This window comes from Riemerella anatipestifer ATCC 11845 = DSM 15868 (assembly GCF_000252855.1).
Classification (GTDB): domain Bacteria; phylum Bacteroidota; class Bacteroidia; order Flavobacteriales; family Weeksellaceae; genus Riemerella; species Riemerella anatipestifera.
Map to the genome: position 1 here is coordinate 1,786,727 of NC_017045.1, position 230,686 is coordinate 2,017,412.

At 36.7% G+C, this 230,686-nt stretch carries 196 protein-coding genes, 8 tRNA genes, 3 rRNA genes, 1 CRISPR repeat array and 1 riboswitch (2 of these 209 cut by a window edge); of the genes, 129 read left to right on the forward strand and 78 right to left on the reverse strand.

Annotated features, from left to right (window positions below; all coding sequences use genetic code 11):
• From ccoG to RA0C_RS08525, 6 genes are all read right to left on the reverse strand, one after another.
• Positions 1 to 169, reverse strand: the start of a protein-coding gene (gene ccoG, locus RA0C_RS08500; RefSeq protein ID WP_004916714.1) for a cytochrome c oxidase accessory protein CcoG. Its footprint begins 1,274 nt before the window's first position; 169 of the gene's 1,443 nt are visible here — the first part of the coding sequence; its start codon is at positions 167 to 169; the stop codon falls past the left edge of the window.
• A 27-nt stretch (positions 170 to 196) separates the two neighbouring features.
• On the reverse strand, positions 197 to 1,075 hold the full coding sequence (locus RA0C_RS08505; protein ID WP_004916717.1) for a c-type cytochrome: 879 nt from the start codon (positions 1,073 to 1,075) through the stop codon (positions 197 to 199).
• A 6-nt stretch (positions 1,076 to 1,081) separates the two neighbouring features.
• Positions 1,082 to 1,276, reverse strand: a complete 195-nt coding sequence (locus RA0C_RS08510) for a CcoQ/FixQ family Cbb3-type cytochrome c oxidase assembly chaperone (RefSeq protein ID WP_004916719.1) — start codon at positions 1,274 to 1,276, stop codon at positions 1,082 to 1,084.
• A 29-nt stretch (positions 1,277 to 1,305) separates the two neighbouring features.
• Positions 1,306 to 3,585, reverse strand: coding sequence for a cytochrome-c oxidase, cbb3-type subunit I (ccoN, locus tag RA0C_RS08515; RefSeq protein ID WP_004916723.1), 2,280 nt, complete (start codon positions 3,583 to 3,585; stop codon positions 1,306 to 1,308).
• A gap of 5 nt (positions 3,586 to 3,590) precedes the next feature.
• On the reverse strand, positions 3,591 to 3,773 hold the full coding sequence (ccoS, locus tag RA0C_RS08520; RefSeq protein WP_004916726.1) for a cbb3-type cytochrome oxidase assembly protein CcoS: 183 nt from the start codon (positions 3,771 to 3,773) through the stop codon (positions 3,591 to 3,593).
• 115 nt (positions 3,774 to 3,888) lie between these two features.
• Positions 3,889 to 6,282, reverse strand: coding sequence for a heavy metal translocating P-type ATPase (locus tag RA0C_RS08525; RefSeq protein ID WP_004916730.1), 2,394 nt, complete (start codon positions 6,280 to 6,282; stop codon positions 3,889 to 3,891).
• Positions 6,283 to 6,371: 89 nt separating this feature from the next.
• Between RA0C_RS08525 and RA0C_RS08530 the strand changes: the two genes are divergently transcribed.
• The 4 genes from RA0C_RS08530 to RA0C_RS08545 are packed head-to-tail and all read left to right on the forward strand — an operon-like array spanning position 6,372 to position 8,941.
• Entirely contained in the window at positions 6,372 to 7,085 is a 714-nt protein-coding gene (locus tag RA0C_RS08530) for a Crp/Fnr family transcriptional regulator (protein WP_004916734.1), read from the forward strand.
• A 20-nt stretch (positions 7,086 to 7,105) separates the two neighbouring features.
• Positions 7,106 to 7,921: a 3-methyl-2-oxobutanoate hydroxymethyltransferase gene (gene panB / locus RA0C_RS08535; RefSeq protein ID WP_004916737.1), complete on the forward strand. Its 816-nt coding sequence runs from the start codon at positions 7,106 to 7,108 to the stop codon at positions 7,919 to 7,921.
• A 9-nt stretch (positions 7,922 to 7,930) separates the two neighbouring features.
• Positions 7,931 to 8,242 carry a hypothetical protein gene (locus tag RA0C_RS08540; protein ID WP_004916740.1) on the forward strand — a complete coding sequence of 104 codons (312 nt, stop codon included), beginning with the start codon at positions 7,931 to 7,933 and terminating at the stop codon, positions 8,240 to 8,242.
• A 9-nt stretch (positions 8,243 to 8,251) separates the two neighbouring features.
• Positions 8,252 to 8,941, forward strand: coding sequence for an RluA family pseudouridine synthase (locus RA0C_RS08545; RefSeq protein WP_004916743.1), 690 nt, complete (start codon positions 8,252 to 8,254; stop codon positions 8,939 to 8,941).
• 4 nt (positions 8,942 to 8,945) lie between these two features.
• Here RA0C_RS08545 and RA0C_RS08550 read toward each other — a convergent pair whose 3' ends face one another.
• Together RA0C_RS08550 and RA0C_RS08555 are read right to left on the reverse strand one after the other, a co-directional pair.
• Positions 8,946 to 10,031, reverse strand: a complete 1,086-nt coding sequence (locus RA0C_RS08550) for a putative type IX sorting system protein PorV2 (protein ID WP_004916746.1) — start codon at positions 10,029 to 10,031, stop codon at positions 8,946 to 8,948.
• 7 nt (positions 10,032 to 10,038) lie between these two features.
• Positions 10,039 to 10,884 (reverse strand): DMT family transporter, encoded by an 846-nt coding sequence (locus RA0C_RS08555; RefSeq protein ID WP_004916748.1) that lies wholly within the window; start codon positions 10,882 to 10,884, stop codon positions 10,039 to 10,041.
• A 175-nt stretch (positions 10,885 to 11,059) separates the two neighbouring features.
• Here RA0C_RS08555 and rpsU point away from each other — a divergent pair, with 175 nt between their 5' ends.
• The 40 genes from rpsU to RA0C_RS08755 all read left to right on the forward strand — a co-directional run bounded on the left by rpsU (position 11,060) and on the right by RA0C_RS08755 (position 47,663).
• Positions 11,060 to 11,257, forward strand: a complete 198-nt coding sequence (gene rpsU / locus RA0C_RS08560; RefSeq protein WP_004916751.1) for a 30S ribosomal protein S21 — start codon at positions 11,060 to 11,062, stop codon at positions 11,255 to 11,257.
• A gap of 92 nt (positions 11,258 to 11,349) precedes the next feature.
• Positions 11,350 to 12,225 carry a tyrosine-type recombinase/integrase gene (locus RA0C_RS08565; protein ID WP_013447121.1) on the forward strand — a complete coding sequence of 292 codons (876 nt, stop codon included), beginning with the start codon at positions 11,350 to 11,352 and terminating at the stop codon, positions 12,223 to 12,225.
• A 27-nt stretch (positions 12,226 to 12,252) separates the two neighbouring features.
• Positions 12,253 to 12,543, forward strand: a complete 291-nt coding sequence (hpf, locus tag RA0C_RS08570) for a ribosome hibernation-promoting factor, HPF/YfiA family (RefSeq protein ID WP_004916755.1) — start codon at positions 12,253 to 12,255, stop codon at positions 12,541 to 12,543.
• Positions 12,544 to 12,651: 108 nt separating this feature from the next.
• Positions 12,652 to 12,725, forward strand: a tRNA-Thr gene (locus tag RA0C_RS08575).
• A 16-nt stretch (positions 12,726 to 12,741) separates the two neighbouring features.
• A tRNA-Tyr gene (locus tag RA0C_RS08580) sits at positions 12,742 to 12,824 on the forward strand.
• Positions 12,825 to 12,918: 94 nt separating this feature from the next.
• A tRNA-Gly gene (locus RA0C_RS08585) sits at positions 12,919 to 12,991 on the forward strand.
• A 41-nt stretch (positions 12,992 to 13,032) separates the two neighbouring features.
• Positions 13,033 to 13,104, forward strand: a tRNA-Thr gene (locus tag RA0C_RS08590).
• 93 nt (positions 13,105 to 13,197) lie between these two features.
• A complete protein-coding gene (locus tag RA0C_RS08595; RefSeq protein WP_013447122.1) occupies positions 13,198 to 14,220 on the forward strand; it encodes a quinone-dependent dihydroorotate dehydrogenase in 1,023 nt (340 codons plus the stop codon).
• 173 nt (positions 14,221 to 14,393) lie between these two features.
• On the forward strand, positions 14,394 to 15,581 hold the full coding sequence (gene tuf / locus RA0C_RS08600; protein ID WP_004916760.1) for an elongation factor Tu: 1,188 nt from the start codon (positions 14,394 to 14,396) through the stop codon (positions 15,579 to 15,581).
• A gap of 85 nt (positions 15,582 to 15,666) precedes the next feature.
• Positions 15,667 to 15,737, forward strand: a tRNA-Trp gene (locus RA0C_RS08605).
• 13 nt (positions 15,738 to 15,750) lie between these two features.
• Complete coding sequence (gene secE, locus RA0C_RS08610; RefSeq protein ID WP_004916763.1) at positions 15,751 to 15,957, forward strand: preprotein translocase subunit SecE; 207 nt, start codon at positions 15,751 to 15,753, stop codon at positions 15,955 to 15,957.
• Between the two features lie 19 nt (positions 15,958 to 15,976).
• Positions 15,977 to 16,519: a transcription termination/antitermination protein NusG gene (gene nusG / locus RA0C_RS08615; protein ID WP_004916766.1), complete on the forward strand. Its 543-nt coding sequence runs from the start codon at positions 15,977 to 15,979 to the stop codon at positions 16,517 to 16,519.
• Between the two features lie 227 nt (positions 16,520 to 16,746).
• Positions 16,747 to 17,190: a 50S ribosomal protein L11 gene (rplK, locus tag RA0C_RS08620; RefSeq protein ID WP_004916770.1), complete on the forward strand. Its 444-nt coding sequence runs from the start codon at positions 16,747 to 16,749 to the stop codon at positions 17,188 to 17,190.
• 11 nt (positions 17,191 to 17,201) lie between these two features.
• Positions 17,202 to 17,894 carry a 50S ribosomal protein L1 gene (gene rplA / locus RA0C_RS08625; RefSeq protein WP_004916771.1) on the forward strand — a complete coding sequence of 231 codons (693 nt, stop codon included), beginning with the start codon at positions 17,202 to 17,204 and terminating at the stop codon, positions 17,892 to 17,894.
• Positions 17,895 to 17,907: 13 nt separating this feature from the next.
• Positions 17,908 to 18,411, forward strand: coding sequence for a 50S ribosomal protein L10 (gene rplJ / locus RA0C_RS08630; protein ID WP_004916775.1), 504 nt, complete (start codon positions 17,908 to 17,910; stop codon positions 18,409 to 18,411).
• 73 nt (positions 18,412 to 18,484) lie between these two features.
• The gene (gene rplL, locus RA0C_RS08635) at positions 18,485 to 18,853 is read left to right on the forward strand and encodes a 50S ribosomal protein L7/L12 (protein ID WP_013447123.1); all 369 of its coding nucleotides are present in this window, start codon (positions 18,485 to 18,487) and stop codon (positions 18,851 to 18,853) included.
• Positions 18,854 to 18,993: 140 nt separating this feature from the next.
• On the forward strand, positions 18,994 to 20,502 hold the full coding sequence (locus RA0C_RS08640; RefSeq protein ID WP_004916779.1) for a thrombospondin type 3 repeat-containing protein: 1,509 nt from the start codon (positions 18,994 to 18,996) through the stop codon (positions 20,500 to 20,502).
• A 15-nt stretch (positions 20,503 to 20,517) separates the two neighbouring features.
• The gene (locus RA0C_RS08645; protein WP_004916782.1) at positions 20,518 to 21,081 is read left to right on the forward strand and encodes a hypothetical protein; all 564 of its coding nucleotides are present in this window, start codon (positions 20,518 to 20,520) and stop codon (positions 21,079 to 21,081) included.
• Between the two features lie 67 nt (positions 21,082 to 21,148).
• Entirely contained in the window at positions 21,149 to 21,673 is a 525-nt protein-coding gene (locus RA0C_RS08650) for a hypothetical protein (protein ID WP_004916785.1), read from the forward strand.
• Between the two features lie 35 nt (positions 21,674 to 21,708).
• Positions 21,709 to 23,925 carry an Ig-like domain-containing protein gene (locus RA0C_RS08655; RefSeq protein WP_041404284.1) on the forward strand — a complete coding sequence of 739 codons (2,217 nt, stop codon included), beginning with the start codon at positions 21,709 to 21,711 and terminating at the stop codon, positions 23,923 to 23,925.
• A 58-nt stretch (positions 23,926 to 23,983) separates the two neighbouring features.
• The gene (locus RA0C_RS08660) at positions 23,984 to 24,550 is read left to right on the forward strand and encodes a hypothetical protein (protein WP_013447125.1); all 567 of its coding nucleotides are present in this window, start codon (positions 23,984 to 23,986) and stop codon (positions 24,548 to 24,550) included.
• A gap of 369 nt (positions 24,551 to 24,919) precedes the next feature.
• On the forward strand, positions 24,920 to 28,747 hold the full coding sequence (rpoB, locus tag RA0C_RS08665) for a DNA-directed RNA polymerase subunit beta (RefSeq protein WP_004916794.1): 3,828 nt from the start codon (positions 24,920 to 24,922) through the stop codon (positions 28,745 to 28,747).
• An 82-nt stretch (positions 28,748 to 28,829) separates the two neighbouring features.
• A complete protein-coding gene (gene rpoC / locus RA0C_RS08670) occupies positions 28,830 to 33,098 on the forward strand; it encodes a DNA-directed RNA polymerase subunit beta' (protein ID WP_013447126.1) in 4,269 nt (1,422 codons plus the stop codon).
• 82 nt (positions 33,099 to 33,180) lie between these two features.
• Positions 33,181 to 33,489 (forward strand): DUF3467 domain-containing protein, encoded by a 309-nt coding sequence (locus RA0C_RS08675; RefSeq protein ID WP_004916801.1) that lies wholly within the window; start codon positions 33,181 to 33,183, stop codon positions 33,487 to 33,489.
• 77 nt (positions 33,490 to 33,566) lie between these two features.
• The gene (locus RA0C_RS08680; RefSeq protein WP_004916804.1) at positions 33,567 to 35,723 is read left to right on the forward strand and encodes a TonB-dependent receptor; all 2,157 of its coding nucleotides are present in this window, start codon (positions 33,567 to 33,569) and stop codon (positions 35,721 to 35,723) included.
• A 102-nt stretch (positions 35,724 to 35,825) separates the two neighbouring features.
• A complete protein-coding gene (locus RA0C_RS08685) occupies positions 35,826 to 37,703 on the forward strand; it encodes an ABC-F family ATP-binding cassette domain-containing protein (RefSeq protein ID WP_004916807.1) in 1,878 nt (625 codons plus the stop codon).
• Positions 37,704 to 37,760: 57 nt separating this feature from the next.
• Complete coding sequence (locus RA0C_RS08690; RefSeq protein WP_004916810.1) at positions 37,761 to 38,330, forward strand: porin family protein; 570 nt, start codon at positions 37,761 to 37,763, stop codon at positions 38,328 to 38,330.
• Between the two features lie 145 nt (positions 38,331 to 38,475).
• The gene (gene upp / locus RA0C_RS08695) at positions 38,476 to 39,126 is read left to right on the forward strand and encodes a uracil phosphoribosyltransferase (protein WP_013447127.1); all 651 of its coding nucleotides are present in this window, start codon (positions 38,476 to 38,478) and stop codon (positions 39,124 to 39,126) included.
• 104 nt (positions 39,127 to 39,230) lie between these two features.
• Positions 39,231 to 40,031, forward strand: a complete 801-nt coding sequence (locus RA0C_RS08700; protein WP_004916814.1) for an enoyl-CoA hydratase/isomerase family protein — start codon at positions 39,231 to 39,233, stop codon at positions 40,029 to 40,031.
• Positions 40,032 to 40,078: 47 nt separating this feature from the next.
• Complete coding sequence (locus tag RA0C_RS08705; RefSeq protein WP_004916819.1) at positions 40,079 to 40,927, forward strand: YicC/YloC family endoribonuclease; 849 nt, start codon at positions 40,079 to 40,081, stop codon at positions 40,925 to 40,927.
• Between the two features lie 22 nt (positions 40,928 to 40,949).
• A complete protein-coding gene (gmk, locus tag RA0C_RS08710; RefSeq protein ID WP_004916821.1) occupies positions 40,950 to 41,510 on the forward strand; it encodes a guanylate kinase in 561 nt (186 codons plus the stop codon).
• Positions 41,510 to 41,959 (forward strand): quinolinate synthase NadA, encoded by a 450-nt coding sequence (locus RA0C_RS08715; RefSeq protein ID WP_004916827.1) that lies wholly within the window; start codon positions 41,510 to 41,512, stop codon positions 41,957 to 41,959. Before gmk ends, RA0C_RS08715 begins: the two co-directional genes overlap by 1 nt.
• Positions 41,960 to 41,965: 6 nt before the next feature.
• Complete coding sequence (folB, locus tag RA0C_RS08720) at positions 41,966 to 42,328, forward strand: dihydroneopterin aldolase (protein ID WP_004916829.1); 363 nt, start codon at positions 41,966 to 41,968, stop codon at positions 42,326 to 42,328.
• A gap of 108 nt (positions 42,329 to 42,436) precedes the next feature.
• A complete protein-coding gene (gene gcvH / locus RA0C_RS08725) occupies positions 42,437 to 42,814 on the forward strand; it encodes a glycine cleavage system protein GcvH (protein WP_004916832.1) in 378 nt (125 codons plus the stop codon).
• Between the two features lie 28 nt (positions 42,815 to 42,842).
• On the forward strand, positions 42,843 to 43,163 hold the full coding sequence (locus RA0C_RS08730; protein ID WP_013447129.1) for a VanZ family protein: 321 nt from the start codon (positions 42,843 to 42,845) through the stop codon (positions 43,161 to 43,163).
• A gap of 470 nt (positions 43,164 to 43,633) precedes the next feature.
• Positions 43,634 to 43,831, forward strand: coding sequence for a hypothetical protein (locus RA0C_RS08735; RefSeq protein ID WP_004916839.1), 198 nt, complete (start codon positions 43,634 to 43,636; stop codon positions 43,829 to 43,831).
• 36 nt (positions 43,832 to 43,867) lie between these two features.
• Positions 43,868 to 44,074 carry a hypothetical protein gene (locus tag RA0C_RS08740; RefSeq protein WP_004916841.1) on the forward strand — a complete coding sequence of 69 codons (207 nt, stop codon included), beginning with the start codon at positions 43,868 to 43,870 and terminating at the stop codon, positions 44,072 to 44,074.
• Positions 44,075 to 44,099: 25 nt separating this feature from the next.
• Positions 44,100 to 44,348: a hypothetical protein gene (locus RA0C_RS08745; protein WP_013447130.1), complete on the forward strand. Its 249-nt coding sequence runs from the start codon at positions 44,100 to 44,102 to the stop codon at positions 44,346 to 44,348.
• Between the two features lie 3 nt (positions 44,349 to 44,351).
• Complete coding sequence (locus RA0C_RS08750; RefSeq protein WP_004916846.1) at positions 44,352 to 46,532, forward strand: hypothetical protein; 2,181 nt, start codon at positions 44,352 to 44,354, stop codon at positions 46,530 to 46,532.
• An 84-nt stretch (positions 46,533 to 46,616) separates the two neighbouring features.
• Positions 46,617 to 47,663: a hypothetical protein gene (locus RA0C_RS08755; RefSeq protein WP_004916848.1), complete on the forward strand. Its 1,047-nt coding sequence runs from the start codon at positions 46,617 to 46,619 to the stop codon at positions 47,661 to 47,663.
• Here RA0C_RS08755 and RA0C_RS08760 read toward each other — a convergent pair.
• Complete coding sequence (locus RA0C_RS08760) at positions 47,658 to 48,260, reverse strand: uracil-DNA glycosylase family protein (protein ID WP_004916850.1); 603 nt, start codon at positions 48,258 to 48,260, stop codon at positions 47,658 to 47,660. The two genes, RA0C_RS08755 and RA0C_RS08760, sit on opposite strands and share 6 nt — an antisense overlap.
• Positions 48,261 to 48,379: 119 nt before the next feature.
• Between RA0C_RS08760 and RA0C_RS08765 the strand changes: the two genes are divergently transcribed.
• The 9 genes from RA0C_RS08765 to RA0C_RS08805 all read left to right on the forward strand — a co-directional run bounded on the left by RA0C_RS08765 (position 48,380) and on the right by RA0C_RS08805 (position 56,546).
• Positions 48,380 to 49,093 (forward strand): RNA ligase family protein, encoded by a 714-nt coding sequence (locus tag RA0C_RS08765; RefSeq protein WP_004916852.1) that lies wholly within the window; start codon positions 48,380 to 48,382, stop codon positions 49,091 to 49,093.
• 18 nt (positions 49,094 to 49,111) lie between these two features.
• Positions 49,112 to 49,636 (forward strand): phospholipase D-like domain-containing protein, encoded by a 525-nt coding sequence (locus RA0C_RS08770; protein WP_004916854.1) that lies wholly within the window; start codon positions 49,112 to 49,114, stop codon positions 49,634 to 49,636.
• 52 nt (positions 49,637 to 49,688) lie between these two features.
• Positions 49,689 to 50,600, forward strand: coding sequence for a WYL domain-containing protein (locus tag RA0C_RS08775; RefSeq protein ID WP_004916855.1), 912 nt, complete (start codon positions 49,689 to 49,691; stop codon positions 50,598 to 50,600).
• A gap of 460 nt (positions 50,601 to 51,060) precedes the next feature.
• Positions 51,061 to 52,577: ribosomal RNA gene (locus RA0C_RS08780) — 16S ribosomal RNA — on the forward strand.
• Positions 52,578 to 52,775: 198 nt separating this feature from the next.
• Positions 52,776 to 52,849, forward strand: a tRNA-Ile gene (locus tag RA0C_RS08785).
• A 16-nt stretch (positions 52,850 to 52,865) separates the two neighbouring features.
• Positions 52,866 to 52,939: transfer RNA gene (locus tag RA0C_RS08790), tRNA-Ala, on the forward strand.
• A gap of 161 nt (positions 52,940 to 53,100) precedes the next feature.
• Positions 53,101 to 55,850: ribosomal RNA gene (locus tag RA0C_RS08795) — 23S ribosomal RNA — on the forward strand.
• Positions 55,851 to 55,959: 109 nt separating this feature from the next.
• Positions 55,960 to 56,067, forward strand: a 5S ribosomal RNA gene (gene rrf, locus RA0C_RS08800).
• The 16S, 23S and 5S rRNA genes sit together here with 2 tRNA genes alongside, the layout of an rRNA operon.
• 266 nt (positions 56,068 to 56,333) lie before the next feature.
• Positions 56,334 to 56,546 carry a hypothetical protein gene (locus RA0C_RS08805; RefSeq protein WP_014615042.1) on the forward strand — a complete coding sequence of 71 codons (213 nt, stop codon included), beginning with the start codon at positions 56,334 to 56,336 and terminating at the stop codon, positions 56,544 to 56,546.
• On the opposite strand, the gene RA0C_RS08810 is transcribed toward RA0C_RS08805, so the two are convergent.
• From RA0C_RS08810 to RA0C_RS08830, 5 genes are all read right to left on the reverse strand, one after another.
• On the reverse strand, positions 56,533 to 58,650 hold the full coding sequence (locus tag RA0C_RS08810; RefSeq protein WP_004919782.1) for a TonB-dependent receptor: 2,118 nt from the start codon (positions 58,648 to 58,650) through the stop codon (positions 56,533 to 56,535). The genes RA0C_RS08805 and RA0C_RS08810 overlap by 14 nt on opposite strands.
• A 247-nt stretch (positions 58,651 to 58,897) precedes the next feature.
• A complete protein-coding gene (rpoN, locus tag RA0C_RS08815) occupies positions 58,898 to 60,367 on the reverse strand; it encodes an RNA polymerase factor sigma-54 (RefSeq protein ID WP_004919780.1) in 1,470 nt (489 codons plus the stop codon).
• 2 nt (positions 60,368 to 60,369) lie between these two features.
• Positions 60,370 to 61,818, reverse strand: coding sequence for an asparagine--tRNA ligase (asnS, locus tag RA0C_RS08820; protein WP_004919778.1), 1,449 nt, complete (start codon positions 61,816 to 61,818; stop codon positions 60,370 to 60,372).
• Between the two features lie 164 nt (positions 61,819 to 61,982).
• Positions 61,983 to 63,263 carry an acetyl-CoA hydrolase/transferase family protein gene (locus RA0C_RS08825; protein ID WP_004919774.1) on the reverse strand — a complete coding sequence of 427 codons (1,281 nt, stop codon included), beginning with the start codon at positions 63,261 to 63,263 and terminating at the stop codon, positions 61,983 to 61,985.
• Between the two features lie 26 nt (positions 63,264 to 63,289).
• Entirely contained in the window at positions 63,290 to 64,453 is a 1,164-nt protein-coding gene (locus RA0C_RS08830; protein ID WP_004919772.1) for a homogentisate 1,2-dioxygenase, read from the reverse strand.
• A 676-nt stretch (positions 64,454 to 65,129) separates the two neighbouring features.
• Here RA0C_RS08830 and RA0C_RS08835 point away from each other — a divergent pair.
• The 3 genes from RA0C_RS08835 to RA0C_RS08845 are packed head-to-tail and all read left to right on the forward strand — an operon-like array spanning position 65,130 to position 67,913.
• Complete coding sequence (locus RA0C_RS08835; RefSeq protein ID WP_004919767.1) at positions 65,130 to 65,816, forward strand: hypothetical protein; 687 nt, start codon at positions 65,130 to 65,132, stop codon at positions 65,814 to 65,816.
• 27 nt (positions 65,817 to 65,843) lie between these two features.
• Positions 65,844 to 67,172, forward strand: a complete 1,329-nt coding sequence (locus tag RA0C_RS08840) for a C-type lectin-like domain-containing protein (RefSeq protein WP_004919765.1) — start codon at positions 65,844 to 65,846, stop codon at positions 67,170 to 67,172.
• 21 nt (positions 67,173 to 67,193) lie between these two features.
• Positions 67,194 to 67,913: a DNA-binding domain-containing protein gene (locus RA0C_RS08845; protein ID WP_004919760.1), complete on the forward strand. Its 720-nt coding sequence runs from the start codon at positions 67,194 to 67,196 to the stop codon at positions 67,911 to 67,913.
• Positions 67,914 to 68,848: 935 nt separating this feature from the next.
• Here RA0C_RS08845 and RA0C_RS10390 read toward each other — a convergent pair.
• The 4 genes from RA0C_RS10390 to RA0C_RS08860 form a co-directional block, all read right to left on the reverse strand.
• Positions 68,849 to 69,166 carry a hypothetical protein gene (locus tag RA0C_RS10390; RefSeq protein WP_081107616.1) on the reverse strand — a complete coding sequence of 106 codons (318 nt, stop codon included), beginning with the start codon at positions 69,164 to 69,166 and terminating at the stop codon, positions 68,849 to 68,851.
• A gap of 5 nt (positions 69,167 to 69,171) precedes the next feature.
• Positions 69,172 to 70,066: a CRISPR direct-repeat array (repeat unit 36 nt; unit sequence GTTGTGAATACCCTTCAAAATGAGAGCAGTCCCAAC).
• A 128-nt stretch (positions 70,067 to 70,194) separates the two neighbouring features.
• A complete protein-coding gene (gene csx28 / locus RA0C_RS08850) occupies positions 70,195 to 70,731 on the reverse strand; it encodes a type VI-B CRISPR accessory protein Csx28 (protein ID WP_004919758.1) in 537 nt (178 codons plus the stop codon).
• A 6-nt stretch (positions 70,732 to 70,737) separates the two neighbouring features.
• On the reverse strand, positions 70,738 to 74,025 hold the full coding sequence (gene cas13b / locus RA0C_RS08855) for a type VI-B CRISPR-associated RNA-guided ribonuclease Cas13b (RefSeq protein ID WP_004919755.1): 3,288 nt from the start codon (positions 74,023 to 74,025) through the stop codon (positions 70,738 to 70,740).
• A 131-nt stretch (positions 74,026 to 74,156) separates the two neighbouring features.
• Positions 74,157 to 75,206, reverse strand: coding sequence for a glucokinase (locus tag RA0C_RS08860; RefSeq protein WP_004919753.1), 1,050 nt, complete (start codon positions 75,204 to 75,206; stop codon positions 74,157 to 74,159).
• Positions 75,207 to 75,371: 165 nt separating this feature from the next.
• Between RA0C_RS08860 and alaS the strand changes: the two genes are divergently transcribed.
• Positions 75,372 to 77,975, forward strand: coding sequence for an alanine--tRNA ligase (gene alaS, locus RA0C_RS08865; protein WP_013447131.1), 2,604 nt, complete (start codon positions 75,372 to 75,374; stop codon positions 77,973 to 77,975).
• Between the two features lie 95 nt (positions 77,976 to 78,070).
• Here the strand turns inward: alaS and RA0C_RS08870 are convergent, their stop codons facing one another.
• The 4 genes from RA0C_RS08870 to mutY all read right to left on the reverse strand — a co-directional run bounded on the left by RA0C_RS08870 (position 78,071) and on the right by mutY (position 82,129).
• Entirely contained in the window at positions 78,071 to 79,438 is a 1,368-nt protein-coding gene (locus RA0C_RS08870) for a peptidylprolyl isomerase (RefSeq protein ID WP_004919750.1), read from the reverse strand.
• Between the two features lie 96 nt (positions 79,439 to 79,534).
• On the reverse strand, positions 79,535 to 80,455 hold the full coding sequence (locus RA0C_RS08875) for a PfkB family carbohydrate kinase (protein ID WP_004919749.1): 921 nt from the start codon (positions 80,453 to 80,455) through the stop codon (positions 79,535 to 79,537).
• Positions 80,456 to 80,480: 25 nt separating this feature from the next.
• A complete protein-coding gene (gene gldD / locus RA0C_RS08880) occupies positions 80,481 to 81,044 on the reverse strand; it encodes a gliding motility lipoprotein GldD (RefSeq protein ID WP_004919747.1) in 564 nt (187 codons plus the stop codon).
• 44 nt (positions 81,045 to 81,088) lie between these two features.
• Positions 81,089 to 82,129 carry an A/G-specific adenine glycosylase gene (gene mutY / locus RA0C_RS08885; protein ID WP_004919744.1) on the reverse strand — a complete coding sequence of 347 codons (1,041 nt, stop codon included), beginning with the start codon at positions 82,127 to 82,129 and terminating at the stop codon, positions 81,089 to 81,091.
• 46 nt (positions 82,130 to 82,175) lie between these two features.
• Between mutY and RA0C_RS08890 the strand changes: the two genes are divergently transcribed.
• From RA0C_RS08890 to RA0C_RS08910, 5 genes are all read left to right on the forward strand, one after another.
• The gene (locus tag RA0C_RS08890) at positions 82,176 to 82,469 is read left to right on the forward strand and encodes an HU family DNA-binding protein (protein ID WP_004919742.1); all 294 of its coding nucleotides are present in this window, start codon (positions 82,176 to 82,178) and stop codon (positions 82,467 to 82,469) included.
• A gap of 223 nt (positions 82,470 to 82,692) precedes the next feature.
• Positions 82,693 to 84,252 (forward strand): Rne/Rng family ribonuclease, encoded by a 1,560-nt coding sequence (locus tag RA0C_RS08895; protein WP_013447132.1) that lies wholly within the window; start codon positions 82,693 to 82,695, stop codon positions 84,250 to 84,252.
• A 126-nt stretch (positions 84,253 to 84,378) separates the two neighbouring features.
• Positions 84,379 to 86,970 (forward strand): zinc-dependent metalloprotease, encoded by a 2,592-nt coding sequence (locus RA0C_RS08900; RefSeq protein ID WP_014411350.1) that lies wholly within the window; start codon positions 84,379 to 84,381, stop codon positions 86,968 to 86,970.
• A 20-nt stretch (positions 86,971 to 86,990) separates the two neighbouring features.
• Positions 86,991 to 90,062 carry a SusC/RagA family TonB-linked outer membrane protein gene (locus RA0C_RS08905; protein ID WP_004919736.1) on the forward strand — a complete coding sequence of 1,024 codons (3,072 nt, stop codon included), beginning with the start codon at positions 86,991 to 86,993 and terminating at the stop codon, positions 90,060 to 90,062.
• 24 nt (positions 90,063 to 90,086) lie between these two features.
• Entirely contained in the window at positions 90,087 to 91,403 is a 1,317-nt protein-coding gene (locus RA0C_RS08910; RefSeq protein ID WP_004919734.1) for a RagB/SusD family nutrient uptake outer membrane protein, read from the forward strand.
• A 76-nt stretch (positions 91,404 to 91,479) separates the two neighbouring features.
• Here the strand turns inward: RA0C_RS08910 and RA0C_RS08915 are convergent, their stop codons facing one another.
• The 4 genes from RA0C_RS08915 to RA0C_RS08930 all read right to left on the reverse strand — a co-directional run bounded on the left by RA0C_RS08915 (position 91,480) and on the right by RA0C_RS08930 (position 97,170).
• Entirely contained in the window at positions 91,480 to 91,782 is a 303-nt protein-coding gene (locus RA0C_RS08915; RefSeq protein WP_004919732.1) for a hypothetical protein, read from the reverse strand.
• Positions 91,772 to 92,830: an RluA family pseudouridine synthase gene (locus RA0C_RS08920; RefSeq protein WP_004919730.1), complete on the reverse strand. Its 1,059-nt coding sequence runs from the start codon at positions 92,828 to 92,830 to the stop codon at positions 91,772 to 91,774. The genes RA0C_RS08915 and RA0C_RS08920 overlap by 11 nt, the downstream gene beginning before the upstream one ends.
• A gap of 62 nt (positions 92,831 to 92,892) precedes the next feature.
• On the reverse strand, positions 92,893 to 93,927 hold the full coding sequence (locus tag RA0C_RS08925; RefSeq protein WP_004919728.1) for a PASTA domain-containing protein: 1,035 nt from the start codon (positions 93,925 to 93,927) through the stop codon (positions 92,893 to 92,895).
• Positions 93,928 to 94,035: 108 nt separating this feature from the next.
• Positions 94,036 to 97,170 carry a UvrD-helicase domain-containing protein gene (locus tag RA0C_RS08930; RefSeq protein WP_004919727.1) on the reverse strand — a complete coding sequence of 1,045 codons (3,135 nt, stop codon included), beginning with the start codon at positions 97,168 to 97,170 and terminating at the stop codon, positions 94,036 to 94,038.
• Positions 97,171 to 97,295: 125 nt separating this feature from the next.
• Between RA0C_RS08930 and RA0C_RS08935 the strand changes: the two genes are divergently transcribed.
• Together RA0C_RS08935 and ribB are read left to right on the forward strand one after the other, a co-directional pair.
• Positions 97,296 to 98,120, forward strand: coding sequence for a TerC family protein (locus RA0C_RS08935; protein WP_004919725.1), 825 nt, complete (start codon positions 97,296 to 97,298; stop codon positions 98,118 to 98,120).
• Between the two features lie 246 nt (positions 98,121 to 98,366).
• Positions 98,367 to 99,488, forward strand: coding sequence for a 3,4-dihydroxy-2-butanone-4-phosphate synthase (gene ribB, locus RA0C_RS08940; RefSeq protein WP_004919723.1), 1,122 nt, complete (start codon positions 98,367 to 98,369; stop codon positions 99,486 to 99,488).
• A gap of 171 nt (positions 99,489 to 99,659) precedes the next feature.
• On the opposite strand, the gene RA0C_RS08945 is transcribed toward ribB, so the two are convergent.
• Positions 99,660 to 99,731 (reverse strand) — tRNA-Gln (locus RA0C_RS08945).
• Between the two features lie 182 nt (positions 99,732 to 99,913).
• On the opposite strand from RA0C_RS08945, the gene RA0C_RS08950 reads away from it, so the two are divergent.
• From RA0C_RS08950 to sucC, 3 genes are all read left to right on the forward strand, one after another.
• Complete coding sequence (locus RA0C_RS08950) at positions 99,914 to 101,242, forward strand: hydroxymethylglutaryl-CoA reductase, degradative (RefSeq protein WP_004919722.1); 1,329 nt, start codon at positions 99,914 to 99,916, stop codon at positions 101,240 to 101,242.
• A gap of 7 nt (positions 101,243 to 101,249) precedes the next feature.
• Positions 101,250 to 101,639: a DUF423 domain-containing protein gene (locus RA0C_RS08955; protein WP_004919720.1), complete on the forward strand. Its 390-nt coding sequence runs from the start codon at positions 101,250 to 101,252 to the stop codon at positions 101,637 to 101,639.
• Between the two features lie 85 nt (positions 101,640 to 101,724).
• Positions 101,725 to 102,915, forward strand: coding sequence for an ADP-forming succinate--CoA ligase subunit beta (gene sucC, locus RA0C_RS08960; protein ID WP_004919719.1), 1,191 nt, complete (start codon positions 101,725 to 101,727; stop codon positions 102,913 to 102,915).
• A gap of 95 nt (positions 102,916 to 103,010) precedes the next feature.
• On the opposite strand, the gene RA0C_RS08965 is transcribed toward sucC, so the two are convergent.
• The 7 genes from RA0C_RS08965 to RA0C_RS10585 all read right to left on the reverse strand — a co-directional run bounded on the left by RA0C_RS08965 (position 103,011) and on the right by RA0C_RS10585 (position 110,162).
• The gene (locus tag RA0C_RS08965) at positions 103,011 to 104,258 is read right to left on the reverse strand and encodes a serine hydrolase domain-containing protein (RefSeq protein WP_004919717.1); all 1,248 of its coding nucleotides are present in this window, start codon (positions 104,256 to 104,258) and stop codon (positions 103,011 to 103,013) included.
• Positions 104,259 to 104,269: 11 nt separating this feature from the next.
• Positions 104,270 to 105,202 carry a 2-hydroxyacid dehydrogenase gene (locus tag RA0C_RS08970; protein WP_004919714.1) on the reverse strand — a complete coding sequence of 311 codons (933 nt, stop codon included), beginning with the start codon at positions 105,200 to 105,202 and terminating at the stop codon, positions 104,270 to 104,272.
• A 6-nt stretch (positions 105,203 to 105,208) separates the two neighbouring features.
• On the reverse strand, positions 105,209 to 105,718 hold the full coding sequence (locus RA0C_RS08975; protein ID WP_004919712.1) for an acyl-CoA thioesterase: 510 nt from the start codon (positions 105,716 to 105,718) through the stop codon (positions 105,209 to 105,211).
• Position 105,719: 1 nt separating this feature from the next.
• Positions 105,720 to 106,400: a hypothetical protein gene (locus RA0C_RS08980; RefSeq protein ID WP_004919709.1), complete on the reverse strand. Its 681-nt coding sequence runs from the start codon at positions 106,398 to 106,400 to the stop codon at positions 105,720 to 105,722.
• Positions 106,401 to 106,493: 93 nt separating this feature from the next.
• Positions 106,494 to 107,651 carry a trans-sulfuration enzyme family protein gene (locus tag RA0C_RS08985; RefSeq protein ID WP_004919707.1) on the reverse strand — a complete coding sequence of 386 codons (1,158 nt, stop codon included), beginning with the start codon at positions 107,649 to 107,651 and terminating at the stop codon, positions 106,494 to 106,496.
• A gap of 12 nt (positions 107,652 to 107,663) precedes the next feature.
• Positions 107,664 to 109,202 (reverse strand): ACT domain-containing protein, encoded by a 1,539-nt coding sequence (locus RA0C_RS10580; protein ID WP_004919705.1) that lies wholly within the window; start codon positions 109,200 to 109,202, stop codon positions 107,664 to 107,666.
• A gap of 21 nt (positions 109,203 to 109,223) precedes the next feature.
• Complete coding sequence (locus tag RA0C_RS10585; RefSeq protein ID WP_013447133.1) at positions 109,224 to 110,162, reverse strand: alpha/beta fold hydrolase; 939 nt, start codon at positions 110,160 to 110,162, stop codon at positions 109,224 to 109,226.
• A gap of 60 nt (positions 110,163 to 110,222) precedes the next feature.
• A riboswitch (SAM riboswitch) is annotated at positions 110,223 to 110,328 on the reverse strand.
• Between the two features lie 135 nt (positions 110,329 to 110,463).
• Between RA0C_RS10585 and RA0C_RS09000 the strand changes: the two genes are divergently transcribed.
• From RA0C_RS09000 to RA0C_RS09015, 4 genes are all read left to right on the forward strand, one after another.
• Positions 110,464 to 111,447, forward strand: coding sequence for a D-alanine--D-alanine ligase (locus RA0C_RS09000; protein ID WP_013447134.1), 984 nt, complete (start codon positions 110,464 to 110,466; stop codon positions 111,445 to 111,447).
• 6 nt (positions 111,448 to 111,453) lie between these two features.
• Positions 111,454 to 111,912: a pantetheine-phosphate adenylyltransferase gene (gene coaD / locus RA0C_RS09005; protein ID WP_013447135.1), complete on the forward strand. Its 459-nt coding sequence runs from the start codon at positions 111,454 to 111,456 to the stop codon at positions 111,910 to 111,912.
• 28 nt (positions 111,913 to 111,940) lie between these two features.
• On the forward strand, positions 111,941 to 112,558 hold the full coding sequence (locus tag RA0C_RS09010) for a trimeric intracellular cation channel family protein (protein ID WP_013447136.1): 618 nt from the start codon (positions 111,941 to 111,943) through the stop codon (positions 112,556 to 112,558).
• Positions 112,559 to 112,697: 139 nt separating this feature from the next.
• On the forward strand, positions 112,698 to 113,237 hold the full coding sequence (locus RA0C_RS09015) for an IS1096 element passenger TnpR family protein (RefSeq protein ID WP_004919693.1): 540 nt from the start codon (positions 112,698 to 112,700) through the stop codon (positions 113,235 to 113,237).
• Positions 113,238 to 113,343: 106 nt separating this feature from the next.
• Here RA0C_RS09015 and RA0C_RS09020 read toward each other — a convergent pair whose 3' ends face one another.
• Positions 113,344 to 114,591 carry an exo-beta-N-acetylmuramidase NamZ family protein gene (locus tag RA0C_RS09020; protein WP_014411354.1) on the reverse strand — a complete coding sequence of 416 codons (1,248 nt, stop codon included), beginning with the start codon at positions 114,589 to 114,591 and terminating at the stop codon, positions 113,344 to 113,346.
• Here RA0C_RS09020 and RA0C_RS09025 point away from each other — a divergent pair.
• The 4 genes from RA0C_RS09025 (at position 114,579) to RA0C_RS09040 (ending at position 118,419) form a co-directional block, all read left to right on the forward strand.
• Positions 114,579 to 115,808, forward strand: coding sequence for an ABC transporter permease (locus RA0C_RS09025; protein WP_013447139.1), 1,230 nt, complete (start codon positions 114,579 to 114,581; stop codon positions 115,806 to 115,808). The two genes, RA0C_RS09020 and RA0C_RS09025, sit on opposite strands and share 13 nt — an antisense overlap.
• 47 nt (positions 115,809 to 115,855) lie before the next feature.
• Positions 115,856 to 116,686 carry a 50S ribosomal protein L11 methyltransferase gene (prmA, locus tag RA0C_RS09030; RefSeq protein WP_004919686.1) on the forward strand — a complete coding sequence of 277 codons (831 nt, stop codon included), beginning with the start codon at positions 115,856 to 115,858 and terminating at the stop codon, positions 116,684 to 116,686.
• A 33-nt stretch (positions 116,687 to 116,719) separates the two neighbouring features.
• On the forward strand, positions 116,720 to 117,730 hold the full coding sequence (locus RA0C_RS09035; protein ID WP_004919683.1) for an NAD(P)H-dependent glycerol-3-phosphate dehydrogenase: 1,011 nt from the start codon (positions 116,720 to 116,722) through the stop codon (positions 117,728 to 117,730).
• Positions 117,731 to 117,921: 191 nt separating this feature from the next.
• Entirely contained in the window at positions 117,922 to 118,419 is a 498-nt protein-coding gene (locus RA0C_RS09040; protein WP_004919681.1) for a GNAT family N-acetyltransferase, read from the forward strand.
• 44 nt (positions 118,420 to 118,463) lie between these two features.
• On the opposite strand, the gene RA0C_RS09045 is transcribed toward RA0C_RS09040, so the two are convergent.
• Positions 118,464 to 118,748 carry a rhodanese-like domain-containing protein gene (locus RA0C_RS09045; RefSeq protein WP_004919680.1) on the reverse strand — a complete coding sequence of 95 codons (285 nt, stop codon included), beginning with the start codon at positions 118,746 to 118,748 and terminating at the stop codon, positions 118,464 to 118,466.
• A 93-nt stretch (positions 118,749 to 118,841) separates the two neighbouring features.
• On the opposite strand from RA0C_RS09045, the gene queG reads away from it, so the two are divergent.
• Positions 118,842 to 119,780: a tRNA epoxyqueuosine(34) reductase QueG gene (gene queG, locus RA0C_RS09050; RefSeq protein WP_004919678.1), complete on the forward strand. Its 939-nt coding sequence runs from the start codon at positions 118,842 to 118,844 to the stop codon at positions 119,778 to 119,780.
• A 232-nt stretch (positions 119,781 to 120,012) separates the two neighbouring features.
• Positions 120,013 to 120,690, forward strand: coding sequence for a TIGR02117 family protein (locus RA0C_RS09055; RefSeq protein ID WP_004919676.1), 678 nt, complete (start codon positions 120,013 to 120,015; stop codon positions 120,688 to 120,690).
• Between the two features lie 3 nt (positions 120,691 to 120,693).
• Here RA0C_RS09055 and RA0C_RS09060 read toward each other — a convergent pair whose 3' ends face one another.
• On the reverse strand, positions 120,694 to 121,524 hold the full coding sequence (locus tag RA0C_RS09060) for a M23 family metallopeptidase (RefSeq protein ID WP_004919674.1): 831 nt from the start codon (positions 121,522 to 121,524) through the stop codon (positions 120,694 to 120,696).
• A gap of 205 nt (positions 121,525 to 121,729) precedes the next feature.
• Here RA0C_RS09060 and RA0C_RS09065 point away from each other — a divergent pair, with 205 nt between their 5' ends.
• The 6 genes from RA0C_RS09065 to RA0C_RS09090 all read left to right on the forward strand — a co-directional run bounded on the left by RA0C_RS09065 (position 121,730) and on the right by RA0C_RS09090 (position 135,390).
• Positions 121,730 to 122,425 (forward strand): outer membrane beta-barrel protein, encoded by a 696-nt coding sequence (locus tag RA0C_RS09065; protein ID WP_013447140.1) that lies wholly within the window; start codon positions 121,730 to 121,732, stop codon positions 122,423 to 122,425.
• Positions 122,426 to 122,449: 24 nt separating this feature from the next.
• A complete protein-coding gene (locus tag RA0C_RS09070) occupies positions 122,450 to 123,184 on the forward strand; it encodes an outer membrane beta-barrel protein (protein WP_004919669.1) in 735 nt (244 codons plus the stop codon).
• A gap of 12 nt (positions 123,185 to 123,196) precedes the next feature.
• Positions 123,197 to 125,149 (forward strand): T9SS type A sorting domain-containing protein, encoded by a 1,953-nt coding sequence (locus RA0C_RS09075; RefSeq protein ID WP_004919667.1) that lies wholly within the window; start codon positions 123,197 to 123,199, stop codon positions 125,147 to 125,149.
• A complete protein-coding gene (locus tag RA0C_RS10590) occupies positions 125,149 to 129,672 on the forward strand; it encodes a SpvB/TcaC N-terminal domain-containing protein (protein ID WP_014411356.1) in 4,524 nt (1,507 codons plus the stop codon). Before RA0C_RS09075 ends, RA0C_RS10590 begins: the two co-directional genes overlap by 1 nt.
• A 59-nt stretch (positions 129,673 to 129,731) precedes the next feature.
• Positions 129,732 to 134,285 (forward strand): RHS repeat-associated core domain-containing protein, encoded by a 4,554-nt coding sequence (locus RA0C_RS10595; protein WP_014411357.1) that lies wholly within the window; start codon positions 129,732 to 129,734, stop codon positions 134,283 to 134,285.
• A gap of 406 nt (positions 134,286 to 134,691) precedes the next feature.
• On the forward strand, positions 134,692 to 135,390 hold the full coding sequence (locus RA0C_RS09090) for an IS1 family transposase (RefSeq protein WP_004919663.1): 699 nt from the start codon (positions 134,692 to 134,694) through the stop codon (positions 135,388 to 135,390).
• Positions 135,391 to 135,998: 608 nt separating this feature from the next.
• Here RA0C_RS09090 and RA0C_RS09100 read toward each other — a convergent pair.
• From RA0C_RS09100 to RA0C_RS09120, 5 genes are all read right to left on the reverse strand, one after another.
• Complete coding sequence (locus tag RA0C_RS09100; RefSeq protein WP_014411359.1) at positions 135,999 to 140,810, reverse strand: DNA repair ATPase; 4,812 nt, start codon at positions 140,808 to 140,810, stop codon at positions 135,999 to 136,001.
• 95 nt (positions 140,811 to 140,905) lie between these two features.
• Complete coding sequence (locus tag RA0C_RS09105) at positions 140,906 to 142,918, reverse strand: flotillin family protein (RefSeq protein WP_004919653.1); 2,013 nt, start codon at positions 142,916 to 142,918, stop codon at positions 140,906 to 140,908.
• A gap of 51 nt (positions 142,919 to 142,969) precedes the next feature.
• Positions 142,970 to 143,623 (reverse strand): hypothetical protein, encoded by a 654-nt coding sequence (locus tag RA0C_RS09110; RefSeq protein WP_013447142.1) that lies wholly within the window; start codon positions 143,621 to 143,623, stop codon positions 142,970 to 142,972.
• A gap of 6 nt (positions 143,624 to 143,629) precedes the next feature.
• Complete coding sequence (locus RA0C_RS09115) at positions 143,630 to 144,331, reverse strand: PspA/IM30 family protein (protein WP_004919649.1); 702 nt, start codon at positions 144,329 to 144,331, stop codon at positions 143,630 to 143,632.
• Positions 144,332 to 144,407: 76 nt separating this feature from the next.
• Positions 144,408 to 144,809: a hypothetical protein gene (locus RA0C_RS09120; protein ID WP_004919647.1), complete on the reverse strand. Its 402-nt coding sequence runs from the start codon at positions 144,807 to 144,809 to the stop codon at positions 144,408 to 144,410.
• A gap of 115 nt (positions 144,810 to 144,924) precedes the next feature.
• Here RA0C_RS09120 and RA0C_RS09125 point away from each other — a divergent pair, with 115 nt between their 5' ends.
• Positions 144,925 to 145,521 (forward strand): helix-turn-helix domain-containing protein, encoded by a 597-nt coding sequence (locus RA0C_RS09125; RefSeq protein WP_004919646.1) that lies wholly within the window; start codon positions 144,925 to 144,927, stop codon positions 145,519 to 145,521.
• On the opposite strand, the gene ligA is transcribed toward RA0C_RS09125, so the two are convergent.
• Complete coding sequence (gene ligA, locus RA0C_RS09130; protein WP_004919644.1) at positions 145,518 to 147,527, reverse strand: NAD-dependent DNA ligase LigA; 2,010 nt, start codon at positions 147,525 to 147,527, stop codon at positions 145,518 to 145,520. The genes RA0C_RS09125 and ligA overlap by 4 nt on opposite strands.
• Positions 147,528 to 147,695: 168 nt before the next feature.
• Here ligA and RA0C_RS10340 point away from each other — a divergent pair, with 168 nt between their 5' ends.
• The 6 genes from RA0C_RS10340 (at position 147,696) to RA0C_RS09155 (ending at position 155,791) form a co-directional block, all read left to right on the forward strand.
• On the forward strand, positions 147,696 to 147,863 hold the full coding sequence (locus RA0C_RS10340; RefSeq protein ID WP_013447143.1) for a PLDc N-terminal domain-containing protein: 168 nt from the start codon (positions 147,696 to 147,698) through the stop codon (positions 147,861 to 147,863).
• A gap of 700 nt (positions 147,864 to 148,563) precedes the next feature.
• Positions 148,564 to 151,305, forward strand: coding sequence for a TonB-dependent receptor plug domain-containing protein (locus tag RA0C_RS09135; RefSeq protein WP_013447144.1), 2,742 nt, complete (start codon positions 148,564 to 148,566; stop codon positions 151,303 to 151,305).
• Between the two features lie 182 nt (positions 151,306 to 151,487).
• Entirely contained in the window at positions 151,488 to 152,888 is a 1,401-nt protein-coding gene (locus RA0C_RS09140; protein ID WP_013447145.1) for a peptide MFS transporter, read from the forward strand.
• A 109-nt stretch (positions 152,889 to 152,997) separates the two neighbouring features.
• Entirely contained in the window at positions 152,998 to 153,534 is a 537-nt protein-coding gene (locus tag RA0C_RS09145) for a thioredoxin family protein (protein ID WP_004919638.1), read from the forward strand.
• A gap of 498 nt (positions 153,535 to 154,032) precedes the next feature.
• Positions 154,033 to 155,286, forward strand: coding sequence for a porin (locus tag RA0C_RS09150; RefSeq protein ID WP_004919636.1), 1,254 nt, complete (start codon positions 154,033 to 154,035; stop codon positions 155,284 to 155,286).
• Between the two features lie 19 nt (positions 155,287 to 155,305).
• Positions 155,306 to 155,791, forward strand: coding sequence for a ribonuclease domain-containing protein (locus tag RA0C_RS09155; RefSeq protein ID WP_004919634.1), 486 nt, complete (start codon positions 155,306 to 155,308; stop codon positions 155,789 to 155,791).
• 65 nt (positions 155,792 to 155,856) lie between these two features.
• Here the strand turns inward: RA0C_RS09155 and RA0C_RS09160 are convergent, their stop codons facing one another.
• The 3 genes from RA0C_RS09160 to RA0C_RS09170 form a co-directional block, all read right to left on the reverse strand.
• On the reverse strand, positions 155,857 to 156,426 hold the full coding sequence (locus tag RA0C_RS09160) for a membrane protein (protein ID WP_004919632.1): 570 nt from the start codon (positions 156,424 to 156,426) through the stop codon (positions 155,857 to 155,859).
• Positions 156,427 to 156,497: 71 nt separating this feature from the next.
• Positions 156,498 to 157,085, reverse strand: coding sequence for a DUF3109 family protein (locus RA0C_RS09165; RefSeq protein ID WP_004919630.1), 588 nt, complete (start codon positions 157,083 to 157,085; stop codon positions 156,498 to 156,500).
• Positions 157,082 to 158,002 (reverse strand): DUF6427 family protein, encoded by a 921-nt coding sequence (locus RA0C_RS09170; RefSeq protein ID WP_004919628.1) that lies wholly within the window; start codon positions 158,000 to 158,002, stop codon positions 157,082 to 157,084. Before RA0C_RS09170 ends, RA0C_RS09165 begins: the two co-directional genes overlap by 4 nt.
• Positions 158,003 to 158,045: 43 nt before the next feature.
• On the opposite strand from RA0C_RS09170, the gene RA0C_RS09175 reads away from it, so the two are divergent.
• The 5 genes from RA0C_RS09175 (at position 158,046) to RA0C_RS09195 (ending at position 163,891) form a co-directional block, all read left to right on the forward strand.
• Positions 158,046 to 158,279 carry a hypothetical protein gene (locus RA0C_RS09175; protein ID WP_004919626.1) on the forward strand — a complete coding sequence of 78 codons (234 nt, stop codon included), beginning with the start codon at positions 158,046 to 158,048 and terminating at the stop codon, positions 158,277 to 158,279.
• 171 nt (positions 158,280 to 158,450) lie between these two features.
• Positions 158,451 to 160,436: a KUP/HAK/KT family potassium transporter gene (locus RA0C_RS09180; protein ID WP_004919624.1), complete on the forward strand. Its 1,986-nt coding sequence runs from the start codon at positions 158,451 to 158,453 to the stop codon at positions 160,434 to 160,436.
• A 26-nt stretch (positions 160,437 to 160,462) separates the two neighbouring features.
• On the forward strand, positions 160,463 to 160,930 hold the full coding sequence (locus tag RA0C_RS09185; RefSeq protein ID WP_004919622.1) for a Fur family transcriptional regulator: 468 nt from the start codon (positions 160,463 to 160,465) through the stop codon (positions 160,928 to 160,930).
• On the forward strand, positions 160,930 to 162,681 hold the full coding sequence (locus tag RA0C_RS09190; RefSeq protein ID WP_004919620.1) for an OstA-like protein: 1,752 nt from the start codon (positions 160,930 to 160,932) through the stop codon (positions 162,679 to 162,681). Before RA0C_RS09185 ends, RA0C_RS09190 begins: the two co-directional genes overlap by 1 nt.
• A 28-nt stretch (positions 162,682 to 162,709) precedes the next feature.
• Positions 162,710 to 163,891 (forward strand): aspartate aminotransferase family protein, encoded by a 1,182-nt coding sequence (locus tag RA0C_RS09195; RefSeq protein WP_004919618.1) that lies wholly within the window; start codon positions 162,710 to 162,712, stop codon positions 163,889 to 163,891.
• Between the two features lie 51 nt (positions 163,892 to 163,942).
• On the opposite strand, the gene RA0C_RS10475 is transcribed toward RA0C_RS09195, so the two are convergent.
• Complete coding sequence (locus tag RA0C_RS10475) at positions 163,943 to 164,086, reverse strand: hypothetical protein (RefSeq protein ID WP_004919616.1); 144 nt, start codon at positions 164,084 to 164,086, stop codon at positions 163,943 to 163,945.
• Positions 164,087 to 164,201: 115 nt separating this feature from the next.
• Here RA0C_RS10475 and RA0C_RS09200 point away from each other — a divergent pair, with 115 nt between their 5' ends.
• A complete protein-coding gene (locus tag RA0C_RS09200; protein WP_004919614.1) occupies positions 164,202 to 164,765 on the forward strand; it encodes a hypothetical protein in 564 nt (187 codons plus the stop codon).
• Between the two features lie 105 nt (positions 164,766 to 164,870).
• Positions 164,871 to 165,605, forward strand: coding sequence for a hypothetical protein (locus tag RA0C_RS09205; protein ID WP_004919612.1), 735 nt, complete (start codon positions 164,871 to 164,873; stop codon positions 165,603 to 165,605).
• Between the two features lie 169 nt (positions 165,606 to 165,774).
• Here RA0C_RS09205 and RA0C_RS09210 read toward each other — a convergent pair whose 3' ends face one another.
• Positions 165,775 to 167,025: an alkaline phosphatase family protein gene (locus RA0C_RS09210; RefSeq protein ID WP_014411362.1), complete on the reverse strand. Its 1,251-nt coding sequence runs from the start codon at positions 167,023 to 167,025 to the stop codon at positions 165,775 to 165,777.
• A 116-nt stretch (positions 167,026 to 167,141) separates the two neighbouring features.
• A complete protein-coding gene (gene nadE / locus RA0C_RS09215) occupies positions 167,142 to 167,933 on the reverse strand; it encodes an NAD(+) synthase (RefSeq protein WP_004919608.1) in 792 nt (263 codons plus the stop codon).
• A gap of 118 nt (positions 167,934 to 168,051) precedes the next feature.
• On the opposite strand from nadE, the gene gldB reads away from it, so the two are divergent.
• From gldB to cysK, 5 genes are all read left to right on the forward strand, one after another.
• The gene (gene gldB, locus RA0C_RS09220; protein ID WP_014411363.1) at positions 168,052 to 169,017 is read left to right on the forward strand and encodes a gliding motility lipoprotein GldB; all 966 of its coding nucleotides are present in this window, start codon (positions 168,052 to 168,054) and stop codon (positions 169,015 to 169,017) included.
• Positions 169,018 to 169,047: 30 nt separating this feature from the next.
• Positions 169,048 to 169,374, forward strand: a complete 327-nt coding sequence (gene gldC / locus RA0C_RS09225; protein WP_004919606.1) for a gliding motility protein GldC — start codon at positions 169,048 to 169,050, stop codon at positions 169,372 to 169,374.
• A 20-nt stretch (positions 169,375 to 169,394) separates the two neighbouring features.
• A complete protein-coding gene (locus RA0C_RS09230; protein WP_004919604.1) occupies positions 169,395 to 169,943 on the forward strand; it encodes an L-threonylcarbamoyladenylate synthase in 549 nt (182 codons plus the stop codon).
• A gap of 784 nt (positions 169,944 to 170,727) precedes the next feature.
• Positions 170,728 to 171,567, forward strand: a complete 840-nt coding sequence (locus RA0C_RS09235) for a serine O-acetyltransferase (protein ID WP_004919602.1) — start codon at positions 170,728 to 170,730, stop codon at positions 171,565 to 171,567.
• Positions 171,568 to 171,600: 33 nt separating this feature from the next.
• Positions 171,601 to 172,512 (forward strand): cysteine synthase A, encoded by a 912-nt coding sequence (gene cysK / locus RA0C_RS09240; protein ID WP_004919600.1) that lies wholly within the window; start codon positions 171,601 to 171,603, stop codon positions 172,510 to 172,512.
• A 150-nt stretch (positions 172,513 to 172,662) separates the two neighbouring features.
• Here the strand turns inward: cysK and RA0C_RS09245 are convergent, their stop codons facing one another.
• From RA0C_RS09245 to RA0C_RS09255, 3 genes are read right to left on the reverse strand one after another with little or no spacing between them, the layout of a single operon-like run.
• A complete protein-coding gene (locus tag RA0C_RS09245) occupies positions 172,663 to 173,484 on the reverse strand; it encodes a flavin reductase family protein (protein WP_004919598.1) in 822 nt (273 codons plus the stop codon).
• 32 nt (positions 173,485 to 173,516) lie between these two features.
• The gene (locus tag RA0C_RS09250) at positions 173,517 to 174,014 is read right to left on the reverse strand and encodes a Smr/MutS family protein (protein ID WP_004919596.1); all 498 of its coding nucleotides are present in this window, start codon (positions 174,012 to 174,014) and stop codon (positions 173,517 to 173,519) included.
• Positions 174,011 to 174,505 carry a metallophosphoesterase family protein gene (locus tag RA0C_RS09255; protein WP_013447147.1) on the reverse strand — a complete coding sequence of 165 codons (495 nt, stop codon included), beginning with the start codon at positions 174,503 to 174,505 and terminating at the stop codon, positions 174,011 to 174,013. Before RA0C_RS09255 ends, RA0C_RS09250 begins: the two co-directional genes overlap by 4 nt.
• Positions 174,506 to 174,591: 86 nt before the next feature.
• On the opposite strand from RA0C_RS09255, the gene truA reads away from it, so the two are divergent.
• Genes truA through RA0C_RS09270 form a run of 3 tightly spaced genes read left to right on the forward strand, consistent with a single transcriptional unit; the run spans position 174,592 to position 177,834 of the window.
• Complete coding sequence (truA, locus tag RA0C_RS09260) at positions 174,592 to 175,332, forward strand: tRNA pseudouridine(38-40) synthase TruA (RefSeq protein ID WP_013447148.1); 741 nt, start codon at positions 174,592 to 174,594, stop codon at positions 175,330 to 175,332.
• A 21-nt stretch (positions 175,333 to 175,353) separates the two neighbouring features.
• A complete protein-coding gene (locus tag RA0C_RS09265; protein WP_004919590.1) occupies positions 175,354 to 177,105 on the forward strand; it encodes an ABC transporter ATP-binding protein in 1,752 nt (583 codons plus the stop codon).
• Positions 177,106 to 177,141: 36 nt separating this feature from the next.
• Positions 177,142 to 177,834, forward strand: a complete 693-nt coding sequence (locus RA0C_RS09270; RefSeq protein WP_013447149.1) for an ABC transporter ATP-binding protein — start codon at positions 177,142 to 177,144, stop codon at positions 177,832 to 177,834.
• Positions 177,835 to 177,880: 46 nt separating this feature from the next.
• On the opposite strand, the gene pheS is transcribed toward RA0C_RS09270, so the two are convergent.
• The 5 genes from pheS to panC form a co-directional block, all read right to left on the reverse strand.
• Complete coding sequence (pheS, locus tag RA0C_RS09275) at positions 177,881 to 178,891, reverse strand: phenylalanine--tRNA ligase subunit alpha (protein ID WP_013447150.1); 1,011 nt, start codon at positions 178,889 to 178,891, stop codon at positions 177,881 to 177,883.
• Positions 178,892 to 178,977: 86 nt separating this feature from the next.
• Positions 178,978 to 179,484 carry a DUF4251 domain-containing protein gene (locus RA0C_RS09280; RefSeq protein ID WP_004919585.1) on the reverse strand — a complete coding sequence of 169 codons (507 nt, stop codon included), beginning with the start codon at positions 179,482 to 179,484 and terminating at the stop codon, positions 178,978 to 178,980.
• A gap of 38 nt (positions 179,485 to 179,522) precedes the next feature.
• Positions 179,523 to 180,629: a radical SAM family heme chaperone HemW gene (gene hemW / locus RA0C_RS09285; protein WP_100228501.1), complete on the reverse strand. Its 1,107-nt coding sequence runs from the start codon at positions 180,627 to 180,629 to the stop codon at positions 179,523 to 179,525.
• A gap of 35 nt (positions 180,630 to 180,664) precedes the next feature.
• A complete protein-coding gene (locus tag RA0C_RS09290) occupies positions 180,665 to 181,612 on the reverse strand; it encodes a PorP/SprF family type IX secretion system membrane protein (protein WP_004919581.1) in 948 nt (315 codons plus the stop codon).
• Between the two features lie 18 nt (positions 181,613 to 181,630).
• Entirely contained in the window at positions 181,631 to 182,479 is an 849-nt protein-coding gene (gene panC / locus RA0C_RS09295) for a pantoate--beta-alanine ligase (RefSeq protein ID WP_004919580.1), read from the reverse strand.
• 113 nt (positions 182,480 to 182,592) lie between these two features.
• On the opposite strand from panC, the gene RA0C_RS09300 reads away from it, so the two are divergent.
• The 8 genes from RA0C_RS09300 (at position 182,593) to RA0C_RS09335 (ending at position 192,772) form a co-directional block, all read left to right on the forward strand.
• The gene (locus tag RA0C_RS09300) at positions 182,593 to 183,366 is read left to right on the forward strand and encodes a glycogen/starch synthase (RefSeq protein WP_004919578.1); all 774 of its coding nucleotides are present in this window, start codon (positions 182,593 to 182,595) and stop codon (positions 183,364 to 183,366) included.
• Positions 183,367 to 183,392: 26 nt separating this feature from the next.
• Positions 183,393 to 184,898 (forward strand): DUF4270 domain-containing protein, encoded by a 1,506-nt coding sequence (locus RA0C_RS09305; protein WP_004919576.1) that lies wholly within the window; start codon positions 183,393 to 183,395, stop codon positions 184,896 to 184,898.
• A 5-nt stretch (positions 184,899 to 184,903) separates the two neighbouring features.
• Complete coding sequence (gene glmS / locus RA0C_RS09310; protein WP_013447152.1) at positions 184,904 to 186,757, forward strand: glutamine--fructose-6-phosphate transaminase (isomerizing); 1,854 nt, start codon at positions 184,904 to 184,906, stop codon at positions 186,755 to 186,757.
• 170 nt (positions 186,758 to 186,927) lie between these two features.
• The gene (gene porK, locus RA0C_RS09315; protein ID WP_013447153.1) at positions 186,928 to 188,340 is read left to right on the forward strand and encodes a T9SS ring complex lipoprotein PorK/GldK; all 1,413 of its coding nucleotides are present in this window, start codon (positions 186,928 to 186,930) and stop codon (positions 188,338 to 188,340) included.
• A gap of 32 nt (positions 188,341 to 188,372) precedes the next feature.
• Positions 188,373 to 189,059, forward strand: coding sequence for a type IX secretion system motor protein PorL/GldL (gene porL / locus RA0C_RS09320; RefSeq protein WP_004919571.1), 687 nt, complete (start codon positions 188,373 to 188,375; stop codon positions 189,057 to 189,059).
• 50 nt (positions 189,060 to 189,109) lie between these two features.
• On the forward strand, positions 189,110 to 190,669 hold the full coding sequence (porM, locus tag RA0C_RS09325; RefSeq protein WP_013447154.1) for a type IX secretion system motor protein PorM/GldM: 1,560 nt from the start codon (positions 189,110 to 189,112) through the stop codon (positions 190,667 to 190,669).
• 55 nt (positions 190,670 to 190,724) lie between these two features.
• Positions 190,725 to 191,639: a type IX secretion system ring subunit PorN/GldN gene (gene porN / locus RA0C_RS09330; RefSeq protein WP_004919565.1), complete on the forward strand. Its 915-nt coding sequence runs from the start codon at positions 190,725 to 190,727 to the stop codon at positions 191,637 to 191,639.
• Positions 191,640 to 191,725: 86 nt separating this feature from the next.
• Positions 191,726 to 192,772, forward strand: coding sequence for an NAD(P)/FAD-dependent oxidoreductase (locus RA0C_RS09335; protein ID WP_013447155.1), 1,047 nt, complete (start codon positions 191,726 to 191,728; stop codon positions 192,770 to 192,772).
• Positions 192,773 to 192,845: 73 nt separating this feature from the next.
• On the opposite strand, the gene RA0C_RS09340 is transcribed toward RA0C_RS09335, so the two are convergent.
• Positions 192,846 to 194,063 carry a hypothetical protein gene (locus RA0C_RS09340; RefSeq protein ID WP_013447156.1) on the reverse strand — a complete coding sequence of 406 codons (1,218 nt, stop codon included), beginning with the start codon at positions 194,061 to 194,063 and terminating at the stop codon, positions 192,846 to 192,848.
• Positions 194,064 to 194,100: 37 nt separating this feature from the next.
• A complete protein-coding gene (locus tag RA0C_RS09345) occupies positions 194,101 to 196,713 on the reverse strand; it encodes a TonB-dependent receptor plug domain-containing protein (RefSeq protein ID WP_013447157.1) in 2,613 nt (870 codons plus the stop codon).
• Between the two features lie 203 nt (positions 196,714 to 196,916).
• Between RA0C_RS09345 and RA0C_RS09350 the strand changes: the two genes are divergently transcribed.
• From RA0C_RS09350 to RA0C_RS09360, 3 genes are all read left to right on the forward strand, one after another.
• Complete coding sequence (locus tag RA0C_RS09350) at positions 196,917 to 197,594, forward strand: response regulator transcription factor (RefSeq protein WP_013447158.1); 678 nt, start codon at positions 196,917 to 196,919, stop codon at positions 197,592 to 197,594.
• Positions 197,595 to 197,601: 7 nt separating this feature from the next.
• Positions 197,602 to 198,624, forward strand: coding sequence for a sensor histidine kinase (locus tag RA0C_RS09355; RefSeq protein ID WP_013447159.1), 1,023 nt, complete (start codon positions 197,602 to 197,604; stop codon positions 198,622 to 198,624).
• An 82-nt stretch (positions 198,625 to 198,706) separates the two neighbouring features.
• Entirely contained in the window at positions 198,707 to 199,366 is a 660-nt protein-coding gene (locus RA0C_RS09360; protein WP_013447160.1) for a YceI family protein, read from the forward strand.
• A gap of 53 nt (positions 199,367 to 199,419) precedes the next feature.
• Here RA0C_RS09360 and mfd read toward each other — a convergent pair whose 3' ends face one another.
• Positions 199,420 to 202,779 (reverse strand): transcription-repair coupling factor, encoded by a 3,360-nt coding sequence (gene mfd / locus RA0C_RS09365; protein ID WP_013447161.1) that lies wholly within the window; start codon positions 202,777 to 202,779, stop codon positions 199,420 to 199,422.
• A 198-nt stretch (positions 202,780 to 202,977) separates the two neighbouring features.
• On the opposite strand from mfd, the gene ruvX reads away from it, so the two are divergent.
• The 8 genes from ruvX (at position 202,978) to RA0C_RS09405 (ending at position 211,151) form a co-directional block, all read left to right on the forward strand.
• Positions 202,978 to 203,391, forward strand: coding sequence for a Holliday junction resolvase RuvX (ruvX, locus tag RA0C_RS09370; protein ID WP_004919550.1), 414 nt, complete (start codon positions 202,978 to 202,980; stop codon positions 203,389 to 203,391).
• Entirely contained in the window at positions 203,388 to 203,960 is a 573-nt protein-coding gene (def, locus tag RA0C_RS09375) for a peptide deformylase (RefSeq protein ID WP_004919548.1), read from the forward strand. Before ruvX ends, def begins: the two co-directional genes overlap by 4 nt.
• A gap of 27 nt (positions 203,961 to 203,987) precedes the next feature.
• On the forward strand, positions 203,988 to 204,410 hold the full coding sequence (locus RA0C_RS09380; protein WP_004919546.1) for a DUF5606 family protein: 423 nt from the start codon (positions 203,988 to 203,990) through the stop codon (positions 204,408 to 204,410).
• A gap of 539 nt (positions 204,411 to 204,949) precedes the next feature.
• Positions 204,950 to 205,723, forward strand: coding sequence for a nucleoside triphosphate pyrophosphohydrolase (gene mazG, locus RA0C_RS09385; RefSeq protein WP_004919543.1), 774 nt, complete (start codon positions 204,950 to 204,952; stop codon positions 205,721 to 205,723).
• Between the two features lie 30 nt (positions 205,724 to 205,753).
• On the forward strand, positions 205,754 to 206,500 hold the full coding sequence (locus RA0C_RS09390) for a shikimate dehydrogenase family protein (RefSeq protein WP_004919542.1): 747 nt from the start codon (positions 205,754 to 205,756) through the stop codon (positions 206,498 to 206,500).
• A 79-nt stretch (positions 206,501 to 206,579) separates the two neighbouring features.
• Positions 206,580 to 208,394 (forward strand): DUF349 domain-containing protein, encoded by a 1,815-nt coding sequence (locus RA0C_RS09395; protein ID WP_004919540.1) that lies wholly within the window; start codon positions 206,580 to 206,582, stop codon positions 208,392 to 208,394.
• Positions 208,395 to 208,488: 94 nt separating this feature from the next.
• Complete coding sequence (gene ribD / locus RA0C_RS09400) at positions 208,489 to 209,508, forward strand: bifunctional diaminohydroxyphosphoribosylaminopyrimidine deaminase/5-amino-6-(5-phosphoribosylamino)uracil reductase RibD (RefSeq protein ID WP_004919537.1); 1,020 nt, start codon at positions 208,489 to 208,491, stop codon at positions 209,506 to 209,508.
• Positions 209,509 to 209,513: 5 nt separating this feature from the next.
• Complete coding sequence (locus RA0C_RS09405; protein WP_013447162.1) at positions 209,514 to 211,151, forward strand: LIC_10190 family membrane protein; 1,638 nt, start codon at positions 209,514 to 209,516, stop codon at positions 211,149 to 211,151.
• Positions 211,152 to 211,176: 25 nt separating this feature from the next.
• On the opposite strand, the gene porX is transcribed toward RA0C_RS09405, so the two are convergent.
• Both porX and RA0C_RS09415 read right to left on the reverse strand, forming a co-directional pair.
• The gene (gene porX, locus RA0C_RS09410; RefSeq protein WP_013447163.1) at positions 211,177 to 212,721 is read right to left on the reverse strand and encodes a T9SS response regulator signal transducer PorX; all 1,545 of its coding nucleotides are present in this window, start codon (positions 212,719 to 212,721) and stop codon (positions 211,177 to 211,179) included.
• A 149-nt stretch (positions 212,722 to 212,870) separates the two neighbouring features.
• Positions 212,871 to 213,746 (reverse strand): pirin family protein, encoded by an 876-nt coding sequence (locus tag RA0C_RS09415; RefSeq protein ID WP_004919532.1) that lies wholly within the window; start codon positions 213,744 to 213,746, stop codon positions 212,871 to 212,873.
• Between the two features lie 148 nt (positions 213,747 to 213,894).
• Between RA0C_RS09415 and RA0C_RS09420 the strand changes: the two genes are divergently transcribed.
• On the forward strand, positions 213,895 to 214,395 hold the full coding sequence (locus tag RA0C_RS09420) for an RNA polymerase sigma factor (protein WP_004919530.1): 501 nt from the start codon (positions 213,895 to 213,897) through the stop codon (positions 214,393 to 214,395).
• A gap of 14 nt (positions 214,396 to 214,409) precedes the next feature.
• Positions 214,410 to 215,195, forward strand: coding sequence for a hypothetical protein (locus tag RA0C_RS09425; protein WP_004919528.1), 786 nt, complete (start codon positions 214,410 to 214,412; stop codon positions 215,193 to 215,195).
• Here RA0C_RS09425 and RA0C_RS09430 read toward each other — a convergent pair.
• The 9 genes from RA0C_RS09430 to RA0C_RS09470 form a co-directional block, all read right to left on the reverse strand.
• A complete protein-coding gene (locus tag RA0C_RS09430; RefSeq protein ID WP_013447164.1) occupies positions 215,190 to 215,876 on the reverse strand; it encodes a 5'-methylthioadenosine/adenosylhomocysteine nucleosidase in 687 nt (228 codons plus the stop codon). The two genes, RA0C_RS09425 and RA0C_RS09430, sit on opposite strands and share 6 nt — an antisense overlap.
• Before the next feature lie 62 nt (positions 215,877 to 215,938).
• Positions 215,939 to 216,427, reverse strand: coding sequence for an ecotin family protein (locus RA0C_RS09435; protein ID WP_004919524.1), 489 nt, complete (start codon positions 216,425 to 216,427; stop codon positions 215,939 to 215,941).
• A gap of 115 nt (positions 216,428 to 216,542) precedes the next feature.
• Positions 216,543 to 217,310 carry an ABC-2 transporter permease gene (locus RA0C_RS09440; RefSeq protein WP_004919521.1) on the reverse strand — a complete coding sequence of 256 codons (768 nt, stop codon included), beginning with the start codon at positions 217,308 to 217,310 and terminating at the stop codon, positions 216,543 to 216,545.
• Positions 217,303 to 218,016: an ABC transporter ATP-binding protein gene (locus RA0C_RS09445; RefSeq protein WP_004919518.1), complete on the reverse strand. Its 714-nt coding sequence runs from the start codon at positions 218,014 to 218,016 to the stop codon at positions 217,303 to 217,305. The genes RA0C_RS09440 and RA0C_RS09445 overlap by 8 nt, the downstream gene beginning before the upstream one ends.
• 15 nt (positions 218,017 to 218,031) lie before the next feature.
• Positions 218,032 to 219,276 carry a nitrous oxide reductase family maturation protein NosD gene (gene nosD, locus RA0C_RS09450; RefSeq protein ID WP_013447165.1) on the reverse strand — a complete coding sequence of 415 codons (1,245 nt, stop codon included), beginning with the start codon at positions 219,274 to 219,276 and terminating at the stop codon, positions 218,032 to 218,034.
• 38 nt (positions 219,277 to 219,314) lie between these two features.
• The gene (locus RA0C_RS09455; protein ID WP_004919514.1) at positions 219,315 to 219,728 is read right to left on the reverse strand and encodes a nitrous oxide reductase accessory protein NosL; all 414 of its coding nucleotides are present in this window, start codon (positions 219,726 to 219,728) and stop codon (positions 219,315 to 219,317) included.
• Between the two features lie 5 nt (positions 219,729 to 219,733).
• A complete protein-coding gene (locus RA0C_RS09460) occupies positions 219,734 to 220,315 on the reverse strand; it encodes a hypothetical protein (protein ID WP_004919512.1) in 582 nt (193 codons plus the stop codon).
• A gap of 67 nt (positions 220,316 to 220,382) precedes the next feature.
• Entirely contained in the window at positions 220,383 to 222,389 is a 2,007-nt protein-coding gene (gene nosZ, locus RA0C_RS09465) for a Sec-dependent nitrous-oxide reductase (protein WP_004919511.1), read from the reverse strand.
• A 12-nt stretch (positions 222,390 to 222,401) separates the two neighbouring features.
• A complete protein-coding gene (locus RA0C_RS09470) occupies positions 222,402 to 222,896 on the reverse strand; it encodes a c-type cytochrome (RefSeq protein WP_004919509.1) in 495 nt (164 codons plus the stop codon).
• 133 nt (positions 222,897 to 223,029) lie between these two features.
• Between RA0C_RS09470 and RA0C_RS09475 the strand changes: the two genes are divergently transcribed.
• Both RA0C_RS09475 and RA0C_RS09480 read left to right on the forward strand, forming a co-directional pair.
• The gene (locus RA0C_RS09475; RefSeq protein WP_004919507.1) at positions 223,030 to 223,428 is read left to right on the forward strand and encodes a c-type cytochrome; all 399 of its coding nucleotides are present in this window, start codon (positions 223,030 to 223,032) and stop codon (positions 223,426 to 223,428) included.
• A 4-nt stretch (positions 223,429 to 223,432) separates the two neighbouring features.
• Positions 223,433 to 223,798, forward strand: coding sequence for a hypothetical protein (locus RA0C_RS09480; protein ID WP_004919505.1), 366 nt, complete (start codon positions 223,433 to 223,435; stop codon positions 223,796 to 223,798).
• 704 nt (positions 223,799 to 224,502) lie between these two features.
• Here the strand turns inward: RA0C_RS09480 and RA0C_RS09490 are convergent.
• The 5 genes from RA0C_RS09490 to RA0C_RS09505 all read right to left on the reverse strand — a co-directional run bounded on the left by RA0C_RS09490 (position 224,503) and on the right by RA0C_RS09505 (position 227,015).
• Entirely contained in the window at positions 224,503 to 225,018 is a 516-nt protein-coding gene (locus RA0C_RS09490; protein WP_004919501.1) for a hypothetical protein, read from the reverse strand.
• Positions 225,019 to 225,029: 11 nt separating this feature from the next.
• Positions 225,030 to 225,134: a helix-turn-helix domain-containing protein gene (locus RA0C_RS10665; RefSeq protein WP_225908251.1), complete on the reverse strand. Its 105-nt coding sequence runs from the start codon at positions 225,132 to 225,134 to the stop codon at positions 225,030 to 225,032.
• Positions 225,085 to 225,624, reverse strand: coding sequence for a Crp/Fnr family transcriptional regulator (locus RA0C_RS10490; protein WP_004919497.1), 540 nt, complete (start codon positions 225,622 to 225,624; stop codon positions 225,085 to 225,087). Before RA0C_RS10490 ends, RA0C_RS10665 begins: the two co-directional genes overlap by 50 nt.
• A gap of 139 nt (positions 225,625 to 225,763) precedes the next feature.
• Positions 225,764 to 226,483: an iron-sulfur cluster repair di-iron protein gene (ric, locus tag RA0C_RS09500; protein WP_004919495.1), complete on the reverse strand. Its 720-nt coding sequence runs from the start codon at positions 226,481 to 226,483 to the stop codon at positions 225,764 to 225,766.
• A 94-nt stretch (positions 226,484 to 226,577) separates the two neighbouring features.
• Positions 226,578 to 227,015, reverse strand: coding sequence for an RrF2 family transcriptional regulator (locus tag RA0C_RS09505; RefSeq protein WP_004919493.1), 438 nt, complete (start codon positions 227,013 to 227,015; stop codon positions 226,578 to 226,580).
• Between the two features lie 218 nt (positions 227,016 to 227,233).
• Between RA0C_RS09505 and RA0C_RS09510 the strand changes: the two genes are divergently transcribed.
• The gene (locus tag RA0C_RS09510) at positions 227,234 to 227,848 is read left to right on the forward strand and encodes an IMPACT family protein (RefSeq protein ID WP_013447166.1); all 615 of its coding nucleotides are present in this window, start codon (positions 227,234 to 227,236) and stop codon (positions 227,846 to 227,848) included.
• A gap of 1 nt (position 227,849) precedes the next feature.
• Here the strand turns inward: RA0C_RS09510 and RA0C_RS09515 are convergent, their stop codons facing one another.
• Positions 227,850 to 228,827, reverse strand: a complete 978-nt coding sequence (locus tag RA0C_RS09515; RefSeq protein WP_013447167.1) for an FAD:protein FMN transferase — start codon at positions 228,825 to 228,827, stop codon at positions 227,850 to 227,852.
• Positions 228,817 to 230,686: the 3' portion of a PepSY domain-containing protein gene (locus tag RA0C_RS09520; RefSeq protein WP_004919487.1), read on the reverse strand. The gene runs 314 nt beyond the window's last position; the window shows 1,870 of its 2,184 coding nt (coding positions 315-2,184); the start codon falls outside the window, past its right edge — the gene reads right to left on this strand; it ends in the stop codon at positions 228,817 to 228,819. The genes RA0C_RS09515 and RA0C_RS09520 overlap by 11 nt, the downstream gene beginning before the upstream one ends.

Sequence of the window (230,686 nt, forward strand, 5' to 3'; positions counted from 1 at the left end):
TGGCTAATAAAAAAATACTAACATAGTTCCTATAATCAGTAAACTTACCTTTGGGTTTCTTGGGATATACCCATTTTCTTTTCCCTGTGTTATCCATGGTTCCTACAGAATCACGGAAGGTGGAAGCTTCTATTACAGCTCCTGTGCCTTGTACTTCTTTATCAGCCATATTGATGTGAAATTATTTTATGGTACACTAGTTCTCCCACTCCACTTCATCACCTTGAGGTATTGCACCTCCTTCGGACTGAGTGATAGGAGCTTTTTCTTGATTGATATGGTAAACATAAGCTGCTACTTTTTCTATATCAAATCCTGTTAAGATACCATTTTTTCCGAAAGCTTGCATTGCAGGATTATTAGGTGATCCATTTTCTACCATATAGAATATTTGCCTAAATACAGAGTTTTCTGTATGGTTTATCCAATGATTATCTGTAAGATTAGGACCTATACCACCTCTTCCTCCATCTCCATGGCAAGATACACAGTTAGTTTTGAAAATCTCCTCCCCTTCAGCAATGTTATCTGCAGAATATACAGCGTTATCAATTGTAGGAGGAGGGGTATCTTTCATCCATTGTTCTATACTTGCAAGTTGTTCTTTATGCTCCACTTCATACTCTTTGTCTGGGTGTGCAAAGTCTGTGAAAGAGAATGCTACAATATAGATAACTAGATATGCAAATCCCAACCAAAATAATCCTAACCACCATTTAGGTAACTGGTTGTCTAGCTCCATAATACCATCAAAACCGTGATCTATAATAATATCTTTCTCCTCGGATACAGACTGCTTTTTGAAAGCACTATCCCAAAGTCTTTTCCAGTAAGGTATTTTCTTCTCTTCTAAGTAAGCCTTTTTAGCCTCATCAGAAAGTTTAGCGAAGTTTTGATTTTCAATTAAATCTCCAATAGCACCATGTATCATTGCTAAAATGACACTAATAACTACCGTTCCCCAAAAGTAAGGTGAAGTAATAAAAGAGGCATTCTGAACGAACATATAATACACAATAAATAATATTGTAAGTATTACTAAAATGTTCACATAAACGGGCGTTCTTTGTTTCATAATTTCTTAATTTTTAGAACTGTTTTGTATTTCATCATCTAAAGGAGCATTAGCTTCGTCTTGATAAAACTTTTTAGGTTTACTCATTACATAATATACCACTCCTATAAAAAATATTATGAATATGATAAGTGCTAGGCTTTGGTAAAAGCCAGTACCTTCTGTATTAGACAATATATCTTTAAAGTTTTGTGGTATCATTGTTTGTATGCTCCTTTAGTGATAACAATTTATTTTACACTTGCTGTTTTAACTTCAGTAGTCTTAATGTCTGTACCTAGTCTTTGTAGGTAAGCAATAAGTGCCACAATTTCTCTCTTTTCAAGAGGAACAAAATCTGCTCTTTCTTCTTGTTGCTTTTTAGCAAACGCTCTCTTAACATCATCAGCTTCAGAATAAATTCTTGTTGCAATTTCTTTTGCTTGATTTTCCATCCAAATATCCACAGTATCTATCTGGCTTTTGGTATAAGGGACATTAAACATATTTTTCATGAGTTCTAGCTTATTTTTACTCTGAGAACAATCTAATGTATTAGCAATTAACCAAGGGTAACGAGGCATTATAGAACCTGGAGAAGTACTTCTAGGATTAAGCATATGTTTAAAATGCCAAGAATCTGGGTTTTTACCACCTTGTCTGTGTAAGTCTGGACCAGTTCTCTTAGAACCCCAAAGGAAAGGTCTGTCATAAACGAATTCCCCAGCTTTAGAGTATTGACCATTTTTACCGTTAAATCTAACTACCTCGTCACGGAAAGGTCTAATCATTTGTGAGTGACAAGCGTTACAACCTTCACGGATGTATAAGTCTCTACCTTCTAACTCTAGAGGAGTATAAGGCTTAACGGAAGATATTGTAGGTACATTATCTTTAACTGTAAGCGTAGGTATAATCTCAACCATACCACCAACGGCTAGTGCAAAGAACGCTAATACTGTTAAATAAAGTGGCATTCTTTCAATCCAAAGGTGTACAGTTTCTCCTTCTTTTCTTGCATCACCAATTCTCGCAAGTGCAGGTGCTTCCGCAGGAACTTCTTTCTGGAATGAACCTTTTCTTACAGTAGCTACAACATTCACTGCCATAAGAATAGCTCCTAATAGGTAAAGGATACCTCCAAAGAATCTCATCCAATAGTAAGGGATAATTGCAGTTACAGTATCTAACCAGTTTTTGTAAAGTAGAGTTCCGTCTGGGTTAAATTGTTTCCACATTAAACCTTGAGTAAATCCAGAGATGTACATAGGTACAGCATATAGAATGATACCTAAAGTACCTAACCAGAAATGCCAGTTAGCTAATTTTACAGACCATAGTTTAGTTCTCCACATAATAGGAACTAGGTAGTAAATCATACCAAACGCCATGAATCCGTTCCAGCCTAAAGCACCGATGTGAACGTGACCAATTACCCAGTCAGTAAAGTGTCCAATTTTATTTAATGTTTTAGTTGCCAATAGTGGTCCTTCAAATGTAGCCATACCGTAGCAAGTAACTGCTACCACGAAGAATTTAAGTATAGGATTTTCTCTTACTTTATCCCAAGCGCCTCTTAATGTTAATAAACCATTAAGCATACCTCCCCAAGATGGTGCGATAAGGGCAACAGAGAACCCTGTTCCTAACGCTTGAGCCCAAGCTGGTAGAGAAGTGTATTGTAAGTGGTGAGGTCCAGCCCAAATATAAACGAAAATTAAAGACCAGAAGTGGATAATAGAAAGTTTATAAGAGAATACTGGTCTTTCTGCCGCTTTTGGTAAGAAGTAATACATTAGACCAAGTACAGGTGTTGTAAGGAAGAATGCTACGGCGTTGTGTCCGTACCACCATTGTACTAGAGCGTCTTTTACTCCTGAATATGCAGAATAAGACTTCCAACCAGTGAAAGAAAGAGGTACCTCCAAGTTATTAAATACATGTAGCATTGTAATACCTACCCAAGTACCAATGTAGAACCAAATAGCTACATAAAGGTGTCTTACTCTTCTTTTAGCTATTGTACCAAACATGTTAATACCAAAAATAATCCATACCACTGCGATAAGGATATCAATTGGCCATTCGTGTTCAGCGTACTCTTTAGATGTGTTGATACCCATGAAGAAAGTAATCACCACCGCTACGATAGTAATTTGCCATCCCCAAAAGTTAATCCAAGAAAGTGTATCACTGTACATTCTTGCTTTCAACAACCTCTGTAATGAGTAATAAACCCCCGCGAAAATAGCGTTTCCAACAAAGGCAAAAATTACTGCACTAGTGTGCAACATTCTGATTCTCCCAAAACCAAAAGCTCCTTGGGTGTTGATGAGACCTTGTAAATCACCGCTTCTTAAGCTGGCAATTGTAGTGTCATCAGTACCAAATAAAAACTCTGGTAGTTCTGGATAGAAAAGCATCGCAGCCGCCGTAAGTCCAAGAATGAAACCAGCTATCCCGAAGACGATGGTTGCATAAAGGAACGCACGCACAATGCTGTTGTCATAACTAAACTTTTGTGTTTCCATATTAACTAATCACTTTTATTGTTTTTCTCTTTATTTTCTTTGTTTTTAGTTTCGTCATCAAGGAGAATCCTTACCGCAGGAGATTCATCGTCTTCAAACTGTCCTTTTTTTGCTCCGATAATGAATACTATCAAAAAAACGACAGCTAAAGATACACTGCATATGACCATTAAATATAATATCTCCATACAGTTCGCAAATATAAAATTAAATTGCCCCCAAAATTAAGAAAATATAATGACTTAAATCAGTAACTGTTAAAAAAAAGTTAATTTATAACACTTCTAAATAAGATAAAAATGTCTAATTTGATTTTTTCTTAAAATATCTAGTCGCTGTTAACCAAGTGGTTGCGGAGGTAAATGATACCACGCTTATAGAACTCAAAGGCATTAGTATAGCGGCTACTAGAGGAGATAAGTGTCCTGTAACGGCAAAGCCTAGACCTACCACATTATATAATATACTTATAACAAAAGTAGCTGATACTATTTTAATAGCGTCTTTACTTAGGGCTAAATAGTCTGGCAAAAAGTTAATGAATTTGCCGTCCATAATAACATCAGAAGATGGAGTGAAGGAGTTGGTGTCATCGGATACAGCTATGCCTATGTTACTTTGTTTTAATGCACCAGCATCGTTAAGACCATCACCTAACATAGCTACTTTTTGTCCTGAATTTTGTAGGTTTTGTATGTAGTCCAACTTACCTTCTGGAGTTTGGTTGAAACTCATATTGGTTACATTTGGAATTATTTTTTTGAGCTGATTGGTTTCGGATGCATTATCTCCACTAAGGATATGGATAGGGTAGGAACTGAGCTTTTGATACATTTCAGAAAGTCCTTCTCTATACTCATTTCTAAATATGAACTTTCCTATAAATTCGTTATTTTTACTGATGAAAACAGCGGTCTCTAGATTTTTACTTTCTTGTTCAGTAAACGAAGCTGAACCAATTTTATAAATTTGACTTCTAACCTGAGCGGAGTATCCTTTACCTGCTATTTCTTGGAAATTTTCTATTGGGAAATATTCATCAGTTATTTCTATATGTTCGTATAAATTTTTGGATAGAGGGTGATTAGAGTTTTTAAGTAAAGTTTTGATATTCTTTAAATCAAATTCGCTAATAGTATTGCCTTTATATTTAATATTAGATTTAGTGTTATAGGTAATAGTGCCTGTTTTGTCAAAGACGAGTGTGTTGATTTTAGCAAGTTTTTCTATGGTAAGAGTATCCTTAACATAGAATTTTTTTCTGCCTAGTATTCTCATAATGTGTCCAAATGTAAACGGAGCGGATAGAGCTAACGCACAAGGACAAGCCACTATAAGTATTGCAGAAACTACTTGGAACATTTTTTCTAAATCAATTCTGTACCAATAGATTCCTGCGATTAGCGTGATGCCTAATATAATGAATGTAAAATATTTACTTATCTTATTAGTAAGGTTATCTAGACCTGTTTCTTTTTGTTTAAAAGCCTCTTTGTTCCATAGTTGGGTAAGGTAGCTTTGGTCTACGGTTTTAATGACTTCTAGTTCCAAAATAGCACCTTGTTGCTTAGCTCCTGCGAAAATTTTATCACCAGGTTGTTTAGGTATTGTGGCTGATTCTCCAGTAATAAAACTGTTGTCAATATTGCCTTCACCACTAATAAGAATAGCGTCTACGGGAATAATTTCTTGATTTCGCACTAAAATTCTATCGCCTACTTTAATTTCAGATAAAAGAATATTTTTTTGTTTACCCTCAAAATCCACTTTAGTTACGGCGATAGGATAGAAAGATTTATAATCCCTATCGTAGGATAGTGCGGTGTAGGTTCGCTTTTGGAAAAATTTTCCCATCAACATAAAAAATAGCAATCCACACAAGGTGTCAAAATAACCAGGTCCATAATCTGTGGCTATCTCGTAGATACTTCTTCCAAATAGAACGAGTATTCCTAAAACGATAGGTATATCTATATTTACAATGTTATTCTTAAGTCCATACCAAGCAGATTTGTAGTAGTCTGAAGCAGAATAAGAAACAACAGGAATGGAAAGTAATAGGGTTAGAAACCTAAAGAAAGGAGCAAATTGGTTAATCCAATAATCGTTTTCTTTTGTAATCCAAGAAAGATATTCAGGGAGGGCAAACATCATTGCATTTCCGAATGCAAATCCTGCTATGGCAAGTTTGATGATTAAATCTCGGTCTGTTTTCTCTACCTTTTTCTCACTAGTTTCTAGATTGATAACAGGTTTGTAGCCAAGATTGGTTAAAAACTTAGCAAGTTCACTTAGTTTTAGCTCATTATGATTAAACGAAATTTGTAATGTTTTCTTTGTGAAATTAGCTTGAGAATAGCGTATTTGTGGATTGATATCTTTGAGGCTTTCAAGTAACCATATACAAGAGGAGCAGTGTATTACAGGTATTTTAAAAGTTACTAAGGTAGAATTGCCTTCCGAAAAGTCCACAATTTTGTTAAATACCTCAGGGGTGTCTAAGTAGTCAAACTGTGAAGAGCCGTCTGTATTTGGTCGGATTCCAGCGTTTTTATTTAGTTCGTAAAAGTCACTTAATTGATTGAGATTTAGTATTTCGTAAACTGATTTGCAACCGTTGCAGCAGAACGTTTTTTCGTCAAAAGAAATTCTTTCTTTATCTATCTCTAGTCCACAGTGAAAACATTTTTCTGACATTACCTCAAAAGTTTAACACGCAAAAATATAATAAAAAACTTGGTTACACATATTAAAAAATAGTATTTTTGCTGATAAATATCAGTTAAATGTCGTTTGAAAAACAGTTAGAAATTGAAAAGAAGTTTCAAGAAGTCTTTAGTGAAGCATTCTTTCGGAAAAACCTTAAACCTGAAGATTTTGAGAAATATACATCAAGTAAGGAGGTTTTAAAGTATGATAAGGGAGATGTACTTTTTGATGATGGAGAGCTACCCAAAGGAGTTTATTTTGTAGAGAAAGGTACGGCTAAGCTTTCGAAATCTGGGGTTTATGGTAAAGATTATATTCTAAGAATAGTAAAGGAGGGAGATATATTAGGTTATCGTTCATTACTCTGCGATGAAAACTTTCAAGCTAGGGCCGAAGCGATGACGGAGCTAGAAACTACTTTTGTGCCGTCTGATATTTTTATGCAACTATTAGAGGCAGATTCTAGATTGTCTTTTGCGATGATGCAAAAAATTGCCTTTGAATTAGGAGAATCATCTAATACCATTACTTTTTTAGCACAAAAAACAGTTAGAGAAAGATTAGCTGAAATTTTACTTTTACTAGAACTTAAGTTAGGAACAGACCCTGAAGGTTTCATTAAAATATGCCTTACTAGGGAAGAGGTGGCTAATCTTATAGGTACAGCAACAGAGAGTGCCATTAGACTTATTTCTGAGTTTAAAAATGATGGTCTTATCGAAGTCGAAGGTAGGAGTATCAAGATAAAAGATCATGATAAGTTGAAGAAAGTAGGACATGTGGTTCTCTAAATTTTTAATGAAGTAAAAATATGTCTGTACATTCAGAAATAAAAAAGGTAACTACTGAGGTCTTGCGAAAAATGAAATTTAGCAAGGAGAAAATTACAATGCTTACGGCATATGATTTCACTACTGCAAAAATGGTAGATGCTGGAGGGGTAGATGCTATTCTAGTCGGGGACTCAGCAGCCAATGTAATGGCAGGTTATGAAACTACATTGCCAATTACTCTAGACCATATGATATACCATGCACAATCTGTGGTTCGTGGGGTAGAGAGAGCTTTGGTGGTAGTGGATTTGCCATTTGGAACTTATCAAAGTCACTCTCAAAAAGCTTTAGAGTCAGCAGTGAGAATCATGAAAGAGTCAGAGGCTCATGCTGTAAAATTAGAAGGAGGAGCAGAAGTTTCAGAAGCGATAAAAAATATCATCAATGCAGGTATTCCTGTAATGGGACATTTGGGGCTTACGCCACAATCAATCAATCAATTTGGAACTTATAAGGTAAGAGCAAAAGAAGAAGCTGAAGCTGAAAAACTAATTAAAGACGCTCAGTTGTTAGAAGAATTGGGGTGTTTTGCTGTTGTTTTAGAAAAAATACCGTCCGAGTTAGCTAAAAAAGTAACCGAAAGCATTTCTATTCCTACCATTGGGATTGGTGCAGGTGTTAATTGCGATGGACAAGTTTTAGTTTATCAAGATATGGTGGGTATGAATCAAGGTTTTTCTCCTAAGTTTCTAAGACGCTATTTGGACCTTTATTCAGAAATTACAGGAGCGGTGTCTCAATACGTTAAAGATGTAAAAACATTAGACTTTCCTAATGAGTCGGAGAGTTATTAAAATTTAATTATGGATAAAAGAACTTTACAGAGCATTGTTTCTGTTGCAGCGATATTGTGTATTGTAGTGGGTTGGGTTAATCCATTTTCTCCAGAGATTAACTATATTATTTCTAGACAAGTATTTTATATCCTTGTCGGAGGAAGTTTTATTCTTATGGGAGGAATGTTACCTAATAAAAAATACTCCTATTTAATGTATCTAGCAGCAGGGCTTTGTATTGTGGGGGCTTTTTTACCTATGGGCTCTTCTTTTGAGGTCATTAAAACTGTGGGTTTACTTCTTGGGGTGGTTATTTCTTTTGTTGGTCGTAGAGGTTAATGATTATTTATGATTCAAGAACAGATTCTTTATGAGGATAATCATCTGCTAGTTATCAATAAGAAGGCGGGACAATTAGTTCAAGGGGACAAAACAGGTGATGTCTCACTACTGGAACTGATAAAGGATTTTATAAAATCACGAGATAATAAGCCGGGTAATGTTTTTTTAGGGTTGGTGCATAGGATAGACCGCCCAACATCTGGGTTGGTAATTTATGCTAAAACATCTAAGGCTCTTACGAGGTTAACCCAAATGATTAAAAATAGAGAAATTAAAAAAACTTATTGGGCGATAGTTCCTAAAGAAATGATTTCTCCTTCTCAAAAGCTGGTTCATTATCTCAAAAAGAATGAAAAAAATAATAAAGCGATAATCTTTACTAAACCTACGGAAGGTGCTAAGCAAGCTATTTTATCCTATAATTTAATATTGAGTTTAGATAATTATTTGCTTTTAGAGGTAGATTTAGAAACAGGTCGTCATCACCAAATTAGGGCTCAGTTGTCTAAGATTGGGATTCCTATAAAAGGGGATTTAAAATATGGAGCCTCTCGTTCTAATTCAGATGGAGGAATTTCTCTTCACGCAAGAAGGTTAGATTTTATTCACCCTGTATCCAAAGAAAAAATAACCATTGTGGCTCCTGTACCATCTCACGATTCTGTTTGGCGAGCGTGTGAGGACGGAGTTATATAATAATTTATCTTCTAAAATTTGCCATATCTAGCTTCAGTGAGAAAAAGTTAGAGTAGAAATTACTTCCTCCAATGCCAGAATTGGTGATGGCATAATCTAACGTTAAACCTTTATAGCGAATACCTAGACCTGCACTTGGTTGAAATGATAATTGTCTTTTTTGACTTTCAAGGTCTGTAATATTTTGAAATCGGTTAACACCTAATCTTACAAAAATCATTTTTTGAAAAGAAAGTTCGCTTCCTAGATAAGGTGTGATACTTGCGAAATCTGTGGAAATAAGTGCTGCAGTTTTTGTAAAATCAACATTAAGACCTGCCTCTGGGAGAAAGTCAAAATCACGATTGAGTTCAAAGTTTTTGCTAACTCCTAAGTTTAATTTCGGCATAGATAGTTCCATTTTGTTCTTAGGAGCAGGGTTGAATTCTTCTCCGTTAACTACGGTAGAAAGTTCTTTTTCGTTTATAGACCAAAAATTAACGGTAGTAGTAGCATCTCTAAGCATCGCACCGTAATTCCACCCTTTATCCGAATGATAGATGGCTCCTATGTCAAACCCAAATCCAAATCCGTTAGCAAATTTTCCCACATTTCTATAAACTAGTTTGGCATTAACACCGACATCTAATTTATGGGTTGGGCGAAAAGCATAGGAGAGTAAGGCTGCATAATCGGCTTGAGAGAATTTTGTAATTCTATCATAATCTATATTGCCTTCGCCGTCTATCATTTGAGTCGTGTTGAGGATATTGTCTACACCCAACCTTACTAAAGAGAATGCAAAAACGCCTTTGTTGTAATCCAAAGGCTTTGCGAATGCCATATAATCATATTTAGCAATGCTTTCAAAATATTCTGCGTGCATAGCAGAGGCTTGCCAATCGTTTTCAATTTTTGCTAGCCCAGCGGGATTCCACATTGGAGAATAAACATCATCTTGGTTCGAAATAACAGCACCTCCCATGGCAGGACCTCTAGCACCAGCACCAATGTTCAGAAACTCATTAGAATACTTTCTAACGATTTGGGCGATATTTAGATTGAAAATCAATAGCAGTACAATACTGATGATTTTAAATAAAGTCTTCATATATAGTTTAATGACTTGTTTTTAGAGCTTTTTTTCGTTTTGCTTTTATCATGCCGTTGGCAACTATAGAGAAAATCATAATCCCTGCTCCCAGATAGAACATAGGGCTCATGTGTTCTGACTCACCGAATATAAGGTAAGCTAGTATAATCCCATAAATAGGTTCTAGATTCACGGTTAGTATAAGTGTAAATGGAGAAATTACTTTCATTAAGCTGGTGGATTCTATCATAGGGTATGCAGTAAAGCCAATGGCAAGAATTAGAACTAGTAGGGCGTCTTTAATTCCTATTTCGTGTATATTGTCAAGAGTGCCATTAATACCAAGTATAGTGCTCACGAGGAGCCATCCACCTATCATTTCATAAAAAATAATATGGCTAGCTGGTGTGGTTTGTGATAATTTCCCATTAAGAATAGAAAAAATAGTTCCTAGTAAGGCACAGGTAGCTCCGTAGATAATACCCTCTACATATCTGAATTCTGTTTTAAATATAAGTCCCATTCCTCCTAGTATTACAATGCCTATAGCAACTTCTGTCCAGTCTAGTCTTCTCTTATAGATGATGGGTTCTATTATAGAAGCAAAAATAGTAGATAGAGCTACACAACTAAGAGCGATAGATACATTGGAAACTTTGATGGATTGAAAGAAGAATAACCAATGAAGCCCCATGATAACTCCAATGCCAAGTAGTTGTAATAGCCGTTTAGATGAAAGTTTGATGCTTTTTCGTTTTATAAATCGTAGAAAAATAAAAAGAACCAAAGCAGTGAGCCCCATTCTGTAAAAAACCAAAGTGTAGGTGTCTAAGCTAATCATTTTGCCAAGAATAGCTGTAAATCCCCACATGAATACAATGAGGTGTAATCTAAATGTTGTGTTATTCCACATTTTTAATCTTAAATTAAACTGCAAAGAACGAAAATAAATGCTAAAACATCAATTTTTTAGGTAAAAAAATAGGTTAAATTTGGAATATAAAAATTAAAGCCTTATTTTTGCATCCGAAAATGAGATGTAAACTATGCTAATAGTTCCAGTAAAAGATGGAGAGTCCATCGACAGAGCGCTGAAAAAATACAAAAGGAAATTTGACAAAACTGGTGTTGTACGTGCTTTAAGAGCAAGACAGCAGTATGTTAAGCCTTCTGTACTTAGAAGACAGCAGATTTTAAGAGCGGCTCACAAGCAAAGAGCTTTAAGTAAAGAAGAACAAGCATAAAAATTTCTTCTTAGGTTTAAGTCTAAAAATCACTTCTTAATTTAGAATTAGGAAGTGATTTTTTATTTATCTTTGATGGATATTTTTCCAATATGGTTGAGAAATTTTTAGATTATATTACAATTGAGAAAAGATATTCTTTAAATACACTGGCTAGTTATAGTAGAGATTTACAAGATTTCTCTGATTTTGTTAAAGAAACTGAAGGGGTGGACACCTTAATAAGTGTAGATAAAAAAGTAATAAGAAATTTTGTAGTTTATCTTAGTGAAAATAATCTGAGCAAGAGAACCATTAACAGAAAATTATCTGCATTAAGGAGTTTTTATATCTATCTTGTTAAATTGGGGATTATTTCTGCATCTCCTATGGAAACGGTGTCTTCTTTGAAATTTTATGGAGAAAAGCAAATTCCTTTTTCTCAAAAGGAAATGGAAAATTTGCAAAATCTCTTAAACGAAGAAAAGTTATTACTAAATAAACTTATTATAGAGCTACTTTACCAAACAGGAATGCGTAAGTCGGAGTTGTGTAGGCTTGCATTAAAAGATGTGGATTTTATTCAGAATAGGATACGGGTTGTAGGTAAGGGTAATAAGATGAGAGAGATACCTATTTCAGAAAATATAAAAAGAGAATTAAAACTGTATCTTGAAAAAGAAAGAAAGCCTACTAAAGAGAATTTGGATTATTTTTTTGTTCGAGAAAGTGGTCAAAAACTAACGGGGAAATTTGTATATTCTGTGGTAAATGACTATCTTAGTGCTGTAACTTCCAAAAAAAAGAAAAGTCCTCATGTGTTAAGGCATAGTTTTGCGACGCATGTTTTGGAAAATGGTGCGGAAATTGCTCAGGTAAAAGAGATTTTAGGACACGCGAGTTTAGCATCTACTCAGGTGTATACATCAACAGATGTTAATAAGTTGAAAAAGGTGCTTAACTCGTTTCATCCTAGAGGAAAGAAATAAGATAATAACTTTATAAAAAATAACTTTATGAAAATTACTGTTCAAGCAATGGGGCTTACGCCTCATCAACCATTAGAGGAGTATTTAGATAAAAAACTAAATAAATTAGATACTTTTTATGATAAAATTTTAGAGTGTCAGGTTTTTTTGAAAGTAGAAAATACATCAGAAAAAGAAAATAAAACAGCGGAGGTTATTTTGGCTGTACCGGGAGATGATATTGTGGTGAAGAAGACTTGTGCTACATTTGAAGAAGCAATAGATAAATGTCATGATATTGCTAAAAAATTGTTAATCAAGAAGAAAGAGAAAAATTAAAATATTTTTTCATTTTTTTTGATAAAATATTTGTTTATTTCAAAAAAAGTGTTGTATATTTGCAACCGCAAAAGAGAACAGTTGTTTACTTGAAATATACAAATATTTGCCTCCATAGCTCAGTTGGCCAGAGCACGTGATTTGTAATCTCGGGGTCGTGGGTTCGAATCCCTCTGGAGGCTCATAAAAAAAATTGCTGGGGAGATACCAGAGTGGCCAAATGGGACGGACTGTAACTCCGTTGTCGTGAGACTTCGCAGGTTCGAATCCTGCTCTCCCCACATTTTTTTAAAAAAATATTTGAAATATTTGCGGGTTTAAATAAAAGTTTTTAAATTTGCACACCGTTACCAACAAAGTAATTAAAATATAAATGCGGAAGTAGCTCAGTTGGTAGAGCGTCAGCCTTCCAAGCTGAATGTCGCGGGTTCGACCCCCGTCTTCCGCTCTAAGAAATCACAACCATTGCGGCTTGTGATTTTTTTATAAGCCGATATAGCTCAGCGGTAGAGCGCTTCCTTGGTAAGGAAGAGGTCTCGGGTTCAAGTCCCGATATTGGCTCTGAATCTCTCAGTAATGAGAGATTTTTTTGTTTTTATTAGTTTCTCATTGTAGGGTTTATTATTTTTGTAAATCTAATAAAATCTAATAAAAATGTATAAAGCAGTCATTCGTCCGTTATTATTTCGTTTTGACCCAGAAGAGGTTCATCATTTCACCTTTAAGTTTATAAAAACTCTTTTTAAGATTCCGTTCATTTCTTCTTTAGTGAACTCTCGCTATGTGATAGAGAATCCCAAATTAGAAAGGGAGGTTTTTGGATTAAAGTTTAAAAATCCTGTAGGTTTAGCGGCGGGGTTTGATAAGGATGCTAAACTTTATAAAGAACTTTCAGCGTTTGGTTTTGGTTTTGTAGAGATAGGTACAGTTACGCCCAAGTCTCAGGTTGGAAATGAAAAAAAGAGATTGTTTAGATTGAAGGAAGATGAAGCGATTATCAATAGGATGGGTTTTAATAATGGAGGTGTAGAAGATGTTGTGGAAAGACTTAAAGCGAATGATAAGGATGTGATTATAGGGGGCAATATAGGGAAAAATAAAATTACTGATAACGCTCATGCGGAGGAGGATTATATTGTATGTTTTAATGCACTCTATGATTATGTAGACTATTTTGTGGTTAATGTAAGCTCGCCTAATACCCCTAATCTAAGAGATTTGCAAGAGAAAGAGCCACTTACTAAGCTACTAAATTTGCTTCAAATAGAAAATCAAAATAAGGTAAAACGGAAACCTATCTTACTGAAAATAGCGCCGGATCTTACAGATTCGCAACTTTTGGATGTGATAGATATAGTTAAAGAGACCAATACAGCAGGGGTCATAGCAACCAATACTACTATAAGTAGAGAAGGGGTGAAATCAATTACTAAAAATGAAGTAGGCGGATTGTCTGGAAAACCTCTTAGAGAAAGAGCGACGGAGGTAATTAGATTTCTGTCAGAAAAAAGTGGAGGTGCTTTTCCTATTATTGGGGTTGGAGGAATTCATTCTGAAGAGGATGCTTTAGAAAAATTAAAGGCAGGAGCTAGTTTAGTACAGCTTTATACTGGTTTTGTATATGAGGGACCAGCTTTAGTAAAAAAGATAAATAAGAAGATTTTATCAGAACTATAGGAGTTATATACTTTATATGTTTTTTGAAATTTAATTATGTAGTGGAAAAGTATAGATTAAAATTAGGATGATAAAATTTTAATGAAAATGTTTTTGTTTTCAAAAAAAATACTATATTTGCAGACCGAAAAGGTATTTAAAATAAAAAAATAGTAAAATTAAATATTAAAATCATGGCAAAGGAAACGTTTAATCGTAACAAACCGCACTTAAACATTGGTACTATTGGTCACGTAGACCACGGTAAAACTACCTTGACTGCGGCTATTTCTAAAGTATTAGCAGATAAAGGTCTTGCTGAAGTGAAAGATTTCTCTTCTATTGACTCTGCTCCAGAGGAAAAAGAAAGAGGTATTACAATTAATACTGCTCACATCGAGTATGAAACTGAAAACAGACACTACGCTCACGTAGACTGTCCTGGTCACGCCGACTATGTTAAGAACATGGTAACTGGTGCTGCACAGATGGATGGTGCTATCCTAGTGGTAGCTGCTACTGATGGTCCTATGCCACAGACAAGAGAGCATATCTTATTATGTCGTCAGGTAAATGTACCTAGAATTGTAGTGTTCATGAACAAAGTAGATATGGTAGATGATCCGGAGCTTCTTGAGCTTGTTGAGCTTGAAGTAAGAGATTTGCTTTCTACTTATGAATATGATGGAGATAACTCTCCTGTAATCCAAGGTTCTGCTTTAGGTGCTCTTAACGGAGAGGCTAAGTGGGTAGCTACTGTAGATGCTTTAATGGAAGCAGTGGATACTTGGATTGAGCAGCCAGTAAGAGATCAAGATAAACCATTCTTGATGCCAATAGAAGATGTATTCTCTATTACAGGTAGAGGTACTGTAGCAACTGGTAGAATTGAGTCTGGTGTTATCAATACTGGTGACCCTGTAGATATCGTAGGTATGGGAGATGAGAAATTAACATCTACTGTAACTGGGGTTGAGATGTTTAGAAAAATCTTAGACAGAGGTGAGGCTGGTGATAACGTAGGATTACTTTTAAGAGGTATCGAAAAAACAGATATCAAGAGAGGTATGGTTATCGCAAAACAAGGTTCTGTAACTCCACACAAAAAATTCAAAGCAGAGGTTTATATCCTTTCTAAAGAAGAAGGTGGTCGTCACACTCCTTTCCATAATAAATATCGTCCTCAGTTCTATGTAAGAACTACAGACGTTACAGGTGAGATTTTCTTACCAGAAGGAGTAGAGATGGTAATGCCAGGTGATAACTTAACTATTACTGTAGAATTATTACAACCAATCGCTCTTAACGTAGGTCTTAGATTTGCAATTAGAGAAGGTGGTAGAACTGTAGGTGCTGGTCAGGTAACTGAAATCCTAGACTAATCTAGTTCTAAAACAACAATAAATAAAAGAGCTTTCAGATAAATGAAAGTTTTCTGAGAGCTCTTTATTTTTATTAAATTAACTTACGGGCATCGTCCAATGGTAGGATACCGGTCTCCAAAACCGTTGATCTGGGTTCGAATCCTAGTGCCCGTGCAAATTGTTTAAAATGAGTTCGTTAGTAAGCTTTTTAAAAGATTCGTATATAGAGTTTAAAGATAAGGTGGAATGGCCTAAGTGGGTAGATTTACAATCTTCTACTACAGTTGTTGCTGTATCTACTTTGATATTAGCTTTGTTTACTTTTGGTGTTGATACTCTTTTTAGTAGATCAATCAATAATCTTTTTAGTTTACTTATTAACTTGTTTAATTAATTTAAATTGTTTTTATCCGATGAGTGAGCTTAAATGGTATGTGCTGAAAGCAGTAAGCGGACAGGAAAATAAAGTGAAGAGCTATATAGAAAATGAAATCCAAAGATTTAAGTTAGAGGATTTTGTTTCTCAGATAGTTATTCCTATGGAGAAAACAATTCAAATGAGAAATGGAAAGAAGGTGCAAAAAGAAAAACCTTACTATCCTGGTTATTTAATGGTGGAAGCTAATCTTAAGGGAGAAGTGCCTCATATTATAAAGAATATACCAGGTGTTATTTCTTTTCTGAGCCTTACTAAAGGAGGAGATCCTGTTCCTATGAGAAAGTCTGAGGTAAATAGAATGTTAGGTAGGATGGATGAGTTGTCACAGTTTGCTACAGATGTTGATATTCCTTATGTAGTAGGAGAGAGTGTTAAGGTGATTGATGGACCTTTTAATGGGTTTAATGGAACAATAGAGAAGATTCATGAGGATAAAAAGAAATTAGAAGTTATGGTTCTTATCTTCGGTAGAAAAACCCCTCTTGAACTTAATTATATGCAAGTAGAAAAAATATAAACTTGTGTTTTTATAGTAAAATAAACCACTTCGTTATTTCGAGGTGGTTTTTAATTTTAAAAAATATAAATTTATTTGTGTGCTAAAAAAAAAATATATAATTTTGCACCTCGTAATCTGAGAAGAAGTGTATTCAGGTGAGAGAGTTACATTTTCTACTTAAACTCAGGTTATTAAAAAGAATGCTTCCACATTTTTTATATTTTTAATTTTTTTAAAAAACAAACATGGCAAAGAAAGTCTTTAAAATGGTTAAGCTCCAGGTGAAAGGTGGTGCTGCTAATCCTTCACCTCCAGTAGGACCTGCTTTAGGTTCTGCAGGGGTAAATATCATGGAGTTTTGTAAGCAATTCAACGGAAGAACTCAGGATAAACCAGGACAGGTATTACCTGTAGTAATTACAGTGTATGAAGATAAATCATTTGATTTCGTAATTAAAACTCCTCCTGCAGCTGTGCAGCTTTTGGAAGCTTCTAAAGTGAAAAAAGGTTCAGGACAGCCTAACAGAGAGAAAGTAGGTAGCGTATCTTGGGAGCAAGTACAGAAAATAGCAGAAGATAAGATGTCAGATTTAAACTGCTTCACTCTTGATTCTGCAATGAGTATGGTTGCTGGTACAGCTAGATCTATGGGATTAAAGGTAACAGGAACTAAACCTACTAACGCTTAAAATTAAATCAAATGGCAAGATTAACTAAAAAGCAAAAAGAAGTTTCTACTAAGATAGAAAAAAATAAGTTTTACACCCTTGAAGAAGCTTCGGCTTTAGTAAAGGAGGTAAGTACTGCAAAGTTTGATGCTTCTGTAGATATCGCTGTGAGATTGGGTGTTGACCCGAGAAAAGCGAATCAAATGGTAAGAGGGGTTGTTTCTCTTCCTCATGGAACAGGTAAAGATGTTAAAGTTCTAGCTTTAGTAACTCCAGATAAGGAAGCTGAAGCAAAAGAAGCAGGTGCAGATTTTGTAGGTCTTGATGAGTATCTAGAGAAAATCAAAGGTGGTTGGACAGATGTGGATGTTATTGTTACTATGCCTGCTGTAATGGGGAAATTAGGTCCTCTAGGTAGAGTGTTAGGTCCAAGAGGTCTTATGCCAAACCCTAAATCAGGAACTGTAACTATGGAAGTAGGAAAGGCGGTTTCTGAGGTTAAGGCTGGTAAAATAGACTTTAAAGTGGATAAGTATGGTATCGTACATGCTGCTATAGGTAAGGTGTCTTTTGATGCTGAAAAAATTAAAGAAAATGCCCAAGAATTGGTGCAGACTTTAATAAAACTTAAGCCTACAGCTGCTAAAGGAACTTATATGAAGAGTATTTACATCTCTCCTACAATGGGACCTGGTATAGCAATCGATACTAAATCTGTAAACTAAAATCTGTAAGACAATGACTAAAGAAGAAAAAGTATTAGTAATACAAGAGATAAAAGAATTGCTACAAGATGCTAAGAATGTATATGTAGCAAGCCTTGAAGGAATGAATGCTTCTGCGACTTCAGATTTTAGAAGAAGAGCCTTCAAGAATAATATTAAGTTAAAAGTAGTAAAAAATACTTTACTTAGAAAAGCAATGGAGCAAATGGAAGGAGTAGATTACTCTGAGATGTTTGCAACATTTAAAGGTAATTCTGCTTTAATGATTTCAGAGACGGCTAATGCTCCTGCTAAGCTGATTAAAGACTTTAGAAAAAATGCAGAATTTCCTGCACTAAAAGCAGCTTACTTAGATGAAACATTCTATATTGGAGATGACAAACTAGGTGCTCTTGCAAGTCTTAAGTCTAAGGAAGAGATGCTTGGAGAAATCATTGGATTACTTCAGTCTCCAATCAGAAATATTCTTTCTGCTCTTCAAAATCAAGACAAAATGAAGGAAGAAGGTGCTGAGTAAGCCTTTTTCACTGATTAACAAAGAAACACTCAAAAAATAATATAAATCGTTTAACAACAAAAACATTAAGAAAATGTCAGATTTAAAAAATTTAGCGGAAACGCTTGTAAACCTTACAGTAAAAGATGTAAATGAATTAGCTCAAATTCTTAAAGATGAGTACGGTATCGAACCTGCTGCTGCTACAGTAGTTGCTGCTGCTGGTGGTGCTGGAGAAGCTGCTGAAGAAAAAACTGAGTTTGATGTAATATTAAAATCAGCTGGAGCTTCTAAATTAGCTATCGTTAAGTTAGTAAAAGATTTAACAGGTGCTGGTCTTAAAGAAGCTAAAGATATCGTAGATGGTGCTCCTGCTCCAATTAAAGAAGGAGTTTCTAAAGACGAAGCTGAGGCTCTTAAAAAGCAACTAGAAGAAGCTGGTGCAGAAGTAGAGTTGAAGTAATAATATTTTAAATAAAACCAAAAGAAGGCTACAACAAACTGTTGTAGCCTTCTTTTGGCATAATGTTTGTGATCTAACAAGAATGTTTAAAATAATTCAAATTTTTAAATGGAATCAAGTTACAAAAATTCACGAATAGTATGAAAAAAATAAAAATATATTCTTTAGGGCTTTTCCTTTGTTTTATTGGACAGCCATTTTTTTCCCAGAGTATAGATTCTGATGGAGATGGTGTTGCAGATATTATAGATTTAGATTCTGATAATGATGGGATTCCAGACTCTATTGAGAAAAAATTTTGCAATCTACCAAACAATCCTACTAGTAGTGCTACAGGAACTGGAGCTTATAAAGGGCAATTGGTTTTCTTTGATTGGTCTGGTGCTACACTGAATAGTACTACGGGAACAATAAGTCGTTCTACAACTTTAAATGGAGTTACTTATACTGCTACTATTTCAGGGTTTACAGGAAATACATCTTTTGTTGGTAATGATATAGATGCTTGGGCTGGTAATTCAGGTATAGCAGGATTGTATAATTTTGGTGGAGCAGCTTTTAGGGAAGGTTTTTATTCTAAACCTGAGCCTTTGAATCCCAATAGGAAAGCTTCATTTAATGTGACTTTTACTAGTTCAGATCCTAGAATACGATTTCAAATCATACCGATGGATACGGAAACTACTTTTTTGGATATAGAAAGGATTATATTTAGAACTAACGGAACACCATTTTCTTTTTTGGAGGATAATGGGGCGGCTTATACTATAACAGGCGTAGGGACACAAACTTTAGTATATACAAATACCGAGCAGCAGAGAACCGCTAGTGGAAGATATGGTAACGCTCTATTTGCATCGGATGCTACGGTGTTGAATGTTACGATGGAATGGATTAATGGAGGTAAAGGAGGGCAAGGAGTTGCTTTTGCAATTAGACCTTATTGTGATATAGATGGAGATGGTTTGCCAAATTATTTGGATTTAGATTCAGATTCGGATGGGTGTCCAGATGCTGTAGAGGGGGCAGACGATGTAAATATGCCCCATTTAGCAACTGCCGATATGACGGTGCCTTTTGTTGCTAGAAAATGGTCTATCATAGCTAATGCAAAAGGGAAGGTATCTACTACAGGTACGGATATAGTGTCTAGTCAGAGTTCCGCTTTGGGAGTTCCAGAGATAGTGAATACAGCTGTGAACAATTCTTCTTCAATTCAAGGGGTAGCACATGTGGATACGATGCCTGTAGGGCAAGGCTTAAATAATAATGCACCGTATGATGCTTCAATTAATGATAGATGTTTTTGTACATTGAAAAATGTTAATCCATCATCAACTCCATTAGAAACCAAAGTTGGTATTACGGCGTTGGGTAGGGCTGGAAATACAGATGTAGATAATTGGCCTATGTCTAGAGCTGGTGGGCATATTGCTCTAGAATCAGATACTAAGGGCTTTACTATTACAAGAATGAGTACAACTCAAATACAAGCAATAGCAAATCCTGTTATAGGAATGATGGTTTATGATACTACTGAAAATTGTTTAAAAGCTTATGTGGAAATACAGGCTTCTCCAAGTGTTGTAAGGGGGTGGAAGTGTATGAATAAGGCAGGGTGTCCACAAGGAGAGATGTTTAATAGATAAGTGAGGAAAGAGAATATGAAAAAAATAATATACATAGCCACAGTTATTGTCTCAAGCTTAAGTTTAAAAGCACAAGTTAATATAGGCGCAGGTAACTTAAATGGAGGTTCTACAGAATCATCAGTATTATTAGAGTTTAATAATTTAGAAAAAAAGGGGGTTATATTGCCTTGGGTAAAATCTGTATCAGAAGCTAATTTGCTGGATAATACAGCATCTCCAAATGGAACTTTTGTGCTGGATAGAAGTGATAAATATGTAAAAGCGAAGATTAATAATACTTGGCAGAATCTAAACTATTTAGCAAATAATACCAATATTATACCTGTAAATACAATTGACGCCAATAAAACAGAAAGAGTAGAAGCTCAAGTAATTATAGGTTCTCCTAATAGTAGTGCTAAGGGAATACTAGTGTTAGAAAGTATTGCTAAGGCAATGGTGTTACCTAAATTCAGAAATGTACATAAAAGTATAGTGAATCCAGCTCCAGGGATGGTGGTTTTTGATGATACCCCAGGTAAAGAGCAAATATGTGTTTACAATGGTACAGAATGGAGTTTTTGGACTTGGAAATAAAATATTAGTTTTAAAATTAAAAGATTATATCTACAGGGGTTTATAGAATACATTCTAATAGAAAATATTGAATAAGAATAGAATCATAGAAGTAAAATATTTTAGACCACCATTTTTAATATGGTGGTTGTTTTTATCTGTACAGATGTTTTCTCAAATACATGTACAAGGAGGAGCTACAGTAATAGACTATACAAATAAGAAAAATAATGATACAGAAGTAAAGATTATTGAGAATACATCTCAGAAAAGTATAAAACAAAAGTTCTCAAAAAAAACACTAAACAATAGGGAGGATAAGACGGTTTCAAAGAGAAACGCAAAGGGAAACAACATAAGAAGTAATATTGTAAAGAATTATTTTGAATCTAAGGAAACTACCAATAATTACTATTTTAGTACGAATAGTGTGAATAGTAAAAAGGGGATTTTTTCTGGAAGTTCTAGTTTTTTCGCAGATTTACAGAGTATCATTACCTTTAATAGAGTTGATATCTATGCAATTATATTTTTTGTTTTACTTTTTGTTTTTATTAAAAATAAATTCAATTTTTATATATGGAGTCGTCCTCCTCCAATAGTTTTTTGTTAGTATGAATAGTTAACTATTAATTTAAATGATAAAAAATGATAAAAAAAATACAATTAAAATTATATATATTCCTTACTATGTTAGGGATTTTTACATCTTATAATGCTCAAAGTTGGGTTATATGGGATAATTTAGGAGATGGCACAACTGCTGGGGCTTCTACTATTGGAGTAGGGAGTGCTACCAGTAACCCTATAACAGGTAAGGTTACAGTGGTGCCATCTTTTGGTGCAGCCGCGGGTAAACTTAATATCTTTTCTGCAGGTTCTGGGTTAATTCAGCCCCCATCAGGACTGTACAACAATTTTGCAGGAGCTTCTATTTCAAACAATGTTTTAAAATTAGAGAGTTCACAATATGCTAATGAACTTGTTTCAATTACATTTAATTTTGAAAAAGAGGTTATTATAGAGGATTTAGTTGTAACAGATTTAGATAAAAATATTAAAACATCTATTTTTGATAATTCTCAGGAGTGGGATGATTCTTTTGATATAACATTAGATAATGGTGCTACTTTCACTTCTGTGTCTTATGGAGTTTCTAATGGAGGGAATATTGCACAGGGATATGCAGGTGCTACTATCACAACTTCTAGTTTTGATGCAGGAACCTATAGAAGTAGTGATTCTAGAGGTTCAGAATGGATAAGATGGGTAAAATCTAGCGCTCCTACAAAAACAATAAAAATAACTTTTAAGTTACCAAATGATTTACCTAGAACAAGAGCTGCAATGTCTTATTATGCTATAAAGGTATCCTCGGCAAATCTTATTGATGCAGTAGATGATAATTTTGGAGTAGTCAGTTCAGGAGGTAAGACAGGAAGCGTTTTCGCTAATGACAAATCATCAGATGGTAGTGTTCCGACTTCGTTGAATACGGATGTTAGTTTAGTTAATTTAGGAGGTTTGACGGGCGCCACGATAAACCCAGATGGAACGATAAACATACCAGCAAATGCAGCAGCAGGGAATTATGTATTAACTTATAGGATTTGTTCTCCGAAGGGTCAGACTACAAATTGTGATACAGCAACGGTTACATTAGTAGTTCCTAATCAGACGGATGCAGTAGATGATAATTTTGGAGTAGTCAGTTCAGGAGGTAAGACAGGAAGTGTTTTCGCTAATGACAAATCATCAGATGGTAGTGTTCCGACTTCGTTGAATACGGATGTTAGTTTAGTTAATTTAGGAGGTTTAACGGGCGCGACGATAAACCCAGATGGAACGATAAACATACCAGCAAACGCAGCAGCAGGGAATTATGTATTAACTTATAGGATTTGTTCTCCGAAGGGTCAGACTACCAATTGTGATACAGCCACGGTTACATTAGTAGTTCCTAATCAGACGGATGCAGTAGATGATAATTTTGGAGTAGTCAGTTCAGGAGGTAAGACAGGAAGCGTTTTCGCTAATGACAAATCATCAGATGGTAGTGTTCCGACTTCGTTGAATACGGATGTTAGTTTAGTTAATTTGGGCGGCTTAACAGGCGCAACGATAAACCCAGACGGAACGATAAACATACCAGCAAACGCAGCAGCGGGGAATTATGTATTAACTTATAGGATTTGCTCTCCGAAGGGTCAGACTACAAATTGTGATACAGCAACGGTTACATTAGTAGTTCCTAATCAGACGGATGCAGTAGATGATAATTTTGGAGTAGTCAGTTCAGGAGGTAAGACAGGAAGTGTTTTCGCTAATGACAAATCATCAGATGGTAGTGTTCCGACTTCGTTGAATACGGATGTTAGTTTAGTTAATTTAGGAGGTTTAACGGGCGCGACGATAAACCCAGATGGAACGATAAACATACCAGCAAATGCAGCAGCAGGGAATTATGTATTAACTTATAGGATTTGTTCTCCGAAGGGTCAGACTACCAATTGTGATACAGCCACGGTTACATTGTCTATTGCAGCTAGCAAATGTTACAATTCACCAACAGATAATAGTAGTTCTGTGCCAGTAAATCACGGGGTTACTGTTTTAGGAAGAGCAGGTGTTGATAATGGTAACTGGCCGATGATTAGAAATTCTGCATATACTGTATTGGAAGGTAAAACAAAAGGTTTTGTACTTACAAGAAACTCTAATCCAGAGGGAACTATTGTAAACCCTGTAGTGGGGATGATGGTTTTTGATACAGATGAAAATTCTGGGAAGGGCTGTTTAAAAATTTATACAGGCTCAGGAGTAGGAGAGGGTTGGAAATGTTTTAATACTCAAACTTGTCCATAGTATAAATCGTAAATTTGATTTAGGACAATTTTTGTCCGAATGATAAAAAAAGGAAATAATGAAAAAAATATTATCAATATCAGCAATGTGTTTATCCACTTTTGTTTTTTCACAAGTTAGGATAGGTTCGGCATCTTCAAATGTTTTAAGTAGTTCTTCGGTATTGCTTGAATTTGGAGATACTAAAGATAAAGGTTTGGTGCTACCTTATGTAGAGGTTTTGCCAACAGAGGGGAGTCAACAAGCAAAAGGAGGAACATTAGTTTTTGATATAACTTCTACGGGAGAATATAGAGTTAAAGTTAAGAATGAAAACAGTGGGTGGAGTGATTTGAGCGGTCAGTCAGGGTATAGTTCTTTAGTGGAATCTAGAGTTAAAACTCCTCAGAGAGGTTTCTCTGATATAACGGGAGCAAAGACTATAATAGGAACTTCGGAAACGACAACAGATGGAGTTTTAGTTTTAGAATCTGCTGATAAGGCTATGGTTTTACCAATCGTAGATGATTACAAAAATATAAAAAATCCATCAGCGGGAATGATAGCTTTTTTAAAGGGAGCTACTGCGTCGGGACATCGTTTGCTAGTTTTCAATGGTCAAACTTGGAGTTTTTGGAAACCTTAAGATTTAACATATAAATCTTTGTTATAAGAGCGATTTCATGAAAATGAAGTCGCTTTTTTGTAAGATGGAGTTTTGGTTGTTTCTTTTAAATTATATATCTTTGCAGTTCATTTTGAGTGATATACACTTCTGAAATATAAAATAAAAATACAAAACTCTTAATCCTTAGGGATTTAGGGTTTTGTTCTGTTGTGTTTCAAGGTGTTATCCTCCTAATGAGAAAATTGAAAATATTTTGCACTACGCCGTGAAAAGATATACCGGAGTTGCAGTTAGAAAGTTTTTTAGGAAATGATGTCTAAATAGCTTTCTGATATTTTTAAAAAGAGTAACAAAATATTTTTAAACCAACAATCTTCTAAAAGTTTTATGAGTAAATCAAAGACGACACAAAAAGCTCAGGGAAATCAAAGAATTAATTTCTCGTCTGCTAAAGGAAGAGTGGAGACGCCAGACTTTTTGGATATCCAAATTCAATCCTTTAAGGAGTTCTTTCAGCTAGACACACTTCCGGAGCAGAGAGTGAACGAAGGACTTTACAAAACCTTCCAAGAAAATTTCCCAATTACAGATTCTAGAAACCAGTTTGTACTAGAATTTTTAGATTACTTAGTAGATTCTCCTCGCTACTCTATAGATGAGTGTGTAGAGAGAGGGCTTACTTATTCTGTGCCATTAAAGGCAAGATTAAAACTATATTGTACAGACCCAGAGTACGATGATTTCCAAACGGTAATCCAAGATGTATATCTAGGTACGGTACCTTATATGACGCCTAGTGGTTCATTTATCATCAATGGTGCAGAGCGTGTGGTAGTAACACAGTTGCATAGATCTCCAGGGGTGTTCTTCGGGCAGACTTACCACGCTAATGGTACTAAATTATACTATTCTAGAATTATCCCATTTAAAGGGTCTTGGATGGAATTTACTACGGATATTAACAGCGTAATGTACGCTTATATAGACCGTAAGAAAAAATTACCATTAACCACTTTACTTAGAGCTATCGGTTACGAATCTGATAAAGAAATTCTTCAGATATTTGACTTGGCAGAAGAGGTTAAAGTGTCTAAAGCGGCTCTTAAAAAAGTAGAAGGTAGAACTTTAGCAGCTAGAGTTCTTAATACTTGGTTTGAAGATTTCGTAGATGAAGATACAGGTGAGGTAGTTTCTGTAGAAAGAAACGAAATTATCTTAGATAGAGAAACCGTTCTTGAAAAAGAACATTTAGATTTGATTTTGGAGGCTGGTGTTAAAACCATTTTAATCCATAATGAAAACACTAAGGAGTTCTCTATCATTCAAAATACATTACAAAAAGACCCTACCAACTCAGAGAAAGAAGCGGTAGAGTATATCTATCGTCAGTTGAGAAATGCAGATCCACCTGATGAAGAAACTGCAAGAGGAATTATAGAAAAGCTATTCTTCTCAGAGCAGAGATATTCTTTAGGAGAGGTAGGTCGTTACAGATTGAACAAAAAGCTAGGTCTTAGCGTAGACGAAAGTGTAGAGGTGCTTACTAAAGAGGACATCATTAGTATTGTAAAACACTTAATAGAGTTAGCTAACTCTAAAGCAGAGGTAGATGATATAGACCACCTTTCTAATAGAAGAATTAGAACGGTAGGAGAGCAGTTGGCAGGTCAGTTTGGAGTAGGTCTTTCTAGAATTGCAAGAACAATCCGTGAGAGAATGAATGTTCGTGATAACGAATTGTTTAGCCCAACAGATTTAGTTAACGCTAAAACATTAACATCGGTAATTAACTCGTTCTTTGGAACTAACCAGCTTTCTCAGTTCATGGATCAAACCAATCCACTTTCTGAGATTACACATAAGAGAAGATTATCAGCTTTAGGACCTGGTGGTCTTTCTAGAGAAAGAGCAGGTTTTGAGGTTCGAGATGTTCACCATACACACTACGGAAGAATTTGTCCAATTGAGACGCCGGAAGGACCGAACATTGGTTTGATTTCTTCTTTAGGTATTTATGCTAAAATCAATAATCTAGGTTTCATAGAAACGCCTTATCGTAAGGTAGAAAATGGTAAAGTAGATTTAGATGCGGCACCTATATACCTTAACGCAGAAGATGAGGAAGCTAAAATTATTGCTCAAGCGAACGTGGAGCTTGCTGATGATGGTAAGTTTGAAACAGAGAGAATTATTGCTCGTTTAGATGGAGATTACCCAGTGGTAGAACCAGAGCAAGTAGATTTAATAGATGTAGCTCCTAACCAGATTTCTGGTATTTCGGCATCACTTATTCCTTTCCTAGAGCACGATGATGCTAACCGTGCCTTGATGGGATCTAACATGATGCGTCAGGCAGTACCATTATTAAAACCTCAAGCACCTATCGTAGGTACAGGTCTAGAGAAGCAAGTGGCTAGAGACTCTAGAATTTTAATCAATGCTGAAGGAACTGGTGTTGTAGAGTATGTAGATGCGGAGAGAATCGTTATAAAATACGATAGAACTGAAGATGAAGATATTGTAAGCTTCGAATCAGCTACTAAAACTTATCATTTAACTAAGTTCAGAAAAACCAACCAATCTACTACCATTACTCTTAAACCTATTGTAAGGGTAGGAGATACAGTAGAAAAAGGACAAGTGCTTTGTGATGGTTACGCTACAGAAAACGGAGAGTTAGCATTAGGTAGAAACTTAGTGGTAGCGTTTATGCCTTGGAAAGGGTATAACTTCGAGGATGCAATTGTAATCAACGAAAAAGTAGTTCGTGAGGACTGGTTTACCTCTATCCACGTAGATGAATATTCATTAGAGGTAAGAGATACCAAACTAGGTATGGAGGAGCTTACAGCAGATATTCCTAATATATCTGAAGATGCTACAAAAGACCTAGATGAAAACGGTATGATAAGAATCGGAGCAGAGGTAAAACCTGGTGATATTCTTATTGGTAAAATCACGCCTAAAGGAGAGTCTGATCCTACTCCAGAAGAGAAGTTATTAAGAGCTATCTTCGGAGATAAAGCAGGAGATGTAAAAGACGCTTCTTTAAAGGCAGATTCTTCATTAAGAGGGGTAGTGATAGACAAAAAGCTATTCTCTAGAAACATTAAGGATAAGAAGAAGAGAACAGAAGAGAAAATCAAACTAGAAGAAATAGAAAACCAATATAAAGCCAAGTTCAACGAGCTTAGAACGGTTCTTTTAGATAAATTAAACACTATTGTTAATGGTAAAACATCTCAAGGAGTTAAAAACGACTTAGGAGAAGAAATCATTGGTAAAGGTGCTAAGTTCTCTATGAAATTACTTCAGTCAGTAGAAGATTATGTAAATGTAAGCGGTTCTGACTGGACAGTAGATGCGGATAAAAACGAGTTAATTAAGCAATTAATTCACAACTATAAGATTAAGTACAACGATTTACAAGGAGTTAAAAACCGTGAGAAGTACGCTATTTCAATCGGAGACGAGCTTCCTTCAGGAATCATTAAGTTGGCCAAAGTTTACATCGCTAAGAAGAGAAAGTTAAATGTAGGAGATAAGATGGCAGGGCGTCACGGTAACAAAGGTATCGTATCTAGAATCGTTCGTGAGGAAGATATGCCTTTCTTAGAAGACGGTACGCCAGTTGACATCGTACTTAACCCGCTAGGGGTACCTTCTCGTATGAACATCGGTCAGATTTACGAAACGGTACTTGGTTGGGCAGGTAAGCAATTAGGCTTGAAGTTCGCAACGCCTATCTTTGATGGTGCTAAACTAGACCAAATTACAGAGTACACCGAAAAAGCAGGGCTACCTATCTACGGAAACACTTATCTGTATGACGGCGGTACAGGGGAGAGATTTACTCAACCAGCTACTGTAGGTGTGATTTATATGTTGAAACTTGGTCACATGGTAGATGATAAGATGCATGCTCGTTCTATTGGTCCTTACTCTCTCATCACGCAGCAGCCATTAGGAGGTAAAGCCCAATTTGGTGGTCAGCGTTTCGGAGAGATGGAGGTTTGGGCACTAGAAGCATTCGGTGCGTCTAACATCTTGAGAGAAATCCTAACAGTGAAGTCAGATGATGTGATTGGTAGAGCTAAAACTTACGAAGCTATTGCGAAAGGAGAGGCAATGCCAGAACCTGGTATTCCAGAATCTTTCAATGTATTGCTTCACGAGTTACAAGGTTTAGGATTAGATGTAAGGTTAGAGGAATAATAGACACGAGATATGAGATACAAGATAAAAGAATACCATCTTCTCTTGGTTCTCGGTTCTCTTAATCTTTAAAAGAAACAAAATGTCAAATAAAAATAAAACAAGTAGATTTAATAAAATCTCGATAGGTTTAGCTTCACCAGAGTCTATTTTACAAGATTCAAGAGGGGAAGTATTAAAACCAGAAACCATTAACTATAGAACGCACAAACCTGAAAGAGACGGGCTTTTCTGTGAGAAAATATTCGGTCCTGTAAAGGATTACGAGTGTGCTTGTGGAAAATATAAGCGTATCCGTTATAAAGGCATTGTCTGCGACCGATGCGGTGTAGAAGTAACGGAGAAAAAAGTGCGTAGAGAGCGTATAGGACACATCAATTTGGTAGTTCCTGTAGCTCATATTTGGTACTTCCGTTCGTTACCAAACAAGATAGGTTATCTTTTAGGATTACCATCTAAGAAGTTAGATATGATTATCTACTACGAAAGATATGTGGTAATTCAGCAAGGTATCGCTAAAAAATTAGATGGTTCTGATTTCGAGGAAATGGAATTCTTAACCGAGGAAGAATATCTAGATATTTTAGATACACTTCCTGCGGAAAATCAATACTTAGATGACTCTGACCCTAATAAGTTTATCGCTAAAATGGGAGCAGAGGCTGTGGAAGAATTATTAAAGAGAATAGATTTAGATGCTCTTTCTTATGATTTAAGACACAAAGCTCACAACGAAACATCTAAGCAAAGAAGAACAGAAGCACTTAAAAGGTTATCAGTAGTAGAAGCACTTAGAGATGCTAACACGAGAATGATTAATCGTCCAGAGTGGATGGTGATGCGTGTGCTTCCTGTAATACCACCAGAGTTAAGACCATTAGTGCCACTAGATGGTGGACGTTTTGCGACATCAGACCTTAACGACCTTTACAGAAGAGTAATTATCAGAAACAACCGTCTTAAGAGACTTCTAGAAATTAAAGCTCCTGAGGTTATCTTAAGAAACGAGAAGCGTATGCTTCAAGAAGCGGTAGATTCTTTATTTGATAATACAAGAAAATCTTCTGCGGTTAAATCTGAGTCTAACAGACCATTAAAATCTCTTTCTGATTCATTAAAAGGTAAGCAAGGGCGTTTCCGTCAAAACTTACTTGGTAAAAGGGTTGACTACTCTGCTCGTTCGGTAATTGTGGTAGGTCCTACCTTACAACTACACGAGTGTGGTATCCCTAAAGATATGGCGGCAGAGCTTTATAAGCCGTTCATCATCAGAAAACTAATCGAGAGAGGTATCGTAAAAACGGTAAAATCTGCGAAGAGAATTATAGATAGAAAAGAACCTGTGGTGTATGACATTCTAGAAAATGTAATGAAAGGTCACCCAGTACTTCTTAACCGTGCACCTACGCTTCACCGTTTAGGTATTCAGGCATTCCAACCTAAAATGATTGAAGGTAAAGCGATACAACTACATCCATTGGTAACTACGGCATTCAACGCCGACTTTGATGGTGACCAGATGGCGGTGCACTTACCTTTAGGTCCAGAAGCTATTTTAGAGGCTCAACTTTTAATGTTAGGTTCTCAGAATATCTTGAACCCTGCTAACGGTTCTCCAATTACGGTACCATCACAGGACATGGTACTTGGGCTTTACTTTATGACTAAAGAAGCTCACTCTACGGAGGATTATAAAGTGAAGGGAGAAGGTTTAACTTTCTATTCTCCAGAGGAAGCAGAAATTGCCTATAATGAAGGACAAGTAACGCTTAATGCTAAAGTTAAGTGTAAACTTCCTGTAAAAAATGAAAACGGAGAATTAGTAACTAAACTGATTGAAACTACTGTTGGTAGAATTTTATTCAATCAGATAGTACCTGAACAAATAGGATTCATCAATGAACTTTTAACGAAGAAATCATTAAGAAATGTAATTGGTAGAATCTTAGCAGAAACTGATTTCCCAACTACAGTTCAGTTCTTGGATAGAATGAAAGATTTAGGATACTCTAACGCATTCAAAGGAGGTCTATCGTTCAGCTTAGCTGATATTGTGGTGCCAGAAGAGAAGAAACAAATGATAGCTTCGGCGGTAGAAAGTGTAGATGATATTAAGGCTAACTATAACATGGGTCTTATCACTGATACTGAGCGTTATAACCAAGTGATTGATGTTTGGACAAATACTAACGCTAACCTTACCGAAATGATTATGCAGAGAATGAAGACCGACCAAGGTGGTTTTAACTCTGTATATATGATGCTAGATTCTGGTGCGAGGGGTTCTAAAGAGCAGATTCGTCAGTTATCAGGTATGCGTGGTCTAATGGCAAAACCTCAAAAAGCAGGTTCGGTAGGTGCAGAGATTATCGAAAACCCTATTGTGGCTAACTTTAAAGAGGGTCTTTCTATCCTTGAATACTTTATCTCTACTCACGGTGCTCGTAAAGGTCTTGCGGATACGGCTCTTAAAACGGCGGATGCTGGTTACTTAACGAGAAGATTGGTAGATGTAGCTCAAGACGTTATCATTACTGAAGACGATTGTGGTACACTAAGAGGTGTGGAAGTAACACCACTTAAAAAGAATGACGAAATAGTAGAGAAATTATCTGAAAGAATTTTAGGTAGAATTTCTTTACATGATATATATGACCCAGAAACAGACGAGTTAATCGTAGAAGCTGATGTTCTTATAGATGAAGAATTAGCTAAGAAGATAGAAGAGGCTGGTATAGAGTCTGTGGAGGTTCGTTCACCTTTAACTTGTGAATCTAAGAGAGGTATCTGTGCTAAATGTTACGGTAGAAACTTAGCAACAGGTAAGATGATTCATATGGGAGAAGCTGTGGGTGTTATTGCAGCACAGTCTATCGGGGAGCCAGGTACACAGCTTACCTTGAGAACCTTCCACCAAGGGGGAACAGCGGGTAACGTTTCCGAAAATCCGTCTATCGTAGCTAAGAGAGATGGTATTGTAGAAATGGACGAAATTAGAACGGTAACTTCTGAAGATGAAGAAGGTAACCAAGCTGAAATCGTGGTGTCTCGTTCTACCGAATTCCGTTTGGTAGCAGATAATGCTAATAGAACGCCTATTATGGTGGCGAACTTACCTTACGGTTCAATACTTTCTGTAAAGCCAGGGGATAAAGTGAAGAAAGGAGACCTTATCGCAAGATGGGATCCGTATAACGCGGTAATCATTGCCGAAACTTCTGGTAAGGTAGAGTATGAAGATATTATCAAAGGAGTGTCTTTCCAATTAGAAATTGACGAACAGACAGGCTTTGAAGAAAAGGTAATCTCTGAATCTAGAAATAAAAAAGCGGTACCTACTCTTAGAGTGGTAGATTCTAAAGGAGTAGAGCAAAAATCTTACAACTTACCTGTGGGAGCACACTTAATGGTAAACGATGGAGAGAAGATTAAAGCTGGTAAGATTTTAATTAAAATCCCAAGAAAATCTGCAAAAGCAGGGGATATCACGGGAGGTCTTCCTAGAGTAACGGAACTTTTCGAAGCTAGAAATCCTTCTAATCCTGCGGTAGTAACCGAAATTGACGGGGTAGTATCTTACGGAAAAATCAAGAGAGGTAACCGTGAGCTTATCGTAGAGTCTAAATCTGGAGAAATTAAGAAATACTTGGTGAAGTTATCTAACCAAATCTTAGTTCAAGAAAATGACTTCGTAAGAGCAGGGTCTCCATTGTCAGATGGTTCTGTAACGCCTAATGATATTTTAGCAATTAAAGGTCCTACAGCGGTACAAGAATATCTGGTAAACGAAATCCAAGAGGTATACCGTTTACAAGGGGTGAAGATTGATGACAAGCACTTTGAAATCATCGTTCGCCAAATGATGACGAAAGTAGAAATTGTAGATGGTGGAGATACTCAGTTCTTAGAAGGTAGTCTAGAACATAAGCAAGACTTTATCGAAGAGAACGAAAGGGTGTTTGGCATGAAGGTGGTTACCGACCCAGGAGACTCTCAAGTGCTTAAAGCAGGTCAGATGATAACAGCGAGAGAGCTAAGAGATGAAAACTCTAAGCTTAAGAGAGAAGACTTAAAGCTGGTAGAAGTTCGTGAAGCACTTACAGCTACAGCGCACCCAGTTTTACAAGGTATCACAAGAGCGGCTCTACAAACTAAGTCATTTATGTCTGCGGCATCTTTCCAAGAAACTACTAAGGTACTTAACGAAGCAGCGGTATCAGGTAAAGTAGATGAGCTGAATGGTCTTAAAGAAAATGTAATTGTAGGGCACAGAATTCCTGCAGGAACAGGTCTTAAAGATTATCAGAACTTTATCGTAGGTTCTAACAAAGAATTTGAAGACTTAAACTAATTTAAAAAAAATAGTTTGAAAGGTAGAAGATATTTATTATCTTTGTACCTTTCAAACTAAATAATAACTAAATAATAATTTTATGGACAACAATCAAAACCAAGATCCAAACAACATCAACATTGAACTTAACGAAATGGTAGCAGCTGGTGTATATGCTAACTTAGCTTTGGTAAACCACTCTCCATCTGAGTTTGTTTTAGATTTCATTCAGTTAATGCCAGGTGTTCAACAAGCTAAAGTAAGATCTAGGGTAATTTTAGCACCATTACATGCTAAAAGAGTTCTAAATGCTTTACAGCAAAATATTGCTAACTATGAGCAACAGTTTGGAGAAATTAAAGAGGTTGAACCTTTTGTATTAGGTGGGAATAATACGCCTCAAGCGTAATAAGTATTTACCTTTAAAATAATTAGAGTCTTATCTCAAATAAAAAGGTAAGACTTTTTTGATTGAAAAATAGAGATATGAATAAATTAACCGTTTTTATCACTTTTTTATTAGTAACAAAAGCTATTGCACAGAATGTAGAAAAAGAAAAGGTTGTAGACAGTGTTGTCATAAGTGCAAGGCAAAAAGTAAAACAAGAAAGAAAGGAATTCTTTAAACAAGCTCAATCTACGGAGATTATATCCGCTTATGAGGTGGAAAGGAATAATCCTCATTTTATAGAGCAATCACTAGGAACAATGGCTGGTGTTCAGGTAGAAAAAAGAACTCAGTTTGGAGGACAAAGAATTGTTCTGAGAGGTTATGGTAACGATCAGAAATTCAATAACTGGGGTGTGAAGTTCTACCTCAATTCGGCTCCAATTACCAATGCTGACGGCGTTACTATTTTAGAAGATATAGATTTTTCTCTTATCAATAATATTGAGGTCGTTAAAGGTCCTGCCTCTACACTTTATGGTGGAGGTACAGGTGGAGCCGTGAGGTTCTATATGCGTCCAGAAACTAAAAAAGGGACTCATTTATCAGAGTCTTTGGCTTTTGGTTCGTTTGGTTTGTTTCAGTCTAATACCAAGGTAGAAACTATAACGGATAACGCAAATATTATGTTTAACTATGGGCATATAGGGAGTGATGGCTACCGTCCTAGAGGCAATACTAGGAAAAATAACTATGCTTTTATGGGAAACTTTAAGTTGGCTCAAGCCCATAGTTTAATGGTGTATGCGAGTCATAATAATTCCTATGAAGGCGTTACAGGACAAATTTCTCTTCAAGATTATTATGATGGTAAAGACCCTGGCAATGCAGCCTATGCAAGAAAAAATGCAGCAAACCATTTCATAGCCACTAGAACTATTATAGGACATCAATGGAAAATCAATCCTAATGTTACCTATAATACCTCATTATTTTATCATCATTTAGATACTAAGCGAACGGCTGCAGGAGCGGCAGAAAACTCTCAACAACCAAGCTATGGTGTGAGGTCTGAGCTAAAATGGAATTATCCTATTTCTGAAGATTTTAAAAATGAAATGGAAGCAGGTGGAGAATATCTTATTTCTAGAGCTTTAATCTCTAATTATCGTTTTGATGGCAGTTTGGATAAACCAGATTTACAGACTCGACCATTATCTAAAAGAGGTACTTATTTTAAGTATGATAATTATAATTTTTCGGTATTTCTTACCAATAGATTAACCTATCAACCTTTAGACTTATCTCTTCTTTTGGGTGTGAGTGGTAATAAGCAAGGTTATGATAGAACAGATTTGTTGGCTTATCCAGGTTTATTAGATGGTTACAAACAAGATACCTCTTTCAAAAAAGATTTTTCTATGGTTTTAACGCCTCATATAGCGTTACAAAAAAAATGGAAAAATCAATTATTTAATTTAAGCTATAGTGAGGGTTATAACGCACCTACAGCTTCCACAGCATTTGTTTCTGCTACAGGAAAAACTAATGATTTACTCAAAGCAGAGCGTGCTAAAATGTGGGATTTTTCAGTACACGGATTGTTAGGAAAAACGAAATTTGATTATCAAATATCCTTGTTTGATATCAGAGTTCAAGATAAGCTAACACAGCTTTGGGCTAGCGATGGTGCTGGAGATATGTACTCTTACTGGGGGAATACAGGGAATCAGTTCAATAGAGGACTAGAGTTGAGTCTAGGCTACTCTTATACATCTAATAATTTTATAAATAAAGTGTTACCGTATTTTAATCTTTCTAAATATGATTTTAAATATCAGTCTTTTAGTATGTTAGGAGAAGATTATTCAGGTAAAAAGGTGGTAGGCATACCTTCGGTAAAATATTCTTTAGGGTTGGATTTTGATACGCGTTTTGGACTTTATGTTAGAAATACATTTAATTATTTAAGCGATGTTTATACTGATTTTGCCAACGAAATCAATGTAAAAGGTTTTCATCAGTACAATGCCAAGATAGGTTATAAAAAGGAGTTTGGGAAATGGAGTTTAGACGCTTATGTAGCAGGGAATAATTTAACGAATAGAGTCAACTATGCCTTTCTATTTGTAGGGAATGCGATAGGCGACACTGATTTAGGTAATGGCTATCCTGTTGGGGTAACTACAGATGTTAATCCAGGACCTGCGAGAGCTTATTTCTTCGGAGGGACTACCATTAAGTATAGCTTTTAGTAGAATATTCCATATTATTTTTAGAACCGTTTTAGAAGGGAAATGCCCAACTGAAACGGTTTTTTTATGCTATCTTTGCACTCAATTTCAATTTTCTAGAGAATGAATTACATCACTGCTGAAAATCTTACCAAATCTTACGGAATTAAAACTCTATTTCAAGATATTTCTTTTAACATCAATGAAGGAGATAAAATTGCCATTGTTGCCAAAAATGGAAGTGGGAAATCTACCCTTCTAAAAATTATTTTAGGAAAAGAAATTCCAGATAGCGGTTCGGTATTGGTAAATAAAGATATACAAGTGGTGCTTTTTGACCAAGAAATTACTTTCGATGCGGAGGATACGGTGGAAGAGTTTATGATGAAGCTAGATTCAGATCCTATAAATGCTGTTAGAAATTACCATCTGTCATTACAATCTACAGATACAGCGTTTATTGAGAAGGCTCTCGCAGATATGGAAATTCATAAAGCGTGGGATTTAGAAAATGAAATGAAACAAATCCTCTTTCAACTCAAAATTACAGACCTTAATGCCAAAATGGGAACACTGTCAGGAGGGCAAGTGAAAAGAGTTGCATTAGCGAAATTGCTTACAGAAACTAGAGCTGAGCATAAACATACGCTTTTAATTATGGACGAGCCTACCAACCATTTAGATGTGGATATGGTGGAGTGGCTGGAAAATTACCTTTCCAAAGCGAGGATTACTCTTTTGTTAGTAACGCACGATAGATACTTTTTAGATAGTGTTTGCGATGTGATTTGGGAGATGGAAGATCAGCAACTATACATACATCAAGGGAGTTATGCGACTTATCTAGAAAATAAAATGATTAGGGAAGAAAACCTACAATCTACCATAGATAAAGCCAATAATCTTTACCGCAAAGAATTGGAATGGATGAGAAGGCAGCCCAAAGCACGAACTACAAAATCTAAAAGTAGAATAGAGGCTTTCTACGAAACAGAAAAGGTCGCTAAGACAGATACTAGAAAAGACAGTTTGGAGCTAGACTTTAAAATGGAACGCTTGGGTAAAAAGATTCTTGAGCTTAGAAATATCAACAAAAAGTATGATGATAAAGTGATATTAAAGGATTTTTCTTATCAGTTTCAGCGAGGCGAAAAGGTGGGGATTGTGGGGCAAAATGGAGCGGGTAAATCCACATTACTTAATATTATCCAAGGGTTAGAAAACTATGATAGTGGAGAGATAGAAACAGGAGAAACCATAAAATTTGGTTATTTTTCTCAAAAAGGACTTACCTATAAGGAAGACGAAAGAGTAATTGATTTCATCAAAGAAATATCCGAAAACTTTCCATTAGCTAATGGAAGAACTATTTCTGCATCGCAATTTTTACGATTATTTTTGTTTGATGACCAAGCACAATACTCACCCATTTCTAAACTTTCTGGAGGAGAGAAGAGAAGGCTACATTTGATGTATGTATTGTATCAAAACCCTAACTTTTTAATTTTTGATGAGCCTACCAATGATTTAGATTTGCCTACTTTAAGTGTTTTGGAAAATTTTTTACAAAACTTTCAAGGTACATTAGCCATAGTATCTCACGATAGATATTTTATGGATAGGGTGGTAGACCATGTTTTGGCATTTGAGGGAGATGGTAAAGTAAGAGATTTTACAGGCAACTTTACGGAATATAAAACCGCTAAAGATTTAGAGCTAAAACAAAATAATAAGGAAAAAGAAAAGGTGGAAATTCCTCAGACAGAAAGAAAAGAACCTTTACCTAAGAAAAAACTATCTTTTAAAGAACAGAGAGAACTAGAAGAAATAGAAAAACAGTTACCAAAGCTAGAAGAAGAAAGAGAAGTTATACTCGCAAAGCTCAACGGAGAAACAGATTATGAGAAAGTGGCTAGCCTATCAGAACTGTTAGAAAAAAACGCCAAAGAGTTAGAGAGAATAGAGATGAGGTGGCTAGAATTACAAGAAGTCTTATCATAAGTGTCAGTTTGGTATAATTATTGTTCTTAGCATAATAAATTAATTTAAACTATATTTATGAAAAAATTATTTTTAGGAGCTGTGGTATTTGCAGCAGGGTTGTTTGGTACAGTTAACGCACAGATTCAAGAAGGAAACTGGATGGTAGGTGGTCAGGTAGCTAAGATGAGATTTACCAATGGGGTAAATTTAAATCTGACGCCTCAAGTAGGTTACTTTGTGAAAGACAACTGGGCTGTAGGTGCACAGGTAAATTTAGAAGTAGCTAGTGCTGGAGGAGCTACTGGTACTACCACTAATTGGACATTGGGTGGATTTACAAGATATTACTTCGGAAGTAATGAGGTTGAAAGCTTACTTAAAAATGGTAGATTCTTCGCAGAAGGTACTGTAGGCTTCGGTGGAATCAATAACAGTGCTGGAAGTACAACTAATGGTGTTAACTTAGGTGTAGGAGCTGGTTACTCTTATTTTATTACTAAAAATGTAAGTTTAGATGCTTTATTGAAGTTTGATACCGTAACTGGTGGTGGTAATACAGCAGGTAACGGAAACCTAGGACTTAATGTAGGATTCCAAATTTACTTGCCTACTTCTAAGGTAAAAGCGGCTTTAAAAGATCAATAGTAGAATTCTAAATCTAAAAGATAAAAGCGAGAGGATATTCATTATCTTCTCGCTTTTTATTTATTGAATAAAAAAATAGAGAAACTTACTAGGTCTATTGTTAAAAAATACCGAAATTTGTATCAGAATAAAAGCAAGAAATAAGATGTTTACAGTATTATCAGAAGAGTTTTCATTAGTTACAGAATGGATTAACGATTTAAGAAATGTTTCCGTACAAACGGACAGAATGAAGTTTCGTAGAAATATGGAAAGAATAGGTGAAATAGCCGCTTTTGAAATTAGTAAACATTTGCCTTATAAAGAAGTAGAGATTACCACACCACTAGATAAAATTGCTTCAAGAGAAATAGAAACTCAACCTGTTATTACAACTATTTTGAGAGCGGGCGTACCTTTGTTTCAAGGGGTGTTAAATTATTTTGATAAAGCAGATTGTGGTTTTGTAGCAGCGTATAGAAAGCACGATGCTAATGATTATTTTAGTATAAAACAAGATTATCTTACTTGTCCTAATATTGAGGGGCGACCACTTATTGTGGCAGACCCAATGCTAGCCACAGGAGCTTCGCTAATTGAAGCTATTAAAGATTTACTTACTAATGGGAATCCTTCACAAATTCATATAGTAGCCGCTATAGCGAGCAAAGAAGGAGTGGAAACTCTTCAAAAAGTATATCCAGAAGCCTATATTTGGGTAGGTGCAGTAGATGAAAAACTGACAGACAAAGGCTACATTACTCCAGGGTTAGGAGATGCTGGGGATTTAAGTTACGGAGAAAAATTACAGCGATAGGGTTGATTACAAATTTTTAAAAATCTTAACTGATAAAACTTCTGTGTATGAGCTTTTTTCATATGTAGAAGTTTTTTTATCTTTGGGAATAATAAACTTACTTTATGTACAAATTAATAGATGTAGATAACCATTTTGAAGGAAAGCTTCAAATCGCATATATCAATCAGCCAGAATCGTTTAATAGTCTTAATAAGGTTGTTTTAGAAGAGTTATTGCACTTTATAAAAGCTTGTGACGCAGATTCTAGTGTACGCTGTATTGCAATTAGTGGCAAAGGTAAGGCGTTTTGTTCTGGTCAGAATTTAAAGGAGGCTTTAGATTATAAAGCAGAAGCCAATGAGGAACGCTTTATCCAAAGGATTGTGATAGATTATTATAATCCGTTAGTGAAGGCTATTGTCTATGCTAAAAAACCAGTAATTGCATTGGTTAATGGTCCTGCGGTTGGTGCAGGAGCAATGTTAGCTCTCATCTGTGATTTTGCAGTGGCGTCAGAGTCAGCGTATTTTTCCTTAGCTTTTTCTAATATAGGACTAGTGCCAGATACGGCAGGTACTTACTATTTGCCTAAACTTTTAGGGCGTTCCTTAGCGAGTTATTTGGCATTTACAGGGAAGAAGCTATCTGCTAAAGAGTCTTTAGAAAGAGGTTTGGTGGTAGATGTTTTTTCAGATGCTACTTTTTCGGAACAATCTTTACAAGTCCTAGAACATATTACTCATCAGCCTACTGTGGCATTGGGGCTTACAAAAAAAGCCTTTAATAAATCTTATCAGAATAGTCTATCGGAGCAGTTAGATTTGGAGAGTATTCTCCAGCAAGATGCTGCAGAAACTTGGGATTTTCAAGAGGGGATAGCCGCTTTTTTAGCAAAAAGAAAACCTCAGTATAAAGGTAAGTAAGCATTAAAATTTTTCAATTCATCTTTTATAAGTATATGGTATTATCTATGACAGGCTTTGGGAGAGCCGAAGGTACTTTTGAGAATAAAAAAATAAGTATAGATATTAAATCTGTTAATAGTAAAGGTTTAGACATCAATCTCAGAATGCCCTCAATATATAGGGAAAAAGAATTTCTGATTAAAAAAATAATCTCAGAAATGGTTTTAAGAGGGAAAGTTGACTGTTGTATCAATGTAGAAAATTTGGTTAAAGAGAGCCAATTGGTACTAAATAAAGAGATAATTCAAAACTATATCGCTCAATTTAAAGAGGTGGTTTCAGAGAATACACCAGACTTTGAACTTCTAAAAATGGCGATGAAGTTGCCTGATGCTACGACTTACAATGCGGAGGAAATGTCAGAAGAAGAGTGGAGTTTTATAGAACGATTATTGTTAGAAGCCATCAATAACTTTACAGAGTTTAGAAAAACCGAAGGACTGTCTTTGCAAGAAGAATTACAAAAAAATATTATCAATATAGGTTTGAATTTAGAAAAGGTAACACCGTTTGAGGCAGAACGATTGGTTAATATTAAAGAAAAATATCAGAAAGCGTTTCAAGATTTTGAGAATGTAGATGAAACCAGATTCTACCAAGAGATGGCTTATTATACCGAAAAGTTAGATGTTTCGGAAGAAAAAGTAAGGTTGGCTCAGCATCTTAAATACTACCAAGATACAATGCTTCAAGATGAATTTAATGGTAAAAAATTAGGTTTTATAGCACAAGAAATAGGGCGAGAAATCAATACATTAGGCTCCAAAGCTAACCACGCAGAAATTCAGAAATTGGTAGTATTGATGAAAGACGATTTGGAAAAAATTAAAGAACAAACGCTTAATGTATTGTAAACGATAATAAAAAGGTAAAACATTGGATAAAGTTATTATATTTTCGGCACCATCGGGGAGTGGTAAAACCACATTGGTAAAGTATTGTTTAGAGAAATTTTCCAATTTGGAGTTTTCTATATCTGCCACTACAAGACAGCCGAGAGGTACAGAGCAAGATGGTAAAGATTATCATTTTTTAAGTTTAGAAAGGTTTAAACAACTGATTTCAGAAGAGGCTTTTGTGGAGTACGAAGAAGTCTATACGGATAAATTTTATGGCACATTAAAATCGGAAGTGGAGCGTATTTGGAAGTCAGGCAACACCGTTATTTTTGATGTAGATGTAGTGGGAGGTGTTAATCTTAAAAATATTTTTGGGGAGAAAGCTCTTTCTATATTCATTGCACCGCCAAGTATTAAGGAGCTAAAAAACAGACTTATTTCTAGAGGGACTGATGATGAGGCAACTATTAAAATCAGAGTAGATAAAGCTGCGGAAGAACTTTCTTATCAAGATAAATTTGACAAAATTATCATTAACGATGATTTATCCGTAGCTCAAAAGGAAGTAGAACAAGTGATTCATCAATTTTTAAACTAATGGAAGAAAATAAAAAAAATACCAAGACTAATCTCCCAGTTCCAGATTTTTTGAAATATCAAGAGTTTCAGATGCCGGCAGACGACCGTCTAGAAGAAGAAATATTGAAACTGAAGCGAGAGAAACAAATTCCGATATTAGCTCATAACTTGTATGGGGCGGTATTTTTAAAAAAAGTATCAGACGCTTCGGGCAATCTTTTGGAAATAGCAAAAAAAATAGAAGACGGAAAATGGACAAAAGTTCTATTTTCAGGGACGATGTTCCAAGCAGGGGTTCTTAAAGGTCTATTCCCAAACATTGCTTTTTGGATACCTAAGGAAGTGAGTAAAGGTACTTTGGAAGAAGATTTTTATGATACTTTAAGAGAAGTTTACCTTAGTCTTAAGTATGAATATCCAATCGTGGAATTAGAAGACGATTCTCTTTTGGTAAATTATCAAAAATAAACAGTTATGGTGTCAAAAATCATTTTAGAGGATATTAAAATCTATGCCTACCATGGAGTTTTGCCAGAAGAGAATGTAGTAGGGACTTATTATCTAGTTAATTTAGAGTGTGATGTGGATTTATGGAATGCAGCTCAAACGGATAATTTAGAAGATACCATCAGCTATGCAGAGCTTAATGATATAGTATATCAGGAGATGAGCGTTAGCTCTAAATTGTTAGAGCATGTGGCAGGACGAATTATTAAAACTATTCTGGCTAAATATCCTCAGATTACGCATATTAAGGTTAAAATTACCAAGCAAGCACCACCTATGAGAGGAGAAGTTCAAGGGGCTAGTGTGGTATTAGAGAAAGATAATAAATAATAAAGTTCTTTAAATCATAGGATTAAAATACTTTGTTTGAAAAACTCCATAAAATTTTGAACATATAATATAATTAAGTTATTTTTGAAGAAAAATAAAATATACAAAATGAATACACCAGCAGAACTAAAGTACACTAAAGACCACGAATGGGTAAAAATTGAAGGTAACATAGCTACAGTCGGCATTACAGATTTTGCACAGTCTGAGCTAGGGGATATTGTTTTCGTAGATGTAGATACTGTAGATGAAACTTTGAATTCAGGTGAGGTCTTCGGTAGCGTAGAAGCGGTTAAAACTGTTTCAGACCTTTACTTACCATTAGCAGGAAAAGTAGTGGAGTTCAACGAAGCGTTAGAAGATGAGCCAGAATTGGTAAACACAGACCCTTACGGAAAAGGTTGGATTATAAAACTAGAAATTGCAGAAGGCGTAGACCAATCAGAATTATTATCTTCTGAACAATATCAAGAAGTCATTGGTTAAAAAATATCACCGTATTATAAAAATAGTAATGCCCATTTATTGGGCATTACTTACTTATGTCCTTCTCAAACCTGTAGGAGAACACAAGGACTATTGGTTCTTGTTTCAAGGGATAGATAAAGTAGTTCATTTTAGTATGTTTTTTGTGTTAGGCTTTCTATTTCGTTGGGCGTATCCCAAGGCTAGTGTATATGCCTACTATTTTATCCTTGTTGCTTACGCTATTCTTACCGAAAGTTTTCAGCAAGTTATGGCACTTGGGCGTTCTGCTGAGTGGCTAGACCTTTTAGCAGATATCATAGGCTTGGTACTAGCTTATTATGTATATACTAAAGCTACAAGAAAGTAAAATTTTAAATTCATAAATAGATAAATTCTTTAAGCTCGGTGATATGGTCATCGGGCTTTTTTTGAACAATTAAAAAAGGATGTGTACTCAAAATAAAAAAACAAGAACGACATATTTTGACGATACAAAGTAGTAATATTGCAGACATATAGGATTTTAGCCTGCGTATATAGGTCTGTTTGATAATAAATATTATCTTTGTGCAAACATAAGATAATTATGAAAAGATAATAATTAAAACGACATATAGAGCATAAGGTGCTTACCATTATTTCATTCGGTTAAATCTGGTACATTTAAACAAAGAGATGAAGTATAATGGGCAAAGGCATGGTTGCTCCCTTTTATAGGGACGCAGGCTGTTTTTTCCTATTTTCATCTCAGGTTTACCAGAACCCAACCGAATAATATGGACAAAAGCAAGTGCTGTGTCCTTTTTGTTTTTAGTAAAATCAACGAAAAATAAGATTATGGCAGTATTATGGCGTGTTACAGTAAAGAAAAAATACGGGACCGTAGCCTCGGGTATGTGGATAGAGTTGCTCTTCCAAAACAATAGCCAAATCCCAATGCAGGAAGATATCAGAAATGCACTGAATGCAAAGTATGGTAAAAACACTCTAAACGGAACTATACCTAAAGAGTTTTTGGAAATTGTGAAATTGTAAAAAAATAAATAAACTAACTTTTAAAATAAAATAATTATGTCAACACATTTATGGAATGTTACCGCAAAGCGTGATGTTAACAAAATTGCAAAGGGAATGAGTGCAGAAATCGTCATTCGTAATACATCTAGAAAACCCAATCAAAAAGAGGTAATAGAGGCGTTTAATGCTAAATATGGTGCGGGTACAGCACTCAGTGGACTCAGTATTTCTGTTAATTTTGAAATTGTGGAGGTAAAATAGGGTTTAATTTTTAAATAATAAGGATATGTCATTTGGAAACAAAAATTTAGGAAAAGGTTCTTTTAGTGATAGAGCATCAAAAAAAGTAGAGGCTTCATTTACTAATGAAGCTAATCAAATGGTTGATGAAATTTCTAGCAAAGGAAAGAAAATCGCTGAACAAAATGAAAAAGTAGTTAAAGACACATTGAAAATAGGAGCAGGATGTATAATGTTAACAATTTTGTCTATTCTAGGCTTTGTAGGTTTTATAATTTATTTAATAGTTTCGTAGAATATGAAAAATCTGATAATTGATTCTGTTAAAAATAATAAACATAATATTTCAAGTTCAGATTGTTATTTTTTAATATATGGAGCATTAAAAAATAAAGAAAACAATAGTATGTCTGCAGATCTTGAAAAGTCTATTAGAGCGTGGAACAATTTTGACAAAAATGAAACTTTATATAGTATATTTTATTCAACAAAATTTGTGAAAGGAGGTTTTTTATCAGCTGATAGAGTCTATCATTTTACTACTTGTTTTACTGATGAAGGAATACGCATTTTAGGAACAACTCAAACGGATGGATGGCTAAAAGAGGATGATGCAAAAATTGATATTTTTTGGGATGAAATAGAAAATATCAAATATAATCCTTCAATAAATATACAGGATGAAAATACAAAACCTAATTCTTTTTTTATACCTGGAGATCAAACAGTGTCACTACTAGGTCTTAACGAAGTTTTAGATGGCTATTATATCTATTCAAAAGAAGATAATAGTTACTTAATAGTGCCTAGTATCTATTTTGGAGAAGATAAGAATCTTTCTCCACTGCTAAATGAGTTAGTACAAAAGATAAATTTTGAGCGTGAGAAAAACACAGAGAAGATACAGGAAGCTGAGAATAAAGTCAAAATTTTATTAAAATCAGGTGACGAAAACACACTCTTAACTACTATTGAAAGAGTAGAAGATTTAATACCCGATTATTTGTATCATTATGCAAAAATTTATGCTTTTTGTAAAAAGGGGTTAGCTGAAGATGCTAATTTATACTTTAATAAGTTAGTGCAAATAGAGAGTAAACTATTGACAAAGGATAAAACGCCTGATTTTTTAAAATATTATCATTTATCAAAAGCAGAAATAGATTGTTTGAATGGTAGTTTATATAGCTCAGCTCAAAACTTCTATGAAGCAAAAGAAATTGAGGCAAGCTCTGAAAATGTTGATTATGAATTTATTCAAAAAATAGACAATAAATATCAGCAACTTTATCAAGGATATATTGATAATTTCGAGCAGGTTAACTATAATGATAGAAAAATTATAACGCTTACAAAGCAAGAAAAACTATATGAGGGAGAGCATTTAAAAGTATTAAATGTTAATATGCTTCCTCAAATCAAATTTCCTGTAAGCCACCCTAAAACGGATACTACTTATATATGTCACCCACATAAAACTAGTATATATTTGCCTATAGAAGACTATGACCACGAGCTGTTAATGGATAGGATAAATGAATATTTTTATTTATTACAGAGCTTAGGGGCAACCTCTATCATTATTAGGAATACTAAAGGACAAAAGAAAGATAAAAATATTTTCTCAAGTTCTAAAATGGAAGGGCGTATTCAAACGGAAGGAGCAACAAAGATGATAGCAGATGTTAATGCAGGTGGAGGTATGAATCATGATTCAAGTCGTTACGACTCCGAGGCAAATATTTCTAAATTTGGGAGAGAACAGTTTTTTAACCCTACAAAAGCACCATTTATTCCAGATGATTTACTTTGGTTTCATCATGAACCTTCTTGGCAAAGGCTAGCACAACAGCGTCTTAATGGAGATTTATTAGAACATAATGAATTTATATCAAGTGCTAAAAATCAAATCATTAGTCAGGAAGAAATTAATAAAATTAATGCAGACTTAAAGGTGGTTATACCTAAAGGTGGGGCTAGTGTTAAATACAATAAAAACAACACAGACACTGCGATTTTAAAGTTAAACGAAGAGGAGGAATGGAAAATATATGTAAAATTCAAGCCTATTAGTGAGTTCGGAAATAAAGAAATAGGTGCCGATAGTTATTCAGAAACAAAGTTAATTTCGAATGTAACTTTAAATGAACATTTAGACGAGAATGAAGAAAAGTATATGGAAGAGGTTAAATTTATAATTGAACACGATGGGGTTATTGGAGACAGAGATAGAAGAATACTTGAACGTTTTAGAGTAAGATTTGGTATATCAGAAGAAAAAGCAGCTGAATTAGAACATCGGGTACTTAATCAAGTTGATTATCAATTTACAGAAGAAGAAAAAGAATATATTGAAGAATATAAATCTCTAATAAGTGATAGTAAAGAAATAGATGATAAAACAAGAAGGCTTTTAAATAGATTGGCACAGCTACTAGGTATAGATGAAGATAGAGCATCTGAGTTAGAAAGTCTATGAGAATTGCAGATAAGGAGTTCTATTATATAGAACTCCTTTGTTTCTAATAAACAAATTTAATCATCAAAATATAAATTGCTTAAAATGAAACCCAACATCACCTCTGTTATAATTATCAATGTTATAGTATTTTTTGTACTTTTAATTGTTACCAAACTTGTAAAGTTAGAAGAGCTACCCACCCAAACGATAGGGGTGTTATTTGGTGGTGTAATAACCGCTTTAATAACATATTTTTTACTTATTGGGCAAACCCAAGCCGAAGAACATAAAGAAAGAAATGTAAAAGTTTTTGAGGAAAAATCCCAAAGATTTAACACATTTATCAATAAACTTTGGGAAATATGGGACGATAGAACGGTAGAGCTGGAGGAACTCAATGAACTCATTAAATTAGTTTCACGAGATGTTGTGCTATATACTAAACCCGAAACGGTGGATATTATACTCAGTAATCTTATAGATATTGCAGAACACGCAAAACCAGATAAAACCAATAGCAGAGATGCGGAGGTTACAAAACTAATCCAGCAGAAGATTTTCAACATAATCAATGAACTTGCAAAAGATATTGGTTTAGGTGGAGAAATAAAACCACAGATTAGGAGTAAGCTAAATCTTCTTGAAGAAAAAGTAATCCCTTATTTAATTCAAAAAGACTTTAAACAGTCATTTTTGGAGCATTTTAAAAACACTATATTTAACAATGACGATAATAGTATTACAAAGATTGATTACAAAAAACAGGGCGACAAACTATATATAGAATGTAGAATAAAAGAGTCTAATGTTTATTTAAAAATAGGTCCTTTAGATAGAGAGCCTCACCAAGATATCTTATTTACCTTCTTTGTGGAGTTTTACCAAAACAGGCAATACCAAATCTACCGAGATGCCACTAAGGGTTGGCGTAAAGATTGCCTAAAAGGCTCTGTTCAGTGGGAAAAAGGTTCTAACTATATTAACTTTTCAGACTCTAAACAATTAAAAGAAGAGTATCAAATTATCAATCGTTCCGACTATTCTACTAATAGCTTAGCAGAAAGAGCATTAGACTTATATCAACATTGGAACTTTAATGGTAAAAATATTGAAGATATTATCCAAGAAGTTGAGAAAAATAACTTATAAAATTTTCATATACGCCTTTAGTTCCTCATACTTTTCATTCGTATTTTTAGGTTGGCTACTTGGGTGCGGTACTACAAAAATGGGATAATCGCACTCATAAGATAATAAGTGGAGATTACCTTTTTTATAGTAAGCCTTTTTAGGAAAATTATTCCATAAGCGGTGTCCCCAGAATATAATCAGATGAGGTTGTAGTTTCTTTAATACCTCTTTAAAAGCAGGTTCACTTTTTATAAACTCTTCTGTGGTTGGGGATTCACGAGGACCGCCCATAGGGAACTGCACGAAATTATAAAACGCTAAATTTTGCCACACTTCCACAGTCTCCAAATCATCAAGCTTCTTCCCAGATAACAGGTTAGAAAATCTAGTAAAAGTATTCATCCAAGTTTCAAACGAGCCACTACCGTTTTTATAGGCTATAAATCGCTGTATTACCTCTTGGGTTACGCCACCGATTTTAGAAGTATTCCCTTCATTAAACGCTTTTAAATCTTCATCGCCAAAATAGTGGCTTTCTCCTAAAACTAAAATTTTAAACGGGTTTTTATGATAAGACTTGCCAACAAATGGCTGAAACTTTATTTCGTTTTTCATAATATAATTTTTAGCAAAGGTAAATAATGGTGGTGACAAAATCTGACCGTTAAATTAAATATTTCACTACGACATATTCCGTCTGCTTTAATCCTTTTCTTTGTATCAAAATACAATATATGAAAACTTTTAACATCAAAAACTACGGTTCCATAGGGCATTTTCCTAATTCTAAACTCGGAACAGGCGACCACCATATAGGTGCTGGGCATGTACGACTTTTAACCGAAAGGAAAAGAGATGCTTGGGATACCGTATTTGTACACGAGAAATACGATGGCTCTAATGTGGGAATCATTAAATGGAATAACCAAATACTGGCACTAACACGCTCTGGAAGACTGGCAAAAGACAGTAGGTTTAAACAACATCAACTGTTTGCCTTATGGGTAGAAAGACGAAAAGTAACCTTTGAATCTATGCTCCAAGAGGGCGAAAGAGTTGTGGGCGAATGGCTCGCACAAGCCCATGGCATACGCTATAAAATAAATACTGAACCTATTGTTTTTTTTGACTATTTTAGCCCCAAAAATAAGCGTTGGACACAAAATAATCTATTAGAAAAACTGGACCACTACGAACTGAACAGCCCAAGACTGCTCCATAGAGGAGATGCCATTTCTACTGAACTTTTAATTCCGATACTGAACCAAAAAACACCCACGATAGAAAGCGTAGAACTACCAGAAGGTATGGTATATAGAATGGAAAGAAAGGACGAAGTAGATTTTCTCGCTAAATGGGTACGCCCAGATTTTTGCAATGGACAATACAATATCCACACAGAAAACGACACTCCTGTTTGGAATGTTCCCATAGAAAACCTTGAGTAATAGAACAATGTATAAATTATGATAATCTATATTAAAAACGAAGACCACTATTACCAAGTTATAGAAAAAGCTTTAAATGTTCGGCGTTCCCTCTGGATAGGCACAGCAGACATAAAAGACCTTTATATAAAGGAAGGCATTAAAGGAACACAACCCTTTTTGGCAGGATTATCTAAGTTGATACAAAGAAATGTTGAGGTTAGGCTATTATTCGCAAAAGAGCCTGGACGAAATTTCAAAAACGATTTTGATAAATACCCACTACTTATAGAGCATCTAGAAAAAGCCACTTGCCCTAGAGTTCATTTTAAAATATTGGTTTTTGACTGTAATGAAGTTTATATCGGTTCTGCCAATCTTACAGGAGCAGGATTGGGAATGAAATCCGAACGGAATAGAAATTTTGAAGCAGGAATTCTTACCAACGAAACCGAACTTGTACAAAATGCTATGCAACAGTTTGATGATGTATGGACGGGATTACACTGTAAAAATTGCGGACGAAAAAACTACTGCGAACTACCCATTGACCAAATGTTTTAATGCTGACATATTTTGTCGTAGTAAAAGTATATTTTTGTAAAAAACAATTATTATGGTAATTGAGCAAATATTTAGACTAAAGTATATAGAAGAATTTTTGAAAAGACGAAAAGATAGAGGAGCTTCTTACCAAGAGATTTTTGAATACTTATCCGAACGCTTTATAAATGAAGATTTAGATTTAAGTTTTACCAATCGTACTTTCCTCAGAGATAAAAAACTAATTGAAAAATTATCAGGAATAAATATTAGCTATGATAAAAATAAAAAAGTCTATATTATTTCTGATGACGAACCAGAAGAATATTTTGAATCGTTATTATTGTTAAATGCGTACCGCTCCTCAAAAAAGAATGCAGATATTTTGCTCTTCGAAAATCGTTCACCTAGAGGTATTACCGAAAATCTTGAAGATTTACTAAATGCAATTAACAAACACAGAATCATCAGCTTTAAACATTATAGCTTATGGAATAATGATGAAATTCCCAAACTGAAAAAAATAAAACCTTACGCTCTTAAAGAATTTAGATACCGTTGGTATGTCTTAGGTCAAGCCTATGATGATGGTAAAACTTCCAAAGAAATTACGGCATATGGTTTAGATAGGATAAGCGATTTAGAAGTAGCCTCCTCCTCATTTGTTCCTGAAATTATAGACATAGAAAATCTTTATAAAGACTCCTTTGGTATTGTGTTGCCTAACGGAATGCCTCCCGAGAAAATAATCCTTTCTTTTGATAAGCAACAGGGTAGTTATGTTAAAAAACTACCTATACATCATTCTCAAAAAGTGGAAAAGGAAACGGATACAGAAACCATCGTTAGTGTATTTCTAGTTCCTACTTACGATTTTTGGCAAGAAATTTTATCATATGGTAAAAGAGTAAAAGTACTACAACCAAAATCTTTTGTAGATATTATCAAAAGCGAACTGAAAGAATCATTGATAAACTATACTTAGTTTTAGACATAATCTAAAAATTGTCACATATTATAAGGTAGATATATATCTAGATTATGTTCAATTTTTTTTTTCTTTTGTATATCAGTCGATTATATATTATGGATAAAAAAAGGATGTAAAACATTTGGAGTTAATGACAAAGAATTTATATTTTTGCACCCTCGATACGAGAGAGTAGGAGTGGATTGATAGATTAAATACTTAATAGTAATAAGCCTTAAGAATAAGGAGGAGTGTTGCGAGGGGTGTTTATTGGTGTTGAAAAAAATAATTAAAATTTTTTCAAAAACATTTGGTCAATTAAAAAAAACTTTTTACTTTTGCGCTCGCAAATCGGAACTGAGATGATCAGTGAGAGGTTTAGCGAGAAGAATAGAGAACATTGAAAGATACTATAACAACCAAGTAAGGAAAAAACCAAAGCGTAACAAAACTTTGAGTGAGACAGGAAAAACATACAATGGAGAGTTTGATCCTGGCTCAGGATGAACGCTAGCGGGAGGCCTAACACATGCAAGCCGAGCGGTAGAGTGTCTTCGGATACTTGAGAGCGGCGTACGGGTGCGGAACACGTGTGCAACCTGCCTTTATCTGAGGGATAGCCTTTCGAAAGGAAGATTAATACCTCATAATATACTGATTGGCATCAATTAGTATTGAAAGCTCCGGCGGATAGAGATGGGCACGCGCAAGATTAGATAGTTGGTGAGGTAACGGCTCACCAAGTCAATGATCTTTAGGGGGCCTGAGAGGGTGATCCCCCACACTGGTACTGAGACACGGACCAGACTCCTACGGGAGGCAGCAGTGAGGAATATTGGACAATGGGTGCAAGCCTGATCCAGCCATCCCGCGTGAAGGACGACGGCCCTATGGGTTGTAAACTTCTTTTGTACAGGGATAAACCTACTCTCGTGAGGGTAGCTGAAGGTACTGTACGAATAAGCACCGGCTAACTCCGTGCCAGCAGCCGCGGTAATACGGAGGGTGCAAGCGTTATCCGGATTTATTGGGTTTAAAGGGTCCGCAGGCGGGCTAGTAAGTCAGTGGTGAAAGCCTACAGCTTAACTGTAGAACTGCCGTTGATACTGCTAGTCTTGAGTATAGTTGAGGTAGCTGGAATGAGTAGTGTAGCGGTGAAATGCATAGATATTACTCAGAACACCGATTGCGAAGGCAGGTTACCAAGTTATAACTGACGCTGAGGGACGAAAGCGTGGGGAGCGAACAGGATTAGATACCCTGGTAGTCCACGCCGTAAACGATGCTAACTCGTTTTTGGGCTATATGGTTCAGAGACTAAGCGAAAGTGATAAGTTAGCCACCTGGGGAGTACGACCGCAAGGTTGAAACTCAAAGGAATTGACGGGGGCCCGCACAAGCGGTGGATCATGTGGTTTAATTCGATGATACGCGAGGAACCTTACCAAGGCTTAAATGGGAATTGATAGCTGTAGAAATACGGTTTTCTTCGGACAATTTTCAAGGTGCTGCATGGTTGTCGTCAGCTCGTGCCGTGAGGTGTTAGGTTAAGTCCTGCAACGAGCGCAACCCCTGTCACTAGTTGCCATCATTAAGTTGGGGACTCTAGTGAGACTGCCTACGCAAGTAGAGAGGAAGGTGGGGATGACGTCAAATCATCACGGCCCTTACGCCTTGGGCCACACACGTGATACAATGGCCGGTACAGAGGGCAGCTACACTGCGAAGTGATGCAAATCTCGAAAGCCGGTCTCAGTTCGGATTGGAGTCTGCAACTCGACTCTATGAAGCTGGAATCGCTAGTAATCGCGCATCAGCCATGGCGCGGTGAATACGTTCCCGGGCCTTGTACACACCGCCCGTCAAGCCATGGAAGCTGGGGGTACCTGAAGTCGGTGACCGTAAAAGGAGCTGCCTAGGGTAAAACTAGTAACTAGGGCTAAGTCGTAACAAGGTAGCCGTACCGGAAGGTGCGGCTGGAACATCTCATTTTAGAGACTCGTTTGGAGTATAAACAAAATTAAGAAAGCTTACTTAAAGTAGCTTTGGTTTTTTTACTGGTTGGTATATAAAAGAAATAACCCCTAAGATTAGTATCAGGGATAAGAAAGAGATTAGAAACTAGAAGTTGGAAGTTAGAAAAAGGATGCAAGTCTAAATTCTAACAATCTAAACTCTGACATCTAAGACAGTCTCGTAGCTCAGCTGGTTAGAGCGCTACACTGATAATGTAGAGGTCGGCAGTTCGAGCCTGCCCGAGACTACTAATTTAAGATAGAGGGGGAATTAGCTCAGCTGGCTAGAGCGCCTGCCTTGCACGCAGGAGGTCAAGGGTTCGACTCCCTTATTCTCCACAAGGGTTAGATATTTAATTTAAAAGTGACGGATGGAGCCAAATACAACATCAGTTCATTAAATATTTAGCGAGCGTAAAGCACATTGACATTAACGGTAAAAGACATCACAAAGAGAAAACCGAGCACTTATAAGTGCTTGAGTAACCAAAAATATTAGGAAAGAAATCGTTAAGGGCGTATGGCGGATGCCTAGGCTTTCAGAGGCGACGAAGGACGTGGTAAGCTGCGAAAAGCTACGGGGATTGGCACACACGAATTGATCCGTAGATATCCGAATGGGGCAACCCAATACATTGAAGATGTATTACTGCGCAAGCAGAGCAAACCCGGAGAACTGAAACATCTAAGTACCCGGAGGAAAAGAAATCGAAGAGATTCCGTAAGTAGTGGCGAGCGAAAGCGGATTAGCCCAAAAGTTTATATATGTTTAATAGAACACTTTGGAAAGAGTGGCCATAGAGGGTGATAGCCCCGTACATGAAAGGCATATTTAGATGATACAAGAGTAGGGCGGGACACGTGAAATCCTGTCTGAATATGGGGGGACCATCCTCCAAGGCTAAATACTCCTGAAAGACCGATAGTGAACAAGTACTGTGAAGGAAAGGTGAAAAGCACTTCGAATAGAAGGGTGAAAGAGAACCTGAAACCGTACGCCTACAAGCGGTCGGAGCAGCTTATTGCTGTGACGGCGTGCCTTTTGCATAATGAGCCTACGAGTTAATTTTACTAGCGAGGTTAAGTAATTAAGTTACGGAGCCGAAGCGAAAGCGAGTCTGAATAGGGCGAATAGTTAGTAGGATTAGACGCGAAACCTTGTGATCTACCCATGGGCAGGTTGAAGCTTTGGTAACACAAAGTGGAGGACCGAACCGGTTGACGTTGAAAAGTCTTCGGATGACCTGTGGGTAGGGGTGAAAGGCCAATCAAACTGGGAGATAGCTCGTACTCTCCGAAATGCATTTAGGTGCAGCGTTGATGTTAAGTTTATTAGAGGTAGAGCTACTGATTGGATGCGGGGGTTTCACCGCCTACCAATTCCTGACAAACTCCGAATGCTAATAAATGTTCATCAGCAGTGAGGGCATGGGTGCTAAGGTCCATGTCCGAGAGGGAAAGAACCCGGACCAACAGCTAAGGTCCCTAAATATATGCTAAGTTGAAATAACGCGGTTGGACTGCATTGACAGCTAGGATGTTGGCTTGGAAGCAGCCATTCATTTAAAGAGTGCGTAACAGCTCACTAGTCGAGCGGTCCGGCATGGATAATAATCGGGCATAAGCATATTACCGAAGCTATGGGATGTATTAATACATCGGTAGGAGAGCATTCTATCGGCGCAGAAGCAGTATCGCGAGGTATTGTGGAGCTTATAGAAAAGAAAATGTAGGCATAAGTAACGATAAAGGGGGCGAGACCCCCCCTCACCGAAAGACTAAGGTTTCCTCAGCCATGCTAATCAGCTGAGGGTTAGTCGGGACCTAACGCGTACCCGAAAGGGGAAGTGGATGGACAATGGGTTAATATTCCCATACTTGCTCACACTAAAAAGGGGACGGATTGCCGTACTTACTGAAGACTGACGGAATAGTTGAGACCTAGCCTACGGGCGAAGTTGTTGTAGGGAAAGCAGTTCCAAGAAAAGCCGAAGTGAAGCAACCCGTACCAAAACCGACACAGGTAGTCGAGGAGAGAATCCTAAGGTGCTCGAGTGAGTCGTGGCTAAGGAACTAGGCAAAATAGTCTCGTAACTTCGGAAGAAGAGACGCCAACAGAAATGTTGGCCGCAGTGAAGAGGCCCAGGCGACTGTTTATCAAAAACACAGGACTCTGCTAAATCGAAAGATGCTGTATAGGGTCTGACACCTGCCCGGTGCTGGAAGGTTAAGGAAGGTGCTTAGCGTAAGCGAAGGCATTAACTGAAGCCCCAGTAAACGGCGGCCGTAACTATAACGGTCCTAAGGTAGCGAAATTCCTTGTCGGGTAAGTTCCGACCTGCACGAATGGTGTAACGATCTGGGCACTGTCTCAGCCACGAGCTCGGTGAAATTGTAGTATCGGTGAAGATGCCGATTACCCGCAATGGGACGAAAAGACCCTGTGAACCTTTACTATAACTTCGTATTGACTTTGAGTAAACAATGTGTAGGATAGGTGGGAGGCTATGAAGCTGGCACGCTAGTGTTGGTGGAGCCGTTGTTGAAATACCACCCTTTGTTTACTTAGAGCCTAACTCGGAAACGAGGACATTGCGTGGTGGGTAGTTTGACTGGGGTGGTCGCCTCCAAAAGAGTAACGGAGGCTTTCAAAGGTACCCTCAGCACGCTTGGTAACCGTGCGTAGAGTGTAATGGCATAAGGGTGCTTGACTGTGAGACCAACAAGTCGATCAGGTGCGAAAGCAGGACATAGTGATCCGGTGGTTCCGTATGGAAGGGCCATCGCTCATAGGATAAAAGGTACTCCGGGGATAACAGGCTAGTCTCCCCCAAGAGCTCACATCGACGGGGAGGTTCGGCACCTCGATGTCGGCTCGTCACATCCTGGGGCTGGAGAAGGTCCCAAGGGTTGGGCTGTTCGCCCATTAAAGTGGCACGCGAGCTGGGTTCAGAACGTCGTGAGACAGTTCGGTCTCTATCTATTGCGGGCGTTAGATGTTTGAGAGGGCTTGAATCTAGTACGAGAGGACCGATTTGAACAAACCTCTGGTGTATCTGTTGTGCCGCCAGGCGCACCGCAGAGTAGCTAAGTTTGGTAAGGATAAGCACTGAAGGCATATAAGTGCGAAACCTGCCTCAAGATGAGACATCTTTTAAGGGTCGTGGGAGATGACCACGTTGATAGGCTACAGGTGTAAAGTTGGTAACAGCATAGCCGAGTAGTACTAATTACCCGTAGATTTATAGCCTAATGGGTTATGTTAAATAAGCCTTATAAGTGCGAGCAAGGTTTTGTCTTTGTGATGAAAATTACCGATAAAAAGAATTAGGACACACTAATTTTTATATAAAGAACTTTAGGGTGGTTTTAGCGGTGGGGCTCACCTGTTCCCATTCCGAACACAGAAGTTAAGCCCACCAGCGCCGATGGTACTACGAAAGTGGGAGAGTAGGTCGCCGCCAGTTTTTATTTTTGAAAAGCCTCTAGCAGTAATGCTAGAGGCTTTTTTTGTTTGGAGTGTTCAGGAAGGAGGAGTGTTGTCTTATCAGACGCCACCTCGGCGTAGCCTAAGACAACGGAGTGTTGTATGGTAAAGCAACACATCGGCGTAGGATTATAAAACTCCTTGCACCGTTTTGATTAAAACGGTGCGAGAGATAGGATAACTTCTCGCAGTGTTTTCTGAAAGTTTAAAAGAGTTGGAACTAAGCGATTGAAATTTGTATTATGAATGCCGTTGCGTGAGGGCGAAGGGCATTGTTGGAGCTCATCTTACAAAGGTGTAAGGGATAGGTGTGGGCTTTGTAAGATAGCGACTGCCCGTAGACCGACCCTAGAAGAGGCTTTAGAATTGGCAAAGGGACACGCCAAAAAAAACTCACTCCACAGAATAATGGAGCGAGTTGTAATTGTTAGCGGATTATGTAATCTTACTGAAATTTAATGTTCATTCCGAACATAAAATTAGTACCCGCTTGTGGGAAGAAGTAGGCATCTGGTGCCCAAACATAACCATTGTTAGCGTATTTCCTATTAAATAAGTTATTTACAAGTAAGCTAAAATCTATATTGGTTCTGTTGAGTTTTAAGTTATATTTTACATTTACATCAGCTAGGTAATAATCAGATAAACTATAATTTATGTTTTGTGTATTATCTAGGTATTGTTTCCCTATATATTGTTGAGTAAGTCCTACTAAAAACTGTGGACTAAGTTGGTAATTTAAACCGATATTTCCTATAATATTTGGAGAGAATGAAATATCTGTGTCTTTTAAAACTACTTTTTCTCCTTTTTCGTTTTGTGAGTCTAGTTCTTTAATTTTATTTCTACTGATGGTTGCATTAGCGGTTAAGTGGAGCTGTTCTGTAATTCGAGTGGAAGTGCCTATTTCTAGACCTAAACGATAGCTGTTCTTTACATTTTGTGGTATAAATGCACCTACATCATTGATGAGCCCTGAAAGTACCAACTGGTTTTTATAAAGCATATAGTAGGCATTGGTGGTGAGGGAAAAACTACCCCATTGTTTTTCTATACCAAATTCCCAGTCATTGAGGCGTTCTGATACAGTTTGAGGATTATTTACAAGTGCCGCTCTGTTTGGCTCTCTATTAGCAACGGCATAGGAAAGAAATACTTTTCCTTTCGGAATACGATAGTTGATTCCTGCTTTTGGATTGAAGAATAACCAGTTTTTATTAAAGTTTAACCCATCTTCTTTCCCTGTGAGGATTTTGGTATCATATTCAATATTTCTTAGTTGCAAATCTCCAAATATCTCCCACTGATTGAGTTTAAAAATGGCTTTAGCAAATCCTGAAACTTCGTTTTTCAAGGAACGATTGCGGTAATATTCGTGTTCGTGTATATTGGTAAATTGTACGCCTGTAACATTACCAAAGTGCCAACCGTAGTATTGATTTCCTACCAACCCGAAGTTTAAGTCTAGGTTATCTAATGAACCGTAAAGATTAGATACAATACCATAAAAATCGTTATCTAGCCATTTTTTTCTGATGAAATCGGTTCGGCTGATTTCATTGCCGTTGATGGAAATGTTAGGAAGGTTATACCTAGAGAACTTATTGTCTTGTCTATAATTTTCGTAATAGCCTGCTCCTTTAGTGTAGTGTAGTGTAGTTTCTAAATTCCAATTGGAGTTAAATTTCTGTTGCCAAAGTAATTGGTAGTGGTTTTGTTGATAGTTATCGGTTTCATTGTCATAGTATCCGATTATTTGACTCCAATCTTTGCTATATATGGCTCCAGAGGGATTATACCTTCGGTTTTCTTGCATCGTCTTCGCATTGATGCCGTTCCATGCATGGTAAGTTTGTTCTTTTCCACCAAACATTTTAAGCCTTAATCTAGTTTTTCCTTCTTCAAAAAGAGCTGTGAAATTATAAGAGCTTAAATCTGAAAATGCTCGGTCTATGTAACCGTCTGAATGTATCGTGGTATATCTCCCCATAACGGAAAGCCTGTTGTTCCAAAATTTACCAGAGCCTATTTCCGCTGAATATTTGTAGGTGTTAAATGAACCATAGCTGTTGTCTGAACGAAGATAAAAATGTTCTTCTGGCTCTCTTGAAATGATATTAACACTAGCTCCAAATGCCGCCGCACCGTTAGAAGAAGTACCCACTCCTCTTTGTATCACAATTTGTGAGGCTGAGCTGGTAAGGTCTGGAACATTAACGAAAAAAGTTCCTTGAGATTCAGAATCGTTGTATGGGACGCCGTTCATCATCACATTTACAGAAGTGCCTGCCGTACCTCTAATTCTAAAACCTGTATAGCCTACACCATTACCTGCATCGGAGGTAGAAACTACAGACATTTGATTCTTTAATAAAATAGGTAAATCTTGTCCCAAGTTTTTAGCACCCAATTCTTTTTCTACATTGATGATGTCTTTGGAGATAGGAAGCCTTTTGGTAAAAGTTACTTCTGCCACTTCTGTGGTCTTTGTAGAGTCTTTTGGGGTTTGCTGTGCCCCAACTACGGAACTTGCGAAAAGTCCATAAAAAACAAATCCTTTCATTCTTAATTAAATTTTTTAGGTTAAAATTTAGTTGGAATAAAAGGGGTTATATAATTATACGATACTCCCAAATCGTGGGAGAAATTTCCCTAAACAGCATTACCTGTTCTAGGTTCATTGGGTATAATCTCAGCCTATTACAGCACCCCTTTATTTTCGTTTGCGAATATAAGCAAAAAAATATAAACTATTGGATACATAATAAAAATCCTCTTAGTGGTATGCTAAGAGGATGATTGTATGTGGTTTATAGTTCTTTTCTTAATCTTGCTACAGGGATATTTAGCTGGTCTCTGTATTTGGCTATGGTTCTTCTAGCAATGTTGTAGCCTTTGTCTTTAAGAATTTTAACTAAAGCATCATCAGTATAGGGTTTTCTTTTGTTCTCGTTATCTACTACTTCTTGTAAGAACGTTTTAATTTCTTTGGTAGAAACTTCCTCACCATCTTCGTTGGTTAGGCTGTCAGAGAACAAATCTTTAAGTAGTACAATGCCGTTTGGCGTATCTGCATATTTACTCTTGACTACTCTAGAAATGGTAGAAATATCAAATCCTGTAATGTCTGCAACATCTTTTAAAATCATTGGTTTTAAGGATTTGTCATCACCCGTTAAGAAATACTCGTGTTGTAGTTTTACAATAGCAGAAATGGTTTGCATTAAAGTATTTTGCCTTTGGTTGATGGCATCTATGTACCACTTAGCTGCATCTAGTTTTTGTTTGATGAATAGTGCCGCTTGTTTGTGGTCTTTAGACTCTTTATCGTGAGAATAAGTGTCTAAAATATCACGATACTCACTAGAAACCCTTAGTTGTGGTGCATTTTTGCTATTGAGTAGAGGAGTTACTTTATTATCTTTAACCTGAATAGTGAAATCAGGAATAATCTCTTGGTTGATGGTAATGGTTTGTGTATCAAAGTTACCACCCAAACGAGGTGAAAGATTACTGATTTCGTCTAAGGCTTCTTTTAATTCTTCCTCTGAGCAGTCTAGCCTTTGCATTATTTTTTTGTAATGCTTATTGGTAAGTGCTTCAAACTGAGTTTTAAGAATTTCCTCTGCGAGTTCTGTGTTTTTGTTAGGTGCGGTTTGCAGTTTAGAACGGATTTGTAATAGCAAACACTCCTGTAAATCTCTAGCACCTACTCCTGGAGGGTCAAGTTTTTGTACTCTGTTAAGGAGAATTTCTTCCACTCTTTCTTCCGTGGTATAAATTCCTTGCGAGAAAGCTAAATCATCTACGATAGCTTTAAGCTCTCTACGAATGTATCCATCATTATCTAAGTTCCCAATAAGATATTCGGCGATTGCCAACTCTTCTCCAGAGATGTGTCTTAGTCTGATTTGCTCTATCAGATAGTCATAGATGGTTTGTCCTTCGGTGAGTACACTTTGTTGGTCAAACTCTTCATCATCAGGAGAGTAGTTGCTAGACGCTGTTTTGTAAGACGGTTCATCGTCAAACAAGTATTCATTTACATCAAAATCTGTTTCTATGCTATCAGAATCCTCATCGTTTAGTTTGTCTAATTCTGAGAATTCTTCTCCATAATCGGCTTCTTCTTCTACCTTTTCCAAGGCAGGGTTTTCCTCTAGCTCTCTTTCTAACTCTTCTTCAAAATCAAGAGTGTGCAGCTGTATCAGTTTCATCAGCTGTATTTGTTGAGGCGCGAGTTTCTGCCCTAGTTTGAGTTGTAAATTTTGCTTTAGCATGATTAAAATTCAGCGTTTTTAGGTGTTCTAGGGAATGGGATTACATCACGAATGTTCGTCATTCCAGTTACAAACAGCACCAATCTTTCTAGTCCTAAACCAAACCCAGCGTGAGGTACAGAACCGAATTTTCTAGTATCTAGATACCACCATAATTCGTGTTCATCTACATTCATGTCTGCCATTTTTTGTTTTAGAACTTCTAGACGCTCTTCTCTCTGTGAACCTCCAATGATTTCTCCAATACCAGGGAAAAGCACGTCCATTGCCGCCACTGTTTTTTGGTCTTCGTTAAGACGCATATAAAAGGCTTTGATTTCTTTAGGGTAATCAAATAAAACCACAGGACATTCAAAATGTTTCTCTACGAGATAACGCTCGTGCTCCGACTGGAGGTCTGCTCCCCATTTTTCCACAGGGAACTGGAATTTTCCTTTTTTATTGTCTTTAGAATTGAGTAGTATTTCTATCGCTTCTGTATAGCTTACACGCTTAAAGCGTTTTTTTACTACATTTTCTAGTTTTTCTATTAGACCTTCTTTCGCTCTATCCTTTTCAGGTTTTTGTTTTTGCTCTTCAGCAAAGCGTTTGTCTAGTAGCTCTAAATCATCTTTACAATGGTCTAGTACATACTGGATAACATACTTTAAGAAAGATTCTGCTAAATCTATGTTGTCTTCTAAATTATTGAAAGCCACTTCAGGCTCTACCATCCAGAATTCGGCTAAGTGTCTTGTAGTATTAGAGTTTTCTGCACGGAATGTAGGTCCAAAAGTATAGACTCTCCCAAGCCCCATTGCTGCAGTCTCGGCTTCTAGCTGTCCAGATACGGTAAGATTCGTTTTCTTACCAAAGAAATCTTGTGTATAATCTACCTCTCCGTCTTCGTTTTTAGGAACCTTATTAAGGTCAAAGTTGCTCACTCCAAACATTTCTCCAGCACCTTCGGCATCAGCCCCTGTAATGATAGGCGTATTGATGTAGAAAAACTGGTTTTGGTTAAAGAATTGGTGAATGGCAAAACTCACGGCACTTCTCACACGGAACACCGCACCAAACAGATTAGTTCTGAAACGAAGGTGTGCTTGTTCTCTTAGCTTTTCTAGAGTGTGTCTTTTAGGCTGAAGTATGGTAGATTGTAATTCTTCGGATAGGTTTTCTCCTAGTAATTCTATTTTTTTAGCAATAATCTCTACCGACTGCCCCGCCCCTTGGCTTTCTACCACTTCGCCTGTTACTTTTAGCGATGAAGCGGTGTGGATATTTTTAATAATCTCATCATCAAACTTCTCAAAATCTACTACGATCTGGAGGTTGTTAAGCGTAGAACCGTCATTAAGAGCAATAAACCTGTTTGAACGGAATGCTCTTACCCAACCTTCTATGGTAATGTCGTGATGAAGAATAGTTTTATAGTTTGATAAAATATCTTTTATAGTTTGTTTTTCCATTGTATAATATGCTGTTTAGGTGCAAAGATAAAAAAAAGGTTTCATTCTAGGAGGGTTTAAAAATGACAAATCTCCATTTAGAAAATTGGGGTAATGCTTTCATAATAAAAAGCCTTCCCTTGTCTTGTGGGGAAGGCTTTAGTATCGTTTCTTAACGGAGTTTATTACAGCTCTACTTTGAATCTTTCAAATGCTGCTTTATCTAACATCTCTCTATCATCAGGGTGAGCAATTTCTATAAGCGCTTTAGCTCTTTCTCTAAGGCTCTTTCCGTAAAGGTACGCCGTACCATATTCTGTAATCACATAGTGGATATGCCCTCTTGTAGTTACCACACCAGCCCCTGGTTTTAGTAGAGGAACAATTCTAGGCACCCCTTTTTTAGTACGAGAAGAAATGGCGATGATAGGCTTACCACCTTCACTTAGAGCGGCTCCTCTCATAAAGTCCATCTGTCCACCAATACCACTGAATTGGTAAGTCCCAATAGAGTCGGCACAAACTTGCCCTGTTAAATCTACCTCTATGGCAGAGTTAATCGCCGTCATTTTTTGGTTCTTCATAATTTCGATAGGGTGGTTCACCTTTAATACATCTAGGAACGCAATAGACGGGTTGTCATTGATGAAGTCATACAATCTTTTAGTACCGAAGCAGAAACTTGTAATGGTGCGGTTCTCGTGAGCTCCTTTGTATTTGTTATTGATGACATCATTCTTAATTAAATCTATTACCCCATCACTCAACATTTCTGTGTGTATCCCTAAATCTTTATGGTTGGCAAGGCACTGTAATACCGCATCTGGTATAGTACCTATCCCCATTTGTAGGGTAGATCTGTCGTCTATAAGCTCGGCAACATTCTTTCCTATTTGGCGTTCTACATCGGTTACTTTAGAGCCATAGTCTATGGTTAAAAGCTCCTCTTCGTGCCAAATCATTTTGTCTATCCTTTGTACATGTATCATACCATCTCCGTGGGTTCTTGGCATTTTAGGGTTTACCACTGCAATAATGCTCTTGGCACTATCTATGGCACTTCTAGCCACATCTATAGAAGTCCCTAAAGTACAGTAGCCGTGCACATCAGGAGGTGATACCGTAACGATAGCCACATCTAGCGGAAGCACCTTATTTTTGAACAACAACGGAATTTCACTCAAGAACACAGGAACAAAATCTCCTCTCCCGCAGTTTACCGCTTCTCTTACTGGCGTAGATACGAATAAAGACTTAATGTAGAAGCTGTCTTTGTACTGTGGCTTTGCAATCTCCATATTCCCTTGTTGGGTGATGGAAACCACCTCTACATTTCTAAGTCTATCGGCTTGTCTTGCCATTTCATCTATAAGAACATTGGGGGTACAGGCACTACCGTGCAAAAATACACGGTCGCCACTTTTAACGATAGATATAGCCTCTTCGGCTGATACATAATGATGCATTGTATATTATATTTTTAGTTTAAACTTTAGTTATTTTCATCTTCTAGCCAACTGGTTTTGTAGCTGGTGTCTTCTACTTTAATGGCTTCCTCTGTAATCTTAAGCGGACGGAATGGGTCCACCATTACAGCGTACTCTTCGGTGGATTTTTTACCTATGCTTCGCTCCATAGCTCCAGGGTGAGGCCCATGTACAATACCGCCTGGGTGTAGGGTGAAATCCATTAAATCAATATGGTTTCTACTCATAAAGTCGCCTTCGGTGTAGAAGAGTACCTCATCGCTATCGATGTTAGAGTGGTTGTAAGGAGCAGGTATGGCGTCTGGGTGGTAGTCGTAAAGCCTTGCCACAAAAGAGCAAACCACAAAGTTATGCCCTTCAAAGTTCTGATGTACTGGTGGCGGCTGGTGGATACGCCCCGTGATAGGCTCAAAGTTTTTGATGTTGAACTTATACGGATAAAAATAGCCGTCCCAACCTACCACATCAAATGGGTGTGTGGCATAGATAAAATCGGTGATGTGATTTTCTTTCTTTACTTTAATAAGGAAATCTCCCTTTTCATCTATAGGTGGTACAAAAGTAGGGGCTATGATGTCTCTCTCGCAGAACGGCGAATGCTCTAGCAACTGCCCAAACTCATTGCGGTAGCGTTTAGGCGTATAGATAGGGGAGTGGCTTTCTAAAAAGAAGAGTACCGTGTCTTCTGTTTCAAAAGAGATTTGGTAAATCGTCCCTCTAGGGATAATAAGATAGTCGCCTACGGAAAAATCTAAATTCCCTACAAAGGTTTTAAGAACCCCTTTACCTTGATGCACAAACAACAGCTCATCGCACTCTGCATTTTTGTAGAAATAGTCCATAGACTGTTGGGGCTTGGCAAGTCCCATTTTAAGGTCGTTATTAAGGAGTAATACCTTTCTACTGTCTAGGAAATCTTTTTCGGGAGTTACATTCATCCCCTTAAACATTCTAGGGGTAATGTTTTTCTCTACCGCTATTTTGGGCGATACATCTTTAGGAGCTCCTATAGATTTAATTTGAGTGGGTCTGTGGATATGGTATAATAAAGAAGCTATCCCATGAAACCCTTCTGTACCAAAAAGCTGTTCGTAATAGAACTGCCCTTCTTTAGATTTAAAAACGGTGTGTCTTTTTTGTGGAATGTCTCCTAGCTGGATGTATCTCATTGCTACTGTTTTCAGAATTTACTCCAAAAATACGCAAAAATACCGAAACCTAGTGGGTTTTTAAGTGGCAAAATAAGGGAAGAGGTTTAGGCTAAGACCAAAAACTTTTGCAAAAACTTGCACACTTCTGCAAAAGGTTATAAGTTTGCCCTAGTTTTATGACACGCAATATCAGTAACATACAAACAAGTGTAAAAAAGTGCCCCAATTATTTGGTAGTTCCAAATAATTGTGTAAACACACACACACACACACACACAGATAGTTTCGTGGGTATGCGTCCGACTATTTAGAAAATTCTTTAGACTTTTACCGTTAAACCAAAATACCGTTCCGCCAACTTTTGTTGGGGGCTTTTTTCGTTTACACCATTCTAATTTTAGCTTTCATACATACTTGCTAAAAGCACCATTGTTTTGTCTCATAACATGGTCGTTCTTGTTGGGTGCTTTTAGTGTTCAGGGGGAGCGTTACGCTCTTTCTGTTTTAGCCTTCCTCCTCGTTTTGTGTGTGTTGAGAGGGGGGAGGCGTTTTTTTAGGTTAGAGGTGAGATATGAGAGTTTAGAACTTAGTACAGCCTCATCAACCTTTAAACCGAACCTCCAACCTCTAAAATCCAATCTCTAACCTCTATAATCTTAAACAATTAAATATCAACAATTTTAAATTAAATATTATGAAAACAAAGACTACAAAATTAAGTGTATGTGCCTTTTTAGGTTTAGGTTTAATGGCTTATGGTCAGTATGACGGTAAAGTAGGCATCAATGAATCTCAGCCCAAAGCCACTTTGGAAATAAAACCGAATACGGCTAACAGTCTAAGCACAGCTTCTACTGTAGAAGGGGTGCTAATTCCTAGGGTCAGCCGTTTGAGGGCTGCCAACATGGGGACTGGTGTAGCAGAATCTACTTTGCTTTACATTAGCTCTGTGGCAGATGGTACTGCTTCGGGCACCACGGCTAATGTAGATGCTACGGGCTTTTACTTCTTTAAAGGAGGGGTTTGGGTAAAGTTGGGAGCAGAAGCTACTAGTAGCACAGGAGGAGCTACGCTACAATCTATTACTGGTAATATTAGAGAAGTAGCACATGCTAATATTGCAGAATGGAGCGTGCCTAATACTTTTGCTTTAGCACAAACTGGAGACCAGCAAATAGCCCTTCCAGACCCTAAAAAATATATAGGTAAAATAATTTCTGTAAACAATCAGCACAATACTGCATTAGCTTACTCTGGAACCAATCAGCCTAAGAATGTTAACGCTTTGGCTTCTGGCAAAGCCCATATCCTCATGGCAGGATTACAAGATCCAAACGATGAAAATAGTGCTATTTGGTACCTTATCGGCGGTAGCTACTAGCCTAAAATTATCTTAAACTATATCGTTATGAACAAAATCATTTTACTAGGGCTATTAGCTTTTTTTACAGCTAATGCCCAAATTCAAGTTCAAAATCAATCTGCTAATACTATAGGAGGAGAAAATCCCTTTATGGACGCTTCCTACTTTAACCAATTTTCTAATACTCTAGGAAAGGGGTTGTATTTTCCTACTACCAATCTAACCACTTGGGAATTTAAACTCTCCTCAATTGACCCAGGTAAGTTTTCTAACTACTTTGATGGTATGGTGGTGTATAACTCGGGAACAGGGCTTACGGTATCTAATACCGGTAAAGGTGGCAAACAAGTGAGTGTAAGCCCAGGGTTCTACTATTTTAAAAACCCTAACCAAACTTTTCCTACAGGCAGTGTTGCTAATGGGGAATGGGTAAGATTGAGTAGTGACGGAGGGGTATCTACTAATCTCTACACCGCAGATGGCACTCTAGCAGGTAACAGAACGGTAACTCTAGAGGCTAATAATCTAGTATTTAAGGGAGCAGGGAATATAGGGATTGGTACTGATGCCCCAACTACTAAGCTAGATGTGGCTGGAGGGGTAAGAATAGCAGACGGTACCCAAGGTGAGAATAAAGTTTTGGTGTCAGATGCAACTGGAAAAGCCAGTTGGAAAATAATAAACCAAGTACAGAATATTAGTGTAACTTCTACAATTGACCCTAATGTACTAGGATATTTTCCTGACCCTACTAAAACAGTATATACAGCGGCAAGTAGTGTGACTTATAACGGTAAGACTGCTACAAAAGGTCCCCATTTATTAAATTATATAGATCCGTATGGTAACTATCACTCCTACACTACTTATATATCGCCTAATAATATCACATGGTATGAGGCTTATAATATGGCTAAAAACTTAGGAGGGTATTTAGCAACGTTTACAAGTGATGAAGAATGGAAAATTGTTGAAATGGGACTTTTAAATAATAATACCACATTCAATACAGTAGGGGCTTGGATAGGTATGGTAAAATACAGCTGGTATGCCGGTTCGGCATTACAACCCAATCCGGAAATGAAATGGATTACGGGAGAGCAACCTTTTCATGACTATGCTTCGGGTGGTACTTCTGCTGTAAGAAAATCGAATTGGTTTAATACTGGAGAAGTAGGAGGTGGTGTGGAACCAAATAATGATGCCGGTAATGAAGGTTTTGTCCATACATGGCCTAAAGATATAGGGTTCACCAAAACCTATAATGGCTATACTTCTTTACATCCATGGAATGATATTCCTGCAAATCCAGATAATGTAATTGACAGAGCCAATGTAAAAGCCTTTATTATAGAATTTATAGGCCGTCCCTAAAAATTTCAAAACTTATATATTATGAACACTTTAAAAGCATGGTTGCGTCCCAACCTACTCACCAAAGACGACCCTAACGATTTTGTAGCCGTGCCACTTCTAGGTGGTAGCCTCGGCATCACAGAAATCATAGATGCCCTCAAAAAAGAGGGTATGGAGATACAAACCGAAACGGCGGTAGATATTATCACTCGCTTTAACCGCAAAGCCTCAGAGTTGGTACTCAACGGCTATAGTGTAAATACAGGGCTGGTGTATATGCGTCCTGCCATTAAGGGCGTATTTTACGACAAGACTTGGGATAAGGAGAAGCACTCCGTATATGTCAATGTCAATCAAGGCACCGACCTAAGAAAAGCTGCCAACGATACCAAGGTAGAAATCCTAGGCGAGCAGTCCAGCCCAATGAGTGTGTTCAGCATTACCGACAAAGCCACAGGCAAAGCAGATGGTACACTCACCAAAGGCAAGAATGCCGAAATCAAAGGTACTTACATTAAAATAGATGGGGACAACCCTAAAAACGGTATTGTCTTTAAAAACTTAGACACTCAGCAAGAAGTGAAACTCTCAGCAGAGCATATTGTCCTTAATGAGCCGTCAAGGTTACTCATTCTCGTTCCTACAGATTTAGAAGCGGGTAACTATGAACTCAGCATCACCACGCAAAGCAGTAAAGGCACTACCTTACTGAAAGAACCCCGAACCGAAACACTAAGCACGCCTATTACTATTGTGTAGTGTGTTTTTGGCACTTCTAAATAAAGACCGCCCTTCCTTAATGCTAAGGAAGGGCGGTCGCTTTATAAGAGGAAGACACTTCACTGCCTAAGGCGAAGGCTCTTCTCTCGGTAAGGAGAAGAGCCTTCCCTCGTACGAGGGAACCGACTTCGCCTGTACTAAGGAAGTGAGGTATTTTCTGTAATAGAATAAATAGGAAGCAAAATCCCTGCTCTGTACCGTACAGAGCAGGGATTTTTTTATGCCCTTAGGTGTTGTGAATACCCTTCAGAATGATGGCAGTCCCAACACTAGTAAAATAATAACGATATGAGAAATTGTTGTGAATACCCTTCAAATGCTTATGCATTCACAAACTCCGCTGAAAATATAACGAAGCGTGAGCTAAAATGAGAGCAGTCCCAACACAACAGCAATGCAAGAAAGTATAGGAAATGTTGTGAGTACCCTTCAAATGTTACGCATTCACGAACTCCGCTGAAACAACAACAAAGTCGTGAGTAAAATGAGAGCAGTCCCAACTTCGAGGGCGATTAGCTGGACTTAATCGGCGTTGTGAATACCCTTCAAATGCTTAAGTATTCACGAACTCCGCTGAAAATATAACGAAGCTGTGAGTAAAATGAGAGTAGTCCCAACAGACCTAGCAGATGACGGTAAACTAAACGGGTTGTGAGTACCCTTCAAATGTTACGCATTCACGAACTCCGCTGAAAACTTACAACAAAGCTGTGAGCTAAACTGAGAGCAGTCCCAACTTTCTGTGTTTTGTGCTGTAGCCTTAATATGTTGTTAATACCCTTCAAATGCTACGCATTCACGAACTCCGCTGAAACAACAACAAAGCTTGTGAGCTAAACTGAGAGCAGTCCCAACACTCACAACAACTTAAAATACCAAAATAAAGTTGTGAATACCCTTCAAATGTTATGCATTCACGAACTCTGCTGAAAACGACAACAAAGTTGTGAGCTAAACTGAGAGCAGTCCCAACAATCAGACTTAGCAGATACTCGTGAAAAAAGTTGTGAGTACCCTTCAAATGTTACGCATTCACGAACTCCGCTGAAAATACAACGAAGCTGTGAGCTAAAATGAGAGCAGTCCCAACTTGGACGAATAATACGCCATTGTTTAACTCGTTGTGAATACCCTTCAAATGCTATGCATTCACGAACTCCGCTGAAACTACAACAAAGCTGTGAGCTAAAATGAGAGCAGTCCCAACGGAAGGTAGAATTGAATGTTTTCATGATCTGTTGTGAATACCCTTCAAAGTGAGAGCAGTCCCAACATAGCAGTAGAACCATCAAACGCTGTGGCTGTTGTGAATACCCTTCAAAGTGAGAGCAGTCCCAACCGGCAACAAAAGAAGGAGAAGAACAAAGCAGTTGTGAATACCCTTCAAAGTGAGAGCAGTCCCAACAGCAACATATACGAAAATCCAGAAATCTTAGTTGTGAATACCCTTCAAAGTGAGAGCAGTCCCAACTGTGCTTCCTACAACGAGTAGCGTTCCTTTGTTGTGAATACCCTTCAAAGTGAGAGCAGTCCCAACTTAACTAAGTTACCTAGAAGTATAAATGAAGTTGTGAATACCCTTCAAAATGAGAGCAGTCCCAACTCTGCATCTACGAAGGTGATGAGGAAAAGGGTTGTGAATACCCTTCAAAATGAGAGCAGTCCCAACCAATAGGACCTATTATATTTACAACAACAGGTTGTGAATACCCTTCAAAATGAGAGCAGTCCCAACATTTTGAAAATATAGAGGCGATAAGCCTTTGTTGTGAATACCCTTCAAAATGAGAGCAGTCCCAACTAAGAACTTTGTAGATGAAAGTGGTAATCTGTTGTGAATACCCTTCAAACTGAGAGCAGTCCCAACATTCTAAAAGGTACAGAGAATGAAGCTAAAGTTGTGAATACCCTTCAAACTGAGAGCAATCCCAACTCAACCAATTTAATCTGCAACTCTGAAATGGTTGTGAATACCCTTCAAACTGAGAGCAGTCCCAACTGATAGGAATATTTCTTATTCTATTTTTTAGTTGTGAATACCCTTCAAAATGAGAGCAGTCCCAACTCACAAACGGAAAAATATGTTTATTCCGTTGGTTGTGAATACCCTTCAAAATGAGAGCAGTCCCAACTTAGGAGCAAATAAGCTGTATTTATTGGTGTTGTGAATACCCTTCAAATGCTGTGCATTATTGTTATGATAGGGTATTGTCTTTTTTGGGTGCTTGTTTTATCTCGATGTTTCAAAGAACGCTTTTCTTTACAACGCTTTTAAATCGCGTTGTTCTATTTTTAGGCATTGCCTAATGCTTTGGCTCAACTTATGATGCAGCACCTTCATTCTGGTAGCCGCCTCTTCGTTTTTTAGTCGGAACTCCGCCTCGGTGCTGTTTTGCTCTGCAAGTAGGAGCTTATGAACGATACTACGGTACTCAAAAAACTTTTTGGTGACTTCCTCAGATAAGAAGAGCCCACAGCCCTCCCCATAAAATAGTTCTGGGAGCTCCCTTAGAAAGGCTTGGGCATTGGCTCGGTTAATATAATGAATTTTATCCTTTTGCCCTTTGGGAACTTCCCATTTTAAGAGGTTTTTGGGGTTGTCTTGGTCGGTCATATACGCCAGCAGACGGTACATCTGCTTATGGGCATGGAGTATATCCTCGTACTTTTGGCGTTCAATGTTGCCCTTAAGCTCTTGCCTAATCTTACGGGACAACACAATGGTAGATACAATGGCAGACACAATGACGGCAATGGTAGGAGTTACTATTTTTAAAACTTCTAATATCCAATACATACTATTCTAAATTTGAGATTTAACAATTTCGCAATATTCACGCAAGACTTTTAGCAATGCTTCGGCAATGCCTAAGCCGTCTTTTTCTTCGGTGGTTGGCTGGGCAACCGTAAAGAGCGGAATAGGAGCGTGGAGGGCTTCCTTGTAAAAAGGGTATTGGTTATGGCAGAAGGCATTGCGTACCGAGGCGATAAAGGCGATATGCTCGTCCGTAACCATGGATGAAGCAGCATACTCTTTCTTCCATTCTTCCAATAATGCACGAAACTCATTCTCTAAACTGGAGAGACTGGTGTGTTTGTTCAGTAGTTTCTCTTCCAAGCTCAGGGTTTCTTTAAAGGCATCTACCCTTAGCGATTGGTAAATCTCCAACTCCCGCCTTAATCTGAGCTGACTAATCGGGTGCTTTTGGGTATCGTTCTCCTCTTTGATAAAGCTAAACAAACCGTTAAGACGGCGGTCTTTTACCAAGGCTTTAAAGTTCCCCATTTTAAGGGCTTTGGTATGCTCTTCTCGGATATAGACGGTTCTTATCGGTGTTTTATGGTATTGTACTTCCCCAAATGCAGTGGCAGGATAGACTTTTACAGGCAACACCATAGGCAAGGTTTGGTTCAGCGGATTGAGCTTGGCGTCTGCTTCCTGAACATTGACCGCCAAGTTCTCTAATTTGAGCTGGTGGTAGTTCAGATTCAGTTCTTTAAAGTGATTTTTTGTCAGCTCTAAGGTCATCAGCCAAAGCATAACATCTTGGTTTCTGTAGAGCCTAAGTTTCTTCTCCAAATGTTGCCAGCGTTTGTAGAGGAGGTAGTCTTTCCATCGGTCAGAAGTATGCAACTCCAGCCTCTGAGACTCCGTAGGGCTTTGGGGTTTGTTCTGTTGCCAATATTCGTAGTGTTCTTCCCTCTTTAGCAGCGGTGCCTTGGCTTCTAACTTGTACGAAAGGTTGTAAAAACTCTGGTGCTTGTCTTGGTACTTTTCCTTAAAGTACAGTGTAATGGCTCTGGAGATAAAGCCTACTCTGCCGTGTTTTTTAATCTCCTTTCTAATAGGTTTGGATAGCATGAGGTCTTCCGAAAGGGTCTCTCTAATCGCTTCGGTAAACAGCCCTCTTGGCAGACTAATGCCCCCTTGTTCCCAACCTTTAACCAGATTTTTTCTATTCTCTTTCGGTATTTTAAGAAGTAGGCAGTACTGGTACGGCTCCCAAGGTTGGTTTTTGATAGCTTCTAAGAATTTTTCTCTTTGTTCCAGATACTGTTGGTAAAAGTCCACCAGATTCCTACACGCTTTCCAATTGAATTTATTTAGGAACGGGTGCGGGTTGGTATTTCCGATGAGGTTGGTTTGCTTAAAGTAGCCTTCTAGTCTGTTCTTTTCGCCTCCGTACAAGGCTAATGCTCTTCGGATAAACCAAAATTCCGTGCTGTTGGCTTTACTGCTCTTTATAGGTTGGTTTTGAGCATCGTAAGCCACAGGCTGAAATCGCATAAAGTCTTTCACCAGCCAATCAGCCAATACGCCTGTCTTGATGAGCTTTTCTCGTCTCTTTCCGAGCTTTGGAGAGCTTTTTAGTTTGGTGTTGAGGCGGTGGGAGAGCAGCTTGGTTTCGGCTATTAGTTTTTCTATTTTGATTTTGGCTTTTTCCGAAAGGTCGGGTTGTTTATTTTGCAGTAAGCCCAACATTTGTTTTGGAAAGGCGCCTAAAGGAAGGCGACCTTGGTTGGCTTTTTCTAAATCTTCAATCGTGTTGATGCGTTCTTCTTCAAAGTCTTTGTAAATCCTTTGGATATGTCTAACGGTTTCCTTCAACAAGTCTTCCGATTTACCAGTTAAATGCTGGTAGAACATCAGAGGTAACAATTCGTGGACACTGATAAAAGCATGAGCTACAAAACCGGAATTATAGGGATATTTGGCTATGCGGTTGGCACCGTCTTTTATCTCCAACGAAGGGTACAACTCTTTAGAAGTTCCTAAGCGGAAGCCGATTTTGTTATCGGTAATGTGGTAGTGCGGAGTGGTTTTACTAATAAATGGCTGATTGGAAGTCTCTTTATAGTCAAGGTCTTTGGTGAGAGCCTTCCACTCTTGAGGACGATTTATCTCTGTGAAATCTTGTAGCCTACCGAAGCTCAATAGGGTTCGGGTCAGGTGGCGTTTCTCTTGTTCATCGCCTATTTTCTTGTCGTAAATACAGTAATGGTAAGTGCCTAAATCCACTTGAAACCTTATGGACTTAAAAGACTCATTGAGGTCTAAATAGCGTAGAGCAAAATAAGGGAAACGGTCTTGATGTCTGATCAAGGTATCTTTAAAAGGGTTTTGTTCTTCCTCAATTTCGTCCAAAAAGCCATCAGCTTCTACCTGAAAATGTTTTTTATTCTCTTCGGAGAGTTTTTCATAGAGCAGTTTAGGGCAACGGCTCAGTTCAGAAAGCATATCCAAGAGCATTTGGTTATGGTCGTATCGGCTCTCTAACCTTAATTTAGGAAGGAGTATGCGGCTTCTGCAAAACACTTCGGTGGTCATTTTTTCTCTTTGTTTATGACTGGCTTTAAAACCACTGACTTTTTTCAGCATCCAGTAGGCATCGCGTTTATCCAAAAATAGATTAGTGAAAAACAATAGCCCTGATTCTGTAAAAAAGCCGTCTTTTTCGAAGCGGTAGCGGTTGAAGTCAGGGTTGTCTTGCTTGTTTTTACCTTTTCTGTTTAGATGGGCAAAGTCCCGAGTGAGGTTGACGGTAAAGTGGGCTTTGTAGTCCTCTTTTACCATTCGTAAAGAAGCATCAAAGGCTTTGTAAAGATGTTTAAAAATATCTTTTTCTGCATCGGGTTTTTTGTGTTTGTAGTGGCTATAGTAGTTCCTAAGACTGTGGAGTTGATTTACAAGGATTTCCAACGCCTCAATCAATTTGCTTGGATTAAGAGCCTCGGCTTGAGATTGGGCTTCGCTTTCTTTCTCTTTCTGCTGCTCTTTTTGGTGCCCCTTCTTTTTTCCCTCTTTTTTAGGAGGGTGGTAGCACATTGCCGTCAGGAACGGGAAGTGTTTTAGGATAAGTTCCGTTAGTTGGCTCTTTTTGAGTAAATCGTGGTCGTTGTTGAGTATGTTATTCCATGTCTCACAGACAACATCTACGATTTTGTCATCATTTGAAGGGGTCTTAAGCCCCAACTGTTCGTTGATATGGCAGATGGTGATAAAAGCATTATGCCTTGCAATGTTAAGGAAGGCTCCCCAAAAGAACTTGTGTTTCAGTGTGTAAACATTCGGTAGTAAAGGTTTTTCCATAGTTATCTATTTAGTTGCCTAAAGTTAATTATTTTTTCAAAACTTCTATTGTGATTAATATATCTCATCGCCAAAACATAAAAGCACAAAACGAAAGTTCTGTGCTTTTATATTACTTGATGTTATTTATTCTAGTGTTTTCCAAAAGCACCGTAGTAAGCCGCTCCTGTAAGAATGGCGTTCTCATTCTTTAGAAGATAGATAGGGGTACTTTTTAAGATGTTTTCCATTTTGTCGCTAATCACAAAAGTTTGGTAGAAACTTGGCATTTTGAGTAGTGCTTCTATCTTTACCGCAAGGCTTCCTGCTAAAATAAGCCCTCCTGTTGCTTTTAGTTTTAGAACGAGGTTACTCGCTTCTCTAGCAATGAAATCAACATACGCCTCTACGGTTAAAGCACAAGCTCTGTTTTCGCCATTGAGTGCCGCATCTATGATGACTTCGTGGCAGTCCCCTTTCTCTAGTTTTTGTGTAAGCCATTCTGGTTCTTCTTGTCGTCTCATATCTCTTACAAAACGATACACATTGAATAATCCCTCATGAGATAACACTGACTCCCAACTTACGATGCCGTGTATCGCCTTTAAAAAACGATAAAGCTCTAGTTCGTCTTCTGCTCTAGGAGAAAATTCGGAGTGCCCACCTTCGGTTGCAAAAGGGCGTAAACATTCTCCGTCCCAGAACATACCTGCTTCGCCTAAACCTCTCCCAGGAGCTAAAATAGCTACATTACCTTTAGTAGTGCTGCTGTTCTTGTGTAGGGTGCAGAAGTCTTTATCTTCCGTACCTTTAAGTCCGTAGGCCATTGCTTCTAAGTCGTTGATAAGCGTAATGTGTTCTACTTCGGTTCTACTTCTAATGAGTTCTATATCTAAATCAAAAGGAAGGTTTTCGGTAGTGCATTTGCCATTTAAAACAGGACCTGGTACTGCTATAGAAATTCTAGAGGGTTTGCTTAAACCATACTCTTCTAAGAAAAGGTTTAGAATATCACTAAAAAGCCCAAAATCTTGGGTATTGTACTCTTTTTTAGCTTTTAATTCTAATTTTCCGTTCTCAGAAACATAGTAGCCTAAGGTAGTGTCCTTCTGTTTTACATCGGTCGCAACGAGGCTTATGTTTTGGTTTTCAGTTGATTTTTCTCCAGGTAAATGGAGCGGGAATTTATTTTGAAAAGGCATATCTAATATGTTTTAAGTGAGGTTTCAAATATAACAGAATATTTTGTTTTATGAAAATAAAAGTAAGAGGACTAATTTTCAGTATTGTAAGTTGGTGCTAATAGCACTGTTTTATATGATTTTTGTGTAAATTTGCCAACGATTGTAATTTAGATAGTATATATAATGACTTCACAGCAGATAAGACAGGCTTTTTTAGATTTTTTTAAAAGTAAAGAACACCTTATAGTGCCTTCCGCACCAATAGTATTGAAAGACGACCCTACACTGATGTTTTCTAATTCTGGAATGACGCAGTTTAAGGATTATTTTTTAGGCTACAAAACACCTAAAGCTCCTAGAATTGCAGATACACAAAAATGTTTGCGTGTGTCTGGGAAGCATAACGACTTAGACGATGTGGGGAGAGATACCTACCACCACACAATGTTTGAAATGCTAGGCAACTGGTCTTTTGGAAACTACTTTAAAAAAGAGGCAATTGTTTTTGCGTGGGAGCTACTTACGGAGGTTTATAAAATCCCAAAGGAAAACTTATATGTTACCATTTTTGAAGGTGATGCTACCGAAAATCTAGAGAGAGACCAAGAGGCGTACAACTGCTGGAAGTCTTACATTGCTGAAGATAGAATTCTTAACGGAAATAAAAAGGATAACTTTTGGGAAATGGGCGAATCTGGACCTTGTGGACCTTGCTCGGAAATTCATATTGATTTAAGAAGCGAGGAAGAAAAGTCCAAAGTTTCAGGTAAAGATTTGGTGAACCAAGACCATCCGCAGGTTGTAGAAGTATGGAACCTCGTATTTATGGAGTTTAACCGCAAAGCTGATGGTAGCTTAGAGAAACTTCCTGCTCAACATGTAGATACAGGTATGGGCTTCGAAAGGTTATGTATGGCACTACAAGGTAAAACTTCTAATTATGATACTGATGTCTTCACGCCTTTAATTGCTAAAGTAGAGCAACTTTCTCAAAAAAAGTACGAAGGCTTATTAGACAATGAGAAAGATATTGCAATAAGAGTGGTAGTGGACCATATCCGTGCGGTATCTTTTGCTATTGCTGACGGTCAGTTGCCGTCTAATACGGGGGCAGGCTATGTTATCAGAAGAATTTTACGCCGTGCCATTTCTTACTCGTACCGTTTCTTAGATATGAAAGAGGTGTTCTTGTACGAACTTGTGGCAGTGCTTAAAAATCAAATGGGAGCATTTTTCCCAGAGATAGAAAAGCAAGAGAAACTGGTTACAGAAGTGATTAAGGAGGAGGAAAACTCATTCCTTAAAACCATAGAACACGGCTTAGTAAGGTTAGAAAATATTATTCAAGAAACGCTTAAAAAGGGTGAAAAGACTTTACCTGGAGCAGAAGTTTTTGAGCTGTATGATACTTATGGTTTCCCTGCGGATTTGTCTAGAATTATAGCAGAGGAAAAAGGACTTACCGTAGATGAAAAGGGCTTTGATGAGGAAATGGAGAAACAAAAGCAGCGTTCTAAAAAGTCTTCGGCTCAGAAAGTGTACGATTGGGTTACTTTAAAAGATGAAACGGAGTCTTTTGTAGGTTATGACCAGTTAGAACATAAGGTGTTCATCACGAGGTACCGAAAACTGGAAAATAAAGACGGTGTATTCTACCAAGTGGTGTTTAACCAAACACCGTTCTATGCAGAAGGTGGGGGACAAGTAGGAGATAAAGGTTATATAGAAAGTGAGGAAGGTCAGTTTGAAGTATTAGACACCAAAAAGGAGAATAACCTTAATATTTCCCTTATTAAAGATTTGCCACAAGCACCAGAGAAAGAGTTTACAGCGGTTGTGGATAGCAGATTGCGTAGAAATACACAAGCTAACCACTCTGCTACACACCTTTTACACGAGGCTCTTAGAGAAGTTCTAGGAACTCATGTGGAGCAGAAAGGTTCTTTTGTGGGAGCAGATTATTTGAGATTTGATTTTTCTCACTTCAGTAAAATGTCCGATGAGGAGATTGCTTTAGTGGAAGAAAAAGTAAACGCTAAAATTAAAGAGAATATTAGCTTACAAGAGTACAGAAATATCCCAATACAGGAAGCTCTAGACAAAGGAGCAATGGCTCTTTTTGGAGAGAAATATGGAGATAATGTCAGAATGATTCAGTTTGGAAGTTCTAAAGAATTGTGTGGTGGTACTCACGCTAAATCTACAAGTGAGATAGGTTTGTTCAAAATTGTTTCCGAAAGTTCTACTGCGGCAGGTATTCGTAGGATAGAGGCTATCTCTTCCGAAAAAGCAAATGCCTATTTTAAAGAGTTGGAGGAGCAAATGACTCAACTGTCTCTTGCATTAAAAACTAAAGATGTTCAGAAATCAGTAGAAAAGTTGTTGGAGGAAAATCAGAAGTTGAAATCAGAATTAGAAGCTATCAAAAAAGAGTTAGCTAAAAATGAAACGGCAGATTGGAAAAATCAGTTTGTTTCTAAAGAGGGTAAGAATCTATTAGTGAAAATGACTTCTCTAGATGCAGCATCAGTTAAAGATATTGTATTTCAGCTTAAAAAAGAGGTGCCTACTTCAGTAATAGTTATCCTTTCTGATGCTAACGATAAGCCGATGATAAGCGTGGGTGTTTCTGACGATTTAGGTGATAGCTATAATGCAGGAGTTATAGTGAAAGAGTTGGCTAAAGAGATACAAGGTGGTGGCGGTGGTAACCCAGGATTTGCCACAGCAGGTGGTAAAAACCTAGAAGGTTTACCAAAGGCCTACGAAAAAGCTCAAAGTTTATAAAAAACAAAAAGGATTGTTCTCTAAGAACAATCCTTTTTTAATTATAGGTATAAAAAAACAGCTAATTAGTTTTAGCTGTTTTTTTGTGTTTTATCTTATTTGGTAAGAGCTTGTTTGTTCCAATCTACATCAAATTGGCAAGATTTGTAACGCCCATCAATAGATATGAAAGTATCTGGTAGTTTTTCAACAATCCATTTCTCCATAACTTTACCCTTTTTTTGTTCTAAGGCGTAGTTTTTAATTCTCTCGTAGTCAGAAGTTAAGTCAAGTGAGTGTGCAGGGATTTCCTCTAAAACTTTAACGATGCTTACCACTTTTTTATCTCTATCTGCTACATCTTCAAACGCCTCTGTAATATCTCCTACCTTTAATCCCACAATCTGGTAGCTGTAATTTGCAGGAAGGTGCAGTTTTTCTAGTCTGTCAGAACCTCCAGGTGTAGAAATAACTCCAGCGTTAAATTTGGTAGCTTTGTCATCAGAGTATTTGTAAGCCGCTTCTTTAAAGGTAATTTTACCGTCTTCTATTTGCTTTCTTATTTCATTTAGTTCTTTCTTAGCTGCAGCTATTTCTTCCGTGTTAGGTTCTGCTTTTAGTAGTATATGTCTAGCATCATAGAATTTACCACTTTTCTTAATAAGCTGTATAAGGTGATACCCAAACTCAGACTCTATAGGTTTAGAAAGTTCGCCTTCTTGTAAATTGAGAGCAGCGGCTTCAAAAGCTTTTACCATAGCTCCCTTTGCGATGTTTTTGTATAGACCTCCAGTAGCAGCAGACCCTGGGTCTTCGGAATATATCCTTGCCATTTTTTCAAAACTTTCACCGCCTTCTATATCTTTCTTGATTTGGTTAAGTTTATCAATTAATTTTTGCTGATGCTCCTTTGTTAATTTAGGATAAAGTGTAATCTTTGCTAACGAAATTTCGTCTTTCACCATAGGAAGTTGCCCTTTATAGATGTTGTAGAAGTCGGTAACTTCGTTTGGTGTGATGTTAACACCGCTAGTAATTCTTTGATATTTAGCTTGTCCGTAATATTGGTCAGTATCAATTTGCTCTATTGCAGACTTCATCTCAAATGAATTTCTGAATTTGTAAGCTGCTAGAAGCTCCTTTTCTGACGGGAATTGTGCTAAAAGTTCGTTATACTTGGCTTCTGCCTGTTGCTTAATAGCTTCAGAGTGATTTTCTATTAAGGTGTCTTTCTTTGCTTCGTAGATGAGTAACTTATTGCTTAATACTTTTTCCAAGAACTCACATCTATTAGCCGTTTGTGCCCCTTGCTGACGAGCATAATTCTCTTGCTGTTCTATATCTGATTCTAAAACTATTTCGTTGCCTACTACTGCGGCTATCCCGTCCACTAAGTCCCCAGGTTTAAGCTGTGCATGAGCGTTAAACGAAAGTAATGTGATAAAAAAACTCAGTAGGAAGGTAATTTTATGTTTATAGTTCATATTTAATTAAATTTAAAACCTAAGTTGCAAAAATAGAATTATTAAACAATAACTCTTAATATTTTATTATAATTATTTCTTAAAATTTGTAGCTGTTTAAAGTTTTACTTCAAAGGCAGTTAACTTTTTAAATTCTTGTATTCTTTCTTTAAGCATAGTTTCTGATATATTGGCAAGTCTTTCTGTACCGAATTTTTCTACCGTAAAAGAAGCAATAGCAGAACCCATCATTAGAGCGGTTTTCATATTTTCAAAGCTATAATCTTGGGTTTTAGCAAGATATGCGGCAAATCCTCCAGCAAAAGAGTCTCCCGCACCTGTAGGGTCAAACACATCTTCTAAAGGTAAAGCAGGAATTGCAAAGATTTGATTTTTATCAAAGAGTAAAGCTCCGTGTTCTCCTTTTTTAATGATAACGAAATTAGGTCCCATCTTTCGGATTTTCTGAGCGGCTTTTACTAAAGAATATTCTCCAGAAAGTTGTCTAGCCTCTTCGTCGTTAATGCAAATGATGTCTATTTTAGAAATAATGTCTAATAATAAATCCCAAGTATGCTTCATCCAAAAGTTCATAGTGTCTAGGATAACGAGCTTGGGGCGGTTTTTCATTTTGTTAAGAACCGACATTTGTACCGCAGGGTGCAGGTTTCCTAATAGTAAAACCTCTGCCTCTTGAGCTTTTTCTGGGATTTTAGGGTCAAAGTTTTCAAGAACATTCAGTTCTGTAGATACGGTATCTCTAACATTTAAGTCGCTATGATATTTCCCTGACCAAAAGAAGGTTTTTCCGTTAGGGATAATTTCTATTCCATCAATATTGATGTTTTTACGCAGCATCATATCTAATTCTTCTTGAGGGAAATCTCCTCCTACCACAGAAACCAGCCCTACACTAGCCTCCATTACAGAAGCGGCTAATCCTATATAAGTGGCAGCACCACCTAGTGTTTTGTCGGTTTTTCCAAAAGGGGTTTCTATGGCATCAAAAGCAACAGTTCCTACAGCTAAAAGTTTCATTGTTTTTCTGTTTGAATTTTTATAATTATTTCTTCCACTGGAAGGTTTCTATTAAGTGGAGTATATCTGTTTTTATGTATTCTACCGCAGGGGCAAGAGAATCTGGTTTGGGGCGAGAGTTAAAATATAAATTCCCTGTTATAAAATGGTGAGTGCTATCTGTGATAAAAAACTGAATGTTAGATGCAGACTCGCCCTTTAGTTCGTAAAAGTTGCCAAAAACTCTTTTTTCAGGATAGCTAAAAGATTTGGTTTCTATGGCACTGGCCTTTATAGTGTGTTCGTAAACCATTTTTTCAGCCTCTTTTACATGTAACTGAAAGTCGTTTTTTATAGGGAAGTAGGTTAAAAACACATTAGCTTTCATTTTAGGATAGCTGAGGTTAAACCAACATTCTCTCTGTTTAGCTGGTGTTACTTTAGCAAAATCTGAGAACTCAAAAGTATAATTACAAGTATTGTTAAAGGGTTGATAATGTGCTTTGGGATACTCTAAGCGGAGCTCTCCTTTAGGTTTGGGTAAGGTTTCTCCTTTACATCCGATGAGAGTAAAGACCAAGATAATGGAAAGTGTGATAACTTTAAACATTGTGCAAAAATAAAAAATACTTACCAATTAAGGTGGTAAAAATGCTATTTGTTGAAAGTTTTATCAATGTAGTTTTCTAAAGGTTTCGGAAACGATTTTTGCTGCGAACTTTCATAATCCACAAAATTGAAGTTATTATGGTCGTGAGCAAATTGTTCTAATAGCTTAACACTAGGTAAGGTAACAGTAACAAGCTCTATTTCTAAATTTTTGTGTGTGAGTTTGTGTTTAACTGTATTATGGTTGGAGATGTACTCTTTTAAATGTTCAGGTAAAAATTCTGGAAAATCATAAAGGTTTTTCCAGATAGAAGAACGGTCTCGTTTCTTTACGACAAAAAAATCATTGTGATGGATAAAGTAGTATTTTAGTTTTAGGTCTTCGGTTTTTACCTTTTTTATTTTAACAGGGAATTTATCTATTGTCCCTGTATTAAAAGCGATACAATCTTTATTTAAAGGACAAAATCCGCACGAGGGTTGTTTAGGTTTGCAAATGCCAGAGCCTAAGTCCATAATTGCTTGGTTGAAATCCCCAGGGTTATCTTTAGGGATGAAGTCTTTGGTAAGTTCCGAAAAATAATCAAACGCATTAGATTTTGAAATGTCAAAATCATCGGCAAAAAATCTAGAAAAAACACGGTAAAAATTACCATCTATGGCAGGGTAGGGCAACTGATATGATATACTGCAAATAGCAGCGGCGGTATATTTTCCTATACCTTTTAGTTTTAGAATGTCTTTGTGATTGGTAGGGAATGTTCCTCCAAAATCTTGCATAATTTGTCTAGCAGCATATTGTAGATTGATGGCTCTAGAGTAGTAGCCTAAACCTTTCCAGTAGAGGAGTACCTCGTCTGTATCTGCTTCTGCTAAAGATTTTACATCAGGAAATCTGGCTATAAAATTAAGGTAATGCTGAAGCCCTTGCTGTACTTGGGTTTGTTGTAAAATAATCTCACAAATCCAAATATTATAAGGATTTTTAGTAGCTCTCCAAGGTAGGTCTCTAGCGTTTTGCTTGTACCATTGGAGTATTCTAAAGCCAATGTTTAGAAAATCAGGGTTTTGTTTGTTTGTTTTCAAAAATAAGTTATATATTTGCACACCAAAAATAAAAACAAAAAAGGAAATGACAAAAGCAGAATTGGTAAATACCATATCTAACAAGTTGGGTATTGAGAAGAATGACACGCAGAAAGTAATAGAGGCTTTTATGCAAGAGATAAGAGGTTCTCTTTATGAAGGTAACAATGTTTACTTAAGAGGTTTTGGCTCTTTCATTATTAAGACTCGTGCTGCTAAAACAGGAAGAAATATCTCTAAAAATACAGCGATAGAAATTCCTGCACATAATATTCCAGCGTTTAAACCATCTAAATCTTTTGCAGAAAGAGTAAAAACTAAAGTTCCAGTAAAGGATTAAATTCAATTTATTTATTAACATAAAAAATATAAACTATGCCTAGCGGAAAGAAAAGAAAAAGACACAAGGTAGCAACTCACAAGAGAAAGAAGAGAAGAAGACAAAACAGACACAAGAAGAAGAAATAAGTCATAATCTCTTATTAAATATAATATAGTTGATGTTTTATCAAGGTAAAATACATCAACTATATTTTTGTTTAACTATCTAATATAATTTTAGAATGAAAAAAGAACTGCTAATATCTAACGAAGGCGGTGCTTCTAAGATTGCATTGATAGAAGACGGACGCTTATTTGAGCTACACGAACAAGAACAAGAGAGCGATTTTGTTGTAGGAGATATTTTCCTCGGGAAGATTAAAAAGCTAGCCCCTAACCTTAATGCCGCTTTTGTAAATATAGGCTACGATAAAGATGCCTTTTTGCATTATCAGGATTTAGGACCGCAGTATCTTACCTATCGTAAATTTCTCAACGAAACTTTATCTAAACGGAAAAACGATTCAGGTTTAAAGAACTTTCCTATAGAAAAAGCGTTGGATAAAAACGGTATGGTAGATAGCGTTTTGGCTAAGGACGATGTAGTTTTGCTACAAGTTACCAAAGAGCCTATCTCTACCAAAGGAGCTAGAATTTCTACCCAAGTTTCTCTTACGGGGCGTTTTTTAGTATTGATACCATTTGACCAAAAAGTTTCGGTATCAAAGAAAATTAAAGACTCGGCAGAGAGAGAACGCCTAAGAACGCTTATAGAAAGCATCAAGCCAGAAGGTTTCGGTGTAATTATAAGAACCGTAGCAGAAGGTAAAAAAGTAGCCGAGCTCCATAACGGTATGAACCAGTTGATTCAGAAGTGGGAGACTTGTTTTAAGAACATACAACGAGGCAAAGTACCTTCTAAAATCCTAAGTGAGGAAGAAAAAGCGTCTGCTATCCTAAGGGATAATTTTAATGCAGATTTTGTAAGCATCATCTGTGATGATGAAGATATGGTGCAAGAAATGAAAAATTACCTAGAGGTAATTGCACCAGAGAGGAAAAATATAGTGGAGTTTTATGAGCATCATATCCCACTATTAGAATACTATAATGTAGAAAAACAGCTTAAGCAGAGCTTTGGTAAGCACGTTAATATCCCTAGCTCCAAAGGAGCCTATTTGGTTATAGAACATACAGAAGCATTGCATGTAATAGATGTAAATTCTGGTAACAATATAACCGCAGGAAGCCAAGCCAATAAAGAGCACGCCTTTAATGTGAACAGAATGGCAGCTACAGAGATTGCAAGACAGCTAAGGCTTAGAGATATGGGAGGCATTATAGTAGTAGATTTCATAGATATGAGAGATGCCGAGCATCGTAGAGAGCTTTACGAGCATCTTAAAAATGAAATGAAACGAGATAAGGCAAAACATAAAATTTTGCCACCTAGTAAATTTGGGTTGATACAAATTACAAGGCAAAGGGTTCGTTCTGAAACGGTGATAGAAACCAAGGAAGAAAACCCAAATAAGGACGGTGAAATTTTAGCACCGGTAGTCATTGTAGAGAAAATGACGGAAGTCCTAAAAGGGCTTATGCAAAAAGAAAAAGGAAGGCTTTATCTACATGCCCATCCGTTTGTGGAGGCTTATCTTACCAAAGGTCTTATGAGTATACAGACCAAATGGTACTTAAAGTACAAAAAGTGGGTAACTATTATCCCGAGAGACTCTTTCAAATATTTAGAATATAGGGTTTACAATAGCCAAAAACAAGAGTTAGCGAGTTTCTCAAACTAAAAAATACAATCACCTTCTCCAGCACGAGAGGGTGATTTTTTATGATTTTTATCCATTTTTCAATATCTATACTTTAAAGTTTACCCTAAATAGGGTATAAAAGGCTAACTTTGTCCCCCTTTTTTAATGAAAAATAGATATTGGTTTATGAATTTAAAGATTTTAGGTTGTTCTGCGTGGTTGTTTTTGTATCCAAATATGGCTTTTCCTCAAAGCAAAGTTTCGTCAAAAGATTCTGTGAAAACAGAGAAAGAAGATTCTAAAAAAAATGAGAGCTTTGAGTCTTACGAAAAGTTATTGAAAGGAGCAGAAACCAAACAAGGGCTACTCAAAATACATAGAATAAAGGATAAGATTTATTTTGAAATTCCTAACGAGGTGCTAGGGAAAGACCTACTCATCGTAAATAAAATATCGTCTGTACCCGCTCCCATCAATAATGCTGGAATTAACAAGGGGATGAACTATGAGAATAAAATCATCAGATTTTATAAAGACACTACCAATAAAAAGGTATGGGTAAAAACTTTCGACCCACAAATTACCGTTAATTCGCAAGATAATATTTCGGCTTCGGTAAAGGATAATTACGGAGAGTCTATAGTGGAAGGTTTTGAAATTAAAACTCTAGGGAAAGACTCCACAGCGGTAATTCAGGTAAATAATGTCTTTGACGGAAACGCCAAAAGTTTTAACAATCTGTTTGATAATATCGGTATGGGTGGCAGTGTAAGAACCAAAGATTCTTACATAGACGAGGTAAAGGCTTTTCCTAATAATGTGGTAGTAAAGTCTTATTTCAGTACCCAAATTTCAGAGGGGAAAACTTCTGCCGAAAAAGCCGATTTAACGGTGGGGACTACCACTAATATTGTGCTATTGCCAGAGCCTATGGTAGGGCGTTTTTCGGACGATAGAGTAGGGTATTTTACGACCCCCAAGATGTACTTTACGGATAGTCAGCAGAAGGTAGAACAGAGAGAACTCATTACCAGATGGCGACTAGAACCTAAAGCGGAAGACGAAGCAAAATACCTTAGAGGCGAGCTGGTAGAACCTAAAAAACCGATTGTTTATTACATAGACCCAGCTACACCGAAACAATGGCAACAAGCCATTATAGATGGAGTGCACGATTGGAATAAAGCATTTGAAAAGGCTGGGTTCAAAAATGTAATTTCAGCGAAATTGCCAGACCCTAACGATACAGAGTTTGATGTAGATGATGTCCGCTATTCTGTAATTACTTATGCAGCCTCCTCTATGGCGAATGCTATGGGCCCATCGGTAGTGGACCCTAGAACGGGGGAAATCTTGGAGTCTGATATTATATGGTGGCACAATGTGATGACTTTACTCCAATCTTGGATGAGAGTTCAAACAGGAATTATAGACCCACAGGTAAGAGGAAATAAATTCCCAGACGATAAGATGGCGAATGCCATTCGGTTCGTGTCCTCGCACGAGGTAGGGCATACTTTTGGGCTTAAACATAATATGGGGTCTTCGTTTGCATTCCCAGTAGAGTCTTTGCGTTCGCCTGAATTTACGGAGAAAATGGGAGGTACAGCTCCTTCTATTATGGACTATGCTAGATTTAACTATGTGGCACAAGAAGGTGATGGCGTGAAACAAATCACTCCGAAAATAGGAGTTTATGATGAGTTTGCCATTAACTGGGGTTACCGTTGGACGGGTAAAAAGACGCCTCAAGAAGAATTGCCAATCACGCAAAAATGGATAGAGAAACATCAAGGAGACCCACTCTACTTCTATGGAGCACAGCAAGAGGAGACGGTAGACCCTCGCTCGCAAGCAGAAGATTTGGGCGATAATGCGATGAAAGCAGGGGAGTATGGCATCATCAATCTAAAGAAAACGCTACCAAACCTCATAGAATGGAGTACCAAAAATGGAGAAAACTACAACGAAGCGAAGTCTTTTTACAATCAAGTGATTAACCAATGGTATGTTTATAACAATCACGTGTTGGCTAATATTGGGGGGATTTACCTTAATCCTACCGTTAAGGGCGACCAGCAGAGTTCTTATATACCTGTACCATACGAAACACAAAAAGAGGCTTTGGCGTTTATAAAAAAACATATACTGACTTTGCCAGAGTGGTTATTTTTATCTCCATTGAACCAAAAAATCCGTCCAGCTAAAAACACACCTAAAGGGTTGGTGGAGCAGTCGCCATACAATGTATTTAGAGAGAAACAAGCCGCTATTTTGTACGGGCTTATGAATGATAATAAGCTCCTAAGAATATTAGAATTTGAGTTTCTTAATCATCAAAAAGTGATGACGGTAGCTGAATTGTTCAACGATTTAAGAGAATTTATTTTTAGTAAATCAATTAAAAAACAGCCTTTGAATATCGCTGAGAGAATGACGCAAAAAAACTACATAGATGCTCTCATTATAGATACGCAGAGAATGTACGAGAAAACGGAAAAGGGCATCTTTAGCCCAATGCCAATGATGTGCGACTATGCTTGTAGCCACACTCATTTGGATAAAGCGGACGAACGGAACTTAGAATTTTATTTTGATGGAATGAAACGATTGTCGGAAGTAGGTTCTGCCAAAAGAGCGGAGTTGATAAAGGTACGAGCAATCATCTCAAAAGCAGTGAACAAAGCCGATAACGATACACAAAGTCATTATCAAGATATGATGGTAAGATTAAATAAAGCATTGGGTAATAACTGAAATTGATAAAAACAAGATATATGAAAACAAAATTACTATTAACTCTTTTGCCAGGGGTATTCTTCGCACAGAATACCATAACCGATACGGTTCAAAACAAAGAGAGAAAAATAGAAGAAGTGGTTTTAACGGGTTTTCAGAAGATTGAAAAAAGTAAACTGACTTCTTCTGTAGGTGTGGTAAAAATGAAGGCTATTGAACAAAAAGCCACTGCTTCTGTGGATCAAATGCTACAAGGTAAAGTAGCAGGGGTAATGATTACACCAGCTTCTGGAACACCTGGGCAGATAGCTCCTGTGCGTGTGAGAGGTACGGCATCACTTTCGGGTTCTACAGACCCACTTTGGGTGGTGGACGGAATGCCTTTAGAAGGAAACCAAGCTCCTGCCTACAATGTGGGACAAGACATCAATGAGCTTAAAAACTATTCTATCGCAGGGTTCAACCCAGAAGATATAGAAGATATCACAGTGCTTAAAGATGCGTCAGCAACCGCTATTTATGGTGCTAGGGCAGCCAATGGGGTTATTTTGGTAACTACTAAGAGTGGTAAAAAAGGAAGAATGAGCATCAATTTTTCATCAAATACTTTTGTGAGCTTAAGACCAGATTTCTCTAGACTTAATCTGATGAATGCTTCCCAAAAAGTAGATATGGAATTGATGATGGCAGAAAGAGCCGACCTAGACAATTATAGAAAAGATAATGGAGCGGTGTCTAGAATTTTAACTGCTAATAACGACTGGGTGTCCTTTAGAAATGGAGGCTTCTCGGCACTTAGTCCTCTTTCGCAAAAGCAAATCAATGAGCTTAGAAATACCAATACCAACTGGGGCAATTTGCTTTATAGAAATGTGGTTAATCAGCAACAAGCCGTGAGTATCACAGGTGGTTTAGATAATTACAGCTACTATGCTTCTTTTGGATATTACGACGAAAAATCTACCGTGATAGGTTCAGGATTTAATAGATTTAACCTTACCCTAAAAAATAATTATAAGGTAAGCGATAAACTTAATTTAGGCTTATCTATATTCGGAACTTCCACTAAACAGACTTCGTTTTTGTCGGATTCGGGGAGCTACACTACGCCTACTTATTACTCTAGAACGGCTAATCCTTACTTAGCACCTAGAGATGCTAACGGAAATTACATCTACGACCGAGATATAAACTATGTGGAAAGCTTTTCGGGTAATGATACCAGAATTCCGTACAACTATATAGAGGAAAGAGAGAATACCAGATATTCATTAGCGAATAAATCGTTAAGAACTATTTTAGATGTTAATTATAAAATCATTAAAGGTTTAGAATACCGCTCTCAATTTGGATTATTGATAGGTACAGGCGAAACTGAACGCTATGCTTCAGCAGAAACTTACCTTATGAGAAGACGAATAGCAGAAAGTATCCAGTCGTCTACCAATACTTCGTTTTTACCGAATGGAGATTATTTCCAAAGAACCAACTCTAATGATTTTGAATATAATTTCAGAAATATACTAGAATACAGCCCTAGATTTGGCAATCACGATTTGAATGTATTGGCAGGGTCTGAAATCAGAAGAACCAGATACTACGATATGATGAGCCAAATGTATGGCTACAATCCAAGGACTAAAACATCGGTTCCTGTAAATTTACCAGATAGCCAAGCTACTTCGCCAATCTATATTCCTAATAGAGATACCGAAGTAGAAAACTCTTTTGCCTCTTTCTTTGGGACTTTATCATACACTTATGCTAAAAAATATACTTTCTTTGGTAGTGTGAGATATGACGGGACTAACTTCTTTGGTGCAGAAACCAACAAGAGATGGAACCCTATCTGGGCAGCTTCGGTGGCGTGGAATGTTAAGAATGAAAACTTCCTAAAAGACAACGCTACGATTAGTATGTTTAAACTAAGAGGGTCGTATGGTCTTCAAGGAAATATTGATAGAGGTACTTCGCCTTATTTCAGAGGTACTTATGGTAACACTAGAATTTTAAATACTGCGGAAACTACCATAGTACACGATGGAGCTCCAAACCCACTTTTAAGATGGGAAAGAACAGCCACTAAAGATGTGGGATTAGACTTTGGATTATGGAACAACCGAGTTAATTTCACTTTAGATTTATATGAGAGAAAGGGGACTGATATTATGGGAGTTAAAGAACTTCCGTTAGAAACAGGTTTCTCTTTGTCTAATGTCAATTGGGCAAGTCTAACGAATAGAGGTTTTGAATTTTCACTCATAACTAATAACATCAATACCGATAAATTCAAATGGACGACCACCTTCAATATTTCTGCGAATAGAAGTAATATTGATGAGGTAAATGATGGTAGATATACTTTCTTACCTTCGGGGAAAGGCTATCCTGTAAATGCAGTTTTCGGTATTAAAACGGCAGGTCTTGATGCTAATGGACTTCCGTTATTCTATGATAAGAGCGGAAATGTAGTGTCTGCTGTGGACTTCTACAAAATATCAGACCCTTGGGGAATAGGCTATGTGACGAGCGAATATTCTCAAGACCAAATGAAAAATTGGTTTAGTTATCTAGGAGATAGAGACCCTAAATACTTTGGAGGGATTACCAATACTTTCAATATAGGCAATTGGGATTTGAATATTGCGGCATCTTTCAACATCAAACAAACGGTATTGGGTAGAGCTCCGTACAACTTTACGGCTATAGATAGAGGACTTAATGCTTCTGCGGATATTCTAAATGCTTGGACACCTAACAACACTTCATCTACTTTGCCAAGAATTATAGGGGCAGATACCGTACCTGGGCAAGAGGTGGTTTATGGCTGGTTTGCTAATTGGGACCCAACAAATTCTTACAACTATTTTGATTTATGGGCTAAAGAGATGAGCTTCATCAGAATCAATAATATAAGATTAGGGTACAACCTACCAGCGGACTTATTGAAAAGTGCAGGGATAAAATCTATGAGATTATCTTTGGAAGGAAGAAATTTATTGGTCTTCAGTAATGGGCACAAAAATTTCTTTGACCCAGAAACCTACGGTAATATCTATGCACAGCCTATACAGAAAGCCCTCGTGTTTGGTCTTAATGTAGGGTTTTAATTTAACTTAATAATTTAATAAAAAATGAAATCAACAATAAAAACTTTATTCATCGCAACCTCACTATCTTTGGGTGTAGTTTCTTGCGAAAGATATTTAGATATAGTACCTACGGGGAAAGTAGTACCACAGACGGAGGAAGATTTTAGAGCTTTGCTTACGAGAGCGTATCAAATTTACCCTCAACACAAGGCATTACTCAATCTTAAATCTGATGAGGTAAAGGCAGCCAACTCTTCCGAATATTTAAAAGCGATATTCACTTGGGGAGAAGCGAATGCGACGCCAGGTTCTACCGAAGTGCCTTACGCATCTTTATACGAAACTATTTTCTACACCAATTATATTATAGAAAATGCTTATAAATATGTTGGTAAAAATGAAAATACCAACCAAATATTAGGAGAGGCTTATGCTTTAAGAGCTTATGTTTACTTTGAACTCATTGGGATTTATGCTCCAGCTTATAACGGAAGCAATGGTTCTACATTAGCCGTTCCTTTGGTAACGGAAGTTAATTTGGAAGGCAGTTTTCCTAAAGCTACTTTAGATGCGGTTTATAATCAAATATTTTCGGATATAGCCACTGCGGAACAGCTACTAAATCAAGATAAGTTTTCTGCTGGGCTTAATTATAGATTTACAACTACGGCTTTACACGCATTTAAAGCTAGAGTGTATCAGTACAGAAAAGATTGGGCTAATGCTTTAAAGGAAGCAAACCAAGCACTGGCTTTGAATTCTAACTTGGAGGATTTTAATAACTTCAGCGTTTTACCTAGCAGTTATACTTCTACGGAATCTATTATGAACCTTGATTTGCCAGTAGTGCCGAGTACCTACTCTTTCTCTAGAGCGAGTGATGAGCATATTGCTTTATTTGATAAAACTAATGACCTTCGTTTTTCTAAGTATTTTAAACAAAACGGAAGCAATTGGCAAACTTTAAAATATAATGCAGGTTCTAGTGCGTATAAATGCACATTCCGTGTGGCAGAAGTTCTTTTGATAAAGGCAGAAGCACAGGCGATGCTAGATAAAGTACCCGAGTCTAAAGCAACGCTTATTTCATTAGCTGAAAAAAGATACAACGCTGTGGGGTTGGCTAATTTTAAAAACAAAATAAACGGTTTGTCTGATACCGATTATTACACGGAATTACTTAAAGAAAGAGCGAGAGAGCTTTCGTTTGAAGGTTTGCGTTGGCAAGATTTAAGACGAACCAATCAACCTGAAATTACACATATTTTTGGTAGCGAAACCTTTAAACTAGAGCAAGGCGATGCGAGATATACCGTTCCTTTCCCTAAGGAAGCAAGGCTGAAGAACCCAGAATTGTAATATCATAGTATAAAAGTCAAAAATAAAACAGGTCGTCCGAAAAGATGACCTGTTTTTTTTACTTTAGTAATGCTTTTTACAAGGTTGCTCTATTTTCTCCTTTTGCAATCGTATTTTTCCTAGTTGCATTTTTGTTTTCCTCTGTTACATTTCTATTTTCTCCTTTTGCAATCGTGTTTTTCCTAGTTGCATTTCTGTTTTCCTCTGTTACATTTCTATTTTCTCCTTTTACAATCGTATTTTTCCTAGTTGCATTTCTGTTTTCCTCTATTACATTTCTATCTTCTCCTATTACAATCGTACTTTTTATGGTTGGAGTTCTATTTCCATACACTTTTAAATCAAATAGTGATGTTGTTTTTAGTAATTTAATTAGCACTTAAGTAATTTCTCCATTTCTCTACCGCCTGTTGCATATCTTGTGGCATTGGGCTTTCAAAATACATTTCTTTTTTTGTGGTGGGGTGAGTAAAACCTAGGGTATGAGCGTGTAAAGCGTGTCTAGGCAAAACTTCAAACACATTTTTTACAAACTGTTTGTATTTTGGTAGGTTAATCCCTCTCAAAATTTGATGTCCCTCGTAGCGTTCATCATTAAACAAAGTATGCCCAATATGCCTGAAATGAGCCCTTATTTGGTGGGTTCTGCCTGTTTCTAGTTTGCATTCCACCCAAGTCATATATCTAAAGCGTTCTAAAACTTTGTAGTGGGTAACGGCGTGTTTTCCTAGACTGCCGTCTTCATAAACAGCCATTTGCATTCTGTTCTTTAAATCACGACCGATGTGTCCCTTAATAGTGCCAGTGTCTTCCGCTAAATTGCCCCATACAAACGCCCAGTAAAGCCTTTTGGTAGTCCTCTCAAAGAATTGTTTGGCGAGAAAACTCATCGCATACTCATTTTTAGCAATTACTAAAAGTCCAGAAGTGTCTTTATCAATACGATGAACTAAACCTACACGGTCTAAATCGGTTTTGAGTCCGTTTTTCTCAAAGTGATAGGCTAAGGCATTTACCAATGTGCCGTCCCAATTTCCGAAACCAGGGTGTACTACCATTCCTGCCTCTTTATCTACAACTAACAAATCATCATCTTCATAAACAATGTTGATAGGAATATCTTGAGGTACAATCACATTTTCTCTAGGAGGGTGGGTAAGGAGTACCGAAACTTTATCTCCAGGTTTTACTCTATAATTTTGCTTTACAGGAGTGCCGTTTACAACCACATTTCCTGCTCTACAAGTTTGAGAAATTTTGTTTCTTGATGAGTTTTGTCTAAATATGAGTAAATATTTATCAATCCTTAAAGGTTCTTGATTTTTATCTACTACTAAATTGAGATGCTCATAGAGTTCTTCGGTCTCATCTATATCTTGTTGAGGCTTTTGTAGATGTTCTTCTTCAAAATCTGTATAGTCTTCCATTATCATATCATAAACGAAGGCTTTAGCATATTGCCAAAGCCTTTTGTGTTTTTATTGTAAAGTTATTCTATCACTACTTTTTTAACCTTTGGTTTCTCCTCTACTGGTTTGGGAGTAGGTTTAGGCTCTGGCTTTTTTTGTTCCGTTGGTTTTGGTTTAGCCGTTTCAGGTTTTGGAGTAGGTTTTACTTCTGTTTTTACCTCGGGTTTTGGTTTGGGCTGAGGAGTGGGCTCTGGTCTTACAGGCTCAGGCTCGTAGGTAATATCTTCCCCAAAATCAGGTGTGGTTACAGGAGCTATCCTTACTCTATACATTTGGTCTAAAGCGTTGATTTTACTTTGCATTTCGGCTAAAGTTTTCTTACTTGCCCAAATGTCTATTTGCATACCTTGGTCTCTAAGGCTTCCCGGTGCAGGGTCTTGGTAATAGACAATATCGCTGTCGTCGCTTTTTCCGTCTTCATATTCTGCTAATCCTAGAGTAAAATAATTTTGCTCTATAATCATTTTAGCTTGTTTTACCGTCATTCCTACTACATTAGGTACAGCGATGTTTCTCCTAGGACCACTACCAATGATTAAATCAATCGTAGAAAATCTAGGTAATAAAGTACCTGGAGCTAGGGTAGTACCGTTGTATCTCATTCCTATCACGGCATCTGGCTGAATGCTAGGCTCGTAGATGGTATCTCCTACTTTTAGTCCGATTCTTTCTAATTGAGTGAATACGGTGTTTTTGTATCGGTTAAGAACATCAGGTACAGTTACTTTAGCCCAAGTTCTAGGGTTTACTCTTAGACGAATGGCTCTACTTTCCTTCACTCTAGAACCTGGGGAAGGGTAGATTTGTAATACCTGAAAAGATTTGTATTTTGGGTCGTATTTTCCGCTGTCTATTTCGTATTCAAGTCCTGCATCATCTAGTGCTTTTATGGCTTCGTGCATACTCATATTTACGACATTGGGTACAGGGATTTCTTTACCGTGATTGGTGTGTAGTTCTAGCCAACGGAAGGTAAGCCATACTAACCCTACCAACACGCCTATTGCTGCAACAGCATTAAGACCTACTTTCCAATGGAAAAGTGATTTAAACATAATTCTATAATTAAAACTTTTGAGCAAAGATAATATTTTCTCATCAACAACGGCTAAAAAACAAGGTTATTTTCGTGGTTGAGTTATGCTTATATTTAGGTTTAGAGGTTAGATGTAAACAATCTCAGTTCCTAATACATTAAAGTCTAATTGTTCCAAAGCTATTTTGTATGCTAATATTTGGTTTTGATGTTTATCGTTAGGAGCTCCTGTTTTAAAATCTAAAATGTAATAGCCACCGTTTTTCTTTACCACTCTATCTGGGCGAAAAATCTCTCCATTTAGCATAAAATCTCTTTCGTTGTAAACTTCTTCAATCTCTTCAAAATAAAAGGAATAGGAGTGATGCTCCACTACTGAAAGAATGGTTTTTTCTATCTCTGCTTTTTCTTGTTTGGTTATAATACCGTCTATCAGATAGCTAGATAGAACAGGCATAATGTCGTTTTTAGTCTTGATTTTGGATAGAATTTCGTGAGTGAAAATCCCTGTACGCACTTTTTCGTTTCGCTCTTGATAGTTTTTAGAAGGTGTTGCGATTTGGATACTGCTAGAAATACAAGTGTTAGGTGTGATTTCTACACTTTGTTTATTGATTTCGGTTAGTTTTTTCTTACGATTTTGTTTTTGATAAGAATTGTTTTCCTCCGGATAAAGGTCAAATTGCTGTTCGGTAGCGTTAAATTGCTGTACAAAATCTAATATTTCTAGCTTATTTTCTCCTGACTGACTAGGCTTTTGGAGATATAGGAAAAGTTGCTCCACAGGTCGAGTAGTGGCAACATATTGTACACAATAGCGGTCGATTTTATTTTTATAGGTGTTTTCTTCTGAAAATGATTTCAAAGTATCGTCATACACCAAAAGTTCCTTTTTGAACTGACTAAGATTAACCGATTTTAAATTTTCTAAATCTACCGATAGCCAATCATTAAAAGAACTATCTTTATGGCTGTTTTTCATTGGGAGGAATACCACAGGATACTCTAAGCCTTTGGTAGCGTGTATGGTCATCATTTTGATGGCATCTATATTTTCGGAGGATTGTATGGATTTTTCCGATGCTTCTTCGTCCCAATATTTGATAAAATCTTTTAAAGTTTTCCCTGGATTTTGGGTAAAGGCATAGACTTCTTCTAAGAAATTTAGTATGAAATCGGTCTCTTGCTGAGGCACGGCAAATTGTTTTACCAAATATTCTATCCTATTATAAAGATTGAGATGTAGGTAATGCTGATGATTAAGTCCAATGCCGTATCGGTTGTTTAATTCTTCCAAAATTGCATCGGAAGTTTTAAGTTCTAGAAGGCTTGTGATTTCTTCGGAGAACAAATTTATGTTAATTCGTCCTAAACTATTGAGGTGATACAATGCCCTCATAAGGCTGTCATAGTTAGCAGTATCGTTTTCCCATTTCAGGTATTCTATGGTTGCCAAAAGGGTTTTGGATAAATCTAAACTTAAGCCTTTTTCAGAAATGGTTTTGATGTAGGTTTCGGTATTTTTATAATTGACTTTAAGTAGTCCTAATCTTTGAGATAGCTGTTTTATTTCTCCTTTTGTTCGGCACATAATGCAGATGTCTGAAAATTGGAAGCCGTTGTTTAGGCAAGTTTTAATATCTTCAAACATTTGGTTGGCTACCTCGTCGAAGAAAACTTCATCTTTTCGGTCGTATTCTACTAGATTTACTCTTACTCGCCCTAGCAGGTCTTCTCTTTTAGCTATTTGTTGCCCCTGTTCTGCAAAAAGGTGTCTGTGCTCTTCCTGTTCCAAATCTTTTGCCATAAAGGCATAAAGTTCATTATTAAAACGAACTATATTTTGTGCACTTCTCCAGTTGTTTTCAAGATTTTCAAGGTTGATGTTTACACCTGTCGCTTCTTTACCATTGATGATGTCTAGCATCTGCTCTGCATCGCCCCCTCTAAATCTGTAGATACTTTGTTTAGGGTCGCCTACGAGGGTAAAGCTGTGGTCTTCGGAGCTGATGGTGTGGTCTCTAAGTGGGATAATATTTTCCCATTGTAGTTTGGAAGTGTCTTGGAATTCATCAAAAAAATAATGCTGATATCTCGTGCCTATTTTCTCATAAATAAAAGCCGATGGCTCCTCTCGTAAATTTTCTTTGATTAGAATATTGAACTTGGAAAGAAGTACCAAATCGTCTTCATCTTCTATGATTTCTAGCTGCTCACGGATTTCTTTATTGATTTTGAGTGGTAGCAATTCTTTAAGAATTTTGGCTTTCTTTTCCGAAGTTACATAGTTTGTGATGATGAGTGTTCTCCATTCTATAAGGGTATCCAAAATGGAAAATATAGCATTTATAATGGTGTTGTCCTTAGATGCTGTACCTTTTCGGAAGCGTTCTAAAGCTTTTTCTTCATCAGACGGAAAGGGGAATTTATCTCTCTGTCCAGTATAAAACTTTAGAGCTTCTTCAAAAAACTTTCCTAGTCCAGAACTTGCTCCGCCTTGGAAATCCTTAATTTCTAGATTATTTTCGCTAATGAGTGCTAAAGCCTTTTTGGCATATTGCAAGGCCTCGTTGTGGTGTTGCGTGAGCTGTGTTCTAAGTTTTAGTTTCAGATGGTCGTACGTTTCCCAATCAAAGGCTTCATTTTTTCGTAGTTCTTCGTAGTGGACATCGTTTACGAAGGTTTTGGCTCGGTCGTACAGTGTTTTATTTACATTGATTCGTTCCTCATTTTCTAGGTTGTAATTAACGAAATCCATAAACGCTTCCGAAACTTTTGGGTCTTCTCCTATTTTATCTAATAGTTGGTCAACTGCTTCTATGAGGTAGGGCTCGTTATTGATTTCTAGGTTGAAATTCTGTGCCAATCCCAATTCGTAGGAAAAACTCCTTACCAGTTTTGCATTAAATTTGTCTATCGTCCCAATGTTTAAAATAGAATAGTGATGCAGGATGTAGTCCAAAACTTTTTTAGAACGGTAGTGTAGGTCTTCTATGGTGAGTTTTATCCCTTGGGTCTCTAGGTAGGATTGTATGGCTTTTAGCTCGTTATTTTGCAGATAATCTTCTCTAGTAAATGCTTCTAGCCATTGTAAGATACGCTCTTTCATTTCGTTAGCAGCTTTGTTGGTAAAGGTAAGAGCAAGAATGTAGCGTATGGCTTTTTCGTCTGGCGTTCTAAGGCACAGAGAGAGTATTCTGATAACTAGGGTGTAGGTTTTTCCCGAACCTGCCGAAGCACTTATAGCGTTGTATGAATGCATATACTTGTATATTGTATTTCTTGTATGAATCGCAATTTAAACAATAATTTTCATATAATGAAATTTTTTTCTTTGGTCTCAAAAACTTTTCTAATTTTACGCCCTTAATTCAAATGAAATAAATAATGGAATTTTTAGAAGTATTTTCATCAGCCGATGCTTGGATAGCACTCTTAACGCTGACTTTTTTAGAAATAGTATTGGGGATAGATAACATTGTTTTTATCTCTATAGTATCCAATAAAATAGAGCCCAAAGACCAGAAAAAAGCAAGAAATATAGGGTTGCTTTTGGCTATGGTGTTTAGGGTAGTATTGTTATTTGGGATTAAGTGGGTAGTAAGTCTTAATAATGAGTTATTTGGAGTGCATTTGTCTTGGTTTCACGGTAGCGTTACGGGGCAGAGTTTAATTATATTTATTGGAGGGTTGTTTTTGCTTTACAAATCCGTTTCCGAAATTCACCATAAACTAGAGGGGGAGGAAGAGCTTAAAGTTTCAACAGGTAAAACCTCTTTAGGTTCTGCTATCGCACAAATAGCTGCACTTAACTTGGTGTTTTCTTTTGATAGTATCCTTACAGCGGTAGGTTTGGTAAGTTTCAATCAGTATGGGGAGGCTGGAGCATTAACGATAATGATTTTGGCAGTAGTGATTTCCGTAGTGATTATGATGGCGTTTGCTGGACCAGTAAGTAATTTTGTTAATCAGCACCCAACCATTCAGATTTTGGGGCTTTCGTTCCTTATTTTGATAGGGGTAATGTTACTTGCTGAGGCTTCTCATTTAGGGCATTTCTCCTTGTTTGACCAAGAGGTGGGCGTAATTCCTAAAGGGTATTTGTATTTTGCAATTTTCTTCTCGTTAGCGGTAGAATTCATCAATATGAAACTTCGTAAAAAAGGTAAACCAGTAGAATTACACAATTCTGAAAAAATAGACCAATTATAGTTTTTATGTGGGCGTGCCCCTTGCCTAGGCTTAGTCCCTCTGCTAGGGTCGGTCTTCGGGCAGTCGCTATAATAAAACCCCAAGAGAAAAGCTTCTTGGGGTTTTATTATGAGCTCCAACAATGCCCTTCGTCCTCACGCAATGCCTTGGAAATATAGTAAATATTGTATACATTCAGTATCTGTTCCAAAAATTTGCCAGAACCCTTTAATCCTATTATCTTTGTTTCCAATATAAAATTACGAGATGTCAGATATAAAACTCAATACCATTCCAGAAGCATTGGAGGATCTTAGAAACGGAAAAATCATCATTGTTGTAGATGACGAAAACAGAGAAAACGAGGGTGATTTTCTTTCTGCAGCGGAGCTTACAACACCAGAAATCATCAATTTTATGACTATCTATGGTCGTGGGCTTATATGTACACCACTTCCAGAGGAAAGGTGTGATGAGCTAGGGCTAGATATTATGGTATCCCGCACCAGCGACCCTAAAGAAACGGCTTTTACCGTATCTATAGATTTGTTGGGGGAGGGTGTCTCTACAGGTATTTCGGCGAGTGATAGAGCCAAAACTATTCAAGCGCTTATGGATAGCTCTACTAAACCGACTGATTTTATGCGTCCAGGTCACATATTTCCACTTAGAGCTAAAAAAGGAGGAGTTCTAAAAAGAGCAGGGCACACCGAAGCTGCAATAGATCTTACCAAACTAGCAGGACTGAAAGAAGGTGGTGTTATCTGCGAAATTATGAATGATGATGGAACTATGGCAAGACTACCACAGTTGGTAGAGTTGGCAAAAAAACATGATCTTAAAATAGTTTCCATAGAGGATTTGATAGAATATCGTCTTAGAAAAGGAGATTTAGTAAATAAAATAGAAGAGAGAACGGTAAAGACACTTTACGGAGAGTTTAAGTTTCATGCATTTCAAGAAAAACATACCGAGCAAATTCACTTTGCATTTACGAAAGGAGAGTGGACAGAAGATGAACCAATTTTAGTAAGAGTACAGAGCTCTAGTTCATATTTTGATGTATTGAGCAGGTTTATTTCTGGAGAGCAAAATCTTTTGGAAAAAGTTACCAAAATGATAAATGAGGAAGGTAAGGGAGCTATTATATTTATCAATAATGTCTCTAACGCAGAAAATACGATGAGAAAACTCCAGCAGTTTTTAGATTATCAAGATGGGCAAGTACAGCGTCCTACACTCTCTGCTAACTATATGGAGTATGGGGTAGGTACACAAATTTTAAAACATTTGGGGGTAACTAAATTTAGAGTAATTACTCAAAACCCGAATCAGAAGCCTGTTATTTCAGGCTATGATGTAGAAGTTACCGAAATGGTACAGCTTTAGATTATTGTAACAAAGTTTTCATAATAAGATTTTAATGGTTAATTAAAAGCTGAAAGAGCATTTGCCTTTCGGCTTTTTTGTTTATTTAGTGTTTATGGAAATTGTATCTTGGTAGATTCACTTTGTGAACAAAAAAGCAACCAATTTCCTCAATTGGTTGCTTTTTTAATGTAGACCCACAGGGACTCGAACCCCGAATAACAGAACCAAAATCTGCTGTGTTGCCAATTACACCATGGGTCTAGGTGTGTTGTTTTTTAGTGGTGCAAATTTACAACTTTTTTTATTTCGTGCAAAAAAAATATATAAAAAATCATCATTACATATTTAAAATATTGGTTTTCAGTTTTATTTTTTTATTATTATTTTCTTCTTTGGTGTTTATAATATCAAGTTGTATCTTTGATACCTCAAAATTAAGAGCTATGAATCATCAGCCAATAGAAGGATTTTCTAAATTAAATAAGCAAAATAAAATAGAATGGATTGTTAATGAGTATTTGGCAGGTAACGGAGAATACATCAAAATACTTCAACAATATTGGAACGACAATCAAGATCTGCAAAAACTTCACGACGAGTTCTCAGAAAACACTATTTCCAACTTTTATATGCCTTACGGTATTGCTCCGAATTTTTTAATAGACGGGAAATTATTGGCACTCCCTATGGCGGTAGAGGAGAGTTCGGTGGTAGCAGCAGCTTCCAAAGCGGCTAAGTTTTGGCTTAACAAAGGTGGTTTTAAAACTACCATTATTGATACTAAGAAACTAGGACACACTCATTTTATACTAAAAGCAGAACCTCACAAGATTAGACATTTTTTCAATTTTAATCTTAGACAAAAACTATTTGAGGCAACTCAAGACATCACCAAAAATATGAGAAATAGAGGAGGTGGTATTTTGGATATAGAGTTGGTGGATAAGACTTCTGAAATGAATGATTATTATCAACTTAAAGCTAGTTTTGATACTAAAGACTCTATGGGAGCTAACTTTATCAACTCTTGTTTAGAGCAATTTGGTAAAACACTTAAAGAGGAAATTAACCTTTCTGCTGATTTCACAGAGGACGAAAAACAATCTCTTCAAGTGGTAATGAATATTCTATCTAACTTTACGCCTGATTGTATTGTTAGAGCGGAGGTTTCTTGCAAGATAGAAGATTTGAAAGATGATAGCGGTATTTCTCCCGAAGAATTTGCATGGAAGTTTAAACAAGCCGTTGCTATCGCTGAAATAGAGCCATACAGAGCGACCACTCATAATAAAGGGATTATGAATGGTGTAGATGCGGTAGTTATAGCTACAGGAAACGATTTCAGAGCTACGGAAGCTTGTGCTCACGCCTACGCTGCCCGTAGCGGAAAATATAGTTCACTCACACACTGTACTACCGATAACGGAATATTCAGATTTTGGATAGATTTGCCTATTTCAGTAGGTGTTGTAGGAGGGCTTACTAACCTGCACCCATTGGTTAAATTCTCACTAGCGTTATTAGGTAAACCTTCTGCTCAAGAACTCATGAGTATTTTAGCTGTATCTGGATTAGCTCAAAACTTTGCCGCTCTTCGTTCGTTGGTAACAACAGGAATCCAAAAAGGACATATGAAAATGCATTTGTTTAATATTCTTAATCAGTTTGGAGCAACTGAGGAAGAAAAATCTTATTTTGTAAACTATTTTAAAGATAAAACGGTAAGCCACCACGAAGTCATCACAGAACTCAACAAGCTAAGAGGAAAATAAGAAAAGTATGAAAACATTTACACTCATTGTAGGAGGTATCTATGGACTAACGTCTGTGATTTTAGGAGCTTTTGGGGCTCATGCTTTCAAAAAGATTTTAAGCGTAGAAAAATTGGCAAGTTTTGAAACAGGAGTAAAGTATCAAATGTACTCTGCTCTATTTCTTTTAGTAATTGGTTTTTTTCTAAAATTCGATAATGGATTAGAAAAGTGGACATCATTGCTAATGATAATAGGGACTTTTTTATTCTCTGTGAGTATTTATTTCTTGGCTTTTCAAGAAGTTTGGGGCGTTAGTTTGAGATTTTTAGGTCCTGTTACACCATTAGGAGGGTTGTGTATGATTATCAGTTGGGCAATGCTCATTATGTTAGTAGCAAGGGCTAAAGTAGGGTAAACAAAAAAGATTTCTATCTTCCAAAGATTTTCTTTAAATTTGTAACTGTTTATAAAATCGTAAAATTTAATACAAAAATATATTTATGAATCTTCACGAGTATCAATCAAAAGAGATTTTAGCGAAATACGGCGTTAGAGTACAAAGAGGTATAGTAGCTAGCACCGTAGAGGAAGCAAAAAAAGCAGCAGAACAGCTTTCTGCAGAAACAGGAACTAAAGCGTGGGTAGTAAAAGCTCAGGTACACGCAGGTGGTAGAGGTAAAGGTGGAGGTGTTAAGTTTTCTCCTAACATGGAAAAGTTAGAAGAAAACGCAAGAAACATCATCGGAATGCAGTTAGTAACGCCTCAAACTTCTGCTGAAGGTAAAAAAGTACACTCTGTACTTATTGCAGAAGATATGTATTATCCTGGAGATTCTGAACCAAAAGAATACTATGTTTCTGTACTTTTAGATAGAGCTAAAGGAAAGAATATGATTGTATATTCTACAGAAGGTGGTATGGATATAGAGCAAGTGGCAGAAGAAACTCCACACCTTATCCATAACGAAGAGGTAGATCCTGCTTTAGGATTACAACCTTTCCAAGCTAGAAAGATTGCATTTAATCTAGGTCTAGAAGGAGAAGCTTTCAAGGATTTTGTAAAATTCATTACAGCTCTTTATAATGCTTATGTAGGTATTGATGCTTCTTTATTTGAAATCAACCCTGTTCTTAAAACTTCAGATAACAAAATCGCTGCAGTAGATGCTAAAGTAACTTTAGATAATAATGCACTTTTCCGTCATAAAGATTTAGCTGAATTAAGAGACAAAAGAGAGGAAGACCCTACAGAAGTTGAAGCTGGTGAAGCTGGATTAAACTTCGTTAAGCTAGACGGTAACGTAGGTTGTATGGTAAATGGAGCTGGTTTAGCAATGGCTACTATGGATATCATTAAACTTTCTGGAGGTAACCCTGCTAACTTCCTAGATGTAGGTGGTACTGCAGATGCTGAAAGAGTAGAAAAGGCATTTGGTATTATCCTTAAAGACCCTAATGTAAAAGCAATTCTTATCAACATCTTTGGTGGTATTGTAAGATGTGATAGAGTGGCACAAGGTGTAGTAGATGCTTACAAGAGCTTCGGAGAACTTCCAGTACCTCTTATCGTAAGATTACAAGGAACTAATGCTGAAGAAGCTAAGAGATTAATCGACGAATCTGGACTACCAGTACATTCTGCAATTACTCTAGAAGAAGCAGCAAACAAAGTAAAAGAGGTATTAGCTTAATTAAAAAAGAAAATACTTTTAAAATATAAAAAAGACCAGTTCTAAATGAACTGGTCTTTTTGGTTTATTATTATTAAATATTAAATCACTATTTATTATTGTAATGAATCGCTTGAAGATGAAAGAGGAGCATTAGGTGCATTTGGCATCATCTCCTTTTTTAGAATTTCTGTTTCCAACGGGAAATCATCAAACAAACCAGATAACGCAACCGCTGAATAGACTCTTCTAGAAAATTTATTACCTATCGCAATAATACTTACCTTAGAATCTAAAAGATGTACAAACACAGAGTTAGAGCCGTGCCACCAACCATTGTGGTAAGTCAGTTTTTTATTATTATCAAAGTTTTTCATTCTAAACCCTAAGCCGTAATTGTTAATCCCTTTTTTCTCATTACTATAAGGTGTGAAGATCTTTTCTTTTAAATCCGAAGGTAAAAACTCTTCAGAGAACATCGCTTGCGAAAACTTTAACAAATCTCTAGGAGTGGTATAAATGTTTTTATCTCCGTAGATAAGGTCTAAATTGTTAAGAGGATACAACTTGTTATTTTTATAATAGAACGATTGTGCCGCCGTGGCAATATCCTTTTGCTGAAATACAAAGGTATGCTTCATTTCAAGAGGTGCAAACAGCATTTCCTTCATTGCGGTAGGATAATCTTTTTGAGTAACCTTCTCTATAATAAGAGCTAGTAGAGCGTAGTTGGTGTTACAGTACATAAACCCTGTACCAGTAGATCTAGCTAGTTCTGGTTTATATCTAATAAGTAGATTTAGAACATCTTGATTAGTTAAAAAAGACTGTGATAACTCTTTAGGTTTAGGTTCTAAAGTTTCAATAAAATGCTCATACTTTGGGAGTCCACTTCTATGGCTAAGTAAATCTATAACTCTGATATTAACATATGGAAACTTTGGAAAAAAAGTAGTAATATCTTGGTCTAGTTTTATTTTTTTTGCTTCTATCAGCTTCATAATCGCCATTGCTGTCATCGTCTTAGAAATAGAAGCAATGTGTAAAGGTGTATTCTGATTGATGGGCATCTGTTGGTTCTCTCTGCCATAGCCCCTGTATTTTTCAAAAATTATATTATCGCCTTTAGCGATTAAAATTCCTCCACTTAAATCACCTCCCACCCAAGTGTTTTGGTAATATTCTTGCAAAAGGTTTTTTAGAGAATCTTCATTAGCTACCGAATTATCCTCTTTTGTAAAAATATCCTCCGCATCTACCTTAGAAAAATGAGGTAAATTGGTTTTAACCTCCTCATTACTTTCTTGTTTTTTAGAACAAGAGAATGTTAGCAATCCACACGCAATAATCCACCACCATTTCATATTTTAATCTATTATTTTTTAAACTTTGCTAAAATCTTATCTACAATCACTTGGGCTAATTTTATCTTACTTTCGTGCGTCCAACCTGCAATATGAGGCGTAACAATCACTTTATCCGAGTTTAAAAGAAAAGCTAAATCTTCATTCTGAATTTCTAAGTTTTCAAAAGAGCTTTTTTCATATTCTAAAACATCTAGACAAGCTCCTTTTATCTTACCGCTTTTAAGTGCCGAAACTACATCTGCAGTTACCACATTCTTCCCTCTAGCTGTATTGATGAGATAAAAATTCTTCTTCATTTTTTGAATAGAATCAGCATTAAGCCAGCCTATGGTATCCTCTGCTAGAGGTAAATGAAGACTTAGAATATCCGCTTTTTCTTGTAATACTTCTAACGGAACTTGTTGGGCGTATTGGTCTGACAAGTTAGGTTTAATATCGTGAAATATCACCTCGCACCCAAAACCTGATAGCCTTTGAGCTAAGGCTTTTCCCATATTACCATATCCTATAATACCTACCGTCTTATCTTTAATTTCTTCCCCTCGGTTTTCCTCTCGCTTCCAAATACCTTTTTTGATCTCTTCCGATGAAATAAACAAACGATTCATCAGTACCAAAAGACAGCCTAAACTGTGTTCTGCTACCGCATCTCGGTTACCTTCTGGAGAATTGAAAAGACAAACACCCAATTCTTCTGCCTTTTCGGCATCTATATTTTCCATTCCTGCCCCTACTCTAGCAATCCATTTTAGATTTTTAGCTTGAGTTAAAAAACGAGCGTCTAGCGGAATTCTACTCCTAATAATCACACCCTCGTAAGGTTCTATTTTATCTAAAATTTCTTCGTAAGAAGAAGTAATATCCTCATCTATTATAAACCCATTAGCCGTGAGCTGCTCCGTGATAAGAGGGTGATTTTTATCTAGTTGTAAAACCTTCATAAATGATTAAATGAATAGTTTTTTTAGCTCTACAGAATCTTGAGCCTTCATTCTTCCAGACAGGATAAGGGAAAGTTCTTTTCTTCTAAGAGCCGCCATATAACGCTCTTTCTCTATATCCGTTTCTGGTTCTAACTCTGGGATAGGCACAGGCTTATTGAACGCATCTACCGCTACAAAGGTGTATATTCCTTCGTTGGTATGCACTTTTTTCTGTGTAATAGGGTCGTCCATCCATACATCTACATAAACCTCCATAGAAGTAGAAAATGCACGCGTTACTTTGGACTCCAAAACCACCACACCTCCTTCTGGAATAGGGTGATTAAAAGAAACGTGGTTTACCGAAGCCGTTACTACCCTCCTTCCGCAATGTCTAGAGGCTGATATAGAAGCACATCTATCCATTTTAGAGAGGAGCTCTCCTCCAAATAAATTTCCCAAATGATTGGTTTCGTTTGGGAGTACAATATTAGTCATTACCGTAAGGCTATCTTTAGGCGTTTTTTTCGTCATATTATTTTAAATTGTTAGCTGGTAAAGAGTCTTGCTTTAAACTATCTATTACCAAAGTATCATTAGTCTTAGTTGTTTTTACAGGCTGAGATGGAGTGGTCTTTTGAGTTTTATCTTTTTCAAAACTTTTCACACCGAATAAAATGTCAGGGTGATAGAAATTCAAATATCCCAATATCCCCGCTGGAATAATCAAAATGAGTAGCCAAAGCACCACTTTCCAAGCATTAGATTTCTTGGGTTGAGAAGGTTGGGTTTCTTTTTGGGAACTCATTTCAGAAAGATTGATTGCTTCTAGCCCATAGACATCAGGCGAATCTAAATAAATCCGTTGTCCTACAAAAGAAAACCCTTGAGCATCTGAATTAAATGCCCCTAGAGCTTCTACCTCAAAAGATTCTCTTGCTTCTATTTTTTTCTTCCAATAGTCTGTTTGTGTTTTTATTTCAAAGTCAGCCGTTTGGGAACTGATGCCTTTAATCTGAGCCACAAAATTGACGAAACTATTCTCTTTTAAAAGGTAGTTCTTTTCTAGTACAATCTGCTTAGCAGGAGGCAGTATATGACCGTCTTCGTTGCTGATAATTGCACCAGAGTACTTTAAAGAAAAAACACCAAAGTGAGGCACAGCTACACTGCCTTGAGTTTTAAGAGCCTCTAAAATACAATTTGCTATATTCATTATGGAGGCAAAGTTATACTTTTTTTGGCAAAAAGAAGAGGTCACTCCATAAATATTGGAATGACCTATTGAATGTGATAATACTTTAAATATTTAATTTAAGGCTTGTTTTAAATCAGAAATGATGTCTTCTACATTTTCTAAACCTACACTACAACGCACCAATCCTGGTGTAATGCCTACTTCTAAACGGTCTTCTTCGGTGAGTTTAGAATGGGTGGTAGAGGCAGGGTGGGTTACAATAGTTCTAGTATCTCCCAAATTAGGCGATAGTGAGCATAACTTTATCTTGTTGAGGAAGTTTCTACCTCCTTCAATACCACCCTTAACTTCAAATGCTACAATATTACCACCGTGTTTCATTTGTTTTTTAGCGATTTCGTAGCTTGGGTGTGAGGGTAGAAAAGGATATTTTACTAAGGAAACTTTAGGGTGTTGTTCTAGGAATTCTGCTACTGCTAGAGCGTTTTCGCAATGTTTCTCTAAACGAACAGCTAAAGTTTCTAAACTCTTACTAAGTACCCACGCATTAAACGGAGATAAAGACGGTCCTGTATTCCTAGAGAAGAGATAGATTTCTCTAATCAGTTCTTTTTTTCCAACTACAATGCCCCCTAACACACGCCCTTGTCCGTCTATCATTTTGGTAGCAGAGTGTATGACTAAGTCGGCTCCGTAAGTGATAGGTTGCTGTAAATAAGGGGTGGCAAAACAGTTATCTACTACAAAAATAAGATCGTGCTTTTTAGCAAAATTGCCAAAAAACTCTAAGTCTAAAATCTCAATCGCAGGGTTGGTAGGTGTTTCTAAATAGAGAAAGCGGGTGTTAGGTTTTAGATACTTTTCTAGCTCTACTTCATCGGCTTTAAAGTAAGTGGTTTCTACATTCCATTTTGGGAAATGGATCTTAAATAAATAGTGTGTAGAACCAAACACCGACTGGCAACTCAAAATATGGTCGTTAGGTTTTAGCAAAGCGTTAAACGAAGCAAAAACAGCAGCCATACCCGAAGCAAAGGCATATCCTGCCTCGGCACCTTCCATTTGTACTATCTTTTCAGTAAACTCATTGGTGTTAGGGTTACTGTAACGGCTATATATATTATGTTCTACCTCTTCTGCAAAGGCGGCACGCATCTGTTCGGCATCTTCAAAAACAAAGCTAGAGGTAAGATACAATGGCACTGAATGCTCCTGAAAATCAGTCCTAGCGATTTGATTTCTGATGGCTTGGGTTTCAAAGTTTTTCATATTATAAAGTCTTTATTTGGTTTCACTTAGTCTTAAAATATCACCAAAGACACCTCTGGCAGTTACCTTAGCACCAGCACCAGCACCCATAATAACGATAGGGTTTTCGCCGTAGCTTTCGGTATAGATTTCAAAGATAGAATCAGAGCCTTTAAGCTGTCCTAACGCAGAATGGGCAGGTACTGAAACAAGTTTTACATCAAGTACACCTTTGTCTTCTCTTAGGTTGCCGTGCAAATCACCTACATAACGCAGAACATAGCCTGTTTCTTGGTTGTCTTTAATCTTTTGATAGGCATCATCTAGCTCATTTAGTCTTGAAATGAAATCTTCTTTACTAATATCAGAAAGGTTTTCAGGAATGAGGTTTTGGATATTGATGTCCTCAAATTCATTTACTAAGTCTAGTTCTCGTGCTAAGATTAGCAGTTTTCTAGCCACATCATTTCCTGAAAGGTCTTCCCTTGGGTCAGGCTCGGTAAAGCCTTTTTCCATGGCTTCTTTAATAATAGTAGAAAAGGCATCTCCTCTTACTGAAAAATTATTAAATATATAGCTAAGCGACCCCGAAAATACCCCTTTAATACGTGTAATGTCTTCGCCAGAAAGATGAAGGAGCTTAATGGTATCTATCAATGGTAACCCTGCTCCTACATTGGTTTCGTAGAGGTATTTCTTTTTGTTTTTTTCTAGGGCACGTCTTAGTTTTTTGTATTCTCCAATCGGAAGAGTATTGTAAATTTTGTTGGAAGAAACCAAATCAAAACCTTGTTCCGCTAGTTCTAGATAGTTTTTTACAAAGTCTTTACTAGCGGTATTGTCCACAGCAATTAGATTTTCAAATTGATGCTCTTTCACAAATTGAAATAAATCTTCCAAAGTATTTTGGGTACTAGCAAATCTCACTTTTTGTCGCCAATCGCTTCCGAAGCCCCCTTTGTTAAAAACAATATTTTTAGAGTTGGCTATCGCTACGATTTTAAGGTCTATCCGCTTTCGTTGCAAAATATCGTAAGCAGAATCTAAGATTTGCTCTATCAAAGTACCGCCCACATTACCATGCCCAAACAATACTAAATGTACCGCTTTAGGTTTGCCATAAAGTTCGGTTTCTATAATGTTTTTGGTTTTTTCGGCTTGGTTGGTCGCTACTACAATGTTTACACGCCCCGCCGAAGCCACTTGGTTAAGAAGTAACGGGAAAATTTTGTTACGCTGGAGTTCGGTAAGTATTTTGTTGAAATCAGACGTTACCAGACCAATGACAGTAATACCATCTACACTATAAATTTGGCTTACAATCCCTTGGTTAATTTCATTTTTAAACTCTTCTTTTAGGCATTGTACTGCATCTTCGGCATTGCTTTCATCTACGAGTACAGAGATGCCGTTTTCTATAGCCTGTTGAGAGATAACACCAACGCTAATGTTGGCTCTATTAAGAGCGTTAAATATACGAGAGTCTATCCCTATTTGACCTAGAAAGTCCTTGCCTTCAAAATTGATGATGGCTTTGTTTGGATATATGTTAAGGTTTTCTTGATTAGGCATAATATAATTTTTTAAGTTGATTTAATATTTAATAATTGATTTGAATATATGTTTCATTTGTTCGTATTCCATAAGGAAGGCATCGTGCCCGTGTACCGATTTTATTTCGTGGTAGTAGGCATTAGCATTATTGTTTCTTAAAAGTTGATAGGTTTCTTCAATCTCAAAGGCAGGGAAAAATAAATCGCTATCCACCGCTACCAAATGGAATTCTGTTTTTATTTCAGTTAACGAAGACTCATCAACCGCAATGGTGGTTAGCAGATGGTTCATTAGTAAATAAGCCTTTAGAGTAAACCTTGCATTAAGGCTTTCTCCGTGGAAATTGAGCCATTCGTGAGATTGCAGTAGGTCAGTATCGTCTCCTTTTTGTCTTTTGAATCTTTTATTGAGTGAAAAGGGAGTTCTATAACAAAGCATTGCGTGAGTTCTCGCTTTTTGTAGAGGTTTTTCGCCGTTCTCTAGGAGGTATTTCTGAACTAAGCATTGGGCATTCAGCCAATCGGTCGTTTTAAAATCCGAGGCTACAGGCACAAATACTTTGGATAAGTTTTTATTAAGATTGAGCATTTCCCAACCTATAGCACCACCGATGGAGCCACCTATAAGATAGTCTAATTGTTTAATTTTAAGTTGTTCTAACCCTAAAAGGAATAGCTGAGCCACATCTTGAGTAGTGAAGGCTTGTGGATTATCAATAAAGAAATCATTATAACCATTACCAGGGATATTAAAACAGATGACTGTGAGTTTGTTGGTATCAATGGTTTTTCCTGCTCCCACCAAATCTTGCCACCAACCTTTTGTTCCTGCCACATTAGAGTTTCCCGTTAGAGCATGATTGATGAGTACAATAGGAGCTGTATGTAAAGGCAACCCAAATAGCTCATAGCTAAGCGAGATATCCGTACTATATCTAGTAGTTGTTAAATAGTCTTTAATTTTGAGGTGATGCAACATTCTTTTATTATAAGTTTTAAATAACTGAAATGTTGCCAAGAAATAAGAGGTCTTTTCTTGATGTTATCTATCCAAAAAACTTTGGTAGAATTTAGCACCTTCTTCCGTTAAGGAAGGGTTGCCAAGGTTTCACAGGGTCTATTCCCTCCACCTTTCTTGATAACATTTCCTAGTTTTTCAATGAACTAATACAGAGCAAAGATAGACTATTTTTTGTTTTAAACAATATTTTCAACGAAAAAATAAAACCTTGCGTTTAAAATTAACTAACTTTGCATCCAACTTTTATTTATAGATTCTGATGAGCAAAAAAAATATAGCCGTAGTTATGGGCGGATACTCCGATGAGTACAAAGTTTCCCTAAAAAGTGGACAACTAATTTACGACTCTTTAGACCGTGATTTATATAATGTCTATAAAGTGGTAGTTCTTAAGGAAGGTTGGTTTTATTTAGACGAAAATGAGGCTAAACTACCAATACAAAAAGGAGATTTTTCTGTAAATCTACCTAGTGGAGAAGTACTGCGTTTTGATGTTTGTTTTAATACCATTCACGGGACACCAGGTGAAAATGGTGTGTTACAGGCATATTGGGACGCTATTGGTCAAAAATATACAGGGTGTGATTTTTACCAAAGTGCACTTACCTTTAATAAAAAAGATACTTTGGCTGTATTAGCAAAGTATGGTATTCCGTCTGCTAAAAGTTTCTACATAAAAAAAGGAGAGGCTTATGATAAAGATAAAATTATCAACGAGTTAAAACTGCCTCTATTTGTAAAGCCTAATCAAAGTGGTTCTTCTTTAGGAATTTCTAAGGTAAAAGAGGTTTCGGAGTTTGAAGCAGCTTTAGAAAAAGCATTTTTGGAAGACGATGAGGTTTTAGTAGAAAGTTTCTTAGACGGTATGGAGGTATCTGTGGGTGTGCTAGATTATAAAGGTGAGACTATTGTTTTAGGCATTACAGAAATTATCCCAGAAACAGAATTTTTTGATTACGAAGCAAAGTATCAAGGAGCGTCTCAAGAGATTACACCAGCAAGGCTAGATGAGGCTACTAGATTAAGAGTAGAGGAAGTTGCAAAAAGAGCTTATAACTCTTTAGGAATGAAAGGGTTTTCTAGAAGTGAATATATTATTATGAACGGTGTGCCTTATATGCTAGAAATGAATACTAACCCTGGGTTTTCACCTGCGAGTATCCTTCCTCAACAAGCGAGAATTTACGGTATCTCCATTAAAGATTTGTGCGGAAACGAGGTAGAAAAAGCGCTAGCAAAATAATAAAATATGAAAGTAGCTGTATTTCCAGGGTCTTTTGACCCTATTACTCTAGGTCATTATGATATTATAGAACGAGCGTCTAAACTTTTTGACCGTCTCATTATTGCTATTGGGCAAAACTCTCAAAAACATTATATGTTTCCACTAGAAAAAAGGATAGAGTTTATAGAAAAATCGGTGTCTCATTTTGGGAATGTAGAGGTGGATTCGTTTGAAGGGCTTACGGTGGATTACTGTATGGAGAAAGACGCTCAGTTTATTCTAAGAGGATTAAGAAATCCTGCCGATTTTGAGTTTGAAAAAGCCATCGCACATACAAATAGAACTTTGGCACACAAAAAGTTGGAAACGGTTTTCCTTTTAACATCTTCGGGTAAATCGTTTATTAGCAGTAGTATTGTAAGAGAAATTATAAGCCATGGCGGTGAGTACGAACTCTTAGTGCCAGATGCCGTAAGGGTATAAAATATTTAGTTTTATTTTTGATAAAATAATGCACGAAAATATCAATTTTTTAATAGAATTTCTAGGAACTATGTCTTTTGCTATGTCTGGTAGTTTTGCTGCAATGCAAAGAAGATTAGATCCTTTTGGGATTCTTATTATCGCTTTTGTAACTTCTGTAGGAGGTGGTACAGTGAGGGATTTACTTTTGGCTAAACCTGTATTTTGGATGCATGATTTGTGGATATGTGGTGTTATCTTTGCTACCTGTGTTATTTCAATGATTTTTAAATCTATTGAGCAAAATTTTAGGGTAACACTTTTTATATTTGATAGTTTCGGATTAGGACTGTTCACAATTATAGGAATACAGAAAGGTATGAGTTCCGAACTTCATCCTATTATATGCATTACTCTAGGTACTATTACAGGCTGTTTTGGAGGAATTATTAGAGATATTCTATTGAATAGAATTCCGTTGATATTTAGAAAAGAAATCTATGCCACAGCTTGTATATTAGGTGGAGCTACCTTTATACTGCTAGCAACCTACACTCGTTTGTCTTATCCTGTGGTTCAGATTTTTACTATTCTGCTTATTGTAACCATAAGGACTTTAGCGGTTAAATACCATTGGCAGATGCCTAAATTTTATGTTCAGGACTAATTTTTAGCACTTAAAAATAGCCCACAAAAAAGTGTTTTATAGTGAAAAAAAACTAATAAAAAAATTTCCTTCAAATATCATTTGTTTTATATTTGCGACAAATTTCTAAACAAACGAATTTAAGTAGAATTTAAGAGTTATGGTTTATAAAATCAGAGTTATTTTAGACACGAAGGATAATGTTTTTAGGGACATTGAAGTTAGAGGCAAGCAAACTTTATGGAATTTGCATAACGGTATCAAAAGTGCATTTAGTCTTCAAGGAGATGAATTGTCGTCATTCTATTTTTCGGATAATGAGTGGACGGAGCTTAATGCAATACCATTAGAAGATATGTCTGATGATGGAGATGGAGAAATTATGTCTGATGTGTACATCACGGAAGCCTTTCCTGAAAAAGGGAGCAAGATGTTATTCAAATATGGTTTTATAGACTTGTGGGAATTCTATTGTGAGCTTTTGGAAGTGATAAAAGAAAAACCAGCGGTAAATTATCCAATCACGGTGTTTAGATATGGTAATATGCCATTGAAGGCTCCTAGTAAAAACACATCATCAAAACCTACGCCTACTATGATGAGTGATGATTTTGATGACTTTGACAGCTTTGAAAATGACTTTGATGGAGATGATGATTTTAGTGATGATTTTAGTGATGACTTTTATGATGAAGATTAAATATTTTTAAAATTATAAAAAAGAGACTTCTTATTTGAAAGTCTCTTTTTTGTCAAATAGCATTAAAATAAATTTCTTTTGTGAGAAATAGTAGTAAATATAGATGCTAATCTTTATAAATAATATACTTCTGACGAATTTTCTCAAACTCTTGTAAGTCTTTTTGCCAAGATTTTTTGATTTCTGTTTCGCTTTTTCCTTGTATAATTTGAAGCCTTAGTTGGTCGGTCCCTGCCAAAGTATCAAACCAAAGATTTTTGATAAAAAACGGTTTATTAGGATTTTTATAGTTTTTATAAGCTGTAATTATCCATTCTAGATTAAGTTCTCTCAAATCTTTAGGATATTCGGAGAGGTTTTCGCCATAGCATACTTGCCCGTTAAAAGGCGGATTTTTAGCTCCAAAATTAGGCTTTGGAGTGAATTTATAACTTAATTTTTTAGTCCATGGTGAACCATAAATTTGGAAAGGATAATCAGTGCCGCGTCCTACCGAAACCTCGGCTCCTTCAAAAAAACATAGGGAAGGATATAGGTTGATAGACTTGTCATTTGGTAAGTTAGGAGAAGGGCGTCTAAGTATAGGGTAGCGTTGCTTTTTATGGTAATTTTTCATTGGGATTAAGGTGTATTTGGCTTTTATTTTATTTTTAAGCCAACCTTCGCCGTTTACCATATTACCATACTCGCCAATGGTTAATCCATAGACTATAGGGACTGGGTGCATACCCACAAAACTTGTCCATTTTTCCTTTAATACGGGTCCATCTATGTAGCCATCGTGAGGGTTAGGTCTATCTAGTACAATCACTTCTACATTATGCTCTGCGGCAGCCTCCATCACATAGGCAAGGGTTGAAATATAAGTGTAAAATCTCACGCCAACATCTTGAATATCAAAAAGAATAATATCTAAATCTTGTATTTGTTCTGCAGTTGGTTTTTTGTTTTTACCATAAAGAGAAATAATGGGAATACCTGTTTTGGTATCTACACCATTTTTTACATATTCCCCTGCATCGGCTTCGCCTCTAAAACCGTGTTCTGGAGCGAAAACTCTTCTGATGTCTATAGTGTTTTCTCTTAGGAAATCCACAATGCTAAGTGTGTCTATGGTAGTAGGATGATGTTTTTGTGGTTTCAGTACCAGTCCTGTTTGGTTGGTTACCACCCCCACTTTTTTATTTTTTAATAGAGGAAGATAAAGCTCTGGTTGGTCGGCTCCTGTTTTAAAATCAGGACAGTTGTTACCATTTTGAGCATAGTTTCTACCAGATAACCCTAAATAAATTAGGCAAATCAACAGTAAATTTTTAATTTTGAGGCTTAAATACATAGGTTTTGAAATTTCCATTATATTTTTCTAAAAAAATAGCATTCTCCAAAGATAATAAAAATAATCTTTCTAAGGTGATTGTATTTATTGGCAGATTGTCTGTCGCGTTGGGTGTCATTGTTTCTTTAATTACGGTAGCCACAGGTTTGGGAGCTAAAAAAGCTATCAAAAATAAGATGGGAGATTTTTCGGGGCATATTTCTGTGAAATCTACTAGGTCTAATTCGTCTTACAACTCTTCAGTTCTAGACTTAAAAGAAATCAATATAAATCAAATTAAGACCTTACAAGAAGTAGAAGGTATGCAGTCTTATGCATCTGTAAGTGGTATTCTTAGAACAGAAGAAAATTTCTCTGGGATTTTATTAAAAGGTGTTGGGAAAGACTTTGATGCCAAAAGATTTGAAAAGTTTTTGGTGGAAGGTAGCGTTCCGAACTTTACAGAAAAGGGATATAATAATGAGGTAATATTGCCAGAAAAAATAGCCAATGATTTAAGACTTAAACTAAACGATGAAATAGTGGCTATTTTCTCTAAAGAAGACCAAAAACCAATCTACCGAAAATTTAAAGTTAAAGGGATTTACAAAACGGATATCAAAATGATAGACGACCTGTTTATCATAGGAGATATCAACCATGTGAGGAGGATACAAAATATGGATAAAACCGCCATAGGTGGTGTAGATATTTTCCTTAAAGATATGGGAGAAATAGATGAGGTGTTTCCAAAGATTGAAGAGAAAATAGGATATAAAAACTATGCTGAAAAGATAACAGATAAGTATCCAGAAATTGTAAATTGGATTAACATTTTTGACACCAATATCGCTTTAATCATCACAATTATGTTGGTAGTTGTAGTCATCAATATCGTAATGGTGTTGCTTATTTTAATTATAGAACGCACCAATTCCATAGGGGTATTGAAAACTTTGGGAGCAAATAATGCTCAAATACGAGCCATTTTCATCAATTATACCTTACTTATCATGGTTCCTGGATTGTTGGTGGGTAATTTTATAGGATTGGGACTACTACTTTTACAAAAATGGACGGGTATTGTTCAACTCAATCCTGATAACTATTACATCAGTACCGTGCCTATAGATTTGAATCCTATTTACATTGTGGCAATTTCTTTAGGGATTTTGTTGGTGTCTGCGGTGTCACTTATTTTTCCTAGTTATTTAATTAGTAAAATATCACCAGTTAAAGCGATTAAATACAATTAAGGTACATCGGTGATTTTTCTGTACTTTTGTGGAAATAATACATTAGAATGCAATCTTATTTAGAATTCAAATTTACCATTACGCCACCGCAACCTTGGAGTGAGATTTTAATGGCAGAACTCATACATATTGGTTTTGATAGCTTTACAGAGGAAACTAACGGTATTTTAGCCTACATTCCGAAGAACGATTTGAACGAAGACGCTATAAAGTCACTCTATATTTTTGAACAAGAGGGCGTAGAGATAGATTATACCTATACCGAAATGCCTAACATCAATTGGAACGAAGAATGGGAAAAGAACTTTTCGCCCATCAATGTAGAAGATAAAGTTTACATTAGAGCGGAGTTCCACGAGCCTCAACCGTTGGATTATGAAATTATCATACAGCCTAAAATGTCTTTTGGTACGGGGCATCACGCCACTACTTACCTGATGATTCAGCAAATGTTGGAAATGGATTTTAAAGGTAAAAAAGTCTTGGATATGGGCTGCGGGACTTCAGTATTGGCAATCTTCGCTAAACTGAAAGGAGCAGGAGATACTTTAGCCATAGATATAGACCCTTGGTCGGTAGAAAATTCTAAAGAAAACGCAGAACGAAACCAAGTCAGTTTAAGGATAGAAGAAGGCACTGCCGAGAATTTAGGACAGGAAAAATTTGACATTATATTGGCAAATATCAATAGAAATATTCTCATTTCTGATATTCCAACTTATGTTTCGGTGTTAGAAAAAGGCGGTCAGTTGCTACTCTCAGGCTTATGTTTTTTTGATGTAGAAGACATTATGGAAGTTTGTACGGCACAGAACCTTACACTCAACAAAAAAGTGCAAAGAGAAGAGTGGGTAAGTCTACTTTTAGAAAAGAACTAAACGCTATATTTGTAACTCAAAATAAAGTCTATAATGGCTAAAAAAGATAAAAAATCAGCAGTTAGCGTAGGTGTTTTAGGTAGCGGAAGTTTTGCTACAGCTATAGTAAAGATGCTTCAAGAGAACTCAAAAATGGTACATTGGTGCGTTCGTAATGAGTTTGTAAAAGGAGCTATAGAACTTAGAAAACACAACCCTACTTACTTGCAATCGGTGATGTTTAACACGCGTTATCTTAATATTACTACCGATATTAATCAGCTCGTATCGGCTTGCGATGTTATCATTTTGGCAACGCCATCTATCTATTTGTCGGATAGTTTAGAGAAAATGAATTGCGATTATTCCAACAAGTTGTTTGTATCTGCTATAAAAGGGATTGTCCCTAAACACAACGATATAGTAGCACACTACCTTAGAGACCAATTTCAGATAGGATTTAGAAATCAGGCAGTAATTGCAGGACCTTGCCACGCGGAGGAAGTAGCTATGGAACGCCTTTCGTACCTTACCGTCGCTACCGTAGAAGAAGAAAATGCTCAAAAACTGAAAGATTTATTCTCGTCTAGTTATATTAAGGTGAGTACCAGTAGCGATATACTTGGCAACGAGTATAGTGCAATACTAAAGAACATTTACGCCATAGGGGCAGGTATGGCAAGCGGTTTGGGTTACGGCGACAATTTCCAAGCGGTGTATGTGTCCAACGCTATTCGTGAGATGGAAATCTTCCTAGAAGCCATTTACGAAGCTCCAAGAGATGTTAACGAAAGTGCCTATCTAGGGGACTTATTGGTAACGGCGTACTCGCTGTTTTCCAGAAACAGGTCTTTGGGAAATTTGGTGGGCAAAGGTTACACGGTAAAATCGGCGATACAATCTATGAATATGGTGGCAGAAGGCTACTACGCTGCGGCATCTATCTACAATACTGCTAAAGAAAAGGGGCTTAAACTGCCTATCATCAGCACGGTATATAATGTTCTCTACGAAGGCAAAAATGTAGAAAAACAGTTCAAAAAGCTTACGGCTAAACTAAACTAATAGGGCGTACCCCCTTTCCATCAGCCGAAAATCCCACCGCTAGGGGTCGGGCTTTCGGCTTTATCTTTACCTTTTGTTCCTAGCGAAGGCTTTGGCAGTCAAAAGATAAAGGATATCGCCTCTCTCCCTTACGCATAGCAGAGTGTTAAGATTTAGAAGTAGCAAAGTATCATATTGAAAAACGGGAATAGATGTTTCAACCAGCGAGAATAGAAAATACAGATATTATTTGGGAGATGCTTCAGCAGGGCATTAGAAGAAGAAAAGAAGACGGCAGTAACCAATGGCAAGATGGTTACCCTAATAGAAGTGTGGTAGAAAAAGATATTCGTGATGGGGTGGGCTATGTCTGGGTTCAAGGTGATGAGGTCTTGGGCTATGCCGTTCTAATGCTCAATAACGAACCAGCCTATGATAATATAGAAGGCGAATGGTTATCCAATGGAGATTACCTAGTGGTGCATCGTGTGGTAGTACACGATAGGTGCTTAGGCAAAGGGATTGCTAAGCAGATGTTCCTGTGGATAGAAGGTTGGGCGAAACAACAAAATATTTACAGTGTAAAAGTAGATACCAATTACGATAACCAACCTATGCTCCATATTTTACAGCATTTAGGCTATCAGTATTGTGGGGAGGTTTACTTTAGGGGAAGCTCTAGGAAAGCCTTTGAGAAAGTTCTAAAATAAACAAAGGTGGCTTATTGCCACCTTTGTTATGAGTTGGTAAAGGTTTAGAGATTATCTAAAACTTCCTTTAAATCGACATAGCCGCCACCATTATAGACATTGGTAAGCCCAAGGGATTTAAAATATTCTACGGCTTTGCCACTTCTGTTACCACTTCTACAAAACAAGATTACATTGCCGTCTAGGCTGGTAACTTCCTCTTTTCGGTCTTCTAATTCTCCTAATGGAATGTTTTTAGCGGCTTCTATGTTTCCGTCCATTTCTAGCTCCATAGGTTCTCTTACATCTATAAGGTGGTAATTTCCTGATTTTAATACTTCTTCAATCATAATATTGTTAAATTATAAGGTTTAGAAGCGTAAAGATAGAAGAGATTAGCACAATACCCAAATTTTAGGCATTAAATTTATACTTTTGCATCTGTGAACAAAAAAGCCCACTATACCCAGCTGATAAAAAATAAAGCCAAAGCTTTTGGCTTTCAGTCTTGTGGTATTTCGCAGGCTGCATTTTTGGAGGAGGAAGCTCCTAGGCTAGAAGCGTGGCTAAAAAAGGGTTATCACGGTAAGATGTCTTATATGGAAAACCATTTTGACAAGCGTTTAGACCCAAGGCTACTGGTGGAAGGCTCTCGCTCCGTTATTTCGTTGTCGTATAATTATTTTCCGCAAGAGGAGTTGCCCACCATAGATAACTTTAAAATATCAAAGTATGCGTATGGTAGAGATTACCACGAGGTTATTAAAGATATTTTGAGGGATATGGTTGCAGAACTTCAGGAAGAGATAGGAGCTTTTGGCTTTAGAGTGTTTGTGGACTCTGCACCTGTATTGGAACGGGCGTGGGCAAAAAAATCTGGAATTGGCTGGGTGGGGAAGAATGCCAACTTAATTTCTAAGAAAAGCGGGTCTTTCTTCTTTCTAGCCGAAATTATTTGCGATTTGGAGCTAGAGCCAGACGCTCCTACAACCGACCATTGCGGGCGTTGTACGCGTTGCATAGATGCCTGTCCTACCAATGCTATCATTAATGAAAAAATTATAGACGGCAGCCGTTGCATTTCGTATGCCACCATAGAACTCAAGGAGGAAATCCCTGTAGCGTTTAGGGATAATATGCAAGACTGGATGTTTGGGTGTGATATTTGCCAAGAGGTTTGCCCGTGGAACCGATTTTCTAAACCTCACAACCAACCTTTGTTTAATCCTAATCCTGCCCTTAAAAACTTTACTAAAAGGGAATGGAGAGAGCTCACTCAAGAGTTGTTTTCCGAGATATTTAGAAAATCACCTGTTAAAAGGACTAAGTTTGCAGGGTTACAGCGGAATATCTCTTTTTTAGACCAAGAACTACCAGACTAAAGACTAGCCACCGAGATGGTTTTGTTATGGAATAGAAAATGCTTCGGGGTGATGTGTTTTGTTTGGGCTTTGTGGTAATGGTAGGGTATGGAGGTATGGAAAGTAGGTTTCGGTGGAATGATTGGAGTTAGGAGAATGACCTTTAAATTTTTGGGGAAATGAAAGTTTTTGGAGAGAGGTGCCTGTGAATAAAATAAAAAGCTATCTTCGTGGTCTATAATTCTGATGAAAAATGAAAAAACTATTGTTCTTCCTACTAAAGACACTGGGTGTTGTGGTAGGCTTTGTGGTGGTGTATGTATTGCTAGCGCTGCTATTGCCGCTGATACCTGTTTCGGAGGAGCGGGTGAGTGAGGCGAAGACCATTCCTATTTACATCTATACCAATGGCGTCCATACCGATTTGGTGATGCCTACCCAGACGCCACTCGTTAATTGGAGCGAGGTGGTGCCTTACAAAAATACGCGTTCGCAAAACGAAAACTTACCCTATCTAGCAGTAGGCTGGGGAGATAAAGGCTTCTACCTAGATACGCCAGAATGGGCAGACTTAAAGTTTTCTACGGCGTTTAATGCGGCATTTGGGCTGGGCGAGTCGGCAATGCACTGTACTTACTACGCTAAAATGAAAGAAGGCGAAGACTGCAAGAAAATAATGCTTACAGAAACGCAATACGCTAACCTTGTTCGCTTTGTAAAGGAAAGTTTCGATACCGATGAAAGCGGCAAGACGATACTCATAGAAACCGATGCGGTGTATGGCGCTAACGACGCCTTCTACGAGGCTAAAGGCAGTTATAGTTTTATGCATACCTGCAACACTTGGGCAAATAATGGTCTAAAGGCAGCGGGGCAAAAGGCAGCACTGTGGACACCTACAGATTTCGGTATTTTCAGGCACTACCGATAGCCTCTAAAGGGTTAAAAATAACTTCGGATTAACGGGAGTACCGTTCTTGTGGACTTCGTAATGCAAGTGCGGTCCTGTGGAGCGTCCTGTATTTCCTGATTTGGCAATGGTTTCTCCTGCTTTTATCTTATCGTTAGCCTTTACCAAGACTTGCGAGAGGTGTCCGTAGAGAGTGGCTAGTCCGTTGCCGTGAGAGATAATCACGCATTTGCCGTATCCACTTTTCTCTCCTGCAAAAAGGATAGTTCCCGCAGCGGCACTTTTGATGTCTTTACCAATGCCTACCGCAATGTCTATCCCTTTATGAAATTGCATTTGCTCTGGCTCTTTTGGGGTGGTGCTGGTTTTGGTAGTGGTAGAGTCTGTATTCGCTTTAGCAGAAGGCTTTACAGAAGCCAAAGCGGTTTGGGGTGGGATAGGATTTTTTCTTTTCCCAAAATGAGACGATATATAGCCCTCCGTAGGTATGCCCAGTGGTACAGTCTGGAGTTTCTCTTGTAAATCTACCAAGTATTGGCTGTATCTGTTAGCCGTTTTGGCGAGGTAAACACTATTGTTGAGGCTGTCTTGAGCGAGGTTTTCTAGGTTAGAATTAACCACTTGCTTAGAAGCTAAGAAACGATGCAAATCCTTTACAGTCTTGTGTATAAGTCCTAAATCTTGCTTCATTTTGGAGTAGTCTACACTATCCTTTTGGGTGTTGATTTTAACGAGATTAACTTCGTAGGCTTTGTCGTCTTTTTCGGAATAGAGTTTAACTATAAAAAGCGACTGGAGTAGCATTACTAAAAATAGCCCTCCTAATATAATATATTTATTATTGATATTTTTCATTAGTGGAAAATTAAGGTTGCAAATTTAACGAGCTTTAGTCTTAATAATTGTATTTGTATATGTTAAAAAGTGATAAATTTTGGAGGTAAATATATTGTGCTTTTGGCTGTTTTTATCTTTTGTAGAAGTGGTTATAGGTGTGTTTTTTATTTGTTGTTTAAAATGTTTATCTTTGTGAGCTTTAGATTCTTAATGTCAACTTTTTATGAAGAAATGTTTATTAGGTTTAGGATTGATACCCGTATTGTTTCAGTCCCAGTATATGGATAACCTTACCTACGGTGTCAAAGTAGGCGGATTACATTCTACCATTACCAATCTTCCGGAGATGATTGTAGGGCGAGACCATAATAAAACATTATTCAGTATTGATAGCAAGGGAGCCTACGGGGCTGAAGGAGGTTTGTTTTTGAATTATAAATTACCCCATTCCAGGGTAGCCATACAGCCGGAATTTTTATATCGAAAGGCGGGCGATAGAGTGGTGTATCATAACCAGACGACGGGGCAAGAGTACACTTTGGATTTCAATTATTCTTATTTGGTATTTGGTGCTTCGCTAAAAGTATATCCTTATGAAGGGGTAAATTTTGGAGTAGGTGGGTTTTATTCCAAAAGCCTAACGCCATCAGCTTTAGAATATACCTCTAATGAAAACGGAGGGCGATACGATACCAATTACAGGCAATTTTACAGAGACGGCATTGTAGGGAAAGACGATTTTAATTTGAGTTTTTCTGTGGGGTATGAGCTGAGCCAAGCCTTTCATTTTGAAGCGAGGTATTATTTAGGCGTTGGCGATATGATTTCCAACCGAAGCACCTCTTTCCAGTTTTTGGAGAACACGAACCGAAATTCTGTGATGACGCTTTCTTTGGGGTATAACTTCAGTAATTGGTAGCACTAAATTTAATCAAGAAAAAAGATGAAAAAAATAGGATTAGCAGCTTTATTTTTGGGGTTGACATTTGCAAACGCACAAAACTTAGCGAGAGAAATTACTTATGGGGCTTTTGTAGGAGGCATTTATTCTAAAATGGGGAATATAGAACCTGCCATTATTCCAGAGGGGATTTATCAAGGGTATCAAACGCAGGAAAAGGCAGAGACGAGCGTAATGGCTGGGTTGTTTTTAAATTGGAAATACCCTACGGAACGCATCAGTATTCAGCCAGAACTCTTTTACACGAGACAAAAAACTGACTTTACTTATACCGATGTTAAGGGGCTGAATTACACTATTGCTTTTGGTTATAATAACCTTAATGCAGGTTTTTTGTTTAAGTATTACCTTACGGATAAGCTGTATATAGGAGCAGGACCTTACCTTACCTTAAATTTGGATAAAGACGCTTTGGTTTATACCTCTAACGGCAGTGAGATGTCCACTAAAACAGGTGTTTACTTTGAACCTGATGCGGTGGTACAATCCACATTGAAACAATCGTTTGAAGGGAAAGACTATTTCCATACCGCTTTTGCGTTGGGCTACGAATTTGAAAATGGTTTAGGCATAGGAGCGAGGTATCAGTTAGGTTTGTCCGATGCTTTGGAAACCCAAGAAAATGGACATCGTTTTAAAAATACCAACAACCGGGTGAACGCCATTTCCTTGCAAATCAGTTATCGATTTAACTTTGATAGTTTTAACAACTTTTAAAACTCAGATTTAATGAAATCTATTTTACTGGCTTTGGGGTTAGGTTGCTTTAGTCTAAGTTTTGGACAGGAGGTTTACCCTGCTGGGGTGGAGCAACCTTTATTATGGCTAAAGACTAAAACGACCCAAGACGAACTCTTGTTGGAAGAGGTGAAGACAGGCAAAGTTTGGGCGAAACAATCTAAGCATCAAGCTGAGAACATCAATTGGAACTTGTCGAGTGCCTATTCGGGTTTCGTTCAATCGGGGGTTGATTTAACTAAGGAGCAAGCCGAAGCCGTTTCATTATTCATTGTTTATCATCAGAAAAGCAACGAGTCGGAGGAATTTCTTTGGCACTTGTCAGAAAAACAAACGCCCAAAATTACTGCGACCAATCAACGCTTAGCCGATTTAGGGCTGAAAAAATACAGAGCCTATCCCTCGTCCCAAGCCGAAGCGAAAGTAAAAATTCATTATTATCAGCATTACAAACCTTTGGAAGAAGAGGGGCAAACGTACCATTGGGCTTTGGGCAAGGGGGTAGCAGGGCTTCCAGCGGGAGTATTTTCAGGAGCCATTGCGGAGGTTATTTTTTATGACAGGGTGCTTTCTTTGGTGGAGATGCAACAGGTAGCTTCTTATTTAGCGGTAAAGTACGGCGTTTCATTAAATCAGTTGGAGTATAAGAATTATTATAACAGCCAAGGCAAGGTGATTTGGGATTATAAAGAGCACAAAAACTTTAATCAGAACATCACTGCTTTGGGGCGAGACGATAAGGGCAATTTATTACAGCCGAAAAGTCAAAATTCCAATAGCGAGAAGTTAGTCGCAATGGCATTACAACCGTTAGAATCGTCGGAAATTCCGAACGATTATTTTGTATTTTGGAGTGATAATGGTGGCGGTTTACAATTTAAAAAACAGGCAGAAGGACAACCTGATGGGATAGGTAGAAAATGGCGATTAGATTACACGGCGACCAAAGAAGCTAAGTTGCACACCCAGTTTTCACTGCAAAATTTGGAGAAGGAAACGCAGGAAGAAAGTAAAGAGCAATCCCAACCTAAATACTATTGGTTGGTGGTGGATAAAGAAGGACAAGGAAACTTTAACCCAGAACATTCGGCTTATGTTAAGTTGGGGGAGGTTAATCATTCGCAGCAGCAAGTGGTATTCAGTCAATGGGAGCAATACGAAAAGCCGTCGGTGGTTTACACGATTTGGGAAGCCCCCGAGATGTTTGCTCATTTGGGGTTGGCTTTAGGTAAGTGTGGACAGCCGTATTCAGGTGGAGTGGAATTTAATATGGTGGGCGGTAAAGCACCGTACCGCATTCAGTTGAAAGCTAAAGAGGCTAATGCTTGGCAGGAGCAATGGACGGAACAAGATGCCACTACCCGTAGAAAATTACACTTGTCATCGGGGACTTACCAATATTTAGTAACCGATGCCCAAAACCGACAGTACCAACAAGAATTTTACCTCTCGGACGGGGATATGCCGATGCCTAAACTTAATGAGGAATATCTGTTGGGCGAGCCTTTGGTATTGTCTCCGGAGAAGGATTTGCCTAAAGGAGATTACCGTTACGAATGGTATTTAGATGGAGCTTTAATAGCTACCACCCCGTCGTTATTGGTAAATAAAGCGGGGGATTACGAGTTGAGGTTGCAAAACGTGCAGGGGTGCCGTTCGGCTTCCAAGTTCAGAGTAACCTCTAAACAAGGCGATTTGGAAACCAAGGTGGTGCTATTTCCTAATCCGAGTACCGATGGCACCTTTAAGGTATTGGCTTCATTTCCGAAGCAGACCAGCGGTCGTTTAGAAATTTACACTATGGCGGGGCAGTTGGTAAGCACCGATTATTTTTACAATCTATCCCAGTATGAATACCGTGGTAGTATTCTGTCTTCTGGGGTTTATCTCATACAAGTTAAAACATCGTTAGGGCAAACTACACATAAATTAATTGTTAAGTAATGAAGCAAGTTTATAAATACATCTTATATTTCGTATTACTAAGCATTTCGGGGGGAGCAATGGTTAAGGTGTTTCCAAAACTTTTGCCTTGGGGAACTTCGGTGTCAAAAACTGAAATTTCTTCTCCTCCTATTACCAAAGAGAAAACGGTTATTCATTCTCCTGAGACAACTTCCGAAGCGAGGTTATCGCCAAGTAAGTCTTTAAAGCTGAATTATCAAGGTTTTTCGGCTTATTTTTCGGAGGGGAGTGTTTCTCGTGCAGTTAAGGTTTCCGTATTGGGGTTGAGTGAAAACCATCTCCCACGCTTAAGCTCTGATTTGGTTAATGTAACGGGGGGGACGGCAGGCTATCGTTTGTTGCCGAAGAAGACCAAACTAAAGAAACCCGTTGAAATCAAGATAAGTTACGATAAAGCCAAACTTCCGTCGGGTTATACGGAGGAAGATATAGATTTATTTTACTTTGATGCCAAAAAATCGGCGTGGCAGAAATTGCCGAAGGACAGTTTGATGATAGGAGCTTCGGCGGTAAAGGCGAAGACTTTCTACCTCTCCGATTTTATAGCAGGGGTGATAAAATTGCCAGAATCGCCGGACACTTCAGGCTTTACTCCTACGAGCATTAGTGGGCTTAAAGCCGCTTCGCCGATGGTGGGCATTCAACCATTGAGTGTACCTACGCCAAGTCCAGACGGGAGTGGTAGCACTTCGTTTGGGATAGAATTGCCTAAAGGCAGGGCAGGTATGCAGCCCTCGTTGCAGTTGCAATACTCTAATGAGGGGGGTAATTCTTGGTTAGGACTGGGGTGGAACTTAGCTTTGCCTTCGCTTACGGTGGACACCAAATTTGGAGCACCGAGGTACGATGCCCAAAAAGAAACCGAAACCTATCTATTATCGGGTGAAGAATTACTACCGAATGCCCACAGAGCCGAATGGGAGAACCGAAGTGCAGATAAAATCTTCTATCCGAGGAGAGAGGGGGCGTTCCAAAAAATACATAGGAAGGGAGCATCACCTAACGCGTACACTTGGGAAGTACGTTCCAGAGGAGGCGTTGCATTTTACTATGGAGATAGTGAAGACAGTAGACTGTCGGACGCCCAAGGCAATGTGGGCTATTGGGCATTAAGGGAGCAGAAGGATTTGCGTGGGAACACCGTAACTTACGAGTATACCAAGGCGCAGGGCGTACTTTACCCCAAAGCCATTTATTATACAGGGAAAGACGGCGCTAAGGGGGCTTATTCGGTACACTTTATAACGGATAAAGACTTGGGCGAACCTCAACGCAAAGACCTCCAGATTTCGGCAAGGTTAGGCTTTAAGCAAGAATACAACCGACTGCTCCGAAAAATTGAGGTAAAGTATGGGACAGCGATGGTTCGTTCCTATGAGTTGGTGTATAAAGAGGGGGCGTTTAGAAAGTCGTTACTGAGTGAAATTAAGGTGTACGATGCCGAGGGCAAACTGTTTTATACCAACACGTTGGACTATTACGACGATGTTCGGGACAGTTCGGGCAAGTATGTTCCTTTTGGCGAGTTTAAGAAATGGGAAGTTCCTAAAGACGGGATAGACTACACCTTCTTGGGGATTAAGGGCTTTTCGGGGCACCCTACTTTGGCGGGGACTTCCAGCTCCAATAGTAAGGGGGGCAGTTTCCGTATAGGGGTAGGACCTTCGGCGGACGCTTACAAAATCAATACGGTTGGAGTAAGTGGAGGTTACAGCTCTGGTAAAACGGAAAACAGGGTCTTTTTGCAGGATTTGGACGGCGACAATCTTCCGGATAAAGTTTATATTAAAAAAGATAAAGTTTATTACCGTAAAAACTTATCCTCTCAAGGCTTAACTAAGTTTTCGGACGAACTGAAAGAGATTAACCTCCCTCATATGGGGATTAGTGAGTCTTCATCGTTTAGTTTTGGAGTTGATTTGCAAGTTTCTCGGGCGACGATTGGCTACGACCGCCAGAGTACAACCAGCAGGACTTTCTCTTATTTTATGGATTTTAATGGCGATGGCTTGGTTGATTTTGCCGATGGTGGGCGGGTGTATTACAACCGATTGGTGAACGGAGTGCCTACCTTCTATGCCACCAGCAGCGGAACACCAGCACCCATAGTGGCGAGTAATAATAAATTAACTTTAGAAGGCAGTACAAAGTACACCAAGGAGGAATTAGAAAAACATAATCCATTACACGATGTCGTTAGAACTTGGCGAGCCCCACATACGGGAAAAATATCGGTAAAGCACGCCTACCAGTTGCAGCAAGATCTTTCCGAAGCCCGTCTAAACTATAAGAAAAACGACGGTACGGAGAAAGCCGACGGTGTGAGGCTTTACTTTCAGCATAGGGACAGTCTTTATTGGAAACAAGACATTGATGCCGAGGACTACACTCTAAAGCACAGAGAGGATACGTTGGAGGTTAAGCAGGGCGAATTGCTTCACTTTAGGGTAAGTTCTAAATACGACGGTAACTTCGACCAAACCCTTTGGACACAGACTATTGAGTATAAGACCATAGGCGATAATGAGAAGGATTATAACGGTTTGAGCTTAAAGTATTACGGTTCGGAGGCGGACGCTTTGCACCCTTCGGCACAGGGGTATATTTTCAGCATCTCTGCCCAACCGAAGTTTGGAGGGAAGTTGACTAAGGGCGTTACAACGGATTTAGTCAAGGTAAAGGTTTATAAGTACGGGTTTAGTATTAGTCCGGTGTTATTGTACGAGCGTACATTCCAAGCGGCAGAGACGGCGGATTTAGATTTAAGCACCATCAATTTGGGCAATTTCAACGCCGAGGAGGGCATCAGCATTACCGTAGAATCGCCAACGGAAATCAACTGGAAGCAACTCACTTTTACGCCGGAAGTTCGCTTTATCAATGAACAAAATGAGGAAGAAACCCAACCGCTGAATGTGGACTTTCTAATCAGCGAGAAGTTAGATGTGCACTATGCTCCTAAACTCGTAATGCCTCAACAAAAGGGGAAGCTAAGACTATTGTTAGAGGCTAATTTTAGTTCTTCAGAAGCAGGAACGCTTGAAATCACGGCGAAGCAGTCGGGTAAGGTAGCGGCGAGGAGTAGATTTAATGTATCTCGTTTAACTTCGGCACTTCCTGTAACGGAGCCGATGGTGTTGGATAGCATCAGTAAAGACGAGCCTTTGTTTGTGGAGATTAAGGTGTCTAATAAAGGGTTGTACAGAAGTTTGGTAAACAAGAGTATGCCTGTAACGCTTCAAATCAAAGACTCGATTAAAATTCCGGAGGACGACCCAAGGCAACCCGATGAGAAGTATGAAATCATCACGACGACACAGCTACACAATGCTTATACGGTCTATACCCTTTACCACGAGAGAAACGAGAATATATTGCTTGGCAAGAATTTTAGAGGTTGGGGCGGTTTTATCCTTAACGGGACATTAGCGGGAGAGATGATAGATGAATTGAGGTTAGTGGACTTTACGGGGAACTATTCGGACGACAAAGATCATGTACCAGATACTAACCCAGACAATAGAAGCCCAGAACAGGAGGAGCCGGGAATGGAAGTTTCTAAAGCCTACTTTTTTAGAGGGTTAGTCAGCTATCCTAAGAAACGTTATCAAGGGTTAGAGGAAGATATTTATGTTTCTGAGCGTTACTTTTCGCCATCGCGTTTGGGGGAGAACGATTTGGAGAAACACTTAGACACTTCGTTGCCGCAGCTTTCTGGGGGGAGCGGTGGGGCGCTCATTATGGTAAGTGAAAGCCGAAGCAATGCTTTTTCGGGAGGAGCAGCCATTGTGGGCGGTTCATATTCCGAAGGGGTATCAGAAGTAATGCAAACGATGAGCGACTTTAACGGCGACCGTTTCCCAGACTTTGTGCGTGGAGGACATGTCCAGTTTACCGAGCCGAGAGGAGGCTTAGAAGCCCGAACAATAGGTTTAGGCGGTAGTTTCAGCCGTTCCAAGGTGGAGACCAATGGTGGGTCGTTCAGTGGGTCGTTTCAGCACGGTGAACCTAAATCGTCTATGACCTTTAAAATCACGAGGAACGACCAGCAGAGGCTTACCATTACCCGTTCTACTGACGATGCCGACAAGGCGAAAAACAGCGTTTCGGTAAGTGGGAGCGTAGCTTCATCAAACGATTATTCCGAATATACCTATACCGACCTCAACGGCGACGGCTTGGCGGATAGGGTTACTAAAGACGGCTACATCAGTTATAACACGGGGTACGGCTTTTTACCGCAAGAGCAATGGGTTGGCTTTGGCGGATTGCTCACGGGCGACTCGCAAGATTTCAGTGCAGGCTTGGGCTATTCCGCTTATGGAGGCTCGTTTACGGGCGGGCTTAATTATACCAACTCCGTTACACAGAGCCGCACCCAGTTTTTAGATATGAACGGCGACGGCTTGGCAGACCGTGTGGTGTATGGCGATAATAATACGCTGATGTATCAGAATTTAGGTAACACTTGGGATACGACACCTTTGGTCATTCCTAAGTAGCAGGCAATCCTATCGCCGTAAACCGAGCGATTAGCTACGGGGGCAGTGCCAAGTATTCCGTGTATTTCAAATGGGGGTTCATCAAATTTGGCTTTACGGCAGGAGGCTTTGCAGGTAAGAGTACCAGCCGAATGGAAGCGGCGTTTATGGATGTGGACGGCGATGGCAATTTAGATTACATCTTGTCCGATGGCGAGGACGACCTCCGTGTGGCGACTTCTAATATACGCCGTACCAATAGGCTTAAAAGCGTTAAAAATGCCACGGGCAGCACCTTTGAGGTCGATTACGAGTGGGTGGCGCCTACTTACGAAAACCCTAACAGCAAGTGGGTGCTAAGTAGGGTAACCACTTTTGACGGACATCAAGGCGATGGCGAGGACTACACCATCAGCCGTTTCACCTATAAAGACCCGTACTACGACCGCCGAGAGCGAGAGTTTTATGGTTTTGCCGAAGTAAAGCAAGAACAGCTGGACCCTAAGGACGGCAAGGTGCTAAGAACTTCCGTGCAGCACTATTATAACAGGGACTACTTCCGCAAATCGTTGGCGAAAAACAGCTATACCTTAGACGCCCAAGGGCGAAAACTCACCGAAAGCACCGTGCAGTATCAGATTAAAAACGCCCGTACCAATACCGATTGGGAGGCGGAGCGTTTGGCACTGCCTGAAAGCGATGCCATTTCGGTCTTTATTGCCCCTACGGAAACCACCGAACGCCAATACGAGGGGGCGGGGTATTTGGAGCACAAAATCGCCCAAAGCTACGATGCTAAGGGGAACATCACCACTTACCAAGACTTTGGCACGGGCAATCCCAACTCGGCACTCAAAGCGGAAATTACTTATTATGAGAGCGAAACGCCCTACTTTGGGGGCATTGCCAAGAGCATCACGGTGCACGATGCCAACGGTTTGGTAAGGAAACGCGAGGCGGACATCAACCCGCAAACGGCAGAAACCACCCAAATCCGCAACTACTTTACGGCAGACCGCTACGCCCGTACCGACTTGTCTTACGATGCGTACGGCAACCTTGCCCAAATCACAGGGGCGGAAAACCACAAAGGGGAGCGTTCGAGCCTTCGCTATGAATACGACGAAGAAACGCACAGCCACCTAACGAAAATTACCGACCATTTTGGCTACGAAACCCGCACGGCGTACGACTACCGCTTTAACGCTCCGTTGGAAGTTACCGACCGCAACGGGGAGCAACTGCACTATACCATAGACGCTAAGGGGCGTACCACACACATTCTCGCGCCTAAAGAAGCGGCGGCGGGCGTGCCTTATACGGTGGCTTACGACTATTATCCGGAAGCCAAAGTGCCTTACGCCAAAACAAGAAACTACGATGCCGAGCACGGCAAAGACATCATCACTTATACCTATACCGACGGCTTAGGGCGTACGCTGCAAGTCAAGAAAACGGCGGCACTGTTCCAAGGGAAAAACCAAGCCGATGCCGAGCGTCTCATTGTATCGGGCAAACAAGTGTACGATGCTTTGGGTCGGGTGGTAGAGAGCTATTACCCTACCACCGAAACGCCAAGCGAGGCGTTCAGCACCCAAGTAGCTACGGTAATGCCTACCACTACGGCTTACGACGAGAAAGACCGCCCAGTATTGCAGACCCTGCCCGATGGCAGCACGGTAGCCACGGCTTACGAGGTGTCGGAAACAGCAGGCACCAAGACCCTTAAAACCACCGTAACCGATGCGTTGGGCAGGGTGTCCCATAGCGCCACCGATGTTTTGGGCAGAACGCTGAAACAAGTACAACCTACGGGGATAGAAACCACCTACCACTACAACGCCCAAGGCGAACTCCTAAAAGTAACCGATGCCGAAGGGCACCAGACCCTAAGCGAGTACGACCTTTTGGGGCGTCGCACCCAACTTACGCACCCCGATGCGGGCATCACCACATTGGCGTACGATGCGGCGGGCAACCTCATACGCCGTCAGACCGCCCAAATTCGGGAGCAGATGCCCGATGCGGCGATAGAATACCACTACGACCACAACCGTTTGCAGGAAATCCGCTACCCTAAGCACCCGGAGAACAATGTCCGCTACCATTACGGTAAGCAGAGCGAGAGCCCTCGCCGTCGGGGACGCTTGTGGTTGGTGGAGGACGCCAGCGGCGGTACCGAGTATTTCTACGGAAGTATGGGCGAGGTTGAAAAAGAAATCCGCTCGTTACGCATCACGCCGACGGAGGTGCACACCTACATCACCGAATACGGGTACGACAGCTTTAACCGTATCCAAACGATGACTTACCCCGATGGCGAAGTCTTGGACTTCGGCTACAATCGGGCAGGGCAGCTCACCACCCTCACGGGGAAAAAGGGCAACTACGAATACACCTACCTTAAACAACAAGGGTACGACGAGTTTGAGCAGAAAGTGTATCGCCAGTACGGCAACGGCACCGAAACCCGTTATACTTATGACCCTACAATGAGGCGTTTGGCGACACTCAACACCCAAAATACCAAACGAACCTTCCAAGACAACCGCTATACTTACGATTTAGTGGGGAACATCTTGCAGGTGGAGAACCAAGTTCCAATCGTGAATTATGCTTTGGGTGGAGCAAGTAGCTATCAATACCAATACGACGAGCTTAACCGTCTGATAAGTGCCACAGGAACTTACACAGGTGAGGCGACTTCTGCGGAGTACCAGCTCCAAATGCAGTACAATAAGCTCAACGGTATTGTTCAAAAATCCTTAACCCATAAGCAAAACGGTAAGGATAAAGGCTATGTGCTGGATTATGTTTATGGCAATAAGTCCCACCCTCACGCCCTAAGCGAACTTAAAGATTCTACGACACCGAAGCCAAGGGCTTACGAGTACGACGGCAATGGTAATCCGATAAGCTACGAGGGCTTTAAGGACTTTAGGGTGATGGTATGGGACGAAGAAAACCGTTTGCAGGGATTAAATGATAACGGTAAGTTGCATTTATATACTTACGACCACACAGGCGAAAGAGCCGTAAAAAGTAGTGCAGAGAGCCAAAAAACGGTGATTAACGGGGTAAGTTCCGCCGTCATCGTTCACGCGGAGAATTACACCGCTTATGTTAATCCTTATTTTGTAGTTAATAAGGGTAAGTTTACCAAGCATTATTTTGAAGGTACAAGCCGTATTGTGTCAAAATTGGGAGAGGGAACATTTCATCAACCGTCTGGTATAAATGCAGGAGGAATTGATTATGTGAAACAATCCGCAAAAGTGCAGGAAGCCATAGACCAATACATCAAAGGATTAAACATTCCGCCAGGTCCGCCAACGCAACACGGCATATACGGCACACCTGACTTTACAGGACAAGAGTACCCAAGTATAGATTGGTCAGACATTAGCCAAGACCAAGAGCCACCAGAGGGTTGGCCAAGACCGCCGAAGTTTAACGAGCCGGGCGATGTGCCGGGTCCGCCAGTACAGTATGGCGACCCCGTGAAACCCGATAATGTGAAAGGTGGGTTTGGTTATGTAGATAATGGGATAGAGGAGAAAAACTTGTATTTCTATCACCCTGACCATTTGGGTTCAAGTTCATACATTACAGACGCTAATGGCGATGTAAACCAACATACGGAATATATGGCGTTTGGCGAGGTATTATTTGACGAACACAAGGTAAGTAGAAGAATGCCGTATTTGTTTAACGGTAAAGAATTAGATTCTGAAACAGGGTTATACTACTACGGTGCGAGATATTATGATGCGAGAGTAAGTTTGTGGCTCGGTACAGACCCATTGAGTGGGTACAATCCAATAATGGAAACAGAGCATTATATAGATGGTCAGCATAACGGGGGAGTATTTAATCCAATGAACTTTGCTACCTATTCTTATACTTATCAAAATCCAATACTTTATATAGACCCTAACGGAAAGCAAACATTTTTTCTGCATACTAGAAATTTTGCTCCTTTTGATAGATTTGGAGGAGGTTTTGAGGGAGATGGGGATAATAGAAAATTTTCAACAGCAAAAAATATGTCTTATAGAATAGCTGGTACTACTACGATTAATTTAGATAAATTTACTATGAGTAATGTTCGTGGAGGTAAAGCTCATTCTGATTGGTTAGGAACTAGCTTTAGTAGTGCAATTTCTCCGACAAATGTTGATTATAGTTATGCGGATAATGGTAGAAAAACCCAAAATTATTATATGCATATTTATGGTAAAAATAAAGCATTATTATGGGGGATTGTTTCACCAGATATAGATACAAATGTTAATCTAGAAGTTTCTAATATTAAGAAAGGGCAAAGTTTTGATATTTCAGGAAATGTATATGGTGATAAATTTCCATCAAATGAAACATATATTACTGATAAAAAAGGTAACTCTTTGTTTTTAGGAGTTTCTGGAGCGGATGGTTCACCTTTTACATCTTTAGCTGGAGATAATGATAGACCTATGTCTAGTTTTAAATTTAAAGTTTTACTAAATAAAGATGATACATTTAGGGGTGTAAGATATAGGGGAAAAGATTATACAGGTAGTCAATGGAACTCACAATTTGAGAAATTAAATCCAAGAGATGGCAATGTTCAATCGGGAAAATCAGCAGAATAAATTTTATTATGAAAAATTCAATGTTTAAGATATTTATTATAAGTCTTGTGATATTATCCTTTTTTGCTTATTTAATAGGTCTTACAGATAGTGCTTTTCAGAAAAATTATTATTCAGATAATATATTTATTTGTTTTATTAATTCCATAAAATATTTTATTTTTTGGGTATTACCTTATTGGTGGTTAATTATATTGATTGGAGCAATCTTATCAATGGGGATATTTTATGTATTTAAGAGGGTTATATATCTGATGCAAAAATAGGTCGTGTATCAGAGTTAGTGATGATGATGATTTAGGTTATTAAGTGTTTGGTTGTTAGAGGTGATGTTATTGTAGATGAGCCTTAAAAGATGAATGATAGATATATTAGAGTAACAAAAAAGTGATAAAAAAGGAGATAAATGATAGAAATTAAGACCTTGTGTATCAAAGTTAGTGATACCAAGATGTGTCCCCATTGTTTATCAAAAAAAATTATTAAAAATGGACGCACCAAGACCTTAAAACAACAGTATTACTGTAAGGAGTGTTATCGTCGTTTTATAGATTATTATACCTATCATGCTTATCATTCAGAGATTAACCGCAAAATAGTGGTCTATACAAAAGAGGGTTTGGGGATTCGTTCTATAGCGAGGGTATTAGGTATATCTGTTACCACTGTACTGAAAAGACTTTTGGCTATAGCTAAAGCATTGTCTTCTCCTTTGATAGCCTACGGAAAGGAATATGAGGTAGATGAGATTTGTAGTTATGTGAGGCATAAAGGAAATAAAATTTGGATTACTTATGCTATGGAGCGTGATAGTGGAAATGTGGTGAGTTTTAGCATTGGTAGGCGAACTAAAACCACTTTGTCAAAAGTAATTACCACATTGCTTTATAGTCGTCCAAAGCGTATCTATACAGATGGTTTACATCATTACCGCTACTTGATTCCTCAAAATATACATAAGGTTTCCCGCTATGGCACTAATAAAATAGAACGATTGAACCTAACCTTGAGAACTAAACTAAGGCGTCTAAATAGGAGAACGATTTGTTTTAGTAAGAGTCTTTGTATGTTTATGGCGATAATGAAAATATATTTTTGGTATTAGCTTACTATAATGGATAGTAATTTAGTGCAAATATTAGTTAGTGTAATTATAGCGATATTATTACTCCTTTATATAAAGGATAAAAAAAGATATATGAAAGGAAAAGAGTATGATCCTACAGATGAAGCAGAAATTGTTAAATCATATATGGGAATAGCTTTATGTGTTTTGTCTGTGATTATTTCAGTATTTAGGCTGTTGGCATAACCAATGATTAGTACTACTAAATTTTTACGATATTAAATATTTTCACAGCGTCGGCCTCGCGTAAAATTTCCATCGAGGAGGAAATTTTACGCGAGGCCGACGGAAAAATCACGCGAGGCTGATGGAAAAAATTTTGCTCCTCGATGGAATGAAATGGGCTTCGGGGAGGGGGTTTTTTGTTTTTGGGGGTGTGCGTGGTGGTTGCAAGGTAGTGGTGGAGCGTGGGGCTTGGCGCTGTGGCTAGGGGTGGGGGTGCGTAAGGGATAGGAGCGGTTACCCCACAGCCACAGAGGGTAGGCACCGTGCGGAAGCTGTGGCGAGGAGTAATAGCGGATAGCCCGACCCGAGCAGCGGGCTTAAGCGCTGGCGAGGGATACGCCCCTGTAAATAAGATGGTTGAGCTAGCTTCTCTTTAGGACTTCTTGTATCCCCTTTAGTCCGTCCGAAAATTCGGCAAGTAATGCGGCTATTTGTGCCATTCTATCGTTCTCGCCTAGTCCTTTGAGACGCTTGTTCTTCTGGAAGGTTTCTTGTATGTGGTGCCATCTGGTGGCTTCGGTTTCGGTAAGGAGTGCCATCATTTCTTTTAGTTTGAGTAGGTTGGCTTCTGCACCTGTGGTGAGGGTTTGGGATTCGTTTTGGTAGTGTTCTAGGATAAGTGCCTGTACTTCTGCCTCGGAGAGTATGGGCTGTACTTTGGTAACTAGCTTGCTCATATCTCGGTAGGAGCCTTGTAGCTTAAATGCGGGCTCGGTTCTGTAATCGTCTTCCATAGCGGCGGATTGTATGTACTGGGAATTGACTTGCAGTACGACCTGCCTTATTTGTATGATTTTCTCCAAAACGGCTCTAAAGTCGGCTATCTCTTGTGCCGTAAAGTTGCCTTCTATGGTAGGGTCTGGCGTTTGGTTTTGTATGGCGTCGTAGAGCTGATATAGGTTTTGGTAGGCGGGTTGGGTAAGCCTAGTGAGGTAAGGGTTGGAGGTAATGGCGTTTTCGATAAGGCTAAGCTCAAATAGGTCTGTTTGTGTGCCTGATATGTCGCCTAGGTTATAGATGTCGGCACGGTTGGCCAGCATATCTGGGATTTGGAACTTGTCGCCGCTTTCCGTATATGGGTTGCCCGCCATTACTAGGCAGAACCTTTTGGAGCGCATATCGTAGGTTTTAGAAATGCCGTTGTAGATGCCTTCTATTTTTCGTTGCCCATCTGCTAAGGAAATGAATTTTTGTAAAAACTCGGGGTTGCAGTGTTGTATGTCGTCTAGGTACAGCATTACATTATCTGCCATTTCTAGGGCGAGGTTGAGCTTTTCTAGCTCCTGTCTAGCTCCTGCATTTTTGGCTTCGCTAGGGTCGGTAGAGGTAATTTCGTGCCCGATGGCAGGTCCGTTGATTTTCATAAACACCAAGCCCATTCGGTCCGCCACATACTCTATCAGTGTAGTTTTACCGTAGCCAGGAGGCGATACCAAGAGCAGCATTCCCATTCGGTCGGTTCTCTTTTGTTCTCCCAAAGCTCCTATTTGCTTTGCGAGGTTGGCTCCAATGAGGTTGAAGTACACCTCGTTAATGAGTTTGTTTCTCACGAAAGAGCTAAGCACCGAGGTCTTGAACGAGCTGAGCTTTAGTTCCTTTTTCTTCTTCTCTATCCATTCTTTCTTTAGCTTTTGTAGCTCGGTGAACTTAGGAATGATGTTCTGGTGGTAGTAGCTTAGCCTTTGGCTGAAGTCGTGGAAGTCTAAAATATATTCTGTATTGGTATCCAAAGACTTTAGCCCTGCAATGGCTTCGGTGTGGCTTACTTTGGAGATTTGGTTCTCGTGGAAGTTTTGGGTAATGATAAATGCAGAAGCCTCCTCTATAACCATTTGGCTTGCTTCTGTATGCTCGGCAAGGAGGAAGGTTTTTAGGGCATTTTCTACAATATCATAACACGCCGAAGGGTAGTGGTGCAAATCTTCTATTTGCTGACTGAACACGAGGTCTTTGCCTTTTTCTTTTAATCCGTTAACGAATTTCTGATAGAGTTCTGCTGCTTCTTTTGAGATTACAAAGCGGTTTCGGTCCTCTTTCTTGAGGTACACGGCAGCGTTATAGGCAGAGGTGTGGCAGAAGCCTTGGAAGTCTTTATTAAAATCGTCTATCTTTTGGGATAGGGTAGCGTTGAGGTAGGTAAACTGCTTAGAGTTGGCAAAGGTGTCCGATAGTAGGTGTACTGCCGAAAACTGTTTTTCGTAAAATACCTTTTCTTCTGGGGCAAGGAAGAACCAAAATAGCTGTGCCAAAGCCCTCTCGGACGGGTTGTATCTAAGAAGTCCTAAGTGGTTGTTGAGCTGTTGTAGTTTGGTGAGAATAAGTAGGGCATCTTCATCGTGTACGCCTTTTACTAAGCCCTCTCCAAAGTGATTTTTGAGGAATTGCTCTATGAGCAGTCGGTTGGTTTCTTCGGACGAAATAGCGGGGTTTTTAAGGAAGATTTCCCAAGCGAGGTACTCCATCTTTTTTACCTCTGTATTTTCCGAAACAAATTCTTGATGCCATACTTCCTGATAATCTTGTATCGCCTCAAAAGCCAATGGTTCGTAGAAGCTCGTCCCAGTAATATGGTAGTAGTAGGCTCCTTGTCTTAGCACTAAGCTAAGGTCTAGTTTCTGCTGATTAACCGCAAACTGATACTTACCGAAGTTAATGGTATTCTCGCCATCGGTATAGATTTCCTTTTTGTCTTTAAGTTTGCGTATAGCGTCTTGTTGAGCTGTTTTTAGGTGGGTTTGTAGTTCTTCGGCTTTGTTGCTATCCTGTAAATCGTTAAGCTGGGCAACGAGCTCTCTTAGCTTGTCCACCATCAAATCGGAAGCGAAATAGCCGTTGATTTCCACTTCTGTATCAAAAGATTCGGCTTTGCTGATGATGCTCTTCAAGATTCGCTCTCCAGACTGAAATAGATTTTGTGTTCTTCTGTTTTGAGCCTCGGTAAGCTGCACCATTTTGTTCTGAAAATGGGTGTAAACTTCCTCTCTCTTATCGGCGATTATCTGTATAAACTCCTCGAAGTCTATGAATTTGGTCTCTAATTCTTCTAGTTGTATGGAGAGTTTGGTAAGGTATTCGTCTGCCTTATCTGGGGTGTTTGCCAACTCTAGGAAGTTGATGGAGGCTTGGTCAAACAATGTAATTTGAGCTTTGAAATCTGCGGAAAGCTCTGTTCCAGAAATTTCTCTTTTCTTGTTGTTAAGTTCTATTCTCTGCTGGTTGATTTGCGAGAAAATCACCGAAATTTTTTCTATGATTTGGGTAGAATGGGAGGCATCGTCTATCTTTAAATTGTTAACGATGTTTACCAATAGTTCTAGCTGTAGTGCGAGTTCGTCTAGGCTTTGCTCTATATTCTTAGCCTCCACCGATTTGGATAACTGCTGCGTTTCGCTAATAAGTGCATTTATCTTGTCCTCGTAAACCACCAAAGCATCGTCTTGTAACAAAAACTGAACGCATTGTGCTGCGAGTTCGTCAGCCCTTTCATTAAGCTGTTGCTCCCACGCTTCTATTTTGGGCAGGTCGGAATATTGTAGTTCTTTGGCACTTATCATTTCGCCCCTTAGGGTTCTTATTTCCGACAGGGTTTCTATAAACTGGTGCAGAGCGGTATAGTTTACCAGCGAGGTCTGCGAAAGCAGTTGCTTAAACTTTTCTTCTAAAGTATCTAATGCGGCTTGTGTGTTTTTTCGGATTTCTACCACCTTTTCATACTCGTTAATGGCGGCGTGAGCTATCTTTCGGATTTCTGATATAGGTTCCGATAGATGCTTTACACTTTCTTTATCCAAAAAATAGTAGTTGTCTAGGATGGAAGTGGCTCTTTTTACAATATCGGTATATAGCCCTGCGTAAGAGTCTTTTTTGTTGAGTAGCACTATAAGCTCTTGGCAGTCTGCCATAGCCTTTACGAGATCTTTGTTGCTAATCTTAAAAAGCTCGTTTTCTCTAAGAGTTTCACTAATGACAAGTTCTTTGGTAAAAGGCGTTTGCCATAGCTGTACTAGATGGTTTTTGCTTTCTTCGGTATTTTTAAGGTAGGCTAGGATACCGTTGTCAAAAAGGCTGAAACCATTACAATAGATAGGCGTATCTATGGTCTGATTGATGATGTTATAAGGGATAAGAGCGTAATCATTAGAAGTTTCGTCATAAAAAGCGAAGAGGAAGTTTTCTCCGTTGCTGGCAGTTATCTTTCTGTCAAAGAAAATATTTTTCTCTTCGGTTTCTATCACCTTTATTTCGCCTGTTTGGAGGGCAAATCCGTTGGAGTAAATAACGCCTTGGTTCTCGGGAAGAAGTATAGCCGAATGTTTGAGGCTATCTACACGCTTTACCTTTTTCTCTTTATGGTTGTATATAAAGTAGCGTTCGTCTTCTTGGTAAGGTTTTATTTTGAATAATACGAGGTTGTCATAATCAAAAAAGTGTACTTCGGCATCGTCTAGCGTTTGGTCTTTATGAGCTACGGGTTCGCTGTAAATTCCTTTGCCTGTTTGGGTATTATCTTCCACTTTAATGGTAATATCTCCGCCCATGGCTTCCACAAAAACCTTGTCTGCCAGAGAAATGTGCGGGTGCCTACCTGTACGGTGCATATCTCTAGTGGCTTTAACCCACTGGAACTCGTGCTGTGGAGGATACTTTACCTCCGAAGCACTTCTAGAATCTATAAAGTGCAGTTCGTTGTCCTTTACTAGCCATTTAAAAGCCTTAATATCCGAAGCATTTGCAGAGAGCTGAAATACGAAGTAAAGATAATTTTGGGTATAATAGAACCTAACGAATTGGGTATTTCTATAATATTTGTAAAGATTTTTGAACTCTTGTACAAAATTGGCATCATCTAGAAAAGTGATGGGTTGTGGCTCAAAACGATTTTCTTGAAAGGCATAAAGGGCAAATACATCAGTAACTTCCACTTCTGTTTTCAGACCTAAGTGGGTATTATAACCTACGATGCACAGATGGTTAACGGCAAATAGGTCTTTTATCTTACACGACTGCTCTGTAGAAATTCGTTCGTTGGCAATCAGTGAGAAGTCTATTCCTCCAAATACTTTCTTTCGGCCTTCATTAAGGGCAGCGAGTTTATGAGAAAGATGGTTTTTCTGTTCGTTAAGTCGGTTCTGAATAATCTCGTAAGTACCTGATTGTAGATTGTCCTTTGACATTTTTTGAGCTACGATTTATGGTTGATAATAATGTTAGAATCTGAAATAAAGGGATAAAAGTCCGCCCACATTTTAAGTGAGCGGAGTTTTCTTTTCTATCTGATAGGTTTATCTTGGATACCTAAGTGTTTGGCTACATCTAAAGCTCTAGCGAGAAGACCTTGCTCTTGTGGTTCTGCAACCCCTTTGAGTTTGAAGATGAGAGAAGCAATGCTTAGGTTTTTAATATCTTCTGAAGAAATTTTATACTTTTCTACCATCTGCATTACCTTTCCTATCAGATTATTTTCGCTATCAGAATCTAGTAGAGATTCTTTTAAAATCTGTGCATTTTCGCTGTGTTGGATAAGTTTATCTATTCCTTTACCAGCCGAAATTTGTCTTACAACATTATCAAAGAAAGAGTGGTCGCCTCCTACAATGTCTATTTTCGCTGTTTTAAAGGCTTCTCCTAGCACCTGTGCTTGAGCTTGGGCTATCTCTTTCTGAATGTTTATTTCAGCTAATTCTACCTCTTTCTCCTTAGCTAATTTCAATCTGAACTCTTCGTGTTCTTTTCCAGCATCGTTGAGTTTTTTCATAGCTTCAGCTTTTTCAGTAATACCTGCGGCTTCGGCTAGTGCTTTTTCTTTGATTACATCAGCTTCGGCTAGACCTTCTATCTTCTTAGCTTGAGCTTTTTTCTCTATGATGTTGGCATCTACAATACCTTGTCTTTCTGATGCTTCCGCTTTTGCGTGCATTACTTGAGCTTCGGATAATCCTATAGTAGCCTCCTCTTTTGCAAGAGCATCTGCAATTATTTTTCTTGCTTCGGCTTCTTTTTCGGCGGCATCTCTTTTGGCTTGTGCTTCAATTACATATTTTTGAGCGTCTTTTTCGGCAGCGAGTTTTCTTGCTTCTGCTGCTTTTGTTTCTGCGATGAGTCTTTCTTCTGCTTCTCTTGCCGCTATAATGAGTTGTACTTGTTTGTCTCTTTCTGCGGATTTAAGTGCTTCTACATCATAGATGTTTTGTTGTTCTTCTACTACTGTTTTTTCTTTGGCTAGTCTTTCTCGGATAACATCTTGAATGTTTTTCTTCTCTAGTTCTACTGCCTTATCTTTTTCTATGTCAGCTAAAGCTACAATTCTTTCTCTTTCTGTAGCTTCTAGCATTTTATCCTTCTGTACTCTTTCGGTTTCTACTAAGTCGGCTCTTTCCTTGTTTTTAGCAGCGATTACCACTTGTCTTTGTTTGTTTTCTTCCGCAATTTGTAGTGCTTCTTCTGTTGCAATTCGTACAGATTCGTATTTTAACCTTTCCTCTTCAGCTACTTTTAGTATTTCCGCGTTTTCTCTCGCCTTGATGTTTTCAACCTCCCTTTTTTGTGTTTCTTCTTTTTCGGCTAATTGTTTTTCTAACTCTAAGATAGCCTCTCTAGCTTCTACATCTTGTTTTTTTATGGTTTTTTCTTCTTCTCTTCTTACAAGGTTAGCCTTTATATTCTGAGAAGCTGTGAGTTCTGTAATTTTTTTAATACCTTCGGAATCTAAGATGTTATCTTTGTTAAGATATTCAAGTTTGGTTTGTTCTAAATAGTCTATGGCACAATCGTCTAGTACATAGCCATTAAGGTCGGTTCCGATGATGTTTAATATTTCTTGTCTAAACTCACTTCTGGCTTCGTAAAGTTCGATGAAATCAAATTTTTTACCAACAGTTTTTAGAGCTTCCGAAAATTTTGCTTCAAAAAGTTCTCTAAGGGTAGATATGTCGGAGGCTCTTTGGCAACCAATGGTCTGTCCTACATTGATGATGTCATCTACGGATTTATTTACTCTTACAAAGAAGGCTACTTGAATATCGGCACGCATATTATCCTTGCAAATCAATCCGTCTTTTCCTTCTCTAGAGATTTCTAATTTTTTAACAGAAATATCCATTTGCTCTAATCTATGGATAATTGGGATTACCACTCCTGCATTAAAGAACACTTTGGCACCTCCGTATCCTGTTCTGAGTAATACTACGCCCTGTACTGTTTTTTTGTACATGGATAAAATCCAAAAGATAAGCCCTAAAGCTGCGATGGCAATTACAGCAACGCTAATGTAGAATGTTGTCATATTAGTTTAATTTATTTTTTAATGATAGTTTGTTTTTCATGATTTTGGTTATTAAAGCTCATAGTATTTCTCTACGAAATAATATTTTTTATCAAGATGTTCATCTATGATGATGACTATGTCGTTTTCTTTTAAAGGTATTCCGTCTTTGCTTTTTACTAATAGCTTAATTGGGTCTTGGTTGATAACTAGTTCTATCATACCTATTTTATCTTGTTCTATACTAGATTTTAGTGTGCCTACTCTCCCTAAATAGTCGTATGCTATTTCTCCTTTATGATTAATTTCTTTAAATATTGGTTTTAAAGGCATAGACATATATTTACTGATAAACAAACTTATAAAAAAAGCAGGAAATATCGTTATAAAATATGCCCATTGTGGTAATGGAATAAAGTAACTGATATTAACATTGATAAGCCAAGTAAAAAGCAATACTAGGGTTAAAAAGAAGGTGATAGGAACAATATCTAAGTTTAAAAACTTTAGAAACTGAATAAATGCAGAGGGTTCATGAGGTACTTCTAGCGTTCCGTCTGGATTTTTAACAGCTATACTATCAGATTCTAAATCTAGGTCTAAATCAAAGTCTCCTAAGCCAGAAAATATAGTGAGTAGCCAATACAATACGCTTAAAATGAGTAATATGCTTAGTACAGTATTGGCTGGATTGAAAGATACTTCTATAAGCTCTCGGATAGTCATTGTGGATTAAGAATTTTTAAGTTGTTCTTTCAGTGCTGCTAATGCTGTTTCTGCTTTTGTATTAGAGGTGTCCGCTGCTTGATTGATTTCCTCATCTATACTTTTGCTAGCATTGGCTATTTCTCCATAAGCATCTGCAACTGCTTCTTGCTGAAGTACTTTTTCTTTCATTTTTTCTAACATACTGATGGTGCTATCGTTTGAAAGTTGAGACATCTTTTGGTTAATGTCTTTAGTTGCTTGGCTTACCTGTACTCTTGCTTTTAAAGTTTTTAGTTCGCTTTCCCATTTGGCAATGTTGGATTTAAGCGTGTTGATGTTTGTTTGCATTTTCTCAACATCACTTTCTAATTTTTTACGGTCGGCTTCTGCGATTTTAGAATCGGCTAAAGAAAGTTCCTTCTTTTTAAGAGCTTCCTTAGCTAATCTATCCGCCTCTTCGGTTGGCATTTCTTCTTTCATTCCCTTTTGAACAAGAATAATGGCTTTACTTTGATATTCTTCCGCTTGGTTTTCTAAGGCTGTTTGTTCGTTTTTTCTTCTTATTGCTAAGGCTTTCACTTGAGCTAGAGCATCTATGCTTTTGCTTAGCTGGTCTTTCATTTCTCTAATGCCCTGTTCGGTCATTTTAATAGGATCTTCTAATTTATCTATTGCAGCGTGAGTTTCTGCATTGCCTATTCTGAAAAGTCTTTTAAGTATGTTCATTTTTTATTTTTTTAATTAGGTTAATAATAATTCTAAGATAAAGTAAATTAAGGTAACGAGTAAGTATGCCATAGTGCTAATCTTTACTATATTCTATCATTTCCGATGAATACTCACTTAATAATAAACTTAGTGAATTTATGGTTGACATAAGCTCGTTTTGGTCCAAATTCTCTGTTTGTAAAGTGTTGCGAAAAATTACCTTTTCTCCTGTTTCATCTAGTACAAAAGCTCCGTGAACAATATCTCTATTCTTAATTAGAAGTTCCTTAAATATATTTTGCTTATTATTTTTGCAATAAAATAGAAACTGTTCTACGATGAGGATTTGTGGAGCAATGGCTATCATCATATTTTTAATGCCATCTGTTTCTTTTTCAATGATGAATACTTTATTGTCTGCACTCTCGTATATGAGCTGAAACTCCCATTCTAATAACCATTCTCTAATGGTTTGAAATAAATTAAGCTGTTTCATAGTTAATAATTTTGCTAATATTTTATGCAAATATAATTATAAAAATTAAAATTGCAAATATTTTTAACATTTAAAAGAAAAATATTTTTTAGTTTTGCATAAAATATTAGCAGTTATGACTTATTTCGGTACCAATATAAAGAAAATAAGGCAAATAAAAGGGCTTTCTCAACAAGCATTTGCGGATATGTTGAACTTAACGCGAGGAATTATAAGTTCCTATGAAGATGGCAGAGCTGAACCTAAGGTGGAAACTCTCCTTAGAATTGCACAGTTTTTAGATATGAAAGCAGATGATTTAATATCTAAACCTCTTACGGTTAATCAACTAGCTAATTTTGAGGAAGTGGAGGATTTAATCTACAAGAAAGAAAATATTACTGAAAGTAAAAAAGAATTTTACCCAGTTAAAGTGGAGCAATCTTTATTCACAAATGTGGAGTATTCTTTGGAGGTAACTTTCGAAATAGGGGGTAATCATTTTTATCAGAATAGAGATATTTTGCTTCTTAAAAAAAATTACCAAAAGAGTGAAAATAAAGGACAATACCTTATTTTCGCTCCAGAAAAGTCTTATATAAGCTGTACTCCTAATGTTAATGAAGAATGCTTTTTAATCGTAGGTTGTATTTATTCCAATCGAAATACCAATCCTATAAATAGCATTATGGATAGGCTAGATTATATAGAAAAAACACTAAAAATATCTTAGCCATTTATCAAATCTAAAAATTCTTGTTCGTCCAATATGGTTACTGTGCTTAGAGTTTGGGCTTTTTTAAGTTTGCTTCCTGCTTTTTCACCTACCACTAAATAGTTGAGGTTTTTGGATACGGCAGAAATGTTTTTGCCGCCGTGTTTCTCTACCATTTCTTCGGCTTGCTCTCTAGTGAACAGAGATAGCTTACCAGTAAATAAAAAGGTCTTGCCTTCTAAAGCATTACTTACTTTTGCGCTGGTATTTTCTTCTTGTTCTAGTTGAATACCATAAGATTTTAGCCTATCTAAGATTTCAATATTTTCTTCATTCTGAAAGTAATTCACGAGGCTTTCGGCTATCTTTATGCCTACATCTTCTACTTCTGTGAGTTCCTCTAAAGTAGCTTTTTTTAGTCCGTCAATAGTATGAAAGTTTTTCACCAATTTTTTGGCTACAGTTTCACCTACGTGCTTAATGCCTAAACCAAATAGCACTTTTTCAAATGGAATTTGTTTGGATTTTTCAATGCCGTCCAAAATATTTTGTGCAGACTTTTCTGCCATTCTATCTAAGGGGAGTAGCTGCTCTTTAGTAAGAGTATAAAAATCGGCAATGTTGGAAATAAGTCCCTCTCTGAAAAGTTGTTCTATAGTTTCGGAGCCTAAATTTTCTATATTGAGAGCTTTTCTAGAAACGTAGTGTATCATTTTTCCTATTACTTGTGGAGGGCAATGGGTTTCGTTGGGACAAAAATGTGCGGCTTCTCCTTCGTTTCTCACTAGTGGCATATGGCACTCTGGACAGTGGCTGATGTAGGCTACCAACGTTGCATTTGGCAATCTTTTTTCTTTATTAACGCCCACTATTTTGGGAATAATTTCTCCACCTTTTTCTACATAAACAAAGTCTTGAGTGTGTAGATTGAGTTTTCTTATAATATCCTCATTGTGTAGAGAGGCTCGTTTTACGATTGTCCCTGCCAGAAGTACGGGTTTTAGATTAGCTACAGGGGTTATGGTCCCAGTACGTCCCACCTGATAAGAAATGCTTTCTAATTGTGTTTCTACTTTTTCTGCTTTAAATTTATGAGCCATTGCCCATCTTGGAGATTTGGCGGTGTAGCCTAGTAGCTGTTGTTGATTAAGATTATTGACTTTAATTACAATCCCGTCTATTTCAAAATCAAGATGTTGTCTTTCTTTGTCCCAATAGTCAATAAAATCTTTTACTTCATCTAGATTTTTACAGAGTTTAGCTTGTTGAGATGTTTTAAATCCCCAGTCTTTAGTTTGTTCTAGTAGCTCCCAGTGTGTTTTTACAGGAGTGTCTTCTGCTACTACTTGGTAGAGTACTGCCGAAAGTTTTCTTTTTCTGACCTCTGTGCTGTCCTGCATTTTAAGGCTTCCGCTAGCGGTGTTTCTAGGATTCATAAAAAGGTCTAAACCCTCTTTTTCTCTAGCTTTATTGATGAGATTGAAGTGTTTTTTTGTGAGATATATTTCTCCTCTGATGTAGAAGGTGTTAGGGTATTCTCCTTTGATTTTTAGCGGAATATCCGAAATGGTTTTTACATTGGCTGTAATTTCATCGCCTTGAAAACCATCTCCTCTAGTGATTGCTTGTTTAAAAGCTCCGTTTTCGTAAAGTATAGAAATGGAGGCTCCATCATACTTTAGTTCTGCTACATATTCTATATCGGTTGTATCTAAACTTTTAATCAATCGGTTTTGCCAGTCGGAGAGGTCTTCAAAGTTGTAAGAATTATCTAGGGAATACATTCTGTGGCGGTGTTCCACCGTGGGAAAGTTTTTGGTAATGTTACCACCTACTCTTTGCGTAGGAGAATTATTATCTGCAAATTCAGGGTAGGCTAATTCTAGTTCTTTCAACTCTTCTAGCATCATATCAAATTCATAGTCTGAAATACTAGGAGTATCTAAAACATAATAGTTATAATTGTGTTGATGTAGCTCTTCTCTTAGTTCCTCTATTTTATGCTTAATATCGTCTAGGGACATTTTGATGTTTTTTTATTGAAGGCAAATTTAGAAAAAAGAAAGTAATAGAATTTAATCTCTCTGTATTAAAAAAGTAGTTTAAAATTTTGCAGAGTCAATTATTATAGATACATTAGCCTCGCTGAAATTATCCGCTAGACGGGCAATAAACTGATAATTTAACTTACTATGAACATTTTAATTTTAACATTAGTTTTTGCTTTAATTATAGCAAACTTTATTTGGGCAGTCGTAAATATTGGAAAAAACGAACCTAACAGACTATTATGGCATTTATTTGTATGTTTTTTTCCTGTATTTGGTCCACTTGTATTCTTAGCGAAGAGTAGAAAATAATACAGAAACAGAGGTAAATGAGGCGAAGAGCCTCATTTTCTATTAAAATTTGTAAAAGAGAGAAGAGTAATTCAAGAGGGAGCTAAGACATATTATTCTGTAAAAAAAAATCTTCTCGCAAATTGGTTTAGCTCTGTAAAGCCAAAAATACATTTACTACAATAGAATTGAATAAGCAGCTGATTTTAGTTTGTGTACCAATAGTTTCCGTTTAACAAATCCGTTTTTAGAACAAAACTTCTCCTTGTTTGCCCATTCGCCAACCAAATTTTAAGGAGAATAAAACCAATTTTAAGAGGCATTAGTTTCTTTAATCTATAAGGTATCGGAATAGATAGTTCTGCTTCATAGATAAATTTAATTTTGGGGAAGATATTCTCCAAATAAGCCCTAGACTAAAGCAATACGGAACGAAACTAATGCTACCACATCAGTACGATAGTAAAAAAAATAGAACAAAAATTTTGTAGAGTCAATTATTGTAGATACATTTGTCCCGTTAAAATTACTCACTAGATGTACAACAGTCTTTCAATAATGCCGTGTTTTATGATGTGTCTTGCACAAGATGCGGCGATAGATGGTACACCAGTGTTTTAGACAACAATAACAAATTAAGCACTTGTATATAGCCGCTACTTAGTAAAAGTAAGCGGCTTTTTTATTATCACGAATTTAATTTTTAAAAAGTATAATTATTATGAAACAGTCATTACGAACAAAATCTTACCTCATTACAGCCTCGGCGTTGTTTTTTGTGGGAGAAGGACTTTACGGACAAAGCAGAAAGGATACTGTAAAGACCAAACAAGTAGAAGAAGTAGTACTACTAGGGAGCCGTTCTGGAGCTCGTTCTAAAACGGATAGCCCCGTGCCAGTAGATGTGTTTGATGTTCAAAAAATGGGGGTTACATTGCCTCAAACCAATATCAACCAAATACTGAATGTGGTAGCCCCATCATTTACTTCCACCGTACAGACGGGAGCTGATGGTACAGACCACCTAGACCCTGCACAGCTTAGAGGCTTAGGTCCAGACCAGGTCTTGGTATTAGTTAATGGTAAAAGGAGGCATACCTCTGCCCTCATCAATGTTAATGGGACACCAGGGAGAGGTACCGTAGGTACCGACCTCAACGCCATACCAGCCTTTGCACTTAGCAAAATAGAAGTGCTTAGAGATGGTGCTTCGGCACAATATGGCTCTGATGCTATTGCAGGGGTAATGAACCTCAATCTTAAAAGAAATACAGGCAAACTAGAAGGGCAACTCTCCTTCGGAGCTAATCCGAGCAACGCCTCTAATAACCACACCAAAGGGATAGATGGGGAAACCTTTCAGGTAGATTTAAACTACGGTAATAAGATAGGTTCTAAAGGTGGTTTCTATAACCTTACTTGGTCATCTCAATTCAGAAATCCTACCTATCGTGCCAATGAGGAAGAAGGTAAAATCTTTAACGCCTATAATGCTATAGAACGAAGAGCGGCAGAGGGAGGCGTTAATCTATCCTCACTATTCACGAATATCAATACCACGCCCAACCAGCAGCAGTTGGTAGATTATATTCATAATTATGCCCAAAAGGTAGCCTACTTTGCACCAGATTTTCAGAACAAGATACAGTCTGCCAACAGCATTAGTGCTTTGCAGAAAATACTCTCGGAAGACGTTACCAACCAAGAATTAGCGTATCGAGGGCTTAACCGAAAAGATTTTAATATGCTCGTGGGGCAATCTAAACTAAGCACTCACCAGTTTTTTGCCAACATAGAAGTCCCATTGAATGACGAATGGAAGGTCTATACCTTTGGGGGATATGGCTTCAGAAACGGGACTTCAGGAGGCTTCTACCGAAGACCCAACCAATCCAGAACCTTTACAGGGTTTAATCTTGATGGCTTCTTACCTAATATCAATACCAATATAGAAGACCTCTCGCTAGCGGCAGGTATCAAAGGGAATTTAGGAGCGTGGCAAGTAGATTTGAGCAATACTTTTGGGCAGAACAGTTTTGATTATAATGTAAGAAACTCTGGCAATACCTCGTTGAGGTTCAACTCTCCAAATGAATTTAATGCTGGAGGATTGCGTTTCCTTCAAAACACGCTTAATTTAGATGTTTATAGGAATTATGATGTTTGGGCAGGGCTTAATCTGGCTTTTGGAGCAGAGCAGAGAACCGAAAACTTTAAAATTAGAGAAGGCGAGCCAGCTTCTTATCTTTCCTATGATGTGTTTGGTAACCCACAAACGGCACAAACGCCCAATAGCCAAAAACCAACGGATTTCTTTGGGAATACTCTACCTGGTGGCTCACAAGTATTTGGTGGCTTCCGTGCAGAGAATGCAGGTAGTAATGGTAGGAGCTCCTACGCATTCTATGCCGATGTAGAAGCTAACTTTACCAAAAGGTTTCTAGTTGCAGCAGCTACTCGCTTTGAAAATTATTCGGATTTTGGGTCTACACTAAACTACAAGTTAGCTTCCAGAATAAAAGCAACGGATAATCTTAATTTCCGTCTAGCAGGTTCTACTGGATTTAGAGCTCCATCTGTACACCAGATTTATTACAATACCACTTCTACACTTTTCCTTAATGGGCAACTGCAAGAGGTAGGGACTTTTAACAATCACTCTAGAATAGCCAATCTGTTAGGGATTCCTAAACTTAAGCAAGAGACTTCTCAATCTGTAAGTGCAGGATTTACTTATCGTATTCCTATTGCAAGATTAAGCATTACAGGAGATGCCTACTTTACGCGTATCAACAATAGAGTGGTGCTTACGGATACCTTCAAAGCAGGAGCCAATACAGAACTGCAAAATCTATTTGCACAAGCTAATGTAAATGCGGCACAGTTTTTTGCTAATGCCATAGACACAGAAACTAAAGGGCTAGATGTGGTGATAAGCCACGATTTTAAAAATAATGATTTTAAACTAACTAATGATTTTGCTCTTAACCTTAGCCAAACAAGAAGAGTAGGAGAGATACATTCTTCACCAGTGCTTAAAGCAGCAGGTTTAGACGAGACTTATTTCTCCGAGCGTTCTAGAATTTACGTAGAAGAAGCTATTCCTAGATTCAAGGCGGGGCTTTCTCATACCCTTAGTTACAAAAAACTGAATGTTTATTTAAGAAATAGCTATTTCGGAAAAGTAACAGGAGCTGGTGTTGTAGATGCAAATGGCGATGGTATTACGTTGCCTAACGAGCACCAAATAATGACGGATAGAGTAGTTACAGATTTATCTATTGGATATGCTTTTTCTCCTAAAATTACCTTTACACTAGGAGCCAACAACCTATTTGATGTTTATCCTAGCCGAAATCTTCCTGCTTCTACCAGTAATGGACAGTTTGTTTACACACGAGCGACCTCACAGTTTGGGCTCAACGGAAGATATGTGTTTTCTAGATTAAGCTTTAACTTTTAAACTTTATAGAAATGCTACTTTAGTAAAAATAGAGAATAAAGTAGCATTTTTTGTTACAATATTATCACAGGCCATTTTCTTTTGTGTGTAGATTAACATTTTTTAGCCTAGTTTCTTTGTGGAACTCCAAAAAAGGTTATATTTGTTGGTCTTTAACGAAAAAACGTAACAATTTTTAATATATGGATACAACAGTTAGTAAAAAAGGTCACCCAGCGGGGCTGTATCTTTTGTTCTTCACCGAGATGTGGGAACGCTTCAGCTATTATGGTACGAGAGCTATTCTCATTTACTATCTTACTAAAACTTATTTACAAGGAGGTTTGTCTATAGACCCTGCACAGGCGAGTTTAATTTATGGTTACTTTACAGGGTTTGTTTACTTTACACCGCTTATTGGTGGGTGGTTAGCGGATAAGTTTTTAGGGCAGCGCTTATCTATTACTATTGGCGGTGTGTTAATGATGTTGGGTCAGTTTACTTTATTTGCTATCAATACACATTTTGGACTTTATATTGGTCTGTTGTTACTAATTATAGGAAATGGATTCTTTAAGCCAAATATATCTGTACTCGTGGGTAATTTGTACGAAGAAGGAGATGAAAGGAGAGATTCTGCATTTTCTATCTTCTATATGGGGATTAACTTAGGGGCTCTTATTGCTCCCTTAGTTATTGGAGTTCTTACAGATGATATTTTTGCTAAGAAAGATGCTGCAGGAGAGATTATGTCTTATGGATATAAATATGGTTTCTTAGCAGCAGGTTTAGGTATGCTTTTGGGGCAAGTGTTATTTAATACTTTAGCTCAAAAGTACTTAGGTAATATAGGTAAGAAACCTAAAAAGCAGATAGAAGTAGAGAAAGAAGTGGAAGTAATCAAAGAAGAAATAGAAAATGGAGATGAACTTAAAAAAGTAGAAAAACAAAGGGTAAGTGTCATTTTCATTCTATTCTTATTTGCTGTATTCTTTTGGGCTGGGTTCGAACAAGCGGGTTCTTCTATTGCACTTTACACTGATAATTATATAGACAGAAATGTAAATATTCCTTTTATAGGAAACTATACAATACCAGCATCTTGGTTCCAGTCGGTTAACCCATTCTTTATTGTAGCTTTAGCTCCATTGTTTGCAATGTTTTGGAGTTCTAAATTGGGTAAAAAGTTAAGTACGCCTGTTAAAATGGGGTTGGGTATGGTGATTTTAGGTATTGGGTTTTGGTTTATGCTAGGAGCAGTGTCAGAAAGAGGTGGAGATATTGCAGACCCTACTATAAAAGCTAGTTTATGGTGGCTAGTAATGACTTATTTTGTTCATACTGTCGGAGAGCTATGTTTATCACCTGTGGGGTTATCGGTAGTAACCAAGTTAGCACCAGTAAGATTGGCTTCTGTTCTTATGGCGGTATGGCTTTTATCATCGTCTGTGGCTAACTTCTTAGGCGGTTATATTGCGGCTTATGTAGAAAAAATGGGTGCAGGACAAGTCTTTACTTATATATCGGGGTTTGTAATAGCATGTGGACTTCTTCTATTGCTACTTAGTAAACCTATTAGTAAAATGATGCACGGCGTTAAATAACATATTAAAAAAAACTCTGAACTTCAAAGTTCAGAGTTTTTAATTTTATATTTATTTTGGTTTAAAAAAGAATTATGTACATTTGTTGCCTAATTAAAGGAAATTGATAATGAAAAAAGCAATTATAGTATTCGGATTGTTTGTGTTTAATTTAGTGTTAGCGCAAGAGGTGAAATGGCTTACTTTTGATGAGGCTTTGGCGGCTCAAAAGATTAAACCAAAAAAAATCTTAGTAGATGTATATGCACCTTGGTGTGGTCCGTGTAAACTAATGGAAAAGGAAACCTACGGTCACCCTGAAATAGCTAGAATTATTAACGAAAACTATTATGCCGTTAAATTCAACGGCGAAGGCGATGAGGTTGCCCATTATCAAGATAGAACTTTCACAAATCCTAATTATAGAGCTAATATTTCGGGTAGAAATGCCCCGCATGAGTTAGCTAGATTTCTAAATGTGAGTGCTTACCCAACCACAGTTTTTCTAGATGAGATAGGTAAACCAATTACCAATCTAGTGGGTGCTTTTAAGCCAAAAGAATTGGAGCTTTACCTTTCGTTGTTCCACAAAGACGAGTACAAAAAGATAGAAAATAAGGAACAGTGGGATGCTTTCCAAAAAAAGTTTGAATCGGTTATTAAGTAGCCCTGCGGTTTGTGCAGAATAGAAAACTAAGCGTCTTTCTCTTTTTGTGGAGAAAGATGTTTTTTATAAAAAGAGGGCGTATCTCTCACTGATGGTCTTACCAACCACTCGATCGGGCTTACCCGCTTTTACTCCTCGCTATAGCCATACGAAGTCTCATAGCTTTGTGTCTGTGGGGTAGTCGCTTCTATCTCTTACGCTCTTACTTGCTCTATTTATTCCGCTTAGTCTGATAATTTGTTCCCGTATTTCGTAACACTTTTATGTCACTTTAAGCCCAAACAAAATCTGCCACCTTGAAGCTATTTACTCACGTTGCAATCTGATATCGTACTTGGTTGCTGCTGGATATCAGAGTATATATAAGTTAGTGGCAACTTCCTTTCAGCGGCAAGGAGGTAATCTTTTTCTTTGGATACAATAAGAGTCTTTTTTTAAGGAGTTATAGGTACAAAGTCTAAATTTAATTAAATTTGTTTCCTAGAAAATAATACTGGAATGAAACATCTATTTTACCTATGCTTTTTCATTTTATCTCTAGGGTTAAAGTCTCAAGAAGTTAAAGTACCAGATACTATTATCGTTCTTAAGAAAGACACCATTGTGTCAAAAAAAACAGCTAAACAATTGCATTTAGATGCCCTTCCTTACTATAACTTCGGTAAAGGTGTGGGGATTACCTCTCCTGATAGTTTGTTTCAATTTAATATCCGTTTTAGAATGCAGAACAGACTAGAAGCCGATTTTAATGATAACAGAAGCACAGAATATAAGGCTGCCATTCGTCGTCTTCGTTTGAGGTTTGATGGGTATGTGGGTAATCCTAGGTTTTTGTATGCTATACAGCTTTCCTTTGCCCCTGATGATGTGGGTGAGATTAAAGAAGGGAATCCGCTTAACATCATAAGAGATGCGATTGTATTTTATAAGGCTACCAATAAACTCATGCTTGGTTTCGGACAAACAAAACTCCCAGGGAACAGACAAAGGGTGAACTCATCGGGAGCATTAGACCTTACCGACCGCTCTATCAACAACGCTATGTTTAACATTGATAGGGATTTTGGTTTCCAAGCCATTTATAACAATACCAAAGCTAATGAGTTTGGATACAGCTTGAAAGCTGCTATAACTACTGGTGAAGGCAGAAACTTTAATGACAAAACCGACGGACTTGCCTACACTGGGAGAGTAGAACTCTATCCTCTAGGAGCTTTTAAGAACAATGGAGAATTTTTTGAAGGCGATTTATACCGAGAGCCTACACCTAAGATTTACCTAGGAGGTACTTATCACTTCAACCAAAGGTCTAATTTTTCACAAGGGCAAAGGGGCAAAGAGTTGTTGGAAAGTAGAGATTTGCAGTCTGTTCTTTTAGATGGTATGATGAAATACAATGGCTGGACAGCTACCGTTGCTTATATGAACAGAAGCACTAGCAACCCTCTCACACATAATACCGATTTTTCTAAAGTAATACCTGTAGCGGCAGGACACGGCTACGATACTCAGCTCAGTTATATTTTCCCAAAGAATTGGGAAGTTATTGGGCGTTTCTCTCAAGTGACGCCTAATAAAAGTATACAGAACTTAATACCAAAACAAAATCAGCTTTCCTTTGGTATTACCAAGTATATTTGGGAACACGCCTTTAAAGCTCAAGTGGAAGTAAGTAAGAACAACTTTCTCTACATAGATGGAAGAAAGGATAATAATTGGTACGCTAGATTTCAAGTAGAAATAGGAATTTAATCACACAAATCATAATACAATGAAATACCTTAATAATAAATGGATTTTCCTAGTTTTAGGACTATTAGCAGGGACTTTAATAGGAGTTAAATGTTTTCAGAAATCTAGCCCTGATGCTCTAAATAATGCTATCTCAGAGGTTAGCACAAGTGCGTCTTCTCAAGAAAACACCCAACAAGATATTGAGGCTCTTACAGAAGAAAACACCGTAATTGCCTATATAAAAGAGCATCACGAGCTTCCAGCGTACTACATTACCAAAAGTGAAGCTAAAAAATCAGGGTGGAATCCTTCCTCTGGTAATCTTTGCGAAGTGCTACCTGGGAAAGCTATTGGTGGAGATAAATTCCGAAATAGAGAAAATCAGCTTCCTAGAGGAGACCGTTACTACGAAGCAGACATCAACTATCAATGTGGCAGAAGAAATGCAGACAGACTCATCTTCACAAAAGACGGTAAAGTGTGGATTACCAAAGACCATTACAAAACCTTTCAAGAGAAGTAATTATTTATCAATAAAAAAATCCCTTAGCAAAAAGCTAAGGGATTTTTGTTTTACTAACCTATATTTTAAAAGAATTTACCTCTTTGTCTCATATTTGGGTTATGCATATGTTTCTGCATAGTAGGCATTTTAAGTTGGTCTTTCATTGTCTTGATATGTTCTGTCATCATACCCGAACTATCTAGCCTTTTCGCTTCTTCTAGAAGTCTTTGAGCTTCTTGTTTGCGTCCTCTTTGCATTGCTCCTGCTGCTAAATTAAGGGTTGCCATTGCACGATCGTGTTTCATATTCAGACCATATTCTAAAGCCTTTTTCATTAGAGGTTCTACCTTTCTAGGCTCGTCTTGAGCTAGAGTAAGCCCTTGTAAGTAATGATAATAACCGTATTGCGAACGGTGCAACTGACTTTTATAATTCTTTATAGAAGCTAACCATTGTGAGGCTTTAGGGAAGTTCTGCTTTCTTAACTGCCAAAACGCAAGAAGGATAAACTCATTTTTGAAGAATAATATAATAGGCAACGAGGATAATAACACCATTACAATGCCCCAACCTATATTTCTATTAAACATCAAATAAACACCAAAAGCTATCATAAGGGTAGCTACCACCAGTTTAATATACTTATTATTCATCTGTTTTAGTTGTTTTTTAGTTAAGATTTTTGCAAAGATAAGCCATATTCTTCAAAGAAGCCAAGTTTCTACTACTCACGATTACCAAAAGCACGTTCGTATTCTTCCGCAGCTTCCGTTAATGTTTGGTAAAAACCTTCCCCATACTTTCTGATTAAAGGCGTTTTTAGAAACTTATATACAGGTACTTTAAGTTCTTTTCCTAAAGCACAGGCATCACTGCATATCTTCCACTCATGATAGTTGAACGCCGTAAAAGTAGAATATTCTGTAATTCTAATAGGGTACAAATGGCAGGAGATTGGTTTTGGCCAATCGATAGCTCCTTCTTCATAAGCCTTCTCTATACCACATTTGGTGATACCATTTTCATCAAAAATAACATAAGCACAATCTCTATTATCAATCAATGGTGTTACTAAATCACCCTCAAAATCTTCTACAGAAGTTCCTTGCTCTTCTATGGCTTTAATTCCTTCTGGGCGAAGGTAGCTTTTAATTTTAGGATAAATATCTTCCAATATTTTAATTTCCGACTGTTCTAGTGGAGCCCCAGCATCGCCCTCTATACAACAAGCACCTTTACATTTGCTAAGGTTGCATACAAATTCCTCCGAGAACAAATCCTCCGAAATTAGTTTATCTTCTATCTGAATCATAAGTTTATTATTTCTTTAATATCTAAAAAAGTTCCTATTTTAAACAACACTAAACTCAAAACTACCACCCAAAGCCCTAGCTCTTGCTTCCAATATTTAGGCATAAATCTTAGTGCTCTACTCACGATGATACTTACTGGTAAGGCAATGAATAGCAGATACTCATACACTGTACCCATATATAAAAATATTGTTATAGATTGAGTAAGTGTGTATAGCAATATAAAGGTGTATTTAAACCTACTAATAGGGCTTTTCTTATTAAAATGAATAAAATGGTTGGCAACAGCATAAAACACCATCAGTAGAACAGGTAACAGAAAATACAACGGATAGTAATTCTCTTGAAGTCGAGGCGTAATTAAAGGTAGATAAGCTGGATTAAATGAATTGTTCCCAAGGAGATACATTACTCCAAAGTAAGACAATAATACTAGCATAAAACCAAAAACTAGCCTAAATATATTGAGCCCTATTTTATCTGAAGTTGCTATTAGATGGATAATTACAAAAATGGTAAATGCCCACACCGTAGGTAAAAATAAATATCCTAAAGCCAGTAATGCTCCCACAATCAGATAGTAATTTTTCTTAAAAACTTCCTCCCCAGTGGTTAAAATAAGTAATACAAATGCATTAGTGAAAAGATTAAAGGCTATCCCAATATCTAAATTCCCTTCATAAAAAGCAAATACAACGAAAGTATAAATAAAAAACGGTACGTGTCTATTATAGTTCAGTCCTATCTTATTAAATAAAAAATACCCTAAAGCAATACCCGTGAAGCTAAACAAACCAGAAAAAGCCTCTACCGTATTGAAATTTAAATCGTTAAAGCCGATTACCATAAGAAACAAAACACCTATGTAGATAGGAATGGAAAAAATTTTAATTTCATTTGAGAGTAATCTGAACATTTTTTTATAATTTTGTGCAAAGTTAATTTAAAAAAGAAAAACAATGACTTCTTTCTGGTTATTTTTAAGCGATTTATTTAAATGGTCTTTTGGATTCTATGATGCTGCTGGTAATGTTTTAAACTGGGTTTTATTCTTACTAGGTTGTGGGTTCTTCATCTACTGGTGCTATACATTAGTAGTTACTCTAGGAGGAGACAAGGATAAGGAATACCATTCTCCTACGGAAGGTAAGTTCCCTTACTACGACACTAATATTTATAAAAAGGAAGGTTAGTATTTCATTATAACGATATAAATAAACCCTGTATTGAAAAAATATGGGGTATTTTTGTTGCACTTTGTAAACTACTTCCTTTCTCTGTTTACTATAAAGAAAGTTTAAATTTTCTTTAGCCATATTGAAATTTGGCTTAATTTTGCCCTTATTTTTAATTCAAAAATTATAATGTCTACACTTAACGGAGAGCATTCTCATTTTGATACAAAAAAGCTCTCAATCATTGGAGTATTAGTCTCTTTAGGTATTGTTTTCGGAGACATAGGTACTTCTCCTCTCTATGTAATGAAAGCCATTGTTAATGCTAGAAAAGATGCTTCTATTCCTTTTGATGAATATATAGAAGGAGCTCTTTCTTGTATCATTTGGACGCTTACTATTCAAACTACTATAAAATATGTACTCGTTTCTTTAAGAGCGGATAATAAAGGAGAAGGTGGTATTTTAGCGTTATTTTCATTAGTCAAAAATCTAAAAAAAAGTTGGCTATACCTAATTGCAATACTGGGTGCTTCTGCACTGATTGCAGACGGAGTAATAACACCATCGCTTACAGTAATGTCTGCTATTGAGGGGTTGAAAATCTACAATCCCGAGACTCCAGTAGTTCCCATTACATTAGGGATATTAGTAGCAATCTTCTTTGTGCAACAATTTGGAACTTCGTTTATAGGTAAATTTTTTGGACCTGTAATGGTACTTTGGTTTTTAGCTTTGGGAGGTTTTGGTTTCTTTCGTTTAGCAGAAGACTTAGAAGTTTTAAAAGCCTTTAATCCTTACTATGCTTATAAACTTATAGCACATTCGCCTAGTGCCATTATTATCATGGGAGCGGTATTCCTTTGTACTACAGGAGCAGAAGCTCTTTACTCTGATTTGGGGCATTGTGGTGCTAAAAATATTAGAGTGAGCTGGGTATTTGTTAAAATAATGCTTATTCTCAACTATTTAGGTCAGGGAGCATGGATATTAAAATATAATCATGAAACTCTTGGCAGTCTTAACCCTTTCTTTGGAATAATGCCTGATTGGTTTGTTTTACCTTCAGTAATACTGGCTACTTTAGCAGCTATTATTGCTAGTCAAGCCCTTATTACAGGTTCTTTTACGATATTTTCAGAAGCAATGTCGCTTAACTTTTGGCCTATCCATAAAATAGATTACCCTTCTGGTGTTAAAGGACAAATGTATATTCCTAAAATTAATTGGGGACTTCTCCTTATGTGTATAGTAGTGGTACTTTACTTCAAAGAATCCGAAAAAATGGAAGCCGCTTACGGACTTTCTATCACAGTAACTATGCTTACTACTACCTTGCTACTATCTTTCTTCCTTATCAAAAAACGAGTTAATAAGTTATTGATTTTTCTATTTTTAGGCATTTATGGTACAATAGAACTAGGCTTTTTCAGTGCTAATGTGATAAAATTTCACGAGGGCGGTTGGATTACGGTAGTTCTTGCTGGTTTTATAGGTATTTGTATGTATGCTTGGTATAATGGTAGAATGATAAAAAACAGATTTATAAAATTTGTAAAACTAGAGAATTATATTTCTACGATTAGAGATTTAAAACTAGATGATAGTGTGCCTAAATATGCTACTAACCTAGCCTTCTTTAGCCGTGCTAAAAGGGAAGATGAAATAGAGTCTAAAATTATTTATTCTATAATTAGGGCTCAACCTAAGAGAGCTGATCATTATTTTATACTGAACATCATCAATCAAGAAAACCCTTATACTTTCAAATATGAAATAGATGAAGTATTACCTGGAACGATTTATAAAATCAATTTCTTATTAGGGTTTAAAATAGATAGAAGAATTAACGATTATTTCCAAGATGTGCTGGAAGATATGATGAACTCTGGAATTATCTCTGATAAGAGTAATTATCCATCGCTTAGGAGTCATAATATTCCTCCAGATATGAAGTATGTGATTATAGATAATGTCTATATAAATGACAATCTTTTCACCATAAAGGAAAAAATTACGATGAATATTTATAACTTTGTAAAAAAATTAGGTAGCAATGATTTTAAAGCCTTTGGGCTTGCCACTCATAATGTGGTGGTAGAATCTGCTCCACTTTTGTATTCAGCAGCTGGAGACAAGCGTATACAAATGGAAAATTTTAAAACAAGTAACTAAATAAATCTAGAAAATAATAGTACCTAATGGAACATCAAGAGAAAGATATAGAAATAATAAAAGACGCTCTAAAGCAGTATTTACAAGAAAACGGATTTAGAAACACGCCTGAACGCTATACTATATTAGAGGAAATTTATAAACTTGATGAACATTTTAATGTAGATGACCTCTACCTCATTATGCTCAATAAAAAGTATCATGTGAGTAAAGCCACCATCTACAATAGTATAGAAATTTTTCTAGATGCAGGGCTTATTCGTAAGCACCAGTTTGGCGAAAAATCTATGACTTCAGCTTCTTATGAGAAATCTTTCTTCGATAAACAGCACGACCATTTGGTAATCTATAAAAAGGAAGGTAGCAAAGAAATTGCAGAAATCATAGAATTTTGCGACCCTCGTATCCAAGGAATTAAAGATTCTATAGAAGAAATATTTGGCGTGAAAATAGAAAATCATTCGCTTTATTTCTACGGTCATAAAAAAGCATAATGAGGCTAATTATACTCGTACTAATGTGCTTAGGGTTTTCTGCATTGGCTCAGCAGAAAGAGAAAGCCTCTACAACACCATTGGTAAAAGATGCGTATTTTAAACCAAACCCTAATACCAAAGGTACTGTTGCAGGAAATGAAGAAAAGTTAAAGCATATTCACTCAGACTCTTTGGTTAGACGTCCTGATTTATATGAAGGTAATCCTGTATTTATTGGTAATGTAGAGTTTCAACATCAAGGCTCAGTTTTAAAGGCAGATAAGGTTGTATTTTACCAGAATGACAACTTTGTAAAAGCAATAGGTAATGTAGTGCTTACCACTGCCGAAGGCAACCGCATTACTTCCCAAGAAATGGAATACGATAGTAAAACTCAAAGAGGTATCGCAAGAAAAAATGTGGTGCTTACAGACCCTCAGCAAACCATAAAAACAGAAACACTTTATTACGACCGTTTACCCAATACAGCTTATTTTAATTCGGGTGGAACCATTTATAATGGTAAAAATACTATTTGGACGCAAGTGGGCACCTATAACATCAACACACAGACGATAGATGTTTCGGGTAATGTAAGTATTGACAACGATAAATATCGTGTAGAAGGTTCTAAAATCATTCAAAATCAAAAAACTAATATAGCAGAATTTTTAGGAGCAACAAAAGTTATCAATAAACAAAATCCTAGAAATTATGTTTATACAGAAAAGGGGCGTTACCTTATGACTTCCAAAGAGGTGTATCTCAATAAAAACTCTAGAATACATTACAATGGGAAAGTCCTCACGGGAGAAACCATGTATTATAACCAAAATACAGGCTACGGTACAGCTAAGGGAAATGTCTATTTAGATGACCCAAAAGAGAACCGATTTATCAAAGGAGGTTATGGCGAAATCTATGAGTTCAAAGATTCAGCTATGGTAACAGAAAAACCTTATGCTGTAAAGATAATGAAAGAAGACTCTATCTACTTTGGAGCAGAAAAAATATTAGCCTTCCAAAAACCAGATAGCACAGGAGTAAAAAAGAGTTACCTTAGAGCCTTTCATAAAGCTAGAATTTTTAAATCTAATTTCCAAGGTAGAGCCGATTCTCTAAGTTTCAATGAAACTGATGGTATTTTACACCTCATGGGAAAACCGATATTTTGGACAGGACAAAAACAAATCTCAGGAGATAAAATAGAGGTGTATATGAATACCCAAAAGGAAGAATTAGATTCCATCAAAGTAATAGGAAATGCTTTTGCAATTAGCAAAGCCGATTCGCTCAATAACAAAGATGAGTTCAACCAAGTGAAGGGTAATTTTATGACGGCGTTTTTTGTAGATGGAGAACTTAAACTTACCAAAGTGGTGGGCAATGCACAAGCCATTACCTATGCTGATTCTCAAGACGAAAAAACAAAACAAGTTGACCGTATTGGCATCTCGTTTTCTACTTGTGGAGCGATAGAAGCTTTGTTTGAAGAAAAAAAGGTGCAAATCATCTCGTGTAATATTGGTGCGAATACCGATGTGTATCCGATGAGTATGGTAAACAAAGAAAAACGATTTTTCCCAGATTTCAATTGGAATACCAAAGACCGACTGAAACATTGGAAAGACATTTTCCTAGACACGCCTGACTATCCTGAAACAGAGTATATTTCTGATGACAGCCTTTACCAAAAAGCTCAAGAGCTGAAACAAAAGCAAGAAGAAGCAAAAAGGAAAAACGAACCCAAAAGAAAAAAACGAAACTAATATTCACTTTTTAACCTCTCATTAGATCATGCAACAAGATTTCTTTAAGTATCAAGCTCAAACCACACCTTTTGCCTCAGGTTTTGAAGCCGAAAGAGCAGAAGGAAACTATATTTACGGAAAAGATGGCAAAGCCTATCTAGACTTTGTAGCAGGAGTATCTGCCAATACTTTGGGACATTCGCACCCAAAAATCATCAATGCAATTAAGGAACAGGCAGATAAATACCTTCATATAATGGTCTATGGAGAGTATGCACAAGAGAAACCTGTGGCATTATGTAAACTACTAGCAGAGGCTACTCCTGCACCATTGGAGGTAACCTATTTGGTTAATAGCGGAGCCGAAGCCATAGACGGAGCATTGAAACTCGCTAAAAGATACACAGGGAGAGAGGAAATCGTAGCTTTCAAAAATTCTTATCACGGTAATACCCATGGAGCATTGAGTGTTTCTGGTAATGAGGTGCATAAAAGAGAATTTCGTCCATTGTTGCCTATGGTTTCGTTCATAGAGTTTAATAATGAGACAGATTTAGACCAAATCACAGAAAAAACCGCAGGCGTTATTGTAGAAACCATACAAGGAGCGGCAGGTTTTCTAGTGCCTAGTCCTAATTATCTTATCCAACTGAAAAAAAGATGCGAAGAGGTAGGAGCTTTACTTATACTAGACGAAATACAGCCAGGTTTTGGACGAACAGGCAAACTGTTCGCATTTGAACATTTTGGCATCGTGCCAGACATTCTAGTGATGGGCAAAGGTATGGGCGGAGGCGTTCCAGTAGGAGCATTTATGAGTTCTAGGGAAATTATGCAAAGCCTTTCTCATTCGCCTAAATTGGGGCATATCACCACTTTTGGAGGTAACCCTCTGATAGCTGCGGCTAGTTATGCAACTTTAAAAGAAGTCCTAGAAAGTGAGCTAATGGAAGAAGTAGAAGAAAAAGAAGCTCTTTTTAGGCAACTATTAGTACACCCAAAAATCAAAAATATCAATGGTAAAGGGCTAATGTTAGCCGTTAATCTAGGTTCACCAGAATATACCCTCAGAGTGGCTAAAAAATGTATGGATAAAGGGCTTATTGTATTTTGGCAGCTGTACCGAAACGAATATCTGAGAATTTCGCCACCGCTTACGCTAACAAAAGAGGAAATACAGAAAGGGTGTCAAATTATACTAGAAACCTTAGACGAAGAACTATTATAACATTAGGCGTATAAGTAAATATTTGGGCGTGCCCCAAGCCGAGGCTATTCCCTAAGCTGATGGGTCGGTCTTCGGGCAGTCGCTCTTTTTTAGCCGAAGCTCTCCAGTAGCTAAGCCCAGCTTTTCTCCACCTCCGAAAAAAAAGGAGCTCCAACAATGCCCTCCGCCCTCACGCAGTAAAGCTCTAAAAATCATAAGATTTGGTCTTTAAGATTTGCTAGAGTTTGTGTATATTTGTGGGAAGTAGCGAAATCCGTTTCGCTATATTGGCTCAACGGCTTTGCAAATACTTCAAATATTTCTTCAAAATATGAATATTGAAATCCTTACGATAATACCAACTTCTGGTCAATTTGAAGAGGTTCATTTTGGTGAAAACTTTAATTATTCTTTATGGGTTGATTTTAATATTTCTAGAGAAAACCATTGGGTAGGTTGCTTTTCAAGGGAATATGAAAATGGATTAGATAAAGTTTTATACAATGATAATAATAAGACTTGTTGTGTAATTGCTGGAGGAAAATGTTATCTACTAAACTTTGAAAATAAAAACTTAATGTTTGAAACGGATGAATATCCAATTGTACAAAGTTTGGTACAAACATCAGAATACTATTTCTTTGGGAGTTTTTATAGTGTTTATATTTTAGATAAAAATGGATTAATTAAGGAAATTGAACCTGATATAATGGTGGACGGAATTTATCTAGAATATCAAAAAAGAGGTAAAATAATAGGTAAAGTTGACTCTGCTGAAAATCAATATAAAAAACCTTTAGATATTTCTATAGATATTGAGAAATTAGAATTTGATCCTTATATTGAAATTGAAAAGCCAAAATTTAATTTGCTAAAAAGAATCTTCAGAAAATAAAAAAGACCAACATACTATTTGTAAAAGGCGGATTTTAGGAAGTGATAGAAAAATTAGTAATATTCAATTGTTGGAGAATAAAAATAACATAAAAATTAGTTAATAATGAAAAAAATATTATTGGGAATTTGCATGATTCTAATCTGTTTAATGTCATTTGCACAATCATTTGAGGGAAGATTAGTATACAAAGTTGAATTTGATATTCAAACGGAAAAATTTGGAAATATTGAAATTAAAAAGGAACAAGTAATTGAAAAAATGAAAAAAGATGATGATTACTTTGATTTATTTACAGTAACTATAAAAAATGGAAACTATATAAAAGAGGATAATTCAAATAATAGAAAAAGAATTGTTTACAAAGCCGATTTAAATAAAATATATACTTTTCAAAAAGATTTTGATCATGTTGTCATAACAGATGCTAAAAATTATCATGGGATGAATCTAAACTTGAAAGAACCTAAAATTGAGAAAATTGATTCTTTAAAAGTTATCAATGGTAATAATTGTAACTTAATTAAGTTAACTTGGGGCAAACTTGGTGAAGAGTATTACTTTTATAATTCAGAGATTGCAAAGTTAGATTCGGGAAATTTCAAAAATCATAACTACGAATATTTTAATGCAATTGTTGATATTTCAAAGTCTTATCCATTAGAAATAGTAAAAAAAGTAAGTGACTTTATTTCAATAAGAATGACTCTACTAGCTATAGAGGAAGTTAAAATAGACGACTCTTTATTTGAATTACCAAAGTTTGAAAAAGCCGAAAAAGAATATGCAGAAATAATGTTAAAAATTACAGGTTCTGAAGTTATGAAAATAAAAGATTAGTATTGAAAAAGCTGATTTAAAATAGATTTTTGAGAAAGGTATTGGGTAACATTTAACTAACTGTGTGAGTTGAAAAGTGTAGAAGTATAAAATCTGAGTTTATTTATAATATAATTTAGTATCAAATTGTATATAGATTTCTAAAAAATAACAATCTTCACGCTCTCAATTACTTCAGCACTTTTCTAATCAAAGTTTTTTTACCATCAATTTGCTCTAAAGGTTTTAAGCCCAAAATTTCTAAAATAAAAGGGTAAACATCTACATTTCTAAATTCCGAAATCTCTTTGTTTGATTGAAACTGAACTCCATTAGCAATGAACATCGCATTCATATCCTTTACCCAATAAGGGTTGTAGCCGTGTTTTCCTAAAGTGGTTTTTTGACCTTGTTCTAAAAATATTTTTGGAGCTTTGGGCAGAAGGTAAATATCTCCCATTCTGTTAAAACGGTCATCACGAGTAGCATAATGCAATTTTTGGGGTAGTCGTTTGGCTAAAACCACCTTGTACTCTGGAGTAGCCTCTTGTTTTAGTTTCTTATAAGTTGCGTTAATATTATGTTTGTCTAAAACAGAAATTCTGACTAATGTTTGAGAATTAACATATCGGTATTGATTTTTATCCTTCAAAAAAGAGGGTATTTCTAAAGGGTTTTTAATATCTACATTCGTCATTCCGTGGTCCGACACAAACACGAAATTCACATTTGGTAGATTTAGTTCTTTTACGCGTTGTACCAGTTCGCCAATGCTTTTATCTACTAGTTGTACGGCATCTCGTGTTTCAGGAGTTTCTGTTCCGTAGATGTGCCCTGCGTGGTCAACTTCGGGATAGTATAGTGTGATAAAATGCGGACGAATTTCTTCAGGTAGTTTTAGCCAATCTATAATTTGATTTACTTTTTCTTTGGGTGTTACTTTTCCGCTATATTTGTAAGCATAGGTAGATCTTACACCACCAGCATCGCCATCACTTGCAACCCACATCATTGTGGCAGAAAGCATACCGCTTCGTTCCGCTACGCCCCAAATAGGATAACCTCCTAACCAAGAGCCATCACGAATGTTTTTGGGATTTCCGAAATAGAAAGCCTTTTTTCTTTTTTCATCATAGAAATGATTATCCACCATACCGTGGTGCGAAGGATACAATCCCGTAACTAAAGTATAGTGGTTGGGACCTGTAATAGAAGGATAAGAGGGTATCATAGCTTTGGCACGAACGCCACTTTTACCAAGGGTGATGATGTTTTCGGCATTATATTTTTCGGGGTAGTCGTGGCGAAACCCATCGGCAGAAATCAAAATAACATAAGGCTGTTTCATTGCCCATTCGGTATTTTTTCTGTGAGGCTGTACGATTTTTAAACTATCATTTTGTGCAAAACAGAATACAGAAAACAGAATGGCAATAAGCAAATTCAGTTTCCTAGGACTGTATGGAAAGATTAGTTTATCCTTCGTAAAATTTAATCGATGAATTGTAAGCATTTTATGAAAATATAGTATCCTTTTGTGTTTTTACTTTTACAATATTATCTCCATTCTTCAGGAATATCACATATAGGGATTGGGCTCATTTTGTGTTGAGCTGCTTTGTGCATTCGGTCAAAGATGGTATAGACTTCACGGTCTCTTCCTGTATAATCTTCTAGAGTTTTGGTAGGATATTCTTTCTGTATTTTTTCAAGTTCTGGGTAGGTAGCTCCTATTTGTTGTTCATCGGTTCTGTCTGTATCCCAAAGCCCATCGGTAGGAATTGCCTCTTGGATACTTTTTACTAGATTCAAGGCTTTAGAAAGGTGGTAAACCTCCGTTTTGTAAAGGTCAGCGATTGGAGAAACATCTACGCCGCCATCGCCATATTTGGTGTAGAAACCAATCCCAAAATCCTCCACCTTGTTGCCTGTGCCACATACGAGGAGTCCGTTAATTTGTCCGTAATAGTAGAGCGTAAGCATTCTTAATCTACTTCTGGTGTTAGCAAACGCTAATTTTTCGTTAGGGTAGAGGTCATCTTGGACATTAAAGGTCTTATAAAGCTCTTCAAAGGCAGGTGTGAGGTTTACACTCATTGCTTCCACATTATCAGGAAAGCGTTTTTTGAGGTCTTCCATATGTTCCCACGCACGGCTCACTTGGTCTTGCTGTTGTCTAATGGGCATTTCTAGTAGTAAGGTTTTCAGTCCGGTCATCGCACATAGTGTAGAAACTACTCCAGAATCTACACCGCCAGAAACTCCTACTACATAACCTTTTACATTAGCTTTTTGGGCATAATCTTTTAACCAATTTACAATGTGTTGAATTACTTTATCTGTTTGCATAGCTTTTTGTGGTATTTAAAATTAGAAGCGTAAAAATACAGAAGTTTTTGGATTATGGACTAAAATAAGCGTTTAAAAATGATTACTTTTGCGACTTAGAAAAATCTTTAGAACAATGATGAAGCACATTAGCTGGTTAATCCTATTACTTGGAGTGTTAGTTTCTTGCCAAAAGGAAGACAAAGGCTGGAATATAGACCTCAAAGCACCTTTACCTAAGGTAAAAATCGTAGACATTTCTCATCAGTTTTACGATGAAAATTACCCTTTGGAAGATTTTAAGAAGGAATACCCATGGTTTCAAGGGACGGTTTCTGATGAAGATTTTATGCTAAGAAGAAAAGACACCTTGGAAATAAACATCTACAAAGAAGCCCTAAAAAAAGTGAATGTGCCGGAGTTAGAAAAAGGTTTGAGCGAACTCTTTGCACGCGTGCAGTACTATTTTCCTCAATTCAAAACGCCTGTAGTTTACCTTTATTCTTCTGCTGTGCAAGACGTGGAAGTTCCCGTCTTTTATCACGCCGAAAAAAATTGGCTCTTTATAGATATTGCCGCCTTTATGGGGGAGGGCAACCACTATTATAGAGGGGTTAATCAGTATTTGCAAGTTTCTATGAACCCTCAAAACTTATTACCTAAAGCCGCTTTGGCGTTGTCTGAACATATCGTGCCGATGGATAGGAGCGAACAAAAATTCATAGACAAAATGATGTACGAAGGAAAACTAATGCTTTTACAAGACGCTCTGTTACCCAACACAGCCGATTATTTAAAGATAGGCTACACGCCTAAACAATACGAGTGGGCGACTCAAAACAAAAGTAACATTTGGAACTTTTTCGTAGAAAACGATTTATTGTTTAGTGATGATATGCAGCTTTCGGGGAGATTTTTAGCACCCGCACCATTCTCTAAGTTTTATACAGAAGTAGATAACGAGTCTTCGCCTAGAGTGGGCGTTTATACAGGGTGGGAGATTGGCAGGAAGTTCTTTAAAGAAAAGCCAGAAACACCACTTCCTCAATTTTTGAGTATGAAGGGCGAGGAGATTTTTAACCAATCCAAATATCAAGGTAAGTAGTATACAATTAAAAAAAATTAAAGATAGATTATGAGAAAAACACAGATAACAGTAAATGTAGAGCTAGACGAGAACCATATTCCAGAGAAAATGACTTGGCACGCTCAAGATGGCGGGATAGAAGCTCAAGAAACCAAAGCCACAATGATTTCTGTTTGGGACGACAAAACGATGGAAGCACTTAGGATAGACCTTTGGACTAAAGATATGCCTGTAGACCATATGAAACGTTTTTTCCACCAGATATTAGTTTCTTTGGGGCACACTTACCAAAGGGCTACAGGGGAAGACGATGTTGCCCAATGGCTAGAAGAGAAGGCGGAAGAATTTGCGGTAAAATCAGCCATTAAAATGTAGTGTTTTAAAAAATTAACCCAATGCAAGAGATAGTAGAAGTTTTAAAGTCTGGGGGAACAGTGCTTTACCCTACGGATACCATTTGGGGGCTAGGTTGCGATGCCACAAACCCAGAAGCCATACAAAAGATTTACAAAATCAAAAAAAGAGAGCCACATAAATCCCTAATTATTTTGGTAGATACCGAAAAAAGGCTGCAAGATTTAGTAGAAGTACCAGAAATGGCGTGGGAAATTATAGACCTTAGCGAAAAACCCGTTACGATAATCTACGATGCTCCCAAAGGCTTACCCAAAGAACTCTTGGCAGAGGACGGCAGCATAGGAATTAGGCTCGTAAAAGACGCTTTTTGTCAAAAACTTATTGGCAAGCTCAATGCTCCGCTGGTTTCCACATCGGCGAACTTTAGTGGCGACAAAAGTCCCAAGCAATTTTCGGATATTAGTCCCAAACTCATAGACGCTGTAGATTTTGTAGTAGAAGAACAAAAGGATAAAGTATCCCAATGGGCAGGGTCTTCGGTCATTAGAATATGGAAAGACAACAGAATAAAAGTCTTGAGAGAGTAAGCCATTTACAATAATTAAAAAAATCCCGAAAATCCCTCAATCGCTTCTAAAAAAACATAATAAAGTCTTATAAGTGTCCTTTTTCAATCCCAAAACGCCAACCTTTGGGCGTTAATAAAAAATAATGCTTCAATTTTTAACCTAAAAGTACCTTAGGCGATAGAAAAAATATCGGTAGGGATAAAAAAAAGTCGTGTAGGAACACAAAAATGGTCTGTAGGAATACAAAAACGGCTTTGAGGAATAGAAGAATGGCAGTGAGGAACACAAAAATGGTTTGTAGGGATACAAAAACGACGGTGAGGAATAGAAGAATGGCAGTGAGGAACACAAAAATGGCTTGTAGGAATACAAAAACGGCTTTGAGGAATAGAAGAATGAACAGTTTTTGTCTATAAAATTGATAATAATTCAAAAAAATAATTTGTAGGAAGATAAAAACCACTCGTATAAGTAGAAAAAACAGAAAATAAAAAGGGCTATCGTTGTTCCAAAAAAGTTTTAAAGCATAAGATTCTATATCAATTTTAGCTTTTTCTCACTATAATATTAAAAAAATACGCTCCAAAATTTTTTTTACAAAATTAAAATTCTATATTTGTCCCATCATTAGAGAAAGTATGATTTTAACAAACCAAATAGCGAAAAGTATGTGCTACACTGCAAGTTTAGATAGGCAGTGTGTGCGTTTCGTTGTATAGTTGAGTAAGATATAACATAGAATTATTAGAAAGTCACTGCCAAAATAGGTAGTGGCTTTTTTTTTAATGGAAAAATAAAAATTATGGATACTAGCAATAGTCGGTTGGTAGAGATACTCTACTCACAAAGTAGGCAGATAAAACATTACGTAAACAAACAACGTATCGAAGATTTTGCAGAGCGTATATTTCGCTTTTTATTTCTTACGGAAGAAGATATATGCTTCTCAAGGCTAAGCCTTGAAGCCCATTATGGGCAATTAAAAAACGAATTTGAAGCCATTATTACAGCCTTTTGTGGAGAAAAAGAAAGGAATATAGAGGTAGAACATTTTTTTGAAGAAATATTACCAGAGGTTTACCAAAAATTGATGAAAGATGCCCATTATTTTGCTTCTAACGACCCCGCAGCGACTTCCGTTAGAGAAGTACAGGTTACCTATCCTGGTTTTTTTGCCATAGCAATATACCGTTTGGCTCGTGAGCTGTGGCTGCAAGGAGTCCCGTTACTACCTCGTATCTTAACCGAATATGCACACAGCCGTACGGGGATAGACATTCACCCTGGAGCCCAAATAGGAGAGAATTTTATGATTGACCACGGCACAGGAATCGTAATAGGAGAAACCACCATCATAGGGAACAGGGTTAAGATATACCAAGGCGTAACATTGGGGGCGCTTTCCGTTTCCCTTGATAAGGCGAACACCAAAAGGCACCCCACGATTGAAGATGAAGTAGTCATCTATTCGGGGGCTACCATACTCGGTGGCGATACTGTTGTGGGGCATCATAGTATTGTGGGAGGCAACGTATGGCTTACCCACAGTATTGAACCCTACACCAAAGTCTTTCATAAAAGCCAAATTATCGTAAAAGGCATTGAGGTAGTAGAAACCCCTATCATTAACTATGTAATATAAATACTAATAAATCACCTTAAAATAAATACAATTATGGCGTACACAAACATTCTTCAGACGATTGGGAATACACCCGAAGTCAAAATCAACCGTTTATTCGGGGAACACTCAAGTGTCTACATCAAACTGGAGCGAAATAACCCTGGAGGAAGCATCAAAGACCGTATCGCTCTAGCGATGATTGAAGATGCAGAGAGTAAAGGTATCATTACCAAAGACACCATTATCGTAGAACCAACCTCTGGGAATACAGGGGTAGGGCTGGCGTTGGTAGCTGCAGTAAAAGGCTATAAACTGATATTAGTAATGCCTGAATCTATGAGTATTGAGCGTCGTCGTCTAATGGCGGCATACGGGGCAGAGCTAGTGCTAACCCCTAAAGAAAAAGGAATGTCTGGAGCTATTGCAAAGGCGAAAGAATTGGCAGACGAGAATCCCAATTATTGGATACCACAGCAATTCCAAAACCCAGCAAATCCATTAGTTCATACCAAAACAACAGCTCAAGAGATACTAAAATCTTTTCCAGAAGGACTAGATTTCTTGGTTACGGGAGTGGGTACTGGAGGGCATATATCAGGTGTGTCAAAAGTATTAAAAGAGCATTTCCCTAGCCTAAAAGTATATGCTGTAGAACCCGAAGCATCTCCCGTACTTAGTGGAGGGCAGCCAGGACCGCACCCTATACAAGGCATTGGCGCTGGATTTGTGCCAGATACTTATCAAGGGCAATATGTAGATGAAGTTCTAAAAATTTCTAAAGAAGAAGCATTTCATTATGCCCAGCAGTTAGCAAAATTAGAAGGAATATTAGGAGGTATATCTACAGGAGCGTCTTTGGCAGCTGTTGCACAACTACTTAAGTCAGTTCCTAAAGAAAGTAGAATATTAACCTTTAATTATGATACAGGAGAGCGTTATTGGTCTGTTGAAGGCTTATTTTAGCTGATGTTGTAATACGAAGTTAAAAAAATAAACAGAACAATTAGGATTGAGTAATCAGTTTAATTGTATTAAAAAGCCACTTTAATAGATAAGTGGCTTTTTATTTTCTCAAAATACAATGATTTTATTAAGTATTATAGCTTTTTTACCTTAATAGACTAAACACTGCCACGCTTCTTCTATTTTTGCTTCGGTAAGTAGGCGTTGAGCCTTTAGATGAGTGGCTTCATCATCGGTATAGCTGCCTTTGGGCAGTCGTTCCACATTAGCGAGCATTCCCAAATCATTCCCTGTAAATACTTTACTGTTTTTTATTTCACAAGGCAGTTGGTCTATGCCAATCCCTTTAGTTACTAGGGGTTTTGGGACTTCAAACAGGTTGTCCGCATTGTTTCTAGAATACCAGTTACCCCCCAGTCTTGCCACAAGGTCTAGTTTGGCTTGGTCTAGTGTGCCATTTTCGTTCAGATATTCCTCTCGGATATGTATTTTAACTACTTCCGAAATCACTAAGTTCCCCGCACCACCTTCTGTGCCTAGAGGTTTTACTTCTAAGACCTTACATTCTAGGTTTACGGGGCATTCTTCTATGAGTTTGGGGGCAATTAGGTCGGCATCTTTCATTGTAAACCCCGCTTTCACAAATTCATTGATGCTTTTATCGTATTCCGTAGAAGAAAGAGACATTTGTTGCACGATGGGGTAGTTTACGATACCGATATTAACTTCAGGAACTTGTAACACATTCTCCAAAGTATCTTTAGTGCTGTTATCTCTCATCCTTCTAGAAGGAGAAAAAATCACAATGGGCGGATTACAGCTAAAAAGATTAAAGAAACTGAAAGGTGAGAGGTTAATATTGCCTTCTTGGTCTATGGTAGAAGCTAAAGCAATAGGTCTAGGAGCAATGGCGTGTTGCAGTAGCATCTGAACCTCAAATGGAGGAAGTTCTTTTGGGTTGATAGTTTTCATTTACTTTGATTTAAAGCGTAAAAATACAAACTCTAAATGAAATTAACCATAACCGCCCCCGATTGATGATAGAAAAAATCGCTTTCTTCAAATTCAATATTAGTTTTGCTTTTAAGGGTATCAAAGACCAACTTTTGCAAAACGCCATCTCCAATGCCGTGGATTATTTCTAGCTTTTTTATTTTATTGAATTTACAAAAATCAAGTGTTTCCTCCAGTTTTTGTTTTTGAATAAATAGCCGTTCAAAACTATCGTAATGGTCAGGGTTATTTACCAACTGGTCAAAATGAAGGTCTAATATCAAGTGCTGATTTTTCTTTCTAGGAGGTCTAGAGGTTTGATTGGCTTCTGGTTTTCGTACAATGGGTGTTTGTTCGTATAGAGAAGCATCTCTTAAAGTGAGTAGATGCTTAGGATAGCGGTGGGTAAAATGGTATTCGTCTCGGAAAACCACTTCATTGCCGTGTATAGAAGTAACGATGCCCCACAAGTCATCATCAATTACAGAAACGTTATCTCCTATTTTCATCTTTTACCGAGTTCTATCACTTCCAAATCTTTGATTTCTGCTCCATCAATCTTAAAACGCATCATAGTTCGCACTTGGTGCCACCCTTGAGTACCTGTTGCTCCAGGGTTGAGGTGTAGGAGTTGATGCTTTTGGTCGTACATTGCTTTTAGAATATGTGAGTGCCCACTAATGAACAGTTGAGGTGTTTTTTCTAGAATTTCTTTTCTTGCTAGAGGGCTATATTTGTTGGGGTAACCACCAATGTGAATCATCAGAACTTCTACTTCTTCACATTTAAATCTTAATACTTCAGGGAAAATCTTTCTTATTTCGGTACCATCTATGTTGCCATAAACGCCCTTTAGAGGTTTTATTTTTTCTAGAGTTTCCACCACTTCCATATTTCCAAAATCGCCACAATGCCAAATTTCATCTGCATTTTTAGCATAGTCTAAAATACGCTGGTCAAGGTAAGAATGTGTATCCGAAAGAAGTAATATCTGTTTCACGGGGCTAATTTATAAGATTTCTTTTAATTATAGGGATTATAAGTCAATATATTTTCCGATTTTTGTGGTCTAAAAATAAGATACAAGTGTCAAGATATTGCATAGAATTTTCTTACAACGGCGAAAAATATTTTGGTTATCAGATACAACCTAAGCAGATTTCTGTGCAAGAAACCTTGGAGCAGGCACTTTCTACCATTTTAAGAGAGGAAATAAAAACCACAGGAGCAGGGCGTACCGATACGGGCGTACACGCAAAGAAAATGTTTGCTCATTTTGATACAGATTTAATTTTAGAAGAAGAGCTATTGCCTAAAAGGCTCAATAGTTTTTTGCCGCCAGATATTTCGGTGAAACGATTGTTTAGAGTATCTAGTGATTTTCACGCAAGGTTTGATGCTACTTACAGAACTTACGAATATTATATTTCGTTAGAGAAAAATCCGTTTACGCAAAATTCGGCGTGGGGCTATTGGAGGCGTCCGCTAAACTTAGAAGCGATGAACGAGGCTTGCAAAATCCTTTTTGAATATACCGATTTTACAAGTTTCTCTAAACTAAACACCGATACCAAAACTAACCTCTGCGAAATTTATAAGGCTTTTTGGGTGCAAGAGGGTACGGAGCTTAAGTTTACCATTTCTGCCAATAGATTTTTGCGAAATATGGTGAGGGCTATCGTAGGGACGATGGTGGATATAGGGAGTGGCAAAATAGCACCACAAGATTTAAGAAAGGTAATAGAAGCCAAAGAGAGAAATGCTGCAGGGACTTCGGCTCCTGCACAAGGTTTATTTTTGGTAGATGTAGGGTATAATTGGGAGTAGATTTTTAGAAATTAAAACGGTATGAAGAAACAAACTACAGGAATGCTTATTAAACGCTTATTTTTCATCGGAATGAATTTTAGGCGATGGTTTCTGTTGGCGTTATTGGTATCTATTATCTTGGCGGTGGTTTCTACCTATCGTCCTATTCTCACCAAAAACATTGTTGACCACGATATTATGCAGCTGAAAAGCACTACGCTTTTGATGCAGAGTATCTATTGGTTAGTTGGTTTGGTGATTGCGGAGACTATTCTTAATTTTTTGTTGGTGTTTTTATCCAATTATATTTCTCAAAATGTGATGAGAGATATAAGAGAAAAACTCTACCATAAACTGATTTATTTCAAGACTTCATTTTTTGATAAAACGGCTATTGGGCAATTAGTTACTCGTGCAGTGGGAGATGTAGAAACCATAGCAACGGTCTATACAGATGGCTTTCTAATGGTCTTTGGAGATGTGTTAAGAATAGTGATGGTGCTGGTAGCGATGTTTAATGTGAATGTTCAGTTGAGTTTTGTGGCGTTAGCGATATTGCCAATTATGGTACTCATCACTCGCTTTTTTCAAAAGAAACTCAAACAATCGTTTGGTGATGAAAGACAATGGACGGCAACGCAAAATTCATTCGTACAAGAACGGCTTTCGGGTATGTCTATTATTCAAGTATTTAATAGGCAAGATGCCGAGTTTGAAAAGTTTGAATCCATCAATGCAAGTCTTAAAAAAGCATTACTAAAGACAGTATTTTATTTTTCCTTGTTCTTCCCTGTGGTAGAACTTATTACTTCATTGTTCATTGGGCTTATTTTGTTCTATGCGGGTTATAATGCTTTGTATAATCAAAATGCTACGCCTGGGGAAGTGATAGCGTTTATACAGTTTGTAAATATGCTGATAAGACCGCTACGCCAAATTGCCGACCGTTTTAACAATATCCAAAGAGGGTTGGTAGGAGCAGAGAGGGTTTTGGGTATTATGGATCAAGACGAAGCAATGCCTAATGAAGGGAAAGAAATCATTACAGATATTAAAGGAGAGATAGATTTTAAGGCGGTGCGTTTCTCTTATGATGATAAACAGGAAGTGCTTAAAGGGATTGATTTTAAAGTAAATCAAGGAGAAACTGTGGCGATTGTAGGAGCTACAGGGGCAGGGAAATCTACTATCATCAATCTTATTACTCGTTTTTATGATGTAAGTTCTGGGCAAATTTTACTAGATGGCAAAGACCTTAGAGATTATGATTTGTATAGTTTAAGACAACATATAGGAGTAGTATTGCAAGATGTTTTCTTGTTTCACGGAAGCATTTACGAAAATTTAACCTTCGGAGACGAAACCATTACTCTGGAGCAGATTAAAACCATAGCAAAAGAAATAGAGGTGGACGATTTTATAGAAAGTTTGCCTAATGGCTATCATTATGTGGTAAATGAGCGAGGAGCGTCTATTTCTTTGGGGCAACGCCAACTACTTTCTTTTTTAAGGGCGTATCTTTCTAATCCTAAAATTCTTATTCTTGATGAAGCCACTTCTTCCATAGACCACGAAAGTGAAAAATTGATTCAAAAAGCTACGGAGAAAATTACTAAAAATAGAACTTCTATTATCATTGCTCACAGGCTTTCTACCATAGAGAAGGCGGACAAAATTCTAGTAATGGATAAAGGTAAAATAGTAGAAGAAGGGACACATCAGGAATTGTTGGCTCTCAATGGTTATTATGCTTTGTTGTACCAATCTCAACTTGGGACGAAGAAAGAATAGTTATTTTTGTACATTTGTTACTGATATTATTGATATATGATTTTGGATATTGTAAATCTTACTAAAAAGTTTGGGGAGCAGGTCGCATTAAACCAAATTAACCTTACCATACAAAAAAATGAAATTATAGGTTTGTTAGGACCTAATGGGGCAGGCAAATCTACTTTAATGAAAACCATTTCTGGTGTTTTGGATATAGAAGAAGGGGAAATTTCTTTCAATGGCTCTTTGTTAGTAGGAACATTAGATGCTAAGAAAAAGATAGGCTTTTTGCCAGAAAATAATCCGCTTTATACGGAAATGTATGTGCGAGAGTATTTAGAGTTGGTGGCAGATATTCATCATATATCTAAACAGAGGATAGATGAAGTGATAGATTTGGTAGGGATAACACCAGAGAAATCTAAGAAAATAGGACAATTATCCAAAGGGTATAAACAGAGGGTGGGATTAGCCCAAGCTATTATCCACCAACCAGACTTGTTGATTTTGGACGAGCCAACCAACGGACTAGACCCTAACCAAATTTTAGAGATACGAGAAGTGATTAAAGAAATAGGGCGTAAAAAAACGGTTATTCTATCTACACATATTATGCAGGAGGTAGAGGCGTTGTGCAGTAGAGTGATACTGATACACAAGGGCAACATTATGCAAGATTCTCCAATAGAGGAGTTCAAAGGCAAATATGCTTCCTTAGAAGAAGCCTTTGCAGCATATACCCATTAAAAATAAAAAAGGAAACTTAAAATTTTAAGTTTCCTTTTTTTGTTACTTATAGCGTTTTAAACTGTTCTAACATTCTTACATCGTTTTCAAAGAACATACGAATGTCGCTCATTTGGTAGAGGAGCATCACGATTCGCTCTATTCCCATACCAAAAGCATAGCCGCTGTATTTATCAGGGTTTATATTTACATTTTTAAGCACAGCAGGGTCTACCATACCACAGCCCATAATTTCTAGCCAACCAGTACCTTTAGTAATTCGGTAGTCTGTTTCGGAGTTAAGTCCCCAATAAACATCAACCTCCGCACTTGGCTCGGTGAATGGGAAATAAGACGGTCTCATTCTAATTTTAGACTTTCCAAAAAGCTCCGTAGTGAAAAACTGTATGGTTTGCTTCAAATCCGCAAAACTTACCTTTTCATCAATATAAAGTCCTTCTATCTGGTGGAAAATACAATGCGAACGAGAAGAAATAGCCTCATTTCTAAATACTCTACCCGGTGATAGAATACGCATTGGAGGTTGGTTCTGTTCCATATGTCTTATCTGCACAGACGAAGTGTGTGTTCTAAGGAGGGTGTCAGGATTCTGCTCTATGAAAAACGTATCCTGCATATCTCTAGCAGGGTGATATTCGGGGAGGTTAAGGGCTGTAAAGTTGTGCCAGTCGTCCTCTATTTCTGGACCGTCTGACACGGCAAACCCTATGGACTTAAATATCTCGATAATTCTATTCTTAACTAAGTTGATAGGGTGTCTGCTCCCCAATTCCAAAGGATACCCAGGACGAGTTAAATCTTCTTTTTCTACAACAATACTAGAGGCGGTTGCATTTTTAAGCTCTTCTAGTTTTTCGGCAACAGCTTGTTTTAGAACATTTATTTTTTGTCCAAAAGCCTTTTTTTGTTCGTTCGGAACTTGTTTAAACTCATCAAAGATGGCATTTAAAATTCCTTTTTTACCGTTAAATTTTATTCTGAATTGCTCTATTTCATCTTTGTTTGAAGACTGAAATTGCTTTACCTCTTGTAGATATGCGTCAATGTATTCTAACATTCTTTGTTTTCTATTTAGGTGCAAAAATAAGGTTTTCCTACTAAACTCAAAAGATTAGATGATATAATGCCTTAATTATACAGATTCTAAGGTTGTTCTACAAGGTAGCCATCGTAGGAAATAGGTTGTCTGTCTCTACTGTTGATGGAGATGTAGGCTTTTCCGTTTTTTAGAATATCAATGTATATATCACTTACATTTTCAGGGTGAGAAAGACTAAAATGATAGGTATATCCTTTTTTAGTTTTGTTTTTGGAGAATTTGAAATCTTTTGTCGCTGTATTGAAACTGTTTTTAGAAGGGTCTAGACTAGCGTTAAACATTCTGCCAAAGTAGGGAAGATTAATAGATAGACTGTCTTTTTTTAGAGTAATAGCATAGCCGTAATCTAGTTCAAACATTCGGCTTCCAACTGTAGGGAACGATTGTGCAATATTGATGACATCGTAATTATTAGGGAGTGCCCTTTTTGCCATTACGGTAAACTCATTTTTATCCATGTAACTTTGTACTTTATCTTCGTTTATGCCGTATTGAGTTTGGCAAGAGATAAGAGAAAGTCCTGTTAGTAGTAATATAATAACTCTTTTCATTGTGTTTGGGTTTTTAAATATGAACAAAAATAGATAAATCAGACAACAAACAAATCAGAAATAATGCCATCTGCCATAAACCAATGTTCTTCTGGTATAAAAATCTGATTTTCTTCTAGTTTTAATGTTCCTAAACTTAGTTTTGTTTCTAGGCTTTTTTGGAATGGCTTTAGTATCTTTTCCGAAAATTGGTTGATGATGTTATATTTAACGCCCCATTTGGTGCGAAGTCCTATCATAATGAGTTCGTTAAATTGTTCTTTTTCTGATAAAATTTCCGTTTCTTTTGGAAGAGAGTTTTCTACTAAACTTTTGATATATAAACTATTATTAGCGATATTCCAGCTGCGTTGTTTTTGTCCGTCGTAGGAGTGAGCCGAAGGTCCTATGCCTAAATAAGGCAAGCCTTTCCAGTAGGCGGTATTATGCCTAGAGTGATAGTTTGGTTTGGAGAAATTAGAAATTTCGTAATGTTCAAATCCGTTTGACTTAAGTGTTTCTGAAAGGTATTGAAAAGCAATAAACTGTTCTTCTTCTTTCGGAGCATTGATTTTTTCCTGTTCAATCCACTTTTGTAGAGCAGTTTTGGGTTCCACAGTAAGGGCATAAGATGAGATGTGTGGCACTTGAAGTTCTATACTTTTTTGTAAACTTTCTTTCCAAAGAGAATGGTTGGAAGTTGGCGAACCATAGATTAAATCTATACTAATGTTTTCAAAACCTGTGTCTTGGGCTCTTTTTATGGAACTTTCAGCTTCGGAAGCACTATGGGCTCTGTTCATAAGTTTTAAATCTTCTTCAAAAAAACTTTGAGTGCCAATGCTTAACCTGTTGATAGGCGTGTTAGAAAGAGCCTTTAAGAAGGACTGGTTTAAATCATCGGGGTTTGCTTCTAAGGTAATTTCTATATCAGAATTAAATGTAAAATATCTCAATACCTCGTCTATAAGTCTTTGTATTTCATCTACGCTAAGGATTGAAGGTGTGCCGCCACCAAAATATAATGATGGTAGACTTTTATTTTCTAGTTCGTGTTGTCTTAGGTATAATTCTTTTTTTAGAGCTAAAAGTATATCGTCTTTCAATTTCAACGAAGTGGAAAAGTGAAAGTTACAATAACTGCATTTTTGCTTGCAAAACGGAATGTGTAAGTATATCAAAGATAGATGATTTTTAATGTTTAATATCGGAAGCCTCTAGTATTGATAAAATTTTCAAAAGCGTAGCCTAAGTTAATCATAAAGCTGTTGCCACCATAATCTGCAATAGGAGAGAGGTTGATGTTATAAGCAGCTCCGAAACTAAATTGGTTAAATTTAAGTTTGATAAGAGGAGAAAAACTAAGTTGTTGGCTTCCAAATGCTGATTTGGCTGTTCTGTAGCTGATGCCTCCTGCGAAATAATTGTCTTCGTCTTTAATTTTTGCTAACAAATTAGCATCAATAATTCTAGAAGAGTTGGTGTTTAGATTGATTAAAACAGAGGGTTCTAATGAAAGGTTCTCAGAAAAATCCCAATCGTAGCCAGTGTTGATGAAAAATTTGGTGGGAGAAGGTTCTATTCCATTCACTATATAGGTGGTTTTACTTAGAGGAATATCCACTACTGAAAAACTACCAAAAAAGCCATTGTAAGTAGCTTGTAAGCCTAAGTTAGCGTAGGTTAAAAATACGCTGTTAGTACCGCTTTGTATTAGAGGATCGCCAGAATCTTTGGGATTAAGGAGGGCTAAATCTATATTGGAGTTATAAAGGTTGATACTTGTACCAAAGGAAAATTGATTTTTTCTTTCATTATCATCTATTGGGATAAAGTAAGCTGCTCCTATATTGATACCGTTGGCAGAGATAGGTCCATTTTGGTCTCTGAAAAAGTAAGCACCTACACCTAGCCTATCAGTAACATTGGCGTGTGCACCTATAGATTGTGTGTTGGGGGAATGTTCTAGTTTGGAGAATTGTTTTTGATAATGACTATTGATTATAATGTCGTCTGTTTCTCCAAAATGAGCGGGATTAAAGAGATATTTACCATCTAATAAGTATTGTTGGTAATACGGAAGTGTTTCCTGTGCATAGGAAATAACGGTGATAAAAATAGAAATGGTAAATAAAATCTTTTTATACATAGTATGACTATTTGGAAATTAGGCTAGATGCATATTATCTATAAGTCTTACTTGATTTACATGAACAACAATAAAAGCTCTGTAAGAACAGTCCTTATAGAAGAAATCGGTTTCTTTTAAAGTGTTTTCATCAGCAATTACAAAGTATTCTAAATCAAAGTTTTTTTCTTTTTTAAAAATGGAATTTACTCTCTCTTTTATTTCTGGAATGCTAACAACTCTAAACCAATCATTTACCTTTAAAAGGGTTTCATAAATAATTTTGGCATCTTCTCTTTCAGCTTCGGATAATCGCATATTTCTAGAACTCATAGCTAAGCCGTTTTCTTCTCTGTAAATAGGCACTCCGTGTATATTGATTGGAAGGTTTTTCTTTTCCACTAACTTTCTGATAATGGCAAGTTGCTGGAAATCTTTCTCACCGAAGTAAGCGTTGTCTGGTTGTACTTGTCGGAAAAGCTCTTCTACCACTGTGCCTACACCATCAAAATGTCCAGGTCTCATCTTGCCTTCCATTTCGTTTTCCAAGCCATCAAAATCGTAATTTTTCGCCACGGATTTTTCGGGGTAGATATCTTCTATACTTGGGGTATATACAGCATCTACTAATTTTGATTTTTTAAGTTTTTCTAAATCAGCTTCTAGAGTTCTTGGGTACTTCTCTAGGTCGTCAGGGTTGTTAAACTGTGTAGGATTAACAAATATAGATGAAACTACAATCTCGTTGTGAGGTCTAGCTGCCTCGTAGAGAGAAATGTGTCCCTTATGCAAAGCTCCCATAGTAGGAGCAAAACCTATGGTATTGCCGTTCAGTTTATTATGTTTAATATAGTTTTCTAATTCTTTCCTACTGTCTAATATTTTCATTTGAAAAATTTCTCCAAAATTATAAAAAATTGTTAATACACTGTTATTAGTTTAAAAAGTTGTATTTTTGCATAGAGAACTGTCTTTTAAGTTGAAGATAAAAAATAACAATTATGCCAGACAAAAAGATTTTATATGTTACTACAGAGATGTTTCCTTACCAAGAAGAAAGTGCAATGTCTGATGCGGTAAACAGAATGGCTCTTAAAATGTATGGTGATGGAAATGATGTGCGTGTCTTCATGCCTCGTTTTGGATATATTAGTGAAAGAAAGTTTCAGTTACACGAGGTGATTAGGCTTTCAGGAATGAATATTATTATTAATGATTTAGACCAACCTTTAATTATTAAAGTGGCTTCTTTGCCAGGGGAAAGGTTACAGGTTTACTTTATAGATAATGAAGATTATTTCAAAAGAAAATTTACTTACAAAGATGAAGAGGGGCTTCCTTTCGATGATAATGATGAAAGAGCGATGTTTTTTGCACGAGGTGTTATAGAAACTATTAAGAAACTTAATTGGGTGCCAGATGTGGTTCATCTTAATGGTTGGATGTCAGCATTTATACCTGTATATCTAAAACATTATTACAAAAAAGATTCTTATTTTGATGATACCAAGTTTGTTTTGTCTGTATATAATGAAGAAAATTTAGTTTTTGACAAAAAAGCGGTGGTAAATAAGTTTAAATTCGACAATATAAAAGGAATTAAAGCGTTTGATAATCCTAGCTTCTATAGTTTTTTAGAAGAAGGTATGAATCTTGTAGATGTGGTAGTGAAAGGAGATGAATTTTTGGAACAAAATTTAGATGAAAGTTTTTCTCAAGCAAGTTCAGATAAGAAAGAGTATGTTACTCCTGAGTCTGTAGGTGAGATATATTAAGAAATAGATTTTATTTAATACATTCAATGATAATAGAAACAAAAAAAATCCTTAAACTGTTTGTTGTAGCAGGATTAGGGAGTTTAGTGATACAAAGTTGCGAGTCAGATGCAAATAATCTTGGAGAGCAGTTTTTTGCAAGTGGGGCAGCAACAGGTGAAACGCAGAGCTACGATGTGATAGCTTACAACCTCAATAATAATGATACCATACAGTCTGATGCATCTCGTATTTCTCAGGCGACTCTAGGGGCTTTTGCAGAAGATAATTTTGGAATGCAAAAGTCTTCTTATATAACACAGTTACGATTATCTAGCTATAATCCTGATTTTGGGACTAATGCGAAGGTAGATTCAGTTGTTTTAGAATTGAAACCTATTTACGCTTCAGACTCTGCAACTACATCAACAGATGAAGACTATATTTTTACAGGTAATGTAGCGGCTAAAAAGGTAGTAACAACGTATCCTATACAGAAGTATGGTAATAATAAATCACTAACGCTTAAAGTAGATGAAGTAGATGATTTCTTGTATTCTACAGAGAAGAAATATTACTCTAACCAAAAAGTGGCACTAGGAGTTAATTTGGCAACGGTACCACTTAATGGTAAGGTGTCGTCGGTTAGTATTACAAGCGATGCTGATAGTAAAGAATTGTTATCTAGAACCGTAGGCGTTAGAATTCCTCTTGATGCACAGTATTTTCAAGATAAAATAGTAAGTAAGCAAGGAGCTACAGAACTGAAAGATGCGGCTAGTTTTATCCGTTATATAAAAGGAATAAGACTTTCTGTAGTAGAGAATGATGGTTATATTTTTAGATTTACTCCTAATGACACTAGCATTAAGATGTATTATACCTATGATACAACATCTAATGGAGCTACTACCAAAACTTCTGCGGTGTATCAGTTTGATTTAGGTTCTAGTAATACTCATTTTAATCAAATAGATTATAACAGAACTTCGGCTTATAGTACAGCACTTGCTAATATTGATACAACTAATGGAGACGAAAGGCTCTACCTACAAGGTATGGGAGGAGCTGGAGCTGTTTTAAGAATACCTGCAACAGAAATACAAAAAATTAAAAATCTTTATAAAAACGAAAATATAGGCATTCTTTCTGCTAAAATAAGATTATATACAGATGATAGTGTATGGAATAAATCTTATGCTAAACCATCAAATTTCTTAGTGAAGTATGCTAATCTTAATGACTTTTTAGCTGATGTTTCCGCAATGTCTTTATCATCGTCTTACTCTCTCGTTAAAACTTCTGATTTAACAAGTAATCCTGCTTACTATGATATTACCATTACTCAAACTCTTAAAAATATTATAGAAAAGGAGGTAGAGAATAAAGATTTAGAAATTAATGTGGGAGATTATTTAAAAAGTACACAGGGAACTTTGCTAGGACAAAACTATAATACTAGAGCTTATGCTCCTCAAAGAATAGTATTAGTTGGTTCTAAAACAACCAATCAGAATAAAGTGAAATTAAATATTATTTACGCTAAAAAATAAGGTATATGTGTGGAATAGTAGGATATACAGGGCATAGAGATGCTTACGAAGTAGTTATTAACGGTCTTAAAAGATTAGAATATAGAGGGTATGATAGTGCTGGGATAGTATTGGAAGACTCATCTAGTTCTTATGATATAAAAAAGACAAAGGGTAAAGTTTCCGATTTAGTAAGTATATCAGAGAATCTTAAAAATACATCACACATAGGTATGGGGCATACTAGGTGGGCTACTCACGGTGTACCTAGTGATAAAAACTCACACCCTCATGTTTCTAATAATGGTAAGGTGGCTATAGTACATAATGGGATTATAGAAAACTATGATACCATTAAAACTATGTTAGTGTCTAAAGGTTATATTTTTCATTCAGAGACAGATACTGAAGTTTTAGTTAATCTTATTCAGTATTTTATGGATGAAAATAAAGAATTAGATTTTCCAGAAGCAGTCCGTTATGCTCTTAACGAGGTTTATGGAGCGTATGCAATTACGGTAATGCATAAAGATTATCCTAGCCTTTTAGTAGTAGCAAGGTTGGGTTCTCCTCTTGCGATAGGGATAGGTGATAAAGAATATTTTATTGCATCAGATGCCTCTCCATTTGTAGAATTTGCTAAAGAGGCTATCTATCTAGAGGAAGGTCATATAGCAACTATATCTTTAGAGAATGGTGTAGATATTAGAAAAATAGAAGATAATTCTAAAATCACTCCAGTCATTCAAGAGCTTAAGCTTAATCTAGAGCAGATAGAGAAGGGGGGCTATGAGCATTTTATGCTTAAAGAAATTTTTGAGCAACCTAAATCTATTCACGATACTATGAGAGGTCGTCTTTTGGTAGATGAAGGTATTATTAAGATGGCTGGTATTTGGGATCATTTGGAGAAATTGAATAATGCTAATCGTATCATTATCATTGCTTGTGGTACTTCTTGGCATGCAGGATTGATAGGAGAATACCTTATTGAAGAATTTGCAAGAGTACCTGTAGAGGTAGAATATGCTTCTGAGTTTAGATATAGAAACCCAATTATAACGGATAAGGATGTCGTTATTGCGATTTCTCAGTCGGGAGAAACAGCTGATACAATGGCAGCTATTAAAATGGCAAGAGAAAAAGGGGCATTTATTTATGGTATTTGTAATGTAGTAGATTCTTCTATTGCTCGTTTTTCAGACGCAGGGTCTTATACTCATGCTGGACCAGAGATAGGGGTAGCTTCTACTAAGGCGTTTACCGCACAATTAACCATTTTAACCTTGATTGCACTTAAATTAGGTAAGCATAACGGAAACTTAAGCAATCAGGAATTTATGAAGCTGATTACAGAACTAGATACCATTCCTAAAAAAGTAGAGGAGGTATTGGCTTCTACTCATGATTATGTGAAGAAAGTAGCACATGATTTTGTAGAATCAACCAACTTCTTGTATCTTGGTAGGGGATATAATTTCCCTGCAGCTTTAGAAGGAGCGTTAAAGTTGAAGGAAATTTCTTATATCCACGCAGAAGGATATCCTGCAGCAGAAATGAAGCATGGTCCTATTGCACTTATTGATGAGAATATGCCTATCGTAATAATAGCACCTAAAAATAAACATTACGATAAAGTGGTGAGTAATGTGCAAGAAATTAAAGCCAGAAAAGGTAAAGTGCTAGCTGTAGTAACTAAAGGTGATGAACAAGTGGCTTCTATGTCGGACTATGTGATTGAAATCCCTGAAACTTCAGAATGTTTCTCTCCTATTATAGCATCAGTACCATTACAGTTATTAGCTTATTATATTGCTGTTTACAGAGGAGCTAATGTAGATCAGCCTAGAAACTTGGCGAAGTCAGTTACAGTAGAGTAAAATATTTTACTTTTATATGAAATAATTGTAATAAAAATTCGTTAACACTTATATGTTTTTGAATGAATAATTCAAAAAAGGTTATATTTACGCATTAAAATCAATATATATAAGTTTTGTGTTAATTGGTTTGAAACTAAAAATTAGAAAATTAAATTAAACATCATCAGATGAAAAAAATATTTTTTGTACTCTTATCAGCATCTTTGGTTGTTTCGTGCTCTAGAGGAAGTAAGTCTTCTGGTAAACCTACCACTAAGGGAGAACTTATACCCAAAAACAAATCACAGTCATTTGTAGCAGAGAGACCATACGGTATGGTAGCTATTCCTGGAGGCTCCTTTGTCATGGGTATGGCAGATGTAGATTATACTAATATGCCAGAAAAAGCTCCATTAAAAACGGTTACAGTATCCTCTTTCTTTATGGATGAAACAGAGGTTACCAACGCTCAGTACAGACTGTTTATAGACTATGTAAGAGATTCTATTGCTAGAACTTTACTTGCAGAAGCAGCAGGTGATGTAACTTCAGGTGGAGGTAATGGTACAGGAATATCAGATTACGCTTACCTCGCTAAAAAAGCAGGAAATGCTACACCATATCAAGAGTATTTAGATTCTAAAGGAGGTAGAGATGGTTATGATGAGTCTAAAAGATTAGATTGGGGAGTTCCTTTAAAGTGGAATACATCTGATTATCCGGATGTTCAGTATGCAGAAGTTATAGAATCTATGTATCTTCCTCCAGCGGAAAGAATAAATGGTGAGAGAATTATTGATACTAGAAAATTGAAATACGCCTACAAGTGGGAAGATATAGAGTCTGCCGTTAAAGATGGTAAGAGAAGCTCAGATTATCTTAAAAAAGAAAGTATTGCAGTTTATCCTGATACAACAGTTTGGATTAAAGATTTTAATTATGCTTATAACACTCCACTATATGATGGTTACTTTTGGCACAAAGCCTATAAAAACTATCCTGTAGTAGGCATTACTTGGGATCAAGCTAGAGCTTATTGTGATTACAAGACTAAGGCTAAGAGAGATGAGAATAAAAAGTCAAAGAAAAGAAAAGAATCTCCAATGGCATTCCGTTTACCTACAGAAGCAGAGTGGGAATATGCTGCTAGAGGAGGTAGAGAAAATGCGACTTATCCTTGGGGAGGACCTTATTTAATGGATGATAGAGGTTGTTATATGGCAAACTTTAAGCCTAAAAGAGGTAATTATATAGAGGACGAAAAGAAAGGAAACTACACTTATACAGCTCCTGTAAAATCTTTCCCTAAGAATGATTTTGGTCTTTATGATATGGCGGGAAATGTATCTGAATGGACAGAGTCTCCGTATAGTAATGCAACTTATCAGTTTTCTTCAACACTAAATCCGCACTTGTCTAACCAAGCATATAGAGATGTTAAAAAATCAGTAAGAGGAGGTTCTTGGAAAGACGTGGGTTATCTATTGATGACGGGGTATAGAGACTGGGAAAGAAAAGATTCCGCTAGGAGCTATATAGGATTTAGAACTGTACAGGATATACCAGAAGGCTCAGCTAAGTTTAAGAGAAAAACAAAATAATAAATTAAAAGTAATAAGTATATTTTCACATCATGAGACTAAATGATAAAACATTAAATTTCATCTACTCTGTAGGTGCTTCTGTAGTAATTTTAGGTGCATTTTTTAAAATGACTCATACTACCTTCGGAGGTTTAATCAATCCTAATTGGATTTTAGGAGCAGGTCTAATTACCGAGGCTCTCATATTCTTGCTATATGCGTTTAACCCTCCATTAGAGGAGACTAAATATGCTTGGGAAAATGTGTATCCAGAATTATTAGATGCTAATGCACAGCCTAAGCCTAGAAAAAATAATATAGTAGAACAAACTCAAGATATAAAACAACTAGAGGTTTCTCTTTCTGAAAAGTTAGATAAAATGTTAAAAGAGGCTAATCTAGATGTACAACTATTTGAGAGACTTAGAACAGGAATAGATAAGTTTTCTGCATCTGTAGATCAGATAAATCAAACTGTAGATGTGTCTTCGTCTACTCAGAAGTATAATGATCAGCTTACATTGGCTGCTAATCATCTAGAGAGTATGAATGCACTTTATGCATTACAGTTAGAACATGGTAAAGCTCAGTCAGAATATCATCAAAAATATGTTTCTGATTTACAAAAATCAGTAGCACAATCAGAGAAGTTTAATCAAGAGTTAGATGGGCTTACAGCTAACCTTAATAATCTTAATAGAGTTTATGGAGGTATGTTGAACGCGATGAAAGGATAAAATTTTCTTTTTCAAAGTTTTAATCTATTTTTTAACCTTAAAAAACTAAAATGGCAAAGGAAAAATTATCACCGCGTCAGAAGATGATTAACTTGATGTATCTTGTTTTCATTGCAATGCTTGCGATGCAGATAGATCAGGAGATTATACGCTCTTACAATGATACAAGAGATACACTAAGTCAGACGACATTACTTACTCAGTCTAAGAATAAAATATTTGAGGAGACTCTTCGCCAAAAGGCAGAAAACTCTCCAGAGTCTTTCTCGCAGCCTTATGAGCAATATAAATTATTAAAGGATAAAATAGATGCTTTAGTAAAATTTATAGAGGTTTCCAAGACAGAGATGCAGAAGTTTGCAGGTCAGGATATGACTTCTAAGGAGTTTAATTTTAATGCTTTAAATAATACGGATGCTTCTACACTTTATTTTTTTGATAAAGCAAATGAGGCTAGTCCAAGTAAAAATGCTGAGAAATTGAAAACTCTAATGGGAGAAATTAAAAGTTTAACATTGCAAATTTTTCCTAAAACGCCACAGAATGAAGCTATTATAGAAAGAGCTAACAGTTCTTTTAGCACGGCAGTTAGTACAAGTAGTGTTAAAAAAGATTGGTTAATTTCTAAATTTTATAATCAGCCGTTAGTGGCTGCATTAGCTAATCTAGAGGTTTTACAGTCTGAAGCTAGAAATTTACAGTCAGATGCTTTGGCTAATATGCTTAAAGAAAAAGTAGATGCGGATATTAAGTTTAATGCGTTTGAAGCTATTGTCGCTGCACCAACAGTTGTTTTACAAGGTGATAAAGCTGAAGCTAAGGTAATTGTTGGGACTTATGCTAGTTCTGTTCCTGGTATGTCTATATCTGGTGTGGATAGAACAGCTAATGGTCAAGGGTTCAAAAGTCTTAATACAGGGAGTGTAGGTGACTTTAAATTCAATGGAGAAATTACATTTTTAGATGCTAATCAGAAGCAAATAAGATTACCTTTTTCTCATGCTTATCGTGTAATAGCAGGGGCTAAGGAAGTAGCATTGCAGAGTGGGGCTGTGGTTTCTGCTGATAAGATGAATGTACTTTATAGAGGGGTAGATAATCCTGTTTCAGCTTCTATGCTAGGTGTTGATAATGCGTCAGTAAAATTATCTGCTGCTGGGGCTTCTGTATCTGGAGGTAAAGGCAAATGGATTATCCGTCCAGGAGCTGGTAATTCGGTAAATATTACAGTTACGGGTACTTTGCCTAATGGTAAAGCTACTACAGCTTCATTCCCGTTCAGAGTGAAAAGTGTTCCTGCTCCGCAAGGGGAAATTAGAGGACAGAATGTGGTTTCTATGCCTGCAAGTTCTATTAAAAATCAAACTATATCTGCCGCAATTCCAGATTTTGAATTTCCTGTAAGTTTTACAGTAACTGGATTTAGAGTGAAAATACCAGGTAAGGCAGCAAGTTTTATCAGTGGTAATAGTTTGAGTTCAGTAGCAGCACAAACAGCTAACTTGCGTTCTGGCGATGTAGTTTATGTTTACGATATACAAGCTACGGCTAGTGGTTTGGGTGGACAAATGCTTAAGAATATTTCTCCAGTAGTGATAAATGTTCAGTAATTTTTATAAAGTTGAGATTCCTTAATAATAGAGGAAAAATAAAATAATAGTACCAATGAAAAAAATCATTTTTAGTGCTTTCATATTAGCTTCTGGTTTTGCTTGGGCACAGAATATTCTTAATGCGAAATCTCCTGAGGAGTTTCGAAAGTTAAGAGAGGATAATCAAGCTCAAAAGGGAGACGAAATAATATCTACAGAAGTAAAACCATTAGACTATGGCTATATAGAGGATAAAGATATTCTTAGAAGTATGGTGGTGTGGGAAATTATTGATATGAATGAGAAAATAAATCAGCCTTTCTATCATAATTCTGATGGTTTGGTATCTCAGAATAAGTCTTTGTATCAGTTACTATTAGACGGTATCAATAGTGGTAAAATAAAAGAAGTTTATGATGATGAGATGTTTACTACTAGGCTAAAACCTGAAGAAATACAGCAGAGAATGAGTAGAGTGGTAACTTCGGACTGGCTCATTGATAAGATTAACAGTGGTGAGAAGGTTTCTGATGAAGATAAAAAAGCTGGTACAGATGTTTATGAAACGAAGTCTGAACATGTTAAGTTGTTGAAAATAAAAGGTATGTGGTATATTGATAGAAGAGATGGACAAATGAAATATCGTCTTCTTGGAATAGCTGCTATGGGACCAGATCCACAAACTATGGGGCAACAATTTGCTGATAAAGAAGAACTGATTGACCTTTTCTGGGTGTTCTATCCAGATGCTAGAGAGATTACAGCTAATGCTAGAGTATTCAATAGTAAGAACTTGTCTTCCGATATAAGTTTTGATGATATTCTTAATGCAAGAAGGTTCTCTTCTATTATTTATAAATCTGAAAATGGCTTAGGAAATGGTGTAATTAAAGATTATATACCTAACGATGCAGAGGCTCAGTTGGAAGAAAGCGAAAGGATTAAAAACCAAATATTAGAAATGGAAAACGATATGTGGAACTACTAGATTTACAGTGTTCTGTGTATGTTTTTGTATAATAATAAAACCTGAGTCCATAAGCTCAGGTTTTGTGTTTAAAATAAAAAGATTTTATGAAAAATGTAGAATATATTATCGTAGGAGATGGTTATGCAGGGTTATTTTTTGCTCATCAATTATTGAAAAATAATCACTCTTTTGTCCTATTTTCAAATGGTGAAAAAGGGGCATCTCAGGTGTCTGCTGGTATTGTAAATCCTGTGGTGCTTAAGAAATTTACCACTTTTTGGAAAGCTCAAGAGCAAATAGACTTTCTTACAGATACAATGAAGGAAATAGAAGCTTATACAGGTACAAATTATTTAATAGAAGCCCCTATACATAGGATATTTCATGACGAATCTGAGAGAGAATTGTGGAAGAAAAAAAGACTAGAGAAGGAAGAATTAAAGCCTTTTTTGAGTGATGATTTTTCTGCATTAGAAAATGTAGAAAACCCTTTTGAAACAGGTAAAGTATTAAAATCTTCAAGGTTAAATGTACCTTTATTTTTTAGTGGTTATTTACAATACTTGGAGAAGCAAAATAAATTGATAAAAGAAAAGTTTGATTACAATCAACTTGATGTAGAAAATAATAAATACAAAGATTGGAGTTACAAAAAGATTGTTTTTGCAGAAGGAATAGGTGTTAAGAATAATCCTTTTTTTAGGGATATTATGGTCAATCCCAATAAAGGGCATCACCTTAAAGTAAAATTATCCAAAGAGTTATATTCTGATGTTACCATTAAGAAAAAGCATTTTCTATTTCCTTTAGAAGAAGCTGATGTTTTTTACTATGGAGGAACCTATGATAGGGATAATACTGATGAAGAAATAGACACTAAAGCCGTAGAACAACTCAAAAATGGGCTTAGAGAATTTTATCCGTTTGATTTTGAAATACAAGAGGTTTGTTATGGTTTTAGACCTACGGTTAAGGATAGAAGACCTATTTTGGGGGCTCACGAGGTATATTCTAATTTGTATGTTTTTAATGGATTAGGGGCAAGGGGTATTCTTAATGGTAGCTATTTTTCTAAAATATTATACGATTTTATTTATGCTCAGATAGAATTATCCAAAGAGATTAGTAATCTGCGTTTTTTTATTAGATAAAAAATAAGCTACCTCAGTTTGAAATAGCTTATTTTTACAATGAAAAACTTAATTTTAGTGCTTATAATACATTTTACTTTAAAGCCTTTAATAAGTCCACTCCATCTACATTTGCCCACGCTCCAGAAACTAGATTTACCTTCTTAACCGAAGAATCAGAAGTGAAACTTGCTGGGTTATCATTGGCGTAACCATAGCCCCACACAGCAGGATTAGATGAGTTTAGATAGTTGATAGGTGTTACTTTAATATTGTTGGTAGCCACTTGATCGTTTTGGGTATCTTTATCTTGGATAAGTACCGCATAGGCTTTCTTTCCATCGGTATCTTTGTAACCATCTATATAAACATTTTTAAATATTCCTGAACCCTGTTTTTTGAACTGAATGGCAGAGATTTCTGTAGAGCCTTCTACTTCAGGTTTAGTACCAGCTTCTCTGATGAGCGTAATACCATTAATTTTAGGAGCCGTGTTGTTCTTGTTAGAGGAAGCCTCTATTTCCATACCGAAATTGCCTACTTTTGTTTGGTATGCAAACCAATTGGAATTATTTTGCCCAGACCAACCATCTTGCCAGTCAAAAGAGTCATCAAAGTTTCCGTAAGAAACAAGGTTAGTGGCACTTACTGTACCTCCAAAGAACTCAAATCCATCGTCTGTACCTTTATAAGCTACTAAGTTTTCTAGTACAGTACCTGCTCCCACAGAATAGAAAGTCATAGAGTTGTTTTCTGATTTTCCATCTCCAATTTTTTTACCTCCATATTCTACTCTCACAAACTTCATTACACCTGAGTTATCATTGGCATCATCACCTCCGTATTGTAGATTATTTCCATCTTCAGAAATGGCCGTTTTTGCTCCATTTAAAGCAATGATAGGGGCTTTACCGTAGATTGAAATTCCGCCCCAATCTCCAGGGATTTTGGTGTTAGATGTAAATACGATAGGGTTGTCCGCAGTCCCTTGTGCATTGATTTTAGCTCCTTGAAGAATTACTAAACTGGTATCGTTAGAAGAATTGGCAGTAAATACAGCTCCTGGTTCTATGGTAAGTGTAACTCCACTAGCTACCTTTACCACACCATCTAGAGTATAGTTACCTTTTTTGATTAGGAGGTCTTTAGTAATAGTACCGTTAAGGCTTCCAGAACCTTCCATTACACTTCCAGTAGTATTTTCTATTTTGGTACTTGTGGAAGCATCGTTGTCTTCACGAATGTCAATAGTACACGAAGTTACAGATAGTACAAGTGCTAAAGAGCATAATGATAAAAGATGTTTTTTCATTTTTATTAGATTAAATTATTGATTTTTTTGATTCAAATTAAAAAGTATATTCTACTGAAAGATTAAAGTTAGTTCCTCTTCTATAGTCTGTATGTACGAAGCTATCTGCTCTTACTTCTACATCACTATTGTCTCCATACTCTAGTCTATATTTGCTGTTGAGTAGGTTAATGATACTAAACTTGGCCTTCCATTGTTTAGAAAGTTCTTTTTGGTAAACAAAGTCTAACTTATGGAAAGGTCTTTCATAAATATGATCTACTCCGATTGATCCTAGTGTATGGATTTTAGAACCAGAAACATTATACACCAAAGATGCTGTTTGAGTTAAATTCTTTGCATTCTTTGTCTCATATTTCAAATCTGCATTTAGAGTCCACGGTGCAGCACCTTGTAAACCTCTTTTTAATCCTTTTTGTCTGTTGGATTCTTGTTCTTTTTGTAGGCTACTACGCTTAACATCAGAGTACATTAAGGTAGCGTTTGTGCCTAGTGAGAAAGGAGAAAGGCTTTCTGAAATTCTTTTTAGATTGATGATTCCTTCTAACTCTATACCTGCTAGATTGGCTTCGGTGGCATTGAAAAAGGTAATGGTTTGTCCATTAGAATTTGCCGATGCAGTGTAGGATTTTTCTATAGCATTTACGATTTTCTTTCCGAAGATACCAAAAGCAAACATTTCGTCTTTCGTAGGAAATAGCTCATACTTAAGGTCAAAGTTATAGTTTTCACTATTGGTAAGTCTTGGGTTACCTAGGATATTCTCATTATTAGGATTGATGTAGGTAATTGGCATATACTCTATTAAGATAGGTCTAGTAACGGTTTTACTGAAAGCAAATCTTAAGTTAGTTTTAGAGTTAAGTTCTTTTTTTACCGATAGGGAAGGTAGTATATAATACTGATTTCTAGTGAGGTTTAAAAATTTTCCATTGATAGAATTAGAAAGTTCTTTGTACCTTGTGATGTTCATATTATTTTCTATTCTACCGCCCAAAATGATGTCCCAAGTATCGTTTGGCTTATAATTGAGGCTAGTATATCCTGCATTTACGAATTGATAGATGTTGTTTCTGTATACTACATTAGACCCTTCTCTATAATTAAAAAAACCGTTAAGAGTTGATTGATTAAAGGTGTCTTGTGGTGTATCTGGATTTATAATAACGGTTCTTCCATTTGGTGAAGCACTATTGTTGAACACAGAGTAAATAAATCTGTATGAAGTACTTCTTCTATCCATAAAGCCATTATATCCTAAACTCAGCTCTATAGGGTAAGATTTTCTATCATTCTTTTCGCCTAGGCTTAATTTATACTCTGCAAAGGCAGAAAGGTAGTTTTTACCATTTACATCTAGGTATTGGCGTATAAGGTTATTACCACCGTAGCTTAGCCTTATTCTGTCATAGTTGTGAGGGGTTTCAGGAGTTCCAGAAAATATCTTTCTATCAGGCTGTTGGTAAATGTTATTCACCCAGCTACCACCAACTTTTATAAGGTGTCTTTTACCCAGCTTTTGAGATGCGATAAGTTGTATATCTGTAAATCTAGAAATGTCTTGTTGGTTCACACGGAACAGCCCTTCTCCAGAGTTCCCTTGGTCTACATATCCTATGTTATCCTGTATGATGTTGGTAGAGTTTTGGAGGAATATGGCATTCAACATTACATCTGTACCTTTGTTTTTATAGCCTAAGCCCAATAGTGCAGAAGATTCGGTTTCATATTCATACTCTTTTTGGTAGAGTTTATTGTTATAGGTAATGTTAGAGCCTGAGAATAAGAATAGATTATTATGTCCTTCTTGATATTGATATTTATTAGCTTGATTTAAGGATAAAAGCAACCCAATTCTACCAGAACCAGCTTTAAAACGCTGAGCAGTCGTAAAGGAAAGTCCTGTGTTAGGCAATGCTTTTATATTATCCACATTCCAAGAATCTTTGAAAGAAGAAACAGATTCTTGACCATTGAAAATATAATTAGACGGTCGGAAACCTTTAACCTCGCTAGGTAGTTGTCTATTTCTATAATTTAGACCTAGATAACCATCTATAGTGTTGGCATTCTCACTGATTTTAAATCTATCTCTAAAAGTAGTTTGACTGTTAAATCCTATACTAAATTCTACTTTTGTGAAAGGCTTATCGTAGGATAGGGTTTCTATATCAAAGGTAGCTCCTGCAAAATCAGCATAGAGGTTAGAATTAAAAGTTTTATAAATATTAAGTTTCCCTACCACATCTGTTGGGAACTGTTTCAGAGCAATGATTTTTTGGAAGGGATTGTTAGATGGTGAGCCTAGTCCATTGATAAGTAAAGTGTTGTATCTTTCTTCTAATCCTCTTACAAACAGTCCTTTACCTTCCACAGTGTTCACTCCGGTGATTTTGGTTAAACTCTGTTCTACATTAGAAATACCCTTCCTAGAGATTTCTTCAGAACCCATGGCTTGTACCTGAACGCTAGATTTTTTAACAGCCTGCAATACTGCAGTTTCAGTTTTTTTGTTAATAGTAGCTTTTAGCTGAACACCATCTATTTTCTTTTCATTTTTAATACTGTCTTTTTTCACTTCCTGTCCCAAGACGAATGTAGTGGAGGAACATAAGAACAAAACCGCAAGACTAAGCTTATGATACTTCATTTTTAAACTTATTAGATATTCATTTTTACTGGTGCAAAGAAATTATATTATGGCTTAAATTAAGGTTTCGGAGATTTTAACTTTGTATTAAATAATGTTTAACGGATGATGGGAAATATTAACTTTATATTAAGAAACAGAGGCGTGTTAATTTTAAGTTAAAAAATGATTAAATTTGAGCCCCTAACTAATAAAAACTAAAAATGAAAGGCAAAAGAATACTCCTAATAGATGATGAGCCTGATATTTTGGAAATTATTTCCTATAACTTGAAGAAAGAAGGGTATGAGGTACACACTGCCAATAATGGAAACGAAGGTATAGAGAAGGCTAAAGAAATACTTCCACATCTTATTCTTCTTGATGTTATGATGCCTGATAAGGATGGTATAGAGACTTGTCAAGAGATTAGAAAAATAGCAACATTAGAAGGGTGTCTTATTGTCTTTTTGTCTGCAAGAGGAGAGGAGTTTTCGCAGTTAGCGGGCTACCAAGCAGGTGCTAATGATTATATTGTAAAGCTCATTAAACCTAAAGTGCTTATTTCTAAGGTAAATGCTCTAATGAATCTTACGCAACAAGTGGAAGAAAAAAATAAAATTCTAAAAATAGGGCATTTAATTATTGATAGAGATAATTTTAAGGTAACCAAAGGCGATGAAAGTTTTATATTACCTAAAAAGGAATTTGATTTGCTGAATCTTTTGGCGTCTAATACCGAAAAAGTATTTAAAAGAGAGGAGATTTTAGAAAAAGTATGGGGGAACGATGTAGTGGTAGGAGAACGCACAATAGATGTTCATATCCGAAGATTAAGAGAGAAACTAGGCTCCAAAAGTATCCAAACACTTAAAGGAATTGGTTATAAATTGATTATTTAGGTTAAAAATGAAACCAAGTTCGCTTAGTATTGTAGCGTCTCTGTGTCTTACAGGTGCTATGGGGTTGGTGGTTTTTGCATTTGAATATGTAAAAACTAAAGACTGGTTTAATAATGTGGGCTTCATTGTTATTTTATTCGTTCTGTCGGTTATTTTCTTTATTAACTATACTATTGTTAGTTTTTTATTTAGATTTTATGGTAAAGAAAAGATAAGGCAAATCTCTACTATTCTACCAGATGAAATTGCCACCGAAGACGAGAATATCAATTTTAAAGAACTAGGCGAACGAATTTCTGGACTTAGCGAAAAGGCAAGTTCAGAGATTGATATGATGAAGGAGATGGAACGCTACCGTAAAGAGTACATAGGTAACATATCACACGAGCTCAAAACTCCATTATTTTCTATACAGAGCTATGTGGGAACTCTTATAGATGGTGGTGTAGAAGACTTAGAAATCAGAGATAAATATCTGCACCGTATAGATAAATCTTTAGATAGATTGATGAATATCGTTAAAGATTTAGATATGATTAACCGCTTTGAGAGTGGGGAAATCACTCTTGAATTTGTAAAATTTGACCTCAATGTTTTGGTAAAGGAAATCTTTGATTTTTTAGATATAGAGGCTCAAAAGAAGGGCACTCAGCTAAGCCTTAAAAGTAATGGAGCTATATGGGTTTTAGCCGATAAACAGAAAATATCACAAGTTTTACTCAATTTAGTTTCTAACGCAATACATTACGCTAATAGAGAGAAAGCGGTGGTAGAAGTTATTACTTCAGTTCATAAAGATAAAGTAGTGGTAGAGGTTAAAGACAATGGTATGGGGATAAAACCAGAGATACTTCCCCGTATTTTTGAACGCTTTTATCGTGTAGAAAGCAGCCGAAACAGAAGGGAAGGTGGGTCTGGTTTAGGTTTAGCTATTGTAAAACACATCTTAGAAGCTCACGGGCAAAATATTGAAGCCAAAAGTGTGTATTTAAACGGAGCGAGTTTTATTTTTACTTTAGATAAAGCTTAGTTTAGAAATTATTTATTTGCATATTTATATAAAAATCCTTATATTAGCCCTATATCTTTAATCATAATAAATACAAACTACAATGAAGAAAAACATTTTAAGCTTATTCTTTGCAACGAGCATTGGTCTGTTAGCTCTAAGTTCTTGCGGAAAAGATAAACCTCTTACTAGTGAATCTAATGAAGTTACCACTACTAAAGAGGGGCAAGTATATGCCATAGATACAGCAACCAGTAAGATAGAGTGGAAAGGCTATAAAGTAGTAAAGTCTGATAATACTAGCCACTTTGGAGATATTAAATTTGAAAGTGGGGAAATTACCGTAAAAGACGGTAAGCTAGAGAGTGGGAAATTCGTGGCGAATATGAACACTTTAGCGAACAGAGATATTACAGATGACGCAGAGAAATCGGCTAAATTAGATGGACATCTTAAAAATGAAGATTTTTTTGAGGTGGAAAAATTCCCAACATCATCTTTTGAAATCACTAAGGTTACAGAAACTACCGAAGGAGATTATAACACTCTTTTAGATGGTAATCTTACCATTAAAGGAATTACAAAACCAGTGCAATTTAAAGCTAATGTAAAGGTAGAGGAAGGCAAAGTAAGCATTAAAACTGAACCTACCGATATTAAGAGAGAAGATTTTGGAGTTAAATTCCAAATGCCTGTAGCAAACGGAGTTATTAAAAACGAAGTAACAGTACATGTAAGTATAGATGCTTCTCAATTAAAATAAATTTTACCTTTAGGGATTAAAAAAAGCCTCAGAATATTCTGAGGCTTTTTTATTTAGTTGAGTATAGCTTGCAGAAGTTCATTCACTTCATCTACATCGTTAATATGGTCTTTTCTCATCATAAGCTGGTTGCCCTCTGCCGAATGTTTTTCTTTAAGACTTGCCTTTTGAGGATTTTGGCTTAGATACTGGATAATCTTTTTAAACTTTTCGGTTTGGTAAAATTTGTCTTGCGGATTGCTAGGGAAATAACCCAATAAAATACCATTTTTCATTACAATTTTTTCAAAACCAATAGCTGCGGCTAACCATTTTAACTCTACTGATTTTAGTAGGTTGATGGCTTCTTCTGGCAATGACCCAAAACGGTCTTCTAGTTCTGCCTCAAAGCGCTTTAGTTCCTCTTTGTTATTTATTTCTGCAAGTTTTTGGTAGAGGCTTAGTCGTTCCTCGGTACTACTTACATAAGAGTCAGGAAGCATCAGCTCCAAATCGGTATCAATATTAACATCTTTAGAGGATTTGAATAGTTTTTTGCGGTCTGCTTCGTTTTCAAAAAGGCTTTCAAACTCGGCATCGTTTTGTAGTTCTTCTAAGGCTTCTTGCATTATCTTTTGATAAGTTTCAAAGCCCATTTCGTTGATAAATCCACTTTGCTCCGCACCGAGCAAATCACCAGCACCACGAATTTCAAGGTCTTTCATTGCGATTTGGAAACCACTGCCTAAATCGGAAAATTGTTCTATAGCTTCAAGTCGTTTTCTAGCATCAGAAGTTACCATATCAAAAGGTGGTGTAATAAGGTAACAAAAGGCTTTTCGGTTGCTTCTTCCTACTCGCCCACGCATCTGGTGGACATCTGCCATACCAAACCTTTGGGCATCGTTAATAAAGATAGTATTAGCATTGGGTACATCTACACCACTTTCTACAATCGTTGTAGAAACCAGTACATCATACCTTCCTTCCATAAAGTCTAATATGTTTTCTTCTAGCTGCTTACCGTCCATTTGTCCGTGTCCTGTAATCACTCTAGCATCGGGGACGAGGCGTTGTATCATTCCCGCAATGTCTTTTAAGTTATCAATTCTGTTATTGATGAAATAGACCTGCCCATCTCTTTGTAATTCGTAGGAAATGGCATCTCTTATAATTTCTTCATCAAAACCTATGAGTTGAGTTTCCACAGGTTGCCTGTTGGGTGGAGGTGTTTTAATTACGGATAAATCTCTCGCTGCCATTAGCGAAAATTGTAGCGTTCTAGGGATAGGCGTAGCGGTAAGCGTGAGAGTATCTATATTGGCTTTTAAAGTTTTAAGTTTGTCTTTTACAGAAACTCCAAACTTATGTTCTTCGTCTATAATGAGAAGCCCTAAATCTTTAAACTTGACTTTGTCGGAGGCAAGTTGATGGGTACCGATGATGATGTCAATTTTACCTTCGGCGAGTTTCTCTAGGGTTTCTCGTTTTTGTTTTGCTGTACGAAAACGATTGAGGTATGAAATATTAACAGGGAAATCTTTAAGCCTTTCTGCAAAACTTCGGTAATGCTGAAACGCTAAAATGGTAGTAGGTACAAGAACAGCAACTTGTTTACCATCTGTAGCGGCTTTAAAGGCGGCTCTTATAGCCACTTCGGTTTTACCAAATCCCACATCACCACAGACGAGTCTATCCATAATGGTATCGGCTTCCATATCTCGTTTAACATCTAGCGTTGCCTTTTCTTGGTCTGGAGTATCTTCGTAGAGAAAGCTAGCCTCTAATTCATTTTGGAGGTAAGTGTCTGGTGTATAGGCGAAGCCTTTGGCGGTTTTCCTTTTAGCGTAAAGTTTTATAAGGTCAAATGCAATTTGTTTAACCTTGGCTTTAGTTTTATTTTTGAGGTTCTTCCACGAAGGAGAGCCTATTTTGGAAAGTGTAATTTCTTTACCTTCGGCACCATTATATTTAGAAATTTTATGCAGGGCGTGTATGCTTACATAGAGCAAATCTCCGTTCTTGTAAGTCAATTTAAAACATTCTTGAGTTTTACCACCATTATTTACCTTTACCAGCCCCATAAACTTCCCGATGCCGTGGTCAATATGGGCAATGTAGTCGCCTACTTTTAAAGACATTAAATCTTTAAGTGTGAGTTGTTCAGACTTGGCAAAAGTGTTTTTAGCTCGGTAGCGTTGGTATCTATCAAAAATTTGATGGTCAGTATAGACAAGGATTTTGTGCTGGTGGTCTATAAACCCTTGATGCAGCTCCGATTTGAAAAACTGAAAAGAAATGGCGCTTCCCAAATCTTCAAAAATACTTTTCAGTCGTTCTTTCTGTTTTTCGGAGGAAAACGAAATCCATAAATTAAAGCCTTGCTTTTGTTTTTCTTCTAGGTCTTCTATGAGGAGTTCAAAATTCTTGTTAAAACTCGGTTGTGGGTTTTGTTTGAGTTCAATAAAAGGAGCTTGAGGAAGTTGTAACGATTGCGAGGTAAAATCTACCGTTCTAAACTTTTGATAGGTTTTAAAAAATACCTCGTCTGATATAAATAGTTCGTTGGGTTTTTGATGTTTGATGTCGGGGTTGAGTTGGGTATATTTTTCCTCTGCTTTTGTGTAAAAATCTCTGATGTAGTTAAGTCCTAGATAGGCATTTTTAGTAACAATAAAGCTATCTTTTGGCAGTAAGTCTAGGAACGGAACTTTGGTGCCTTGCACTGCAAAATTCATATTAGAAACCAATTGCAGACTTTCTACCTTACTTATGGATAGTTGAGTTTCAATATCAAAAGTTTTGATGCTTTCTACCTCGTTGCCAAAAAAAGTGATACGATAAGGCTTATCATTGGCATAGGAGAATACATCTACAATACCGCCTCTTACGGCAAACTCTCCTGGTTCGGAAACAAAATCGGTTAAGTGAAAATTAAACTGCTCCAATAGTTCGCCTGTAAAATCAAAATCTAGCTGGTAGCCCACCTTAATATGGTGAGAAATGGCTTTAAAATCTTCCTTTTTAAGCACCTTTTCACAAAGGGCAGCGTAGTGGGCTACAATAACTTTTGGCTCTGGATTGGCGTTGAGCTGATTAAGCACTTCGGTTCTTAATACCAAATTGGCATTTTGTGTTTTTTCGGTTTGGTAAGGCTCTAGGTGGGTGGCAGGGAAATAGAGTACCTTATCTTCGCCGAGTAGTTCTTCCAGTTCTGTAGTGGTGTAGTGGGCATCTTCCTTATCATCTACTATAAGGAGGATAGGTTGGTTTTGGGTGAGGAATAGCTCGGCACAGATTAAACTTGGGCTAGAACCCGCCATTCCCTTTACAGAAATATGCTGATGATGAGGTAAAGCTTCCAAAACGGAGTTTCCGAATTGATGTTTTAGGAGGAAAGGTAAAAGGCTTTCGTGGATTGGGGATAAAATCATATTACTCAATCTATAATAATAAAGATGTGCTAAAAATAAAGATAACGCTCTAGAGTTTTTCTAAAGCGTTGCCGAACGCAAAGTTAGTAAATTTTGTCTTACTTTACCGAGAATAGGCAGGTGGGTTTTGATTTATATGCTTAAAAATACCGTCGATGTTTAAATATGTTTAAAAAATCATTAAATTTGCACCTCTTTATGGGACAGATATTAGCCATAGATTACGGTAAAGCACGCACGGGTATAGCGGCAACAGATGATATGAAGCTCATCGCTAGTGGGCTTGCCTCAGTGCCAACGGGAGAACTTTTGTCATTCTTATCCGAATATATCCACAATAATGCTGTAGAAGCTGTGGTTGTAGGTTATCCTGTGGATTTAAAGGGTAATGTCTCTGAAGTAGAAACTTCTATCTTAGAGTTTATAGAAAAGTTTAAAGTTCAATTTCCAGAGATAGAGGTTCACCGTTTAGATGAAAGATTTACCTCTAAGATGGCTTCTTTTTTTATCAGTCAGAGCGGGAAAAATAAAAAACAAAGACAAGAAAAAGGGCTTATAGATAAAATAAGTGCCACCATAATTTTACAAAACTTTTTAGAACAGAAAAGATGATACTACCAATAAGAGCCTACGGCGACCCTGTACTTAGGAAGAAAGGACAAGATATTACACCAGATTATCCTAATCTAAAGGAGCTTATCCAAAATATGTTTGAAACTATGGAAGGAGCTCATGGCATAGGGCTTGCAGCACCGCAAATAGGGTTAGATATTAGACTTTTTATTGTAGATGTAAGACCTTTGGCAGAAGACGAAGATTACTTAGATATAGCTGATGAGCTTAAAGATTTCAGAAAAGTATTCATCAATGCCAAAATATTAGAGGAGACAGGGGAAGAGTGGAAGTTTAACGAAGGCTGCCTCTCTATACCAGAAGTAAGAGAAGATGTTAAAAGGAAAGACACCATCACGATAGAGTATTACGATGAAGATTTCAAAAAACACACAGAAACTTACTCCGATATTAGAGCCAGAGTCATACAACACGAGTACGACCACATAGAGGGCATTCTGTTCACCGATAAACTAAGTGCACTCAAGAAGAAATTAGTGAAAGGAAAACTCAACAAAATATCGGCAGGAGAGGTAAGCGTAAGCTACAAAATGAGATTCCCTAAATAGATTAAAATAAAGATAAAAAACGAAGATATGCTTTTAGAAAAAATTATTTCAATTTCAGGAAAACCAGGGCTTTATAAATTAGTTTCTCAACTTAGAAATGGTTTTATTGTAGAAGATATTACTACTAAGAAGAAGCTAAGTATTTCTAACTCAAGCCAGGTAAGTCTTTTGGATAACATCGCAATGTTCAGTTTTGATAGAGAAGTGCCATTGTTTGAAGTGTTTGAAAACATCGCTAAAAACGAAAATTACGAGCAAACTATCAACCACAAATCTTCGGACGAAGAGCTCAGAGCATTTATGCTAAAATCTTTGCCTACTTATGATACAGAGCGAGTGTATGTGTCCGACATTAGAAAACTTGCCCAGTGGTACAACCTTTTGCAGAAAGCAGGTTACATTACACCTGATAGCTTTGTGAAAGAAGAAATAAACGAAGAAGAAAAATAAAACAATCACAAAAACTTTGCTGAATCTCTTAGCAAAGTTTTTTGTTTAATAGAGCGAGGAGGGAATTTAGGGTTCTAGGCTAAGTCGCCTAGGTTCGTTGGGAAGAGGTTGGGGCTAAATGTAAAGTCGTCTAGGTTAAGTTGGAAGTGTTTTAGGTTCTAGGCTAAGTCGTCTAGGTTCGTTTCTAAGTCGTCTAGGTTAAATAGGAAGTGCTTTAAGCTAAAGACCAAGTCGTCTATATTCTAAACCAAGTTGTCTAGGTTCGTTAGGAAGTAAATGACGTTCTGAACCAAGAGTTCTAGGTTCTAGACCAAGTCCACTAGGTTAAATTGGGAGTATTTGGGGTTGATTTAATAAAAAACATAATTTATAAGCAAATTACCCTTTACAGACGCAAAATTAGCTTCTAAAAGTATAACTTTGCGATGCTAAAGTGCTAATGTGGGGCTTTACACTTTATATAGTGCTAATGATATGGCACCAAAATGTCTTTAGAAACTAATAAAATATTTGCAAAACCGCTTTAATAGATTTAATATATGACCACGAGAGAGCAACAACTAAACGCCTTTGGAGAATTACTGGAGATTATGGATACCCTAAGAGCGCAATGCCCTTGGGACAGAAAACAAACCTTGCAAAGTCTAAGACACCTCACCCTAGAGGAAGTCTATGAGCTATCCGATGCCCTTCTGAACGAAGACCTAGACGAGATTAAGAAAGAACTGGGAGATGTCCTTTTACATTTGGTATTTTATGCCAAAATAGGCTCGGAGCAGCAGCACTTTGATATAGGAGATGCCCTAAAATCACTCAACAAAAAACTCATTTTCAGGCATCCTCATATCTACGGCAATACAGAGGTAAAAGATGAGGAAGAGGTGAAACAAAATTGGGAAAAACTCAAACTCAAAGAAGGTAATCGTTCCATTTTGTCGGGCGTACCTAAAGGTTTGCCGTCTTTGGTAAAAGCATATCGTATTCAAGACAAGGTGCGGGGCATCGGTTTTGAGTTTCCAAATGCCGAAGCGGCGTGGAGCAAGGTAGAAGAAGAGCTACAAGAGTTTCACAATACCCAAAACCCACAGCAGAAAGAGCAAGAATTTGGCGATGTGTTGTTTTCTTTGGTTAATTATGCTCGGCTTTCGGGCATCAATCCTGATACTGCCTTAGAGCGTACCAATCACAAATTCATCAGTCGCTTTCAAACGATGGAGGCTTTAGCTTCGCAGAAAAATCTCAACCTAGACAGCCTCTCTCTAGAAGAGATGGACTGCCTTTGGGAAGAAGCTAAAAAACAAGAGCAGTTATAAGTGGAAATTATTTAATAATCTTTACCTTTGATGGTTATTAGGAACGAGTTTATGGGAAAACAGTTGGGGCTTATAGGGAGAAACATTTCATATTCATTCTCTCAAAAATATTTTGAGGCTAAGTTTAAGAAATTATTTATTAAAGATATTTCCTACTATATTTTAGATTTGCCTAGTATAGAGGGCGTTGCAGAATTATGGTCTAATCCTAGATTGGTGGGCTTTAATGTTACCATTCCATACAAAGTAGAAATTATAAATTACCTAGATGAGCTTAGCGAAGAAGCCCAAGCCATAGGGGCGGTAAATACAGTAAGCATTAAAGACGGAAAGAAGATAGGCTACAATACAGATGCTTATGGTTTTGAACGAACCTTAGACCTCCATCTTAAAACCATTCATCAGAAAGCACTTGTACTAGGCGATGGTGGAGCGGCTAAAGCCGTTAAATTTGTGTTAGAGCGTAAGGGTATTCCGTATCTTGTGGTCTCTAGGCGAGGGACAATTAAGTTTGAACAGCTTACCAGAGAGCATTTGTCTGAATATCAAATCATCATACAATGTACTCCCGTAGGTACTTATCCTAATGTGGAAGACTGTGTCCCATTTCCGTTTGATGGGCTTTCGGGCGAACACTTGGTATTAGACCTTATCTATAATCCCGAACGAACTAAACTCATTAAAGAAGCTCAAAAAAGAGGAGCTAAGACAGCTAATGGACTATTTATGCTGGAACAACAGGCAGAAAAAGCCTGGGAAATTTGGAATTTAGTATAAAAAACCTTTAATTTAGTGCCGATGGAAAAATTAGGGCATTGTACCTAATTAGAATTTAATACGCTAAAAATATATTGCTATGAACAAAGAAACTCTGAACTCTGGACAAGAAGAATTGAACACACCTCAACCCAACCAAGAAGTAAAGGCAAATACTGTTTTAGAAACTTCATCTTATCAGGAGTTGGAAGTTGAGGAGGAAGACCACGATGACGACGACCACGAAGAGAACGAAAAGTTATCTTTGAAAGAGTTGGTAGATAAGTTAGAGAAGCTCATCAATCTAGAGAATGCAGGAGAGGAGATTCAGAAGTTCAATGCCCTTAGAAAATCTATTTCCGAACAAATAGACGAAATAACAGAAAACAAAAAACAGGAGTTTGAAGCAGCAGATAATGACCCTTCGGAGGTTTTCAGTTACGAACACCCTTTACAAGCAAAGTTTTCTGCACTCATCAATATTTTTAAAGAGAAGAGAGACCTCTTTACTCAAAAGCAAGAGGAAGAACATCAAAAAAATCTAGAGGTAAGGCTAGGGATTGTGGAGAAACTTAAAAATCTTTACACCAATACAGAGCCAGGAACAGACCTCTTCAAAGCTATAAGAGAAATAAAAGAGGCTTGGGCTAATGCAGGTAAAGTAGCAAAGTCGGAGTTTAAAAATCTGAATAATAACTACTATCATCATCTCAATGGGTTTTACCAAATGCTAGACCTCAACAAAGAATACCGTGAGCAAGAGTATGCCCATAACTTGGAAAAGAGACAGCACATCATCGCTCGTGCTAAAGAGCTATTGGTAGAGCCACTGATACAAAAAGCACTTAACGAATTGCAGTATCTCCATAAACTTTGGAGAGAGGAGGCAGAACCTGTGGCAGAAGAGTTTAGGGATAGCACTTGGGAGGAGTTTAAGGAAATTTCTAACCAAATACACGATAGAAAAACTGAACTCTTCGCAGCGAGAGAAGCGGAACAAAAAGAAAATCTAGAGAAGAAAAATACCATTATTGCTCAAATCAAAGCCTTAGGAGCACCAGAAAAACCTAACCATAATTATTGGCAGAAATCCATTAATAAAATGGAAGAGCTAAGAGAAGAGTTTATAAAGTTAGGTAGCGTTCCTAGAAAACTTTCCACCCAGAATTGGACTGATTTTAAACAAAGCGTAAGAGCCTTTAATTCGGCTAAAAACGAGTTTTATAAAGGTCTTAAACAAACTCAAATCAACAACTTAGAAGAAAAGTATAAGTTGATAAAAGTGGCTCAAGACAACAAAAACTCCGAAGATTGGGAGACTATGGTGCCGCTATTCAAGAAACTTCAGAAAGATTGGCAGGCGATAGGACACGTGCCTAGAAGTCAAGCAAATAAGGTATGGGACGCTTTCCGTGAGGCTTGTAACTACTTCTTTGACCAATATAGAACCAAAAGCGAAGCGGCTGGAGACGATTGGAATGAAAACTTTAAGCAGAAGAAAGCTCTCCTAGAAGAACTTAAAAAAATAGAGAAAGGAGAAAACTCTCTAGAAATAATAGAGGATATTAAAAATAAATGGAATGCCATAGGCAAGGTGCCTAAGGATAAGTTGGGCATCAATTCAGAGTTTAATAAAACTCTAAAACAAAAGCTAAAACTTAATAACCTCAACGAGTTTGATATTAAGGAAGAGGGCTTATCTGAGTCTCAAATTACCGATAGAGCTCGTAAACTTAAAAACCAAATTACAGACCTTGAGGCTGAAGTGGTTAAGTTAGAAAATAACCTTTCTTTCTTTAACAATCCAACGAGAGAGAATCCGTTGTTAAAAGATACTTTTGAAAAAATTGATGATAAGAGAGCTCAATTAGAGAGCCTTAGAATTACATTACATCAAATGATTTCTGGAGAATAATAAAAGGTTAAACGAAAATAGAAACAAAAACTTTGTTGGGATTAGATTGATTTCAACAAAGTTTTTTAGTTAATGTCAAAAATAAACGCTCCGTATGTCTCACGAAAAATATATAAGTCGGTGTATTGCTTTGGCAGAGAAGGCTAGAGGTAACACTTACCCTAATCCTTTGGTGGGAGCGGTAATTGTACACAATGGCATCATCATAGGGGAAGGCTATCATCACAAGGCAGGAGAACCTCATGCAGAAATTAACGCCATCAATTCGGTTGAGAACAAAGGGCTTTTAAAAGAATCTACGATTTATGTTTCATTAGAGCCTTGTTCCCATTTTGGGAGAACGCCACCTTGTGCTACTAAAATTACAGAAATTGGATTCAAAAAAGTGGTTATAGGCTCGGCTGACTCTAATGAAAAAGTGAGTGGCAAAGGTAAAGCAATGATAGAAGAGGCAGGTATAGAAGTGGTTGATAAAGTGTTAGAGGAACGATGCCGATGGCTTAACAGAAGGTTTTTTACTTTCCACGAGAAAAAAAGACCATACATTATCCTGAAATGGGCAGAGTCTAACGATGGTTTTATAGACCGAAATTTTGTTCCAACGCCTATATCCAATACTTTGGCATCTCAATATGTACATAAGATGAGAGCCGAAGAACACGCTATTTTGGTTGGGACACAAACGGCACTTAATGATAACCCAACTTTAGATGTAAGGCATCTTGACGGTAGAAATCCTACCAGAGTTTTAATAGATTTAGAGCTTAAAGTTCCTCAAAGTTTTAATATTTTCAATACTAATGCTCCTACGATTATTTTTAACCTTCATAAAAATGACAATCAAGACCATTTGAAGTGGATAAAAATTGATAAAGAAAATTTTTTAGAAGAACTGATGTATCATTTGTATGAACAGCAGATACAATCTATCATTATAGAGGGAGGAAGCAAGATGTTAAATACCTTTATTGAAGCTCAACTTTGGGATGAGGCAGTGGTAATTAAAGCTCCTAATTTAACTTTGAACAATGGGACTAAAGCTCCTATATTCAATGAAAAACCTTACCGACAAAAACAGATGAGAGATAATGTTTTAAATTTTTATAAAAAATAGTTTTTATGCTTTATCTGTTACTTTCCGTAGGCGTTATTTTCTCTAGTTTGCTAGGGGTAGGAATGCTATTTGAAAAACTATTAGGAAAGTTGTGGGAAGAAAAACTATCCTCTGCTTTTTTTGCAGGGTGTATGGGATTGAGTTTGGTATGGGCGGTTTTAGCATTTGCAGTGCCTATCAATAGAGTAGTAGAAGTTTCTAGCTTGGGTTTAGGACTAAGTGCTTTCATTTACTTTAAAATGTATCGCTTTTTAGGTGCTTTTATTACGAAAAATTATTCTGTTTTTATTCTGTTGCTTTTTGTCGTATTGCTTTTTGGGAGTGGGTATCCGTTTATTTTAGACCATTTTGGTTATTATGTACCTAGTATTAAATGGATTGCAGAGATAGGTCTAGTAAAGGGAATTGGAAACTTAGATTTAATATTAGGGCAAATGTCCCTTTGGCATATTTTACAGGCTGGATTTTCTAATACTTCCGATGTTTTTCTGAGGTTGAATGTAGTATTGCTTTTAGGATATATCATTTATATTATAGAAAAAAAGGCGTGGGTTCATTTTATATTTTTGCCTATTTTGTTATTGTTTTTACAATCGCCAAGTACAGATTTGCCTGTTATTGTAGGCTCTTTAATAATCTTGAATGAAGTTTTGAATAAAAACTATAATGTGTCAGCATTGTTTGGGTTTTCGGTTTGGATTTTCAGCATAAAACCTACCATAATATGGCTCCCGTTGATGGTCTTTTTATATGCTTTTTTGATAAGGAAATTCACTTATAAGTTGATAATAGTAGGCGTAGGCGTGGTGTCTGTTTTTGTGATTAAAAATTGGTACTGCTTTGGGTTTCCTATTTTTCCCGTACAAGTTTTGGATTTAGGCTTGAGTTGGAAACCTAACGAATTTTTACTTAAAAATTCAGCCGAAACAGCTATTCTTAAAACTTACGATTTTCAATATTCTTATGAGGAAATAAAGCAATTTTCGGTTTGGGAAAGTATTAAAAATTGGATATTCCTGAAAGGCATAAAAGGAGTTATCAATGTAGCTTTTGTTTTGAGTTTATTGGCATTACTGATATTTGCTATTAAAAGTAAAAGCCGTTTGATTTGGCTTATTGTAATATCAATTTTTATTAAAAGCGTTTTGGTGTTGCTATTTTCAGCACAATACCGATTTTTCTTAGAAGTATTTTTTGTAGTTGCTCTTTTGGTTTTTAGGAATTGGTTTTCCGCTAAGAAAGTGGCTTTTGTGAGTATTATAGGTACTTTGGGTATGTCTGTATTTTTATTTGCTCCATCTTTAATTGTGAAATATATTCCTAGCTTTAGGCTGGGTGGATTTATTAAAAATATAGAACTTTCTCAAGTTGTAAAACCAGCGACTTACAAATATCAACGGTATAAAACCTTTACAATAGGTAATTTGACCTTTAATGTAGTGGAAAATTATCCTTTTAGTTTTGATACGCCACTTCCAGCTATTTCTCCTAGTTTCTTAGAGCTTTATTTAGAAGCAGGGATTTTTCCTCAAAAAATGGGTTCGAACTTAAAAGAAGGTTTTGTTTGGAAAAAATTATCTAATGAAGATAAAGAGCAATTACAACAGATTGTTAATGGATTTTATATAAATGAAAAAAGATAGAGAAATTATCTCTATCTTTTTATTTTTATTTGGGTTCTAGAACGCAAAATGGAATAATGCATTCCTCCAAAGAAATGCCACCGTGCTGGTAGGTTTCTTTATAATAATTAACAAAGTGATTGTAGTTTTTTGGATATGCTAAAAAGGTATTATTCTTAGCAAATACATACTTGCTGCTTAGGTTACCTTTGGGGAGAAATAGCTTCTCTGGTTGGTTAATAGCCCACACATCAGAATCTTCATAAGAAAGGCTTTTCCCTGTTTTGTAGCGTATATTGGTGGAAGTTTCTCTGTCGCCTACAACTTTACTTGGCTTTTTAACATAGATGGTGCCGTGGTCTGTAGTGATGATGAGTTTAAAACCAGACTCTGCGGCTTGTTTAATCAGTCTCATAATAGGAGCATTTTCAAACCAATTTAAGGTAAGAGAACGGAACGTTTTATCATCTCTAATCAACTGATTAACGATAGAGTTATCCGTTTTGGCGTGAGATAAAATATCTATAAAATTATAGACGACTACCACTAAATCTTTGTTTTGATGCTGATGAAAATCTTTTAAAACCTTTTGTTCAAAATCAGAGTTTAAGACTTTAATGTACTTCATTGTTTTAGAAGATAGTCCTAAACGCTTCATTTGGTCTTTTAAGAAATCTTGTTCGACTTCGTTTTTATTACCTTCTTCATTGTCGTTCAGCCATTGGTCAGGAAATCTTTTTTCTATTTCGGAAGGCATCAATCCAGCAAAAAAAGCATTTCTCGCATATTGAGTAGCCGTAGGTAAGATGCTGTAATATGAAGTTTCTAAAGTTTTATTATAGAATTTAAGAAACAATGGTTCAATGACTTTCCATTGGTCATACCTTAGGTTATCTATCATAAGTAGCAAAACTTTATCATTCTGCATTTCTGGTTTTACCTTTTCTTTAAAAAGCGTATGGCTCATAAGAGGCTTTTCGTTTGAATTAAGCCAATTTTCGTAGTTTCTTTCTATAAACTTGGCAAACTGTATATTGGCTTCCTCCTTTTGAGATTGTAGCAAGTCGGCAAATTCGTTATCAAATACTTTATCAAACTTAATTTCCCAACCTAATATTTTTTTATAATAATTACTCCAGTCTTCATAAGTGTTAAGATAACTTAACTCCATACTTATGTTTCTGAACTCTTGCTGATATTCTTGTTTGGTTTGTTGTTCTACAAGGTCGTCGCTTTGTAGATTTTTTTTCAAAGAGAGCAGAACTTGGTTAGGATTTACAGGTTTTAAGATATAATCGGCAATTTGCGAACCTATGGCTTGTTCCATAATGTGTTCTTCTTCGCTTTTAGTTACCATTACAATTTTCATTGCTGAATTTTTTTCCTTTAGTAACGGTATGGCATCTAGCCCAGAAATACCAGGCATATTTTCGTCCAAAAGAACTAATGAAAAACTTTCTTCGTCTAATATTTCTAAGGCTTCATTAACATTATTGATGGGCGTTACCTGATAACCTTTGTTTTCTAAGAATACGATATGAGGTTTTAATAAATCTACCTCGTCATCTATCCATAATATTTTTTTAGCCATAACTATTCTTTATTTAATTAAGTGTGCTTGTAACACTCTTCTTTAGTTTTCCAAAGATACAGCTAAACCTGCCAATGTCTAGCCAAAGCATTTATAAAAAAAGTTAAATTTGAGTTAAATAAAAAAGCAGGTTTTTAGCCTGCTTTTCGTTAATCTTCTAAGACTCCGAATTTGTTATTTTTAAAGTCATCAAAAGCCTGAATAATCTCTGCTCTAGTGTTCATTACAAACGGACCGTGAGCGGCTATAGGCTCGTTAAGTGGTTCTCCACTAAGGATAAGCACAACAGCATCATCTAGGGCTTCTATGTTGAAATCTTCACCACTATTTTCAAACAAAACTAAATGGTCTGTAGGAGCCTCTTCCTCTTCGTTTGCAATAATATTACCCTCTATAACCAAAGCAACGGTGTTAAAATGAGCAGGGAAACTAAATGAAGCACTAGCACCTTTTTTTAGTCTTGCATTCATCATATGTATTGGGCTGAAGGTACTTGCGATACCTTTGCTACCATTGTACTCTCCTGCAATTACTTCTACCCAACTATTTTCGCCAACAGAGACTTTAGGAAACTCTGCGTGTTGTATAGATTGGTATTTTGGAGGACTCATTTTATAGCGAGAAGGGAGATTTACCCATAGTTGCACCATTTGGAAAATGCCACCTTTTTTACTCCATTCAGTTTCGTGATATTCTTTATGGAGTACACCGCTACCAGCCGTCATCCACTGTACATCGCCTTCTTGTATAATGCCACCGCCGCCTGCACTATCGTGATGTTCTACTTTGCCCTGATAAGCTATAGTTACGGTTTCAAAACCACGATGAGGGTGTACGCCTACGCCTCTAGGAGTTTGGGAAGGTTCAAAATAAAACTTAGAATTATAATCCATCATAATGAAAGGATCCATTCTCTTCATATCTAATCTAAATCCGCTAGGAATAAAATTGTGTACTCTAAAACCATCTCCCACAAAATGTGCAGGTCTAGGAGCTGCGATAAGCTCTATTTTTTTAGTGTTCATTTTGAATGTTTTTTACTTAAGCAAAGATACCTTAATCCCTTACCCTTAAGCATTGACCTAGGATAATAAAAAAGCACTAAAAAAATATATTAAAATATTTTTGTAACATTTTTGTAATTTGGATACTTACTCTACATAAAAGCTAATGATGTCTCTGGAAACAGAATTTTTACAACAAATAGAGAAGCATAAAGGGGTTATTTTTAAAATATCCAAAATGTATATGGATAATAAAAACGACCAAGAAGATTTGTTTCAAGAGATTATCTATCAAGCGTGGAAATCGTATCCGTCTTTTCAAGGCAAGAGTTTATTTTCTACTTGGCTTTATCGGGTAGCTCTTAATACTTCTATTGTTTTTCTAAGAAGTGATAAGAAAAAAATAAATACTTCTGATATAGAGCTAAGTACGATAAATAAGAGGGTGGAAAATAATGATGTTGAACAACAGCAATTGGAACTTATGTATAAAGCAATACAACAGCTAGGTGCAATAGATAAAGCGCTTATATTCTATTATTTAGAAAATTATTCTGGCAAAGAGATAGCAGCTCAAATGGGAATAACAGAGGTAAATGTAAGAGTGAAACTAAATAGAGCTAAACAAAAATTGAAAACTTTGATTAACGAACTTAGAACTCAACAATAAAAAAATCAAATATTATGGAACTTGATAATATAAAAGATTTGTGGCATAGAGAGAAGGTATCAGACCTTCCTAATATTTCTTTGGAACAGCAAAAGGCGGTAAAAACACCCTTGGAAAAGATAAGAGCGAATATGAAAATGGAGTTTTGGACTACACTTCTTGCTATGGTTCTTATAGTTCCGCTTTATTATTCTCAAATAAAAAATGCACAACAAGGGAGTTTGTTTTTGTTGTTATATATTATTTCAATACTTATAATTGTTTATTATTTTGTTAAGTTTTATTCGTTGTATAAAACTATTAGTACTCAAAATTTCCAGACCTATCACAATTTGCTTAATCTTAGGTACGAGTTGGTGCTTAATACGGAGCTTTATAAATCTTATTATATTTCGTTTGTTCCTATATTATTTTCTGTATTTCTTTTATTTTTGGATTTGAATAGTTGGAATGGAGTGATGTTTGTTGTTGTTAGCTTGTTTATGACTTCCATTATTATGTATGTCATGGGAAAGGTTTGGTTGAGAGAAGTTTATGGTAATTATGTTGTTGAAATTACAGATTTGGTGAGTGAGTTGAGCGATGAATCTGATGATTTTAAGTTCAATAGAAACTCCTTAAGCCATCAAGGGAAATATCAAATATTTCAAAAAACAAAACACTTCTTTAGAAAAATCTTTGGAAAATATGCTACTCTTGCCAACTGGATTTTTTGGTTTTTTATATTGATTGTCATAAGTGCTATCACAGGATATGTAATAGCATATTTCAGTATATTATTGGGTAAAAATCAACTATAAACTTTTAATTAAATCAATATTGATTTCTGCTGAGATTTTTCCAGCTTCGGTAACAAATGTATCAAAAGAAACCGTAGTGCCTTCTCCCGCAATATCCGAAATGGCTCTTAGAACAATAAAAGGTGTTTTCATTTGGTGGCATACTTGTGCGATAGACGCGGCTTCCATCTCAACGGCTTTGGCAGTACGGAAGTTGTCTTTAAGCCATTGGAATTTATCAGGACAGTTGATAAATGCATCACCACTAATGACTAACCCTTTGTTAGCATTGATGCCGTGTTTTTTGATGACAGTCTCGGCTTTTTCTACATAAAAAGAATCAGGTATGAAGGCTGGAGGCATTTTAGATTGTTGTCCAAGTTCGTAACCAAAGGCTGTTAAATCCACATCGTGATGGCGTACTTCTGTAGCGAGGATAATATCTTTAACTTGAACTTCTTTCAGTCCACCTGCAGTTCCTGTATTGATAATTAAATCAGGGGCAAAATGATTGATAAGTAAACAAGTCCCTATAGCCGAACTTACCTTGCCAACACCAGAAAGTAAAACAATAACTTCGTGGTTGGTAATGGTCCCAATATGAAATTGAAATGAGTGAATTTCCTTTTTTATAGGGTTTTCTAAAGCATCACATAAATGCTTTATTTCAACTTCCATGGCTCCAATAACGACTATTTTCATAGGTTCTATTTTAAATAATCAAACCGCAAAATTACGAAAACTTACCGTAAATATCATTGGATTTATGGTAGTTTTATAGGAACTTCTTCGTTTTGTTGATTTTTAACTTTAAGTTTAATTTCGTAGCCTTTTGGATAGAAAATTATAATGGGAGTATCACTTGTATAGTTGATAGTTTTGCTTTCTCCAACCACAAATTTGTTAGTAAGCTTCATATCAGGGCAAGCCATCATAGTTGAACGCATGTTACCATCAGTATCGTAGAGATAGTAAGAAATATTTGTCTCTTGGTCTTTTTTCTGTTCAATTTTTCCTAGTAATCCATACGAGTTACAATCTACCTTATGCCACTTGCCTGGAATCATTTCTAGAAATAACTCTTTTTCATTAGATTTTTTCGGAAGGGTTATGCTGAGATGTTCATAGCCTTCCATCTTTTTTATGAGTGTGCTTATGTTTTTTGGTTCGTTCATATCGTTTTGCTTTTGTGAGTTGCAACCTGTTAGTAATCCAAGGGAAAGTAACCCTGTTAGTATTATTTTAAAAATCATTGTTTTAATCTTTAGTTGTTACTCTGCTAAGTTACAAAAAAACGAACATGAAACTAAAACCGAAGTTTATTTTTATTTAATTGAGACTAGAGCAATTGAATATGAAACATAATATTTATAAATCTTTTTTTCTGAATTTAAGTAAACTTGATAAGAAAGGAAATATAATCCAAATCAGAAGAATAAGAACAGAAATATAAACTCCACCACCTGAACCAAAAATTGATTTAAAAATTGCTCCTGAATAGCCTAGCATTCCAGAGATATCAAGCTGTAGTTGTACAAAAATACGGGTAAGCCCTATAGGACTAAGTGAGGATAATACAACTATTAGTTTTTCTATAGGGTAATCTGAAAATTGAAACATCAAGATAAGTAACAAACTGTCATAGATGATATTAAAAAATACCCAAATGAATAGAGCTATTCCTATTCCTTTTGTTTTGTCATTAGTAGAAATAGAACTATACGTGGCTAATGAGGTAAAGCTTATGCAGAGTAACATACCACCTAGTAAGACACATAATCCGTAAGTAAGTGTAGAATACAGAATAATGGGAATGCCACAGCCAGCTAAAAACACTAATAGTTGAGATAGCGATAACCCTAAAAAAGTTCCCGTCCATATTACATCTCGTTTAATAGGCTGAGTAGAAAGAAGTTCTATGAATTGTGTACTGTTGTATATGTAGATTACTGAAAATACAATACTAAATAGTGGAACTACAAAAAGTACAATATTTAGTAGATTGAGATTAGCCTTTATCTGATTGCTTTCTAATCCTAGAATGGCCCATGATATAATAAATAACATGAGCGTATACACAGCAATAACTTTGCTCTTTAAAATATCAGTTAGTATGAACTTTGCGATTTTATACATCTTGTACTTGTCTTAGTATCGTTGTTATGGCTTTTGATAGGCTATCCTCTTGTGTACTTTGCTTTATGTCCTCTACATTTTTATGAAATATCACTTTCCCTTCTGATAAAAATATGACTTCATCTACAATTTGCTCTAAATCACTGAGTAAGTGTGACGTAATGATAATTAGCTTTCCTTTTTTTTGTTCTTTTATGATTTTATGTTTAAGGATTTCAGCAGCAATAGGGTCAAGTCCCGCAGTAGGTTCATCTAAAATGATTATTGAAGGGTTAAACATAAAAGCTATTATGGCACTGACTTTCTGGATTGTACCTCCAGAAAGATTGCCCATTCTTTTATTCTCTATTTTTGTTATATCATAGGCATCTATAAGCTCTATATCTAGTTTTTTAGTTTGTGAACGATTATTTAAAATTATATCTAGAGTTTCCCTTATAGTCATATTCTCAGGGTATTTCCCTATCTGAGGCATGTAGCCAATAATTTCACGGTAATGATAGCTTTCTGAAACATCATTCCCATTAACCAATATTTGTCCAGACTCAACAGTATTTAATCCTAAAATGCTCTTAATTAGAGTGGTTTTTCCACAGCCGTTTGGACCAATAAGAGCAATAGCTCTCCCAGTTTTACATGAAAGATTAATATTGTTGAGAGCTTTAAATTTGCCGAAAGTCTTGGTAAGGTTTTTTATTTCTATCATTTAGTTATTTACTCATTAAGTATTGTTTCGTTTTATCAAAGGAGTTTCGTCTACAAAACTATCAGGTGTAAGACTTGGCATGAGTTTTTCGGAACGATTCATCAGTTCCACAAAAAAAGTTCCGAAAAGAATCATTATCATAGGGTTTTGTTCTGATATTACTGCGTAAAGACTTAGAGGGTAAAAAGGTATATCGCCTACACCATCTTTATCTATATCATAGCCCTCATACTTATCCCAATAGTTGTTTTTAAAGGTGTTAAGAAAAATGCTGCCACTGGTACTTACATCAAAAATATTTGCTATAAAATTATTATTAAATAGTTTATTTTCAATACAATTAGCGTTTATTCTTAGTCCCCAACCGTTGTCTTTAAATTCGTTGTAGTAAAAATCAATTTTGGAGGAGCCATCCATAAAAACACCTACGGAATTATTCTGAAAAGTATTGTGTTTTATTTTACTAAATGATAAATCTTTCAGTAAAAGTCCGTAGACATTTTCACCCTTATTATTCAAAAATTTATTGTAGCTCATTTCTACATTCCTACTATACATTACAGCAACCCCAGCTTCATTTTGTCTAAAAACATTAGCAGTATAAACATTGTTGTGTGAGAACATAAAATGCAGTCCGTAGCGTTTGTTTTTTAAGGATAAGTTTTTAAAAATGAAGCTGTTGTTTGTTTTTTCTAGGTAAATACCATCTTTATGTCCAGAGATGAAATTTCGTTTAATCCAAATTTCATTACTAGACCATACATGAATTCCATCTCCGATTGATTCCTGAGAAATCCCTCTATTAGTGGTAATTTTATTGTTTTCAATCAAACATCTTTCGCCTCTTTGAACCGTAATTCCAAAATAATTATTTTGAAAAATATTATTTCTGATAACAGAAAAACGACTGTCATATAACCTTACCGCTCCAATATTTCTGACTTCATCAGCTCCAGAATTTATGATTTTAAAGCCTTGAAGAGTGATGTAATCTGACCGAAAAGATACTATTTCATGTCTAAACTCACCGTCCAATACAGGGTAATTGATGCCAATTAAGGTGATTGACTTATCTAAATTTAGATTACCTTCTTTGTAATGTCCAAAATAAACCATGAGCGTGTCTCCATTATTAGCTTTTTGGAGAGCTGATTTTATGGTGCTAAACCTCTTTCCTTCTCCTACAAAATAGGTTTTAGCAAAGGATAGTAGGGTAGTTGTAAGACAAAAAAGAATTAGTAATCGTTTTAAAAGCATCATTCTGAATTTAATCAAGGCTTTTTTTGGAAGATGTTTTTTTAATTAATTACAGAAGCTTGTAATCTATGGGCTTCTTTAATAGCTTCATTCTTATTTTTAAATGTGGCTATATTACCATTCATAGGGCTTTTTACTTGTCCCCCTGTAATTTTGAATGCCTTTTCTAAAGGGAATAATTCTGAGGTTAAAAAATCGGAAACAAATAGTTTGGCGTTACCTATTTTTTGTGAATTTTCTCTTGTGTAGGCTTCCATACATACCAAATCATCAAACTTGTATATCCTGCCTTTTTCAGTAATAAGTTCGGTGGCATATCGGGAATCTTGAATTGTCATTTTACAGTGTGAACATTGGTCTTTACCTAGTTCTATGGCTTCTACATTTTTGTTGTTACATGAAAAAGAAGTGAATGTGATAAAAGCTAATAATAAAGTTAAAATATAATGTTTCATAAGATTTAATTTTTAGTGTTTTTAAATTCAAAAAAAGAAAGTATAAGTGCAACTAATGCTACTGTTATCATTATCCAGCCTCCTGTATAAGGGTAGGAGTATGCACCAAAATTTAGGAGTTGCTTATAGCCTAAGAGAGGAGGTTGGTAGGTCATACCAGGAACTACAATGGCTGCATCTGGTTTAAGGTTATGCCCATAATCATATTCCCATAAATAAAAATCTACCATAAAGGCGATACCAAACAGTGTGAATAATATGCAGAACGAGTATAGTCCTATAATCTTTCTAAACCAAGCCACTGCAAAAGCAAAAACTGCAAAAAATACTAAAATATAGGGTAGTACTTTAAACTCCCAAAAATCCTCTTGATGGATTTCTTTCATTCCGATATAATGATTTAACCCATTAATGATTTGGTAATCGCCAGAAATTTTGTTGGCATGGAGGTACATTTCTAGACCTTCAGGATACTGTGGGGCTTCTAAGTAAATTACCCAAATAGGGACAAAAATACTTACTATGAGAGCTACAGCACATAAAATAAGCAGCCGAACAGAAAGTGCTGATAGTTTATTGTTTTTCATTGCAGCTTATTGTCTTCTATTATTATTTTTATTTGTAAAGGGCGGTAGATGTCCGCCCTTTCTTTTTTTATTTAGTTTCAGCTTTTTTTACTGGACCTTGGGCGTTGTCTGCTTTATTGTTAAGGCTAAACAACAGAGGTGTTGAACTTCCTGCTGGTGAAACTCTTACATAGCCTTGCATTTCTTGGTGTAGAGCAGAGCAGAAGTCAGTACAGTACATAGGGAACATTCCTGCCTTTTTTGGAATCCACTTAAGTGTGCAAGTTTCTCCAGGCATAATGAGGAGTTCTGCATTTTCTGCACCCTTAATCGCAAATCCGTGAGGGACATCCCAGTCTTGTTCCAGATTGGTTACATGGAAATAAACTTCATCACCAACTTTAATACCCTCAATATTATCAGGAGCAAAATGAGAACGGATGGAGGTCATGTAAACATGAACTTTATTACCATCTCTAACTACTCTAGATTCACCTTCACCTTTGGTTACATAAGGGTGTTTGTTCTTAGAAATATCATAGAATTTTACTTGCTTATCTGCGATGAGTTTTGCAGGAAGAGCTTGTGCGTAATGAGGCTCTCCAAATGTAGGGAAGTCTAGTAAAAGTTTCATCTTATCACCACTAATGTCATATAACTGTGCAGACTGAGCTAGTTCTGGACCTGTAGGTAAAAATCTATCTTTGGTAATTTTGTTATAAGCTACCAAATATTTACCGAAAGGTTTCTTAGAGTCTCCACCTGGAATCATTAAATGTCCTACGGAATAGAATGTAGGTTGACGATCTAAAACTTTGAGAGTTTTGATATCCCATTTTACAACCTCCGAAGAAACAAAGAATGAAGTATAAGCATAACCTTTATCATCAAATTCTGTATGAAGAGGACCTAAACCAGGTTTTTGAACTTCTCCGTGTAGGGTAGATTCGTATTTTAGAATAGAAATGCCGTCATATTCTCCAGCAAACTCTTTGTTTTTGATAGCATTCAGCATTTTACTGAAGCTATGTACAGGAATCAGAGCTGCTAATTTACCCGAACCTACAATATACTCACCTGTAGGGTCTATATCACACCCATGTGGTGATTTAGGTGTTGGCATAAAGTAGCATAAATCTTTAAGTTCTTTAGCTGACAGCACCGTTACTTCTTGTTCCATTTTAGAACTACCTGTATGGGTTTCTTCATTCCATTTGTTGTGTGCGTATTGGGTTTTTACCTTTCTCCCTTTACCTGCTTTCACATATTCTTCTGCTTTTTTCCAGTCTAAAGCCATGATGAAATCTTTGTCAAATTGAGAAGCGTTAACTTCTAATAGGCTATTAGCTTGCTCTGAATTATAACAAGAGAAGAAGAACCAGCCATGAGATTTACCTTTGCCTGCATGAGATAAGTCGAAATTGACACCAGGAGCTTCTATTTGAAAAGCCAGTTTCATTTCTCCTGTTGTTTTATCTACTTTTACAAAGGAAATTACGCCTTTAAAATTTTCTTTAAAACTATTAATGGGTACATCACCATTAGCATCATCAGTAGGTACAGAAAAACGAGTTCCAGCTACTACATACTCTGTATTTTCTGTAATAAAAGGAGATGAATGATTTCCTGCGGAGTTTGGTAGTTCTAAAACTTCTACTGTTTTAAAGCTAGAAAGGTCTACTCTTGCGATGCGAGGTGTGTTATTAGCGTTAGCAAAAATCCAACGCCCATCAACTTCTCCATTGGTTTGTGAAAGTTCAAGGTGATGCTGGTCATCCCAAGGAATAAAACCATGTGAAGTTTCTAACATGGGCTTAGTTTCTTCACTGTAACCATAGCCATTTTCGGGATTTACGGAGAATATAGGAACTACTTTTAGTAATCTCCCGCTAGGTAAACCATAGACTCCCATTTGTCTGTTAAAACCACCGCTGACAAAATTATAAAATTCGTCATGTTTACCCGGTGCCACATATACTTTTTCTGCTGCATCACCAGCTACAGCATTTTCCGTCCCTTTGGGTTTACAACTTTCTAGGGCGTAGATGCTCCCTAGAAATAGTGCCGAATAGCCTAATATTTTATTTATCTTCATAATTGTAATGTTTTATTTTACACCATCAATTTGTCTCATATATTCCAATATATTTCTCGCATCTTGATCGCTTAAACTTTGGTTAGGCATTCTTACCATACACTGTTCTAGTTGTTTTTGTAGTTCAGGGTCTTTGTCAATCATTGGGTCTGGATTAGTAATAAAATTCATAATCCAAGGAGCGGTGCGGCGTTGGGTTACACCTTTCCAGCCTGGTCCTACTAATTTCTCATCACTTGGTTTATGACAAGAAATACACTTGACTTCTGCAAGTTTTTCACCTTCGGAAGCCATGGTTGCATCAAATTTGGTTACATCTACATTACTAGTATTAAATTTGTCTAGCCCTACTTGAGGGTCATAACTTCCTTCTGTAGAAGGTGTTTCGTTACTTTGAGTTGTTTCTGTAGAGGTTACAGATACACTATCTTCAGGCTTATTGTTTCCGCCGCATGATAAAGCGGACAAAACTGCCCCACTCATTAAAAATAATTTAAGCTTTTTCATTTTACAAATAGGTATTAATGTTTCTCTGACAAAGGTACCTTTATAGTAGGGCTGTAGCTTATGATTCGAATCATAAAATATTGGGTTTAATTTATTGACATTTGTATGATAATTTTATAAAAATCTTTTTATTATGAAAAAAATATTGGTTTATACACTAGGTATTATAGCTATCATTGGGTGTAATCAAAAAGATGAACAGAAAGAAAATAGTCTAGCTAAAGAAAGTAATATTATGCTTGAAGAACCAGCTCCTAAAGAAAATACAAATTTACCTAACAAAGACGAAGGATTGGTACTTATAGAAGGAGCGGATTGTTTAGGATGTCATAAAGTGGACACCAAATTGGTAGGGCCTTCCTATCAGGATATAGCAAATAAATACACTGATGCAGATATTGATATGCTTGCAAAAAAAATAGTTGAAGGAGGGAAGGGGAATTGGGGAGAGGTTCCAATGACTCCACACTCTGGTATGAGTGAAGAAAATGCAAAAAAAATGGTAAAATATATCCTGAGTCTAAAACCATAGTTTTATGAAAATAGTATACCTGTTTTTTGCCTGTGTAGTAGCAGGAGTATTCATAGAGTGTAATGACAAAGGAACTACAACAACACCATCTCCAAATCTTACGGCAGAACAAAGTCTTGTACAGCTCCAAAAGACCTATAAGGGTACAGATGGTACCTCTATTACCATAGTTTACTTTGCAAAAGGTGATGAGGTAGCGGTAAACTTAGAAAAAGATGGTGTAAAATATGAACTTAATGCCAAAGGAACTAATCACGAGGGTAATCCGATTTTTGAGGGAAATCTTATCTCATGGGAGATTCTTCAAGATGGACACTCGGGGAAGCTAACACATGAGGGAGAAAATTTTATTGTTTATAAAGAGGAATGAAATTCCTCTTTATTTTTTATTTTCAATCCGATAAAAATGAGTGTAATAGCTAATATAAGAGCAACAGAAATCCACCATAACATTACAGGAGAGCAACGCCAATACATATTGACCAAGGATAATAACCCAATTTGAGCAAGTACTAATTCGTTCAATATGATAGATACTAAATATAAAATTAACCCTGTTTTGACTATTTTAGATTGATAAAATCCGTATTTTACAATGATTTGAAGTAACAAGAAACTACTAATACAAACCAATAGTACTAAATGAAGATAAGCGATGACTATCATTCTGAATCCAAAAACCCATTGGCTTATTTCTGGAATAATTGAAATCTGTTGTAATAGTACTTTAATAAGATAAGATATAATAACAACACTAAAAATTATCTTTTCTAATAAAGTATATTTCTTTATAAAAACTCTAAAGTGCTTTTTTATTAGATGAGCTAACCCATATATTGCTAAAAGTTGAATGATATTTCCGAGTAGTGATATTCCTAAAAGCCACTTAGAGTCGTCAATCCAGCTGATAGATAAGGTATAAGAGCATAATGTAGATAAGGCAAATGCTCCAAAAATAAGATTGTGTTTATATAAATCTTTTTGTTGTAAAGGTAAAGAGTTGAGAATAATGCCTATGCATGATAGTACAAAAAAACCATTGTACTGAAAATGTAGGTAAAATAATGTGGAAGCTCAATACAAGGATTGATGAATAATTCCAAAGGCTTTCATATAAGCTAAACTGAAAACGCCAAAGGAAGAAAATCCAGCAAAAAATAAACCTCCTAGAAACCAAATTTTAGAAGGATGTTGTATATGTTTATAGTCCTTTATCCATAAAAATAACATTCCAAAACTTAGAAATAAAGCCATTGCAGACCAAAATATAGAACCCCAATAATAACCTCCGTACAAAAAGGAAAATAGCATGCCGTATGATGCTACAAAATTTAGAATAATAAAGGTTTTGTATGTATGCAACTGTTTGGTTGATAATGTTTCTCTTGTAGAGTATATCATGAGCAAGTATATTACTGAACTTACCCAGCCATAGAAAGCAAAATGTGAGTGAGCTTCCTGAAGATGCTTTTGATTGAAAAAGGGCATAGACCAAACAATCTTATACCTCATTATAGCACCTAAAATCGCTACTAAAAGAAAGTTGAATAGTCCTAATTTTACCAAAAAATTATCTGATATTTTATTCATGTACAGTCTTTTTAATAGTGAACCTTTCCCTTCAATATTTTTAATAGTCCTTTTTTTTCCATTTTTTTAATGGTTCTTATTACTGTTTCTACTGTTAGTCCTAGCATCTGTGCCATTTCGTTTCTTGTTAATTTTATAAGCATTTCTTCCTTTTTTGCCTTTTTTATAATTATTTAAAAGATTCAGGATTTTTTCTTCAGGATTTTGAAAAATAATATTTTTTAGAGCATCACTTCTACCCAATGCTTTCGCGGCTATAGTTTTCATAAAATCTATATTCCAATCAAGATGTGAAGAGAGAAATTCCATGAATTTAGCTCTTTCAATTTTGATAACTAGAGCCTCTTCTGAAGTCACCTTTACTGTTCCTGGGAAAGGTTTTTCTAGTAATGTAGCAGGCTCACCAAAAAAAGTATGTTCTCTTACCTTATGTTGTAAAAACTCTTTTCCATCTTCAGTAAAATGATACACACACAAATCCCCTTGCTCTAGATAATAAAAAAAACGAGATATCATTCCTTCTTCTACTATGATGTCATCTTTATGATACCGTTTTTTAACAGCATTTGTTTTTTCTATGAAATAGTTGTCTACTTCTAGACTCATGTTTTTGTGTTTTTACGGATTAAATTGTTTCACGATATCCTTTATTTGTGTGATTAAAAGAAATTGTGATTTTTTTCAAAGGAAGTGTACTTGAAAATACACTTCCTGTTGATATAGAGTGTGTTATTTAGAAATATGATTAGTTTGAAAGTTCACTTTCTAATTTTATTGCGTTAGGGAAAAGAATATTGTTTTCTATATGAATATGACGATGTAGATCATTTTCAAATTCTTCAAGCATAGCATAGGTAACTTTGTATGTACTACAAGCGTCTGCAGGTGGTGTATAATCAGATGTTAGTGTAGCAATTTTTCTAAAACGCTCGCCTTCTGTATCGTGTTCGTGCTTCATCATATTAACTGGATTTTCTACTGCTCCAAAAGGGGCTGCCACAAAAGGCTTTCCTGATATTTTGGTGTTTACCATGGCTCTTATGAAAGGGAAGAGAATGAGTTCTTCTTTTTTTAAATGAGCTGATAAATCTTGAGCGGACTCATTAAACAATGTTTTTATCTCAAGAAGTTCAGGATGTCTTTGTCCGTGAACTTTACAAAGCTTTTCTAAAAAGGCTTGTAAGATAGGGATTTTTTCTTCCACATAGCGATGATGAGTTTTTTCTACATAATCTACTAGAAGATCTAGTGGGAAAGATTTGAAATCTATCTCAGAAATCTCTGTAGAAGGTATCTGTGCCAAATCATCGTAAACCTTTTGTGGGTTTATATTTTTTTTCTCACATGCTTCAGCAATGGTGCGGTTTCCTTTACAGCAGAAGTCTATTTTATATTTTTTAAATACAGTAGCCGTTCTGAAGTCGTCTGCTACTATTTCACCGATTAGTTTGGTTTGTAAGTTCATAAGATTTATTTTTTATTAAAAAGTTATTGATTGTTTAATATTTTTATTGAGTTTTTATTTCGGATAATTTTATCGTTTTTTAGATTAAATTTTTTTAAACCTCTAATAATTTTGATTTTTTGTTTTTTACATCTATAGCCATTTCAAAAAGTGTGGTTGTATCTAGCATTTTGCAAAGTTCATTTCTTACACTCACATATTTAAAATGGAGTGGGCATGGGTTACTCTCATCACATGAAGAAAATCCTAGGCTACATGAAGAAAGTATAGAGTGGCCATCTATTGCGATTACAATATCTTTTATTTTAATACTCTTAGCTCTTTGTTCTCCAATTTCAAAGCCACCGTATGGTCCTTTTATAGAATTCACGATGTTATGTTTGGTAAGAGCACTAAGTATTTTTGCTGTAAACGCTTCAGGTGTGCCTACCTTTTTGGCTACGTCTGCTACCTTTACCTTACGATTTTGCATAGACTCTATAGTGATATAAGCACAAGCTCTTATTCCGTATTCACAGGCTTTGGAGAACATTATATTTAAATTTTATGCAAATGTAATAAAAATTCTATTTAAGACAAATTTATCTTAAATGAATTTATTTGAAAATTAGCAATTATTATAAAAACCCCTCACATAAAGCTAGTAAAGCTCTTAAAGGGTTAAGAGTGTAGTATTTTTACACATTGTGGCGTTTTGTATGACTAGTATTTATTCTTATTTTTGTGTTCATTTTTATTAAGCCAAAGCCGTTGTCGTCAGCTATTTTTGAATATAAAACCATTAGTAAGCCTGTAGAAAATATCCTTTTGAAAGAAAAAGGAAGTAAATTCTTAGGCTATGCTTATCCTATAAATAATGAGGAGGAGCTAAAAGCCTGTTTGGATAAAATAAAAGATGAACACCCTAAAGCAACACATCATTGCTACGCCTTTAGGTTAGGACTTAATGGAGAAAATTACAGAGCGAATGATGACGGAGAGCCTTCTGGTAGTGCAGGGTTACCTATTTATAATCAGCTTTTAGCTAATGAGCTTACTCAAATTCTGCTGATTGTGGTGAGATATTATGGAGGTACTAAATTGGGTGTAGGTGGCTTGGTAAAGACTTACAAAGAATCGGCTAAGATAGCGCTAGACGAAGCTGATATTATTATCAAAGAGCTTGAAGTTCAGATAAAAATAGAGTTTCCCTTCAGTCTTCAAAATGTAATTTTTACTTTACTAAATAAAAATGAGGCTCAAATAAAAGAGTTTAATGCTGATGAGAAATGTAGTATCATTGCTTCAATAAAAAAGGCGAAAGAATCTTCTCTAATAGAGCAATTTTCCGAAATTCATCAAGCTAAAATAAAGGTATTAGATTAAGCTAGGGTTTTAGATGGTGTACTTTTCCTTGGTCTGTGATGAGATAGGCGGTATATTTTGGATATTGTTTGATGAGTTTTTTACCTTTCTCAACTCCTAGAATCATTAGAGAAGTACTTAACATATTACAGATTTCTGCATTTTCGCCTACTACTGTAACACTGGTGGTTCCTGTAGAAGGATAGCCTGTAAGTGGGTTTATGATATGGCTGTATCTTTTATTATTAAATAAAACATATTTTTCATAATCTCCAGATGTGGTTATGGCTTCGTTATAGAGTTTTAAAACTTTTATGGGCAGGTGTTTTTGGTAAGGGTTATGTATGCCGATACGCCAAGATTTGGAGTTTTTGTTTCCCCATGTGGTAATGTCTCCAGAAGCATTGATGAGCCCTGATAAAGCTCCTTTTTCTATCATTTTTTCTTTAGCTTTATCTGCTGCATAAGCTTTTCCTATAGAGCCAAAGCTTATCTTCATTCCTTCTTTTTCTAGAAAAACACTTTGGTCTTTAGCGTTGAGGATGAGATGCTGATAACCTATATTTCTAGTAGCTTTTTGGATATCTTCAAACGAAGGGAGCGAGGTCATACTACCATCAAATCGCCAAATTTTATCCATAGAAGCATAGGTAATATCAAAAATACCACCCGTTATTTCGGCGTAATTTTTAGCTCTTTGTGTAATGTCAAAAACCTCCTTGGGAACGATGATAGGTTGTTTCCCCGCGTTTTGGTTGATTTGGGATATGGGAGTGTTAGGTAACCAATCGGAGAGGAGATGTTCTATTCTGCTGATTTCTTCAGCGGCTTCTTGGGCTAGAGTGTGTGCGGTAATACTGTCTTTCCCTACTATTTTTATTTGGAAACTACACCCCATTAGCACGGTGTCTTTAACAGCTAGATGTTGCGAGAAAAAAGTTGAAAATAATAAACTGAATAGTATGAGGAAACTTTTATTAAGGATAGATTTAGTAAACATCGGATAAGATTTGATGGTTATTTTTAAAATAGGTGTAATTAGGCGTATAGTATTTTTCAGAATAGTTGTTGATAGCGGTTTCTATATCTGATAGAAGTTCTACAGAACCACATACCATCATAATGCCACCATCTTCTAGTGAGGCTATAATCTGTGCCAAATCATCTATTATATATTTAGTAATTCTATTGCCATTAGTATCTCTAGAAAATGCTAACTGATAGCTAGTCAGTTGATTGTTTTTGATGTAAAGGTTTAAGTCTTTTTCCATTTCAGAAATAATGGAGGTACGATGTCTAAATCCACCGTAGAGATAGATTTTCGTTAAAGAAGTATTTTCGGCTATCATACCCAAAAATGGAGCTATACCAGTACCGTTGGATATTAGATGAACCGATTTTGCTTTTTTAGGAAAACGGAAATGTTTGTTTTGGATAGGTGTTGTTTTAAGTTTATCACCTATGGTTAAATTATAGAGGAAATTAGACCCCAATCCGTTAGGGATAAGTTTTACCCATAGAGTTATAGAGTTATTTTGTTTAGCGATAGAGTAGAGCCTGGGTTGGTTTTCCATAGGTGTTATCTCTAGCAAATCCCCAGACCGAAGTGGTATTTTAACAAGAGGTTTAAGGTTTATTTTAAATAATTGGTTATGTATACACACTTCGGTTTTGTCTAACACTTTAAGTTTTATCTTTTTTTTGAGTTTTAATCTGTAAAAAGATTCCGAAGTATTGAGTTGATATTCTGGGAAATATTCATTCCAATACTGTACCCATTCTAGAAATGCTGTTGGTGATTTTTGGTTTACTTTTACTAACGGCAAAGCGTTTTCAAAGGTTTCTTTTTCTTCCAAAATAGAGGCGATATGCGTAGCGTAAGCATTGTATTTAGGATAATTTATAGAGCCAAATCCCACGATGCTGTATTTCATTTTGTGAGGTTGTACAATGGTATTTAGCTTTTTCTCGAAATGTATGGCACTAGAAGGAGCTTCTCCATCACCATAGGTGGAGGCGAAACATAGTAGAAAACGCCCTTTAGGATAGGTGGTATAGTGGTTCATTTCGGTAAGGTAGGAACGGAGACCTAAGTCTAAAAATTGCTGATGAATTTTATTGGCAAATTCTAGGGTAGTGCCACCATCGGTACCTACTAGAATGATGTATTCTGCTTGATTGGCTTGGAATGGATTTTTAACTTTCTTCTTTTTTCTTCTCCACCAAAGTAAGATGCCGGAAAATATAAAAAGTGGGATGCTAAGGCTACTGAAAAATAAAACGATTGTCCATATAAAATGGATTTCGCCTGTGTGGATAGCCTTATTAAGTCCTTCAAAATTTTGTAGTGCGGTTTGGTTTTGTTTTGATATAATTTCTCCTGTAAATTGATTGATAGTGAAAGTAGCTTCTTTGGTGGTAAGTTCGTAATATTCTTCCTCATCTTCAAAAAGTGGAAAACTCAATTTTTTAACCTCTATGAGAGGGGTGTTTTTAAAGATTTCAAATTCTGATGGAGAAGAGGTGTTCTTTGATTTGGTTTTGAAAGTTTCTACTTGAGCAGGAGTGGCGTGTAGTACCTCAAATCTAAAAAGGAACAGGATACTCCCCGTAAATGCGATGATGAATAGGGGAATACCCAGCCATTTTCCACCTATAAAGTGTATGAAATCTACTTTGGTATTTGTTTTAGCATTGTATAGTAAGCGGTTGCCTTGTCTTCTGTAAAGCAATATCCCACCAGACAAAATAGACAGTAAAAATAGGCAGGAGGTAGCTCCTATGATGCCTCTGCCTAGTTCGTGTAAGAATAAAGAACGGTGTAAGGTATTCGCCCAGTTGACCCATTGGTGGCTTTTT

What these genes read in the sequence shown, in the direction of transcription:
- RA0C_RS08730 (WP_013447129.1), top strand. Translation starts at nt 42,843, where the DNA reads ATGCCCATTTATTGGGCATTACTTACTTATGTCCTTCTCAAACCTGTA.
- RA0C_RS08970 (WP_004919714.1), bottom strand. Translation starts at nt 105,202, where the DNA reads ATGAAGGTTTTACAACTAGATAAAAATCACCCTCTTATCACGGAGCAG.
- RA0C_RS08755 (WP_004916848.1), top strand. Translation starts at nt 46,617, where the DNA reads ATGAAACCCAACATCACCTCTGTTATAATTATCAATGTTATAGTATTT.
- secE (WP_004916763.1), top strand. Translation starts at nt 15,751, where the DNA reads ATGAGTTCGTTAGTAAGCTTTTTAAAAGATTCGTATATAGAGTTTAAA.
- RA0C_RS09490 (WP_004919501.1), bottom strand. Translation starts at nt 225,018, where the DNA reads ATGAATAAAATATCAGATAATTTTTTGGTAAAATTAGGACTATTCAAC.
- RA0C_RS08550 (WP_004916746.1), bottom strand. Translation starts at nt 10,031, where the DNA reads ATGAAGACTTTATTTAAAATCATCAGTATTGTACTGCTATTGATTTTC.
- RA0C_RS08770 (WP_004916854.1), top strand. Translation starts at nt 49,112, where the DNA reads ATGATAATCTATATTAAAAACGAAGACCACTATTACCAAGTTATAGAA.
- RA0C_RS08540 (WP_004916740.1), top strand. Translation starts at nt 7,931, where the DNA reads ATGGATAAAAGAACTTTACAGAGCATTGTTTCTGTTGCAGCGATATTG.
- RA0C_RS08660 (WP_013447125.1), top strand. Translation starts at nt 23,984, where the DNA reads ATGAAAAAAATATTATCAATATCAGCAATGTGTTTATCCACTTTTGTT.
- RA0C_RS08640 (WP_004916779.1), top strand. Translation starts at nt 18,994, where the DNA reads ATGAAAAAAATAAAAATATATTCTTTAGGGCTTTTCCTTTGTTTTATT.
- RA0C_RS09265 (WP_004919590.1), top strand. Translation starts at nt 175,354, where the DNA reads ATGAAGAAACAAACTACAGGAATGCTTATTAAACGCTTATTTTTCATC.
- gldC (WP_004919606.1), top strand. Translation starts at nt 169,048, where the DNA reads ATGAGAAAAACACAGATAACAGTAAATGTAGAGCTAGACGAGAACCAT.
- RA0C_RS08840 (WP_004919765.1), top strand. Translation starts at nt 65,844, where the DNA reads ATGAACAAAATCATTTTACTAGGGCTATTAGCTTTTTTTACAGCTAAT.
- RA0C_RS08980 (WP_004919709.1), bottom strand. Translation starts at nt 106,400, where the DNA reads ATGAATATAGCAAATTGTATTTTAGAGGCTCTTAAAACTCAAGGCAGT.
- RA0C_RS09460 (WP_004919512.1), bottom strand. Translation starts at nt 220,315, where the DNA reads ATGAAAAACAATAAACTATCAGCACTTTCTGTTCGGCTGCTTATTTTA.
- RA0C_RS09105 (WP_004919653.1), bottom strand. Translation starts at nt 142,918, where the DNA reads ATGACAACATTCTACATTAGCGTTGCTGTAATTGCCATCGCAGCTTTA.
- rplJ (WP_004916775.1), top strand. Translation starts at nt 17,908, where the DNA reads ATGACTAAAGAAGAAAAAGTATTAGTAATACAAGAGATAAAAGAATTG.
- RA0C_RS09110 (WP_013447142.1), bottom strand. Translation starts at nt 143,623, where the DNA reads ATGACTATCCGAGAGCTTATAGAAGTATCTTTCAATCCAGCCAATACT.
- RA0C_RS08975 (WP_004919712.1), bottom strand. Translation starts at nt 105,718, where the DNA reads ATGACGAAAAAAACGCCTAAAGATAGCCTTACGGTAATGACTAATATT.
- RA0C_RS08905 (WP_004919736.1), top strand. Translation starts at nt 86,991, where the DNA reads ATGAAAACAAAATTACTATTAACTCTTTTGCCAGGGGTATTCTTCGCA.
- rpsU (WP_004916751.1), top strand. Translation starts at nt 11,060, where the DNA reads ATGCTAATAGTTCCAGTAAAAGATGGAGAGTCCATCGACAGAGCGCTG.
- RA0C_RS08830 (WP_004919772.1), bottom strand. Translation starts at nt 64,453, where the DNA reads ATGAGATACATCCAGCTAGGAGACATTCCACAAAAAAGACACACCGTT.
- upp (WP_013447127.1), top strand. Translation starts at nt 38,476, where the DNA reads ATGTTTACAGTATTATCAGAAGAGTTTTCATTAGTTACAGAATGGATT.
- RA0C_RS09170 (WP_004919628.1), bottom strand. Translation starts at nt 158,002, where the DNA reads ATGTTCAGATTACTCTCAAATGAAATTAAAATTTTTTCCATTCCTATC.
- RA0C_RS10590 (WP_014411356.1), top strand. Translation starts at nt 125,149, where the DNA reads ATGAAGCAAGTTTATAAATACATCTTATATTTCGTATTACTAAGCATT.
- RA0C_RS09355 (WP_013447159.1), top strand. Translation starts at nt 197,602, where the DNA reads ATGAAACCAAGTTCGCTTAGTATTGTAGCGTCTCTGTGTCTTACAGGT.
- RA0C_RS09360 (WP_013447160.1), top strand. Translation starts at nt 198,707, where the DNA reads ATGAAGAAAAACATTTTAAGCTTATTCTTTGCAACGAGCATTGGTCTG.
- rplA (WP_004916771.1), top strand. Translation starts at nt 17,202, where the DNA reads ATGGCAAGATTAACTAAAAAGCAAAAAGAAGTTTCTACTAAGATAGAA.
- RA0C_RS10490 (WP_004919497.1), bottom strand. Translation starts at nt 225,624, where the DNA reads ATGAGTCTAGAAGTAGACAACTATTTCATAGAAAAAACAAATGCTGTT.
- RA0C_RS08765 (WP_004916852.1), top strand. Translation starts at nt 48,380, where the DNA reads ATGAAAACTTTTAACATCAAAAACTACGGTTCCATAGGGCATTTTCCT.
- RA0C_RS09455 (WP_004919514.1), bottom strand. Translation starts at nt 219,728, where the DNA reads ATGAAACATTATATTTTAACTTTATTATTAGCTTTTATCACATTCACT.
- RA0C_RS08740 (WP_004916841.1), top strand. Translation starts at nt 43,868, where the DNA reads ATGTCAACACATTTATGGAATGTTACCGCAAAGCGTGATGTTAACAAA.
- RA0C_RS09440 (WP_004919521.1), bottom strand. Translation starts at nt 217,310, where the DNA reads ATGTATAAAATCGCAAAGTTCATACTAACTGATATTTTAAAGAGCAAA.
- RA0C_RS08955 (WP_004919720.1), top strand. Translation starts at nt 101,250, where the DNA reads ATGAAAACATTTACACTCATTGTAGGAGGTATCTATGGACTAACGTCT.
- RA0C_RS09185 (WP_004919622.1), top strand. Translation starts at nt 160,463, where the DNA reads ATGGAACATCAAGAGAAAGATATAGAAATAATAAAAGACGCTCTAAAG.
- RA0C_RS09160 (WP_004919632.1), bottom strand. Translation starts at nt 156,426, where the DNA reads ATGAATAATAAGTATATTAAACTGGTGGTAGCTACCCTTATGATAGCT.
- RA0C_RS09000 (WP_013447134.1), top strand. Translation starts at nt 110,464, where the DNA reads ATGAGCAAAAAAAATATAGCCGTAGTTATGGGCGGATACTCCGATGAG.
- RA0C_RS09155 (WP_004919634.1), top strand. Translation starts at nt 155,306, where the DNA reads ATGAAATACCTTAATAATAAATGGATTTTCCTAGTTTTAGGACTATTA.
- rpoB (WP_004916794.1), top strand. Translation starts at nt 24,920, where the DNA reads ATGAGTAAATCAAAGACGACACAAAAAGCTCAGGGAAATCAAAGAATT.
- RA0C_RS08690 (WP_004916810.1), top strand. Translation starts at nt 37,761, where the DNA reads ATGAAAAAATTATTTTTAGGAGCTGTGGTATTTGCAGCAGGGTTGTTT.
- RA0C_RS09235 (WP_004919602.1), top strand. Translation starts at nt 170,728, where the DNA reads ATGGATACTAGCAATAGTCGGTTGGTAGAGATACTCTACTCACAAAGT.
- RA0C_RS09420 (WP_004919530.1), top strand. Translation starts at nt 213,895, where the DNA reads ATGTCTCTGGAAACAGAATTTTTACAACAAATAGAGAAGCATAAAGGG.
- csx28 (WP_004919758.1), bottom strand. Translation starts at nt 70,731, where the DNA reads ATGTATTGGATATTAGAAGTTTTAAAAATAGTAACTCCTACCATTGCC.
- rpoN (WP_004919780.1), bottom strand. Translation starts at nt 60,367, where the DNA reads ATGCTAAAGCAAAATTTACAACTCAAACTAGGGCAGAAACTCGCGCCT.
- glmS (WP_013447152.1), top strand. Translation starts at nt 184,904, where the DNA reads ATGTGTGGAATAGTAGGATATACAGGGCATAGAGATGCTTACGAAGTA.
- RA0C_RS09445 (WP_004919518.1), bottom strand. Translation starts at nt 218,016, where the DNA reads ATGATAGAAATAAAAAACCTTACCAAGACTTTCGGCAAATTTAAAGCT.
- RA0C_RS08555 (WP_004916748.1), bottom strand. Translation starts at nt 10,884, where the DNA reads ATGTGGGGATTTACAGCTATTCTTGGCAAAATGATTAGCTTAGACACC.
- RA0C_RS10390 (WP_081107616.1), bottom strand. Translation starts at nt 69,166, where the DNA reads ATGAAAACATTCAATTCTACCTTCCGTTGGGACTGCTCTCATTTTAGC.
- RA0C_RS09230 (WP_004919604.1), top strand. Translation starts at nt 169,395, where the DNA reads ATGCAAGAGATAGTAGAAGTTTTAAAGTCTGGGGGAACAGTGCTTTAC.
- RA0C_RS09505 (WP_004919493.1), bottom strand. Translation starts at nt 227,015, where the DNA reads ATGTTCTCCAAAGCCTGTGAATACGGAATAAGAGCTTGTGCTTATATC.
- ccoS (WP_004916726.1), bottom strand. Translation starts at nt 3,773, where the DNA reads ATGGAGATATTATATTTAATGGTCATATGCAGTGTATCTTTAGCTGTC.
- RA0C_RS08810 (WP_004919782.1), bottom strand. Translation starts at nt 58,650, where the DNA reads ATGAAAGGATTTGTTTTTTATGGACTTTTCGCAAGTTCCGTAGTTGGG.
- RA0C_RS10580 (WP_004919705.1), bottom strand. Translation starts at nt 109,202, where the DNA reads ATGCCTAATCAAGAAAACCTTAACATATATCCAAACAAAGCCATCATC.
- RA0C_RS09010 (WP_013447136.1), top strand. Translation starts at nt 111,941, where the DNA reads ATGCACGAAAATATCAATTTTTTAATAGAATTTCTAGGAACTATGTCT.
- RA0C_RS08510 (WP_004916719.1), bottom strand. Translation starts at nt 1,276, where the DNA reads ATGATACCACAAAACTTTAAAGATATATTGTCTAATACAGAAGGTACT.
- mfd (WP_013447161.1), bottom strand. Translation starts at nt 202,779, where the DNA reads ATGATTTTATCCCCAATCCACGAAAGCCTTTTACCTTTCCTCCTAAAA.
- RA0C_RS08545 (WP_004916743.1), top strand. Translation starts at nt 8,252, where the DNA reads ATGATTCAAGAACAGATTCTTTATGAGGATAATCATCTGCTAGTTATC.
- RA0C_RS09040 (WP_004919681.1), top strand. Translation starts at nt 117,922, where the DNA reads ATGTTTCAACCAGCGAGAATAGAAAATACAGATATTATTTGGGAGATG.
- RA0C_RS08835 (WP_004919767.1), top strand. Translation starts at nt 65,130, where the DNA reads ATGAAAACAAAGACTACAAAATTAAGTGTATGTGCCTTTTTAGGTTTA.
- RA0C_RS08735 (WP_004916839.1), top strand. Translation starts at nt 43,634, where the DNA reads ATGGCAGTATTATGGCGTGTTACAGTAAAGAAAAAATACGGGACCGTA.
- RA0C_RS09435 (WP_004919524.1), bottom strand. Translation starts at nt 216,427, where the DNA reads ATGATTTTTAAAATAATACTAACAGGGTTACTTTCCCTTGGATTACTA.
- RA0C_RS08825 (WP_004919774.1), bottom strand. Translation starts at nt 63,263, where the DNA reads ATGCATCATTATGTATCAGCCGAAGAGGCTATATCTATCGTTAAAAGT.
- RA0C_RS09350 (WP_013447158.1), top strand. Translation starts at nt 196,917, where the DNA reads ATGAAAGGCAAAAGAATACTCCTAATAGATGATGAGCCTGATATTTTG.
- cas13b (WP_004919755.1), bottom strand. Translation starts at nt 74,025, where the DNA reads ATGGAAAAACCTTTACTACCGAATGTTTACACACTGAAACACAAGTTC.
- RA0C_RS09340 (WP_013447156.1), bottom strand. Translation starts at nt 194,063, where the DNA reads ATGAAAAAACATCTTTTATCATTATGCTCTTTAGCACTTGTACTATCT.
- RA0C_RS08645 (WP_004916782.1), top strand. Translation starts at nt 20,518, where the DNA reads ATGAAAAAAATAATATACATAGCCACAGTTATTGTCTCAAGCTTAAGT.
- RA0C_RS09090 (WP_004919663.1), top strand. Translation starts at nt 134,692, where the DNA reads ATGATAGAAATTAAGACCTTGTGTATCAAAGTTAGTGATACCAAGATG.
- RA0C_RS08680 (WP_004916804.1), top strand. Translation starts at nt 33,567, where the DNA reads ATGAATAAATTAACCGTTTTTATCACTTTTTTATTAGTAACAAAAGCT.
- RA0C_RS09175 (WP_004919626.1), top strand. Translation starts at nt 158,046, where the DNA reads ATGACTTCTTTCTGGTTATTTTTAAGCGATTTATTTAAATGGTCTTTT.
- ribD (WP_004919537.1), top strand. Translation starts at nt 208,489, where the DNA reads ATGTCTCACGAAAAATATATAAGTCGGTGTATTGCTTTGGCAGAGAAG.
- RA0C_RS09165 (WP_004919630.1), bottom strand. Translation starts at nt 157,085, where the DNA reads ATGATTCAGATAGAAGATAAACTAATTTCGGAGGATTTGTTCTCGGAG.
- nosD (WP_013447165.1), bottom strand. Translation starts at nt 219,276, where the DNA reads ATGATGCTTTTAAAACGATTACTAATTCTTTTTTGTCTTACAACTACC.
- RA0C_RS09060 (WP_004919674.1), bottom strand. Translation starts at nt 121,524, where the DNA reads ATGAAAAATATCAATAATAAATATATTATATTAGGAGGGCTATTTTTA.
- mazG (WP_004919543.1), top strand. Translation starts at nt 204,950, where the DNA reads ATGACCACGAGAGAGCAACAACTAAACGCCTTTGGAGAATTACTGGAG.
- RA0C_RS09475 (WP_004919507.1), top strand. Translation starts at nt 223,030, where the DNA reads ATGAAAAAAATATTGGTTTATACACTAGGTATTATAGCTATCATTGGG.
- sucC (WP_004919719.1), top strand. Translation starts at nt 101,725, where the DNA reads ATGAATCTTCACGAGTATCAATCAAAAGAGATTTTAGCGAAATACGGC.
- RA0C_RS09305 (WP_004919576.1), top strand. Translation starts at nt 183,393, where the DNA reads ATGATAATAGAAACAAAAAAAATCCTTAAACTGTTTGTTGTAGCAGGA.
- RA0C_RS08505 (WP_004916717.1), bottom strand. Translation starts at nt 1,075, where the DNA reads ATGAAACAAAGAACGCCCGTTTATGTGAACATTTTAGTAATACTTACA.
- RA0C_RS09290 (WP_004919581.1), bottom strand. Translation starts at nt 181,612, where the DNA reads ATGTATAAAAAGATTTTATTTACCATTTCTATTTTTATCACCGTTATT.
- RA0C_RS09140 (WP_013447145.1), top strand. Translation starts at nt 151,488, where the DNA reads ATGGATACAACAGTTAGTAAAAAAGGTCACCCAGCGGGGCTGTATCTT.
- RA0C_RS08760 (WP_004916850.1), bottom strand. Translation starts at nt 48,260, where the DNA reads ATGAAAAACGAAATAAAGTTTCAGCCATTTGTTGGCAAGTCTTATCAT.
- RA0C_RS08900 (WP_014411350.1), top strand. Translation starts at nt 84,379, where the DNA reads ATGAAAAATAGATATTGGTTTATGAATTTAAAGATTTTAGGTTGTTCT.
- RA0C_RS09425 (WP_004919528.1), top strand. Translation starts at nt 214,410, where the DNA reads ATGGAACTTGATAATATAAAAGATTTGTGGCATAGAGAGAAGGTATCA.
- RA0C_RS08890 (WP_004919742.1), top strand. Translation starts at nt 82,176, where the DNA reads ATGACAAAAGCAGAATTGGTAAATACCATATCTAACAAGTTGGGTATT.
- ruvX (WP_004919550.1), top strand. Translation starts at nt 202,978, where the DNA reads ATGGGACAGATATTAGCCATAGATTACGGTAAAGCACGCACGGGTATA.
- RA0C_RS09380 (WP_004919546.1), top strand. Translation starts at nt 203,988, where the DNA reads ATGCTTTTAGAAAAAATTATTTCAATTTCAGGAAAACCAGGGCTTTAT.
- RA0C_RS09190 (WP_004919620.1), top strand. Translation starts at nt 160,930, where the DNA reads ATGAGGCTAATTATACTCGTACTAATGTGCTTAGGGTTTTCTGCATTG.
- def (WP_004919548.1), top strand. Translation starts at nt 203,388, where the DNA reads ATGATACTACCAATAAGAGCCTACGGCGACCCTGTACTTAGGAAGAAA.
- RA0C_RS08805 (WP_014615042.1), top strand. Translation starts at nt 56,334, where the DNA reads ATGCCGTTGCGTGAGGGCGAAGGGCATTGTTGGAGCTCATCTTACAAA.
- RA0C_RS09070 (WP_004919669.1), top strand. Translation starts at nt 122,450, where the DNA reads ATGAAAAAAATAGGATTAGCAGCTTTATTTTTGGGGTTGACATTTGCA.
- RA0C_RS09245 (WP_004919598.1), bottom strand. Translation starts at nt 173,484, where the DNA reads ATGAAAACTATCAACCCAAAAGAACTTCCTCCATTTGAGGTTCAGATG.
- rpoC (WP_013447126.1), top strand. Translation starts at nt 28,830, where the DNA reads ATGTCAAATAAAAATAAAACAAGTAGATTTAATAAAATCTCGATAGGT.
- RA0C_RS08875 (WP_004919749.1), bottom strand. Translation starts at nt 80,455, where the DNA reads ATGAAACTTTTAGCTGTAGGAACTGTTGCTTTTGATGCCATAGAAACC.
- RA0C_RS10340 (WP_013447143.1), top strand. Translation starts at nt 147,696, where the DNA reads ATGAACATTTTAATTTTAACATTAGTTTTTGCTTTAATTATAGCAAAC.
- RA0C_RS08965 (WP_004919717.1), bottom strand. Translation starts at nt 104,258, where the DNA reads ATGAAATGGTGGTGGATTATTGCGTGTGGATTGCTAACATTCTCTTGT.
- rplL (WP_013447123.1), top strand. Translation starts at nt 18,485, where the DNA reads ATGTCAGATTTAAAAAATTTAGCGGAAACGCTTGTAAACCTTACAGTA.
- RA0C_RS09205 (WP_004919612.1), top strand. Translation starts at nt 164,871, where the DNA reads ATGAAAAAAATATTATTGGGAATTTGCATGATTCTAATCTGTTTAATG.
- pheS (WP_013447150.1), bottom strand. Translation starts at nt 178,891, where the DNA reads ATGTTAGAATACATTGACGCATATCTACAAGAGGTAAAGCAATTTCAG.
- RA0C_RS09405 (WP_013447162.1), top strand. Translation starts at nt 209,514, where the DNA reads ATGCTTTATCTGTTACTTTCCGTAGGCGTTATTTTCTCTAGTTTGCTA.
- RA0C_RS09250 (WP_004919596.1), bottom strand. Translation starts at nt 174,014, where the DNA reads ATGAAAATAGGAGATAACGTTTCTGTAATTGATGATGACTTGTGGGGC.
- RA0C_RS10475 (WP_004919616.1), bottom strand. Translation starts at nt 164,086, where the DNA reads ATGATTTTTAGAGCTTTACTGCGTGAGGGCGGAGGGCATTGTTGGAGC.
- alaS (WP_013447131.1), top strand. Translation starts at nt 75,372, where the DNA reads ATGACTTCACAGCAGATAAGACAGGCTTTTTTAGATTTTTTTAAAAGT.
- RA0C_RS09335 (WP_013447155.1), top strand. Translation starts at nt 191,726, where the DNA reads ATGAAAAATGTAGAATATATTATCGTAGGAGATGGTTATGCAGGGTTA.
- prmA (WP_004919686.1), top strand. Translation starts at nt 115,856, where the DNA reads ATGCAATCTTATTTAGAATTCAAATTTACCATTACGCCACCGCAACCT.
- panB (WP_004916737.1), top strand. Translation starts at nt 7,106, where the DNA reads ATGTCTGTACATTCAGAAATAAAAAAGGTAACTACTGAGGTCTTGCGA.
- RA0C_RS08685 (WP_004916807.1), top strand. Translation starts at nt 35,826, where the DNA reads ATGAATTACATCACTGCTGAAAATCTTACCAAATCTTACGGAATTAAA.
- RA0C_RS09125 (WP_004919646.1), top strand. Translation starts at nt 144,925, where the DNA reads ATGACTTATTTCGGTACCAATATAAAGAAAATAAGGCAAATAAAAGGG.
- RA0C_RS09045 (WP_004919680.1), bottom strand. Translation starts at nt 118,748, where the DNA reads ATGATTGAAGAAGTATTAAAATCAGGAAATTACCACCTTATAGATGTA.
- gldD (WP_004919747.1), bottom strand. Translation starts at nt 81,044, where the DNA reads ATGTTTAAAGTTATCACACTTTCCATTATCTTGGTCTTTACTCTCATC.
- coaD (WP_013447135.1), top strand. Translation starts at nt 111,454, where the DNA reads ATGAAAGTAGCTGTATTTCCAGGGTCTTTTGACCCTATTACTCTAGGT.
- RA0C_RS09075 (WP_004919667.1), top strand. Translation starts at nt 123,197, where the DNA reads ATGAAATCTATTTTACTGGCTTTGGGGTTAGGTTGCTTTAGTCTAAGT.
- RA0C_RS08715 (WP_004916827.1), top strand. Translation starts at nt 41,510, where the DNA reads ATGGAAGAAAATAAAAAAAATACCAAGACTAATCTCCCAGTTCCAGAT.
- RA0C_RS08595 (WP_013447122.1), top strand. Translation starts at nt 13,198, where the DNA reads ATGTATAAAGCAGTCATTCGTCCGTTATTATTTCGTTTTGACCCAGAA.
- asnS (WP_004919778.1), bottom strand. Translation starts at nt 61,818, where the DNA reads ATGGAAAAACAAACTATAAAAGATATTTTATCAAACTATAAAACTATT.
- RA0C_RS09430 (WP_013447164.1), bottom strand. Translation starts at nt 215,876, where the DNA reads ATGAAAATAGTCGTTATTGGAGCCATGGAAGTTGAAATAAAGCATTTA.
- RA0C_RS09100 (WP_014411359.1), bottom strand. Translation starts at nt 140,810, where the DNA reads ATGTCAAAGGACAATCTACAATCAGGTACTTACGAGATTATTCAGAAC.
- RA0C_RS09115 (WP_004919649.1), bottom strand. Translation starts at nt 144,331, where the DNA reads ATGAACATACTTAAAAGACTTTTCAGAATAGGCAATGCAGAAACTCAC.
- RA0C_RS09270 (WP_013447149.1), top strand. Translation starts at nt 177,142, where the DNA reads ATGATTTTGGATATTGTAAATCTTACTAAAAAGTTTGGGGAGCAGGTC.
- RA0C_RS09280 (WP_004919585.1), bottom strand. Translation starts at nt 179,484, where the DNA reads ATGAAAAGAGTTATTATATTACTACTAACAGGACTTTCTCTTATCTCT.
- RA0C_RS09300 (WP_004919578.1), top strand. Translation starts at nt 182,593, where the DNA reads ATGCCAGACAAAAAGATTTTATATGTTACTACAGAGATGTTTCCTTAC.
- RA0C_RS08870 (WP_004919750.1), bottom strand. Translation starts at nt 79,438, where the DNA reads ATGAACTATAAACATAAAATTACCTTCCTACTGAGTTTTTTTATCACA.
- porK (WP_013447153.1), top strand. Translation starts at nt 186,928, where the DNA reads ATGAAAAAAATATTTTTTGTACTCTTATCAGCATCTTTGGTTGTTTCG.
- porM (WP_013447154.1), top strand. Translation starts at nt 189,110, where the DNA reads ATGGCAAAGGAAAAATTATCACCGCGTCAGAAGATGATTAACTTGATG.
- ribB (WP_004919723.1), top strand. Translation starts at nt 98,367, where the DNA reads ATGTCAGATATAAAACTCAATACCATTCCAGAAGCATTGGAGGATCTT.
- RA0C_RS09200 (WP_004919614.1), top strand. Translation starts at nt 164,202, where the DNA reads ATGAATATTGAAATCCTTACGATAATACCAACTTCTGGTCAATTTGAA.
- RA0C_RS08895 (WP_013447132.1), top strand. Translation starts at nt 82,693, where the DNA reads ATGAAAAAAGAACTGCTAATATCTAACGAAGGCGGTGCTTCTAAGATT.
- RA0C_RS08750 (WP_004916846.1), top strand. Translation starts at nt 44,352, where the DNA reads ATGAAAAATCTGATAATTGATTCTGTTAAAAATAATAAACATAATATT.
- RA0C_RS08525 (WP_004916730.1), bottom strand. Translation starts at nt 6,282, where the DNA reads ATGTCAGAAAAATGTTTTCACTGTGGACTAGAGATAGATAAAGAAAGA.
- RA0C_RS10585 (WP_013447133.1), bottom strand. Translation starts at nt 110,162, where the DNA reads ATGTTGCATCACCTCAAAATTAAAGACTATTTAACAACTACTAGATAT.
- panC (WP_004919580.1), bottom strand. Translation starts at nt 182,479, where the DNA reads ATGAAAATATTAGACAGTAGGAAAGAATTAGAAAACTATATTAAACAT.
- tuf (WP_004916760.1), top strand. Translation starts at nt 14,394, where the DNA reads ATGGCAAAGGAAACGTTTAATCGTAACAAACCGCACTTAAACATTGGT.
- RA0C_RS08935 (WP_004919725.1), top strand. Translation starts at nt 97,296, where the DNA reads ATGGAATTTTTAGAAGTATTTTCATCAGCCGATGCTTGGATAGCACTC.
- RA0C_RS09015 (WP_004919693.1), top strand. Translation starts at nt 112,698, where the DNA reads ATGGTTTATAAAATCAGAGTTATTTTAGACACGAAGGATAATGTTTTT.
- hpf (WP_004916755.1), top strand. Translation starts at nt 12,253, where the DNA reads ATGAAAATTACTGTTCAAGCAATGGGGCTTACGCCTCATCAACCATTA.
- RA0C_RS09150 (WP_004919636.1), top strand. Translation starts at nt 154,033, where the DNA reads ATGAAACATCTATTTTACCTATGCTTTTTCATTTTATCTCTAGGGTTA.
- RA0C_RS08920 (WP_004919730.1), bottom strand. Translation starts at nt 92,830, where the DNA reads ATGGAAGACTATACAGATTTTGAAGAAGAACATCTACAAAAGCCTCAA.
- RA0C_RS09470 (WP_004919509.1), bottom strand. Translation starts at nt 222,896, where the DNA reads ATGAAAAAGCTTAAATTATTTTTAATGAGTGGGGCAGTTTTGTCCGCT.
- RA0C_RS09415 (WP_004919532.1), bottom strand. Translation starts at nt 213,746, where the DNA reads ATGAACACTAAAAAAATAGAGCTTATCGCAGCTCCTAGACCTGCACAT.
- ric (WP_004919495.1), bottom strand. Translation starts at nt 226,483, where the DNA reads ATGAACTTACAAACCAAACTAATCGGTGAAATAGTAGCAGACGACTTC.
- ligA (WP_004919644.1), bottom strand. Translation starts at nt 147,527, where the DNA reads ATGTCCCTAGACGATATTAAGCATAAAATAGAGGAACTAAGAGAAGAG.
- RA0C_RS08705 (WP_004916819.1), top strand. Translation starts at nt 40,079, where the DNA reads ATGACAGGCTTTGGGAGAGCCGAAGGTACTTTTGAGAATAAAAAAATA.
- RA0C_RS09020 (WP_014411354.1), bottom strand. Translation starts at nt 114,591, where the DNA reads ATGGAAATTTCAAAACCTATGTATTTAAGCCTCAAAATTAAAAATTTA.
- RA0C_RS08775 (WP_004916855.1), top strand. Translation starts at nt 49,689, where the DNA reads ATGGTAATTGAGCAAATATTTAGACTAAAGTATATAGAAGAATTTTTG.
- RA0C_RS08530 (WP_004916734.1), top strand. Translation starts at nt 6,372, where the DNA reads ATGTCGTTTGAAAAACAGTTAGAAATTGAAAAGAAGTTTCAAGAAGTC.
- gldB (WP_014411363.1), top strand. Translation starts at nt 168,052, where the DNA reads ATGAAGCACATTAGCTGGTTAATCCTATTACTTGGAGTGTTAGTTTCT.
- gcvH (WP_004916832.1), top strand. Translation starts at nt 42,437, where the DNA reads ATGAATACACCAGCAGAACTAAAGTACACTAAAGACCACGAATGGGTA.
- RA0C_RS09390 (WP_004919542.1), top strand. Translation starts at nt 205,754, where the DNA reads ATGGTTATTAGGAACGAGTTTATGGGAAAACAGTTGGGGCTTATAGGG.
- cysK (WP_004919600.1), top strand. Translation starts at nt 171,601, where the DNA reads ATGGCGTACACAAACATTCTTCAGACGATTGGGAATACACCCGAAGTC.
- RA0C_RS09195 (WP_004919618.1), top strand. Translation starts at nt 162,710, where the DNA reads ATGCAACAAGATTTCTTTAAGTATCAAGCTCAAACCACACCTTTTGCC.
- RA0C_RS09135 (WP_013447144.1), top strand. Translation starts at nt 148,564, where the DNA reads ATGAAACAGTCATTACGAACAAAATCTTACCTCATTACAGCCTCGGCG.
- RA0C_RS09035 (WP_004919683.1), top strand. Translation starts at nt 116,720, where the DNA reads ATGGCTAAAAAAGATAAAAAATCAGCAGTTAGCGTAGGTGTTTTAGGT.
- RA0C_RS09515 (WP_013447167.1), bottom strand. Translation starts at nt 228,827, where the DNA reads ATGTTTACTAAATCTATCCTTAATAAAAGTTTCCTCATACTATTCAGT.
- RA0C_RS09480 (WP_004919505.1), top strand. Translation starts at nt 223,433, where the DNA reads ATGAAAATAGTATACCTGTTTTTTGCCTGTGTAGTAGCAGGAGTATTC.
- RA0C_RS08925 (WP_004919728.1), bottom strand. Translation starts at nt 93,927, where the DNA reads ATGTTTAAATCACTTTTCCATTGGAAAGTAGGTCTTAATGCTGTTGCA.
- RA0C_RS08675 (WP_004916801.1), top strand. Translation starts at nt 33,181, where the DNA reads ATGGACAACAATCAAAACCAAGATCCAAACAACATCAACATTGAACTT.
- RA0C_RS08860 (WP_004919753.1), bottom strand. Translation starts at nt 75,206, where the DNA reads ATGCCTTTTCAAAATAAATTCCCGCTCCATTTACCTGGAGAAAAATCA.
- RA0C_RS09180 (WP_004919624.1), top strand. Translation starts at nt 158,451, where the DNA reads ATGTCTACACTTAACGGAGAGCATTCTCATTTTGATACAAAAAAGCTC.
- RA0C_RS08985 (WP_004919707.1), bottom strand. Translation starts at nt 107,651, where the DNA reads ATGAAAAACTTTGAAACCCAAGCCATCAGAAATCAAATCGCTAGGACT.
- porX (WP_013447163.1), bottom strand. Translation starts at nt 212,721, where the DNA reads ATGGCTAAAAAAATATTATGGATAGATGACGAGGTAGATTTATTAAAA.
- folB (WP_004916829.1), top strand. Translation starts at nt 41,966, where the DNA reads ATGGTGTCAAAAATCATTTTAGAGGATATTAAAATCTATGCCTACCAT.
- ccoN (WP_004916723.1), bottom strand. Translation starts at nt 3,585, where the DNA reads ATGGAAACACAAAAGTTTAGTTATGACAACAGCATTGTGCGTGCGTTC.
- RA0C_RS08565 (WP_013447121.1), top strand. Translation starts at nt 11,350, where the DNA reads ATGGTTGAGAAATTTTTAGATTATATTACAATTGAGAAAAGATATTCT.
- RA0C_RS08950 (WP_004919722.1), top strand. Translation starts at nt 99,914, where the DNA reads ATGAATCATCAGCCAATAGAAGGATTTTCTAAATTAAATAAGCAAAAT.
- RA0C_RS09120 (WP_004919647.1), bottom strand. Translation starts at nt 144,809, where the DNA reads ATGAAACAGCTTAATTTATTTCAAACCATTAGAGAATGGTTATTAGAA.
- RA0C_RS08910 (WP_004919734.1), top strand. Translation starts at nt 90,087, where the DNA reads ATGAAATCAACAATAAAAACTTTATTCATCGCAACCTCACTATCTTTG.
- RA0C_RS10665 (WP_225908251.1), bottom strand. Translation starts at nt 225,134, where the DNA reads ATGGCACAGATGCTAGGACTAACAGTAGAAACAGTAATAAGAACCATT.
- nadE (WP_004919608.1), bottom strand. Translation starts at nt 167,933, where the DNA reads ATGCAAACAGATAAAGTAATTCAACACATTGTAAATTGGTTAAAAGAT.
- nusG (WP_004916766.1), top strand. Translation starts at nt 15,977, where the DNA reads ATGAGTGAGCTTAAATGGTATGTGCTGAAAGCAGTAAGCGGACAGGAA.
- porL (WP_004919571.1), top strand. Translation starts at nt 188,373, where the DNA reads ATGAGACTAAATGATAAAACATTAAATTTCATCTACTCTGTAGGTGCT.
- RA0C_RS09145 (WP_004919638.1), top strand. Translation starts at nt 152,998, where the DNA reads ATGAAAAAAGCAATTATAGTATTCGGATTGTTTGTGTTTAATTTAGTG.
- RA0C_RS09395 (WP_004919540.1), top strand. Translation starts at nt 206,580, where the DNA reads ATGAACAAAGAAACTCTGAACTCTGGACAAGAAGAATTGAACACACCT.
- porN (WP_004919565.1), top strand. Translation starts at nt 190,725, where the DNA reads ATGAAAAAAATCATTTTTAGTGCTTTCATATTAGCTTCTGGTTTTGCT.
- RA0C_RS08700 (WP_004916814.1), top strand. Translation starts at nt 39,231, where the DNA reads ATGTACAAATTAATAGATGTAGATAACCATTTTGAAGGAAAGCTTCAA.
- RA0C_RS08745 (WP_013447130.1), top strand. Translation starts at nt 44,100, where the DNA reads ATGTCATTTGGAAACAAAAATTTAGGAAAAGGTTCTTTTAGTGATAGA.
- nosZ (WP_004919511.1), bottom strand. Translation starts at nt 222,389, where the DNA reads ATGAAGATAAATAAAATATTAGGCTATTCGGCACTATTTCTAGGGAGC.
- RA0C_RS09055 (WP_004919676.1), top strand. Translation starts at nt 120,013, where the DNA reads ATGAAAAAACTATTGTTCTTCCTACTAAAGACACTGGGTGTTGTGGTA.
- RA0C_RS09065 (WP_013447140.1), top strand. Translation starts at nt 121,730, where the DNA reads ATGAAGAAATGTTTATTAGGTTTAGGATTGATACCCGTATTGTTTCAG.
- rplK (WP_004916770.1), top strand. Translation starts at nt 16,747, where the DNA reads ATGGCAAAGAAAGTCTTTAAAATGGTTAAGCTCCAGGTGAAAGGTGGT.
- RA0C_RS09345 (WP_013447157.1), bottom strand. Translation starts at nt 196,713, where the DNA reads ATGAAGTATCATAAGCTTAGTCTTGCGGTTTTGTTCTTATGTTCCTCC.
- RA0C_RS08845 (WP_004919760.1), top strand. Translation starts at nt 67,194, where the DNA reads ATGAACACTTTAAAAGCATGGTTGCGTCCCAACCTACTCACCAAAGAC.
- RA0C_RS08655 (WP_041404284.1), top strand. Translation starts at nt 21,709, where the DNA reads ATGATAAAAAAAATACAATTAAAATTATATATATTCCTTACTATGTTA.
- RA0C_RS08930 (WP_004919727.1), bottom strand. Translation starts at nt 97,170, where the DNA reads ATGCATTCATACAACGCTATAAGTGCTTCGGCAGGTTCGGGAAAAACC.